At 44.6% G+C, this 230,686-nt stretch carries 202 protein-coding genes, 1 tRNA gene, 8 pseudogenes and 1 riboswitch (2 of these 212 cut by a window edge); of the genes and pseudogenes, 33 read left to right on the top strand and 178 right to left on the bottom strand.

What is annotated here, in order from left to right:
- The 5 genes from AC04Q4_RS17375 to glgB all read right to left on the bottom strand — a co-directional run.
- Positions 1–29, bottom strand: the 5' portion of a protein-coding gene (locus tag AC04Q4_RS17375) for a protein kinase family protein (RefSeq protein WP_173756012.1). It extends 955 nt beyond the left edge of the window; 29 of the gene's 984 nt are visible here — the first part of the coding sequence; its start codon is at positions 27–29; its stop codon lies beyond the left edge, outside the window.
- Positions 30–88: 59 nt separating this feature from the next.
- On the bottom strand, positions 89–1,429 hold the full coding sequence (locus AC04Q4_RS17370) for a CCA tRNA nucleotidyltransferase (protein WP_476389384.1): 1,341 nt from the start codon (positions 1,427–1,429) through the stop codon (positions 89–91).
- 4 nt (positions 1,430–1,433) lie between these two features.
- Positions 1,434–2,873 carry a proline--tRNA ligase gene (proS, locus tag AC04Q4_RS17365; RefSeq protein WP_119239096.1) on the bottom strand — a complete coding sequence of 480 codons (1,440 nt, stop codon included), beginning with the start codon at positions 2,871–2,873 and terminating at the stop codon, positions 1,434–1,436.
- 511 nt (positions 2,874–3,384) lie between these two features.
- Positions 3,385–3,457: transfer RNA gene (locus AC04Q4_RS17360), tRNA-Thr, on the bottom strand.
- Positions 3,458–3,540: 83 nt separating this feature from the next.
- Positions 3,541–5,940 (bottom strand): 1,4-alpha-glucan branching enzyme, encoded by a 2,400-nt coding sequence (gene glgB / locus AC04Q4_RS17355; protein ID WP_476389383.1) that lies wholly within the window; start codon positions 5,938–5,940, stop codon positions 3,541–3,543.
- Positions 5,941–6,161: 221 nt separating this feature from the next.
- Between glgB and AC04Q4_RS17350 the strand changes: the two genes are divergently transcribed.
- Positions 6,162–7,133 carry a PfkB family carbohydrate kinase gene (locus AC04Q4_RS17350; RefSeq protein ID WP_476389382.1) on the top strand — a complete coding sequence of 324 codons (972 nt, stop codon included), beginning with the start codon at positions 6,162–6,164 and terminating at the stop codon, positions 7,131–7,133.
- Positions 7,134–7,318: 185 nt separating this feature from the next.
- Here AC04Q4_RS17350 and AC04Q4_RS17345 read toward each other — a convergent pair whose 3' ends face one another.
- The 10 genes and pseudogenes from AC04Q4_RS17345 to tgt all read right to left on the bottom strand — a co-directional run bounded on the left by AC04Q4_RS17345 (position 7,319) and on the right by tgt (position 19,531).
- Entirely contained in the window at positions 7,319–8,482 is a 1,164-nt protein-coding gene (locus tag AC04Q4_RS17345; protein ID WP_173756011.1) for a phosphoglycerate dehydrogenase, read from the bottom strand.
- Positions 8,482–9,564 (bottom strand): 3-phosphoserine/phosphohydroxythreonine transaminase, encoded by a 1,083-nt coding sequence (serC, locus tag AC04Q4_RS17340; protein ID WP_015527147.1) that lies wholly within the window; start codon positions 9,562–9,564, stop codon positions 8,482–8,484. The genes AC04Q4_RS17345 and serC overlap by 1 nt, the downstream gene beginning before the upstream one ends.
- The gene (gene ilvB / locus AC04Q4_RS17335; protein WP_476389381.1) at positions 9,557–11,239 is read right to left on the bottom strand and encodes a biosynthetic-type acetolactate synthase large subunit; all 1,683 of its coding nucleotides are present in this window, start codon (positions 11,237–11,239) and stop codon (positions 9,557–9,559) included. The genes serC and ilvB overlap by 8 nt, the downstream gene beginning before the upstream one ends.
- Before the next feature lie 15 nt (positions 11,240–11,254).
- Positions 11,255–12,928 (bottom strand): dihydroxy-acid dehydratase, encoded by a 1,674-nt coding sequence (gene ilvD, locus AC04Q4_RS17330; protein WP_173756009.1) that lies wholly within the window; start codon positions 12,926–12,928, stop codon positions 11,255–11,257.
- Positions 12,929–12,995: 67 nt separating this feature from the next.
- Positions 12,996–14,082 (bottom strand): annotated as a pseudogene (gene leuB, locus AC04Q4_RS17325) (3-isopropylmalate dehydrogenase).
- A 218-nt stretch (positions 14,083–14,300) separates the two neighbouring features.
- Positions 14,301–15,101 (bottom strand): TPM domain-containing protein, encoded by an 801-nt coding sequence (locus tag AC04Q4_RS17320; RefSeq protein ID WP_178774194.1) that lies wholly within the window; start codon positions 15,099–15,101, stop codon positions 14,301–14,303.
- Between the two features lie 13 nt (positions 15,102–15,114).
- Entirely contained in the window at positions 15,115–16,200 is a 1,086-nt protein-coding gene (locus tag AC04Q4_RS17315; protein WP_178774193.1) for a TFIIB-type zinc ribbon-containing protein, read from the bottom strand.
- 15 nt (positions 16,201–16,215) lie between these two features.
- Positions 16,216–17,556: an SPFH domain-containing protein gene (locus AC04Q4_RS17310; RefSeq protein WP_476389380.1), complete on the bottom strand. Its 1,341-nt coding sequence runs from the start codon at positions 17,554–17,556 to the stop codon at positions 16,216–16,218.
- Between the two features lie 337 nt (positions 17,557–17,893).
- On the bottom strand, positions 17,894–18,208 hold the full coding sequence (gene yajC / locus AC04Q4_RS17305) for a preprotein translocase subunit YajC (RefSeq protein WP_119239089.1): 315 nt from the start codon (positions 18,206–18,208) through the stop codon (positions 17,894–17,896).
- A 171-nt stretch (positions 18,209–18,379) separates the two neighbouring features.
- Positions 18,380–19,531: a tRNA guanosine(34) transglycosylase Tgt gene (gene tgt, locus AC04Q4_RS17300; RefSeq protein ID WP_476389379.1), complete on the bottom strand. Its 1,152-nt coding sequence runs from the start codon at positions 19,529–19,531 to the stop codon at positions 18,380–18,382.
- A gap of 337 nt (positions 19,532–19,868) precedes the next feature.
- On the opposite strand from tgt, the gene AC04Q4_RS17295 reads away from it, so the two are divergent.
- Complete coding sequence (locus AC04Q4_RS17295; protein WP_476389378.1) at positions 19,869–24,110, top strand: acyl-CoA dehydratase activase-related protein; 4,242 nt, start codon at positions 19,869–19,871, stop codon at positions 24,108–24,110.
- A gap of 97 nt (positions 24,111–24,207) precedes the next feature.
- Here AC04Q4_RS17295 and AC04Q4_RS17290 read toward each other — a convergent pair whose 3' ends face one another.
- The 3 genes from AC04Q4_RS17290 to AC04Q4_RS17280 are packed head-to-tail and all read right to left on the bottom strand — an operon-like array spanning position 24,208 to position 25,343.
- Positions 24,208–24,831, bottom strand: a complete 624-nt coding sequence (locus AC04Q4_RS17290) for a manganese catalase family protein (protein WP_173756003.1) — start codon at positions 24,829–24,831, stop codon at positions 24,208–24,210.
- 3 nt (positions 24,832–24,834) lie between these two features.
- Positions 24,835–25,119, bottom strand: a complete 285-nt coding sequence (locus tag AC04Q4_RS17285) for a spore coat protein CotJB (protein WP_173756002.1) — start codon at positions 25,117–25,119, stop codon at positions 24,835–24,837.
- On the bottom strand, positions 25,119–25,343 hold the full coding sequence (locus tag AC04Q4_RS17280; protein ID WP_243097162.1) for a spore coat associated protein CotJA: 225 nt from the start codon (positions 25,341–25,343) through the stop codon (positions 25,119–25,121). Before AC04Q4_RS17280 ends, AC04Q4_RS17285 begins: the two co-directional genes overlap by 1 nt.
- 396 nt (positions 25,344–25,739) lie before the next feature.
- On the opposite strand from AC04Q4_RS17280, the gene trkA reads away from it, so the two are divergent.
- Positions 25,740–27,095, top strand: a complete 1,356-nt coding sequence (gene trkA / locus AC04Q4_RS17275) for a Trk system potassium transporter TrkA (RefSeq protein WP_173737494.1) — start codon at positions 25,740–25,742, stop codon at positions 27,093–27,095.
- A 15-nt stretch (positions 27,096–27,110) separates the two neighbouring features.
- Positions 27,111–28,551, top strand: a pseudogene (locus tag AC04Q4_RS17270) (TrkH family potassium uptake protein).
- Between the two features lie 238 nt (positions 28,552–28,789).
- Here the strand turns inward: AC04Q4_RS17270 and AC04Q4_RS17265 are convergent.
- Complete coding sequence (locus AC04Q4_RS17265; RefSeq protein ID WP_347708305.1) at positions 28,790–29,620, bottom strand: radical SAM protein; 831 nt, start codon at positions 29,618–29,620, stop codon at positions 28,790–28,792.
- A gap of 466 nt (positions 29,621–30,086) precedes the next feature.
- Here AC04Q4_RS17265 and AC04Q4_RS17260 point away from each other — a divergent pair, with 466 nt between their 5' ends.
- Together AC04Q4_RS17260 and AC04Q4_RS17255 are read left to right on the top strand one after the other, a co-directional pair.
- Positions 30,087–30,788: a response regulator gene (locus AC04Q4_RS17260; RefSeq protein ID WP_173737492.1), complete on the top strand. Its 702-nt coding sequence runs from the start codon at positions 30,087–30,089 to the stop codon at positions 30,786–30,788.
- A gap of 43 nt (positions 30,789–30,831) precedes the next feature.
- Positions 30,832–33,522: a histidine kinase dimerization/phospho-acceptor domain-containing protein gene (locus AC04Q4_RS17255; protein ID WP_476389377.1), complete on the top strand. Its 2,691-nt coding sequence runs from the start codon at positions 30,832–30,834 to the stop codon at positions 33,520–33,522.
- Between the two features lie 32 nt (positions 33,523–33,554).
- Here the strand turns inward: AC04Q4_RS17255 and AC04Q4_RS17250 are convergent, their stop codons facing one another.
- The 6 genes from AC04Q4_RS17250 to AC04Q4_RS17225 form a co-directional block, all read right to left on the bottom strand.
- A complete protein-coding gene (locus AC04Q4_RS17250; RefSeq protein WP_476389376.1) occupies positions 33,555–35,264 on the bottom strand; it encodes a recombinase family protein in 1,710 nt (569 codons plus the stop codon).
- A gap of 98 nt (positions 35,265–35,362) precedes the next feature.
- Entirely contained in the window at positions 35,363–35,542 is a 180-nt protein-coding gene (locus AC04Q4_RS17245) for a hypothetical protein (RefSeq protein WP_005927535.1), read from the bottom strand.
- Between the two features lie 453 nt (positions 35,543–35,995).
- Positions 35,996–36,238: a helix-turn-helix domain-containing protein gene (locus AC04Q4_RS17240; protein WP_476389375.1), complete on the bottom strand. Its 243-nt coding sequence runs from the start codon at positions 36,236–36,238 to the stop codon at positions 35,996–35,998.
- The gene (locus AC04Q4_RS17235) at positions 36,222–36,659 is read right to left on the bottom strand and encodes a sigma-70 family RNA polymerase sigma factor (protein ID WP_002604474.1); all 438 of its coding nucleotides are present in this window, start codon (positions 36,657–36,659) and stop codon (positions 36,222–36,224) included. Before AC04Q4_RS17235 ends, AC04Q4_RS17240 begins: the two co-directional genes overlap by 17 nt.
- Before the next feature lie 473 nt (positions 36,660–37,132).
- Positions 37,133–38,116 (bottom strand): 23S rRNA (adenine(2503)-C(2))-methyltransferase RlmN, encoded by a 984-nt coding sequence (gene rlmN / locus AC04Q4_RS17230; protein ID WP_002584956.1) that lies wholly within the window; start codon positions 38,114–38,116, stop codon positions 37,133–37,135.
- Positions 38,117–38,132: 16 nt separating this feature from the next.
- On the bottom strand, positions 38,133–38,318 hold the full coding sequence (locus AC04Q4_RS17225) for a cysteine-rich KTR domain-containing protein (protein WP_003431289.1): 186 nt from the start codon (positions 38,316–38,318) through the stop codon (positions 38,133–38,135).
- A 398-nt stretch (positions 38,319–38,716) separates the two neighbouring features.
- Here AC04Q4_RS17225 and AC04Q4_RS17220 point away from each other — a divergent pair, with 398 nt between their 5' ends.
- From AC04Q4_RS17220 to AC04Q4_RS17205, 4 genes are all read left to right on the top strand, one after another.
- Complete coding sequence (locus AC04Q4_RS17220) at positions 38,717–39,073, top strand: helix-turn-helix transcriptional regulator (RefSeq protein WP_002584957.1); 357 nt, start codon at positions 38,717–38,719, stop codon at positions 39,071–39,073.
- 199 nt (positions 39,074–39,272) lie between these two features.
- Positions 39,273–39,602: a plasmid mobilization protein gene (locus AC04Q4_RS17215; RefSeq protein WP_186582389.1), complete on the top strand. Its 330-nt coding sequence runs from the start codon at positions 39,273–39,275 to the stop codon at positions 39,600–39,602.
- Positions 39,563–40,891 (top strand): relaxase/mobilization nuclease domain-containing protein, encoded by a 1,329-nt coding sequence (locus AC04Q4_RS17210; protein WP_476389374.1) that lies wholly within the window; start codon positions 39,563–39,565, stop codon positions 40,889–40,891. Before AC04Q4_RS17215 ends, AC04Q4_RS17210 begins: the two co-directional genes overlap by 40 nt.
- A gap of 111 nt (positions 40,892–41,002) precedes the next feature.
- The gene (locus tag AC04Q4_RS17205; RefSeq protein ID WP_423730360.1) at positions 41,003–41,896 is read left to right on the top strand and encodes a BRO-N domain-containing protein; all 894 of its coding nucleotides are present in this window, start codon (positions 41,003–41,005) and stop codon (positions 41,894–41,896) included.
- A gap of 116 nt (positions 41,897–42,012) precedes the next feature.
- Here the strand turns inward: AC04Q4_RS17205 and AC04Q4_RS17200 are convergent, their stop codons facing one another.
- The 25 genes from AC04Q4_RS17200 to AC04Q4_RS17080 form a co-directional block, all read right to left on the bottom strand.
- On the bottom strand, positions 42,013–42,213 hold the full coding sequence (locus tag AC04Q4_RS17200) for a transposon-transfer assisting family protein (protein WP_349935838.1): 201 nt from the start codon (positions 42,211–42,213) through the stop codon (positions 42,013–42,015).
- A gap of 2 nt (positions 42,214–42,215) precedes the next feature.
- Entirely contained in the window at positions 42,216–43,142 is a 927-nt protein-coding gene (locus AC04Q4_RS17195) for a hypothetical protein (RefSeq protein WP_476389398.1), read from the bottom strand.
- 21 nt (positions 43,143–43,163) lie between these two features.
- Positions 43,164–46,370 carry a YodL domain-containing protein gene (locus AC04Q4_RS17190; RefSeq protein WP_476389373.1) on the bottom strand — a complete coding sequence of 1,069 codons (3,207 nt, stop codon included), beginning with the start codon at positions 46,368–46,370 and terminating at the stop codon, positions 43,164–43,166.
- A gap of 94 nt (positions 46,371–46,464) precedes the next feature.
- Entirely contained in the window at positions 46,465–48,588 is a 2,124-nt protein-coding gene (locus tag AC04Q4_RS17185; protein ID WP_476389372.1) for a DNA topoisomerase 3, read from the bottom strand.
- A complete protein-coding gene (locus AC04Q4_RS17180) occupies positions 48,585–49,307 on the bottom strand; it encodes a CD1107 family mobile element protein (protein WP_476389371.1) in 723 nt (240 codons plus the stop codon). Before AC04Q4_RS17180 ends, AC04Q4_RS17185 begins: the two co-directional genes overlap by 4 nt.
- Positions 49,297–49,548 carry a DUF4315 family protein gene (locus tag AC04Q4_RS17175; RefSeq protein ID WP_005922874.1) on the bottom strand — a complete coding sequence of 84 codons (252 nt, stop codon included), beginning with the start codon at positions 49,546–49,548 and terminating at the stop codon, positions 49,297–49,299. The genes AC04Q4_RS17180 and AC04Q4_RS17175 overlap by 11 nt, the downstream gene beginning before the upstream one ends.
- An 18-nt stretch (positions 49,549–49,566) precedes the next feature.
- Positions 49,567–51,543, bottom strand: a complete 1,977-nt coding sequence (locus tag AC04Q4_RS17170; RefSeq protein ID WP_476389370.1) for a CD1108 family mobile element protein — start codon at positions 51,541–51,543, stop codon at positions 49,567–49,569.
- A complete protein-coding gene (locus AC04Q4_RS17165; protein WP_476389369.1) occupies positions 51,540–52,436 on the bottom strand; it encodes a DNA (cytosine-5-)-methyltransferase in 897 nt (298 codons plus the stop codon). Before AC04Q4_RS17165 ends, AC04Q4_RS17170 begins: the two co-directional genes overlap by 4 nt.
- Entirely contained in the window at positions 52,433–54,835 is a 2,403-nt protein-coding gene (locus AC04Q4_RS17160) for a VirB4-like conjugal transfer ATPase, CD1110 family (RefSeq protein ID WP_476389368.1), read from the bottom strand. Before AC04Q4_RS17160 ends, AC04Q4_RS17165 begins: the two co-directional genes overlap by 4 nt.
- A complete protein-coding gene (locus AC04Q4_RS17155; RefSeq protein ID WP_008982752.1) occupies positions 54,762–55,187 on the bottom strand; it encodes a PrgI family protein in 426 nt (141 codons plus the stop codon). Before AC04Q4_RS17155 ends, AC04Q4_RS17160 begins: the two co-directional genes overlap by 74 nt.
- Before the next feature lie 15 nt (positions 55,188–55,202).
- Positions 55,203–56,066, bottom strand: coding sequence for a VirB6/TrbL-like conjugal transfer protein, CD1112 family (locus AC04Q4_RS17150; protein WP_005927770.1), 864 nt, complete (start codon positions 56,064–56,066; stop codon positions 55,203–55,205).
- An 86-nt stretch (positions 56,067–56,152) separates the two neighbouring features.
- Complete coding sequence (locus tag AC04Q4_RS17145; protein WP_005922889.1) at positions 56,153–56,368, bottom strand: Maff2 family mobile element protein; 216 nt, start codon at positions 56,366–56,368, stop codon at positions 56,153–56,155.
- Positions 56,369–56,430: 62 nt separating this feature from the next.
- Positions 56,431–58,239 (bottom strand): VirD4-like conjugal transfer protein, CD1115 family, encoded by a 1,809-nt coding sequence (locus AC04Q4_RS17140; protein ID WP_476389367.1) that lies wholly within the window; start codon positions 58,237–58,239, stop codon positions 56,431–56,433.
- The gene (locus tag AC04Q4_RS17135) at positions 58,236–58,706 is read right to left on the bottom strand and encodes a DUF3801 domain-containing protein (RefSeq protein ID WP_476389366.1); all 471 of its coding nucleotides are present in this window, start codon (positions 58,704–58,706) and stop codon (positions 58,236–58,238) included. The genes AC04Q4_RS17140 and AC04Q4_RS17135 overlap by 4 nt, the downstream gene beginning before the upstream one ends.
- Before the next feature lie 100 nt (positions 58,707–58,806).
- Positions 58,807–59,721, bottom strand: coding sequence for a DUF6017 domain-containing protein (locus tag AC04Q4_RS17130; protein WP_476389365.1), 915 nt, complete (start codon positions 59,719–59,721; stop codon positions 58,807–58,809).
- Between the two features lie 444 nt (positions 59,722–60,165).
- The gene (locus tag AC04Q4_RS17125; RefSeq protein ID WP_173755997.1) at positions 60,166–60,660 is read right to left on the bottom strand and encodes a deoxycytidylate deaminase; all 495 of its coding nucleotides are present in this window, start codon (positions 60,658–60,660) and stop codon (positions 60,166–60,168) included.
- Between the two features lie 18 nt (positions 60,661–60,678).
- Positions 60,679–61,107 carry a ribose 5-phosphate isomerase B gene (rpiB, locus tag AC04Q4_RS17120; protein ID WP_119239081.1) on the bottom strand — a complete coding sequence of 143 codons (429 nt, stop codon included), beginning with the start codon at positions 61,105–61,107 and terminating at the stop codon, positions 60,679–60,681.
- Positions 61,088–62,170 (bottom strand): L-threonylcarbamoyladenylate synthase, encoded by a 1,083-nt coding sequence (locus AC04Q4_RS17115; protein ID WP_476389364.1) that lies wholly within the window; start codon positions 62,168–62,170, stop codon positions 61,088–61,090. The genes rpiB and AC04Q4_RS17115 overlap by 20 nt, the downstream gene beginning before the upstream one ends.
- Before the next feature lie 11 nt (positions 62,171–62,181).
- Positions 62,182–62,763, bottom strand: coding sequence for an HD domain-containing protein (locus tag AC04Q4_RS17110; RefSeq protein ID WP_173755995.1), 582 nt, complete (start codon positions 62,761–62,763; stop codon positions 62,182–62,184).
- Between the two features lie 155 nt (positions 62,764–62,918).
- Entirely contained in the window at positions 62,919–65,171 is a 2,253-nt protein-coding gene (locus tag AC04Q4_RS17105) for a DUF2298 domain-containing protein (RefSeq protein ID WP_476389363.1), read from the bottom strand.
- A gap of 19 nt (positions 65,172–65,190) precedes the next feature.
- On the bottom strand, positions 65,191–65,901 hold the full coding sequence (locus AC04Q4_RS17100) for a glycosyltransferase family 2 protein (protein WP_173737486.1): 711 nt from the start codon (positions 65,899–65,901) through the stop codon (positions 65,191–65,193).
- The gene (locus AC04Q4_RS17095; protein ID WP_476389362.1) at positions 65,888–67,879 is read right to left on the bottom strand and encodes a hypothetical protein; all 1,992 of its coding nucleotides are present in this window, start codon (positions 67,877–67,879) and stop codon (positions 65,888–65,890) included. Before AC04Q4_RS17095 ends, AC04Q4_RS17100 begins: the two co-directional genes overlap by 14 nt.
- A gap of 69 nt (positions 67,880–67,948) precedes the next feature.
- Positions 67,949–68,665 (bottom strand): N-acetylmuramoyl-L-alanine amidase, encoded by a 717-nt coding sequence (locus AC04Q4_RS17090; RefSeq protein ID WP_330594747.1) that lies wholly within the window; start codon positions 68,663–68,665, stop codon positions 67,949–67,951.
- A gap of 103 nt (positions 68,666–68,768) precedes the next feature.
- The gene (locus tag AC04Q4_RS17085; RefSeq protein WP_173737483.1) at positions 68,769–70,418 is read right to left on the bottom strand and encodes a glycosyl hydrolase family 18 protein; all 1,650 of its coding nucleotides are present in this window, start codon (positions 70,416–70,418) and stop codon (positions 68,769–68,771) included.
- A 211-nt stretch (positions 70,419–70,629) separates the two neighbouring features.
- Positions 70,630–70,905, bottom strand: a complete 276-nt coding sequence (locus AC04Q4_RS17080) for a hypothetical protein (RefSeq protein WP_179976559.1) — start codon at positions 70,903–70,905, stop codon at positions 70,630–70,632.
- Positions 70,906–71,240: 335 nt separating this feature from the next.
- On the opposite strand from AC04Q4_RS17080, the gene AC04Q4_RS17075 reads away from it, so the two are divergent.
- Positions 71,241–72,005, top strand: a complete 765-nt coding sequence (locus tag AC04Q4_RS17075) for an adaptor protein MecA (RefSeq protein WP_173737481.1) — start codon at positions 71,241–71,243, stop codon at positions 72,003–72,005.
- 91 nt (positions 72,006–72,096) lie between these two features.
- Here the strand turns inward: AC04Q4_RS17075 and AC04Q4_RS17070 are convergent, their stop codons facing one another.
- Entirely contained in the window at positions 72,097–72,297 is a 201-nt protein-coding gene (locus AC04Q4_RS17070; RefSeq protein WP_015527179.1) for a DUF1858 domain-containing protein, read from the bottom strand.
- A 303-nt stretch (positions 72,298–72,600) separates the two neighbouring features.
- On the opposite strand from AC04Q4_RS17070, the gene AC04Q4_RS17065 reads away from it, so the two are divergent.
- The gene (locus AC04Q4_RS17065; RefSeq protein ID WP_015527180.1) at positions 72,601–72,771 is read left to right on the top strand and encodes a DUF362 domain-containing protein; all 171 of its coding nucleotides are present in this window, start codon (positions 72,601–72,603) and stop codon (positions 72,769–72,771) included.
- 44 nt (positions 72,772–72,815) lie between these two features.
- Here the strand turns inward: AC04Q4_RS17065 and AC04Q4_RS17060 are convergent, their stop codons facing one another.
- The 17 genes from AC04Q4_RS17060 to AC04Q4_RS16980 form a co-directional block, all read right to left on the bottom strand.
- Entirely contained in the window at positions 72,816–73,340 is a 525-nt protein-coding gene (locus AC04Q4_RS17060; protein WP_173737480.1) for a MerR family transcriptional regulator, read from the bottom strand.
- Between the two features lie 259 nt (positions 73,341–73,599).
- Complete coding sequence (gene dnaB, locus AC04Q4_RS17055; protein WP_173737479.1) at positions 73,600–74,928, bottom strand: replicative DNA helicase; 1,329 nt, start codon at positions 74,926–74,928, stop codon at positions 73,600–73,602.
- Positions 74,929–74,931: 3 nt separating this feature from the next.
- Positions 74,932–75,378, bottom strand: coding sequence for a 50S ribosomal protein L9 (gene rplI, locus AC04Q4_RS17050; RefSeq protein WP_173737478.1), 447 nt, complete (start codon positions 75,376–75,378; stop codon positions 74,932–74,934).
- Positions 75,375–77,429 (bottom strand): GGDEF domain-containing protein, encoded by a 2,055-nt coding sequence (locus AC04Q4_RS17045; protein ID WP_476389361.1) that lies wholly within the window; start codon positions 77,427–77,429, stop codon positions 75,375–75,377. The genes rplI and AC04Q4_RS17045 overlap by 4 nt, the downstream gene beginning before the upstream one ends.
- A 206-nt stretch (positions 77,430–77,635) precedes the next feature.
- On the bottom strand, positions 77,636–77,899 hold the full coding sequence (rpsR, locus tag AC04Q4_RS17040) for a 30S ribosomal protein S18 (protein ID WP_021651398.1): 264 nt from the start codon (positions 77,897–77,899) through the stop codon (positions 77,636–77,638).
- Positions 77,900–77,945: 46 nt separating this feature from the next.
- Positions 77,946–78,404, bottom strand: a complete 459-nt coding sequence (locus tag AC04Q4_RS17035; protein WP_119239069.1) for a single-stranded DNA-binding protein — start codon at positions 78,402–78,404, stop codon at positions 77,946–77,948.
- A gap of 73 nt (positions 78,405–78,477) precedes the next feature.
- The gene (gene rpsF, locus AC04Q4_RS17030) at positions 78,478–78,765 is read right to left on the bottom strand and encodes a 30S ribosomal protein S6 (RefSeq protein WP_021977097.1); all 288 of its coding nucleotides are present in this window, start codon (positions 78,763–78,765) and stop codon (positions 78,478–78,480) included.
- Positions 78,766–78,880: 115 nt separating this feature from the next.
- On the bottom strand, positions 78,881–79,075 hold the full coding sequence (locus AC04Q4_RS17025; protein ID WP_173737476.1) for a DUF951 domain-containing protein: 195 nt from the start codon (positions 79,073–79,075) through the stop codon (positions 78,881–78,883).
- 104 nt (positions 79,076–79,179) lie between these two features.
- Entirely contained in the window at positions 79,180–79,902 is a 723-nt protein-coding gene (locus tag AC04Q4_RS17020; RefSeq protein WP_173737532.1) for an NAD-dependent protein deacylase, read from the bottom strand.
- Between the two features lie 79 nt (positions 79,903–79,981).
- Complete coding sequence (gene srtB / locus AC04Q4_RS17015; RefSeq protein WP_476389360.1) at positions 79,982–80,890, bottom strand: class B sortase; 909 nt, start codon at positions 80,888–80,890, stop codon at positions 79,982–79,984.
- Positions 80,891–80,976: 86 nt separating this feature from the next.
- On the bottom strand, positions 80,977–81,849 hold the full coding sequence (locus tag AC04Q4_RS17010) for a phosphoribosylaminoimidazolesuccinocarboxamide synthase (protein ID WP_173737475.1): 873 nt from the start codon (positions 81,847–81,849) through the stop codon (positions 80,977–80,979).
- A 125-nt stretch (positions 81,850–81,974) separates the two neighbouring features.
- Positions 81,975–83,495 (bottom strand): ATP-binding protein, encoded by a 1,521-nt coding sequence (locus tag AC04Q4_RS17005; RefSeq protein ID WP_173737474.1) that lies wholly within the window; start codon positions 83,493–83,495, stop codon positions 81,975–81,977.
- Complete coding sequence (locus AC04Q4_RS17000) at positions 83,492–84,772, bottom strand: vWA domain-containing protein (protein WP_178775152.1); 1,281 nt, start codon at positions 84,770–84,772, stop codon at positions 83,492–83,494. Before AC04Q4_RS17000 ends, AC04Q4_RS17005 begins: the two co-directional genes overlap by 4 nt.
- 87 nt (positions 84,773–84,859) lie before the next feature.
- Positions 84,860–85,291, bottom strand: a complete 432-nt coding sequence (locus AC04Q4_RS16995; RefSeq protein ID WP_173737472.1) for a hypothetical protein — start codon at positions 85,289–85,291, stop codon at positions 84,860–84,862.
- A gap of 99 nt (positions 85,292–85,390) precedes the next feature.
- A complete protein-coding gene (locus AC04Q4_RS16990; protein ID WP_330604273.1) occupies positions 85,391–86,050 on the bottom strand; it encodes an SdpI family protein in 660 nt (219 codons plus the stop codon).
- On the bottom strand, positions 86,037–86,315 hold the full coding sequence (locus AC04Q4_RS16985) for an autorepressor SdpR family transcription factor (RefSeq protein ID WP_476389359.1): 279 nt from the start codon (positions 86,313–86,315) through the stop codon (positions 86,037–86,039). Before AC04Q4_RS16985 ends, AC04Q4_RS16990 begins: the two co-directional genes overlap by 14 nt.
- Positions 86,316–86,543: 228 nt before the next feature.
- Complete coding sequence (locus AC04Q4_RS16980; RefSeq protein WP_173737470.1) at positions 86,544–86,774, bottom strand: hypothetical protein; 231 nt, start codon at positions 86,772–86,774, stop codon at positions 86,544–86,546.
- A gap of 156 nt (positions 86,775–86,930) precedes the next feature.
- Here AC04Q4_RS16980 and AC04Q4_RS16975 point away from each other — a divergent pair, with 156 nt between their 5' ends.
- Positions 86,931–88,157: a diphosphate--fructose-6-phosphate 1-phosphotransferase gene (locus AC04Q4_RS16975; RefSeq protein WP_476389358.1), complete on the top strand. Its 1,227-nt coding sequence runs from the start codon at positions 86,931–86,933 to the stop codon at positions 88,155–88,157.
- 152 nt (positions 88,158–88,309) lie between these two features.
- Here the strand turns inward: AC04Q4_RS16975 and AC04Q4_RS16970 are convergent, their stop codons facing one another.
- The 10 genes from AC04Q4_RS16970 to AC04Q4_RS16925 all read right to left on the bottom strand — a co-directional run bounded on the left by AC04Q4_RS16970 (position 88,310) and on the right by AC04Q4_RS16925 (position 96,929).
- Positions 88,310–89,398, bottom strand: a complete 1,089-nt coding sequence (locus AC04Q4_RS16970) for a class II aldolase/adducin family protein (protein WP_173737468.1) — start codon at positions 89,396–89,398, stop codon at positions 88,310–88,312.
- A 125-nt stretch (positions 89,399–89,523) separates the two neighbouring features.
- Complete coding sequence (locus AC04Q4_RS16965) at positions 89,524–91,275, bottom strand: S8 family serine peptidase (protein ID WP_476389357.1); 1,752 nt, start codon at positions 91,273–91,275, stop codon at positions 89,524–89,526.
- 112 nt (positions 91,276–91,387) lie between these two features.
- The gene (locus AC04Q4_RS16960; protein ID WP_178809832.1) at positions 91,388–92,161 is read right to left on the bottom strand and encodes a prolipoprotein diacylglyceryl transferase; all 774 of its coding nucleotides are present in this window, start codon (positions 92,159–92,161) and stop codon (positions 91,388–91,390) included.
- Complete coding sequence (locus AC04Q4_RS16955) at positions 92,158–93,078, bottom strand: arginase family protein (protein ID WP_476389356.1); 921 nt, start codon at positions 93,076–93,078, stop codon at positions 92,158–92,160. Before AC04Q4_RS16955 ends, AC04Q4_RS16960 begins: the two co-directional genes overlap by 4 nt.
- A gap of 43 nt (positions 93,079–93,121) precedes the next feature.
- The gene (locus AC04Q4_RS16950) at positions 93,122–94,189 is read right to left on the bottom strand and encodes a DUF308 domain-containing protein (protein ID WP_476389355.1); all 1,068 of its coding nucleotides are present in this window, start codon (positions 94,187–94,189) and stop codon (positions 93,122–93,124) included.
- Positions 94,190–94,391: 202 nt separating this feature from the next.
- Positions 94,392–94,580, bottom strand: a complete 189-nt coding sequence (locus tag AC04Q4_RS16945; protein ID WP_119239056.1) for an alpha/beta-type small acid-soluble spore protein — start codon at positions 94,578–94,580, stop codon at positions 94,392–94,394.
- Between the two features lie 77 nt (positions 94,581–94,657).
- Complete coding sequence (locus tag AC04Q4_RS16940) at positions 94,658–94,846, bottom strand: PspC domain-containing protein (RefSeq protein ID WP_119239055.1); 189 nt, start codon at positions 94,844–94,846, stop codon at positions 94,658–94,660.
- Positions 94,847–94,933: 87 nt separating this feature from the next.
- Positions 94,934–95,836, bottom strand: a complete 903-nt coding sequence (locus tag AC04Q4_RS16935; RefSeq protein WP_476389354.1) for a DUF4097 family beta strand repeat-containing protein — start codon at positions 95,834–95,836, stop codon at positions 94,934–94,936.
- Positions 95,833–96,609 (bottom strand): HAAS signaling domain-containing protein, encoded by a 777-nt coding sequence (locus AC04Q4_RS16930; RefSeq protein ID WP_476389353.1) that lies wholly within the window; start codon positions 96,607–96,609, stop codon positions 95,833–95,835. Before AC04Q4_RS16930 ends, AC04Q4_RS16935 begins: the two co-directional genes overlap by 4 nt.
- A gap of 2 nt (positions 96,610–96,611) precedes the next feature.
- Positions 96,612–96,929, bottom strand: coding sequence for a PadR family transcriptional regulator (locus AC04Q4_RS16925; protein ID WP_119239052.1), 318 nt, complete (start codon positions 96,927–96,929; stop codon positions 96,612–96,614).
- 488 nt (positions 96,930–97,417) lie between these two features.
- On the opposite strand from AC04Q4_RS16925, the gene AC04Q4_RS16920 reads away from it, so the two are divergent.
- The gene (locus tag AC04Q4_RS16920; protein ID WP_173755983.1) at positions 97,418–98,854 is read left to right on the top strand and encodes an RsmF rRNA methyltransferase first C-terminal domain-containing protein; all 1,437 of its coding nucleotides are present in this window, start codon (positions 97,418–97,420) and stop codon (positions 98,852–98,854) included.
- Positions 98,855–98,998: 144 nt separating this feature from the next.
- On the opposite strand, the gene addA is transcribed toward AC04Q4_RS16920, so the two are convergent.
- Together addA and addB are read right to left on the bottom strand one after the other, a co-directional pair.
- Positions 98,999–102,715, bottom strand: a complete 3,717-nt coding sequence (gene addA, locus AC04Q4_RS16915; protein WP_173755982.1) for a helicase-exonuclease AddAB subunit AddA — start codon at positions 102,713–102,715, stop codon at positions 98,999–99,001.
- The gene (gene addB, locus AC04Q4_RS16910) at positions 102,716–106,045 is read right to left on the bottom strand and encodes a helicase-exonuclease AddAB subunit AddB (RefSeq protein WP_476389352.1); all 3,330 of its coding nucleotides are present in this window, start codon (positions 106,043–106,045) and stop codon (positions 102,716–102,718) included. It abuts the gene before it with no gap.
- Between the two features lie 220 nt (positions 106,046–106,265).
- Between addB and AC04Q4_RS16905 the strand changes: the two genes are divergently transcribed.
- Positions 106,266–106,703 carry an FMN-binding protein gene (locus tag AC04Q4_RS16905; protein WP_119239050.1) on the top strand — a complete coding sequence of 146 codons (438 nt, stop codon included), beginning with the start codon at positions 106,266–106,268 and terminating at the stop codon, positions 106,701–106,703.
- Positions 106,704–106,786: 83 nt separating this feature from the next.
- Here the strand turns inward: AC04Q4_RS16905 and AC04Q4_RS16900 are convergent, their stop codons facing one another.
- The 4 genes from AC04Q4_RS16900 to AC04Q4_RS16885 all read right to left on the bottom strand — a co-directional run bounded on the left by AC04Q4_RS16900 (position 106,787) and on the right by AC04Q4_RS16885 (position 111,701).
- The gene (locus tag AC04Q4_RS16900; protein WP_173737457.1) at positions 106,787–108,736 is read right to left on the bottom strand and encodes an NAD(+) synthase; all 1,950 of its coding nucleotides are present in this window, start codon (positions 108,734–108,736) and stop codon (positions 106,787–106,789) included.
- A 19-nt stretch (positions 108,737–108,755) separates the two neighbouring features.
- The gene (gene hslO, locus AC04Q4_RS16895) at positions 108,756–109,637 is read right to left on the bottom strand and encodes an Hsp33 family molecular chaperone HslO (RefSeq protein WP_476389351.1); all 882 of its coding nucleotides are present in this window, start codon (positions 109,635–109,637) and stop codon (positions 108,756–108,758) included.
- A gap of 14 nt (positions 109,638–109,651) precedes the next feature.
- Entirely contained in the window at positions 109,652–110,425 is a 774-nt protein-coding gene (locus AC04Q4_RS16890; RefSeq protein WP_173737455.1) for a class I SAM-dependent DNA methyltransferase, read from the bottom strand.
- Between the two features lie 154 nt (positions 110,426–110,579).
- On the bottom strand, positions 110,580–111,701 hold the full coding sequence (locus AC04Q4_RS16885) for a hypothetical protein (RefSeq protein WP_243251360.1): 1,122 nt from the start codon (positions 111,699–111,701) through the stop codon (positions 110,580–110,582).
- Positions 111,702–112,089: 388 nt separating this feature from the next.
- Between AC04Q4_RS16885 and AC04Q4_RS16880 the strand changes: the two genes are divergently transcribed.
- Both AC04Q4_RS16880 and AC04Q4_RS16875 read left to right on the top strand, forming a co-directional pair.
- A complete protein-coding gene (locus tag AC04Q4_RS16880) occupies positions 112,090–112,647 on the top strand; it encodes an ECF transporter S component (protein ID WP_173737453.1) in 558 nt (185 codons plus the stop codon).
- A gap of 36 nt (positions 112,648–112,683) precedes the next feature.
- A complete protein-coding gene (locus AC04Q4_RS16875; RefSeq protein WP_476389350.1) occupies positions 112,684–113,814 on the top strand; it encodes an aminotransferase class V-fold PLP-dependent enzyme in 1,131 nt (376 codons plus the stop codon).
- 89 nt (positions 113,815–113,903) lie between these two features.
- Here AC04Q4_RS16875 and AC04Q4_RS16870 read toward each other — a convergent pair whose 3' ends face one another.
- The 3 genes from AC04Q4_RS16870 to AC04Q4_RS16860 all read right to left on the bottom strand — a co-directional run bounded on the left by AC04Q4_RS16870 (position 113,904) and on the right by AC04Q4_RS16860 (position 117,017).
- Positions 113,904–114,725, bottom strand: a complete 822-nt coding sequence (locus AC04Q4_RS16870) for a carbohydrate ABC transporter permease (RefSeq protein ID WP_178641613.1) — start codon at positions 114,723–114,725, stop codon at positions 113,904–113,906.
- A complete protein-coding gene (locus AC04Q4_RS16865; protein WP_476389349.1) occupies positions 114,725–115,606 on the bottom strand; it encodes an ABC transporter permease subunit in 882 nt (293 codons plus the stop codon). The genes AC04Q4_RS16870 and AC04Q4_RS16865 overlap by 1 nt, the downstream gene beginning before the upstream one ends.
- An 85-nt stretch (positions 115,607–115,691) precedes the next feature.
- Positions 115,692–117,017 carry an ABC transporter substrate-binding protein gene (locus AC04Q4_RS16860; RefSeq protein WP_119239043.1) on the bottom strand — a complete coding sequence of 442 codons (1,326 nt, stop codon included), beginning with the start codon at positions 117,015–117,017 and terminating at the stop codon, positions 115,692–115,694.
- Between the two features lie 285 nt (positions 117,018–117,302).
- Here AC04Q4_RS16860 and AC04Q4_RS16855 point away from each other — a divergent pair, with 285 nt between their 5' ends.
- Both AC04Q4_RS16855 and AC04Q4_RS16850 read left to right on the top strand, forming a co-directional pair.
- The gene (locus tag AC04Q4_RS16855) at positions 117,303–119,105 is read left to right on the top strand and encodes a histidine kinase (protein WP_476389348.1); all 1,803 of its coding nucleotides are present in this window, start codon (positions 117,303–117,305) and stop codon (positions 119,103–119,105) included.
- A gap of 4 nt (positions 119,106–119,109) precedes the next feature.
- Positions 119,110–119,877 carry a response regulator gene (locus AC04Q4_RS16850; protein WP_476389347.1) on the top strand — a complete coding sequence of 256 codons (768 nt, stop codon included), beginning with the start codon at positions 119,110–119,112 and terminating at the stop codon, positions 119,875–119,877.
- Positions 119,878–119,975: 98 nt separating this feature from the next.
- Here AC04Q4_RS16850 and AC04Q4_RS16845 read toward each other — a convergent pair whose 3' ends face one another.
- The 15 genes and pseudogenes from AC04Q4_RS16845 to AC04Q4_RS16775 form a co-directional block, all read right to left on the bottom strand.
- Positions 119,976–122,078, bottom strand: coding sequence for a UvrD-helicase domain-containing protein (locus AC04Q4_RS16845; RefSeq protein WP_476389346.1), 2,103 nt, complete (start codon positions 122,076–122,078; stop codon positions 119,976–119,978).
- Positions 122,079–122,083: 5 nt separating this feature from the next.
- On the bottom strand, positions 122,084–122,404 hold the full coding sequence (locus AC04Q4_RS16840; RefSeq protein WP_173737447.1) for a putative heavy metal-binding protein: 321 nt from the start codon (positions 122,402–122,404) through the stop codon (positions 122,084–122,086).
- A gap of 156 nt (positions 122,405–122,560) precedes the next feature.
- Positions 122,561–124,930, bottom strand: coding sequence for a TIM-barrel domain-containing protein (locus tag AC04Q4_RS16835; RefSeq protein ID WP_476389345.1), 2,370 nt, complete (start codon positions 124,928–124,930; stop codon positions 122,561–122,563).
- A gap of 172 nt (positions 124,931–125,102) precedes the next feature.
- A complete protein-coding gene (locus AC04Q4_RS16830; protein ID WP_476389344.1) occupies positions 125,103–125,972 on the bottom strand; it encodes a helix-turn-helix domain-containing protein in 870 nt (289 codons plus the stop codon).
- Positions 125,973–126,076: 104 nt separating this feature from the next.
- Complete coding sequence (locus tag AC04Q4_RS16825) at positions 126,077–126,370, bottom strand: hypothetical protein (RefSeq protein ID WP_110103239.1); 294 nt, start codon at positions 126,368–126,370, stop codon at positions 126,077–126,079.
- A gap of 123 nt (positions 126,371–126,493) precedes the next feature.
- A complete protein-coding gene (locus tag AC04Q4_RS16820) occupies positions 126,494–127,645 on the bottom strand; it encodes an aminotransferase class V-fold PLP-dependent enzyme (RefSeq protein ID WP_476389343.1) in 1,152 nt (383 codons plus the stop codon).
- Between the two features lie 4 nt (positions 127,646–127,649).
- On the bottom strand, positions 127,650–129,017 hold the full coding sequence (locus tag AC04Q4_RS16815; protein WP_119239106.1) for a hypothetical protein: 1,368 nt from the start codon (positions 129,015–129,017) through the stop codon (positions 127,650–127,652).
- Positions 129,018–129,423: 406 nt separating this feature from the next.
- Positions 129,424–131,256 (bottom strand): ABC transporter transmembrane domain-containing protein, encoded by a 1,833-nt coding sequence (locus AC04Q4_RS16810; protein ID WP_476389342.1) that lies wholly within the window; start codon positions 131,254–131,256, stop codon positions 129,424–129,426.
- On the bottom strand, positions 131,253–133,415 hold the full coding sequence (locus tag AC04Q4_RS16805; RefSeq protein WP_476389341.1) for an ABC transporter transmembrane domain-containing protein: 2,163 nt from the start codon (positions 133,413–133,415) through the stop codon (positions 131,253–131,255). The genes AC04Q4_RS16810 and AC04Q4_RS16805 overlap by 4 nt, the downstream gene beginning before the upstream one ends.
- On the bottom strand, positions 133,408–133,926 hold the full coding sequence (locus tag AC04Q4_RS16800) for a MarR family transcriptional regulator (RefSeq protein WP_476389340.1): 519 nt from the start codon (positions 133,924–133,926) through the stop codon (positions 133,408–133,410). Before AC04Q4_RS16800 ends, AC04Q4_RS16805 begins: the two co-directional genes overlap by 8 nt.
- Positions 133,927–134,233: 307 nt before the next feature.
- The gene (locus AC04Q4_RS16795) at positions 134,234–134,407 is read right to left on the bottom strand and encodes a DUF4250 domain-containing protein (protein WP_119239034.1); all 174 of its coding nucleotides are present in this window, start codon (positions 134,405–134,407) and stop codon (positions 134,234–134,236) included.
- A gap of 241 nt (positions 134,408–134,648) precedes the next feature.
- Positions 134,649–137,231, bottom strand: coding sequence for an ATP-dependent chaperone ClpB (gene clpB / locus AC04Q4_RS16790; protein ID WP_476389339.1), 2,583 nt, complete (start codon positions 137,229–137,231; stop codon positions 134,649–134,651).
- 268 nt (positions 137,232–137,499) lie between these two features.
- A complete protein-coding gene (locus AC04Q4_RS16785; RefSeq protein WP_173757484.1) occupies positions 137,500–137,850 on the bottom strand; it encodes a hypothetical protein in 351 nt (116 codons plus the stop codon).
- Positions 137,847–137,969, bottom strand: a complete 123-nt coding sequence (locus tag AC04Q4_RS16780) for a hypothetical protein (RefSeq protein ID WP_274602631.1) — start codon at positions 137,967–137,969, stop codon at positions 137,847–137,849. The genes AC04Q4_RS16785 and AC04Q4_RS16780 overlap by 4 nt, the downstream gene beginning before the upstream one ends.
- 519 nt (positions 137,970–138,488) lie before the next feature.
- Positions 138,489–138,926: pseudogene (locus AC04Q4_RS16775) on the bottom strand (tyrosine-type recombinase/integrase); the annotation flags it as partial.
- Here AC04Q4_RS16775 and AC04Q4_RS16770 point away from each other — a divergent pair.
- Positions 138,858–139,340, top strand: a complete 483-nt coding sequence (locus tag AC04Q4_RS16770; protein WP_173737438.1) for an MATE family efflux transporter — start codon at positions 138,858–138,860, stop codon at positions 139,338–139,340. The pseudogene AC04Q4_RS16775 and the gene AC04Q4_RS16770 sit on opposite strands and share 69 nt — an antisense overlap.
- Positions 139,341–139,700: 360 nt before the next feature.
- On the opposite strand, the pseudogene AC04Q4_RS16765 reads toward AC04Q4_RS16770, so the two are convergent.
- The 15 genes and pseudogenes from AC04Q4_RS16765 to AC04Q4_RS16695 form a co-directional block, all read right to left on the bottom strand.
- Positions 139,701–140,543 (bottom strand): annotated as a pseudogene (locus AC04Q4_RS16765) (Abi family protein).
- Positions 140,544–141,234: 691 nt separating this feature from the next.
- Entirely contained in the window at positions 141,235–142,197 is a 963-nt protein-coding gene (locus AC04Q4_RS16760) for a helix-turn-helix domain-containing protein (RefSeq protein WP_173757483.1), read from the bottom strand.
- Between the two features lie 9 nt (positions 142,198–142,206).
- A complete protein-coding gene (locus tag AC04Q4_RS16755; protein WP_173757482.1) occupies positions 142,207–143,007 on the bottom strand; it encodes an SDR family NAD(P)-dependent oxidoreductase in 801 nt (266 codons plus the stop codon).
- A gap of 161 nt (positions 143,008–143,168) precedes the next feature.
- Positions 143,169–143,345: a YccF domain-containing protein gene (locus AC04Q4_RS16750; RefSeq protein WP_173737434.1), complete on the bottom strand. Its 177-nt coding sequence runs from the start codon at positions 143,343–143,345 to the stop codon at positions 143,169–143,171.
- A 26-nt stretch (positions 143,346–143,371) separates the two neighbouring features.
- On the bottom strand, positions 143,372–143,590 hold the full coding sequence (locus AC04Q4_RS16745) for an aspartate dehydrogenase (RefSeq protein WP_173737433.1): 219 nt from the start codon (positions 143,588–143,590) through the stop codon (positions 143,372–143,374).
- A gap of 45 nt (positions 143,591–143,635) precedes the next feature.
- Positions 143,636–144,106, bottom strand: coding sequence for an LURP-one-related/scramblase family protein (locus AC04Q4_RS16740; protein ID WP_195455391.1), 471 nt, complete (start codon positions 144,104–144,106; stop codon positions 143,636–143,638).
- Positions 144,107–144,542: 436 nt separating this feature from the next.
- Positions 144,543–145,463, bottom strand: coding sequence for an AraC family transcriptional regulator (locus AC04Q4_RS16735; protein WP_195455392.1), 921 nt, complete (start codon positions 145,461–145,463; stop codon positions 144,543–144,545).
- A 44-nt stretch (positions 145,464–145,507) separates the two neighbouring features.
- Positions 145,508–145,873, bottom strand: a pseudogene (locus AC04Q4_RS16730) (transposase); the annotation flags it as partial.
- Positions 145,874–146,398: 525 nt separating this feature from the next.
- Positions 146,399–147,162: pseudogene (locus AC04Q4_RS16725) on the bottom strand (IS5 family transposase).
- Positions 147,163–147,247: 85 nt separating this feature from the next.
- Positions 147,248–148,936: a glycogen/starch synthase gene (locus AC04Q4_RS16720; RefSeq protein WP_476389338.1), complete on the bottom strand. Its 1,689-nt coding sequence runs from the start codon at positions 148,934–148,936 to the stop codon at positions 147,248–147,250.
- Positions 148,937–149,201: 265 nt separating this feature from the next.
- Positions 149,202–149,858 (bottom strand): annotated as a pseudogene (locus AC04Q4_RS16715) (alpha-amylase family glycosyl hydrolase); the annotation flags it as partial.
- Positions 149,810–149,980, bottom strand: a complete 171-nt coding sequence (locus AC04Q4_RS16710) for a hypothetical protein (RefSeq protein WP_173737428.1) — start codon at positions 149,978–149,980, stop codon at positions 149,810–149,812. The pseudogene AC04Q4_RS16715 and the gene AC04Q4_RS16710, both read right to left, overlap by 49 nt.
- 61 nt (positions 149,981–150,041) lie before the next feature.
- On the bottom strand, positions 150,042–151,493 hold the full coding sequence (locus AC04Q4_RS16705) for a diguanylate cyclase domain-containing protein (RefSeq protein WP_476389337.1): 1,452 nt from the start codon (positions 151,491–151,493) through the stop codon (positions 150,042–150,044).
- A 25-nt stretch (positions 151,494–151,518) separates the two neighbouring features.
- A complete protein-coding gene (locus AC04Q4_RS16700; protein ID WP_476389336.1) occupies positions 151,519–151,803 on the bottom strand; it encodes a response regulator in 285 nt (94 codons plus the stop codon).
- A 167-nt stretch (positions 151,804–151,970) separates the two neighbouring features.
- Complete coding sequence (locus AC04Q4_RS16695) at positions 151,971–152,918, bottom strand: hypothetical protein (RefSeq protein ID WP_173757380.1); 948 nt, start codon at positions 152,916–152,918, stop codon at positions 151,971–151,973.
- Between the two features lie 279 nt (positions 152,919–153,197).
- Between AC04Q4_RS16695 and AC04Q4_RS16690 the strand changes: the two genes are divergently transcribed.
- Together AC04Q4_RS16690 and AC04Q4_RS16685 are read left to right on the top strand one after the other, a co-directional pair.
- The gene (locus AC04Q4_RS16690; protein ID WP_476389335.1) at positions 153,198–154,526 is read left to right on the top strand and encodes a GHKL domain-containing protein; all 1,329 of its coding nucleotides are present in this window, start codon (positions 153,198–153,200) and stop codon (positions 154,524–154,526) included.
- Positions 154,527–154,541: 15 nt separating this feature from the next.
- Complete coding sequence (locus AC04Q4_RS16685; protein WP_173757378.1) at positions 154,542–155,255, top strand: LytR/AlgR family response regulator transcription factor; 714 nt, start codon at positions 154,542–154,544, stop codon at positions 155,253–155,255.
- A 158-nt stretch (positions 155,256–155,413) separates the two neighbouring features.
- Here AC04Q4_RS16685 and AC04Q4_RS16680 read toward each other — a convergent pair whose 3' ends face one another.
- A complete protein-coding gene (locus AC04Q4_RS16680; protein WP_476389334.1) occupies positions 155,414–157,465 on the bottom strand; it encodes a hypothetical protein in 2,052 nt (683 codons plus the stop codon).
- A 26-nt stretch (positions 157,466–157,491) separates the two neighbouring features.
- Positions 157,492–157,866 (bottom strand): response regulator, encoded by a 375-nt coding sequence (locus tag AC04Q4_RS16675; protein WP_476389333.1) that lies wholly within the window; start codon positions 157,864–157,866, stop codon positions 157,492–157,494.
- Positions 157,867–158,159: 293 nt separating this feature from the next.
- On the opposite strand from AC04Q4_RS16675, the gene AC04Q4_RS16670 reads away from it, so the two are divergent.
- Both AC04Q4_RS16670 and AC04Q4_RS16665 read left to right on the top strand, forming a co-directional pair.
- Positions 158,160–158,876, top strand: coding sequence for a response regulator (locus AC04Q4_RS16670; RefSeq protein ID WP_476389332.1), 717 nt, complete (start codon positions 158,160–158,162; stop codon positions 158,874–158,876).
- 1 nt (position 158,877) lies between these two features.
- Complete coding sequence (locus tag AC04Q4_RS16665; protein ID WP_476389331.1) at positions 158,878–160,197, top strand: GHKL domain-containing protein; 1,320 nt, start codon at positions 158,878–158,880, stop codon at positions 160,195–160,197.
- A gap of 134 nt (positions 160,198–160,331) precedes the next feature.
- Here the strand turns inward: AC04Q4_RS16665 and AC04Q4_RS16660 are convergent, their stop codons facing one another.
- From AC04Q4_RS16660 to AC04Q4_RS16595, 14 genes are all read right to left on the bottom strand, one after another.
- Complete coding sequence (locus tag AC04Q4_RS16660; protein ID WP_476389330.1) at positions 160,332–162,071, bottom strand: ATP-binding cassette domain-containing protein; 1,740 nt, start codon at positions 162,069–162,071, stop codon at positions 160,332–160,334.
- Between the two features lies 1 nt (position 162,072).
- Entirely contained in the window at positions 162,073–163,827 is a 1,755-nt protein-coding gene (locus tag AC04Q4_RS16655) for an ABC transporter ATP-binding protein (protein WP_173757374.1), read from the bottom strand.
- 212 nt (positions 163,828–164,039) lie between these two features.
- Positions 164,040–164,306 (bottom strand): hypothetical protein, encoded by a 267-nt coding sequence (locus tag AC04Q4_RS16650; protein ID WP_476389329.1) that lies wholly within the window; start codon positions 164,304–164,306, stop codon positions 164,040–164,042.
- Entirely contained in the window at positions 164,300–165,094 is a 795-nt protein-coding gene (locus AC04Q4_RS16645; RefSeq protein WP_195455403.1) for an alpha/beta fold hydrolase, read from the bottom strand. Before AC04Q4_RS16645 ends, AC04Q4_RS16650 begins: the two co-directional genes overlap by 7 nt.
- Before the next feature lie 57 nt (positions 165,095–165,151).
- On the bottom strand, positions 165,152–165,457 hold the full coding sequence (locus AC04Q4_RS16640) for a methyltransferase domain-containing protein (RefSeq protein ID WP_476389328.1): 306 nt from the start codon (positions 165,455–165,457) through the stop codon (positions 165,152–165,154).
- Between the two features lie 332 nt (positions 165,458–165,789).
- Positions 165,790–166,431, bottom strand: a complete 642-nt coding sequence (locus AC04Q4_RS16635; protein WP_173739022.1) for a class I SAM-dependent methyltransferase — start codon at positions 166,429–166,431, stop codon at positions 165,790–165,792.
- A 224-nt stretch (positions 166,432–166,655) separates the two neighbouring features.
- A complete protein-coding gene (locus AC04Q4_RS16630; protein ID WP_173739023.1) occupies positions 166,656–167,189 on the bottom strand; it encodes a YgjV family protein in 534 nt (177 codons plus the stop codon).
- Positions 167,190–167,233: 44 nt separating this feature from the next.
- Positions 167,234–168,562: a sedoheptulokinase gene (locus AC04Q4_RS16625; protein ID WP_173739024.1), complete on the bottom strand. Its 1,329-nt coding sequence runs from the start codon at positions 168,560–168,562 to the stop codon at positions 167,234–167,236.
- Positions 168,563–168,669: 107 nt separating this feature from the next.
- A complete protein-coding gene (locus AC04Q4_RS16620; RefSeq protein WP_476389327.1) occupies positions 168,670–169,257 on the bottom strand; it encodes a cytidylate kinase family protein in 588 nt (195 codons plus the stop codon).
- 13 nt (positions 169,258–169,270) lie between these two features.
- Positions 169,271–170,638 (bottom strand): MATE family efflux transporter, encoded by a 1,368-nt coding sequence (locus AC04Q4_RS16615; RefSeq protein ID WP_476389326.1) that lies wholly within the window; start codon positions 170,636–170,638, stop codon positions 169,271–169,273.
- Positions 170,639–170,808: 170 nt separating this feature from the next.
- A complete protein-coding gene (locus tag AC04Q4_RS16610) occupies positions 170,809–171,528 on the bottom strand; it encodes a response regulator (protein ID WP_476389325.1) in 720 nt (239 codons plus the stop codon).
- Positions 171,521–173,104: an ATP-binding protein gene (locus tag AC04Q4_RS16605; RefSeq protein ID WP_476389324.1), complete on the bottom strand. Its 1,584-nt coding sequence runs from the start codon at positions 173,102–173,104 to the stop codon at positions 171,521–171,523. Before AC04Q4_RS16605 ends, AC04Q4_RS16610 begins: the two co-directional genes overlap by 8 nt.
- 85 nt (positions 173,105–173,189) lie before the next feature.
- Positions 173,190–173,837 carry a potassium channel family protein gene (locus tag AC04Q4_RS16600; RefSeq protein WP_118063961.1) on the bottom strand — a complete coding sequence of 216 codons (648 nt, stop codon included), beginning with the start codon at positions 173,835–173,837 and terminating at the stop codon, positions 173,190–173,192.
- 19 nt (positions 173,838–173,856) lie between these two features.
- Positions 173,857–175,194, bottom strand: a complete 1,338-nt coding sequence (locus AC04Q4_RS16595; protein ID WP_476389323.1) for a potassium transporter TrkG — start codon at positions 175,192–175,194, stop codon at positions 173,857–173,859.
- 306 nt (positions 175,195–175,500) lie between these two features.
- On the opposite strand from AC04Q4_RS16595, the gene bioB reads away from it, so the two are divergent.
- Together bioB and AC04Q4_RS16585 are read left to right on the top strand one after the other, a co-directional pair.
- The gene (bioB, locus tag AC04Q4_RS16590) at positions 175,501–176,472 is read left to right on the top strand and encodes a biotin synthase BioB (RefSeq protein WP_476389322.1); all 972 of its coding nucleotides are present in this window, start codon (positions 175,501–175,503) and stop codon (positions 176,470–176,472) included.
- Between the two features lie 101 nt (positions 176,473–176,573).
- Positions 176,574–177,119: an ECF transporter S component gene (locus tag AC04Q4_RS16585; RefSeq protein WP_476389321.1), complete on the top strand. Its 546-nt coding sequence runs from the start codon at positions 176,574–176,576 to the stop codon at positions 177,117–177,119.
- A gap of 81 nt (positions 177,120–177,200) precedes the next feature.
- Here the strand turns inward: AC04Q4_RS16585 and AC04Q4_RS16580 are convergent, their stop codons facing one another.
- The 14 genes from AC04Q4_RS16580 to AC04Q4_RS16515 form a co-directional block, all read right to left on the bottom strand.
- The gene (locus AC04Q4_RS16580) at positions 177,201–178,088 is read right to left on the bottom strand and encodes a putative ABC transporter permease (RefSeq protein ID WP_173753680.1); all 888 of its coding nucleotides are present in this window, start codon (positions 178,086–178,088) and stop codon (positions 177,201–177,203) included.
- 122 nt (positions 178,089–178,210) lie between these two features.
- Positions 178,211–179,563 (bottom strand): MATE family efflux transporter, encoded by a 1,353-nt coding sequence (locus tag AC04Q4_RS16575; RefSeq protein ID WP_173739031.1) that lies wholly within the window; start codon positions 179,561–179,563, stop codon positions 178,211–178,213.
- Entirely contained in the window at positions 179,553–180,005 is a 453-nt protein-coding gene (locus AC04Q4_RS16570) for a MarR family winged helix-turn-helix transcriptional regulator (RefSeq protein WP_118063950.1), read from the bottom strand. Before AC04Q4_RS16570 ends, AC04Q4_RS16575 begins: the two co-directional genes overlap by 11 nt.
- A gap of 113 nt (positions 180,006–180,118) precedes the next feature.
- A complete protein-coding gene (locus tag AC04Q4_RS16565; protein WP_476389320.1) occupies positions 180,119–181,492 on the bottom strand; it encodes an aminotransferase class III-fold pyridoxal phosphate-dependent enzyme in 1,374 nt (457 codons plus the stop codon).
- Positions 181,493–181,750: 258 nt separating this feature from the next.
- Positions 181,751–182,959 carry a helix-turn-helix domain-containing protein gene (locus AC04Q4_RS16560; RefSeq protein ID WP_476389319.1) on the bottom strand — a complete coding sequence of 403 codons (1,209 nt, stop codon included), beginning with the start codon at positions 182,957–182,959 and terminating at the stop codon, positions 181,751–181,753.
- 6 nt (positions 182,960–182,965) lie between these two features.
- Positions 182,966–183,274 (bottom strand): MGMT family protein, encoded by a 309-nt coding sequence (locus AC04Q4_RS16555; RefSeq protein WP_178774645.1) that lies wholly within the window; start codon positions 183,272–183,274, stop codon positions 182,966–182,968.
- A 107-nt stretch (positions 183,275–183,381) separates the two neighbouring features.
- Positions 183,382–183,915, bottom strand: coding sequence for a methylated-DNA--[protein]-cysteine S-methyltransferase (locus tag AC04Q4_RS16550; RefSeq protein WP_476389318.1), 534 nt, complete (start codon positions 183,913–183,915; stop codon positions 183,382–183,384).
- Positions 183,916–183,973: 58 nt separating this feature from the next.
- Positions 183,974–184,159: a hypothetical protein gene (locus tag AC04Q4_RS16545; RefSeq protein ID WP_173739037.1), complete on the bottom strand. Its 186-nt coding sequence runs from the start codon at positions 184,157–184,159 to the stop codon at positions 183,974–183,976.
- 189 nt (positions 184,160–184,348) lie between these two features.
- On the bottom strand, positions 184,349–184,528 hold the full coding sequence (locus tag AC04Q4_RS16540) for a hypothetical protein (RefSeq protein WP_118512798.1): 180 nt from the start codon (positions 184,526–184,528) through the stop codon (positions 184,349–184,351).
- Positions 184,506–184,784 (bottom strand): BrnT family toxin, encoded by a 279-nt coding sequence (locus AC04Q4_RS16535; protein ID WP_476389317.1) that lies wholly within the window; start codon positions 184,782–184,784, stop codon positions 184,506–184,508. The genes AC04Q4_RS16540 and AC04Q4_RS16535 overlap by 23 nt, the downstream gene beginning before the upstream one ends.
- Before the next feature lie 163 nt (positions 184,785–184,947).
- Positions 184,948–186,633, bottom strand: a complete 1,686-nt coding sequence (locus tag AC04Q4_RS16530) for a formate--tetrahydrofolate ligase (protein WP_092068491.1) — start codon at positions 186,631–186,633, stop codon at positions 184,948–184,950.
- Between the two features lie 73 nt (positions 186,634–186,706).
- A riboswitch (ZMP/ZTP riboswitch) is annotated at positions 186,707–186,788 on the bottom strand.
- 179 nt (positions 186,789–186,967) lie between these two features.
- The gene (locus tag AC04Q4_RS16525) at positions 186,968–187,822 is read right to left on the bottom strand and encodes a 4Fe-4S binding protein (protein ID WP_476389316.1); all 855 of its coding nucleotides are present in this window, start codon (positions 187,820–187,822) and stop codon (positions 186,968–186,970) included.
- A gap of 7 nt (positions 187,823–187,829) precedes the next feature.
- Positions 187,830–187,982 (bottom strand): CD1871A family CXXC motif-containing protein, encoded by a 153-nt coding sequence (locus AC04Q4_RS16520; protein WP_118512802.1) that lies wholly within the window; start codon positions 187,980–187,982, stop codon positions 187,830–187,832.
- 27 nt (positions 187,983–188,009) lie between these two features.
- Entirely contained in the window at positions 188,010–189,158 is a 1,149-nt protein-coding gene (locus AC04Q4_RS16515) for a redoxin domain-containing protein (protein ID WP_476389315.1), read from the bottom strand.
- Between the two features lie 205 nt (positions 189,159–189,363).
- Between AC04Q4_RS16515 and AC04Q4_RS16510 the strand changes: the two genes are divergently transcribed.
- Together AC04Q4_RS16510 and AC04Q4_RS16505 are read left to right on the top strand one after the other, a co-directional pair.
- Positions 189,364–190,041, top strand: a complete 678-nt coding sequence (locus AC04Q4_RS16510) for a response regulator (RefSeq protein WP_476389314.1) — start codon at positions 189,364–189,366, stop codon at positions 190,039–190,041.
- On the top strand, positions 190,038–191,204 hold the full coding sequence (locus AC04Q4_RS16505; protein ID WP_476389313.1) for an ATP-binding protein: 1,167 nt from the start codon (positions 190,038–190,040) through the stop codon (positions 191,202–191,204). The genes AC04Q4_RS16510 and AC04Q4_RS16505 overlap by 4 nt, the downstream gene beginning before the upstream one ends.
- A gap of 22 nt (positions 191,205–191,226) precedes the next feature.
- On the opposite strand, the gene AC04Q4_RS16500 is transcribed toward AC04Q4_RS16505, so the two are convergent.
- The 25 genes and pseudogenes from AC04Q4_RS16500 to AC04Q4_RS16380 all read right to left on the bottom strand — a co-directional run bounded on the left by AC04Q4_RS16500 (position 191,227) and on the right by AC04Q4_RS16380 (position 219,383).
- The gene (locus AC04Q4_RS16500) at positions 191,227–191,745 is read right to left on the bottom strand and encodes an AAA family ATPase (RefSeq protein ID WP_195455422.1); all 519 of its coding nucleotides are present in this window, start codon (positions 191,743–191,745) and stop codon (positions 191,227–191,229) included.
- Between the two features lie 328 nt (positions 191,746–192,073).
- Positions 192,074–192,529, bottom strand: coding sequence for a PD-(D/E)XK nuclease domain-containing protein (locus AC04Q4_RS16495; protein WP_243097121.1), 456 nt, complete (start codon positions 192,527–192,529; stop codon positions 192,074–192,076).
- A 205-nt stretch (positions 192,530–192,734) separates the two neighbouring features.
- Positions 192,735–193,898: an RNA-guided endonuclease TnpB family protein gene (locus AC04Q4_RS16490; RefSeq protein ID WP_476389312.1), complete on the bottom strand. Its 1,164-nt coding sequence runs from the start codon at positions 193,896–193,898 to the stop codon at positions 192,735–192,737.
- Positions 193,828–194,484: an IS607 family transposase gene (locus AC04Q4_RS16485; RefSeq protein ID WP_195456325.1), complete on the bottom strand. Its 657-nt coding sequence runs from the start codon at positions 194,482–194,484 to the stop codon at positions 193,828–193,830. The genes AC04Q4_RS16490 and AC04Q4_RS16485 overlap by 71 nt, the downstream gene beginning before the upstream one ends.
- 68 nt (positions 194,485–194,552) lie before the next feature.
- A complete protein-coding gene (locus tag AC04Q4_RS16480) occupies positions 194,553–195,683 on the bottom strand; it encodes an AAA family ATPase (protein ID WP_476389311.1) in 1,131 nt (376 codons plus the stop codon).
- Complete coding sequence (locus tag AC04Q4_RS16475) at positions 195,668–195,805, bottom strand: hypothetical protein (RefSeq protein WP_173738238.1); 138 nt, start codon at positions 195,803–195,805, stop codon at positions 195,668–195,670. The genes AC04Q4_RS16480 and AC04Q4_RS16475 overlap by 16 nt, the downstream gene beginning before the upstream one ends.
- A pseudogene (locus tag AC04Q4_RS16470) lies at positions 195,786–196,671 on the bottom strand (LysR family transcriptional regulator). The gene AC04Q4_RS16475 and the pseudogene AC04Q4_RS16470 overlap by 20 nt, the downstream one beginning before the upstream one ends.
- Before the next feature lie 179 nt (positions 196,672–196,850).
- Positions 196,851–197,690 carry a carbohydrate ABC transporter permease gene (locus AC04Q4_RS16465; protein ID WP_243097118.1) on the bottom strand — a complete coding sequence of 280 codons (840 nt, stop codon included), beginning with the start codon at positions 197,688–197,690 and terminating at the stop codon, positions 196,851–196,853.
- Positions 197,691–197,701: 11 nt separating this feature from the next.
- On the bottom strand, positions 197,702–198,589 hold the full coding sequence (locus tag AC04Q4_RS16460; protein WP_118512810.1) for a carbohydrate ABC transporter permease: 888 nt from the start codon (positions 198,587–198,589) through the stop codon (positions 197,702–197,704).
- Positions 198,590–198,667: 78 nt separating this feature from the next.
- A complete protein-coding gene (locus AC04Q4_RS16455; protein WP_195456321.1) occupies positions 198,668–199,969 on the bottom strand; it encodes an ABC transporter substrate-binding protein in 1,302 nt (433 codons plus the stop codon).
- Between the two features lie 123 nt (positions 199,970–200,092).
- Positions 200,093–201,634, bottom strand: a complete 1,542-nt coding sequence (locus AC04Q4_RS16450; protein WP_476389310.1) for a response regulator — start codon at positions 201,632–201,634, stop codon at positions 200,093–200,095.
- Entirely contained in the window at positions 201,609–203,330 is a 1,722-nt protein-coding gene (locus tag AC04Q4_RS16445; protein WP_173738240.1) for a cache domain-containing sensor histidine kinase, read from the bottom strand. The genes AC04Q4_RS16450 and AC04Q4_RS16445 overlap by 26 nt, the downstream gene beginning before the upstream one ends.
- A 30-nt stretch (positions 203,331–203,360) precedes the next feature.
- Positions 203,361–205,736: an alpha-L-rhamnosidase-related protein gene (locus AC04Q4_RS16440; protein ID WP_476389309.1), complete on the bottom strand. Its 2,376-nt coding sequence runs from the start codon at positions 205,734–205,736 to the stop codon at positions 203,361–203,363.
- Positions 205,737–205,942: 206 nt separating this feature from the next.
- Positions 205,943–207,091, bottom strand: a complete 1,149-nt coding sequence (locus AC04Q4_RS16435; RefSeq protein WP_476389308.1) for an iron-containing alcohol dehydrogenase — start codon at positions 207,089–207,091, stop codon at positions 205,943–205,945.
- A gap of 18 nt (positions 207,092–207,109) precedes the next feature.
- Positions 207,110–208,327, bottom strand: a complete 1,218-nt coding sequence (locus AC04Q4_RS16430) for an acetylornithine/succinylornithine family transaminase (RefSeq protein WP_476389307.1) — start codon at positions 208,325–208,327, stop codon at positions 207,110–207,112.
- Positions 208,324–209,004 (bottom strand): cytidylate kinase-like family protein, encoded by a 681-nt coding sequence (locus tag AC04Q4_RS16425; protein ID WP_173738244.1) that lies wholly within the window; start codon positions 209,002–209,004, stop codon positions 208,324–208,326. The genes AC04Q4_RS16430 and AC04Q4_RS16425 overlap by 4 nt, the downstream gene beginning before the upstream one ends.
- Before the next feature lie 13 nt (positions 209,005–209,017).
- Positions 209,018–209,761, bottom strand: coding sequence for an amino acid ABC transporter ATP-binding protein (locus AC04Q4_RS16420; RefSeq protein ID WP_276530704.1), 744 nt, complete (start codon positions 209,759–209,761; stop codon positions 209,018–209,020).
- 10 nt (positions 209,762–209,771) lie between these two features.
- On the bottom strand, positions 209,772–210,536 hold the full coding sequence (locus AC04Q4_RS16415) for an amino acid ABC transporter permease (RefSeq protein ID WP_243121578.1): 765 nt from the start codon (positions 210,534–210,536) through the stop codon (positions 209,772–209,774).
- Positions 210,537–210,554: 18 nt separating this feature from the next.
- Positions 210,555–211,427, bottom strand: coding sequence for a transporter substrate-binding domain-containing protein (locus AC04Q4_RS16410; protein ID WP_173738245.1), 873 nt, complete (start codon positions 211,425–211,427; stop codon positions 210,555–210,557).
- A gap of 241 nt (positions 211,428–211,668) precedes the next feature.
- Positions 211,669–212,865 carry a PucR family transcriptional regulator gene (locus AC04Q4_RS16405; protein WP_195456318.1) on the bottom strand — a complete coding sequence of 399 codons (1,197 nt, stop codon included), beginning with the start codon at positions 212,863–212,865 and terminating at the stop codon, positions 211,669–211,671.
- A 162-nt stretch (positions 212,866–213,027) separates the two neighbouring features.
- The gene (locus AC04Q4_RS16400; protein ID WP_476389306.1) at positions 213,028–214,290 is read right to left on the bottom strand and encodes an MFS transporter; all 1,263 of its coding nucleotides are present in this window, start codon (positions 214,288–214,290) and stop codon (positions 213,028–213,030) included.
- Between the two features lie 247 nt (positions 214,291–214,537).
- The gene (locus AC04Q4_RS16395; protein WP_476389305.1) at positions 214,538–216,529 is read right to left on the bottom strand and encodes an ATP-binding protein; all 1,992 of its coding nucleotides are present in this window, start codon (positions 216,527–216,529) and stop codon (positions 214,538–214,540) included.
- A gap of 30 nt (positions 216,530–216,559) precedes the next feature.
- Positions 216,560–217,675, bottom strand: coding sequence for a GGDEF domain-containing protein (locus tag AC04Q4_RS16390; RefSeq protein WP_476389304.1), 1,116 nt, complete (start codon positions 217,673–217,675; stop codon positions 216,560–216,562).
- A 172-nt stretch (positions 217,676–217,847) separates the two neighbouring features.
- Positions 217,848–218,315: a DUF2284 domain-containing protein gene (locus AC04Q4_RS16385; protein WP_173738250.1), complete on the bottom strand. Its 468-nt coding sequence runs from the start codon at positions 218,313–218,315 to the stop codon at positions 217,848–217,850.
- Positions 218,316–218,510: 195 nt separating this feature from the next.
- Positions 218,511–219,383: a LysR family transcriptional regulator gene (locus AC04Q4_RS16380; RefSeq protein WP_119238761.1), complete on the bottom strand. Its 873-nt coding sequence runs from the start codon at positions 219,381–219,383 to the stop codon at positions 218,511–218,513.
- A gap of 234 nt (positions 219,384–219,617) precedes the next feature.
- On the opposite strand from AC04Q4_RS16380, the gene AC04Q4_RS16375 reads away from it, so the two are divergent.
- Genes AC04Q4_RS16375 through sdaAA form a run of 3 tightly spaced genes read left to right on the top strand, consistent with a single transcriptional unit; the run spans position 219,618 to position 222,402 of the window.
- Entirely contained in the window at positions 219,618–220,838 is a 1,221-nt protein-coding gene (locus AC04Q4_RS16375) for a dicarboxylate/amino acid:cation symporter (RefSeq protein ID WP_173738251.1), read from the top strand.
- A gap of 5 nt (positions 220,839–220,843) precedes the next feature.
- On the top strand, positions 220,844–221,512 hold the full coding sequence (gene sdaAB / locus AC04Q4_RS16370) for an L-serine ammonia-lyase, iron-sulfur-dependent subunit beta (RefSeq protein WP_119238759.1): 669 nt from the start codon (positions 220,844–220,846) through the stop codon (positions 221,510–221,512).
- 20 nt (positions 221,513–221,532) lie between these two features.
- Positions 221,533–222,402, top strand: a complete 870-nt coding sequence (gene sdaAA, locus AC04Q4_RS16365) for an L-serine ammonia-lyase, iron-sulfur-dependent, subunit alpha (RefSeq protein WP_476389303.1) — start codon at positions 221,533–221,535, stop codon at positions 222,400–222,402.
- A 310-nt stretch (positions 222,403–222,712) separates the two neighbouring features.
- On the opposite strand, the gene AC04Q4_RS16360 is transcribed toward sdaAA, so the two are convergent.
- From AC04Q4_RS16360 to AC04Q4_RS16345, 4 genes are all read right to left on the bottom strand, one after another.
- Positions 222,713–222,877 (bottom strand): hypothetical protein, encoded by a 165-nt coding sequence (locus tag AC04Q4_RS16360; RefSeq protein ID WP_173738254.1) that lies wholly within the window; start codon positions 222,875–222,877, stop codon positions 222,713–222,715.
- 185 nt (positions 222,878–223,062) lie between these two features.
- The gene (locus AC04Q4_RS16355; protein WP_119238757.1) at positions 223,063–223,422 is read right to left on the bottom strand and encodes a P-II family nitrogen regulator; all 360 of its coding nucleotides are present in this window, start codon (positions 223,420–223,422) and stop codon (positions 223,063–223,065) included.
- 54 nt (positions 223,423–223,476) lie between these two features.
- Complete coding sequence (locus AC04Q4_RS16350; protein ID WP_173738255.1) at positions 223,477–224,715, bottom strand: ammonium transporter; 1,239 nt, start codon at positions 224,713–224,715, stop codon at positions 223,477–223,479.
- A 219-nt stretch (positions 224,716–224,934) separates the two neighbouring features.
- On the bottom strand, positions 224,935–225,660 hold the full coding sequence (locus tag AC04Q4_RS16345; RefSeq protein WP_476389302.1) for a TraX family protein: 726 nt from the start codon (positions 225,658–225,660) through the stop codon (positions 224,935–224,937).
- 239 nt (positions 225,661–225,899) lie between these two features.
- On the opposite strand from AC04Q4_RS16345, the gene nudC reads away from it, so the two are divergent.
- On the top strand, positions 225,900–226,736 hold the full coding sequence (gene nudC / locus AC04Q4_RS16340) for an NAD(+) diphosphatase (RefSeq protein ID WP_476389301.1): 837 nt from the start codon (positions 225,900–225,902) through the stop codon (positions 226,734–226,736).
- Between the two features lie 121 nt (positions 226,737–226,857).
- Here the strand turns inward: nudC and glgP are convergent, their stop codons facing one another.
- Together glgP and AC04Q4_RS16330 are read right to left on the bottom strand one after the other, a co-directional pair.
- Entirely contained in the window at positions 226,858–229,125 is a 2,268-nt protein-coding gene (gene glgP / locus AC04Q4_RS16335) for a glycogen/starch/alpha-glucan family phosphorylase (RefSeq protein WP_476389300.1), read from the bottom strand.
- A gap of 217 nt (positions 229,126–229,342) precedes the next feature.
- On the bottom strand, positions 229,343–230,260 hold the full coding sequence (locus AC04Q4_RS16330; RefSeq protein ID WP_178773262.1) for a helix-turn-helix domain-containing protein: 918 nt from the start codon (positions 230,258–230,260) through the stop codon (positions 229,343–229,345).
- 275 nt (positions 230,261–230,535) lie between these two features.
- Between AC04Q4_RS16330 and AC04Q4_RS16325 the strand changes: the two genes are divergently transcribed.
- A protein-coding gene (locus tag AC04Q4_RS16325) for an iron-containing alcohol dehydrogenase (protein WP_173738258.1) crosses the window boundary here: on the top strand, positions 230,536–230,686 show its start. 1,064 nt of this gene lie beyond the right edge of the window; 151 of the gene's 1,215 nt are visible here — the first part of the coding sequence; its start codon is at positions 230,536–230,538; its stop codon lies off the right edge, out of view.

Here is a 230,686-nt window from a genome sequence, read left to right as displayed (position 1 = left end):
TCCAGTACGCTCAGACCATAATCGTACAAACAATTTCCCCCCTGCCTTATTTTACGTTCTATCTTATGCAGGGGGGAAATTTGTTATTCTATTCGGTTTTTATGCTATCTTTTTCTGCTGCTTCAAGAAGTTTTTCTTTTGTATTAAGGGAAGGATCTTCCAATACACTGTCAAGAAGCTTTTCCAGAAGATCTCCCAGTTCCGGTCCTGCCGGGTGTCCGGCATTTATCAAATCTTTTCCGGTGACTGCCAGGGTCTTCAGAGATGTACACTCGCCTCTTTTAAGGATCTCCTGATAAGTTTCTGTCACGCCGTTCAGACGTGCCAGCTTTTCCTCTCTTTTATACATACTCTGGGATAAAAGATCTGCCCTCTGTACTTTCAGATACAGTGGAAAAAGCTCCTCTCCAATAAGGTTCACAGATCTTCTCACATCCTCAGCTGACGGAGTCGGGCGAAGATCATGGTACCGGATCAGGCGACAGATGTTTCGAATTGTTGCATTGTCAAATTTCAGTCGGCGCAGGATCTTTCCTGCCAGCTTCTCGCCTGCCGGTCCATGAGTCTTGAAGTGGTCTCTACCGTTCTCATCAGTCTTTTTCACAACAGGTTTCGCAATGTCATGAAGAAGCATGGTGATACGGAGAAGCCGGTCATTTTCAATCTCTGTAAGGCTTTTCAGAATGTGCTCACCCACTGTATAGCAATGATGCGGAGTATTCTGCTTTGTCTCCATACAGGCATCAAATTCCGGAAGAAATTCCCGGGTCAGGCCTGTCTCCCATGCTGTGCGAAGATAGTCCGGATGATCGGATACCAGCAGCTTCACAAGCTCTGTCTGGATACGTTCTGCACTGACATGCTCCAGATTTCCTGCCATTCGCGCCAGTGCCGCCTTCGTATTCTCCTCCACTGTAAAACCAAGCTGTGCAGAAAAACGTACTGCGCGGAGCATCCGAAGGGCATCTTCCGTAAAACGCTCCACCGGATTTCCCACACAGCGGATGATCTTCTGATCAATATCTTCCATTCCGCCAAACAGATCCACCAGTCCATGTTCCGGATGATAAGCCATTGCGTTGATGGTAAAATCTCTTCTCTTAAGATCTTCCTCAAGGCTTCTGGTAAATGTCACTGCATCCGGATGGCGGCCATCATGATATTCTCCGTCCACACGGTAGGTCGTCACCTCGAAGCCTTCTTTATCCATCATCACTGTTACGGTTCCATGCTGGATCCCTGTGTCCACGGTTCTGTGAAAAAGTTCCTTCACCTGCTCCGGAAGTGCGGAGGTTGTGATGTCCCAGTCTCCCGGCACTCTGTTCAGCATGGAATCCCGGACGCAGCCACCGACAACGTAGGCCTCATAGCCGGCAGCATTCAACGTACGCAGGATCTGTGCTGCCTTTTGTGGTATATTTATTGTCATAAATTTAATATGCACGTCCCCAGTAAACCATCTTCTTAGCCGGTTTTCCGCAGCATACGCAAACATCGCTTAACTGCTCCTGCTCAAATGGCATACATCTGGATGTTGCCTGGAAATCTTCTTTGATCTTGTCCTCGCATGCACGGTCGCCGCACCACATAGCTTTGATGAAGCCTGGCTTGCTGTTGATGATCTCGCCGAACTCTTCATAATTCTTTGCTACGTAAGTATGTGACTCTCTGTGTGCACGTGCGCGCTCCAGCATATCATGCTGAATGGTATCCAGAAGCTCTTTTACCTTATCTGCAAGCTCCTCGAAGGATACTGTATATTTCTCACGGGTATCTCTTCTGCAGAGAACTGCCTGCCCGTTCTCAATATCTTTCGGTCCGCACTCAACACGAATCGGTATACCACGCATCTCCTGCTCAGCGAATTTAAATCCCGGGCTCTTGTCTGTAGCGTCAACTTTTGCACGGATTCCTGCTGCTTTCAGTGCTGCAAGAAGCTCGTCCGCTTTCTCCATAACACCCTCTTTACGCTGCTGGATCGGGATGATCACAGTCTGTACCGGAGCGATTCTCGGAGGAAGAACAAGACCGCTGTTATCGCCGTGTACCATGATGATGGCACCAATCATACGTGTTGTCATTCCCCAGGATGTCTGGTGAACATATTTCAGTGTGTTGTCTTTATCTGTGTACTGGATTCCGAATGCTTTCGCAAAACCATCTCCGAAGTTATGGCTTGTACCGGACTGAAGAGCTTTTCCATCGTGCATCAGGGACTCAATAGTATAAGTAGCCTCAGCACCTGCAAATTTCTCTTTATCTGTCTTCTGGCCTTTGATAACCGGAATTGCGAGAACTTCCTCACAGAAATCTGCATAGATATTCAGCATCTGGATGGTACGCTGTTCAGCTTCCTCAGCTGTTGCATGTGCTGTATGTCCTTCCTGCCACAGAAACTCTCTGGAACGAAGGAACGGACGTGTTGTTTTCTCCCAGCGGACAACAGAGCACCACTGATTATATACCTTCGGAAGATCTCTGTGGGACTGGATTTCTTTCTGATAGAAATCGCAGAACAGAGTCTCAGAAGTCGGACGCACACAAAGTCTCTCCTGAAGCGGATCAAGACCGCCATGAGTAACCCATGCAACCTCCGGAGCAAAACCTTCTACATGATCCTTTTCTTTATCAAGAAGAGACTCCGGGATAAAGATCGGCATGTAAACATTCTCTACGCCGGTTTCTTTAAATCTGCGGTCAAGCTCATGCTGGATATTCTCCCAGATCGCATAACCTGCCGGTTTGATCGCCATACATCCTTTAACACTTGTATAGCCGCAAAGCTCAGCCTTCTTAACAACGTCTGTATACCACTGAGCAAAATCCTCATCCATAGACGTGATGGCCTGTACTAATTTCTTTTCTTTTGCCATGATAAATCTCCTTTTTCTTGTGATCTAAAACAAATCGCCGACTGCTGCCCAGCCGCCAATAATCCGGAATCCATCCGGCCACTCTTCCATCCCATAAACCGTACATCATATCACAGTCCCGTTTTACGGACAAAAAAATAAGCCCTCCGAATCCCTCACAAGGGACCGAATGACTTCGGCGGTACCACCCCAGTTAACAGCCGAAAAAGCTGCTCTCTCAATACCCGTTAACGCCGGAAACACACGCCACGCTTCAATCACGCAGAGCTCCGAGGCCGGTTCCACAGTTAACCTGACAGGACTCTCACACCACCATCTGACTCTCATCAGCTGGGAATCCCTCTCTGCGACATATCCCTGTGTACTATTCTCATCATCGCCGTATCTTCGTCCATTTTAGGCGAAAATCCCGACAATGTCAACCCCAAAGATCAAGGATTTACTTCTTCTTTTTATACGAAAAACCCGGTATCCCTGACTTTCTCAAAGATACCGGATCTCCTATCAGTTAAGCTGGAAATGAGACTCGAACTCACGACCCCTTCATTACGAGTGAAGTGCTCTACCGACTGAGCTATTCCAGCCTGTGATAAACACAACTGATATTATACCTGATTTTATAAAAAATGCAAGTGTTTTTCCAGAATCTTGCCAGATTATTTCGCCATCATTTCTTTCTGGAGGTTACTTTCTTTACTGCATCTTTTACTGCTGATGTTGTTTCTGCTGCTGTTTCCCTGACTCTTTTCACTGCACTGGTTACTGTTTTTTCTGCCGTTTTCTCCGCTGATCTCATATCTGCTTTCTGCTTCATATTTCTTTCCGGGGTTTTCGGAATTGATGCTTTTGATCTGGATTTCGGTATTTTTGCATTGGATCTCTTTGTTGTTCTGCTTTTTCCGGATGCAGTCTTTACAATTTTTTTATCTTCTTTTGTGTGTTTTGGTGCTTTTGATGTTTTTCTCTGCACTGTTTTCTTCTCAGGTGTACAGATGAATACAGCCACACCATATGCCGGAAGTTTCAGTTTCAGAGAATATTCACGGTTGTCACATTCTGTATCTGCACAAGACTTTGCCCTGGCATTTACCACACCCTTGCCGCCATATTTTCCGCTATCGCTGTTTAAGATTTCCTTATATTTTCCTTTAAAAGGAACTCCCACCTGATAGCTGTCGTAGGAAACCGGTGAGAAATTGCACACTGCAAGAAGGGTTTCCTCCGGCTTCTCTGTTTTTCTCAGAAATGCAACGATATTCTCATCAGAATCTGTAAACCGGATCCATTCAAAACCGTCAGAATTACCATCCATTGCATACAGTGCTGGATTTGTTCTGTAAAGCTCATTCAGATCATGAATGTACTCTTTCAGCTCCGGCTGGATATCAGAATCCGGTGCAGTCATCTTTATTCCCGGATGAAGGATAAGATAAGCATATGCTTCACGTAGCTGTGCGTTTTTCTCTTTCAGAGTTCCCGGAAGTTTTTCCAGAAATTCAGCGGTAGTACCTACGTCCCTTTTTCCCAGGGTAAGTACATAATGTTCACTGTAGGCATACATCATGGAAAGAGTCATCTGGTCATAATGCTCATGTCTCCTCACAGGCTCTGTTTCCATATATGTGAGAAGATCCCTTGTCCATCCACCGCTCCATTTATAATCAAAGCCAGGATGATCATTCTCCACACTGTCTGTAAGCTGCGGCCATAAACCATCCTCCTGAGCGATCATAAGAACCCCCGGATTCCGTTTCTTTACAATGGAATTCAGATGCTTGATAAATTCCAGTGCCTGAAGATTCTCACCGGAACCATAGATATTAGGAGTCCACTGGCCTGCCTCCCTTCCGAAATCCAGATACAGCATGGCATCCACATCATCCAGACGGAATCCGTCCACATGAAATTCATCCAGCCAGAAAAACGCATTGGACAGCAGAAAATTTCTCACCATCGGGCTTCCGTAATTATAAAGCATGGTTCCCCACATCGGATGCACAGCCATAGCCGGATCCTGCACTTCATAAAGCGGTGTTCCGTCAAACTTCTCAAGTCCTGCATCAAAACGCGGGAACTGTGCAGGTGCCCAGTCAAGTATCACACCGATCCCGGCCTGATGGAGTTCCTCCACAAGTACGCGGAAATCCTCTACTGTACCAAAACGTGTTGTCACAGAATAGTATGCAGAAGTAGAATAACCACCTGATTTCTGATCCAGATATTCCATGACCGGATGTAATTCCACATGTGTATAGCCGGTTTCTTTTACGAAATTTACAAAATCAATGTTATTTTTCCATGCAGTGATATCTGTCTCATAAACAGATACCGGAATTTCGCGGCTTTCATATTTTACACGTTCCTTCATCCACACATCATCCTGCCAGGAAAAATCTCCCAGCTCTGTCACAACGGAGATCACGGAAGGCGGTTCCTGCGTACCGTTTCCATAGGGATCTGATTTTCGCCGGATATTCCCTCCTTTGACTTTGATCTCATATTGATAAGCACTTCCTGCCTTCACTCCCGGAACAAACAGTTCAAAGATACCTGACATTGGCATGCGGTGCATTGGCAGACGCCGTCCATCCCATCTGTCAAAATCTCCCACTACACTGACACGTATCGCATTCGGTGCCCAGACAGCAAAATAGGTTCCCTGTACACCACCGCAGTTCCCAGGATGCGCACCCAGCTTCTGATAAGCTTTGTAATAAACACCTGCACAGAAGGCTTTCTCCTCTTCTTCTGTAATCTGGCAAGGACATTCATATGCATCATAAAAAGTTTCCTTCATGTTTCCTCTTGTTACACGGAAGCGATATTCCGGAATTCTTTTCAGCGGGATCATCACTGCATAATATCCCGCTTCATCTTCCAGTGTCATTGGATAGACTTTTTTTCCAACTAATACTTCCGCTGCTTCTGTTCCCGGAAAAAATCCCTGGATCAGCACACCGTCTTCCGTCACCCTGGGCTGCATCACATCCCTTGGCGCAGCTTCCTCACCATAAACAATTGCCTCGATTCGGGGCCAATCCATATATTCATACGCTTTATCAGCCATAATCGTCTCCTCCGTCATTTTTGTTGTTTTATAGACTCAGTTTATCACTTTTTTACAGAAAAATAAAGATTACCATCATTAATCTTCGCAAAAAAATATACAAGTAACCGGTAACAGAATAGAAAATAAATGAATTTGGTTCTTCCCAAAACCACTTTCAGCGATTATAATATGAACCAGAAATATGAAGCACATAATAAAATTATCAGGAGGAAACATAAATGGAAAACAGACTGTATGATGTAACAGCTCTCGGCGAGCTTCTGATCGACTTTACAGAAAACGGCGAAAGTTCCCAGGGAAATCCAACTTTCGAGGCCAATCCTGGTGGGGCTCCGTGCAATGTTCTTGCCATGCTGAACCGTCTTGGTAAAAAGACTGCCTTTATCGGAAAAGTAGGTAATGATATGTTTGGCAAACAGCTTAAAAGTGCTGTCGAAGAATGTGGAATCGATACCAGAAATCTTGTTATGGATGATGAAGTGCATACAACTCTTGCTTTTGTACATACTTATCCGGATGGAGATCGTGATTTCTCTTTTTACCGTAATCCGGGTGCTGATATGATGCTTACCAAGGATGATGTGGATGCTGATCTGATCCGCAATTCCAGAATTTTCCATTTCGGTACTCTTTCTTCTACTCATGAGGGAGTTCGTGAAGCTACCCGTTATGCCCTTGATGTGGCAAAAGAAGCCGGATGTATCATCACCTTCGACCCGAATCTTCGTCCTCCTCTCTGGAAGGATCTTGACGATGCACGGAGAGAGATCGAATATGGAATGGAAAGATGTGATGTTCTGAAGATTTCTGACAATGAAGTGGAATTTCTCTTTGACACCACTGATTATGATAAGGGTGCTGCCCTGATCGAAGGGAAATATCATATTCCGCTTGTTCTGATCACCATGGGTAAAGATGGAAGCAGAGCTTACTATCGCGGACGTAAAGTGGAAGCTGCTCCGTTCCTTCAGGAGCATACGATTGAAACTACTGGTGCTGGAGATACTTTCTGTGCAAGTACATTGAATTATGTGCTGGAGCACGGGCTTGAGGATCTCACAGATGAGAATCTCTGTGAGCTGCTTACTTTTGCAAATGCAGCAGCTTCTCTTATCACTACCAAGAAGGGGGCTCTTCGTGTAATGCCTGAGAAAGATGAAATTCTTAACTTCATCGCATTGCGCAAATAGAGTTATCAGTTCTTGGAAAGCTAATGAAACCGCAAAAGATCGAGAGAGAAAGACGTTCGAAATTACAAGTCATACTTCTCTCGGCTCCTTTGCGGTTTTCATTTTTTTCCAAAAAAATACTGCATCCCGTTCGCCACAAACGAAACACAGTATTTTTCAAAAAAACATTCTAAAATCTTGTTACTTTACTTAACAACACGCACCCTGTACATGCCCTCAATCTCCTTGAGTTCATCAAGTGCTTTCGCAGAAGCTGCACTCTCAAGATCAATAAGAGTATAAGCAAACTCCCCTTTACTCTTATTGGTCATATCCGCAATGTTCAGTCCCTCAGATCCAAGGATCTTGGTTACCTGGCTGATCATATTCGGTGTGTTGCTGTGTGCAAGAGAGATTCTTCCAACAGCTACACAGGTACCCATATCACAGTTCGGATAATTCACAGAATTCCTGATATTACCATTCTCAAGGTAATCACGGATCTCTTTCACAGCCATCTCCGCACAGTTCTCCTCAGACTCCTCAGTAGAAGCACCAAGATGCGGAGTTACCAGAATACCTTCGCGTCCTGCAACTGTCTCATTGGCAAAGTCAGTCACATATTTCTTAACCTTACCGCTCTCTACAGCCTCGATCAGCGCATCCTCATCAACAAGAAGATCTCTTGCAAAATTCAGCAGAACCACTCCGTCCTTCATCTTGTCGAAAGCTTCTTTATTGATCATCTTCTTTGTACTGTCAAGAAGCGGAACATGAATGGTGATATAATCACACTGGCTGTAAATCTCGTCCAGGCTCTTGCTGTGTTTAATGGTTCTGGAAAGGTTCCATGCTGCATCGATGGAAAGATACGGATCATAGCCATAAACTTCCATTCCAAGACCGCATGCTGCATTGGCAACCATGGCTCCGATTGCTCCAAGACCGATGATACCAAGCTTTTTGCCACTGATCTCGCAGCCTGCGAACTGTTTTTTCTGCTTCTCGGCAAGTTTTCCAATGTGCTCTTTATCTTTCTCCTGTGCAACCCACTCGATGCCGCCAACGATATCTCTGGATGCAAGAAGCATACCTGCAAGTACAAGCTCTTTTACGCCGTTTGCATTTGCTCCAGGTGTGTTAAATACAACAACACCTTGTTCTGCATACTCTTTAACCGGGATATTGTTGACACCTGCGCCTGCACGTGCAACTGCACAAACACTCTTCGGAAGCTCCATGTCGTGCATTTTTGCACTTCTTACAAGAATAGCATCACACTGATCTGCACTCTCTGTTTTTTTGTAATTGTCGCCGAAAAGTTTAAGTCCCTTCTCAGCAATAGGATTCAGGCAATGATACTGGAACATTATGCATTTTCCTCCTCGAATTTTTTCATGAATGCAACCAGCGCCTCTACGCCGGCCTTCGGCATAGCATTATAGATGCTGGCACGCATTCCGCCAACTGTACGGTGTCCTTTCAGGTTTACAAGGCCTGCTTCTGTTGCCTCTTTGACAAACTTCGCATCCATTTCCTTGTCTCCTGTTACAAACGGAACGTTCATAAGAGATCTGTCTTCCGGAACTACAGTTCCTTTGAACAGTTTGCTGGAATCCAGGTAATCATAAAGGATTTTTGCTTTCTCCTCATTGCGCTGTTTCATCACTTCCAGACCGCCCATCTTCTTCAGCCATTTAAATACTTTTCCGCATACATAGATGCAGTAAGCATTCGGTGTGTTGTAAAGAGATCCTGCGTCTGCATGTGTCTTATATGTAAGCATGGTCGGTGTGCCCGGAAGAACGTCCTCTGTGATCAGATCCTCACGGATGATAACGATAACCATACCTGCCGGTCCGATGTTCTTCTGAACACCACCGTAAATAATACCGTATTTGCTTACATCAACCGGCTCAGACAGGAAGCAGGAGGATACGTCTGCTACCAGAGTCTTGCCTTTTGTGTTTGGAAGTTTTTTGAATTTAGTACCATAAATGGTGTTGTTCTCACAGATGTATACGTAATCTGCATCCGGGCTGATCGGCAGATCACTGCAGTCCGGGATATAACTGAAGGTTTTATCCTCAGAAGATGCGATCTTGTTTGCTTTTCCGTATTTCTGAGCTTCCTGATAAGCTTTCTTTGCCCACTGACCTGTTACGATATAATCTGCAACCTTGTTTTTCATAAGATTCATCGGGATCATGGCAAACTGCTGGGATGCTCCTCCCTGGAGGAAAAGTACCTTGTAATTATCCGGGATGTTCATAAGCTCGCGGAGATCTTTCTCTGCTGTATCAATGATCTCCTGGAAAGCTGCACTTCTGTGACTCATTTCCATAACGGACATTCCAGTGCCGTTATAGTCCATCATCTCATCAGCTACTTCTTTGAGTACTTCCTCCGGAAGCACTGCCGGTCCGGCAGAAAAATTATACACTCTACTCATGTTTCTTCATATCCTCCTCGTCAAATACATCATCTAGATTCGCACCAGCCGGTACCATCGGGAACACACTCAGATCCTGATCGATCCAGCAATCCAGAACGACAGGTCCCTCTGCTGCCAGTGCCATCTTAAGTGCAGGTTCCACATCCTCCATTTTTGTCACACGAATGGCTTTTGCACCCAGTGCCTCCGATAATTTCACAAAATCAACGGCGTCATCCAGTACTGTGGAAGAGTATCTCTTTCCATAGAAAAGCGTCTGCCACTGACGCACCATTCCCAGTACATGATTGTTCATAACAATCTGGATCAGCTGTCTGCCACAGCGTGCAGCTGTTGCCAGCTCATTCATATTCATACGGAAGCATCCGTCACCTGCTATATTTACAACTATTTTTTCCGGTCTGCCCATCTTCGCGCCAATTGCAGCGCCAAGGCCGTAACCCATGGTTCCAAGTCCACCGGAAGTAAGAAGCGTTCTCGGCTCTTTATATTTATAATACTGTGCCGCCCACATCTGATGCTGTCCGACCTCTGTGGAGATGATGGCATCACCGTTTGTCAACTCATAAAGCTTCTCTATAATATATGGTCCAGTAAGCTGTGTGTGATCATAATTCAGCGGATATTTTGCTTTCAGGTTCTGGATATGAGCAACCCAATCCGGATGTTCTTTCTCCTGAATTTCCTCAAGAAGACGTTTCAGAACTTCTTTCACATCTCCGATCACGCTTGCATCCACTGTGATATTTTTGTTGATCTCAGCTGCATCCACATCAATCTGAAGGATCTTTGCATTATGTGCAAAAGTCTTCGTATTTCCTGTTACACGGTCACTGAATCGTGCTCCGAGAACGATCAGAAGGTCACATTCTGTTACACCAAGGTCGGAAGCTTTTGTTCCGTGCATTCCTACCATACCTGTGTAGAGAGGATCTTCTCCCGGGAAAGTTCCCTTGCCCATCAAAGTATCACAAACCGGAGCCTGGATTCTGTGAGCAAGTTCACGTACTTCCCTGTCTGCACCTGAGATCACACAGCCACCACCCACGAAAATAAACGGTTTCTCTGCTTCTCTGATCATTTCCAGTGCCTGGTCCATATCTTCTTTACGGATATTCCTGACCTCACGGTTGACTGTTGCAGGACGAACTGGCTCGTATTCATATTTCATTCCTGTGATATCCTTCGGAACATCCACAAGAACAGGACCAGGTCTTCCGCTTTTTGCAATATAGAATGCTCTTCTCAACGTGTCTGCAAGATCTTCAATATTTTTTACAATGAAGCTGTATTTTGTCACAGGCATTACGATCCCTGCGATATCAACCTCCTGGAAAGAATCTCTTCCCAGGAGTGGCCTTCCTACATTTGCAGTAATGGCTACCATGGGTACGGAGTCCATGTATGCAGTAGCAATTCCTGTTACCAGGTTGGTGGCTCCGGGACCGGATGTTGCCAGGCAGACACCTACCTTTCCGGTAGCTCTCGCATAGCCGTCAGCAGCATGAGATGCCCCCTGCTCATGGGAAGTCAGTACATGCGTGATCTCATCTTTGTATTCATATAAGGCATCGTAAACATTCAGTATCGCGCCGCCCGGATATCCAAATACGGTGTCAACGCCCTGTTCTTTCAGACATTCTACGATGATCTCTGCACCTGTAAGCTGCATGTCTTTCGTTCCTCCTTATTTTGCTTTCGGTACTTCCAGGATTGCACCGCGGTTTCCGGATGTTACCATGGAAGCATATCTTGCCAGATAACCTGTTGTTACCTTCGGCTCTCTTGGCTGCCATTTCTCTCTTCTTGCCTGCATCTCCTCGTCAGAAACCTTAATCTCCAGTTTCAGCTCCGGAATGTTGATGCTGATGATATCGCCTTCCTCAACCAGTGCGATCGGGCCGCCTACTGCTGCCTCAGGTGATACGTGTCCGATAGCGGCTCCTCTGGATGCGCCGCTGAAACGTCCGTCTGTGATCAGGGCTACGGAAGAACCAAGTCCCATTCCTACGATGGCAGATGTCGGGTTCAGCATCTCTCTCATTCCAGGACCGCCTTTTGGTCCCTCATAACGGATAACGACTACATCACCCTCTACGATCTTACCGCTCTTGATAGCCACAATTGCATCATCCTCGCTGTCGAATACTCGTGCAGGGCCTTCATGTACCAGCATCTCCGGTACAACTGCGGAACGTTTTACAACGCCGCCGTCCGGTGCAAGATTTCCCTTCAGTACTGCAAGTCCACCTGTCTTTGTATATGGATTGTCGATCGGGCGGATAACCTCCGGATTCAGGTTTACACAATTCTTAATGTTCTCTCCGACTGTCTTTCCTGTTACTGTCATACACTCTGTATGGAGAAGTCCGATCTTGTTCAGCTCGTTCATAACTGCATAGACACCTCCGGCCTCGTTAAGATCTTCCATGTAAGTCGGGCCTGCCGGTGCAAGATGGCAGAGATTCGGAGTCTTCTCACTGATCTCATTTGCAAAACTGATATCAAAATCCATTCCGATCTCGTGTGCAATAGCAGGAAGATGAAGCATGCTGTTTGTGGAACAGCCAAGTGCCATATCTACAGTGAGGGCATTCAAAACTGCCTCTTTTGTCATGATATCTCTTGGGCGGATGTTCCTTCTGTACATTTCCATTACCTGCATTCCTGCATGTTTTGCAAGACGGATACGCTCGGAATATACGGCCGGGATGGTACCGTTTCCTTTCAGGCCCATTCCAAGAACCTCTGTCAGGCAGTTCATGCTGTTTGCAGTGTACATACCGGAACATGATCCGCAGGTCGGACAGGTTTTGTTCTCGAATTCTGCCAGATCATCAGCTGTGATGGTTCCTGCTGCATAGGAGCCTACTGCCTCAAACATGCTGGAAAGACTTGTCTTATGTCCTTTTACATGGCCTGCAAGCATCGGGCCGCCGCTTACGAATACAGTCGGAACATTGATTCTTGCTGCTGCCATCAGAAGTCCAGGTACGTTTTTATCACAGTTTGGTACCATAACAAGGGCATCAAACTGATGAGCCAGTGCCATAGCCTCTGTGGAATCTGCGATCAGGTCACGTGTTACAAGTGAATATTTCATTCCAACATGTCCCATTGCAATTCCGTCACATACTGCGATAGCCGGGAATACTACCGGTGTACCGCCAGCCATTGCAACACCAAGTTTTACAGCGTTTACGATCTTGTCAAGGTTCATATGTCCCGGTACGATCTCGTTGTAAGAGCTTACGATTCCTACCAGCGGTTTATCCATTTCTTCGTTTGTCATTCCAAGGGCATTAAACAGGGAACGGTGAGGTGCCTGCTGTGTGCCTTTTCTTACGGTATCACTTCTCATTTATCAGGATTCTCCTTTTTTTATTCTTTACGATATGTTTCTGTATCGCTTATCTGTTCCGGTTTATTTATGCGATAGCATCTGCAATCAGGTCTCCCATCTCTTTTGTTCCGACAAGCTTGCATCCGTCTGACATGATATCGCCTGTTCTGAATCCGTCTGTCAGAACCTTCTGTACTGCTGCTTCTACTGCATCTGCTTCTTTGTCAAGATCCAGAGAATATCTCAGCATCATCAGCTGCAGAAAGGATAGTTGCGATCGGATTTGCCTTGTTCTGGCCTGCGATATCCGGTGCGGAACCGTGGCTTGGCTCATAAAGACCAAGTTTTGTCTCATTTAAGCTTGCGGAAGAAAGCATTCCGATAGATCCTGTCACCATGCTTGCCTCATCAGAGAGAATATCTCCAAACATGTTCTCTGTAAGGATAACATCGAACTGTTTCGGGTCACGTACCAGCTGCATTGCACAGTTATCTACAAGCATATGCTCCAGTGTTACATCCGGATAATCTTTTGCAACATCTTCCACAACGCTTCTCCAGAGTCTGGAGGAATCAAGAACGTTTGCCTTATCTACGCTTGTTACTTTATTTCTTCTCTTACGTGCGATCTCAAATGCCTTGATAGCAATACGGCGGATTTCATTCTCATTATAAGAAAGAGTATCCACTGCTGTGCGGACTCCGTTCTCTTCGGTAGTCTTTCTTGCTCCGAAATAAAGTCCTCCTGTAAGCTCTCTTACGATGATCATGTCAAAACCATCTCCGATGATCTCATCACGAAGCGGGCATGCATCGCGAAGCTCATTGTAAAGATATGCAGGACGAAGATTTGCAAAAAGGTTCAGTGCTTTACGGATAGCAAGAAGTCCTGTCTCCGGACGTCTGGACGGCTCCAGTTTATACCATGGGGATGTCTTGGCATCTCCTCCAATGGAACCCATCAGTACTGCATCAGAAGCTTTTGCCTGGGCAATGGCTTTCTCTGTAAGAGGTACTCCGTGAGCATCAATGGATGCACCTCCTAAAAGAACCTCTGTGTATGAAAATTTATGACTGTATTTCTCGCATACTTTGTCTAAAACTTTTCTGGCCTCGGCTACAATTTCCGGGCCGATTCCATCTCCTGGAATCAGGGCAATTTTGTACTCCATTTTTTATTCACTCCTCCGATTTCCCCTGTGCTGTAAAATTTTAACGCACTGGTGTGGATAATTGTTATTATCATAACGCACTTTTCGACGGATTTCAACCTATTAAATAGATAAAGTTTTGTCATCCCCTCAAAAAAGGGCCGCCATACCTTTTTTCGGTATGGCAGCCCTGGCTGTTTTTCTTCTGTTTGTCTTCGATTTATGCCTGTCAAAACTTCTCAGAACTTTCCGCTGGAACCCCCGAAGGTATCTCCTGATGAAGAAGTATGAGTGGTGGAACCGCCGCTGTGTTCCTCTTCTTTCGGCTTGGCAGTTCTTGACACTGTCCTGTAGAGATAAAAATCGTTGCTCTTTGTTACATCCATGCTGCCTTTCCGCACATAGGAAGCTGCCTGCTCCTGCTTCTGCACAGTTTTCAGCTTTCTTCTCATATTTCCGGTTACGAGAAGACCTGCCACAATGCCGACTCCTATTGCGATCAGAAGATTCGCACCTACATCAAACGGCTCTTTGGGCAGATTATCTACATCATACGGTTTTCCTGATTCTGCCTGCATGATAAAATCGTCGCACTGCAGGGCAAAAGTCTGAAATGCTTCACTGTAATCCCCGTCACTTAAATACGGCTTCACCTGATCCATAATGTAGGACTGGCCTGCATCCGTAAACGCATCAATGGCATATCCATGTGTGGCAATGGCCCAGTTTCGGTCTCCCATATCTACCAGAAACAGGATTCCATCTCTGTCCTCACCCTGACCATAACCATGGTCAGTAAAATAATCGTCCGCATATTCCTGGGCTGTTTTTCCCCCGAGGCTGTCTGTGGTGACGATTACAACATCTACTTCTCCCCGTTCACTGATATCATCCAGCGAAGCACTTAAAGTATCCTGCTCATCTGCACTTAAAAGCCCGGCCTGATCTGCCAGACGGTCTTCTGTCCCTGCACATACAGGAAAAGCGCATGCCAGACATAAAAGGATTGCTGTGAGAAATAGGGATATTCTTTTTTTCATAGCACTTACCTCCTTACAATGCCCAGATAAGATACAGGATGATGTATGCAATCACAGTTACGATTCCCGTAGTTCCTGCAAACCATCTGGCAAAAGCACTTTTGTCAGTAGGCAGATTGCCGACAAATTTACCTGTCTGTCCGTTCATGGCAAATATGTAGTTCTCACCCTTCCACCTGGTCTGAAGGACCCAGACAGGATACAGGGCATATTTCGTAGTTGCGTTCTTCAGCCGGATATTGGTATTCTCAGGAACCACACTTGAATAGCCTTTTACGGTACCCCTGAAAGCATCCTCTGTGCTGCGCCGGATACGCTCATTGGCACGTTCTATACACTCTTCTGCCGTTACATCGTACTTATCTGCAAAATATCCGGCCAGATAAGCTGTCTGAAAATCTACCGCCTCCCTGAAATCAAAAGGCTCTATGGATTCCATCAGATCATTCTCCATGCTTTTGGAACCATCCACAGGCACATGATCGAAACCGATCGAACCTTTTCTGTGTATGGAATAATAGCTGGTTTCTGTATAATCATAGTCCTTATCGCTCCAAAATCGGGTCTTTGTTCCCTTATAGCGGATATCTGCATTGGCATCTGTATCATAAAGCCAGAACGGAACATAAATTCCCTTTACCTCACTGATATGGTTCTCCGTCTTAAAAGCTTTTGGCAGAAGCCGTTTGCCTGTAAAATGCTGCTTCAGCTTCTCTTTGGCTGCCTTTTTATCTAACTTAAATGGGATCACATAGTCCGGCTTCAGTACTCCGGAAAGATTTCCCGTCATAACTACAGGACTTCCACAGAACGGGCAGGCAGTAGCTGCAGTGTTGACATCACCCACAATCTCACCGCCACATGATTTGCACACATAAGTACGTAAACCTTCGCTTTCCCCTTCCTGCCATTCATCACCGGCCTCATCCGACCAGCTCATATCCTCCGGCTCTTCCTCTTCCACAGACTGCGCATATTCTGACAATGTCTTAACATCAAATTCCGTGTCACAATATGGGCACTTCATCTTCTGCACGGAACTGTCAAATTCTATGGAACCGCCACAGCACGGGCACTTAAATTCCTGCATTTTCGCCATATTTGCACCTCCTGCTTACACAGCATCCTCCGTTCCAAAAGGATCTCCGCACTCCGGACAGAATTTCGGTGGATTCTCCGGGTCAGCCGGTTCCCATCCGCACTTGCTGCAACGATATCTCATCTTCTTCTCCGGTTTCCTGGCTCCGCAGTTCATACAGAATTTACCTTTGTTCACAGTACCACAGGAACAGGTCCAGCTCTCATCTGCAGGTCTTGGTGCGCCACATTCCGGACAGAACTTGCCTGTGGAAACTGCACCGCAGCTACATGTCCAGGAATCTCCGTCTGCTGCTGGCTGGATCTTTTGCTGAGGCTGTGTGTTCTGTGCTGCCGCCTGTGCCTGCTGCTTCTGTCCCATCTCAAAAAGCTGCTGCGCATTCAGTCCGCCTGCATTGGATGCCATTCCCATTCCCATAAAGCCGGTCATGGCACCTGCTGAATTAGACGCTGCTGCTTTCATGGCATCTGCCTGCGCACCGGTCAGTGTGGCTGCTGCCATGGAAGGATCACGCATCATTGCAGTGCGCTGTGCCTGTTTGATCATCTCTGCATCCTCATCCGGAAGTGTGACAGACCCAAGTGCAACGCTTACAACCTTCAGACCGCGAAGCTGCTCCCATTTGGCAGAAAGAACCTCATTCATTGCATTCTCAAGCTCTGTATTATGGGTTACGATCTGATTGGGACGGAGCTCCAGCTCGGAAAGCCGTCCAAAAGCCGGCTGCAGTGCGCTGACAAACTCTGTTTTCAGCTGACTGTCAAGTTCCTCTCTTGTGTACTCCTGCTCTACATTTCCACACACATTTGTATAAAAAAGAAGAGGATCTGCAATCCTGTAGGAATATACGCCATGACAACGCACAGACACATCAATATCCAGTCCGATCCTGGAATCCACAACACGGAACGGGATCGGTGTCGGAGTTCCAAATTTATTATCTACCAGCTCCTTGGTATTAAAATAATAAACCCTCTGATCCTTACCTGTATCTCCACCGTATGCAAAACGCTTGCCGATGGTCTGGAAGGTACTGCGGATACCTTCCCCAAGGCTTCCTGCAAAAATACTTGGTTCTGTGGATGCGTCGTAAGTATACTCTCCCGGATCTGCGCAGATATCCACAACCTTCCCCTGCTCTACGATCATCATGCACTGACCGTCTGCTACTGCGATCCCGCTTCCGCTGGTAATGATATTGTCACTGCCTCTCTTATTGGAAGATCTGGATGATGTACGCTTCGTTCCTTTTACTACCATCACTTCTTTATCCATTGCCTCACAGTAAAAAAATTCTTTCCACTGATCTGCCATTGTACTTCCTGCTGCACCTGCCGCTGCTCTTATAAGCCCCATAAAACCGACCCCTTTCTGAATTCTTGTTTCTGTTTACTATTTTAATATATTATAATAAATGATGCACTCTCATTTCTGATAGTAATATCATTATTGCACGATTTTCACGAAAAATCTACTCTTTTCCCATTCAATATTTCACATATCCTGTTATTTCGGCATATATCGTCAAAAATGAAATCGGCCCGCTGACTTCTCCGTTTCTGATTATTTCAAACAACAAGGCAACTCAGCAGAGAACTGCATCCGGGCTGCCAAATTTCCCGTCCTCAGTAGCCCAAAAAAGGCACCGCGCTTCAAGCGCAGTGCCTCTCTCCACTCTCATATTCCGGTTGCATTAAGCAGATGCCTGATCTGCCTTCTCAACCTCGGCGATTGCCTGTTTTCTCATTGGGATACGGCAGTTCTTGTTGTTACCGAACTCAACGATAACATCTTCCTCTGTCATATCAATAACAACTCCGTAAAAACCGCTGGTAGTAACAACACTGTCACCAACCTCCATGCTGTTTAACATTGTCTGAGTTCTCTTCTGCTCCTTCTTCTGCGGACGGATCATCATGAAATACATAATTGCAAAAAGAACTATGATCCAGACGATACCAAGACCTGCACTAAGTCCGCCAGCTGCTGCTGTAGATGATGCGATCATTCCAATTCCTCCTGATAAAATCAATTCTTATGCGGTTTCCCGCCGTTTCTGACCTATAGCGGTAAATTGCTATAAAAAGTGTCACTTCGTACTATCATACACAAAAATCCCTGATTCTTCAAGGTTTTTCTTGTAATTTCCAACAGTTATTTCTCTTACGGAATATCTTTATTACCGGTTGCCGTTGATCTTGCCTTCCTCAAATCCTTCCAGGCGCATTTTCTTATATGCTGCAAAATTGCCGGCATCCAGTGCGTCACGGATTTCTTCCATCATATGGTTGTAGAAATACAAGTTATGAAGCACGCAAAGTCTCATTCCCAGCATTTCCTTTGCCTTGAGAAGATGGCGGATATATGCCCTGCTGTAGTGACGGCAGGCCGGGCACTTGCATTCCTCGTCGATCGGCCTGGAATCCAGCTCATACTTGGCATTGAAAAGATTCATTTTTCCATGGTTGGTGTACACGTGACCATGGCGGCCGTTACGACTTGGATATACACAGTCAAAGAAATCAATACCACGTTCAACACCTTCCAGAATGTTAGCCGGAGTACCAACTCCCATAAGATAAGTCGGCTTGTTCTGCGGAAGGTTCGGTACCACCTCATCCAGAATCCGGTACATCTCCTCATGGCTCTCACCAACAGCAAGTCCGCCTACTGCGTATCCGTCCAGATCCAACTCTGCGATTGCCTGAGCATGCTCAATACGGATATCTTCATAAACAGCACCCTGGTTGATACCAAAAAGAAGCTGTTCCTTATTGATCGTATCAGGCAGGCTGTTCAGACGTGCCATCTCATCCTTGCATCGCTTCAGCCAACGTGTGGTACGTGCCACGGACTTCTGTACATAGTCCCTGTCTGCCACACTGCTCGGACACTCATCAAAAGCCATTGCAATAGTAGAGCCCAGATTGGACTGGATCTGCATACTTTCCTCAGGGCCCATAAATATCTTATGACCATCAATATGAGAGTTGAAATAAACTCCCTCTTCCTTGATCTTGCGGAGCTTCGCCAGGGAGAACACCTGGAATCCGCCGGAATCGGTAAGGATCGGTCTGTCCCAGTTCATAAACTTGTGAAGTCCTCCAAGCTGTTTCACGATTTTGTCTCCGGGGCGCACATGAAGATGATACGTGTTGGACAGCTGTACCTGCGTACCGATCTCATGAAGATCTACCGTGGAAACAGCTCCCTTAATTGCAGCAATTGTTCCTACATTCATGAAAACAGGAGTTTGAATCGTTCCATGAACAGTCTTGAATTCTCCTCTTTTCGCTCTTCCTTCTGTTGTAATCAGTTTATATTCTGCCATTTCATTTCCCTTCTGAAAATCAGTCTGGCGGATATTTCCGATCCGCACTGCTGTTTCTTCATTCTCGCACTCACAGTCCGCATTACAGGACTATGCACTGATACGAGTCTGCCCCGTCAATATTTTGCCAGAGCTTTTGGACAATATCATAACACATTTTTCTCTTTTCTGCTACTGATTGTTAAACTTTTACATTGCCATTTTTTAAACGATATCGTATAATATAGAGTATTCGCTTAAAAATCCTTTTTAATAAGAAGAAATAACTCCCGCCCGGCAAATATGTCAGAAGCGGGCAACCCCTTTATAGATACAGCAAGGAGGAAATCAATTTTTTATGAAGAAACACACACTTGGAATTGACATTGGTTCCACCACTGTCAAGATTGCCATCTTAGACGAAAATGATAACCTTGTTTTCTCTGATTATAAGAGACATTTTGCAAATATCCAGGAAACACTTGCAGATCTTCTTCAGAAGGCCGAAAACCAGCTTGGCGAGCTTACGCTCTGCCCGGTAATCACAGGTTCCGGTGGACTGACGCTTGCCAACCATCTGGAAATTCCTTTTGTCCAGGAGGTTATTGCTGTTTCCACTTCCCTTCAGAAGCTTGCCCCTAAAACCGATGTAGCCATCGAGCTGGGCGGCGAGGATGCCAAGATCATCTATTTTGAAAACGGAAACGTTGAGCAGCGTATGAACGGTATCTGCGCCGGAGGTACAGGTTCCTTCATCGACCAGATGGCTTCCCTTCTCCAGACAGATGCACCAGGACTTAATGAGTATGCCAAGCATTACAAGGCACTCTATCCGATTGCAGCCCGCTGCGGTGTTTTTGCCAAGACAGATATCCAGCCTCTTATCAATGACGGCGCTACCAAGGAAGACCTTTCCGCTTCTATTTTCCAGGCAGTTGTCAACCAGACCATTTCAGGTCTTGCCTGCGGTAAACCGATCCGCGGACATGTAGCATTCCTGGGCGGACCGCTCCACTTCCTCTCAGAGCTTAAGGCTGCTTTTATCCGTACTCTGAAGCTGGATGACGAACACATTATCGCACCGGATAACTCTCATCTGTTCGCAGCTATCGGTTCTGCACTGAATGCGAAACAGGATGTGAATGTATCCCTGATCGAGCTGAAAGAACGCATGCGTACTACCATAAAGCTTGACTTCGAAGTTGAGCGTATGAAGCCGCTTTTTGCAACAGAAGAAGATTACCAGGCTTTCCATGACCGCCAGAGTGCCTACAAGGTAAAAACAGGCGACCTTTCTACATATAAGGGGAAATGCTTCCTGGGAATCGATGCAGGTTCCACCACTACAAAGACAGCACTGGTAGGTGAAGACGGAACTCTTCTCTATTCTTTCTACAGCAACAATAACGGTAATCCGCTGAAAACCACTATCAGCTCCATCCAGGAAATCTACGAGCTGCTTCCTGATGATGCAGAGATTGCTTTTTCCTGCTCTACCGGATACGGAGAGGCACTGATCAAGGCCGCTCTTCTTCTTGATGAGGGCGAGGTTGAAACTGTTTCCCATTATTATGCAGCTGCTTTCTTTGACCCGGAAGTTGACTGTATCCTTGACATCGGCGGTCAGGATATGAAGTGCATCAAGATCCGCAACCAGACCGTTGACAGCGTACAGCTGAATGAGGCATGTTCCTCAGGCTGCGGTTCCTTTATCGAAACTTTCGCCAAATCCCTGAACTATACAGTACAGGACTTCGCAAAAGCTGCACTTTTTGCAAAGCATCCGATTGATCTTGGAACACGTTGTACTGTATTTATGAATTCCAAAGTTAAACAGGCTCAAAAAGAAGGCGCCGAGGTTTCAGATATCTCCGCTGGTCTTGCCTACTCCGTTATCAAGAATGCCCTTTACAAAGTTATCAAGGTTTCCGATGCTTCAGAGCTTGGAAAACACATCGTTGTACAGGGTGGTACCTTCTATAACGATGCGGTTCTTCGAAGCTTCGAGAAAATCGCCGACTGCCAGGCTATCCGCCCGGATATCGCAGGAATCATGGGAGCCTTCGGTGCAGCTCTGATCGCAAGAGAGCGTTATCAGGAAGGAGAAAAAACTTCCATGCTTTCCATCGATCAGATCAACAGTCTGCAGTATACCACTTCCATGGCTAACTGCCGTGGATGTACCAACAACTGCCGTCTGACCATCAACAAATTCTCCGGTGGACGTAAATATATCAGCGGAAACCGCTGCGAGCGCGGCCTTGGAAAAGAGAAAAACAAGGATCATATCCCGAACCTTTTTGACTATAAATATAAGAGGATTTTTTCCTACGAACCTCTTTCTACAGATAAGGCAACCCGCGGACAGGTCGGTATCCCACGTGTGCTGAATATGTTTGAGAACTATCCGTTCTGGTATACCTTCTTTACTGAATTGAAATATCAGGTAGTGCTCTCTCCGACTTCCACACGTAAGATTTATGAGCTGGGTATCGAGTCCATCCCAAGTGAATCCGAGTGCTATCCTGCAAAACTTGCTCACGGACATGTGACATGGCTGATCCGCAATGGTGTGAAATTTATCTTCTACCCATGTATTCCGTATGAGCGAAATGAGTTCCCGGATGCAGTCAACCACTACAATTGCCCGATCGTTACTTCCTATGCGGAAAATATCAAGAATAACGTGGACGAGCTTAACGATCCGTCCATCACTTTCCGCAATCCGTTCATGGCCTTTACCTCCGAGGAAATCCTGACCAACCGGCTTGTAGAAGAATTCCCTGACATTCCTGCCGCCGAGGTAAAAGCAGCTGCACATAAAGCATGGGATGAGCTGTCCGCAGTACACCGCGATGTGCAGAAAAAAGGCGAGGAAACTCTCCGGTACCTGAAAGAAACAGGACGCCGCGGAATCGTTCTTGCAGGCCGTCCGTATCATATCGATCCTGAGATCCACCATGGAATCCCGGATATGATCAACAGCTACGGAATCGCTGTATTTACCGAAGATTCTGTTGCTCACCTTGGCCATATAGAGCGTCCGATCCGTGTTAATGACCAGTGGATGTACCATTCCCGTCTCTACTCTGCTGCAAACTTTGTAAAAACAAGAGATGATCTGGATCTGATCCAGCTGAACTCTTTTGGCTGCGGACTTGATGCAGTTACTACAGATGAGGTTTATGAAATCCTGGACGGAAGTGACAAGATCTACACCTGTCTGAAAATTGATGAGGTCAACAACCTTGGTGCTGCAAGAATCCGTATCCGTTCCCTGATTGCTGCCATCCGTGCAAAACAGGCGCAGAATAAAAAGAGGAACATCAAGCCGGCTTCCATTGAGAAAGTATCCTTTACCAAGCAGATGCGTAAGGAATACACCATCCTCTGCCCACAGATGTCTCCTTTCCACTTCGGAATCTTTGAGGCTGCTTTTAACGCATCCGGCTACAACCTGGAAGTCCTCCCAAACGACAATAAGCACGCCGTTGATGTGGGTCTTAAATATGTAAACAATGATGCCTGCTACCCGTCCCTGATGGTGGTAGGACAGATCATGGATGCCCTTCTTTCCGGTAAATATGATCTGAACAAAACTGCAGTCATCATGTCTCAGACAGGCGGTGGCTGCCGCGCCTCCAACTATATCGCTTTCATCCGCCGTGCCCTGAAAAAAGCCGGCATGGAGCAGGTTCCGGTTATTTCCCTGAACTTAAGCGGCCTTGAGAGCAACCCTGGATTCAAACTGACACTGCCGCTGATCAAGCGTATTGTTTACGGTGCCGTATTCGGTGATATCCTGATGAAATGTGTATACCGCATGCGTCCATATGAGCTTGAGGAAGGTATCGTAAACCGCAAGCACAAGATCTGGGAGCAGCGCGTCATTGCCTTCGTAACAGGCAGCAGCGTAAGCCATGGTACCTTTAAGAAAATGTGCCGTGAAATGGTTCACGATTTTGATACCATCCCGATTTCCGATGAGAAAAAGCCTCGTGTTGGTATTGTAGGTGAGATCCTTGTTAAATTCCTTCCGGCAGCAAACAACCACCTTGCAGATCTTCTGGAAGCAGAGGGTGCAGAACCGGTTGTTCCGGATCTGATCGACTTTATCTGCTACTGCTTCTACAACCAAAACTTTAAGGTTGAGAAGCTTGGCTTCAAAAAATCCAAGGCTACCATTGCCAACTTAGGTCTTAAGGCTATTGACTGGCTGCGCAAAACTGCTAACGAAGCTCTTGAGCAGAGTCGTCACTTTACACCTGCAGCTGATATCCGTGACCTTGCAAAAATGGCTTCTCCGATCGTTTCTGCCGGAAACCAGACTGGTGAGGGCTGGTTCCTGACAGGTGAGATGATGGAGCTGATCCACGGCGGCGTTCCGAATATCGTCTGCATCCAGCCATTTGGCTGCCTGCCAAATCACATCGTAGGTAAAGGTGTCATCAAGGAAGTTCGTCGCGAGCATCCGGAAGCAAACATCGTTGCTATTGATTATGATCCGGGTGCAAGTGAGGTAAACCAGCTGAACCGAATCAAGCTGATGCTCTCCACTGCACAGAAGAATCTGCATAAGGATGATAAAAAGAAATCGTAATAATACGCAGCAGACATAAACTGTAAATTTTAAATATTTAAGCTGCACGGCTGTTTTCAGGAATAACAGAAACAGCTGTGCAGCTTTTCTTATTTCATCAATCTTCGCAGGACGCTTTACACGGATTATCAAAGCTAGGATTAAAAGCATAGAAATTTTTTGCATCCAGCTGTTCCTGAACAGAACGAAGTGCCTCACCAAAACGCTGGAAATGCACAACTTCTCTTGCCCGAAGGAAACGGATCGGGTCAGCAACCTCCGGAATATTTCTTACCACACGGAGGATATTATCATAAGTGGAGCGTGCTTTCTGCTCTGCTGCAAGGTCTTCAAACAGATCCGTGATCGGATCACCCTTGCTCTGGAATTCACAGGCATTAAACGGCACTCCTCCTGCCGCCTGTGGCCATACTCCCACTGTATGGTCAATATAATACGGTCCAAGTCCGCTGTTCTCGATCTCTTCCATGGAAAGATTCCTGGTCAGCTGATGGACAATGGTGGATACCATTTCCAGATGTGCCAGTTCTTCTGTCGCAACATCATTGAGAACTGCCGCAGTCATCCTGTTCGGAGCAGTAAAACGCTGGGAAAGATAACGCATGGAAGCTCCTATTTCGCCATCCGGCCCGCCGTATTGGCTCATGATAAACTGGGCCAGCTTTGCGTTCGGAGTTTTAATGTTTACAGGATACTGAAGTCTTTTTTCATAATTCCACATAACTTATCTGCATCCTCCTTCCTGTTCCCATGGAAACGGCTGTTCCATCCACTGCCAGGATCTGAGGCAGCTGTCGTTTGCTGTATCAACAGTCAGCGGCCCGTGGAGTTCTGCGTATTTTTTCAGAAGCTCATTTCTTCTGGCACTAAGTTCACTGAAATATTCCAGCGCCCGTTTTTCATGCGGATGAGTATCCAGGAAAAGAAGAAGGTCATTAATAGCAAAGCTTACCTGATTGATGGACTGCAAAAGTTCTTTTTTCGAAGCACAATTCTCATTTCCAGTCATTATCTGCGTCCTCCTCTCCTGCCACAAAATGGCTTGCAAAGTTCCGGAAAGATCGTTCCGACCTGAAGAGCCTTTTGAAGTTCAAAAGTAGGTGCAAACTCCTGGCATGGTACATAAGCCATGGCCGGAACCAGATGCTTCAGATGAGAATACATTTCCTGAGACGGCTTGATTCCCGGCATTTTGCAGCTGCAGCCTTCTTTCTGATCTTTCTGATTATTCATGCAGCTGCTGTTCTGTCTGCTGCAGTTTTGCATATCTGAAGATGAACGATCATTGCGGGGAAAAGACGTATTATTCATTCCACATGTATAATTATACGGTCTGCACCCCGAACGATTCATCTGAAATCGATCCATAAGCGAATTCCTTTCATTCATGATCACGGTATATTTTATGATATTTTTTCCAATATGTGAAAATCCCCTTCCTCTTCTTTTTCAAAAAACATTCTTTCCTTCATAAATCTCTATGTTTCTATCATTTTTTTCAATAAATAGAAGAAAATATTACTGTTTAAAAATCCTGGTTACAGTGCTATAATATCCTTGCCTATTTTTACACTGATAGGCATTTTTACTTATGATTGTAGCCCTAGCCGGCTATTGAAGGAGGAAATTATGCAGGTAATTATTGTAGGCTGCGGCAAAGTTGGCAGAAACCTTGCAGAGCAGCTTCAGGCAGAGGATATTGATATTACTCTGGTCGACATTGTCGCCGATAAGATCAATGATCTCTGTGAAAATATCGACGCTATGGGAATCGTCGGTAATGGTGCCAGCATCAATACTTTAATGGAGGCAGGCGTTGACACTGCGGATATCCTGATCGCAGTAACTGCATCTGACGAACTGAACCTTCTCTGCTGCCTGATCGCACAGAAGGCCAACCACTGTCAGACTATCGCCCGTGTCCGAAACCCAATTTATGGAAAAGAAATCGGCTTCATCAAAGAACGTCTTGGTGTTACCATGATCATTAACCCGGAGCTTGCCGCTGCACAGGAAATCTCACGACTTCTCCGTTTTCCATCAGCAATCAAGATCGACACCTTTGCACGTGGCCGTGTAGAGCTTCTTAAATTCAAGGTTCTTCCGGAATTTAAGCTTGACGGAATGAGTGTATCTCAGGTTTCCGACACTTTCCGCAGCGATATCCTTGTCTGCGCTATCGAGAGTCCTGACAATGTATCCATTCCCGGCGGTGATCACATCATCCACAACGGTGATATGGTTTCCATCCTGGCTTCCCCGCTGAATGCAGCAAGCTTTTTCCGCAAGATCGGCCTCAAGACCAATCAGGTCAAGAACTGCATCATCGTAGGTGGTGGAACCATTTCCTATTATCTTACCCTTGCACTTCTTGATATGAAAATCGATGTCAAGATCATCGAGCAGAACAAAGAACGCTGTGAGCATTTAAGCGAGCTGCTTCCTGAAGCAACCATTATCAACGGTGATGGAACAAACCGTTCTCTCCTTCTTGAAGAAGGACTTACAGAATCCGAATCCTTTGTCACCCTTACCAATCTGGATGAGGAGAATGTTTTCCTTGCCCTTTTTGCCAAAAGTATCTCCGATGCCAAGCTGATTGCCAAGGTCAACCGTCTGGAATTCGATGATGTCATTGATACGCTTGATATCGGAAGCATTATTTATCCCAAGAACATCACTGCTGATTATATCCTGCAGTATGTTCGTGCCACACAAAATAGTATCGGAAGCAATGTGGAAACTCTTTATCATATACTGGACGGCAACGCAGAAGCCCTGGAATTCGCCATTCGTGAAGAATCCCAGGTGACAGATATTCCTCTTGCAGACCTGAATCTCCGCAAAAATCTTCTGGTCGGCTGTCTTAACCGTAACGGTCGTATCCGCATCCCCCGTGGTCAGGATACCATTCAGGTCGGTGACACTGTTATCATTGTTACTACACACAAAGGCCTCCGTGACATCACAGATATTCTTGCGTAGAAAAGGTACCGAAAAATGAATTATTCGATTATTGTTTATATACTGGGATGGATCATGAACGTAGAAGCTGTATGTATGCTGCTTCCCGGAATCACAGCTCTGATCTACCGCGAAAAAGCCGGCATCGCTTTTCTGATCACAATACTGGCATGCCTGGCTGTCGGCGTTCCGCTGGTCAGCCGCAAACCCACAAAAAAAGCTTTTTATGCACGTGAGGGTCTTGTGACAACAGCACTCAGCTGGATCGTCCTCAGTATTGTAGGTGCTGTGCCCTTTGTGCTCAGCAAAGCTATACCCAACCCTATTGATGCTTTTTTTGAGATTGTTTCCGGATTTACCACGACCGGTTCCAGTATTCTCTCCGATCCTTCACAGATGCCTTACTGTATTAATATCTGGAGGTGTTTTTCCCACTGGATCGGTGGTATGGGAGTTCTTGTATTTATCCTGACACTGCTGCCGCTGGCAGGCGGTTATCACATGAACCTTATGAAAGCAGAGAGCCCTGGTCCTTCTGTAGGCAAATTGCTGCCGAAAGTTCAGGCAACTGCAAAAATTCTCTATAAGATTTACATTGCCCTGACTGTTGTTCTGATCATACTTCTGCTTCTTGGTGGCATGCCTCTTTATGACAGTCTCTGTGCAGCCTTTGGTACTGCCGGAACCGGCGGCTTTGGCATCAAGGCAGACAGTATGGGAAGCTACAGCTTATATATACAGATTGTGATCACAGTATTTATGATCCTGTTCGGTGTCAACTTCAATGTCTACTTTCTGCTCCTTACAAAAAAGTTTTCACAGGCACTGAAGTCCGAAGAGGTTCGCTGTTATTTTATTGTTATCATTGCTTCCGCACTGATGATCACCTTCAATGTGCGTCATCTGTTCAACAATGTATGGGAAGCACTTCAACAGAGCTTTTTCCAGGTGGGTTCCATTATCACAACTACCGGTTATGCTACCACGGATTATAACCAGTGGCCCGCGGTATCCAGGACGATTCTGGTGCTGCTCACATTCTGCGGAGCATGTGCAGGCAGTACAGGCGGAGGAATTCAAAATCTCCCGTCTTCTGCTCCTTGCAAAATCTGTTCGTAAAGAACTGCATCTTTATCTGCACCCCAATGCAGTAAAGAAGATTAAAATGGATGGAAAAGCAGTATCCCATGAGGTCATGCGTGCCACAAACATCTATATGATCGTGTATCTGATGCTTATGGCTGCATCCATTTTTATCATCAGTTTCGATGAATTTGACCTTGTGACAAACTTTACAGCAGTTGCCACTACTTTAAATAATGTAGGTCCTGGTCTTTCTCTGATTGGTCCTACGGGAAATTTCGGAATCTTTTCTCCGTTATCCAAGCTTGTGCTTTCTTTTGATATGCTTGCAGGACGACTGGAGCTGTTCCCCATTTTAATCCTTTTCCTTCGGGAGACATGGAAGAAATTCTGATGTTGAAAGGCCATGTAAAGCAGTGTTTAAATTCTCTGTTTTACATGGCTTTTATCTTTTAGCGTCATATTCTGCTTATTTTGCGTCACAAATCACATTTTTTCACATTTTTTTCAAATGGTATTCACATTTTTTTCACATTTATCCTGTATATTATTATCCATAGAAAGCGATGAGCTTTCTATAAATATTTTTCTTTTTCATACGCGCCGGTACGAAAGTACCGGCCTCCTTCCATTTATGGGATATTTTTTTCTACTCCCTCGTAATCGAAATCAGGAATAAAGCTTTCTGAGGCTGTTTCCCCTTCCTGTATGAATCCGTTTTTTATTCCCATATCTACTGCAGCATCCAGAACTTTTTCGTATTCTCTTTTTGTTACTTTTCTGTTTAATTCCTTACAGGAATCGAATGTACGGACTGGTGTGTACTGGTTCATGATGCTGATATAAATATTGTCACCATAAGTTTCGTGAAGATATTTCAGTACTTTTACGGAATTTCTTGTATGTCCCGGCAGAATCAGATGGCGGACTATGGTTCCCTTTCGGATATAGCCATCCTCACCGAATTCACATTTACCAGTCTGACGCACCATTTCTCCAATAGCTGCTTTCGCTGTTTCCGGGTAATCGGCCGCATGGGAGAACTTTTGTGCAAGCTCTGATTCCATATATTTCATGTCCGGAAGATATACATCCACATACCCTTCCAGAAATTTTAATGTCTCAAGCTTTTCATATCCGCTGGAATTATATACTACCGGCAGATCCATTCCTTTCTCTCCGGCCATGTCAAGAGCCTGCACGATCTGCGGTACGTAGTGGGCTCCTGTTACAAGATTGATATTGGCAGCACCTTTTTCCTGCAGCTCCAGAAATATCTCACTGAGGCGTTCCACTGTTATCGGAAGCCCTCTGCTTCCAATGGCAATATCATGATTCTGGCAGAAGCAGCACCGAAGCCCACATCCTGAGAAGAAAACCGCACCGGAACCTTTTTTTCCTGAAATGCAGGGTTCTTCCCACATATGAAGGGCTGCTCTTGCAAGATAGATTGTACTGTCCACACCACAGAAACCTGTTTTCCTGCTGTTTCTGTCTGCTTTACAGTTTCTTGGACAAAGGGTGCAGGAAGACAAGCTCGCTGCTGAAGTTTTTATGGACGTTGTTTTTATTTTATTTGTTAATTCTTTTGTTATTATTCTGTTATCCAAAGTCAATTTAATATCTCCTGTTTACTATATCAACACAATTTTTTTATAGTTTATCACACTGCTTCCGGTATTCTCAAGTGATCAAAATCCATTTCATTACTGTTCCCTACATGGCCAATAGCATACCTCACGATCATCTCCAAAATGCCCCGCAAAATATGGTCAGTGAACAGTATCCCCTTATTTACACTCCATCCCCATTATAGTACAATAACAGTATTCACGGAAATTATCGGAATTTCATGAAATCTTAAGATTTTTACCCCTTTCGTCTTAATTTGGCGCTGCTATTCTAACATCATCAGGGAGGTACAAAAAAGTGGCTAATATACTTGTTTGCGATGACGATAAAGCCATCGTGGAAGCAATCGAAATCTATCTCACACAGGAAGGCTATCATATTCTGAAAGCCTATGACGGGCAGGAAGCACTGGATATCCTGAATACCCAGGCCATTGATCTTCTTATTATCGACATCATGATGCCCCGGCTTGACGGCATCCGGGCAACTGTAAAAATCCGTGAGAGCAATCCGCTTCCGATCATCATCCTGTCTGCCAAATCCGAAGATACCGACAAAATCCTCGGACTAAACATCGGTGCAGACGACTATATCACAAAACCATTCAATCCTCTGGAGCTCATCGCCAGAGTGAAATCCCAGCTGCGGCGCTACACACAGCTTGGTGCTGCAGCACCGACTCCATCGGAGCACATCTACACAACAGGAGGTCTCACAGTAAACGACGACAAAAAAGAGATCCTGGTAGACGGCGAACCGGTACGCCTGACACCTATTGAATACAACATTCTCCTTCTCCTCATGAAAAACCAGGGACGCGTTTTTTCCACCACTCAGATCTATGAGAGCATCTGGAATGAAGACGCCCTGGCTGCAGACAACACCGTTGCCGTCCATGTCCGACACATTCGTGAAAAGATTGAGATCAATCCCAGGGAACCACGTTATCTGAAAGTTGTCTGGGGCTTAGGCTACAAAATTGAAAAACTTAGCCGGTAGGTTCACCGGCACATGAAGTCCTCATACTTCAGAAAGGGGTATTATGAACACACCTGAACATACAAAACGCAGCAGCTCTTTTTCGCGCGTTCTCGCTCTTATTCTTGGACTTTTCCTACCACTGGTCATAGTCTTTTCAGGTATACTGGCGATTCAGGCAGGAATCCACATGGGCTCCCTCAATGATCTGAAAACAAAGGATTATTTCCAGTCTTCAACGTTTTATGATGATTTTTATTCAAAAGCTTCTGATATTTTGTGTGGTATCTCTGCACAGGAAATTCTGAATGCAACAAACGAAAACACCTGTATCGACCTTGGCGAACTTTATAACGGGGATACGCTCACCTTTAAAAACACCTCCGGTCTTGCCTATTCTTTCAAAGAGCTCAGGGAATGGAGCTTACAGGATATTCATTACAGTGATGACTGGATCGTTCTGAGTCTTACCACACCGGAAAAAGAGACCAAATATATGTACTACTCAGATTTTGTAAAAGCCCTGAATACCGGCTCTCTGCAATTAAATGCCGCTTCCGGGGCTCTGAAAGCTGAGGAAATCTCCCAGGGCGAGTGGACAGACCGAATTCTTTCCTCCCTGAAATCAGAATACGCTGATTACGGCATTGCATCACAGGAGCCTCTGAAAAATATCACAGATAAAAACGGAAATATAGTCTACACAGATGTTGCAAATGCACTTACTCCGGTTTTTGAGATTCACTGTGCCCCTGAAGGCTATGACAGCCTCCTTGACTATATGAATTCAACCTCAGCAAAAACCCGGAATTTTAAAGGTACTCTCACAGATGCTTTGGAACAGCTGGATAATGTGCGGGAGCTTTTTTCCGACTGGACATCATCTTCCCAGACATTAGATTCGTACAGCAGCAATAAATCCAACATTCGTTATGCCTATACCAATAACACCACCAAAGAAATTTATACAAATACAGATGCAGCATATTCGTCCGACCTGACCGGAATTTCCGGTTTTTCCAACAAGAAACCATATGTTCAGCTCAATGTCAATGACACTGCTGCAAACGAAAAAGATGCACAGAACGGTCTTACAAATCTGAATATTTCCGATAATGCAAGTCATTCTGTTGCCGAATGGATAAGCCTTCTCAGAACCTCCACATATGATGATAATTGCAGTTTCCTGGCCTGGATCGACGATACCAGCCTTCCTGTAGATGATTCCATCCGGACTGCACAGCAAAATTTCCGGTATTGCCGGACAGCTTTTATCCCGGCAGCTGTAGTTTGTATATTTAGTGTCCTGCTCTTTCTCATAGATTTCATCTGGCTTACTGTCCATACCGGCAGAAAAGGTTCTGCTGACGGCAGTTCAGAAACACACCTGAACGCTTTTGACAAAATCTATACGGAAATAGCAGCAGGACTTGTATGTATTCCGGCTCTTGGTGTATTCATCACAGGAATGAATCTCCTGTACAGCACATATAACGAAATTGTCTCCGCCATCATTGCAGGCCTGATTGTTTTCCTGATCTCCTGCCTGTTCTGGATCGGTTACTTAAGTCTGGTACGGCGTATCAAGGCCCGCACTCTCTGGAAAAACAGTCTCTTACGAAAATGCCTGCATTTTCTTGGACTGGGCTTTCATAAAACCGGTGATCTGATCCTGTTTTTTTCCAGAAATACGATCAGCAGGATCCGCATGGTACTGGGGCTTGGAGTATTTCTTTTTCTTGAATTTTTCCTCAGTGTCATGATTCCTGCATCTGATGGATGGTTTCTGATATTTTTTCTGCTTTTCGCACTGGATCTGGGAGCTTTCTTCTGGATGTACAAAGTTGCACTTGGACGGGAACTTCTCCTTGACGGACTGAAACGGATCACGGGCGGCGAACTTTCCTACAAGATTCCGGAAGAAAATCTTCGCGGTGATCAGAAAGAAATGGCCCGATATATCAATCGTATCGGCAAAGGTCTCGATGCAGCCGTGGAAAAAAGCCTCAAAGATGAGCGTATGAAAACAGAGCTGATCACCAATGTTTCCCACGACCTGAAAACACCGCTGACTTCCATCATCAATTATGTGGATCTTCTGAAAAGAAAAAATTTCACTGATCCGGAAGTTCTCAATTATCTTGAAATTCTGGATTCCAAGGCACATCGCCTGAAAAGTCTGACTGAGGATGTTGTAGAAGCTTCCAAAGCAAGCACCGGCAACCTTTCCCTGGAAATGGCTGATCTGGATTTTATAGAAATGCTTTATCAGGTAATGGGCGAATTCGAAGAACGTTTTTCAGAACATCATCTGATGCTGATGACCCATTTCCCGGACTCTCCTGCCATAATTTATGCAGACGGACGGAGAATGTGGCGCATCCTTGAAAATCTTTTTGGTAATATTCTGAAATATGCCATGGAAAACACCCGTGTCTATGCGGAGGTACTTCTTCAAAACAATATGGTTATCTTCACGCTGAAAAATATTTCTGCACAGCCATTAAACATTCCTGCTGAAGAACTGACCGAACGTTTCATCCGCGGCGATGTTGCCAGAAATACCGAAGGAAGCGGACTCGGCCTTTCCATTGCCCAGAGCCTTACTGAGCTTCAGGGAGGAAAATTTGAGCTTTATCTGGACGGAGACCTTTTTAAAGTATGCCTGAAATTCCCCATGAAAAAGAAATCAGAGCCAACATCATCTGATATGCTTATCAAATCAGAACATGACGAATGTTCTTACAGCATTTAGCTGTCAAAGAACATTCGTTATTTTTTTATTTGCTAAATAGCGACATCACAGGGGGCGTAGTTCACAACTACGCCTTTTCTTGTATTCACCGACACATCGGGTGTCGGCAAAGGAAGTGCGCTTGGAATCTCGATGGTGCCCACGCAGTTGTAGTGAATGCGGAGCCGCTGCTCCCATACACCATTGACCTTTTCTGCATTGAACACTTCGATTTTTTCCACCAGTTCATTCAGCATCCGGGGTGTCAGCTTTTTTGCTCTGGTGTACTTGCGAACCAGACTGATGAACATATCCGTTGTCATAGTACGGCTGCTCTGCTTTTCGATTTCGGAGCGGAGCTGTTTGATTTTCTCGGTCAGCTCCTTTTGCTCGTCCTCATATCTCCGGGACATTCTGGAAAAGCGTTCGTCAGAGATTTTGCCGGAAACATTGTCCTCATAGATGCGCTCAAAGAGGCCGTCCAGTTCTTCATCACGGGCAAGGAGTGCTTTCAACTCTTTCTCTTTCAGCTTGCGGTCGGCTTCGTCCGCCTGCTGGGAGTGCCCGATAACAGCCTTCAAAAAGTCGTCCTCATAGAGGCTGGCAAACTTGGTCAGCCGCCGAATTTCGCCCAGCACCACTTCTTCCAGAAAGTCTACACGGATGTAATGGGTGGATTGGCAGGTACCACGGTTGCCCTTGTAGTTGGAGCAGTTGAAATACTTGATTTCCGGGTTGCCCTGATTGAAGTGGAAGTGCAGATTGCAGCCGCAGTCTGCGCAGACAAGTAAGCCGGAGAACATATTGTGTTCTCCGTTGCTGGTACGGCGTTTGCGCATCTTTCCACGCTTCTGCTGTACCTGTTCAAACACGGCACGTTCAATAATGGGTTCGTGAACATTTTGGAACACCACCCAATTTTCCGGGTCGTTATGAATCCGCTTCTTGTTCTTGTAGGACTTGGAGTAGGTTTTGAAGTTCAGAACATCACCACAATACTCCTGCTGGTACAGAAGATGGGTAATCGTGGAGCCATTCCACTTGGTAGCGGGCCGTATCTTGCTCCTTCCGGGACGGCCGATGCCTTTCTGAATCCAGTAGGCCTGCGGCGTCAGGATGCCTTCCTTTTCAAACTGGGTGGCAATCTGTTCCGTGCCAAAGCCCTCCAACGTCATATCAAAAATGCGCCGGACAACTTGTGCAGCTTCTTCATCAATGACCCAATGCTTGGGATTGTTCGGGTCCTTGATATACCCATAGGGCGGAAGTCCCATCGGTTCGCCGGAGTTGCCTTTGATTTTATTACTGATACGGCGTTTCTTGCTGATGTCGCGGGCATACCACTCATTGAACAGGTTTCGGATGGGTGCCAGTTCGTTTTCTCCCTCGGCCGTGTCGATGTTGTCCGAAACGGCAACAAGTCGGATGTCATGGTCCGGGAAAAATTCTTCTGTCAGCCGTCCGACCTCAATATAGTTTCGGCCCAGACGGGAAAGGTCTTTGACGAACACAGCGGCGGCTTTCCCTTGTTCAAGTTGCTGCATCATTTCAACGAAACCGGGACGGTTCATGGTCACGCCGGAAATGCCATCATCCAGAAAGTGAACCAGATTGGTATAGCCTTTTTCCTTTGCAACTTTGGTGAGCAGTTTCTTTTGGTTGACGATGCTGTAACTCTCGCCCTCCAAATTATCATCACGGGAAAGACGCTCATAGAGAAAAGCGGTTGCTTCACGGGATTTCTTGTTACTCGACTGTTTCATACTCGCTCCTTTCTTGGGACAGTCGAATAGCAAATTTACTTGTACACCTATATTATAACACAATCCGCTTTCTCTGTCCGCTGCCTCCCGAAAGGTCATTATAATTTTTCGCTTTCGGATTTCATCAGCCGGAGAAGAACTTCTCCTAAGGTCTGGGAGCTTTCTTCTTTGAACACCGGCTCAACGATAAAGGAGCGATTGCCAATACGATAAGTCGAATCCAGAGTAAGCATCTCTGGATTTTTTGTTTTTTCAGGGTTTGTCTTTTTCGCTTGCATCGTAAAAATCCCCTTTCTTAAAAATCAAAAAATAAGCCAACGGATGGCTGCTGGCAGCAGCCCACGGGAATCTCACCCCTGCATTCCTCATGCAGCCCTACTCATTGCCTGCGACGCTCTGAACGCTCGGACTTTGACGGCAAGGGAGTATCAGCCTGCCTGTATGTCATGGCCCGCAAGCAGCCGCACTTGCATTGCGGCGTGGTGGTGATCGCTCCACTTTTCAAAGAAAAGCATCGTGGCGCACCCGCCGTCCGGCTCGATACAGACAGCAACGTATCCGTTTGCCCTATGATGCACCGCCGTTATCTTGCGGGCTTTCTTTATCAAGGAACAATAAGGCTTTGTCAGCCTGTAAAAGCATACCGTTTCCGATATGCTTTTACGGAACGACAAACAGCCCATAACGGGAAGCGTGGAAAGGGGTACACGCTCCCCGCATGGGCTAAAAGATTATCCTACATGAAAAGCAAGGGCGCGGGTAATAAGGCGCACTTGCAGCCTGTTACGCATTTCCTCGTCCACATAGGAATAGGTATTGCCCGCGTCGTCTTTCAGCGTGCGGGTACAAAGTTTCGCTATGTAACCCTCGTAGTGCTTCAAGATCGCGCACATGGCGGTTGTGTCGCCGTTTGCCGCTGCGGAAATGACAGGGAACGGCAACAGATTTTCAGACTTCCTAACGGTATTCATCATCTGCTTTTCCCTCCAAATACTGTTTGATTTTCGCAAGCGCGGATTTCCTGTGCCGGAAAACCGTCGTGCGTACAACATTCAGCAGTTCGCCAATTTCCGCGTCGCTCATATCCAAGAAGTAGGACAAAAGGATAATGTCGCGTTTCCTTTCGGGCAAAGCGTTAAGGGCTTCGGCAAGCAGTTCATTTTTGACGAGTACATCAAAGCCGGACACTTGAAAACGGAAATAATCGCTTTCGTATTCGTCCGTTGTGAAAAGCTGCGCGAGTTCGCTTTCGCTCAAATCCGAAAAAGTAACTTCGCGTGCTGCGCGTTTCGCAAGAGTGCGGCGGTGGCTTTTCGCTTCGCCGACCAAAGTTTTCTTTGCTAATGCGTCGTACTGATGTTGTATTCTTTCCTTGTCGGAAGAAGATAGCTCCATAGAGTTCACCTCCTTCCCGCGTGGAGTAGAGGACGGGAGTTAAGGGCTTGTCCTCTCTGCCCCTTTCGCTCCGTACCCGTTCGGGAGATGGCTCTTGAGTGCGCTTTTCAGAAAAAAGTTGAAAAAAGCAAAATGCGCCCGTCCGCAAGACGCGGACGGGCGCAAAGGAAATGTAAGCAGTAGCTAAATGTATTGACAGTTCACATTCATAGCCGGAATATCCCGCTTGCGGAGCATAGCTTTTTTTGACCGCAAAGCATTAGGCGGGTTACAGTAAATAAAAATGGACACGGCGATACCTCCCCGATACCGCCGTATCCTTAAAAAAGGGCGACTTTAATACACTACCCGCAATCCATTCTATAATAGGGAACAGCGGCTTTTGCGCAATATTAAATAAAAAAGCCGATAACACATAGGTTTTTTGACCTAATGCGTTATCGGCTCTGCGTCTATGCGTCTGGCACTTTTAATCATTTTTTTTTGAATTTATTATATGTGTTAGCTAACTGTCCACAAGCCGCGTTAATCTCTCTGCCATGAGAAACTCTCATAGTAACTTCAAGTCCTGCTTGCTCTAATTGATGTTTGAATGCAACTATTTCCCGTTTCTGTGGTGCTTTAATTCTTGAATTGCTTGTTGGGTTGTATTGTAACACGTTAATCATAACTTTTTTGCCCCGAAACCATTTTGCAAGTTGTCTTACATCTGAGGGCCGGTCATTTATACCCGGTAAAAGCAAATACGCAAAGACAATTTTGCGATTATGCCTTTCAGAATAGGATAAGGCTTGCTTAACAACATCTTCAATAGCATATATGCGCATGTGAGGAATAATACGATTTCTTGCAGATTGTGTTGCTGCGTGTAAAGATATTGTCAACTGAATTTTAAGATGTTCCTCGCGCAATTTTTTTAATTGATCGACCGGACCAACTGTTGATATGGTAATGCCGTCGGTTGGAAAGTTGAGCCCATATCTATCTCGGAGAATATGGATTGCTTTTATCAAGTTGTCATAATTGAATAAAGGCTCTCCCATACCCATAAAAACGATACGGTTTACTTTTCGACGCAACAATATAATCTGTTGTACGATTTCTGACGATGTTAGATTACGAACAAAGCCATTTCGCCCGGACTCACAAAAAATACAACCAACAGGACAACCGACTTGTGTGCTCACGCAAACAGTTCCACCATCTCGCCGCTTGATAAAAACCGTTTCAATGTATTTGTTGTCTTTCAGTTCGTAAACATACTTTTCAGTATCACTGCTTTTGCAAATATTTTTTACCAACATTGATAGATTTTTTTTGCGTGGTAATTGCTTATATAATTCTTCATATAAGGCTTTTGCTTCATTCTCGCCAATAACTTCCGACATTTCTTTGTAAGTAAATCCGTATGGATCATTCCGTACTTCCGCAGGCGTATATTTAGGTAAACGTTTCATTTTTATATCCTTTCTTCTAAATAATAAAAGTTTGTTTTTCTGTATTTTTGATTACAATCTCTAATTTTTCTACATCAATGATATGCGTCAATTTGCATTTAGGGCAGAAAAGAGGAAAATCTTTTAATACAGTATTATGAAATACTTGAACTCTCGTCTTTCCGTTACAAATCGGACATTTTATCCAATATTTTTTAAGCATTATATTTCACTCGTCCTTTTTACACAAAAAAATGCAGGTCAATCATCAACATGAGCATTGACCTGCATTTATAATGCACAGAGCAGTACAACAAAACTAAGGCATAGCTTGCACTATGTCTATACTATATCTATACGTCGTTAGTTTTTTGTATAGCATCCGCAAAATAAGCATGACAAAAAAGCCCATGTTGAAAATGGGAAAATCCTTTTTTTCAATGCTTATCTAATACGCATGCTATGCAACATAAACGCCGCCTCCTTTTACATAAATTTTATTTTATCAGAAAATCAGTCTACTGTCAATACACAACAGGAAGTATTTAACCTAATGATATGAATTGTGTGGACATATCCAAAAAGAAAGGTGAACTGTAAAATGTAACAGGGTGAATGAAAATGGCAAAAAGACCCGTACCATTGTACGACTTTAAGGCTTTCGGGGCAGCTATAAAAGCCGCGAGAAATGAATACGGCGAGAGCCGCAAAAAGGTAAGCGACGAGTTATATATTTCCCCGCGCTACCTTGCGAATATCGAGAACAAGGGACAACAGCCGAGTTTACAGGTATTCTATGACCTTGTAACCCGGTATCATATTTCGGTAGATCAATTTTTCTTCCCGAACAGCAATGCGGAGAAATCCACCGGGCGGCGGCAGCTTGACGCGCTGCTGGACGGTATGAGCGATAAAGGCATACGGATTGTAACCGCAACAGCAAGGGAGATAACGGAAGTCGAAAAAGCAGAGGATTAACCTCACAATATGAGAAATCGGGAGATTGCAGCGCATGGCGGCTGCAATCTTTTTTTGCGTCCAAAATCAAAGGAACGCGCAACAAATACCGCCTTTCGGTGGGGGTATGGAGTAGATAGCAAGCATAGGGAGTGTAGCCACTCCCGGCAAAAATGCTTGCTGGGGAGTACCCCAGACCCCCAAGAAACGAGGTGAAACTATGACGAACCGAACCCGAAAAATTGTTCTGCGTGTTCCAGTGACGCCGGAGGAACGGGAACTTATCCGGCAGAGGATGGCTCTGCTGCACACACGGAATTTTTCTGCATACGCCCGGAAGATGCTGATAGACGGATATGTTGTCCACATCGACACCACCGACATCCGGGCGCAGACCGCCGAATTGCAGAAGATTGGTGTCAACGTCAATCAGATCGCACGGCGGCTGAACAGCATGGGGCCGCTGTACACACAAGATATTGCGGACATCAAGGGAGCATTGGCGCAGATATGGCAATTACAAAGATACATCCTATCAAGTCAACGCTGAAAAAGGCACTGGACTATATCGAGAATCCGGCCAAGACCGATGAAAAAATGCTGGTGTCCTCCTTTGCCTGCGCCTATGAAACCGCCGACATCGAATTTGAACTGCTGTTGTCACAGGCCATGCAGAAAGGCAACAATCTGGCCCACCACCTGATACAGTCTTTTGCGCCGGGAGAAACCACGCCGGAGCAGGCCCACCAGATTGGTCGGCAGCTTGCAGATGAAGTCCTGCAAGGCAAATACCCGTATGTACTGACCACGCACATTGACAAAGGGCACGTCCACAACCACATCATCTTTTGCGCTGTGGACATGGTGAATCAGCGCAAATATGTTTCTAACCGGCAGAGCTATGCCTACATCCGGCGCATCAGCGACCGGCTGTGTAAGGAACATGGCCTGTCCGTGGTAATGCCCGGCCAAGACAGGGGCAAGAGCTATGCCGAGTGGGACGCGCACCGCAAGGGCACGAGTTGGAAGGCAAAGCTGAAAGCCGCCATAGATGCAGCCATCCCGCAGGCCAAGGATTTTGACGATTTTCTGCTGCTCCTGCAGGAGCAGGGCTACGAGGTCAAGCGTGGCAAGTATGTTTCGTTCCGTGCACCCGGACAGGAACGGTTCACCCGCTGCAAAACGCTGGGCGAAGCCTACACCGAGGAAGCTATCACCGAGCGCATCAAAGGGCGGTTTGCGGAGCGGAAGCCCAAAGAAAACCATAAAATTTCGCTGCGGATTGATTTGGAGAGCAGCATCAAGGCCCAGCAGTCCGCAGGGTATGAGAAGTGGGCAAAACTCCACAATCTGAAACAGGCTGCCCGGACGCTGAACTTCCTGACGGAGCATGAAATTGATAGTTACCCGGATTTGGAAAGCCGGGTGGCCGAGATCACCGCCGCCAGCACCGAAGCTGCCGCCGCATTGAAAGCAGCAGAGCGCCGACTTGCTGAAATGGCCGTGCTGATAAAGGATGTCACCACCTGTAAGGAACTGCGCCCACTGGTGCAGGAATATCAGCAGGCTGCTGACAAAAAGCAGTTCCGGCGCAAGCACGAAGGCACCTTGATTCTCTATGAGGCCGCAGCCAAGGCCCTGAAAGAGCAGGGCTTCCCAAAACTGCCTGACCTCTACGCCCTGAAAGCCGAGTATAAGCTATTGGCCGAGCAGAAAGACCAACTGCAACAGCAGTACGCCGAAGTCAAACGCCAGATGCAGGAGTATGGCATCATCAAGCAGAATGTGGACGGCATCCTACGGACAACGCCGGGAAAGGAGCAGATGCAGGAACGGTAAATTTGCACAAAATATTGTTCGGATTTTTGAACCACAAACGCTTAGACCGGGTGGCGTTTCCATCCGAAATCATGTAAAATAGAACTAGACAACGAAAGCGAGGAACCCTCTATGGCAGAAGTGAACGATAACAGCTCTATCCAGCTTTTTGAAGATCAGAAAATCCGCACTGCATGGGATGCAGAAAAGGAAGAATGGTATTTTGCCATCGTTGATGTGATTGCTGTTCTGACTGACAGCGCAGACCCACAGAACTATTGGCGCGTTCTAAAAAAGCGCCTTAAAGACGAAGGAAATGAAACCATTACAAATTGTAATGGTTTGAAAATGACCGCTCCTGACGGCAAAAAGCGCAAAACGGATGTCGCTAACACTGAACAGCTCCTGCGCATCATCCAGTCAATCCCATCTCCGAAAGCTGAACCGTTCAAGGCATGGCTGGCAATGGTAGGCAAAGAACGCATTGAGGAAACAATCGACCCGGAGCAGGCCATTGACCGTGCGCTTGATACCTATTTGAAGAAAGGCTACTCCGAAGAATGGATTCACCAGCGGCTTTTGGCAATCCGTATCCGAAACGAACTGACAGACGAATGGAAGAAGCGCGGGGTGCAAAAAGGCAAGGAGTACGCCATCCTGACCGATGAAATTTCCCGCGCATGGTCTGGCATGACCACAGGGCAGTACAAGCGGCTGAAAGGCCTGACAAAAGAAAATCTCCGGGACAACATGACCGATTTGGAACTTGTTTTGACGATGCTGGCCGAAGCCTCCACCACGGATATTTCCAAGACTGCAAAGCCGCAGACCTTTGAAGAAAACAAGCAGGTTGCCAAACGCGGCGGCAAGGTGGCCGGCATTGCGCGGCAGGCACTTGAAGCGGAAACCGGCAAGCCCGTTATTACAGAAAAAAATGCGTTTGACTTCCAGCAGCTTGTGACCGACGTTGTAGAAGATGCCGCCGAACTGCCGGAAAATCCCACCGAGAAAAAAGATAAAGACTGATACATGAAAAATAGCCGGACACAGCAGCCACAAGGCTACCGTGTCCGGCTATTTCTGTGTTGCCAATGGCACATTACTTTCTCTAAAAATAATGTGTCATTGTCGAGCTGGCGGTATCACTCACCCGCAAAATCGAACCTCTGTCCATCGAAGTCGGCGTCCGTCATGCGCTCTAACTTTGCAATAGTTCCATTCGCCAACCGCCGCATTTCCGTGTCCATGTCCGGCAGTGCGGCCATCATCCGCGCCATCGTCCGGCGGCGGTCAGAAGTGTGGTACATACAGATCAAATTTTCTTCTTCCACGCTAAAATTCATAGTCAGACCTCCATTTCGTACTGTTTTCCGCGGGCCGATGCCTTTATCGGGCTGGCGGTCTGTTTCGTTTCGGAAAGCTGCTTGCGGACGGAAGCACGGGGCTTACGGATGCCCTTATTCCGATTCTCGTTTTTGTCAATCAGCGCGTAGATGCCAAAACGGTCTTTTACGCTGGACAGATGTAAAGATTTATACGGTAGCATGGCAAGCAACTGGTCCGTATCCAGACTGGATGCCAGTTTGGTGAAGTAGGGCGATACCTCCACCATAAAACGATTCTTGTCCGGGCTGTTGGGAGCAGCCAGCCGCTTCATATCTGCCGCGATACGCTGCGTCTCGGCCTCGATCAGCCCGGTGTGCAATGCCGCAAGGTGTTCTTTGAAATCACCGGGCTGTGCAGATTCCCGGCTGCGCTGCTCCTGACGGATGGCCGCTTGCAGAAGTTCCGGGTCACGGGGCTGCATTTCATACCGCACGAACTCCCCGAAATATTTGTCCGGGCGACTGTCGAAATGCTCTTTCGGGCCAATCTCCCGCATCCCGCTTTCGTAGATCAGACGGTTGGCACCCACGGGCAGGGCGGCTTCCCGGATGTGCTGGAAATGCTGCTGATAGTCCAATTCATACAGATTGCCTTGCACGGTTCCGTTGGCTATGCCGGTCAGCTCTACCGCATAGGCAAGAATCCTGTCATGGGTCTGTTCACCGCAAAATTTCCATGTATTGTAGGCTTGGGTATCTTCGAGCAGCACATCCCGTTCCCGGAAGCAGAATGTTCCAGAGGGCCGGGACAGCCACAACAACAGCTTATCTTCCGGCTGGTCGCTGCGGGCTGCTTCCCGCAGCATCTTGATGTCAAAGGCAAAATCGCTCTGATAGTATGCGGTGTTCTGGTGCATAATGGCTTCCAGCGCAGCGATCACATCCATATTTTCAAATTTTTGCACGGCTTATACCTCCAATTCCTTTGTCTTTTCCCGTGGCGGCGTTTGCCTGCTCTGCTCCTTTTTTGCGGCATCCAGCTGTGCCCTGATGGATGGCTTTTTCGGCTTGGCCGTGTGGGACTTCTTGGCTTTTGGTGCCTTTTCTTCGGCCTTGACTGCGGCGGCAAGGTCCGTCAGAGAGATTTGTTCTCCGGCTTTTGCTTTGGCCTCCAACTCGCCCAGAGAGGGCGCATTGTTCAGCACACCGTCAATCATATTTTCGTTTTGTTCCGTGGAAAGCTCTGCGGTGCGCAGCGGATTTTCTCGCAAGAACTCTGGCACCTGCTGGAAGCCCACACTATCGCAGTAGTGAGCGGTATTTTGTCCGTTCTGGTGCAGCACCACCACATCCGAAACGGACAGCGAGTGTCCCTTAAAGTCTGCCGGATGATCCACATTGAATGTGCGGTAGATGTCCTCCAACGTGGTGCCAGCAGTCAGCGGTGCGGCGTATACTTCCGTATAGTTGGCCTTATCCACGGTCAAACCGGCAGCCTGCAGGCGGTCGTAGGGCTCAAAACGGTAATCGCGGGTGGAATCTTCATTGCGCAGCTGGTAGATGGAAAAGCTGTCCTGCTGCGGTGCTTCAAAGCCTGCCGCTGCGTATTCCTCTACGGTCATTCCAGCAGCGGCCGCTTCCTGCTCGATCTCGGCCTGTACCTGTGCCTTATAGTCCTGCAAGGTCTGGTCAAAGTCGGCCAGCTTGGGCGGTTCCGGCAAGTTGTACTGGCCTTGGTTGAGCAGTGGGCGGCAGTCCTGCACATAGGTCACAACAGCGTTGTAATGGGCAGCCTGTTCCGGCGAAATGTTCTGTCCCTCTCGCAAAGCGGCGGTGGCTGCCTGCTCCATGGCCGAAAGATTGCAATGTTGTTTGAGGTACGGGATAAACTCGGTCAGCACCATTTCCCGCTCTGCCTTGTCTTGTTCCCACGCTTCCGGGCCTTTGTTATGCAGAACAAAATTTTTCCAGTTCTCGTCTTTGGCGTAGTATTCGTGGTAGCTCTGGATGTGCTGAATCAGGGAACCCTCTCCGTCACCAAAATCCTGCCGTCCCTCGTAGTTATCCGGCTGGCCGTTCATAGTAAAGTCAATACGGAAGGCTGTTTTGTCGTACCAGCCGCCCGTGTAGCCGTCCTTTTCCCGGTCCGTGTGCTGGGCGGTGTCCAGTTCTTCAAAAACACGATTCGCCACGGACAGCGGCATGGTTTCGCCGTCCTGCAGCTTGTCGCTTTCGCTCCACAGAATTGTGACCGTAGGCTCTGCGGATAAATCTGGCACAGCGGCCTTTTCTGCTACCGGGGCAGAAAGTTCATTGGCTTTTTCGGTTGCCTCTTGAAACGCTGCCAGTTTATCACCCAACAGGACTTCCGACACTGCGGCTGTCTGCCCCAGCAGGTTAAGCGCTTCCTGCCCGGCATCCGGCAGGGTCAAACCGGGTGCGTCCAACTGCCCGCCGTCCAGAGCTTTATTGTCCGGGCCGTACAGGGTGTAGTCATAGCCGGAATCACAGGTCTGGATGAACAGGGTACTGCCGTTATCCAATGCAAATGCGGCCTCCTGTGCAGCGGAAAGGTCTGCTTCCCGCTGCTGGCGAAGTTCTGCTAGATGTTCGTCCAGCGCGGAGATCAGCTCATGGGCCGCACTGCGAATAATTTCCAGAGAGGCTTTCAGTTCGGCCAGTTCCCGGCCCGAACTCCACCCAGCTACATAGCCAAAGGAATACTCGGACGTGTCCAGCCCGTAATGCTGGCAGACGGCATAGGCCACGCTTTCGGCCTGCACCTCGCGGGTGCGGCTGTCCGGGCGGTTGGCCTGTTCCGGGTCGTCTGGGTCGATGGTGTGCAGCTTTGCATGGGCAATTTCATGGATAGCCGTCTTGATGGTCTGTAACTGGCTCATGCCCTCTTGGATGGCAATGCGGTTGTCGAGCAGATGAAAGTACCCGTGCGCCCCGCCCTCGATGTCCTCAAACCCGATGGGCACCGGGGATGACTGCTCCAATGCCTTGAAAAAATCTTGGTAGTCCTGCACGCTGCCGGACAGTTCATTCACCGCGATAGAGGGCAGCGGTTCGCCCTCGGTCTGGCTGACATCGAACACAGACACCACCTTGAACGCCGGAATCTGCACCGTTTTTTCCTCAGTCAGCGGCTTGCCGTCCTTGTCCAGAATCGGCTTACCCTGTTCGTCCCGCTTTTCCATCTTCTGCTTGACCTTGTACGGCGCAGGGGCCAGAATTTTGATGCCTTTTTCGCCTTTCTTTACGGTGCGGTGGAATGTGTCTTTCCACTTGTTGAAGCCGGCCACCAGCTGCCCGCCCTGCATGGCGATCAGCAAGGTGTTGTTGAAGCTGTAATTGTGGAATTTCGCCATCGTGGTGAGGTAGGCTTTGTAGCGGTCGCTGTCGAACAACTGCTGAATGCCTGTTTCCAGCCGGTCCGTGATTTCTTTCATCCGTTCTACGCTGTCTTTGCCGTTTAGGATAATGGGAATAACTTTCTGCGGTTCCGTTTCAGGCTGAACAGGCGGCGGGATGTTGGCCGAATCTCGCAAAACTTCCGGCGCAGGAAAGGACAGCACCCGGTATTCCTCCGGCACGGGCTGGCCCTCGTGGACTTTCTGCCACTCGTCCCCGCTTTTGACAAGGTAGCCGTACTGGGTGAACGCACCCTGTTCCTGCTGGGCCACATACCGGCCGAACTGCGCCGTGTCGATGCCGCCTTTCCATTCTTCCGGCATATCCACCATGCCGGAGCGATTCAGGTAGTAATCTCCCAGCTGGGCAGGCCCGTGCACATCCGGCAGATGCACATAGTAGTCCACGTTTTCGGGAAAGTCGGTGATTCTCCCGATGCTGGAAAGCTCACTCTGCGGGGCTTGCAGGGCGGCGTTCAACTCTGCGCGTTCCCCGGTAGAGAGTGTTTCCAGTCGTGATGCCAGAAAGTTCAGTTCGTCCACATTGGATGCCAGCACCATGTTATAAGGAATTGCAAAGCGTTTTTCTTCCTCGGCAAAGTAGCCAGAAATGAAAAGGCCCTGCGGATTATCGGACGAAATGCCGATTTGCCGCAGGGCCGCTTGTACCTGTTCGGTTGTGGTGGGCAGGTCTAGCCAGACACCATCCCTGCCTTGCTGCTGCCGATTTTGTAGCTGGATGGAAAATAATTCGCTCATTTGGTCACACTCCTTTTTTGCTATCCTACGGATAGAGAGAGCCGGTTATGGCAAAATGAATGCTTCACCTTACCATAACCGGCCCTCGTTTTCTTTATCCCTTACGCTCTACCCGGTAATTGACGTATTTGCCTCCCGTATCTGCCAGAAGCACCGTTGCATCATAGATTTTGCCTGTCTTTTCGGAGTAGAGGCCCTTGACTTTTGCCTTGCCGTCTTTGAGCAGAGCAGCGGCGATCTTCGGTGTGAACGCCTTTTTGCGCTGCTCAAAGAAGCGGTCATTCTTCCACATCACGAACTGACAACTACGATTCCCGCAGTAGAAGTTTTTCTTGCCCTCATAGACGTTTTCATTGCACCGGGGGCACTTGCCGATGATGACCCGTTTCGACTGGAACAGGTTTTGCTTATCTGCACTGATGCAGGAATAGGTCTTGACCAGCTGGCGCACCTGCGTTTCAATTTCAGCCATGAACTCGTCTGGGTCTGCGCTGCCTTTGGCAATCTCGGTCAGGCGATTTTCCCATTCAGCAGTCAGAGCGGGAGAGGTCAAACTTTCCGGCAGAACCACCGCCAGATTGATGCCGTCCTTGGTGGGCACCAGTTGCTTGCCCTTGCGCTGCACAAAGCCCATTTGCACCAGTTTTTCCAGAATCGCGGCACGGGTGGCCGGAGTGCCCAGCCCCTTGCGCTCTGCATGGCCCAGGCCACCCTCTCTTGCTCCTGCGGAGCAATTCACCTTGTCCTCCGGCATATCTTCGGCCCCGGCCCGCTCCATTGCTGACAGGAGCGTATCTTCGGTGTAGGCTTTCGGCGGGGACGTGAAATGTTCCGAAATGTCAGCCACCGCAGAAAAACTTTGTCCCTCGGCCAGTTCCGGCAGGGTGTTCAGGGCTTCCGTTTCTTCATCACCGTCTGTTTTCAGGGTGGAGTGGAATCGCTGGTCGATCTCTTTCCATCCGGGGACAAGCACCGTTTTTCCCTTGGCGGTGAACTCGTTCCCTGCACAGGAGAACACGGCGGTCACTGTTTCGTACTCGTGGGGTGCGGCCACCGCACAGAGCAGTTTGGAGCAGACAAGGTTCATCAGCTTGCATTCACTTTCGGCAAGACCAGCGAAGCCCTGTTTTGCAAATTCAGCAGTGGGAATGATTGCGTGGTGGTCCGATACCTTTTTGCTGTTCAGCACTCGGCCTACTTCCGCAGTCAGCGCAAGTCCTTGGGCAAAGGGCAGCAGCCCCAGCAGATCAGACACAAGATGTTGTCCTGTCTGGCCCATGTCCTCGGTCAGATATTGGCTGTCCGTGCGGGGATAGGTCAGCAGTTTCTTTTCGTAAAGTTGCTGGGCGTAATCAAGGGTCTGCTTTGCCGTGAAACCGAACAGGCGGTTTGCCTCCCGCTGCAAGGTGGTCAGGTCATAGAGCTTGGGCGGCTGTTCTGCCTTTCTCTCACGCTTGATAGAAGTACAGATGGCAGATGTTCCGGCACAAGTAGATTTCAAAGTGTTGGCCTCGTCCATGCTGGCAATGCGCCCACTGTCTGCTTTCAGGCTGCCAGACTGGATGCCGACCGTGTAATACTTTTCTTTCTGGAAGCGCAGGATTTTTGCATCCCGGTCCACCAGCATTTTCAGTGTCGGGGTCTGCACCCGGCCCACGGTTAGGGTCTTATGGTACAACACCGAAAACAGCCGTGTTGCATTGATGCCCACCAGCCAATCCGCCTTTGCGCGGCAGAGGGCCGACTGGTATAGCGCATCGTAGTCCGAATCCGGGCGCAGGTTTGCAAAGCCCTCCCGGATAGCGGCATCCTCCATGCTGGAAATCCAGAGCCGCTTCACAGGTTTTGTGCAACCGGCCATTTGGTAGACGAAACGGAAAATCAGTTCTCCCTCCCGGCCTGCATCGGTCGCGGCGGTCACACTGTCCACATCCGGGCGGTTGAGCAGAGAGCGCACAATTTCAAACTGCTGTTTCTTTTCGTCCGGTACAATGAACTGCCACGGCTGGGGCAGGATGGGCAAATCCTCATACCGCCACTTACAGTATTTTTCATCGTACTGGCCCGCCTCGGCAAAGGACACCAGATGCCCGATGCACCAGCTGACCAGATACCCGCCACCTTGCCAGTAGCCGTTTTGCTTTTCATCGGCCCCGATCACGGCGGCAATGCTGCGGGCCACACTGGGTTTTTCGGCGATCACCAGCTGAAAGCTCATGTTTCGTCCTCCTGTTCGTCCTCTGAATGAATTTCGATTTCAGCCGGTTCCTCGTCTGCATCCTCGTCCTCGCCAAAATCGTATTCGTCCAGATCATCGTGCCCGGTGGTGTCGGCCTTGGGTTTGCGGAACTTGAAATAATAGAGAGCCGCGCCGCCGCCCGCCAGAGCCAGCACCAGTAGGATCATCAGACTGCCCATGTTGGACTTCGGCTTTTCCTGCGGCGTTTCGGTGTCAGTTTTCACCGCTTCCGGGGCCGTGCAGTTGCGCAGGCTCTTTTCACACAAGGGGCAGTTTTCGTTGACGTTTCCGGCCTCACATTTCACCGTGCAGGTGCAGACTTCGGCGGCCTGCGGTTCTTCATCCAGCAGAGCCAGCAAGTCGGCATCATCCACTTGGTTCAGGAAGTGGACAGAGGTTTCTTTGTCCTCGTTGGCGCGGTCAATGAGAATGTAAAAATAATTCCCGGCTTTAGTGGTCACAGTGATAAGCTGCTTGTCGCCGTAAAAATCATCCACCAGTGTTGCGTTGCCCTTGGGCGTGATGGGCACGCCCTCCGGCTCCATGCCGCCCGTGGTGGGTTCTTCTTCGATAATCTCCGGCAGAGGTTCCGGGGCAGGGTCAGTACCGCTTGCGAAAGCGGGCATGGAAAAGGAGCAGAGGCAGAGCAGGATAGCCAGCAGTCCGGCAGCGAAGCGGTTCCAGTTGTCAGGTTTCATCGGCGGCATCCTCCTGTTTGTGGTACGGGGTGACGGTGGGTGCCGCGTTCAGCGCACCGCTGCGCAGGAAGGCTGCAAACTCGTCCGGCGTCATGTTCATGCTGCGCACCAGCTGAATGATTTGAAGATTTTCCTGTTCGGTCTTTGCAGCTTCCAGTTCTTTCAACTGCTGCTGGTATTCGGAGATTTTTTCTTTGAGCCGTTCAATGTCGCGCTCAATGCGGGAAAGTCTTTTTGCCATACAAAATCCTTTCTGGCGTCACGGTAAACGCCCATAGCTGTAAAAATGTTCCTGCCAATATTTTGAGTTGAGATTTGTGTAAGAGATGGGGTCGCCGCAGTGCAGCATGATGGAATTGCCCACATAGATGCCGCAATGGCTCACGCCGGGGGTATCGTAGGTTCCCTTGAAAAACACAAGGTCGCCCGGTTTGACCTGCGCCGCTGAAACAGGGGTGCAGAGGTTGTAAAGGCCCTGTGCCGTCTGGCGTCCCACGTTCCAGCCGGAATGATTCAGCACCCACGAAATGTAGCCGCTGCAATCAAAGCTGGTGCTGGGTGAACTGCCGCCCCACACATACGGGTAGCCGATGTACTTTGTCGCTTCCTCCATCATGGCGGCGAACCTATCATCTTTGAGGGCTTCCGGGGGAATATCGTAATAGGTAGGCTGCTTGATGGTGGACGCATTGGGGTACTGGGCTTGCCCGAACAAATCCGGCCGATTGCCCAGCGTGCGCATATAGAGCGAATAGGCACTGAGCTGTTCTTCGGTCAGCACTTCCACGGGCAGATGGGACAAATCCTTGTTCTTCAGCTTGACGGTACAGATGTAGTATTCATACGGCTCTTGGTAGGTGATGAGCTGCGGCACGCCACCCGGCCCGATGATGAGCATGGTCTTGGTGCGGTAGCGTATCTGCATGGTTACGGTCTCGGTCAGGATGTATTGCTTTTCAAACAGCATTTCAAGTTCGCCCTGCACCTCGGCCAATGTAAAAACGCCATCATGCAGCGCGGACAGAATCGAGATCAGCACATAGGGGTCATGCTCGATTTCGTCCAGATAAAAGTGGTATTCGTCATAGTTGTGGGTGGCCTCGTAGGTGTCGAGATACCGTTGCATCTTTTGTTCCAGCTTGGCATAAGCCTTCTCTGCACCCAGCATATCCTTGTCCTTGGAAAAATAAGAAGATGCCGTCACGCCGGTCCCAGCGGTGCCCGCCATCACCGTGCAGGACTGCAAGCCCGTTATCAAGAGCAGAGCCAGCAGACCGAACACCGCCACGATCAGAATGGTTTTCCAGTTCTGGGCAGCAAATTCGGCCACCCGTTCGCCGCCTTCGGCTGCCAGCTTTGTTACCCGGAAACCGTTCTCTGCGGTGGCGGCTGCACCCTGCGCGGCGGCTTGTCCGGTCTGCCGCGCGGCCTTGGCGTACTGCTGCTTGATACGCTGTTTCTGCCACATCCGGGAAATGGGATTGCTGGCGGACTGCGCGATCTGCGGATTGTCCCGCAACAACTTCTGATAGAAATACTCGGCGTTGGCCGAACGCAGTTCCCGTTCTGCCTTTTCCACGGCCTTGTAGGGCTTCATCTTGTGGTGTCGGATGCCGCTGCGGATGGCCTTAGCGGTCTGCCGCTCCACCAGTTCTTCACCCTTGTGGCCGCCCTCTACACCCACATTTTCGTGTTCGACTTCGTGGATTTTTCCGTGGGCGAACAGCAACGCTTCCGAAATTGGACGGCTGGCCGGGTTTGGTTTCAGGTTGGGCGGGCCTTTGTCCTGCTGCTCAAAGCGCAGGGTGGATTTCGCCTTGCCGCTGGCGGCATCGTAGACTTTTTCTTTGACCGGGACACGCTTTTTCGGCAGAGCGGCGCGGGCCGCATCCAACTTGTCAGCTTTCTTCTCGGCTTTTTGGATGAACGGCTGCAACTCCGGGTCTGCGCGTTCTTCCTCGGTCAGTTCCAGACGTGCTGCCGAACCATGCAAGCCATCTTCACTTTCGGCAGTTTCCACAGCTTGCTTGGCTTTTTTCTTTGCCTTGTGCTTGTCCTTTACGTCCTCGGCGCGTTCCAGAATTTTTTCAGCTTTGCCCTCGGCATCCGTGGAATAATCCTGTTCTGCCTCCCGGCTGGAAACGTTCTCCACAGTTCCGTCAGCCTGATTTTCTACCACCAGACCGTCACGGGTCATGGTCTGGGTGACTTTGGCTTTTGCCTGCAATTCTTTCAAAGTTCTTCACCTCCCATCGGACAGCGACCCGTTTCAATGTCCGCAATGTATTTGAGAATCGGGAACACCTGCGGCGGCGAAACTGCATTGCCCAGTGTTTTCATCCGCTTGCTGCGGTTCGGCACATCTTCGGTCAGGCGCGGGATGTCGGCGGGTTCTTCGGCCCAAAGGGAATGTCCGTCCATTTGCGCGGGAAACCCATCAGCCACTCTACCCAGTCCGGGTTGAGATAGGGCTTTTCCAGCGTGGTGGGTGTCATACGGTAGATCACATGAGAGAGCCGCGCCGTCCATGCTTTGCCATCCTTGTTCATCTTGCGGTAGCTGCCATTTGCAGAAATTTGGATGTCCAGCCCCTTGCCCACATCCCCGGTGTCGCTGGCAAGGGGCGTGGGAAACAGCGGAGCCGATGATGAATACCCGTTTCCGTTCGTGCCATGCGCCAACGGCAGCAGCAGGTAATACGAAAACCCGAACATCGTAACCTGCCTGCTCCAAGTCAATGAGCGTTTTGTCGAGCCCCATACGGAGGAAGCCAGCAACATTTTCTCCAAGCACCCAACGGGGCTGCAATTCCCGGATGACCCGCAGCATTTCGGGCCACAGGTAGCGTTCATCGTGGAAGCCGCGCTGCCGCCCTGCGGTGGAGAACGGCTGGCACGGGAAGCCACCTGAAATGAGGGTGACGGTGCGAAGTCCTGTTTTTTCAAAGAAAGCCTCCTTTGTTACAGTGGTGATGTCCTGAAAACGGGGCACTTCCGGCCAGTGGCTTGCCAGTACAGCGGCGGGAAATGCCGCCCACTCGCATTGACAGACAGAGGTAAACCCCGCTGCTTCCGCGGCAAGGTCGATGCCGCCGATGCCGGAAAACAAGCTGAAATGTGTTAAGCTCATAGCTCCACCACCTCGCTGAGCCGGGTGGTCATGATCTTATAGAGCTGTGTGTTTTTCGGGATGGGGTTGGAAAACGGAAGCACCACGTTTTCAAAAATCAGCAGTCCTTCGCCCGGTTCCGAATTGTCGATGTACTTCTGCTGGTCTGCGGAGAGGTTCAGCCGTTCCGAAAGGATTTTGCGGTCGCCGGATGCCTGATTCAGCAGCGTGATGAAGTCGCTGTTTTCCAAAATATTCTCGATCTCCGGGGAAGAAAGAAGGTCCTTCACATTTTGGGTGGCACCTGTGGGCACGCCGCCCCATTTGCGGAAGCGCTTCCAAATCTCGGCACTGTACGCGGCGGTCTGTTCCTCTTTCAGCAAAAGGTGGAACTCGTCTGCAAAATACCATGTGGCCCGGCCTTGGCTGCGGTTCTGGGTGACGCGGCCCCATATCTGGTCTTGGATAATGAGCATCCCCAGTTTTTTTAACTGCTTGCCTAACTCTTTGATGTCAAAGGCCACAAGCCGGTTGTGGATGTCCACATTCGTTTTGTGATTAAACACATTCAGCGAGCCGGACACATACAGGTCTAATGCCTGCGCCACCCGGTCCGCTTCCGGCAAGTGCTGGTCGAGCAGGGCTTGGTGGAGGTCAGACAAAATCGGCATATTCTCCGGGCAGGGATTCGCCAGATAGGGGCGATAGATAGCTTTCACGGCACGGTCTATCACGGTGCGTTCAATCGCTTCCAGACCTGTTTTGCCGCCCATGACCAGCTCACAGAACGACAGCACAAAATCCGACTTCAAGGCCAGCGGGCTGTCATCTTCGGAATAATTCAGGTTGATGTCCAGAGGATTCACATAGTCCTTGCTGGTGGGCGAAAGTTTGATGACCTGCCCATGCAGCCGCTTGACCAGCGGATAATACTCGGCCTCTGGGTCTGAAATAAAAATATCGTCAGCAGTCGTTAAAAATACACTGACGATTTCAGACTTGCAGCTCATGGATTTGCCGCTGCCGGGCGTGCCCAGCTTTAAGCCGTTGGGACACCGGGCCTGCTTGCGGTCCAGCATGATCATGTTGTGGGATTTTGCGTTGATGCCGTAGTACATGGCGGCCCCACTCTGGAAAAGCTCCTGCGTGACAAAGGGCACGAACACCGCCACGTTGGAGGTGGTAAGGCTGCGCTGAATCTTTATCTGGTTGATACCCAGCGGAAGGCTGGACACAAGGCCCTGCTCCTGCTGGTAATCCAGCCGGACAAGGGAGCAGTTGTACTTCTGCGCCACACCCGCCGCTTGGAACACATCGTTGCCCAGCTTTTGCTTGGTGTCGGCCACGTTCAGCACTAAAAAAGTCAGCATGAACAATCGCTCATTTCTTGTTTGCAGTTTGTTCAGCAGCTTTTTGGCATCCTCGCCGTAGGTGGCAAGGTCGCTGGGCAGTATATCCATGTCGTACCCGGAACGGACAGCCTTTTTCTGCTCCTGAATCTTCATGGCGTCAAGGTCTGTGATTTTTCGCTTGATGGTTTTGATGGCCTCGGTCTGGTCAATGGCCTGCACATGGAGATTGACGAGAATCCCGCTTTCCGTTTTGAGGAAGTCGGCCAGCATTTCGTCCGAAAGTTCCGGCGCAAGGATTTGTAAAAAACTCACAGCTCCATACTTGCCGCCCAAACCAAAGGTTTTGGCCGTACCGAAACAGAGGGAGGACGGGGCCACAAAATCCTTGGTAGACAGGCCGGAGGGTGCCAGCCAGTCCCAGTCAAAACGGAACGGTTCGCCGTCCGGGTGGAAGATGCCGTGCAGAACTTCCAAACGCTCCTGCCCGTCCATAACGTGCGCCACGCAGCCCATAGCCTTGAAGTAGCCCAGCAGGTCAAGGCCAATGCGGGTCAGACGGGCCCGCGCTGTTTTCAGACTGTCGGCCTCGATGGTGAAGGTCAGGTATTTCGTTTTGACGATGCCGTTGTTGCCGCTGGCAAGCTGCTTTTGCAGGATGGCGGTGTACTCGGCGCGGATGTCGTCAAAATCATCCCCCTGCGGTGCGATCTCAAAACTTTTTGCGTACTGCACCGGGTCAACCTTGCGATTCAAAAACGAAAGCTGCACATGGATGGAAGCATCCACATAGTTGTAGAGGTCGCACAGGTGTTCAAAGATGGCGGTTCTTGTTTCCGGCTGGGCCAGCTGATAACTGATGTCCTCAAAGGCAATGCACTTAGAGAATGTGCGTCGGTCAATGCGGCACACACCGTCCGGGTAGATGGCCTCATACGGGATGGTGGCCTGTGCCGTGCGGGGCTTGCCGTCACCCTTGTACTTGCGGAGAACAGCATCAATTTCTTTTTTCTGGGCGCGGGTGAGCTTTTTGGGCTTTTCGGTTTCGCGGGGTATCGTTTTTCTGGACAATGGCCTTTACCTCCTGTTCCATTTGGTATTGCCGCACAAGGGCGGCGTAAGCATTGTTGGTCTGATAGGGCCTTTCCTTGGGACGGATAAAGCAGCACTGAATCATTTGCTGAATCACTACTTCAAGGGGCTGGCCGTGCCGCTCAAACAGAGCGAACAGCAGCCCCGGCAGCATGGCAAAAATCATCAGCAGGGCCGCTGCACTGTTGGAAAGATAGTTCCGGGCCAAAAAATAAAGCGGTCCGCCCGTTAAAAGCGCACCGCCGAAGCAGACCAACTGCCGCTTGGTCAGCCCGAATAAGACTTTGGATTTTACATGGGTCAAATCTTTGGGAACGGTCACATACGCCATTCAAACGCTCCTTTCTCAATGGGCACCGAACACGGATTTGCTGATGCTGCCGGTCTTGAACAGACAGAAGCAGAGCAGCACGGTGTAGCCCATGCAGCCCCAGATGGCCCCGGCAATGTCCGCTGCGCCTGAAATGTTGCGTATCAGCACCGCATAGATGCCCACGACAATCATAATCAGGAACGCTTGGAAACCCAGTGCCAGCAAAGACTTCAAGTAGTTCTGCCCGGTGCTGCGCCACTCGCTGCTGCCCATGGTCGCCAGCGGGATAGGGCCTAACGCCGTGACCACATAAATTTCAATCATGCGGCCGTAGGTCACAAGGAAGATGCAGATGGACAGGATGTTCATGGTCAGGCCCACCACAAGGGTCTGGAACCACAGGCTGAGCAGACTGCCGATGGTCATGCTTTCCAGCTGAAATTCCAGTCCGGGTATCAGGCGGTCAAAGTGGATGGACGTTTCGCCGATGATAACGCCGGAGCTTTGGTTGACAACGCTCTGGGTGGCATCGAACACACCCATAACGATATTCCATGTGTTGCTGACAATGAGGATGGCAAAAGCAGACTTGAAAATCCAGCGGAAGAACATGGAGGTGTCAAAGTCGTGCATATTGTTCTTTTCGGTAATCATCTGGATAAGCTCATGGCACATCACAAGGGCAAGGATAGCCGCTGCAATGGGCAGCACCACCGTTTCGGAAAGACTACGCAGCATATTGAAGATGCCGCTGTTCCACGCCTGCGGGGTGGAGCCGACATCCGAAGCGATTTCGCCCACCTTGGCGTTCACGTTATCGAACAGGCCGGAGAGGTTGCCCGTGATGCCATCTATCAAAATGCCTTTTATCCATTTCTCGATGATTTCACTAATCAAGCAAAGATACCTCCTTTCCCGCGCCCTCCCATGTGAGCGGGAGAGCGCGGTGGGGTCTCAAAGGTGGATGTACGGATAAGTTGAGGTTAGCCCAGCAGCCCGGACAGCAGCGGGACAAGGGTCACGCCGATCAGGGCAACGCCGCCGCCCGCGACCAGCTGCTTCACGCCCTGGCTCTTGCTGCCGGGGTTATCCTGTCCATAGCCCTCCAACAGGTTGATGCCACCCCAGACACACAGGGCACCGCCCAGACCGACCACAATCGTCTGCAAAGTATCAACTGCGCTGTTGAAAAATTCCATAAGGTCCTCACTTTCTGCCGCTTGTTCTGCGGCACTCAAAAATTTTTTCAAAAAATGCCGCCTCATTCGGCGGCTGCATCTTCATCCGACAGGTCGATTTCGTACAGGTCAAAACTTTCGTCCTGTGCGACTACCTGCTGCCGTTTCCGGCGCAGGGTGGATAAGAACCTGTCCACCTCAAAGGTATTCTTTTTGTCCGCGTCCGCAAGGTATTTGTAGTGCGGGTGCTTTGTAATGTCGAACTTCTCCGAGAAGAACGGCCTCACGCCCCGCAGCTGCAAAATGCACCTGCCGCCGTCCATGATTGCGATTTCGTCCTCTGACATCAACGCCTTTCCTAATTTTTGATAGTTCAGTCCGTGGGAGGTTTGAGAACCCCGGTTCTCGCTGGTGTTGAAACTGTCGATGGTCTCTTTCCCCAGCGCATCGGAGATCTCTTTGGCATTCTTACCCCGCCCACTCAAAAAGAGAACAGAATCGCAGTTGTCCGAAATGATTTCGGCCGCATCCTTGTAGATGGCTTTTAGCTGCGACTGGCTCTGCAAAATGATGGATGCCGAGATTTCCCGGCTGCGGATGGTGGCGATCAGCTTGTCGAAGTTGGGAATCTGCCCAATGTTGGCGAACTCGTCCAGAATCAGCCGTACATGGACAGGCAGTCGGCCACCGTATTTATCATCCGCACGGTCACACAGCAGGTTGATAAGCTGGCTTTGAAGCATGGCAAGAATGAAGTTGAAGGTGGTGTCCGTGTCGCTCATAATCAGGAACAATACCGTCTTTTCATCCCCGATGGTGTCCAGCTCCATTTCATCGTCCTCCATCAGTTCACGCACTTCCCGGATGTCAAACGGGGCTAAACGGGCACCGCAGCTTATCAGGATGGAGGAACGGGTCTTGCCCGCCGACAGCAGAAACTTTTTGTACTGCCGGACAGCGAAGTGGTCCGGGTCTTTCTGTTCCAGCCGTTCAAACATGAGGTCAACTGGGCTTTGAAACTCCGGGTCGTCCTCGCGGGCTTCACTGGCATTTATCATTTCCAGCAGGGTGGTGAAGTTCATTTCCTCTGCCGGGGCCTCGTACCAGATGTAGCCAATCAGAGCCGTGTAGAACAGCCGTTCCGACTTCACCCAAAAATCTTCTGCTGATTTTTCACCCTCGCCTTTGGTGTTAGCGATAAGGGTATTCACCAGCTTCAGCACGTCTTTTTCCGAGTGGATGTAGACAAAGGGGTTGTACTTCATGGACTTGGAAAAGTTTATCGTGTTCAGGATTTTCACCCGGTAGTCTGCCCGCTGGAACATTTGGCCCGTTTCCAGAACCAGTGTGCCTTTCGGGTCTGTGACCACGAATGAGGTGGGATAGTCGGAAGTGGGAAAGCATTGCATGAGGTTGGGCTTGACGTAAAACCGGGTCTTGCCGCTGCCGGAGCCGCCGATCACCAGCACATTCTTGTTCCGGGCTGTCTTGGGGTCTTTGGGCCGCCCGGTCATAGTCAGGCGTTCGGTCTGGGTCAGCAGGATGTTGTTTTCAAACTTGGGGTCGATGTACAGGGCAATGTCCTTGGCGGTACCCCACCGGGCAGAACCGTATTCCTCGCCCTTGCGGTACTTCTTGGCGTTCTTGCCCTTGCTGTACACGATGAGCCGGACAGCCACTGCCCCGGCAACGCCCACGCAGAGGTCAAACGGATGCAGGCTGGGTAGCGGGTTTGCAAAGGCGGCGGAGATGCCGCTCGTTAGGTGCAGCAGCTTTGCCGAAGCATCCACGCCCGCCGCCAGACGGTATGCCTGCCCGCATTTGGCGAACAGGTACACGAACAGCAGATATGGCAGATTCAGCACCAGCAGCCTTTTCAGTTCAGGCTTCATCGCTCTAACCCCCTTTGCTTGATTTTTTCTTTAGCGCGTTTCGGCTGCTGGGCGACTTTCTGCTTGGTTGCTGCCAGCACCTTGCGGATAGAAGGCCGCTGCTCCTTGGAGAGCGTTTTGGCTGTGAACTCCCGGAACGCCTGTTCCAGATTGTCCGTATCCTTGGCCTTGAAGATCACGATGTAGTGGGGCGGCTGGGTGGTCTTGTCCTTACGCAAGGTGAAGTCCACGCCGTACTTCTTGGCGCAGGGCTTGAACGCCCCGATGTTCGCTTCCGTGACTTCAATGTTGGTCAGGGCCGCGCCGTGGGCTTTCAGCTGTTTCAGGCTTTGCTTGCCGTGGTGCAGCTTTGGCCCCTTGGCCCGGTGCTGCAAATATTTTTTCAGGGCAGCTTGCAACGCTTGGGCGGTGAGCTTGCCCGTTTTCATGGACAGGGCAATGGTTTTCTGGGTGACTTCTTCCTGCAATATGAATCCCTCCTTGTTGCAGAAAATTCAGAGCGGCAGCTAGGGTGGAACCACCAGCCGCCGCAGGTAAAGTGTTCTCATGGATGGGTACTCCTTTCGGTCAGGTGTTGGGCGGGCGGCCCCAATCGGGCTGCGCCATATCGTGCGCCACAAGGGACGCATAGTAGCTGTTGATGGTGCTGGGGGCGTTGAACAGCATGGCCCGCAGGTATTGCTTGATGTTGCGGACTTTGGTGGTGTTGTCCCGCAGGCAGTCCATGACGAACTCGATGTGATGGCTGTCCAGCTTCAAGAATTTCGCCTTGACCAACTCTGCCGGGTAATCGTCCCCGGCCACCCGGATGGACTTGCGGGAAGTGCAGACCGTTTCCAGCAGGATGTCCACGATCTCGTCCAGCTGTTCCCGGTCTATCCGGGGATTCTGGGTGAGGGTGTCATACTCGATGTTCTCCAAAATCAGGTCCCGGTAGATTTGATAGGCCGTTTCCTTTCGGCTTCCTGTCCGTTCCGGCGGCGGTGCCGCTGCCTCGTCCTCGTCCAAAGGCAAGGGGTTTGGGGAATGGATAGGAATGGAATCGGTATTTAATCCCTCTTTCTTTTGTTTTTCTGTAATTAGTTTATCTTTATTTAATTGCATTGGATTTTCCAACGTAGGGTTTTCCTGCGTGGGATTCTCCAACGTTGGATTTTCCAATGTAGGTGAAACCCATGCAGGAACGGGCTGCGGCAGCTCGAAGATCACATAGTCTGCACCACGCAGCCGCCCTTTCTCGTCCCGTTCTCTGGAACGCTGGATGTAGCCCGCCTGTTCCAGTTCCCGGATGGCCTGCCGTATCGCGTCGATGCTTTCCCGGTTGATACGGGCCAGCCCTTGCAGGGTGTAGTCCCAATCTTCCGGCAGGGAGAGCATTTGGGAGAGTAAGCCTTTGGCTTTCAGGGACAAGGCCCGGTTCCGCAGGTGGTGGTTTGACATGACCGTGTAGCCGCTGTTCTTTTCTACCCGAAAAACTGCCATTTCACGGATGCCTCCTTTCGTTGCAAACAAAAAAAGCAGCGTCCATTTGCTCCCGGTGATGGGAGAAGTGAACGCTGCGCGTACTTGATAATTTTTAGGTTGTGTGGTATATAAAAGGCAACTGGATTTCAAACACAGCTACCCATCGGGGTGCGATACAAGCAAGTTGCTATCCGATGACCTCAAAAACAAATTGTACTACGATGGTTTTCAAAAAATGCTGTATCACTACTCGCACCAGCCTGAAAAACAGGACCTGAACATGTGACGGAAATTCCTGTACAGCACTCTGCGAATCCAGATAAAAATAATCTGAACTCAAATATCTGAAAATTGCAAAACAGCAGCTGGGGATCATATCCCAGCTGCTATCTTTATACTTCGCTGCTGATCCCTCGGGTCAGCAACCATGTCTCCTGCTTATATTCTTATCTCATGATGTTTTCAAACCTTGATCATGATCTCTCTGTCTGTACGGTTATACTTATAATATCGCACTCCTGCTGCATCCAACATCTTCTTGGAGGCGATCACAGACGGAGTATCTGCATATTTATCACAGTCATACACGATTGTCTTGATCCCTGCCTGAATAATCGCCTTGGCACATTCATTGCAGGGGAACAATGATACATAAAGCTTGGCACCTTCCAGGCTTCCGCCTCTGTAATTCAGGATAGCATTCAGCTCACTATGTGTCACATAGAGATATTTGGTATCCAACGGATCTCCCTCTCTTCCCCAGGGAAACTCATCATCTGAACATCCCTTGGGAAATCCATTGTACCCCATAGACAAAATTTTGTTATCCTCACTTACGATACAGGCACCAACCTGCGAATGCGGATCCTTGGAACGCATACCGGAAAGCATGGCAACTCCCATAAAATACTCATCCCAGGAAAGATACCCCTGCCGTTTCTGTCCCTTTTTCTCCATACGGCAATCCTCTTTTCTTTAATCCTCGATCATATTAATTCTTCTGATATGACGCTCATCATTGGAAAATGGCGTATCCAGGAAAGTATCTACAATCTTCAGTGCAAGTCCAGGACCTACCACGCGTCCCCCCATAGCCAGAATATTGGCATTATTATGAAGTCTTGTAGCCTCTGCTGTAAAGCAGTCTGTGCAAAGTGCTGCGCGGATTCCTTTGAATTTATTGGCTGTGATGGAAATTCCGATTCCTGTTCCACAGATCAGGATTCCATTCTCGCATTCTCCGCTCTGAACAGCCTGTGCAACTTTTTTTCCGTATACCGGATAATCTACGGATTCCGGTCCGTTGCATCCGAAATCCCTGTACTCAAGGCCTCTCTCTTCCAGATGTTTCTTAACCTCCTGCATCAGCTCATATCCGCCGTGATCACATCCCAGTGCTATCATTCTCTTTTTCCTCCTGTACATTAATAATTTTATGACCAGCCGCTTTCAGTAAGCGGTTCATGATCGCCTGTCCCATTCTTGGTGTAAAAAATGCCTCTGAGTAAATGGCACTTACATTACAGCTGTCAAAATCACGCAGTACCTCATAGAGATGGTGCGCAATGGTTTCCTCCTGTTCGCGGCTTCCGATGCTCTTGATAATACCGTGGGAATATCTGCCTTTCGTCTCATCCGTTGCAATGATCCCCACTTTCTGTCCCTTCTCCTCCGCTTCTTTCGCCCTCTTTTCTATCTCAGAGATTACCTGCTCTGTCGGACCTTCTACAATGGCAAGGTCTGCTTTTGGAGCATAATGACGGTACTTCATTCCCGGTGCCTTGGGATGAACCTTGCTGTCCGGCTTGATCAGCCCCTTATCCATCCGTACATCACCCAGTGTTTCCTGCAGCATTTCCAGGGAAATATAACCAGGTCTCAGAACAACCGGAATATCCTCTGTGAAATCCACGATCGTAGATTCCAGTCCGATATTTACCTGTCCGCCGTCAATGATCATATCAATGGCCTCTCCCAGATCTTCTGCAACATGCTGTGCAGTGGTAGGACTTGGTCTACCGGACGTATTGGCACTTGGTGCTGCCACATAGCCCCCTGCCGATCGGATCAGCTCCTGGGCGATCCGGTCGCTTGGGAAGCGTACAGCAACGCTGTCAAGCCCGCCTGTTGTCTCCTTCGGCACAATATCTGCCTTCGGAAGAATCATAGTCAGCGGACCCGGCCAGTATTTATCAGCCAATATCCTTGCCTTCTCAGGAACTTCCGTAACGATCCTGTCAAGATCACGGATATCTGCAATATGTACGATCAACGGATTATCAGAAGGTCTTCCCTTAGCTGCATAGATCTTCATAGAAGCCTTCGGATCAAGTGCATTGCCGCCAAGACCATATACCGTCTCTGTGGGAAATGCTACCAGGCCGCCATTTTTCAGGATTTCACCGCCTCTTCTGATCGCATCTTCATCTATATTTTCCGCTGTCATTACTGCTATTTCTGCTTTCATCTTACGCTCCATTACTGTCTGATGTAAATACCCTGCTCTTCAATAAAATCCTCCAGATCCTGCAGCGCATCCTGCGCCCATGTCTCCGACTTCTGAAAAGTCTCCGGGAAAAACATCTCTTTTACAATCTTTTTACCTGTTTCTGTCTTAAAAATCTTTTCTGCACTTTTCCTGATATGTTCCTTATCAAGATCATCCTCAAAATAATTTACAAGAAAATCAGCCTCAACCAGGACCTGATAGTCCAGACCGTCAATATCCTTGTATGTATGATGATGTCCAACAAGATACTCCACTCTGCTTATCACATTCTCACGGAAACCAAGTCTGGTCATCATCTCACGCGCAGCTGCCGGTCCTTCCAGTTCCTGAACCTTACCATCAGACCGGCCGTATTTCTCCATTCCGATCTTGATTCCAATATCATGGACAAGAGCTGCCGCCTCGAGTATATACATCTGTTCTTCATCCAGTCCCTCCGCCTGACCTATCAGTCTGGAAAAACTGTGCACTTTCACAAAATGCTGAATATGCCTGGGATCCCCCTGATAAAACCGGATCATTTCCATGTAGAGTCTGTCAATTCTGTTCATAATATATTCCTCCTCTCAGCAGCCATGTCGTAGCCTTTACTGTACAGCACATGCTGTATTTCTGTAATAGCTCTATTATAGCGTTGTTACGGAAAAATTGTCAATCCTGCTCCACTTTGTATAATTCATATAATATTGCCAGCACTCACAATACCTCAGTTTACTTTTACAATATAAGTTCCTGTCATATCATCTGCGTAAACAATGCTTCCAAGACTCTGAAGCAAACTGTCATTAAGTGCTGTACCGTATTTCTCCTGTTCCTGTCCGCCTACAAATATATAGGAAATGTCATATCTCCTGATCAGTTCTTTCACTGTTTTTTCATCTGCGGAAGTGTAAATCGTCTCTATATCCGCGCTCTTCTCATTCAGATCCGGCACATCATTTCTCCACAGCCACTCATGCACATACCAGCCCAGAACAGTCGGAAGTCCTGTTGATGCGGAAACTCTCTCATAACCAGTGTAACTGTCCCCATTAGCCTCCAGAACAACCGGGGCTCCTTCAATATTTTCTTTCAGCCAGCGGATAGCTGCTGCATCCTGCGGAAAATCACTCTCAAGGAAAGTCGTTGCATCCAGACCCTGGTACTGAGACGGATTCCACACTTCTCCGAACCAGGAATGAACTGCATTTCCGAAATATCCCACTGTCCAGATCAGTACCACAAGGCCTGCTCCTGAAAGGATCCTGAAGATTTTCTGCTTTGATACTGCTATCAGTCTGTAGATTCCATATCCCATTGTCATTCCAAATAGAATATACGCCTGATATGTAAGTTTGAACATGGTGTTTGCCCTGGCATTTCCATTTTCATAAATATCTCTTACATACACAAGCTCCGGAATCACGATCAATCCAATTGCACACAGCCCCATGATAATCGCAAACAGATCAGGAATGGAAACAGCCTCCATCAATCTGTACAGGCTCTTTTTCTTCATTCCTTTCAGCTTCTCCATAAGAATGGATATGATCAGCAGCACAGTAAGGATCACCGGAAGTCCCCAGAGGATCACAAGCTGATACCACAGAGAATGGTGCTGTGCAAGTGCCACACCCTGTACCATAGTGTCAAATTTCAGAGTAAACGGCAGTATCACAAGATAAGAAACTGCAATGATCTCCACTGCCTGCACAGCTGTCACTGCCAGGATGCGGACCGTTTTTCCTTCAAAACGGATGATATTTACAAACAACAACACACCGCCTGTCACCACAAAATAGATCACAAAATCCCAGTAGTTAGTCCACTGGAACATTCCCAGAAGTACAGCGGCCAGAATAATATGGGGCATCAGAAGCTGTCTGAGCCAGAAATCTCTCGGATCCTGTTTTTCCGGCTCCGGCCCTCTCTTTCGGATCATCTTCATCCAGGCGTAGAGAAGTCCCACCAGAAAGGTCACAAACATCACATTAACCACATGTGCATGAAGATCTCCAAGTACAAAGGAATAACACGGAAATTCATGGATTGTCTTATCACTGTCATTTACCGGGTTGTATCCAATATAACGGGTAGCATCCGGGAACCAGTAACTTTCTGTCTCTTCTGCTCCTTTCAGTTTCTGAATCAGAGGAATCACGCAACGATATACGATATAATGCACATTTCCTGCAATAGAAACCGCAGCACCTGCTGTTACACCTGCCACAGACGGAAGATATTTCTTTCTTCCTTCCATATGTCCGTACAGTCTGTCCTTCATCATCTGACGAACCAGAGAAAACGGAAACACAAAGGCAAATGCTGCCACAAAAGTACGCATCAGATTATAGGTAACTTCCACTCTGCTGCCTGTAAGTTTCGTAAGAAATACTGCAAAATACTGTCCACCGTAATAATAGTTGATCGTTCCTTCAGAATACCAGAGATCACGGGCAGGAAGTGTTGTGCTGCGCATCATGGCTTCCATAAATCCGTAATCCATAAACTTCTCCGTTCCATATGCCTGCGGACGAAATCCTGCCAGATATGTCCACATAAGAAAGATCCCGAAAAACAGCAGTTCTTCACGGATAATAAGTTTTGTTTTCCCCGTCGGATAACACTCGATATCTTTTTTTAACTGGATATGGAAAATTACCGCACAGAACACCGCGCATACAACAGAAACGCCGATGCACACAGCTGATGTAAAAGGAAGAATCTCTACAGCAACCAGAAACCATGTGAGAAATCCGGTCACAGCAATAGCCAGCACTTTTGAAAAAAGCCAGCCTTTATCTTCAAATCCTTCAAATAATCTTCCAGTCAAAGGCATGGCCACCATCCCCATAAATAATGCCAGAAGCCACCATGTCCAGAATGTCCACACATCTCCCTGCAGAAGATATGCAGAAAGCACAGCCAGAATTACCGCCGCTACACTCTCCGGAAGTATTTCCCTGATTTTTGTTTTCATCGGTTCATTCCTCCCTGTATCAGATCCTGTGGCGCAGACGGATAAAATCTCCAAATGCCTGTCTGCCTATGACTGCGATCCGCTTCATATTAATAGAATTCTTTCCTGCCTGACGAGGACGGAAAGTAATCGGAATATACTCTACATGCAGATGATGTTTCTCATAGATCACTGTCATCAGCACATTGGAGAGAAAGAATCCGTCAGGGATCCTTTTGAGAACTTTCTCCAGCTGTTTTCCACGCATCAGACGATATGGAGTATTAGCATCTTTTACCCATGTTCCAAAGATCAGAAACAGTACAAGACGCAGAACTTTCGTCACAAAAAGTCTGGATAGACCATCTTCTCGTTTTTTACGGTAGCCAATCAGAAGCCCGCATTTTTTTCGTTTTTCCCAGAACTGCCAGAACTCCTCGGGCAAAGTCTGTCCGTCTGAATCCGTCTGGAATATATAATCTGCACCTGCATCAACAGCGTAATGATAACCTTTCAGAATTGTTCCGCCGTGTCCCTCGTTTGGCTTGTCAATCCCTGTCAGTCGATCATATTTCTCCTGATACTTCTGAATTTTCTTGTAAGTTCCGTCTTTACTTCCATCATTAAGAATCACCAGCCGACTGTCTCCGCCGATCTTCTCCACTACCGGATACCACTGCTCGATCACAGAGCCGATATTTTTTTCTTCGTTGTATGCTGGCATAATAATATATAAACTATCTTGTTTCATAGATTCTGATTCTCCCATCCTCCGAGGTATAAACTAACGGATACGTCTCTCTGATAATGTCTTCACGACACTCCTGGCTTTCAAATGACATTCCATCTTCAAACAGAATATAGGTGATCTTCTCCTGCTCCACTGTCTCTCTTAAAATATCCTGATCATCTGTTGTATAAACAGTCACAGCCTGGTCTGCCCGGTAATAAGTATCATACCCTGCTGACCACGCATAATAAGGCCATCCGCAATAAAGCATCACACCAGACATAGTTACTTCATTCATGGTATACTCCGGCGTCAGGAGCAGATCATCTTTATGAAGATTCTCAGAAAGCCAGTCTGTGAGGTCACTGTTCATGTTTACAGTCATCCTGTGTCCGGAATCATTATCTCTCAGAATGATCACATAATCATAAATTCCTGTCAAAGTAAGACAGAGACAAAGAATCGCGCAGACACTTCTGCCTGCCCATTTCTTCCAGCCTGTTTTTCCCATAAGAAAACTCTCTCTCATAAACCAACCCCAGAAAATGGCTGTAAACGCATAGGAGATCATCACATACTTATGGTTTACATTGATGTCCGGTGTCAGTGATACCAGAAATGCAAATGCCAGCGGAAGCAGAAATCCAAACAGAATAGCCCTCTCTTTTCTTTTCAGGAATACAACTGTTACGGCCAGTCCCACAAAGAAAAATCCGCTGATTTCAGCCAGATATCCTATCACACCGATAAGACTTTTATTCCCGGCCAGAAATCCCCAGTAAAAAGAAGGACTCATCACACTTCCGGATACAAAGATCTTTGACTGAAGCTCTGAGAAAAATACTGCCAGTGCCGCACAGATGGCATAATCCAGCTTGCCATCTGAAAACACTGCCATTCCCGCCAGGATCAGAAGTCCTCCGATCAGGGCCGCACCATTCCAGAATGCAGTCAGCCCCAGAAATACTCCAAGTAAAACCGCAGCCTCAACATTCCTGCAAACCCACGCCTCTTTAGAAAAGATCCTTTTTCCAATCCACTCTATGCCTTTTTCACTGTGCCTGCATCCTGCTTCCAGCCATTCCATAAAAATCCACACAGCTGCCGCAACTATCAAAAGCCCGAATGCCAGATGTCTCTGATTCAGATACACGTTAAAATTCCAGAGTCCCCAGTTTTCATTGGTTGTATAGCCGATAAAAGAGGTATTCTCTCTCAACGTCTCCGCCAGATTTCCTGCACGGAAATGTTCCCACAGATACTGCCAGAACGCAGTACCGCTGCGGAAAAAGAAAAACACGATTGCCGCGGCTCCTGCCCAGAAGCTTCGGAACATCCGGTAACTGATCGCATAAAGGATCATAAGAAATCCCACCAGCGAGAAAATACTTACCAGATTATATCCAATATCAATTCTCATTCCCAGATATTCCAGATTTCCCACAAGAAACTGGAACATAAAATGATATTTCACGTCCTGCCCGCCATAATGCGGATACTGGGTAGGAAAATTATTCTCCCTGGAAAAAGATCTCATCATTGCTGTATGCGGTGCATAATCCCCAAATACAGAAAAACCGGAATACAAAATTCCATCTTTCATATGAAAAACATAAAACATCATCCATGTAACAAATACAGTTACCGTTGTAAACAGAATGATCTCTTTTCTGAGAATCCACTTTCTGGTGAGCATTCCCTCTGCCACCGAAAAAATAATCTTCTTTTTTTTCTTAAAAAGAACTGCCAGTACCAGTGTTGCCACAGTCATAACGATCAGATTTCCATAAAAAAGAGGATGTTCTGCCCCCGCACATACACTAAACATCCAGGAAATGATATAAACGGCCCATGTAAACATCAGAACTCCGGTTCCAAAAGCTGCGGGCAGTATTACCCATATCCGATTTCCATTTTCAGCTATCCTGTGCGGAAACAGACACCCCACTGCTTCCATTCCTGTTAATATACATAATATAAGATAAATGATTCCAAACATAGGATTCTCCTTAATTCACGTAAAGTATAGCAGAATAACCATCCTATGAAAAGGCTATTCACATTTTTTTCAATTTTTTTCGTTCTTCTCTGATGCCAGATATTCATCGATCCCGTCAGCTATGGCTAAAGCCACTTTCTGCTGGTAATCATCTTTCTGCAGAAGTCCGGCTTCATCCGGATTTGTAAGAAAGCCGCATTCTACAATATTGATCACACCCTCGCTTCTCTTCAACAGATAGTACGTCCTGTTCCCTTTTGCTGCTCGGGGACGCTGGATTTCCAGCTGCTGGTTCATTTTTTCCTGGATAACAAGCGCTAGTCTCTTCCCCTTCTCAGAATCTTCGTAAAAAAAGACCTGGGGACCTTTTACAGCCGGATCACTGTAACTGTTCTGATGGATGCTGACAGCAAGCAGCGGCTTGTATTCTTTTATCATAGCAATACGGTTCTGAAGATCCTGGGCTTTCATATTCTTTGTATTTTCCTCATAAAGTCCTTTATCTTCTTCTCTTGTCATAAGGATTGTGTATCCTCTTTTTTCCAGTACTTTTTTCAATTTGACAGATATCTCAAGATTGATGCCTTTTTCCTTCAGGCCATCCACACCTATCATTCCGGAATCTGCACCACCGTGACCGGCATCCACCAGGATCACTTTTTCCTCCTTGATATTTCCGGACACATTTACAAGTTTTCCTGCTGTCTCAGCCGCCTCTCTTGACAATATGTAAAAGCAAAGCAGCATAAGAACTGCCATTCCCGTTTCAATCAGATGTTTTTTCACGCAAAACACCCCCGGCATATTTAGTTAAATATATGCTGTCGGGAGTGTTTTTATCATTGCCCTGCTGCAATGTTTCATCTTTGGTTTAAGTAATTTATAACTGTCAGGAAAGATTCTCTGTGATGGTCTGCCATATCCCACTGTTTTCAAATCCCAGTTTCCACTCAGCCACACCTGCAAGTTTATATTTTGAGATCAGCTTAACTTTCTCTGCAATGGACTTGGAATCCTCCAGCCAGATCTGGTATGTAGCTCCATCCCCTTCATAGGTTCCGTAATTCTGGCTTGTTGTCTTATCCCAGTAAGTCTCTGCTCCATTGTCTGCAATCACCTTCTGTGCCTGATCCATTCCGATTGCTTCACTTGTCAGGGCCCCTCCATCTGTTGTCTTCCAGAGCCTGGTATAAAACGGAACTGCAAGTATCGTCCTCTCTGCCGGAACCTCTGTAAGTGTATCTTTCACACCCTGCTCTACCCACGGAAGCGATGCCACGGAACCTGCCTCAGATCCCACATAATGTTCATCATACCCCATAATGATCACATAATCGGTAACTTTTCCCTGCTCAGCTCTGTCATAATGACTGGTAAAATTCTCCGGAACCGGGTTATCCACAGAAAGTACCAGATTGTTCTCATGACACTGAATGGAAAGTTCCCGAAGGAACTGCAGGAAATGGATTCCAACATCCTCGCTTAATGACTCAAAATCTATATTGATTCCGTCAAGTCCCACCTTCAATGCACTTGTGATCAGCTGATTCTCCAGATTCTGTCTCGCGCCGGTGCTTGAAAGAACTGTCATCGTGCTGATATTCTCACTGAAATTATCTACAAGCCCCCACACCTTCAATCCTTTCGCATGAGCCTGCATCACATAATCCCCAGATGCAATATTGGTTATATTTCCGGAATTATCCGCAACAGAAAACCAGGTAGGTGAGATCACATTCACACCAGTCATGTTCTGTGCTGCATCTGCGAAATAACTGTTGGCCTCCGTGCTTGTTGTCTGATGCCATACCAGATTCACCGGTTCATCCATAGTCAGATAGGTATATGTCTCTGACTGGAAATCCCTCTCATAAGTGGTCGTATCTGCCGCACTTACTCTCTTCTTCTGTATGTAGCCAATATATCCATCCTCCGTAGCAACCTGATTCCAGTCCTCTCCTTCATTGATCAGACGCAGAACTGTATTCTTCGGTATTTCTGTCAGAATTTCAGATTTAATTCCTCCCCGATATCGTATCACTGTATCCTTTTTCGTTGTAACAGTCTGCACATTCTTAAATTTATTCTGTATCGCGATTCTGTCAGGATCTTTATATATATATGCATCGATATCTGTATACTTTTTGACATAATCAAGCTTAAGATAAACACTATCATCTTTCAGCCATACCATTCCGCCTGCACTGTCTGAAGCTGCTTCTTCAGTAAGACTGGACGGAGTCGCATACAGGATCTTCTTATCTTCACTATCCCAATAATATCTCTGATTAAGATATCCATCTACCACATCAATAGGAAGATACACATCATCACCGGAAATCAGTGCTTTCTGCTCAAGCTTCTCAGTTCCCAGTATCAGAGCTGCCTCTCCCTCTTCATTCTGTCCATAATAATCAGACAGATTCATCTGTTTCCTGGTCGGAATAAGTTTATTGATTCCATAAGCAGCTCCTCCTATAAGAGCTACCAGAACGATCAACAGACCTACCACCAGGACAGGCATGTGTTTTTTTGTCATTTCTTCTTCCTTTCGGTATTAAATACTATAACAGCTTCTTCATTATATCATACTTTATCTGTGTTTCGTTACAAAAATCGACATTTTATATTTTGTTTAGATTTCCATTGATGCAGGCTGCAGACATTTTCTCACTGTGTAATGTATGAGCTCAGGGGAAACTTATCAGATTTACTTATAATAACAAAAATATCCACAGCCTGACTTTCATTTACGTGTTTCGTATAAAATCAAAGCTTACACAGGCGATATGGCCTTCCTCATCTTCTGTATAATCCCGCATATACACCCCATCTTCCGCAATCTGACAGGCTTTTGCGATTTTCTTCGGAGTACTGGGTGCTCCGTTCAGATAAAGTTCTATTCCTTTATCCCGGTAGCTTTCCAGTTCCCTTCGGAGAGGCTTTACGGATTTCTTTTTTACCTGTGATATATTTGACGTATCCTGACCTCCTTTCCTGGTTAGATTTTCAGAAAACACCAACATAGGTTCTCAGAAAAGCTGCACTGGCCCTGTTTATATTACTTAAAAAGGGGGAATTTTACTGATCTGTGCCCGGCAGAAACACCGATGATCTCAGCACAGAATTCTTGTCTTTAGAAAAAGCTTGAATTTAAGTTATCTTTACTGTCGTCCTGTTTGTTTAGGTCTGGCAGCTTTCCTGTTTTTCATTATACATTTTTTCTGATGAGATGCAAGCCTTTTATCTTATTTAAAAAAATTTCTTTTTTCCGGTGATTCAACATCTTTACATCTTGTATGCAGCTGTTATATAATACATTATGTAAAAGATTAATTTATCAACCATAGGATGTGATTATATGAAAATAGAAAAAATCAACGACAATCAGATCCGCTGTACATTGACGAAAGAGGATCTGGACAGTCATCAGATTCGTATCAGCGAGCTTGCATACGGTACTGAGAAGGCCAAACGTCTCTTCCGTGATATGATGCAGCAGGCTCAGATACAGTTCGGTTTTGAGGCAGATAACATTCCGCTGATGATCGAAGCAATCCCCATAAATGCAGAGAGCATCATTCTCATCATCACCAAGGTAGAAGATCCGGAGGAACTGGACACCCGTTTTTCCAAATTTGCTCCATTTAAAGGCGGCAAGCCTTCAGATACCGTAGAAATCGATGGTGCAGATAATATCATTGATATTTTTCAGAAACTCTGCGAATCCAAGCTGAAGAATCTTCCACAGAAACCCGAAGAAAAGGAAACGTCCGCAGCTAATGCACAGCCTGCAGAAAATCAGGATAATTCCCATATTTCCGAGAATTCAGTAAGACTTATCCGTCTGTATACATTCCCCGGACTGGATGATGTGATCGCTGCTGCTCATGGTATGAACGGGTTCTTTGACGGTGATAACATTCTCTACCGTGAGGGAGAAGATGACGTTTATCAGCTGGTTCTTCATCAGTCCGACTGCACACCGGAAGAATTCAACAAGGTCTGCAATATTCTTTCTGAATATGGAGTTGGCCGTGCATTCACTCCAGCAGGTGAGGCCTATCTCCGGGAACACGGAACTCTGATCGCACAGAATGCCCTTCAGAAACTCCTTGCACTCTAATACATGTATAATAAAACCGCTGCCGGAACTGCGATCTTTCTGATCTGCATTTTCCAACAGCGGCTTTTTTGTTTCAGCAAAAAATTTCTGCTTACTCACCAAGAAAATCATTGATCTGTGCTACGAGAACGTCCGCATCCAGTCCATGAACCATAGCTGCCTCTTCCAGTGATTCCATCTGGGAAGACGGGCATCCAAGACAATGCATTCCTGCTCTCATAAGAATCGGTGCAATGTTCGGATCTACAGTGAGAAGTTCGCCGATCAGCATGCTCTTTGTAACCTTTGCCATGATTGTATTCTCCTTTGCTCATTTATCGAAATATTTTCATTTCGTGTCTGCTATTATAATACGAAATCTCCATATAATCAACGGGTTGCTGCGCATTCCGCAGTATGTCTCGGGTTTTCTGTAACCTTCGCTCACAAAAAACACCTCTCGGGATATTATCAGTAACAGTAACACAGACCGCTCTCTTTTTTAGGTCTTGTTTCTAAATTTATACTTGTATTCTTGGTACAGATATATTAGAATGGGAATAGAATCCCCGGTGGGGATACATACAACATATCATTGTAAAGGAGGATATCAATTATGGCATATGTAATTTCTGACGAGTGCGTTAGCTGTGGAACATGCGAGGGTGAGTGCCCGAACGAGGCTATTTCTCAGGGAGATGAGCATTATGTAATCGACGCAGATGCTTGCGTTGACTGCGGAACATGCGCTGAGGCCTGTCCAGTTGGTGCTATCTCTGCTGAGTAATGCACCATCAGCTATAAGCTGCTATAATAAAAGAGGCTGTCGGTTTACCGGCAGCCTTTTTTGTTTCTTTTGTTCTTTTTTCCTTCTGTGGCAGCTGCTGCCTCTCTTCTGGCCTGCTGCTGTCTCCGTATAGCCTCGTCCAGCGAACGACACCTGTATTCGCCTTCTTTTTTCCGCTGCATTTCTTCTTGGATCAGTCGTTCCAGGATTTCCTGAAATTCCACAATTTTATCATTATCTACAGATTCCTGCGACTTCATTTCTGCTTCAGGCAAAATATCTTCGATCTCCACTGCCTCTCCATCCTGTACACTGACAATCGCTTTATCGGAATCAGGTACATTTCGCGCCATCTGTGGAATAAGAGCCCGTATGGCCTTCAGCTGAAGCCCCCTGCTTTTCAATTCATTTATCTTAAGAAAAAGCTGGATATCATAGGGTGTATAATAGCGATGTCCCAGTTCATTTCGCCCGATATGAAGGTCAAGCTCCTCCTCCCAGTAGCGCATAACATAGGATTTCACGCCAGTCATCGTCACGGCCTGTCTTACTGTATATCTTTTTTCCATCGTGACAGCCCCCTTATGGTTGGATAGATGAATAAATGTGTAGCTGTATCGTATGTTCCAGATAATGGAAACATAGTTATAGTATATCGCATCGGAAGTAAAATTGGCAAGGAATTTCGGTTGACATAAATCGACCATATTAAAAAATAACACAAATACTGTCACACTACTGCTTCATCCTATAGACGAAGAACAAACGGGCTTCAGGATAAATACGAATGTTTATCCCAAAACCCGTTTATTTTCCGTCTGCACGGCTCTACTTTTTCATATTTACAAACTGTGTATATCTTGGAAGCCATACCAGCTCCACAGTTCCGATAGGGCCGTTTCTCTGCTTGGCTATGATAATCTCCGCAATATCCTTTTTCTCAGTATCCTTATGATAATAATCATCACGATATATGAACATTACCACATCAGCATCCTGCTCAATGGCTCCGGATTCTCGGAGGTCTGAAAGCATTGGTCTGTGGTCTGGTCTCTGCTCTACAGCTCGGCTGAGCTGTGAAAGAGCGATCACCGGCACATCGATTTCTCTTGCAAGCGCCTTGAGGGATCTTGATATATCAGAGATCTCCTGCTGACGGGAATCGGATTTACCGCTTCCGCTCATCAGCTGCAGGTAGTCGATCATAATGATTCCAAGATTATGTTCCAGTTTATACTTTCGGCATTTGGACCGGAGTTCCGCAATGGAAATTCCCGGTGTATCATCGATGATCAAATTAGAACCACCGATAATATCTGCTCCTTCTACCAGTTTCGTCCAGTCCTCATCCTTCAGATTTCCGGTACGCAGATTCTGGGAATCTACATGGGATTCCATGGCAAGAAGTCGGTTTACCAGCTGTTCTTTTGACATCTCCAGACTGAAGATGGCTACTGTTACATCTTTACGAAACGCCATGTACTGGGCAATATTCAGTACAAAAGCCGTTTTTCCCATAGAAGGACGCGCTGCTATCAGCACAAGATCGGAAGGATGCATACCCGATGTCTTATAATCCAGATCAACAAATCCGGTAGGAATTCCAGTAACAGAACCTTTCAGCTTAGAAGCCTTCTCAATATTGCTAACTGCATTTAAGACAACCTGCTGGATTGGAACATAATCGCTTCCATTGGTTCGCTGAAGAATGTTGAATAATTTTTTTTCTGATTCTTCAAGAATGGTCTCTGTGCTGTCCTTCTCCAGATAACAGGCATTGGCAACTTCCTCCGTGGTCCGTATCAGACGACGGAGAACAGCCTTCTCACTTACAATATTTGCATAATATTTCACATTGGCAGAAGTAGGAACTGCTGCAATAAGATCACGGACATATTCCATGCTGCTGATATCCGGTGGCAGCTCTTTCTCCTTCAGACGATTCTGCAGGGTGATCATATCTACCGGTTTTCCCTCATTGCAAAGTTCCACCATGGCATCAAAAATAATGCCATACTGTTTCTGATAAAAATCATCACTGGTCAGAATCTCGGAAGCTACCAGAATCGCATCACGATCCAGGATCATTGAACCGATCACTGACTGCTCTGCTTCAATACTATGAGGTAGAATCCTCTTGATCAATGCCTCTTCCATTTATTATGCCTCTTTTACCCAGACCTTAAGGCTTCCGGTTACTTTCGGATGAAGACGTACCGGAACATTGGTAACTCCAAGATTACGAATCGGGCTCTCCAGCTGAAGCTTCTTTTTGTCAATATCAAGGTTCAGCTGTTTCTTCGCCGCCTCAGAAATTTCCTTGGAGGACACGGAACCAAATGTTCTTCCACCCTCTCCTACTTTCAGAGTGAGGATGACTTCTTTTGTGGAAAGTTCCTCTGCAAAAGCCCTGGCTGCATCAAGATTCTCCTGTGCAACCTTCTCCTCATTCGCCTTACGGAGCTTAAGGTCATTGAGGTTCCTGGAAGTAGCCTCAACACCAAGTTTCTTAGGCAGGATCATATTTCTTGCATATCCATCACTTACATTTACAATCTGTCCCTTTTTTCCCAGGGATTTAACATCTTCCAGAAGAATTACTTTCATTTCTCCCGTTCTCCTTCCTGATATAATTGGTCTATGATTTCTTTCAGCATTCTCTCGGTCTCATCCATTGTGTCTTTTACCTGGGCACCGGCGATATTTAAATGTCCGCCTCCTCCCATTCGCTCCATCATGACCTGTACATTGACTTCATCGATGGCTCTGGCACTGATATAAACCTCGTTATTATAGCTGGTAAGAACAAAAGATGCTTTGACTCCTGCAATATTCAAAAGCTCATTGGCAGCCTGCGCGCCTACAACAGTAGGACTCTCCAGGCCTTCACTTGGGCATCTGGCAATGGCAAAATAATCTCTGTAGATCTCCGCTGTACGGACAGCCTCAGCTCTTGCCTTATAGGAGTCAATATTATCACGGAGCATCTTGCGTACACGTGTTACGTCTGCTCCGCATCTGCGCAGGAATGCAGCGGCCTCAAAGGTCCTCACACCTGCCCTTGTTGTAAAGTTATTAGTATCGATCATAATACCTGCATAAATACAGTCTGCCTCGATACTCCGAAGCTTCAGTCCGTCTGCAAAATACTGCAGGATCTCAGCGATCATCTCACAGCTTGAAGAAGCATACGGTTCCACATAGGAGAGCACTGCGTTCTGGATCACCTCACTGCCCCGGCGGTGATGATCCAGCACCACGATAGTCTTGGTCATATAAAGAAGATCCTGACACTCTGTATAGCTTGGCTTATTGGTATCAACTACGATCACTACCGTATTATTATCCACCAGTTCTTTTGCCTGATTGCTATCCACAAACATAGATGGTTCATAATCCGGATTCTCCATAAAGCCGCTCATCAGCGGACGGATGGATGTAGTCGGATCATTGATCACAATGTGTACCGGCTTACCAAGAGTCTTACCTGCCCGGTAAATACCGATTCCGGCTCCCAGTGCATCTACATCTGTGATCTTATGCCCCATAACGACCACACGATCTTTTGTGCTCATAAACTCTTTAAGGGCCTGAGCCTTAACACGTGCTTTAACGCGGGTAGACTTTTCCATCTGCTGAGCCTTGCCGCCAATATAGGTAATATTATTACCATTCTTGATCACGACCTGATCACCGCCGCGTCCCAGTGCCATCTCAATGGCAATCCGGGAATACTCATAATTCTGGATATAAGTTGATGCATTTAAACCCACACCAATACTTAAAGTCACAGCCATCTCATTACCGATATTAACAGTCTTGACTTCATCCAGAATATGGAATCTCTGCTCCTTCAGTGTCTCAAGAGAGCTCTGACGCATGATCAGAAGATATTTATCCTTCTCAAGTTTCTTTACAAGGCCATCGAAATTGGAAAAATATTTCGTGATCTTTCGATCGATCAGAGCAATCAGCAGAGATCTTCGCACATCTTCCACACTCTCAAGTGCTTCCTCATAATTATCCAGATAGGCCAGAGCCACAACCAGCTTGTTGTCCTCATTCTTCTGAATGTATTCCTTAAGCTCTGTCTCATCATAGAGATACATGGCGATCAGACTGACATTCTGAGACATGTTCTCAAGAATATCCGCATGGCTCACTACCTCGCCCATTGTGACTCTCTGCATGGAAACCCGGTAGATATGTTCTCCGAAATGAGTGCTCATCTCGGAAATTTCCTGTTCCTCTGCCACCGGAAGCTTATCCGGCGTGATATCCGGAAAAACTGTGCTGATATTTTTTTTATAAAACTGATCCCTTCCCGTGATCTCCGAAAAAATACGGTTGGACCAGATCATGCGGCCTTCCATATCCATAATGGCATATGGCAGTGCCAGTTCCTCCAGCATCCTCTTCTCCACCACATCATACTGATTGGCAAACGCGATCATATCATTGATGATCAGCGGTTTGTGATATCGAAAAAGCTTTACTGCAATAAAAATATAGATCACAGTACCTACAGACACCAGAATTCCGGCCTTCACACTTACAATAAACACCAGCAGATCCAGCAGCATCACCAGAGCTGAAAGATACAGTGGCCAGCGCATAAAGTGTTTCATAGGCCCTTTAAATTTGACATTGTTGTTCATCGCTTTTTCCTGTTCTCAACATAATTTAAACCATAAGTTATTTGTTATTATACCAGATTTCTTATTACAATTCCATAGTTATGATGAAATCTGTTGTATCTGACAAACCTTCAATCCTCTTATGATATTACAGAAAACAAAAGCAGGGCCGCTGCTGCCCAGATGACTGCTCACCTGTTTCACAACGACCCTGCGGATGATCTGAATTAGTCCTGAACGTATGGCATCAGGGACATATGACGTGCTCTCTTAACAGCAACTGTCAGTGCTCTCTGATGTTTCGCGCAGTTACCTGTAATTCTTCTCGGGAGAATTTTACCTCTCTCGGAAACATACTTTCTTAACTTTGCTACATCCTTGTAATCGATCTCGTTATTCTCTTTACCGCAGAATACACAAACTTTTTTTCTTCTGCGTCCGCCTCTTCTCTTCATCGGAGAATCTGGTCTCTCGCCTCTATTGTAAGCCATGATTGTTTCCTCCTATCTTATTCATACCATCTGTGTTTCAGATGTTCTAGTTGAACGGCAGCTCCTCGTCAATTCCGTCCGGAATGTTCATGAAGCCGTCGGCGCTTGCTGCGCTTGGACTTGGCATAGACGGTGCAGATGCTGCACTGGTCTGAGGATGGCTTGCTGCATAACTGTCACTGGATGACTTGCTCTCAGCAAATTCCTGTTCCTCGACAACAACCTCTGTCGTATAAACCTTCTGTCCCTCGCGGTTCGTATAGCTTCCTGTTTGGATACGTCCCGTAACTGCAATTTTCAGTCCCTGTCTGAAATACTTCTCCGCAAACTCTGCTGTACGTCCGAAAGAAACACAGCTGATAAAATCAGCACTTGCCTCTCCGTCACGGCGGAACCTGCGGTCAACTGCCAGCGTATATCTGGCGATTGCCAGGGCATTTTCTCCTGCGGAATATCTTACCTCAGGATCTCTTGTCAAGCGTCCCATTAATATTACTTTGTTCATCGTTCTACCTCTCTTATGATTTCACTTAACTGAACAGGTTCTTAATGGTGTTTTCGAAAATCCGCTGCAAAAATTATGCCTCTTTCTTGACAACCAGGTATCTTAATACATTGTCCATGATGCGGACATGTCTCTCGATCTCTGCCGGGCACTGAGAATCTGCTTCAAACTGAATAAAATAGTAGAAGCCTTCATGCATTTTCTGAATTTCGTAAGCTAATTTCTTCTTACCCCATTCTTCAACTTCTGTGATCACGCCGTTGTAACGTGTAATATAGCTTTTAGCTTTCTCAACTACAGCGTCACGTGCTTCGTCCTCAAGCTTAGCGCTCACAACTAATGCTAACTCGTACTTGTTCATGCTTGTCTTAACCTCCTTATGGTCTTTTGGCCCTTTGCCTGTCAAAGAGCAAGGATATGAAATATATCACGATTGTTGATTCTAGCATAACTTTCCCGGGATGTAAAGCATAAATTTAATTTTTTTCGAATTTTTTCAAGTTTCTTGTATTTTTCTCCACAAGCTTACGTGCCACCATGATCTGATGACCGCAGCCCGCACATTTCAGGCGGAAATCCGCACCTACCCGCAGGATTTCCCACTCCTTGCTGCCACAGGGATGTGCTTTCTTCAGTGTCACCACATCTCCCACTTCATAATTTAATCCCATAATATTACTCCTCGATGATAGATTTATACTTTCCGCACAGCCCACGGCTGCCCTGCCAGCTTTCGTCCTGGCAGATATCCCGGCTTCCTGTGCAATGTAAGATTCTACACATGTATCCGGCTGAATACCATTCCGATCGGCTCTTTAATAAGAAGATCCGCATACTTATCCCTTGGTGTCGGTGCCTTGTTGATCACAACCAGATGATCTCCTCTGAAATAGTCGATCAGTCCTGCTGCCGGATACACAGCCAGAGATGTACCGCCGATGATCAGCACCTGTGCCTCTGAGATAGCCCTCACGGATTCCTGGATTGTATAATCATCAAGACCTTCCTCATAGAGAACCACATCCGGCTTGATAATACCGCCACAGGTACATTTCGGAACGCCCTTCGCAGCTTTCATATACCTGAAGTCATATGATTTTCCGCATTTCATACAGTAATTCCGGTAAACACTTCCATGAAGTTCAAGAACATTTTTACTCCCTGCCATCTGATGCAGGTTGTCAATATTCTGGGTGATCACTGCCTTAAGCTTTCCGGCTGCTTCCATCTGTGCAAGCTTCAGATGCGCTGCATTTGGCTTTGCTGTATCACAGAGCATCTTATCCTGATAAAACTTAAAAAACTCCTCAGGCCTGCGCATAAAGAATGTATGGCTTAAAATCGTCTCCGGCGGATAATCATACTTCTGATTATAGAGTCCGTCCTGGCTTCGGAAATCCGGGATTCCACTCTCTGTGGAAACTCCTGCGCCTCCGAAAAATACAATATTGTCACTCTCGTCTATGATCCTCTGTAATTTTTCAATCTCATTTTCCATATCTTTTCTTCCTCCCATTGTTCCGCCAGGCCCTGCCGGCTTCTCCATCCACACCGGATTTTCCTGCACAGCATCAGCCTTACTGCGGATCCACTGCATTCACCTGTTTTCCCTGCACTACAAAACGGGTTGCCTGATTTCCTGTACAGGTAGACAAGGTAACGATCTTGTCTTTCTTGTCAGCATCTTCCTCAGCAGCATCTGTCTTGATCTCGGAATTTTTGAACATTTTTTTCTCATATTCCAGAAATTCCTTTCCTGGACCTTTAAACAACGTATAGGTATCGCTGTCCACTGAGGTTGTGTACGCTGAAATAATCTCATAACGGTAATCTTTCTCCGGTGTAAGGATCCAGAAATACTTGCTGGTATTATAAAGTGTTTCATCTTCTCTGTATTTCTTCAGCATTCCAAACATGGAACCGTTCTTCATATTGTGCCCGTACACAAGCGTATTACAGTCGCTGAAATCTCTTTTGTTCTCATAATCAATAAAGATCGTTCCTGCGAAATTGTAGTTTTTCTCATATGTCTGGTGGAGATAAGTGCTGTTATCTTTTCCCTGTACTACCGGATAGCTAATCTGCGGCAAAGCTTCCATATAGATCCAGCCAATCACATCGTCATTGATACTCTTCAGTGAAGAAAAATCAATACTTATCGGTGCTGTCGGCTGCTCATCCGGCTGTCCCAGCTCCTCCACCTCATCGGGATCGCGTTCTGTCACTGCCATTTCTGAAATACTGTTATACTCATCCGTTCCCTTCTTATATTCCGTATAAATATGATATAGATTAAACGCTGCATAACAGAATACGCAGATCGCCGCGATCAGTACCAGAGTCAGGATGTAATCTCCTGCTGTTTTTTTCTTTTTTGTATTGTCTTTCCTGCTCATAACCACGCTCCTTTGACCTGTCAGGATTTTCCGGTTTCTGTATTCATTATAAATATCCCTCTGTTTTCTTGCAACTGTTTTGTTTTTCACTATCTTTGCATCCAAAAGAAACAGCCCCGGAATAGGCGTCCGGAGCTGTCTGTCAGGTATGTTTATTTTTTAGAGCTATGCTCTTCTCAGGCCAGTTCTTTGCCTGTGAGCATCTTATATGCCTGGAGATATTTCTCAATGGTCTTGTCAACAATCTCCTGCGGCAGTGTCCAGTCATTATCCGGGTTGGCTTTCAGCCAGTCACGAGCAAACTGTTTGTCAAAAGATGGCTGGCCATGTCCTGGTTCATAGCCTTCTGCCGGCCAGAAGCGGGAGCTGTCCGGTGTCAGCATCTCATCACCGATCACCATGTTGCCGTCCTCATCAAGGCCAAACTCAAATTTCGTATCTGCAATGATGATACCCTTGCTAAGTGCATACTCTGCACATTTTTTATAAAGAGCGATGGTGTTGTCACGAAGCTTCTCTGCATACTCGCGGCCCTTTCCAGGGAAGTATTTCTCAAGATGATCAATGCTCTGTTCAAAAGAAATGTTCTCATCATGATCACCGATCTCAGCTTTGGTAGATGGTGTGTAGATCGGCTCAGGCAGCTTGTCGGATTCCCTGAGGCCTTCCGGAAGCTTGATGCCGCATACAGTACCATTCTCTTTATAGCTTGCCCAGCCACTTCCTGTGATGTATCCACGAACGATACACTCGATTGGCAGCATGTTCAGCTTACGGCACATCATGGATTTTCCCTCGAATTTCTCCTGCTGGAAAAACTCCGGCATATCCTTTGTATCTACAGAAATCATGTGGTTAGGAAGGATGTCCTCTGTCATGTCAAACCAGAATTTAGACATCTGGGTCAGTACTGCACCTTTCTTTGTGACTTCGTTATTTAAGATCACGTCAAAGCAGCTGATACGGTCTGTTGCAACCATGATCAGGCTGTCGCCGTTATCATAGATCTCACGTACTTTACCTTCTTTGATTGGTTTTAATTCCTGCATTTTTTTACACCTCATCATTCGGTTTTTTGGTTTATTGCTTTCAGCACAATTACCGTATCATTTTGGAAGCCCTTCTGTCAAGACGCCAGGCCCTTTTCAGTCATAAGTATTCGTTAATGGATCATTCATTTTTTTAATAGTGCCTCACATTCTTCCTGAAGCTTCTTCTCCTGTTTCCTGTAAAGAAGCTTCTCACTGCAGACAAAATAAGGATTGCAGCCATATTCCCTGATAAAAGCTGCCGCATGACTGTTTCTGGTCAGCCCTGTAACAAAAAGAATCATCTCCTGTCCATCCCCGAAGCAATCCGTCATAAACGAAAAAGCCCGTTCCAGTTCCTGGCTGATCCGTCCTGCACAGTCTTTACGCTTCTCTGCCATTTCTGCAAACAGCTCTTTGATCCGGTCAAAACCAGCCTCCACATCTGTCATATGTTCTTTTCGCAAAATAAGGCTGAATTTTTCCAGTGTACGGATCACAAACGCTTCCTGGCTTTCCTGTTCTTCTGAAAGAAGTTCCGCCTCCAGACGTACTGCAAGGCTTTTTTTCTTCACATCTATGAATTCATCTAATGCAGATATATCCCTACTGTCACTGAGAAATGTTTTCAGATGCAGAAGCTCCTGATACACCATCTCAGTCTCTCTGTCAGTTTTTTCATAGATAAGAAGATTTCCGTTCAGCCCGTCAAGAAGAAGTCCTGTTACAAGAAAACGCTCCTCAAAGGAAGCTTCCTGAGCCATTTTTTCCCGCTGTATCCTCTCATCCTCCTGCATTGTCCCGGAAAGCATCCGATCCAGTCCATAGTCCGTTCCGTACTTACGATACAGCTGATAACCGGCAAAAAAGCTCCTCGCGATCTCATCTCTGCAAAGATATTCACTGATCAGATTCTCCGTGATCTCAACGCCCAGTTCCTCATAAGCTTTCAAAATCTCCGAAAGATCCTCCCAGCCTCGTGCTGTCACAAAAAACTTCCCGTCTGCTGTATTCTCCACTGAATAAAAATGCTCTTTTTTCATGCTGAGATAAGAAAGAATCGCACCATGTATCCCTTTTTTCCAGGCATATTCCATCCACACATCAAGATCAGCCTCTATATCCATCCTGCGAACACGGTCCAGTGTCACAATATCAAATTCCCGGACTGATTTATTATATTCCGGCGGATTTCCGGCTGCTGCGATCAGCCATCCTTCCGGTACGCTGTGGCTTCCAAATGTCTTATTCTGAAGAAACTGCAGCATCGTAGGTGCAAGAGTCTCTGATACACAGTTGATCTCATCAATAAACAGAATTCCTTCTTTTTTTCCTGTGCGCTCCATACAGTCGTATACAGAAGCAATGATCTCACTCAAAGTATATTCCGTAATCCCTGTTTCTTTTCCGTTATAGCAGCGGGTCACGATTCTTGGAAGTCCTACTGCACTCTGCCTTGTATGGTGGGTGATAGTGTAAGCCACAAGACCCACATTACATTCCTCTGCCACCTGCTCCATAATTGCTGTTTTTCCGATTCCAGGAGGCCCCATAAGCAGAACAGGACGCTGTCTCAGTTTTGGAAATGTATAATGTCCGCGGGAATCTTTTTTGTTGTATGCAAGTAAGGTGTGTTTGATCTCTTCTTTTGCTTCTTTTATATTCATGGTCTGTGGCGCACTCCTTCCTGCTCTGCCACAAGGCGGATCGCCCATGGCGGAACAAGTTCCATTTTTTCTGTTTTATGCAAAAATACAAAAGCAGTCTCATAATCGGGCTTGCTGCCCGGATAGATTCCATCTCCGTCAGTGAAATAAATCAGTGCCTTGAGACGCCGGATTTCTTTTTTCTCCTGCTGCTCCTTCACATATCTAAACACAGGCCTAAAATCAGTTCCTCCACGCCCCTGGATCGTGATATCCCGGCTGTATTCCTTCCATTCATCCTCAGAGTGGATGACTTTTACGTCCTGGATGCAGCAGTCGCACTGAATGAGATACACTTTCATCTTATGGAAAAAATTCTCTTTTTCACTGAGGATAGAATAGGTTTCTCCAAGGAATCTCCGCACGGTTTCCCCGTCACAGGAACCAGATGTATCAATGGCGATCACCAGCTCCTCAAGCCGGTTCACTTCCTTATATTCCAGTGGTTCGATCAGGGGAAGGTTCCCGTAATGTTCCATTCCGTAATTGTAAAAAATATAATCAAAGCTCTCTGTGTCCAGTTCCACTTCCTCCCGCAGTACGGAAAACTGCCGGAGAAATTTTTTATAATCATATTTTCCTGACTTTACAGAGCCTGCCGCCTCCTGCCGGTTCCCTTGCCGGGTTCCTCTTCTTTTCCTGTGATCCTGCCTGTTTGCAGCCGTGTAAGAAAGCAGCCTGTTCCATTTCTCTCTGGTCTTTTTCCCCTGTTCTCCTGTACAATGGTCCCATAGAGTATGATCGTCAAAATGAAAGGCTTCTTCCATTTCTTCTAACCGGAATGAAAAAGCTTCTTCTTTCAGTTTCCTGCAGATCTTCTCTGCTGAATCTGCCTGTCCGCCCAGTCTCTGAAGAACCTTTCTCCTCACTTCATTCTCCGGAATTTTTAATGAATGGATCTTCTCCCTGGTGATAATCTGCTCTACTGCGATATCACAGGCCAGATTCCACATCCTTTTATCCTCCTGGTTTTCCCTGAAAATATGAAGATACAGACAGTGGAGCAGCATATGCAGGTATCCTCTTCGCACTGCTTCCGGATTTTTCACATAAAGCTCCAGAAGATATTCCGGCGAAAAAAGAAAGTCTTCTCCATTTGTACCGATAGTTCTCGTCTGGTCAGAAGCTTTCCCCGAAATGCAGGCAAAAGCCCCATCCAGATACGGAAAATGGTAGTACAGTTCGTTCCTGGTATTTTCCAGGATATGTATTCCTAATTCTTCCTGCTCCCGCTCCAAAGACGCCCCTTCCTTTCATTCCGATATCCGCATTTGCTAAGTAGTAACTCCACGCCGGATAACAGTTTCGCAGTTTACTTTTTTCTCTTACAATTCAAATTTCTTCTCTTTAAATCCGTATTTTTCTTTCTTCAAATGCAGCAATCCCATCAACGCTGCAGGTCGCCGCCATTCCTCCGCCAGCTGCAGAAACACTTCCAGTTCCCGTTCTCCGAACCATTCATTCTCATAAAGCTTCTCTATCTTTTCCCAGTCATCTTCCAGGATCAGGCGTTCCACAGCCGGACGTATCCGTTTCTTCAGATAGGCACCATATTCTTCACGTTCCTCATCTGTTACTTCTTCTGCCAAAAAATATCCCCGTAAAGCAACTGCCAGCCGCAGCGGCTCCTGTTTGGTGCTTCCGAACTTCCGGTAAAGATGAAATGCCTCTGTGACGGCATCCTCATTCTCTGCCCGCATCTCAAGAGCATTCGCAGCGACTTCCACATCTTTCTGAAAACGGCTGAGTTCTGTCATAGTAATCCCTCCTGTCCGATGTCTGTTTATACCATTCCGAAAAATATTTTTGTATGACATTATCATATCACGGACAGACTTGTTTGAAAATTATTTTTTTCAGATTCCCTTCTTATAAAGAATAAATGAATAGATCATCGGCATAAAAACTGCCATCAGGACAACCACCAGGACAACTTCTGTTTTCAGGAGCATCGAATTGATAAGAAAAAGTACGCCCGACACGATCAGTACCCATCCTGCCATGCGGTGGGTGCGGTTCCAGTTTTCCTCACTGTGTAAAGTCCAGGGAAGCTTTATTCCCACTGTATAATTCTGCTTTACCTTATGAGTATAATTTCCAAGTACGATAAACATAATGCCTACCATAATGTTCACGACCATCCCTATGTCAATATCCATTCCCAGAGCCAGTGCATAGATCGACATGCAGGTGATCACGGAAACCATCGGGACCAGCCACAGGATCATGTTGAAAATACGTCTGTTGATATTTTTTCTCTTGGGATCATTTGCTGTAGCAATCACACAAAGCAGATGCACCAGCAAAAGCAGAAACGGAATTCCAAAGACCGCCTCCGGCTTGCTGCTCCAGCCGTTTGCCAGGTTATGCTGGTCAAAATGCGTCGCGATCTTCTCAGGCAGCCGGTTCCACAGAACGATTCCGGCCAGAGACGGCGATATTGTGAGGATACTGCCTGCGATCAGAGACATTTTATACTCTTTCATAAATTCTCTTTTTTCTTCACCCTTCATCATTATTTCCTCCTTTCAGATCACTGAGCCACAGAAGCAGTTCCTCCACAACTGTAGTATTCAGTTCATAATACACAAAATTCTTCACCTTCGTCTCCCACACCAGATCAGCTTTCTTCAATATCTTTAAATGATAAGATATTGTCGCTCCTGTCATATCAAAATACCCGCCGATCTCCCCGGCCGACATTTTCCCCTTCTTCAAAAGCTGCAGGATCTCTCTCCGTACAGGGTCAGAAAGTGCCTTGAAGGTATCAGCAAACGCCATATGCTTTCCTCCTTCTTAATTGATATTTAGAAATATTTCTAAATAGAATATAGCATTCTTATATTTTATCGTCAATAGTTATTTAGATTTTTTTCTAAATAGTTGTATTTGTCATAACCCTGAATTTCCCCTGCCGAAAAAAATGAGGATACCGACCATCGCCCCTGCGACTTTACGATATCCTCATTCATGATTGAGCAACCATATTCTGTTTTCCCCTCTGTAAAACTACCTCATACAAAAATCAAGACTGGATGTAATCTCCGGCGCAAGCTCCGGCACATGTGCGCAGAAATCCATTTCTCTTCCAAGGCCAATAGATGCAACTCCAAGAATCGATTTTCCGTTTACTGTTCTGTATCCTCTTTTCAGATCCACTGCAAACGGAAAATGCTCCGTCACATCGAGAAAACGGTTCACTTCATCCATGGTCTCAAACTGTACTTTTCTTACTGTCATTGGTTTTTCACCCCTTTTCTCTATCTTTACTACTATTTTACTATGAAATCTCCGCTTGTATAGAGTAAATTTTTAAGAAAAAAGGTGTAAATTTTAGATGTTATCTTCTCCCATTTCTGTTACAATATAAAAAAACAACACCCAGGAGGTATCAAAATGTCAAAAAAGAACCTTATCGCAGGACAATCCGGCGGACCAACCGCAGCGATCAACAGCAGTCTTTACGGTGTGGTATCTGAAGCACTTAAACATACAGAAGAAATCGACCACGTTTACGGCATGGTCAACGGCATCGAGGGATTTTTAAACGGTACTGTCCTTGATTTCCAGGAAGCACTTCCAGGAGAAAAGCTTCAGGCACTTACCTGGACACCAGGTGCATACCTTGGTTCCTGCCGCTACAAACTTCCGGAATCTCTGGAGGATCCGGTTTATCCTGAACTCTTCCGTAAATTCGAGGAGATGAATATTGGCTGGTTCTTTTATATCGGAGGCAATGATTCCATGGATACTGTCAGCAAGCTTTCCCGCTATGCCCAAAAGATCGGCAGCGACATCCGTATCCTTGGTGAGCCTAAGACCATTGACAATGACCTTGTAAACACAGATCACACCCCAGGTTTTGGAAGTGCTGCCCGCTACGTAGCCTCCACAGTAAGAGAAATCACCCTGGATGCCTGTGTCTATGAGAAAAAATCTGTCACCATCATCGAAATTATGGGACGTCACGCTGGCTGGCTCACCGGTGCAGCAGCTCTGGCCCGGAAATATACAGGCGACAACCCTCTCCTTATTTACCTTCCGGAAACTGATTTCGATGTAGAAGAATTTCTCCGGAAAGTCAGTGCTTCTTTCGAAAAAAACTGCAATGTTGTTGTCTGTGTATCCGAGGGAATCCACGATAAAGACGGTACTTTCATCTGCGAATACGACAATGCGGCAGGTACTGATGCTTTCGGCCACAAAATGCTTGCAGGCTGCGGCAAATACCTGGAGAATCTTGTCCGCAGCCGTCTTGGCGTCAAAGCCCGCTCTGTAGAGCTTAATGTAAGCCAGCGCTGCTCCGCATCCATGCTCTCCGAAACCGACCAGCAGGAAGCAATCCTTGCCGGTGAATTCGGCGTGCAGGCAGCCCTGAACGGCGAAACAGGAAAGATGATTGCTTTCAAACGTCAGAGCGATGCGCCATACTCCATGAAATGTACCCTTGAAGATGTAAATGCCATCTGCAACGAAGAAAAAACAGTCCCTGTAGAATGGATCACAGCCGATGGCTCCGATGTCACAGAAGATTTCATCCGTTATGCCCGTCCGCTGCTCCGGGGAACTGTGGAAATACCGGTTGGTGAAGATGGACTGCCGGCGTTTGTGTACCGGAAATAATTTTTACAGTTTTCTCAATTATACATTAAAAATACATCGGGAATCTCTCAGTAATTCCCGATGTATTTTCTTAATTGCCATATATTTTAATTGTACTTCTCAGCTATATACAAATTCTATTGCTGTTTTCTCAGTGACCAGGTTCTTTCTTTTTATTTTTTACTGCGGTATGCTTCTGCTTCCCAGTGTGTGATAAAATATGTGATCTCATCTGTCATCTGCAGCGGGCCGCCAAAACTTTCCGCATATACAGCAAGCTTAATCGCATCTTTTACCAGAAGCTGAGCTTTCTCTGCCTTTCCCTTATCATCTTCCATGATAAATGCGCCAACACCCTGTACCAGGATCAGTCTTGGCTCTTTATCATTCTCTGCCATAAATGCATCCAGAGCATTTTTTGCCTCATCAATATTTTCCACAAATAACGGATACGGTCCGCAATATACGATATGATCCGGTGTGAATGGTTTCAGAAGCGGTGCTGCCGCTGTTTTATCTTTTACAAAATTGTCAGCTTCTGCTGCCGGTACAACTTCTACAGTATGTCCAAGCAGCCGGGAAAGCTTCTGTGCTGCCTGCTCTTTCTCAGATGTAACCGCATCACTTACATCCGCAGTTCTCTTTACCTGCTTTTCCAGCTTACTGATAACATCGTTAAATAACACACCGATTTCTTCTACTGTATTCGCAGCAACAAAAATTCCGTGATTCTGGAGCAGGAGAACCTGAACATCTTTTCCAGATTCTTCTTTATAAGCATTCATTTTTTCAAAACAGATCCGGGCAAGTGTATATCCAGGCTTGCAGATATCGATCCAGAGCACCTCTTTTCCAAGAAGCTCTTGGCAAAGTGCCTGCGCTCCCTTTCCGCATGTCAGTCCGTTAATAAGTGTCGGATGAACATGCAGTACATAAGTATATGCAAATAAATTGTGCAGCAGAGCTTCCACGCTGGGACGTTTTGTTTTATCATCATCTGTCACTGCTGCCATTACATCTGCGAGATACAAAGATTCACGCTCCACATCATTGTCCGGATATTCTGTCTTCATGATCTCATTCAGACGTGCTCTGTCCATCTTAACAAATTCTTCTGCCCTGATGGTTGCGAGCTGTGTACCGGAACCTTTTACATACAGTGTGGTATCATCTTTTACAGAAGTATTTCCTCCGCCCGCCAGCACATAAGCCGGATTACTTCCATAAGTATTTGACATTTTTACCAAAGTTGAAAGATCCATAAGTAAAATTCCTCCCTGTTGTATGATCATATAGTTTTTCTATATGTTTATAGTACACGATAAAAGGTAATTTATCTATATGAATATTTTTTCCAAAATTAGTACATTAGTATCCTTTTGTTATCTCATGTCAGCAGTTCAAACGTATGATACAGATCCACCCTTCCATACCCCCACTCCGGGTTTGGATACTGCATGTTTTCCTCTCTTCTTGCCCCTCTCTGCAGATAATATTTCACGCTGCTTCCTGTAAAAAACGGCTGGTTATTCCGTATGATGGCCCATTCAAACAGCAAAGCCGCAATACCGGCAGTCTGGGCGGCAGAGATGCTGGTTCCGGAGCGGATTCCGAAGCCACCTCGCACCAGAGGGACTTTCACGTTTACGCCCGGAGCAGCCAGGTGCGGCGTTACCATTCCGTTTGGTGTATATCCCCTCCCTGCTGCTATATAGATGCTCCCGTCCCTGTGCTGATATGCAGTAGCTGTAATGCTGTTTCTGGCATCGCCCGGTGCAGTTACTGTTGTATAAGGGGACGGTTCCAGGAAATAGGTATCCTGTAAGATCAGCCCCTCCACCGGAAGCCACATATGGAACTGTACGTTCTGTTTGTTTTTTCCCTGGGTAAAAATCTTCCAGATTCCGGAGGCCGGATGAAAAAAACGGATATACACCAGCGAATATCCGGTCTGACGCTCGATCAGAATATAATTTACATATACCTTTGTCTCCACAAAAACAAAAGACAGTTCCTGGGTTCTGGAACCGATGGAACTGCTTACTTCCAGTATCTCTCCGGTAGGTGACTGAATGGAAAGTTCGTAGATTTCCGGCGGCTCGCCCCAGAATTCCATGGTAAATCCCTGCTCACGCTCTGCAACCCGTAATTCTGTCACAATCTTTTCCCTTTCCTGCGAAAAAATCCCTGTGCTGTGGTTTCTGGTATTCCCTTCATTTCCTGCTGCCACAGACACTGAAACCTGAGAAAAGTTTGCCACATAATCCACATACTGGCTTAACGCATTAGTTCCCAGATGAGCACCCTGGCTGCTGCCGATACCTACGCAGATCGAAAGAGGCACTCCCAGTTCTTTTGCCAGGCGGATAGCAAATGCAATGGCCATCATTACATCATCTTCCTGAAAAACTTCCGCCTCCGGAGGATAAAGATAAAAGTTTCGCAGATATTGTTTGGCTGGTTTTACTTTTATAATGATAAGGGTTGCCTCTGGCGCTGCTCCTGTGAAATTTTCTCCCTGAACCATATTTCCGGCAGCAATGCCTGCCAGCGCCGTACCGTGGCCGTTGGTATCCCGGGACGGCACGATGGAAAACGGATTCTCGGAATCCAGTGCCAGATCAATATCCCTTTTTCGGAACAACCTGCCATATGGAACTTTTGCAGCTCCCATATCAGATTCTTCTTCCAGCGACTGATCCCATAAATAAGCGATCCTGGAACCGCCCGCATTTTGAAACACTTCATTCTGATAATCAATCCCCGAATCGATCACAGCCACAGCAGTTCCTTTTCCTCTCAGCTTAAGATAAGGATGGTCATGCAGTCTGGTGATTCCCGATGCACCGGCCGCCTCCATATCCATATATGTATAGCATTTCGGAATGGAATTGTAGGATGTCCCGGTTATTTCCAGTTCGCCTGTATTTTCCAGCGGTACATAAAGAATTCCGAAAATTTCATTGACCGCCTGAAAAGTCGTTCCCGGAAAAAGCTCCATGGTATTTTCCACATTTTGCATATATTTGACGATAAAATCCCCGAAGTGCTCACTCTGTGCCGGATTTTCCGGCTGCACTCCGGGGATCTCATTCTCCTCGGTTTTCATATCAAATTCGAAATCTTCTCTTCCAAACATGGTAGTCCTGCTTTCGCCTTTTTCATAGAGTATGCAAAAACAGGCTGTCCATATTCCTGACTTAAGTGTTTTTCTTTCAACACCCTCAAAACTACCCTCGTATATTGTCCAGCTACACTCCTGCTTCGTTTCCTGCTGTTCTTCTGCTCACCAGTATCATCATCACAACACCCGCAATCCCGGTAAAAATACTGATAAACTGGGAAGTTGATAAAACTCCAACACTTCCCCTGATAATATCGCCTCTGAAAAATTCAATGATAAAACGTCCCACACTGTAAAATATCAGATAACAGGCAGTCACCTGACCGTCTGATTTTTTGTTCCGGGCAATCATCACAAGCAGAAAAAAATGCAGAAAATCCAGCCCACTGGAATAAAGCTGTGCAGGGATCAGAGCCACATGATTCGGAGCATAAGCTGACTCCTGAAAAGTTACGGACAAAATCCCTTCCGTCTCCTTTCCATAGCAGCATCCGGCCAGAAAACAGCCGATACGTCCAAATCCCTGCGCCAGTGCTACAGACGGCAAAATCACATCTGCATACTTAAAAAAGGTCAGTTTTTTGATCCGGCAATACAACCATCCGGTAAAAATCCCTCCAATAATACCTCCAAATACCACAAATCCTGAACTCAATGTCTCCATCATAAATCCCGGATCTTCTGCAATTGATTTCCACTCGGTGATCCAGAACAGGATTTTTGCTGCAAAAAAACCTCCAAGCAAGCACCACAGGATCATTGGAAAAATCTGGTCACTGTCAAGGCTCTGTTTCCTGGCTCTGTACTCAGCTGTCAGACAACCTGCAACAATTCCGATAGCGATCATCAGACCATATCCATACACTGTAAATGGTCCGATGGTAAGAAGTTCATTTTTCATCTGTCTCCTCCTGAAGTCTCATTTTCAGCTGCATGCCGAAAAAATTCCCACAATCGTGCATTCGCATAATCATTTAATGCACTGTTTCCGGTCCCGGCAGCATCACACTCTCCGCAGATATCCACACCCAGAATTCCCGGAAATAAACACAAATCTGTCACCGTCAAATCACTGCACGCAGCTCCATCTTTCTGCGTATCCTCACGCACAGCATCCAGTTGCTCAATATCTGCATTTTCCGATCCCGTACTCAATATATCCCCTGCTTTACATCTGGAAACAGCACACTCCAGACACCGTACCATAGTCTCCAACCGCATATCCCCCTGACTCCAGTTGGTGTCCGCATCTTCCGGACAGAGCACATCCTTATCAATGGAAATATAAAGAGGTTTTTTCCCAGTCTGTTCTTTTACAAAATCCAGAATTTCCATAAGTTCCATCCCACGAAGTTTTTCCCTGCTTAAAAACTCCACTTTTTTCTGGATTTCCGGTTCCACTCTGGAAAAAGCTTCCTCATCCGGCCCTATCAAAATTACTTTCTGAAGCAGCGGAAGTTCCATGACGGAATCATAGATCCATCCACCGCAGGAAAGCAGACCGCCAAAAGCAGGTGGCTGCATATCCGTGTGATTGTCAAAAACCAGCAGATCAAATGGCTCCGAGATCTTTTCCAGCCAGATCCTTGTCATATAATGATAATTGCCGGAATCAATAAAATGGATCTCTCCGTAAGAATAGGGTGCAATACGGCTGCGTATCTCATTCATCGCCTCCTCATCACAGTAACAGTTGGTTCCGGGAATGTCCCGGGCCTCCACCCAGGATGCTTCTTTTCCCTTCCAGAACTGCTGCTCCTCATATATTCCGGAAAAATCCATAATCAATGTCTTTAAATATTTATCTGTTTTTTTCATGTGCACATCTTACCACGGAATATAAGATCATGCAAGCGAAGGATCAATCCTTCCACTCCTCCAGTTCTTCCTCATCTGAATTATTCAGAAACTCTTTCAGGCTGCCTGTTTCTGCCTGATCCTTACCGACATCCCAGAGTTTCATCTCTGCACTCTGCGGTTCATTTTCCCATCGGGTGTTCTGAAATTTACCTGATGTTTCTGATGAACCAATTCCATCTGTTACTGCATCTTTCGAAGTCAGGGGCTCATCATCATATATATTTTCAGGCTCATCTTCACTTTGTTCCTGAGAATCTGCTTTCTCAGCTGACACAACTGCTGCATTTTCTGCCACTTCGTCGCTCACATCATCTGCAGCATTCTTCTTTTTCCTTCCCAAAAACTTACGTCCGGATTTCTTTGTTTTCTCCGATCCGGCCGGTGTTTCCGCCCATTCAGCTATAGTCTCCTCATGAGTCTCCGCAGCATCCTGCGGTTCATTCTCCTTCCGGGAAAAAGTTTCTCCCGGTGCTGTACTGTCACCACTCTCCCCCTCAGGATCACCATTCTCCGCTGTGGCCTTCTTCGCAATTTTCCGAAAACCCAACTTCATAACAATAAACAATATAATATCCACAACTCCGTCACAGACCAGCACCCATCCGGAAAAGATCAGTAAAGTCATGATCTTCGGAAATCTTCCGAACAGGATCACGATTCCAAGTGCAATAAAGATCAGGCTTCCGATCAGCAGCGCACTCCAGGATTTCTGTCCGCCTTTTTTCAGAAGAAATGCTCCCTTGAATTTCCATAGACTGTCCACAAGTACAAAAGCTCCCAGCATCCATGGAAGCAGTTTGATCACGATCGATGGTGTCATAAAAAGGAATACACCGAGTACAAAAACAACCACGCCACTTAAAAGATCCATGATCGTGGCAGAAACCTTTCCCCGTATGTAAATATAGATATGATAAATACCAACCCCGATAAGGATCAGTCCGAATACAACCTTGCAGATCACATCTACAGTCTGCGTTGGGATCAGTATCAGGCAAAGTCCCAGCAGCACATAGAATACTGAGGAGATGATCTCGCCTTTCAGAATATTGTTGATTTTTTCTCCCATTTTTAAACCTCCTCGTCCGTTATTCAAACAGTATAGCTCTTTTCCATCGGTCAGTCCACCCTAAAAGTCTGAAAATATCATTTTTCTGATAAAGTTTTCCTTCACCTGCTGTACAGAAAACATTGCGAAACAATTTTCCATGATATAAAAAGCAGCCCGGAGATTTCTACTCTGAAACAGCATTTCTCCGGGCTTGACTTTATTACTTATGTTTTTTCTTTTTGGTCATCAAACCGCCAATACGTCCGGTTTCTTTTGCCGAAAGGCTTTTCCATCCATCCTTCAGCACCTTATCCAGTACGCCCATCTCATCGGCGATCTCATACTTCAGTTTCTCCGCCTTGGAAAGTGTTCCTTCCAGAAAAGCTTTCACTTCTTTCTCCTTGTTCATATCCACACTCCTCATCTTTTTTATGGAGTATGGACAGATTTCAGAAAAATTATGCAGTCATTAAAAAATCCTCATTATTATCTGCCATCCGGAATAATGATCGCAGCAATAATATAGGCCAGGATTCCTGCTCCGCCCATAAAAGTGATGATCACCCACACCAGACGCACCAGTGTCGGATCGATATCAAAATACTCTGCAATTCCGCCACAGACACCACATAACATACGGTTCACTGATGATTTGTAAAGTCTCTTATTGCTCATAATAAAATCCTCCTTTATAAAACTCATTTCCAATAGATCATTCACATTATGCTCTGCTGTCTATTCATGAACACAATTGTTTCCCGATCATTCATCTTCAAAATCAACGTTCACGTCACCCATTCCACACTCCAGTTTCACACTCTTTCCTGCACCTGGGTTGGAGATCGTCCTGCTGCCGGAAGTCAGTGCTGTTTCCTGCTCACCATCTACTTCCAGGTTTCCAAGTCCACATTTCAGCTCATAATTATAATCTGTATCTTTGCCAGTCAGCGAGATATCCATGTTTCCCATGCCGCAGTTACCATTTAACTTCTCCGTGGTAAGTTCCTCAATTTCCGCATTTCCCACACCAACGGAAATATCTGTCTGTTTCACCTCAAGACTTCCGTCATTGGAAAAAGTACCTGCCCCGATATCAACACTCAGCTGCTCTGTCTTAAAATCTCCATTGATCTCAACAGTTCCTGCACCTATTTTTAAAGTCACACTCTGAAATTCTTTTTTCGCCGGCAAAGAAATCTCAATGGAACTGCTTTTCAGCCTTCTGCTGCTCTCAATTTTCAGGCAGCCGTTATCATTACTGATCTGGACATGTTTCTGATCGCTTCCAGGCGCATCTACCTGTATCGTATCTTTACTCCAGGTTTTCACCACGATTTCCTCATACTTCAGATTACAGGAAAGATCTGTCACAGCAGAAGCTTCGTATGTTTTAACACAACCGGAACTGTCAAGATCATCCGATACCACGCCCTTCTCATTTACCGCATTTTCGGCCGCTGTAAGCATCGCTTCGTCATTGTCCCATGTATTATCATCTGTCACCGAATGCACCTGAAAAATCCCCAGGACCCGCTTCAGTCCGTTATCCAGGACACCGACATCTCCCATTGTCGCTCCCATGGCAGCACCGCCGGCCGTAAGTCCCAGTCCAAGCACACCAAAAACCACAGCCATAATAAGGATTACTTTCAGAAAACGCTTCATGCCTTTCCCTCCTTCCTTCCATTTATGATATTGCTGCAAAATCCTGTAAATTTCCTCAGGATAGCCGGAAGCATCTTACCTCCAAACCATACAGTCAGTGCCAGAAACAGAAGTCCCAGTGCCATCATCAGGCAGCCCACACCAATGGTAAGGATTCCTGCCGGCGGCATGGATACTGTAAGCGGAATTCCAATGATGACACACATAACAGCCGCGATCACAAGTACCACTGATCCTGCGCCTACAAAAAATGTCAGAAGAAACGGAAGCAATGCCAGTGTCACGATCACACCAACTGCCCCGCCAAACACCCCTTTGATAAGAGGTGCCACAAAAGCAAGAACGATCAGTGCCAGGATGATCCCCGGCTTGTTCTGTTTCTTCTCCGCATGATAACCACGTTCCGCGCGGTTCTCCCTTCTGCCTCTGTTATAGCCGGAATTATTATTTCCAGAATCGCTGTTCCCAGAAATTTTTCCCTGAACAGTGATCTCTGTGTATTTATCAGGCATATCGCCTTCTTCGGAAACTCTGGTATCCTGATATCCATTCTCAGTATATTCTCCGTAATCGCTGCCATTCTCCTGAAGATCAGCCTTGATGATCGCGGCAACTTTCCCCGGATTTCCCAGTTCGCGTATCACCTCTCCTTCATTCTCCGGCCCTGCATCATCAAAATATCCTTCATAATATTCCAGTGCTTCCTGTCTCTCTGCCTCTGAAATATCGGAAAGCAGCCTCTCAAGCTGTTCCATAAACTGCTTCCTGTCCATAATCAAACTCCCTCCTCAAACATCCTGGTAATCTTGGACGAATAAATTTCCCATTCGGTTCTGTAAAGATTCAACTGCGCTGCTCCCTTGTCTGTCAGCTTATAATACTTCCGGTTCCTGCCTGCATATTCCATATTGTAGGCTTCCAGACATTCATCCTTCTGAAGTCTCCGAAGAACCGGATACAGCGTGGATTCTGAAACCTCCAGAACACTCCGCACATCCTGGGTGATCTTATACCCGTAAGTACCGTCCTTCTCTCTGGAAATAACGGCCAGGACAATTGCATCCAGAAGTGCTGCTCCTGTATTAAATACCATTTGCTCACCTCTCTATAACCACTAAAACGGACATTCACATTCCGCTCTATTACATGCCGATAAACGCGATCACCTTACAATTCTGCATTCACATAATGAGTCATGTAATATTGTTTTATGAATAATACTATATATCGTATAATATAGTTTTGTCAATAGTATTTAGAAAAATCCCATCATCCTTTATAATATTTGTTACTGATCACTCAGTTCTCAGCAACACGCTTCGCGATGCACAGAATTTATGCTTGCCGCATAAATTCGCGCGACATGTCTCGGGTTTTCTGTGACCTTCGTTCACAAAAAACACCTCGCGGGATATTACCAGTGAACAGTAACTAATATTTTCAGTTGCCTGATCACTTTTACACTCAAAAACTGTTCGCACATTTGATCAGATCAGTTAAGTCTACTTTCGGACTACCCAAAACTATGATTCGCATAAGACTTACTTACATAAGCCTGATATTGATATTATGGAGGAAAATATGACAGATTCAGATAAAATAAAGACATTACCGCTCCCATTTCTGGAGCGTATGAAAGAAATGCTTGGAGATGACTACAACACTTTTCTGCAAAGCTATGAGAATCCTCGTACTTACGGTCTCCGGATAAATACAGCCAAACTTTCCTGCCAGGATTTTGAAAAACTTTCCCCCTTTGAGATCCGACCGATCCCGTGGATCTCCAACGGATATTTCTACGATGAGGAAAGCCGACCGGCACGCTGCGCCTACTATCAGGCCGGACTTTATTATCTCCAGGAACCAAGTGCCATGACCCCTGCATCCAGACTTCCCGTTGAACCGGGAGATTTCGTCCTGGATCTCTGTGCAGCTCCCGGAGGAAAAGCCACTGCACTTGGTGCAGCTTTAAATGATACGGGCTTTCTGCTTGCCAATGATATCAGCACTTCCAGAGCAAGAGCCCTTCTTAGAAATCTGGAGCTCTTTGGCATCAAAAACATGCTTGTTACTGATGAAAAACCTGCCAGGCTTGCACAGCGTTTTCCAGCCTTCTTCAATAAAATTCTTCTGGACGCCCCATGCTCCGGTGAAGGCATGTTCCGAAAAGAAGAAGCCCTTGCCCGTGACTGGACTCCTGAGAAATCTGCTGAACTTTCCGATATACAGAAAGACCTGATCCTGAAAGCTGCTGATATGCTCCGCCCAGGCGGAATGATGCTGTACTCCACCTGTACCTTCTCTCCGTGTGAGGATGAGGAAGTGGTCGCTCATCTTCTTCAGGAAAGACCAGATATGGAGCTAATGGAAATGCCCGGATATGAAGGATTCTCCGAAGGACGGCCGGAACTTATCAGCACACCGATTTCCCCTGAAGCTTTCGACCCGTCCTCCCTTCGAAAATGCGTCCGCATCTTTCCACACAAGATGGACGGTGAAGGTCATTTCCTTGCCCTTTTCCACAAAAAAGGCGACTCCCTTCCTCCAGTTTTCCGCCCTGCCGGAAAAGGTCCTGACAAAAACACCCGGAAATGGCTGGAGGAATTTTTTGCAGAAATCGATCTTCATACTCTTGGAGGACAGGAATTTGACTGGAACCGCGTGGAAATCCGCAAGGACAAGGTTTACTATCAGCTTCCATTCCCACTGGATCTCCGGGGTATCTCTTTTCTCAGAAACGGCCTCTATCTGGGCGATCTGAAAAAGAACCGTTTTGAGCCATCACAGCCCCTGGCACTGGCACTTCACAAAGAAGATATTGAGGCTACGATCTCCCTGTCTGTTTCTGATGAGCGCATCACCCGCTATCTCAAAGGTGAGACCCTTAACATCGAACCAGAAGAAGCAGCCCACAAAAAAGGCTGGCATCTTCTCTGCGCAGACGGCTATCCGATCGGTTTCGGCAAACTTGTAAACGGAATCCTGAAAAACAAATATCCTGCGGGCTGGAGAGTATAAGTGCTCCGCCGCAGGATATCTGCTCATATCAATATAGAATTTCATTTTCAGGTCAGAAGCTGAACATTTCCGTAAAGTCTCTGACCTTTTTTCCTGTAGCTGGATACTCTCAATTCGCAATCACTGTTCATCACTGCATAATTCTCAGCATAAGATTTCTTTTCCCAAAGCAAATGAATAAATATATCTTTCCTTCACCTTCCGTCCGGTCATCCTCTCAAGTGCCTCAGCATAGTCTTCCAGCTGCACATGATACCGTTCGATCAGCTTCTGTTCTTCACCGCGGCGCACAAAGTCCGTTTTATAGTCCACCAGAACAATCTCCTCATCTTCAATGAAATATGCGTCAATAATTCCCTGTACCAGAACACTTTCCCCACACTGCCATTCCGGTTCCAGCTCTGAGGCTTTCCTTGCAATCACAAAAGGCTGTTCCCTGAAAAGCTGCCGGTTCAAAGCAGCCGCTTTCGTCCGCTGTCCCAAAGCCGTCTCCAGAAAATGCCAGATATCACGTATCCGTACAGATTCCGCTTCTTTCTCTTCCATCTTTTTCAGATCAAACCATTCTTTCAGCTGTTCCCGGATCATGTCCTGGTTCTCTGTCCTTCGATAATCCAGACATTCCATTACACGGTGATAAGCAGTTCCACGCAGCGCACCTGTATAAGCTTCCTCTTTTTTCTCCTCGATAAACCTTGGAACAAGCGGCGTGATTTCCTCTTCCTGCTCATAATCCACTGTCTCTTCCAGATCCTGTTCGCTGTGGTAGCTTCTCTTTTTCAGTTCAGACACACTGATCTTCACAGGCAGATCTTTCAGATAGTCATACTCATACTGAAAAGAAAAACGTCTCTCAATCTCCTCCCGAATCTCACTGTCATAGACAATTCCCGGATTCCAGTTCTCAAGAGCAGCTTTTTTCATCTCTTTTTCTGCCTGCTCCACAACCTCATCCTCTACAAGATCTGCTGCTGTGATCTTCTCCACAACAAACTCCGATTCATCTCCATAAAGAGGATTCATTCGGTTCATAAACAGTCCGTACTCCTGAAACAGACCGGACATGCAGCGGTGTCTTGCAAGTGCAGGAAGCACATAATTCCAGTAAGTTTTTCCGCGCATACGCATGCCAAGAGAAAGCAGTTCTTCTTTATTATCCCTTAAAACGGACAGTGATGTAATCTCATTTTCAAGATCACCGATGGTTCCACAGAGGATCAGCTTCTCCTTTGCTCTTGTCAATGCCACATAAAGCACCCGGAGTTCCTCCCCAAGGCTCTCCTTCAGAAGCTCCCTGCGGATGATTTGCTTGCAAAGTGAGGACGCAATGATCCTCTTATCCGGCAGAATGGCATCTGCACCAATTCCCAGATCCGGATGGATCAGAATACTTGCATTCATATCACGGAAATTAAATCTCTTGCCCATTCCTGCTGCAAACACTACCGGAAATTCCAGTCCTTTACTCTTATGGATTGTCATGATCTGCACTGCACTTTCCCCTGCGCCGGAAAGATTCACCTCACCATAATCCACCTGATACTGCTGCAGCTTCTCAATATATCTGACAAAATTGAAAAGTCCACGGTAGCTTGTCTTCTCATACTCCATTGCCTTTTCCACCAGCATGTTCAGGTTCGCGCTTCTCTGTACACCATCCGGCATAGCTTTTGCATAATTGCCATATCCGGTACGCTCAAGAGCTTCCAGAATCAGCTGATGCACCGGCGTATAAGCGGACATATCACGAAGCGCATTCATATTTTCCATAAAACGGGACAGTTTTTCTCCCAGGATTTTTTTCTTTTCTCCAACAATCTTATGCTCCCGGTAATCCTCCACAAAAGACTTTACACATTCATAGATCATTCCCTCCGGACAGGCAATGCGGATCTCCGCCAGCTCTTCCGTAGTGCATCCTGCCATCGGTGAACGAAGCACACCGGTAAACGGGATATCCTGCAGCGGATTATCCAGGATACGAAGATAATTCAGAAGCGTCACCACCTCAGTAGTGGAAAAATATCCTGTCCTGGATGCCGTGTAAGAAGGAATCCCCCTTGAAGACAGCACCTCCCCAAAAGTTTCAGCCCAGCCTGTGGCCGAACGAAGCAGTATCACAATATCTCCATACCGCAAAGGCCGGTACTCCCCTGTTTCCTTATCCAGCACCTTCTCTGTTCCCACCATGGAACGTATTTTCCCTGCAATTGCCAGAGCTTCCAGCTCCCGTTCATTCTCCGGCCCTTCCTCATCTTCCAGTACCGGACTGTCCTTCTCCACAAGAAGCACCTCTGTCTTCACAAAGTCAGGATTCTGTCCTTCCGGAAAAGAAGCCCCCGGATAAAGAGCTGCCGCTTCATCGTAATCGATTCCTCCCAGATCCGATCCCATGATCTGCCGGAAAATAAAGTTTACACCGGAAAGTACTTCCGTACGGCTTCGGAAATTTTTATGAAGGTCGATCCTCTGCTCCCGGCTGTCTGCAAGAGAATAATTTTTATATTTCTCCATAAAAAGCTCCGGCCGTGCCAGGCGGAAGCGGTAAATACTCTGCTTCACATCTCCTACCATAAAGATATTTTTTCTCTCATTGACCCAGCCGGAAACATTCTGCATCAGGATTTCCTGGACAAGGTTGCTGTCCTGATATTCATCCAGCAATACCTCATCATATTTCTCCGACAATTCCCTTGCAGCCTGGCTTGGCGTATAGGTATCTCCTTCTTTTTTCAAAAGGATCTCAAGGGCAAAATGCTCCATATCAGAAAAATCCAAGACATTTTTTTCCCGCTTCTTCTCACTGAACCGCCCTGCAAAATCCTTCGTCAGCTGAACCAGCATCTCAAGAGGCTCTGCTGAGGCAAGTGTCAGTTCTGTCAGTTCGTCAAATGTACACTGAAAATACCTGTCGCCCAGATCCTTCAAAATATCCTTTTCGTCCTCCCTGATATCCTTCACAAGACTTTTCAGCTGATCTGAAACTCCTTCCATCTTCTTCGTGGAAAGCCTGGCAAACTTAAGATTCTGAAGATACTGTGCCATTTCATCATAGTCCTGTTTAACGGACAGTTCCCGGAGCTGCCGGATCAGGATAAGATCATTTTTCAGTGCATCCAGATACAGTTCCGGACCTTCTGTTTCCCCGCAGATCTCCATGGCACTCTCCGTAAGCTCCTCTGCTTCTTTCAATGCGCTGTCCACGATCTCCCACAGATAATGAAACCATGGTGTCCCTGCAATTCCCTTCTCCGGATCCAGATGATAATTCTCCACGCAGCCATCCAGCCATTCTTCAGGCCATGGATTACTCATGGAAGCATTGTAAAGATCCAGTACGTGCTCCTTCAACCCTTCGTCGGATTTCCCGGAAGCATAACATTCCACAAAAGCTGTGAATTTCTCATCACTCTCTGCATAATAATCCTCAAAAAGTTCCTTCAGAACATCCTCCTGAAGAAGCTTCAGCTCTCCTTCATCTGCAGTCCGATATCCCGGATCCAGGCCGATGAGATGAAAATAATTGCGGATCACATAAGAACAGAACCCATCAATAGTAGTGATCTGCGCCGTGTGGATCAGCATCATCTGCCTTTGCAGATGTTCATTATCCGGATCTTCTGCCAGTGCCGTGTCCAGAGCCCTCTCAATACGCTCCCTCATCTCTCCTGCAGCAGCCCTTGTAAAAGTCATGATCAGAAGCCTGTCAATATCTACCGGCTTTAAAGGATCCAAGATCTTACTTAAGATTCTCTGCACCAGAACTGCTGTCTTACCGGAACCGGCTGCTGCACTGACCAGAATGTTTCTGTCGCGAAGCGTGATGACTTTCTGCTGTTCTTCTGTCCATTTCATTGCCATTTATTCATCCTCCTTCACGATCTTTTTCCACAGATCATTCTCTGAGAAAGACGGCAGTCTGTGGAACTCATATCCGGGTATCTTTCTGTCAAATCCGCATACTGTACTGTACGGACAGTAGGTGCAGGCATTCTTTTTTCCAAGCTCATAAGGTTCCACTGCCGCATTTCCATCCAGGATCGATTCCCGGATATCACAGATTTTCTGACGAACATATGCACCCAGCGCATCAAACTGCTTCCTGGATGCAACAGAAGAACGCCTGCTGAAGTTTCCGTCCTTATTAACGGACACCGGAATTGATGACAGTGTATTATCAATACGCAAACTTACATCATCATCTGCCTGCACCAGACCATTCATCTTCAGCTTTTTCAGCATCTGATCACTGACACTTTCCACATCTGCATGGATCTTTTCCTGGATCATAGGATCTTTCACATTGTAGTAAAAGACACCGGCCGGAACGATCTCCTTATCCGGATATTTCTTCTGTTCCACCTGCAAGGCTCCGTCCAGATAGATCATCAGCTGCAGCTGAAGGCCATGATACAAAGCCAGGAGATCAAAGGATGTGTTTCCCGTCTTATAGTCGATCACCTTCACATATACACGGTTCTTTTCCGCATCTTCCATGATATCCACACGGTCGATCCTTCCTCCGCCGAAGATCACTTCAAATCCCTCCGGCCGGAAATCCCCGTGTTTCAGCTGTTCCTGCAAAGCCCACACAGTTCGCCGCAGTATTCGCCTTGTCCGCTCAATCATATATTCATTTCTTGCACTGCTTTTGAGAACTGTATTCCCATAATCTGCAGACACCTGATCCAGGCAGCTGTCAATCAGCTGATTACGTTCTTCTTCTGTAAGCTCTGCCCAGTCCAGTCCCTCTTTTCGTACTTCAACTGCAAACCGTTCCAGAGCCATGTGCATGACATTTCCCATATCCATAGCCCTGAATTCATACTCAGCACGCTCTGTCACCTTCAGTCCATACTGAAGAAAATGCGCAAAAGCACAGGCAGCATATCGTTCCAGCCGTGTGGCACTGTACGGTGAGATCTCCCCGTACAGAATCCCTGCTACAGCTTTTCCGATCTGGTCAGAAGGTTTCTGTGTAAATGCGGCTTTTACAAGCTTCTCCACTACTGTCCGATATTGAGGACTCTCAATGTACCAGCTGTAAAGTTCCTGGAACACAGGATTCTCTCTGTAATCCTCACCTGCAAGTCCTCTTAACAAATAATCCAGACTGATACCCGGAAGCTCCAGAAGCTCCATCGGCTCCTGTTCTTCGGAACACTGCTCCACTTCCATCTCAGGAAACATATCCCGGATATTGTTGATCAGAAAAGCCGGTCCCAGTGCTTTTCCCTGACTGTCAGACTGACAAAAAGACAGGCAGAGAAGTTCCCTTGGCTTGGTCATATTCAGATACAGATAAAAGCGCTGCATGTTCATCAGTTCTTTCGGCCCCGGTGCCAGCTGGATCCCCTGATTCTGAAAAAATTCCCTGTCAAGCTCTGTAAGTATTCCTCCACCTGCTGTATTCTTTGGAATATTTCCTTCATTTACCCCTACAAAAAACAAAGCCCGTATATCCTTCAGTCGTGTTCGCTCCATATCACCAACAAGAACCTGATCCATACTTGGCGGGATCAGAGCTACTTTTGCCTGGGTAAGACCTGTTTCCAGCAGCTGTCGGAAATCCTGCCTGCTTACCACCTCTTCCCCAATAATCTCCACCATACTGTCCAGAAGCTCCATGACAATACCGTAGATCTGAGCATATTCCTTCTCCATGGCCTTATCTCCCTGGTCACGGAATTTCTTCTCCCTGGCTTTCAGCTTCTGCTGTACCTTACTTTTTACGGCAAACTCATAAAGGATCGTACAGTACTCCCTCACAGTCTTTCTGCCACCTTTGAAATTTAAGGCAAGCTCTCTTGTCTCCTCTGCAAACCGCTCCCGGATCTCATTCAGTTCCTGGATACTCTCTGCAGGCATTCCCCTGTAAATTCGCACCCATTTTTCATCCCATCTCTTAAATCCCCGGATACCAAGTGCCAGCACATAATTCTCCAGAAGATCAGCCTCTTCTCTTGTGACACAGGACATACCACATCTGAGATACCGGAACACACTCTCATAGGAAAAATCCTGGACAGCCATCTCAAGAGCCGCACGAAAATATTCCACAAAAGGATTCATCAGTACTGTATGTTTCTCATCTATGAAATACGGAATTCCCGCCTCTCTGAACACCTGTCCGGCAAGGCTTCCGTACTCCTCCAGGTTTCCGGTGATCACTGCGATCTCACCATAGCGGCAACCCTTTTCCCGGACAAGCCTTGCGATCCTCCTTGCAGTCTCCTTCATCTCCGCAAGTGGACTCACTGCGGAAAATATGCAGATCTCATCCTGCTTCTGCTTATATACATTCTTTCTGTAACGGAAGATATTTTTTTCCAGAAATTTGAGGGCTGGAGCCTGGGCAAAACGCGATCTTTTTACGTTATTCAGCAGAACCGGATCCTCAATATCCCTGGTAAGCTCTGAGAGCCCGTGGATCATCTGCCGGCTCATATAAAAAAGCTGGTACGGCTTCCCCCTCAGGGCAAGATTCTCTGCTGCGTCCATGGTGACTGTCACCATCACTTTCTCACAGACAGAGAGCAGTTCTCCCACTACCCGCATCTGAATCGGCGTAAAACCGGTATAGCCATCCAGAAGCAGCACACTGTTCTTCATTCTCTCAGAAAAAGGCAGGGCCTTCTCAAGGGCATCCATCACCTCTTCCCCTGTCATATAATGATTCTTCAGATATCCGGTAAAAGCCTGATAAAGAACAGATACATCCTTAAGCTTCATCTGCAGCAATGTCCGGTCAGCAGAATCCTCTATCATCTCCTCAATGTCACTGTCCTTAATATCGTACTGCATAAACTCGGACAGAATGGATTTCACCTCATCCAGATATCCTGCCTTGCGCATCTGTCCGCCAAGATAAGAGAGATCTTTGCCATGCTGCTGGACCATTTTCTGAAGCACCATGCTCTTGCCAGTCTCCTCCAGAAGTGCACGGCTGTCGCCTCCAACCTCCTCCAGGACACGGTAAGCCAGACGCTCAAAACTTAATATATCAATATTCAGGATTCCTTTCCCCGGACTCATCTCCACCAGCGTCTTCTGAGTCTGCATGGTAAACTGCTCCGGTACGATCACATAATAAAGCCTGTCCGGATGCAGTCCGGCCTGTTCTATGATATTCTGATATGCGTAACAGGATTTCCCGCTTCCTGAACTTCCTATAATAAACTGTAATGACATGTATCTCCTCCTGTTAAAGATTCCATTGTTGTCCCGACACTCTCTGATACGTACTACTATACCACAAACCCGGTTCCTATAGAACGGGTCTTCTCCATCCTTCTGACACTTTTCCGCTGCCATAAATATTACTGCCCACTCCATGACCGGCAGCACTCTTCACGCATAAATCTCTTCTCCCTCTAATAAACTATATAAAAAGCTTCGGGAGGCGTGCGCCATGAGTTCCAAAACCAGGATCATTGTCCTACATATGAAAGAAATCATTTACACAGCCGTTTTTCTGGCACTGGCTGTAATTCTGGCAGTTATCATCTTTTTTATGTTCGGTCCGGGAAAAACAGCCGACAATACTGCCGCCGAAAAATCCCGCTACAAGCCAGGTGTATACACTTCTTCCATTTCCCTGAACAACAACACCTTTGATGTGGAAGTCACCGTAAATGCCGACAGGATCAAATCCATCCGGCTGGTAAACTTAAGCGAATCCACCAAAGCCTCCTATCCTCTGATGGAGCCGGTTCTTGATTCCCTTGCAAGCCAGATCTACTCTACCCAGTCTCTGGATGATATTCAATATGCAGGGGACAGGAAATATACCTCGCAGGTGCTTCTGGCAGCCATCACAGATGCCGTAAAAAAAGCGGAGAACCCTTAAGCTCTCCGCCTTTTTTGCATCTAATGCTGCACCTGTTCCCTGTACACGGCCAGCATCTTTCGTATCCTTTCAAAGCTCTATTCTCAGATTTCTATCTTCTCCAGCACATCCTGCCAGATCCTTGCACTTGCATCACTTGGCATCCTTAAATCTCCTCTCGGGGAAAGTGCCACACTTCCTACCTTCGGGCCGTCCGGCAGACAGGAACGCTTGAACTGCTGGGCGAAAAATCTCCGGTAGAAAGTTTTCAGCCATTTCAGGATTGTCTCTTTATCATAGATTCCCTCAAATGTGAGGCATGCAAGCCTGTAGATCTTATCCGGTGTAAATCCTGCACGAAGCATATAATACAGATAAAAATCATGCAATTCATAGGGTCCCACCAGATCTTCTGTTTTCTGCGCGATCTTACCGTCCTTAGGTGGCAGAAGCTCCGGGCTTACCGGTGTATCCAGAATATCCATAAGAACCTCCTGAAGCTCCGCATCACCACATGTATCTGCATAATAGCGCACCAGATGGCGCACCAGGGTCTTCGGTACAGATGCATTCACACCATACATGGACATATGATCGCCATTATAGGTTGCCCATCCAAGAGCCAGCTCTGAAAGATCGCCGGTTCCAACAAGAACGCCGCCTTCTTTGTTTGCAGTATCCATCAGAATCTGGGTACGCTCACGTGCCTGGCTGTTCTCATAAGTAACATCATGAATTTCCGGATCATGTCCGATATCACGGAAATGAATATTTACCGCTTCTTTAATATTCACCTCTGTAAGCTTTGCACCAAGACAACTGCTCAGTTTGCAGGCATTCTGATATGTTCTGTCTGTGGTTCCGAAACATGGCATGGTAACGCAGTGGATCTGCTCTCTTTGCATTCCCATTCGGTCAAAAGCCCGTGCCATAACAAGCAGTGCCAGTGTGGAATCCAGGCCTCCGGAAAGTCCTACAACCGCACTTTTGCTGTGGATATGCTCCATACGTTTTTTAAGACCCATGGCCTGGATATTCAGGATCTCCTCGCAGCGTTCATCACGTTCTTCCTTCACAGACGGGACGAATGGATACTGTGGATATTTTCTGGTAAGAACAGTCTCCTCTTCTTTCACGGAAAAATTAATTCTTGTATGGCTGCATGTGGAAACTGCCGGATAAGTAGACATTCTTCTTCTCTCATCAGCCAGTCTCTGAACATCGATCTCGCTGTAAATAATACCGTTCTCAAAGCGTTTGCTCTCAGCAAGGACATTTCCGTTCTCAGCGATCATATTCTGGCCGCCAAAAACAAGATCCTGTGTGGACTCGCCCTCACCGGCACTTGCATAGATATATCCGCAGATCAGTCTTGCAGACTGTCCGCTTACAAGAGTTCTTCTGTAGGAATCCTTTCCAACCATCTCATCACTTGCAGACAGATTGACAATAATATGCGCTCCGTTTACTGCATGGCGGATACTAGGCGGTGCCGGAACCCAGAGATCTTCGCAGAGCTCTGCTGCTACTGTAAATTCCGGATCTTCCTCACACTCAAAGATCATGTCTGTTCCAAACGGAATCTCATCCCAGAACTCATCCTCATCGTTTTTGTCATTTTTGAGGAAATCCACAAACTCCACGTCCTCTTCCTCTGCACCTGCAAACTGTCTCTGCTCATAAAACTCATTATAGTTGGGGATATGCGTTTTCGGAACAAATCCAACGATACGGCCATGATTCAGAGCTGCAGCCACATTATAGAGCTTTCCTCTGTGACGAAGGGGCATTCCCACAAAGATCAGTGCATCTGTCTCCTTTGTCTCTTCAGCGATATGAAGAAGCTCCTCCCACGCACTGTCCAGAAGACATCTCTGGAGAAAAAGATCATGGCAGGTGTATCCCGTAATACTGAATTCAGGAAATACCATCAGCTTTACATGCTCTTTTTCCATTTCGCGGATGGCCCGCAGGATCTCCTCTCCGTTTGCCTTGCAGTCTGCAACTGTGACCCTTGGTGTTGCTGCTGCTACCTTGATAAAACCATGCTTCATTTTTTCTTCCTCCTGCTGCTTATCGCTTGCATTCCCTTATGATTCTCTTCATATCTTCCACTGTGAAATTGTAATTCTTGTTGCAGAAATGGCAGTTCATCTCAATATCTTTGCCTTCCTGGATCATCTCATTAAGCTCTTTTCTGCCAATGCTGATGAGAGCTTTTTCTACTCTTTCTCTGCAGCAATTGCAATGGAACTGTGTTGGCATGGTGTCATTGATCTCTACGTCAAAGCCCTCCAGAACTTTCTCAAGAAGGCTCTCCGGTGTATGTCCCTGCTCCAGAAGATCTGTAACGGAATCAATCTTTGATACGTTCTCCTCCAGCTTCGAGATCACTTCTTCCTCCGCAAAAGGCATCAGCTGTACAATAAACCCACCTGCCTGACGAACTGTGTTATCCTTGTTCATCAGCACTCCAAGACCTACTGCTGACGGAACCTGCTCGCTGGTTGCAAAATAATAGGTAAGGTCTTCTGCGATCTCGCTTGTCTGAAGGGCAACCTGTCCAACATACGGCTCCTTTAAGCCCATATCCTTGATCACATCCATGAAACCAACACCTACTGCACCTGCAACATCCAGCTTGCCTTTGCTGTTGGCCGGAATACATACGTCCGGATTTCCCACATAACCTTTTACATTTCCTTTGGAATCTGCTGTAACTGTGATTCCCTGGAGCGGGCCGCCTGCATGGATACGGAGTGTCAGGAGATCCTTTTCCCCTTTCATCATGGCTCCCATCATAGCTCCTCCTGTGAGAAGACGTCCCAGCGCAGCTGTTGCCACAGGGCTTGTATTATGATCCTGTCTCGCTATCTCCACCACATCAGTTGTCACAGCCGCAAATGCACGGATCTGGCTGTTGGCAGCTGTCGCTCTTACAATATAATCACTCATAAAAAAATCCTCCTTTATTTCTCATCCAGGGAAATTCCCTTTCCATGTTCTCTGGCAATAAATGTCAGTCTTCCGCTGTCCGGCTTCGGCGCATCCTTGGTATAAGCATCGTAAACAGCCAACGGGATCAGTCCTGCTTTCTTCATAAGTTCCTGGATTTTCTCCGGTTCATAGGCTTTCTGATAATGAACCTCCTCATCCTTCTCATAAAGCCCGTCTTCTCTTGGAAGAAACAGGGTAAGATCATAAACATTGATCCCGGTTTCCTCGTCGAATTCATTTTCCCAGATAAAGCTTCCTTCTTCCCGGTTCTCTGCTATGGTAGTATTTCCCAGCATCTCCCGGTATTTATACGGTGTATTCATATCAAAGATAAAAATGCCGTCCGGATCCAGATAATTGTTCACAAGTTTGAATACAGTAAGCAGATCATCTTCTTCTGTGATGTAATTCATGCAGTCACAGACGCTGACAACAGCACGTACTGTTCCGTAAAGTTCGAACTCTCTCATATCCTGTTCCAGATAAAGGATCTCATATCCGGACTCTGCTCTCTTTTCCATGGCTTCGCCCAGCATTTCCTCAGAGTTGTCCACACCGATCATATCATAACCGGACTCTGCCAGAAGCTCCGTCATCACTCCGGTTCCACATCCAAGTTCCAGCACAATACCATCTTCGATCCCATATTCCCTGAGTCTTCCGATCAGATATTCTGCCCATTTTTCATATTCAACATTGTCCATGAATATATCATAAACTCTGGCAAAATCACTGTATGCCTCCATAAAAACCTCCTTCAATTAAAGCCTGCGAACTATCTCTCCGCAGCGTTCACATTATAACATGTCTTTCTTTATAAGTATATGCCTCCAATGCAAAAAATCCGGAACCACAACCGTGATCCCGGATCTCTCAGATTTTCTTATCTGTACTTCTGGCTTACTGTACAGGCATATAATATACATCTGCACTTTCACCATGCCAGTAGAAGCTTGTTCCATCCTCTTCGTATACATCGCAGTCATACTCGGAAGAAAATGTAAATCTGTTTCCTTCGTTGTCCATCCATTTACCGTTACCATCCGGAACGATAACTCGCGGTTTACCGTCGGAATTTCTGTAAATAGTTCTTGTCTCATCTGTATTGCTGAGCTGCTCATCTGTAAATCCACCATTTACGATCGCACCTGAAGAGCTTCCATCGGAAGATGTACTTCCATCTGTAGATGTTCCGTCAGATGTTGTTCCATCGGAAGATGTACTTCCGTCAGAAGATGTGCTTCCGTCGGATGCTGTACTTCCATCTGCGGATGTTCCGTCAGATGTTGTTCCCGCTGCGCTGCTGTCTCCGGAAGCTGTGCTGTCCTTGGATGCAGAATTAGATTTACCTGCACTCTTGGCTGCGGAACCTGTTGCCGCACTCTTCAGAGTGGAATCTCCAAGGATTGCAAAGCTGTCAACTGACTCCTGAACCTTCTTCAGTGCATCCTCTGTCTTAACAGAAGCTACAATGCTGTAATATTCACTGTCATTTACAAAATATTTATTGATGGCATATACGTAACCGTCACTCTTAGTTGTATCCTTATACTTAACTGTATAGGAATAGATATTGATGCCTCCATCTTTCTGCTCTGTCTTATAATCCTGGATCTCAAAATCTGTTCCGTTTACCATGTTCTCTGCCTGAGTCATGGAAACTGCCATATCCTGGGAATTTGGAATTACTGCGGATTCCAGATCTGCGCCTGAGCCGTGAAGAATCAGTATCTTGCCCTGATCCGGAGACTCGAAGCTTAACATATCTGTCTCATCGGACTTGTTTGCCCATGTTGCATCCGGAAGCTTGATCGCTACGGATTTATCCTTGGATGTATAGGTTGTATTCTGTGCATCTGCTGCGACAGTCGGTGTAACCTTCGCTTTCTTCGCCGGTGCCGGAGTAGGAGTAGACTCCACAACCACGCTGTCCTTCTTATCTCCTCCGAAACCACATGCAGTCATGACACCAGAGAGAGCAACAGTCATAGCTAAAAGTGCGATAAATTTCTTATTCTTCATAGTATCCTCCTCATAATCATCATCAGTCATAAAGTGTGTCCGGAGCATTCTCTCCTGAACACACTCTTTGGTACATTTTACGATTATATTACAGCTTTGTCAATTGATTTCTCCCTATACTTTATTAACTTCCTGTAAACAAAAAAGTAATTTTAAAACCGGTTCGCACAATTCTTTTCTTATATTAATCTTTCCGCATTTCCATTTTGTATTCCACATTTTACATATCCATCTTCTGTTATTTGCTTTTAAATCTGTCCCTCTTTTTTTTCAAAAAATTGTGTCTTTATTCATGCACACTTCTGTTGTAAAGTATACCCAACCAAAATCATATGAAAAGAGGACATCTTTTATTCCGGAGATGTTTTCGGGAAAGGAAGTATTACCTATGGAAAAAGCAGTACAGACAGAAGCAAGAGAGGTTCAGGATCTTTCATCCGTACAGTTTCTCACCATCACAGCAGCGTTTGTTGCACTGACCTACATCTTCACAGCATTTATCAATGTGAAGCTCCCGATCGCAGCCAACGGTGGTCTGATCCACCTTGGAAACGTTCCGTTGTTTATCGGAGCTATTTTGTTTGGAAAGAAAACCGGAGCTATTGCCGGTGGTATTGGAATGGGACTCTTTGATCTTCTCTCCGGCTGGACTTTATGGGCACCGTTCACACTTGTTATCGTGGGAATCATGGGATTCACAGTTGGTAAACTCACAGAAGACCACAGGCATCAGAACATGAAATGGTACGTGATCGCCATCGCAGCAGCCTGCGTAATCAAGGTTGTCGGCTACTACATCGCAGAGGTTATCATCTACGGAAACCCGGTCGCTCCTGTCTCATCCATTCCTGGAAACCTGGTACAGATCGGTGTTGCTGCAGTGATCGTACTCATCGTCATCACACCATTAAATCTTGCTGCAAGAAAAACAGGATTAAAGAGATAATAAAAAACACAACAATATAATTACGAGGTAAGGATTATGTATAAGATCATGACACCAGGACCTACACAGGTCGCTGAAAACGTCCGTCTGGCAAGGAGTCTTGAGTGCACGAACCCGGATCTGGACGAAGAATTCGTTGAATTTTACAAAGAAACCTGCGAGAAGATCAGTTCTCTGCTCCATACCTCCAATGAAACCCTCATCTTAAGTGGTGAGGGTATTCTTGGTCTGGAAGCAGCTATCGCATCCATGACTGAGCCCGGAGATAAGGTTCTTGTTCTCGATAACGGAATTTACGGAAAAGGGTTCGCTGATTTTGTTACCATGTATGGCGGACGGCCGGAACTCTATTCCAGAGATTATCAGGAAACTTTTGATGTAAAAGAGCTGGAAGAATTCCTGAAAAACAGCCACGACTACAAATATGCAACCGTTGTTCACGGCGATACCCCAAGTGGTATGCTCAATGATATCTCCGCTATCTGCCCGCTCATGAAAAAATACGGCATCCTTACTGTCGTAGACTCTGTTTCCGCCTCTTTTGGCGAACCTATGAACATTGATGACTGGAAAGTTGATATCATGTGCGGCGGATCCCAGAAAGTAGTATCCGCGCCTCCAGGACTGACCTTCGTTGTAGTAAGCGAAGATGCAAAGAAATCCATGGCAGACCGTAAGACACCAATTGCTTCTTTCTATGCCAACCTTACAGCTTTTGCACATTATTACGAAGAAAAATGGTTTCCATATACCATGCCGATCAGCGATATCTACGGACTCCGCGCTGCCATTGACAACATCGCAGCAGACCCTGCCATCCTCTCCCGCCACGCAAAGATCGCCAGTGCCTCCAGAAAGGCCATCACAGGCGCAGGCCTGAACCTTTACCTGCACAGCGGATATTCCAGTACAGTTACTGTTTTTGAAGTACCGGAGGGCACAACAGCCGAAGCGATCCTTGAGGGAGTAAAAAAAGACTACAACATTATGCTGGCAGGCTCCTTCGATGTCCTGGCTGGCAAAGTGATCCGCATCGGACATATGGGAAACAACGCTGCATTCTATAATGTAAGAGAAGTTTTTGCAGCCCTGGACGGAACTTTACGCAGGCTTGGCGTTCCGCTTAAGGCTTCCATGGAGGATATCTTCTGCAAAAACATGCAGTAATTTCTGAGAGCTCTATAGTAAAAGCACTGTAAGATGAATTCAACTTTTCATCTCGCAGTGCTTTTTTATAATTCCTATAATATTTTTCTTTATTCTTTTACCGCACCGGATGTCATACCACCTACAATGTATTTCTGGCCGATCATGTAAACAATGATAACAGGGATACAGGTAAGTACGATATCAGCAAAAATGTAGTTCCAGTAACTCTTGTTCTTTCCGAAAAACTGATATACAGCCATTGTCATCGGGAACAGTTTACTCTTACTTGACAGATACAGAGGTGTAAGGAAATCACTCCATACTCCCATAAACTGAAGAATAAAACATGTCACCATAGTTGGCTTCAAAAGAGGCATGATAACCTTGAAAAACAGACTTAACGGACCTGCTCCATCAATAACGGCAGCCTCATCCAGCTCAACAGGAACTGAAATCACGAAATTTCGAATCGTAAATATACAAAATGGAATCATCGCGCTGGTGAACACCATAATAATACCGGCTCTTGTATCATTCAGGTGAAGTGTACTGAGTACACGTACCAGAGTTACATAGTTGACCGGGAAAAACAGTCCGCAGAGCACAAAATAGTACAGAAATACATTTAACTTTGTTCTCTTACGGCACATAACAAATGCAGCCATTGCACAAAGTACAACGCCAAGTGTTGTAGCGATCAGCGCATAAGAAAAGCTGTTCAGAAATCCCTGGATCAGACTTCCTTTTTCAATAACCTCAGAGTAGTTGGAAAATACCCACTCTGTAGGGAGTGCCAGACTCATTCTGGCTGCCTCTGCTTTTGTCTTAAAAGAGTTGATCAATACCATATAAAATGGAAGCACGACACATAAACAAAGCAGGATACATACAACATGTTTTAATATATTCTGAATTCTTTTTTTTGCCATTACTGCTGTACCTCCTGTTTACTTAATGTCTTAACAATAAATACACCTATGATTGCTGTAATTACAAGAAGAATAGTATTCAATGCTGAAGACATTCCATACTGTCCTCTGGAATAAAGCTGGAATGCATAAGTTGTAAGAACCTCTGTTGCATGTCCAGGGCCGCCGTTTGTAAGTACATAAACAATATCGAATACTTTCAGACCATATGTAACACCAAATACAAGGTTGATCATGATAGCACCACTCAGCATCGGAAGTGTCACATAACGAAGTCTCTGCCAGAAGTTTGCACCATCGATCTGTGCAGCCTCATAGTAAGATTTCGGAATCGTATTCAGACCTGCAAGGAAGATAGTCATAACATAACCAATACCTCGCCATGCATCTACGCCATAGATAGATTTCCATACAATAGCCAGATCAGACAGCCATTTCTGTTTGAAAATTCCAAGATGGAAAGCATCAAGAAGTGTGTTTAAAAGCCCGTTGTTATAATTCAGGATGGATTTAAATACAAGACCAATGATTACAAAAGGCAGAATAGACGGCAGGTAGAGCAATGTTCTGTAAAGCCCTTTGCCTTTAAGTCCCTCCTGAAGCATAATCGCGATCAGAAGAGCCGGAATCAGCTTAACGATGTTGGAAATGATAGTAAACTTCAATGTATTGCCAATACCGCTCAGATAAGACTTATCTGATGTAAAAATCTCAGCAAAATTCTGCAGTCCCACAAAATGAGTACCATTAAGAACACTTCTGGAGTTCCAGTCTGTAAAGGAGTAACCAACACCCATTACACTGGGAAGCAGGAAAAAAATGATATATAATGCCAACGGCAGTATCAGAAACCACTGTGGATAGATTCTCTTCTTATTCACAGAAAGCACCTCCTGTTTTTAAGTTAAAACAGAGCCGGCAAATACCGGCTCTGCCTTCAAGTCAACTAGTTTTAAGTTCTATTATTTATTTCCAGTTCTCGTCGCCTACAGTTTTTGCTGCCTCAGCACGGTTGGTATCCATGTTCTTGAGAACATCGTTTGCTTCCATCTCGCCCTGGCAGAATGCAACCATATCCTGACCAAACTGTGTCCAGTAATCATTTGTATATTTTGTACCTGTCTGAAGTGTTACAACAGCCTTCTTGTCATCCGGAACTGTCTTAAGGAACTCCTGCTCCTCCGGCAGCCAGTGCTGCTCAAGCTTGTCATCGTTTACATCAAGGTTTGTGTATGCCGGAGAGTTGTCAAGGATTTCCTGAAGGCTCTCTGTTGTTGTAACGAAGTTGAAGAACTCTTTTACAAGATCCTCATGCTCTGTTCCCTTATAACCGAACATTGTCGGGCCTGAGTTGCTGCTTGGATACCAGGTATTGTCGCCAAGTGGCTCAAGAAACATTCCAAACTCATCAGATGTGCCTGTATCTTCCTGGATCTGTTTAATGAAACTGGAATTTGCAAGTGCCATTGCACAGTTTCTGTCACCAAATTCGTTGGACATGTTTGTACTGTCTGTTCCGATCCAGTCTTCTCCGAAGTATCCTGCATCAGAGAGTTCTTTGAACTCATTCAGAACTTCAAGCATCTTCTCGTTATCTGCAAATGTTGCTTTGTTTTCATTTAATGCGTCATAAAGACCAGGTGTTGCTTCTTCATAAACGCCGCCAATCTGGAAAAATGCCAGCTGATGCTGCCATCCATCTGCACCAGGCATGAACCAAGGTGTGATTCCTGCATCCTGGATCTTACCACAGAGTTCTTTCAGCTCATCATATGTTGTCGGTACTTCCCAGCCGTTCTCTTCGAACAGTGTCTTGTTGTAAACCATTACATACTCCGGAGATGCGTTCCAGATCTGAAGTCCGTACAGTTTGTCATTGTATACGCAGGACTCTTTTCTTGTCTCCGGCATAACATTCTCCCAGGAAGCTCCTGTAAAGTCGATGCAGTATTTCTCAGGATCAACGATGGTAGATTCAATTGCAAACGGGTTGGACTGGATCCAGAAGATATCTGCACAGGAATCTGTAGCAAGTTTGGACTGAAGAAGATCTGAATACTGATCAGCCGGAATTGTCTGAAGGTCTACGGTAACATCGTAGGTATCCTCAAAACGTTTAATTGTCTCATCGTAACGATTGTCCATCCATCCTGCTGAAACCAGGATGCTGAGCTCCTCGCCTGCGAAATCGCTCTTCTCATCCGCTGCAGATACGTTCACTGCAAGTCCTGTCGTCATGGAAGCGATCATTGCTGCTGCACAGGCTACTGCCAGAAATCTCTTTCTTTTCATTAATGTTTCCTCCTTTTTTTGAACTGATTTTTCGTTCTCTCTTGATGATATTAGTTTATCATCTGGTCATTTTAAAAGCCATGGATATTCCTGCCCTGTATTTGTACTTTTTTCACAATTTATTATACTTTTTTCATATTTTCCGTAACTATACACAAGTTTCTATTGACATTTTCAAGCACTATTTCAGAATTACATTTTTACGGTTTGTACTTTTTTTACAAATGTGCTATACTTTTAGCCAATGTTTTGCACGACCATTTCACACACAGGGGGCTTACCAATATGAAAACACGCAGTCTGCAGTCCAAACTTTTTATTGCCTATCTTGGCATGGCCTGCCTGATTCTTTTTTCTTTTGCCATATTCTTTTATGTTTTTGCATCCGGGCAGCTGAAGAAAAGCCAGATCAGTGCCATGAGCACCTTAAATTCCACATTTCAATCCCAGGTAGACTCTGCAATCCAGAATCTTGACACTGTATCTGTAAACATCAATTACAGCAACATGTCGAAATCCGTTCTCGACCAGAAATTTGACCTTAATATTTCCGATGAAATGCTTTCTGCCATGTCCGATCTTTTTATCTCCTTAAGCGGCACCGAATTGAAAGCTGATCAGGTAAATCTTTATGATTTCTCCGGATATGTGCTCCAGGCCGGTCTTTCCACCATGGTCAAAAAAAGCGACGACTCTCATAATAAATGGATTCAGAAAGCCCGTGAAGCCAACGGAAAAAAAGTCCTGACAGCTCCTTACAGCACTTACGTCTATTCCAAATCTGCCCGCTATCCCCAGTGGTTCATTTCCCTGTACCGCTCCTTCACCAACCAGTACGGCCGTGGTGTCGGCGTGATCGAAACCGCCAAACAGTGTAAATCCATCTTTAAGAGCATCATTTCCTATGAGAAAAAAAATCACGGAAACGCTGCCAGTGTCTATGTTTTCAATGAGTCCGGCGATCTTATCTATCCTTATGATGTCACAGCCGGCGATGCCAATGATATTTCAAAATATTACAAACTTACTGATTCTGACAAGGATACCCTTACCATACAGAGTCCCATCACAGATCAGAAAGAATACGTTTCCAGACTGAATTCCGCATATACAGGCTACACTTACCTGACTATCCAGCCGGAATCTGTGATTCTTGCCCCTGTATACAAAATGCTGAAGATTCTTCTGGCTGTTGTTGCTGCTTTTCTTTTTGCAGCAGTAATCGTTTCCTACAGGCTTTCCCGTTCTGTAGTAAAACCGGTGAAACACCTGAAGCACATTATCCAGCGTATGGAACTGGACACTCTCGGCCAGGAAAAAGTCACTTCCTATCCGGTTTCCGTCAATGAACTGGAAGAACTGTATCAGGCATTCCAGCTGATGAGCGATAACCTGAAAGATTCCATGACTCAGCTTAACGAAGCCAAGGATCAGGAAATGAAAGCACGCAGCATGGCTTTGCAGAGTCAGATTAATCCTCATTTTTATTACAACTCTCTTTCCAGCATTATGGTGCTTGCAGAAAACGGAGATACGGATACCGTGGAAAAAATGTGCCGCAATCTTTCCAGGATCATGCGTTATATTACCAACACCTCTGAAACAACTGTAACGCTCCGCGAAGAACTTGATTATGTCCGGAAATATCTCTACTGCATGAAAGTCCGCTACCAGTCCAGTCTGAATTATTCCATTGATGTGGATGAATCCCTTCTGGATCAGCCGGTTCCGAAACTGATCATCCAGCCTATTGTGGAAAACGCTATCAAATATGGTTCTGACTGCGAACCGCCATGGACTATCACCATCAGCAGTACAATAAGCAAAAACAGCTGGCAGATCGATGTCACAGACACCGGACCGGGATTTACTGAGGAAGCCAAGAAAAAAATAAATTCAGATATCATAAATGCCATTCGAAATCCCGGCATGCCTGCTTTAAAGATCAACGGTCTTGGCACTGTCAATGTATTTCTCCGCTGGAAACTCTTCTGCAAAAATGATATAATTTTCAGGTATGGAAATACGGCGGACGGCCACGGAATTGTTTCTATTGGACGGTATTTTCAGACAGATGCGGAGGAATAATACTATGAACTATACTGTTATTGTAGCAGAAGATGAAGAACTTCTTCTGAATAATCTGGTACATAAGATTGAAAAAGCAGATCCTGATTTTCAGGTAATCGGCACAGCCCAGACAGGTGCACAGGCTCTCTCGCTGGTGGAACAGATGAGCCCGGATGTGGTATTTACGGATATCAAAATGCCCGTCATGGACGGTATCACCCTGCTCACCAGGATTCGGGATCAGTTTCCCTTTACGAAATTAGTGATCACCAGCGGATTTTCTGATTTTGAATATGCAAAAAAAGCCATCACGCTGAAGGTTTCTGATTACCTTCTGAAGCCTGTAGATCCGGACGAACTCAGGAATGTACTCCTTAAGATCAAACAGGAACTTCAGATCAAGCGTGATGACTACGAAACCGTATTCGCCCCAGGTGCTTCTTGCATGTCACCGGGACAGATTGCAGAGCTTCTCAAGAACTTCATGGTACAGAATTATGCAGAGGATATCAACCTGAACCTGATTGCAGGAACCATGAACTACAGTCCCAGCTACCTGACCAAGATCTTCTGTCAGGTCTATGACTGCACCCCTACCAAATATCTGATCAATCTCCGGATGAGCCATGCACAGAAGCTGCTGATCCATGAGCCTTCCCTTTCTGTAAAACAGATCGGTGAAATGTGCGGCTATCACGATCAGGGATATTTCAGCAGGATCTTTAAGAAACATACAGGAAAAAGCCCTCTGGAATATAAAGATGAGGGAGAGATCCAGCAGATCAGTTAATAAATTTTTCAGGTATATATAAACAAAAAAGTCATTTCATGACGTCCGGTTATGCTCTGTTCCCAAAGCATCCGGCTTCTGAAATGACTTTTTATTTTTTATTTCACAACTTCATACATATACAATTCATGAAGAGCTCTCGTCGCCGCAATATATCTCACCCGCTCCACAATCGGACTTCGGTCTTCCCCAGGAAATACAGAAAATACCTGATCAAACTCCAGACCCTTTGCCATGTAGAATGTTGTGACAGTCAGGCCTTTTTTGAAGTTTGTGCTGTCTCTGTGAAGAAGAGACAGACGCTCCTTGGTATCAAAACCTTCTGCTTCCAGCCTCTCTTTCAGAATGTAGTAAGCTTCTCTGGCTTCATCGGCAGTTCTTACAATCACAGCTGCTGTTTCATATGAAATAATATCTTCAACACCCTCATCTGCATTCCCAGCTAAGACTGCCTGCTTCTCAAGCCGCAGTTCTCTCACTACGCTCTCCAGTGCCTCCTCAAGCCCCGGAAATTCTTTTTCCACAACAGGTTTTCCATGACGTTCAAAAAGCTCCACTTCCGTAATTCCCGCCAGTTTATTGGCATAAGACGCAATCTCAACAGTATTACGGTAGCTCTTATTCATCACGATCCTGCGTATATCTTTTCCAAAGATCCTAGGCAGAAATGTCAGCACATCCTGCTGCTCGCCGTCCATAGTCTGTTCTCTGTCCCCAAGAATAGTCATCCTGCATTTAAAGAGTCTCTGAATGATCAGATACTGGATCATGGAATAATCCTGCATCTCATCCACGATCAGATGGCGCACACCGGAATCCTCCTGCTGAGTTTCCAGCCGATATTTCAGATACAGAACCGGATACACATCCTCATAGCGCAGCTTTCTTTTTTCATACCGAACCTGTGGAAGAGAAGGAAAACCTTCCTGTCTCAGGAAACGGTTGTACAGCACATAGAGATCTCTTGTCTCATACATCCTGTAGAAACGGCTCTTCACAGCCTCCCTCTCCTCATCCGGAAGATCGAATCCCTTAAGAGTCTCCACCTCATCAATGAAATATTCTGCCACTGCATCCATTCTGGAAAGCAGCGGGATATCCATGAATTTAAAGTAAAAAAGCTCTATGATCTCCTGCTCTTTTTTGACCACGCCTCTGTGTTCCACATCACGGAAGTTCATAAGGCTGTCCTCAAGCTCCACCAGATATCCTTCCATACGATTCAGAAAATCCCGTGACAGTTTCTCTTTCAGAAGCTTTTCATCGCATAATCCTGCAATCTGACGCTCGATCAGATCATATCTGTCTTCACAGTCAGAAACAACATTTTTCAGTCTCTTGTATGCAAAAAGGTCAAAGCTCATCTCCCGGATATTCTCCTCGCCAAGCTCCGGCAGGATATGGGAAATATAGTCCGAGAACACCCCATTCGGTGAAAGCACCAGCACAGAAGAGGATTTCAGATTTTTCCTGTCATGATACAGGAGATAAGCGATCCTGTGCAGGGCAATGGAAGTCTTTCCGCTTCCTGCTGCTCCCTGGATCACCATGATACGATCCGAAGTGTTTCGGATGATCGCATTCTGCTCCTTCTGGATCGTGCGGATAATATTCTTCAGCTGTACATCACCGTTACTTCCAAGTTCTGCCTTCAGGATCTCATCGTCGATCTTCACATCACTCTCAAACTCATAGATCATTTTTCCACCGCGGATCTTGTACTGCCACTTGGCAGCAATATCCCCGTGGATCTCGCCAAGCGGAGCCTGGTAGGAAGCCGGTCCCTTGTCAAAATCATAGAACAGTCCGGACACAGGTGCTCTCCAGTCATAGATCAGCGGAAGTCCGCCGTTCTCCTCAGCCAGGTTCGCAATTCCGATATAAAATATCTCCGGCTCATCTTCTCCTTCATAGCAGAAATCCACCCTTCCGAAAAACGGTGAATCCATCATCTTCCTGAATCTCCGACGCAGTTCGATTTTCTCATTGCTGGCATTGATCTCATGGAGAAGTGCCTGCTGGTTATCAAAATTCTCATATCCGTACTGGTCCATCTCTGTATAATTTTCCCAGTAGTATTCGTGCATACCTTCGATTTCTTTCTGCCCGGCCTCTATGGATTCATCCAGCTGTGCGATCCTGTGCTTCAATGTCTCTGTCACATGCGAAAGGTATTCACGTCCGTTTTTTACCGCTGCCATAAGCCTTAATCCACCACTACAGCAGTTCCGCTTGCTGTTACCATCAGCATTCCATTATCTGCACCAAGCACCTCGTAGTCAATATCCACACCGATCACTGCATTAGCTCCCATTGCACCTGCACGCTGCTCCAGCTCTGCCAGGGCTTCTTCTCTGGCTTTCTGAAGTTCTTCCTCATAACCGGCGCTTCTGCCGCCAAAGAAATTCCGAAGACCTGCGCCAAGATCTTTCATGAAATTTACTCCTGTGATCACTTCTCCGAATGCGATTCCTTTATATTCACGGATTGCTCTTCCCTCTACAGATGGCGTTGTTGTTATGATCATGGTAAAATCCTCCCGTTTCTGTCGTTTTTTCTCAGGCATAAAAATGCCTTATTACAGAATTATACCCGAAAGCCGTCACGATGTATAGAGTAAAAAAAGGCTGCCCAAAGAGATGCCAGGCACCTTTTCAGACAGTCTTTCCTTATTATCGCTTATTTATTTTACAACTTCAGTCACATAGGAAACTTCTTCCATTCCCGGATAACTTCCCTGACGCCCGCCAACAGTCAGAGTTCCTGTTTTATCATCCCAGATAAGCTCTGTTGTTGCATAAGCACCGTTTTCAAAATTGTAGTTATTTCCCTCATCCTCATAAATAGTGAACTTGCAGTCTTCACCTGGATATACCACAAGTTTCACCGGCTCCTCCGGTTTCTGGGATGCATATACAAGTCCCTCTGCAACAGGAAGGATACTTCCTGCTTTTACAAAAATCGGCATCTGGTCGATCGGAGCATCTACGGTTACGTACTGGCCGCCTTCATACTCCTTGTTTGTCCAGTAATCGTACCATTTCGTACCTGCCGGGAGATAGCATTTCCATATTTTCTCTCTATGGAGCTCAGTACTCTCCGATCCATAATACATCGGCTCTGTAACAGCACAGATCAAAAGGGACGGTCCGAACATAAACTCATTCTCAACCTTGCGTGCATCTTTATCCTCCGGGAAGTCAAAGAGAAGGCTTCTCATAATCGTATAATCATTAAAATGTACAGCACCTGCCAGGGAATAAATATACGGCATCAGATGATAACGGAGCTTGATAAACTTCTCAATGGCATCATAGAACATGGTTCCTTTTTCACCGAAGTTCCAGATTTCTCTTGGTGTATCAGTTCCATGGGAACGGAACATCGGAAGGAAGGTTCCCATCTCCAGCCATCTTGTATACAGCTCACAGTATCCTTTATCCTTCACACCTTCATTATATTTGCCCTGCCAGAACCATTTAGGCTCCGGATCTGTGTTGCAGCCGCATCCACGGTTCTGCCACTTATCAGCAACTGTAAAGAAAGCGCCGATATCCAGTGTCCAGTATGGATATCCGCTGAGTCCCATATTCAGCCCTTCCACGATCTGTGTCTTAAGATTATCCCAAGATGCACAGGTGTCGCCTGACCACAGCATTGCAGAATATTTCTGGCCGGAAGCATAGCCGGAACGTGTCAGGTTAAGAACTCGTTTCTCTTCTGTAGTTTTTCTCTGATTCTCATAAATTCCCTTTGCATGCATCAGTGCAAAAGCATTGGCAACCGCAGGATCCAGATATTTCTTGTGCTCACCGCCGACAAGCTCATATCTTTCCCATGGCTCCCTCTTTACTGCACCACCCCAGTCAGGACCGGAAAACGGTTCTGTGGAATCGCACCACCAGGAATCAAAGCCCTGGTCAAAAAGTCCTTCCTGTGCCTGTTTCCAGTACATTTCTCTCGCTTCTTCATTAAACGCATCATAAGTCGCATAATCATAAAGAAGATGACCAGTCTTAAAAAACTCTGTATGGTTCTTGCCGCCTGCATTCATATTCGGCCATACGGAAACCATGGTATGGGCATTCAGTTTGTGGATTTCCTCCGCACATTCTTTCATATCTCCGTAACGCTTCTGATCCAGGATCTTCTCGCCCCAGTTTCCAGGATCCCAGGTATTCCAGTCCTGTACCACACAGTCAAGCGGAACCCCGATCTCACGGTAATGACGAACAATCTCAAGAAGCTCTTTTGCTGTGTAATACTGCTCTTTGGACTGTACATAACCATAAGCCCATTTCGGCAGCATCTGCGCCTTGCCTGTAAGATAACGGTAATCATGGATGATCTCATCCATAGTATGACCGCCCATAAAATAATAATCGATCTGATCTACAGTATCCAGAAACAGATAGGAATCTTTCAGATCATCATTAAAAGTCATAAGCGAACAGCAGTCAACAAGAATTCCATATCCTTCTGTGGAAACCAAAACAGGCATCGGGATACGCATGTTATGCTGATATAAGTACTGGCAGTGACCTCTGTAGTTGTAAATACCTTCCTCTGCCTGGCCAAGCCCATGGATTTCCTCATCCTCTTTCCATGTGAAGAACAGTTTTCCACGATATGCTGTTCTTACTTTCTCAGCTTTCAGATTCTGGATAAAATTTCTCTCACCGTCAACTGTCTTTACACGGTTGATGATCGGCTCCTCATCGCCTGTATTATAGTGGATCACATCTGTTTCAGTCAGTTCCGGTTTTTTCTGGGAAAGCCACTTGCTTCCGTCTGCATGCTTCCAGATGATATCACCGGATGCAGTGTTGATCTCTGCACAGACTTTCGCAGTTTTCACAACGATACTTCCTGCATTTTCCTCTGCTGAAAAATCAACCTCAGGATATTCTTTTTTCTCAATGATCAGGGAGTCCTGTGCCTCTTTGATCTCTTTTCCGGAAACGATCACGCGGATGATCTCCTCTGTCACCGGAACCACCCGGTATGTCAGCTTTCCTGCTTCAAACTGTACATATCTATCTGTTTTAACCATAATTTCCCTTCTCCTTATCTGTCCGGTAAATCAGACATTAATATTCCATTTCTGATATCGGAGCCTTTCTAATAAAAAAGCTCCGATATCAGGACAAAATTTCTTACTTTTATCCTAACATCGAAGCCTGATCTCCGTCTATGACTTATCTGCTCATGAATTTTAACTATTTTTACTGTTTCTTCTGCTTCTCATCTTTCGGCGGTTTCCCCACATGTTTTTTGTAAAGTCTGTAAAAATTGGAAATATTGTTAAATCCGCATTCCATGGCGATTTCCGTAACGTTTTTATCTGTTTCCCGAAGAAGCTCACGCGCATGGTTAATCCTCATCCTTGTGACATAATCGCTGAAACTGATATTTGTCACCTTACGGAAATAAGAAGAAAAATAGTTGGAACTCATATATACGGAAGAAGCAACTTCTTCCAGAGTGATCTTCTCACAGTAATGATCATCTATGTAATTAAAAGCCTGCTCAAGACGCTTCATTGCATTTTTCTTCTCACGGAGCATTTCCCCGGACTTGCTCTCATCCTGATAAGCCCGTATCAGCATAGTAAGAATACGAAGTACATTCGCCTTGATCATCAGCGGATAGCCTTCTTTTTTCTGTTGCCATTCGTGATAGATTTCCCAGATACTGGAACGGATTTCTCCGCTTACCTCTTCTTCTCTGCCGATACGGTTCTTAAAATTACTTCCTCTCTCAACAAACGGCTTCAGATATTCCGTATCAAAAACACTCAGCTTTTCGGCTACAAATTCCGGTGAAAAGATCATCACAAGAAGCTTCATGTCTCCACCGATCAGCTTCCATCCATGAGGCTCCACATTATTGAAGATGATAATATCATCTTCTTCCATTGTATATTCCTGCCCGTTTACAAAATAATTTCCCTTTCCCTCCAACACACAGGTGATCTCGAAATAGCTGTGCCAGTGATAACTTCCCGGCCGGCTGTTCTCCGGTGTCAGTTCCACCTCTGAGATCTGAAAAGGAAATTCTTTGTCAAGGGGTATGTTGTCTCTCTCTAATCGCAAATTCTGCCTCCTGTAAACGCAGACACTGTCAACGCATCAGCTGTTTCCGGCAGGACCGGCAGTCTTTCCAGTGTCTTCTTACGCTCACAATATTATAGCAGATATTATTTTTCCATGCAATCTGTGATAGTTCGTTCTAACTCTTCCAGCTGGTCTTCGTGCTTCCCATGGACGGCAATGCGGAAATAATCATTACCCTGAATTCCTTTTATCATATAGTAATCGCTGTCAATCTTAAAAAACGGCTGTTTCAGCATATCAAGATATGTGAATCCCCCCAATGGTCTCAGCTTCAGGATGAATTCCCGCTCTACCGGTTCATCCAGAAGATAATCCCAGGCAAACCAGCCGGATTCTGCACATTTTTCCCTGGAAGGCTGTTTTCCTATTATTTTCATAATCGTGTATTCCCCTTTCCTTTACAGGCAGATTTCCCGTGGATCTGCTGTCTGCCCTATATGACTGATACCTGTGATCGTTCTTCATATACATCCGTATAAATTTGCTCTGTGACTTGCCTGCTAAATATTCCGTGCCACAGATGCCGCTATTTCCTTCGCAGCTCCTAAAAATTCCTTTATATCCTTCTCCTCCGTAAACCACGAAACACTTACTCTCACAGTTCCGCCCTCTTCTGTTCCCATTGCCTTATGGATCAGTGGCGAACAGTGAAGCCCTGAACGGACAATGATACCATATCCGCTTTCCAGAATATACGCGGCATCCGAAGCTTTCAGTCCCTGAAAATTCAGGCTCATCACAGGTCCTCTGCATACGTCATGGTTTCCGTAGAGCCTTACACCCTCTATCTGTTCCAGCCCACTATAAAGCATTTCCATCAGACGAGCTTCTTTTTCCATAATGGCGGAAAGCCCCGTCTGTTCAATAAATTCCACACCCGCCAGAAGTCCTGTGATTCCCGGCATGTTCTGAGTTCCTACCTCATACTCATAATCTTTGTTCTCGTAGGTAAGCTGTGCGCTGTTTCTTCCGGTTCCCCCATATTTCAGAGGCTTCAGCTCAATTCCGCTCCTGACATAAAATCCGCCGGTTCCCTGAATTCCCATCAGGCTTTTGTGCCCTGTAAAAATAAGCGCATCTGCTTCCCATTTATCTGCATCAACAGGGATACAGCCAGCACTCTGCGACACATCCACGATCAGGAGCAGCCCATGTCTCTTTGCAAATTCCCGGATCATCTCCATATCCTGCACACAGCCTGTCACGTTGGAACAGTGGTTCACGATCAGCACACGGCTGTCCGGTCGTACTGCTGTTTCCAGGGCTTCTTCCGTCACTGTCCCGTTTATCGTACACTTTACTACCAGCACCGGATGTTCTCTCAGCTGTTCCAGATTATATACCGGACGTAGCACACTGTTATGCTCTGTCTGCGTTACCAGGATGCTACTGCCTTTTTCACCGTAGTCCAGCCCCCCAAGGACTGTATTCATGCTTTCTGTTGCCCCTGATGTAAAAAATATTCTCTCTGTTTCCCTGATTCCAAGGAGCTGTCCCAGTTTTTCCCGGCAAAGTACTTCCACATCTTTTTTCATGATCGAGCTGCCGCCCCGGAACTGCGAAGCAGGCGTGCCGCTAAGACACGCCTGCACAGTTTCCGAAACAGCAGGGGGCTTCGGCCAGGAAGTTGCCCCGTTGTTCAGATATATCATCCAATCATCCTTCCAGAATATTGAAGTTCATAATTTTTGCAATCTTCTTAATCATCTTTGTGTAATCACCGAAGATCAGCACCTGATGATGTCCGAATCCTGCAAGATTGTGCATGAATTCTCTTGCATCGTCCATCTGGATGTAGTAGAACGGACTGCAGTATGTATCTGCATATTCAGAACGGATAACCTTGCCTTTCTTGATGCACATGGTATCGCCTGCCGGATTGAAACGTCCAAGTGTGATATAATCATCATCGTTCTCTGTGAAGTCAACCTGCAGTTTTCCACCGAATCCCTGGCCTGTGAATGCCCAGAGTTTGTATGCCAGCGGTTTTGTTCCATAACCGTTCATCTGAAGAGCCGGTACTGCATGGTGGATGCGGAGAAGCTCGTCTGTCTCGTGGTTCGGGTTACCCATGAATGCCGGACGTTTTCCGGCATACTGCATGATCAGCATGGCCATCAGTGCATTAAGATCTTCCTCACATCCGCTTGGAATTCCCTCGTCTTTCATGATGGAATGGCACATACATGGTGTGAATTTACGGTTCTGCGGGATTTCTGTTGTACAGAGCTCATGACATGCGGTTGAGAAAGCGTTGCAGTCATAAATATCCATCATCTTTTTGGCAGCCAGATAATATTTCACGTCATTGATAAACCAGTCTGTGTTTACCTGTGTGTCGGTAGATCCTGCAATGATCTTATCTGCAATCGGTTTTGCTTCCTCATCTGTGATCTCATCCATATATTTGAAGATAGATGTAAATGGAAGCTTCACCACTTCAACTCCGTAACGCTGACGCAGGATCTCCGGATCACGGATCAGACTCTGGATTCCGAATGTAGGCTGAGATCCTGCTGTCAGTACAAGCGCCCTTGTATTGCGAACTGCTTTTCTTACCCAGAGAATATGCATGATCTCATTCACATCCTGAAGATCCATACATACATATGCCTCTACTCCGATGGAACGGCAGTATGCTGCAAAATCAATTCCTTCGTTTCCGTTCTGCCAGATAACGACCGGCTTTCCGAAACGCTCAAGCTTAGGAATTCTCCAGCCCATGCAGAGGAAGCAATCGATCTCATCAACATCCTCTCCGATTTTTGCAAAAAGGTCTTTATCTACAACAAAAGACTCATTATAGCGGACATCCACAGGCTCCGTGAATTCTACCTCATCAATAACCCCTTTTAATCCCTTAACTGAATTTTTGAATGCCTCATCAGCTGCTTTTGTCTCAGCTTCAACAGTCATATCCTCTTTATGTCCGGCACGACATGGTCCCTCCCAGAAATGTGTATGTGTCAGACATCCAACCAACGGTTTTACTACAAGTTTCATATCCATTGCTTTCTGTTTCATAATAAAAATACCTCTCTTCTCTTTAACATTCCGCATTTTCCGCATTATATAGTTTGTAGTTTTTCCGCACACTCGATATATCCTATTATACTGTATGAATCATGGAATTCCTCTTTATTCTTCCGAACAGACTGTACTTTCTTACGATTTTTGTGCTATTTTCATATAATTTATATTATTATTCCTATCATTTTTATATGAATCATACAATATTTATTCACCACATTAACCTGAAAAAAATCCGCAAAAAAAGCACCGGAAACGTGGCCGATCCGTTTTTCGGATGGAAGTACATTTCCGATGCTGTAATCCTGCCCAATACTTAAGTTATCTTATGCCTGAGCCTCTTTCAGCAAAGCAGACATTCGGAATCCGCTTCGCTACTTCCTCATGAACAAAAACAGGATTATGCCTGTTTTTGTTCAAACTGACTGTTATACAGATCCGCATAAAATCCCTTACGTGTCAGGAGCTCTTCATGATTTCCCTGCTCAATGATATCTCCATCCTTCATTACCAGGATCAGATCTGCATCCTTAATAGTAGACAATCTGTGGGCGATAACAAAACTTGTTCTGCCCTTCATCAGGTTATCCATAGCTTTCTGGATCTGCATCTCTGTTCTGGTATCAACGGAAGATGTAGCCTCATCAAGGATCAGGATCTTGTTATCTGCCAGGATGGCCCTCGCGATAGTAAGAAGCTGCTTCTGGCCCTGGGAAACATTGCTGGTCTCCTCGTCAAGTACCATCTGATAACCGCCAGGCTGCTGCATGATGAAATTATGGATATGAGCCGCTTTTGCTGCTGCGATCACCTCTTCATCCGTTGCGTCCAGTCTTCCGTAGCGGATATTTTCCATGATGGTTCCGGAAAACAGCCAGGTGTCCTGCAGCACCATTCCGAACATCTCACGGAGATTGCTGCGATTGAAGTTCCGGATATCATGTCCGTCAACCTTGATGCTTCCGCCGTTTACATCATAAAAACGCATCAGCAGCTTTACGATCGTCGTTTTTCCTGCACCTGTAGGTCCTACAATGGCAATCTTCTGACCGTCATGCACATCTGCGGAAAAATCATTTACAATGATCTTATCCGGGTTATAACCGAATTTCACATGCTCAAACTGCACATTTCCTTCCAGTCCCTCAATGGAATCCGGATTCTCCGGCTGAAGCTCTTCCTCCGGCTCCTCAAGAAATTCAAATACCCTCTCAGAAGCTGCCGCAGAGGACTGCAGAAGGTTTGTAACCTGGGCGATCTGCTGGATCGGCTGTGTAAAGTTACGGATATACTGGAAGAAGGACTGGATATCTCCAACCTCGATAGTTCCCTTGATGGCAAAAATTCCTCCGAGAAGTGCCACCATCACATATCCTAAGTTGCCTACAAACTGCATGATCGGCATCATCATCCCGGAAAAGAACTGAGATTTCCATGCTGACTCGTAGAGTTTCTGATTGTCGTGCTCAAATTCTTTCAGCACGTCCTGTTCTTTATTGAATACTCTTACTACATCATGGCCGCCGAAATTCTCTTCCACCTGACCATTTACTTTTCCCAGATACTCCTGCTGTGCCTGGAAATATTTCTGGGAGTGTTTCATTACTTTATTAATGATAAGCATGGAAACCGGCAGGATCAGTACTGCTGCCAGTGTCATCCACACATTGATGGAAAGCATCATAATAAATACACCGATCAGTGTTGTTACGGATGTGATCAGCTGTGTCATGCTCTGGTTGATGCTCATCTGCAGGGTATCCACATCATTTGTCACCCTGGAAAGGATCTCACCGTTTGTTCTGCTCTCAAAATAATTCATTGGCAGACGGTTGATCTTCTTTGAAATATCCTTTCGGAGATTGTATGTGACATCATTGGAAATCCCCGTCATGACAAAGCCCTGTATCAGGGAAAAGCACGCACTTGCCACATACAGTCCCAAAGTCCACAGAAGGATCATTCCGATCTTACTGAAATCAATACCGCCTGTGCCGTTTACCTTGGCGACCAGACCATTGAACAGCTCTGTGGTAGCTTTTCCAAGGATCTTCGGGCCTGCAATATTAAAAGCTGTACCTGCCACTGCAAAGATAAACATCAGGATAAAACGGATTTTATATCTGCCCATATAGCCAAAGAGCTTTTTCATGGAGCCTTTGAAGTCCTTGGCCTTCTCTGTTGGCTGCATTCCGTGTCCGCCCATAGGGCCTCTTCTTCTCTGCTGACTCATGCCAATTCCTCCTCTGATAACTGACTCATGGCAATCTGGCGATATACCTCGCAGGACTTCATCAGCTCCTTATGGCTTCCGATTCCTGCCATATGTCCATCGTCCAGTACAAGGATCTTATCTGCATTGAGGATCGTACTGATACGCTGTGCCACGATAATGGTTGTTGCTTCTTTTGTATATTCTTTCAGAGCTTTTCGAAGTGTGCTGTCTGTTTTGAAATCCAGTGCGGAAAAGCTATCGTCAAAGATAAAGATCTCCGGATCCTTTGCGATAGCTCTGGCAATGGAAAGCCTCTGCTTCTGTCCACCGGAAACATTGCTTCCTCCCTGTGCGATCGGAGTCTTATATCTCTCCGGCTTGGTGTCGATAAACTCCGTAGCCTGTGCAACCTCTGCTGCTTTTTTCACTGCGTCTTCCGGAATCTCTGTCTTTCCGTAACGGATATTGGAATCAATGGTTCCTGAGAAAAGTACACCCTTCTGCGGAACATATCCGATCCTGTCACGGACATCCTTCTGTGTCATTTTCCTGACATCCACGCCATCCACTTTCACAGCTCCTTCTGTTGCATCATAGAAACGCGGGATCAGATTGATCAGTGTACTCTTACCGCTTCCTGTACTTCCGATGATCGCTACTGTCTCACCTTTTTCTGCCTTAAAGGAAATGTCTGTGATAACATTCTCTCCTGCCTCCGGATATGCGAAGCTTACATGGTCGAATTCCACGGTTCCCTTTACATTCTCAGACGGCTGTACCGGATTCTCCGGATCGTGAACACTTACTTCTGTCTCCAGCACCTCATTGATACGACGTGCAGATACATTTGCTCGCGGCAGCATGATAGACATTGCCGTGATCATCAAAAATGACATGATGATCTGCATTGCATACTGGATAAACGCCATAACATCACCAACCTGCATGCTTCCGCTGTCTACCGCATAAGAACCGCTGTAAATGGTCAGTACAGAAACTGCGTTCATGATCAGCATCATCACCGGCAGCATAAATGTCATACAACGGTTTACAAAGAGGTTTGTCTTCATCAGAGTGATATTTGCATCCTCAAAACGCTCCTCCTCATGCTTCTCACGGCTGAATGCACGGATGACCGGAATACCGGTAAGGATTTCTCTTGTTACCAGGTTCAGCTTATCTACCATGGTCTGCAAAGCTGAAAATTTCGGCATTGCGATCTTAAACAGCAGTCCCATAAATGCCATGATCAGGACAATGGCAACCCCAAGGATCCATGTCATGGAGGAATCTCTCTGAAGCACCCGGATCACACCACCGATTCCAAGAATCGGCGCGTAAAGCACAATACGGAACATCATAGCCATTACCTGCTGGATCTGCTGGATATCGTTCGTGCATCGTGTGATCAGGGATGCTGTTGAAAACTTATGGTACTCTCTGCTGGAAAAACCTATGACTTTGTTATAAACCAGCCCACGGAGATCATGTCCCATAGATGCAGCAACTCTGGATGAAAAAAATACCACACATACTGCAGCCACCATAGTGACCAGTGCCATCAGCACCATGCGGATCCCTGTTGATTTCATGTAATCCATCTGTATGGCATCCACATCTTCACCCATGGCTTCATATTCTGCACGAACGTAGGAAACACCTGCCTGTATGATGATGGATTCCTGCATCTTGTCGATCTTTTCTCCGGCCTGGTCCTTCATAGCAGCCAAAGCCTCTGCCGGCATCTGAGAAAGAGCCGCCAGTGGATCAGTCCCTTCCGGTATTCCCATTTTTGCAAGAGCTGCCTTTGATTCCTCACTGTCGGACATCAGAGTAGAAACGATCACCATCGGTTTACCGAAGATATCATTGAGCTCTTCTCTGTCTTCTTTGGAGATTTTATCCTTTAATACCAGATCATCTCCCTTTTCCTCATAAAATCCATCCACAGTTTTCGCATCATCCTCTTCCATAAACAGCTTCAGACTGTCCATGGATGTCTTTCTAATCTTCTCAGGAACACTGTCTTCGATACCGTTCTGCTGAATTCCCACATTGATGATATTGGATGTATAATTCGGCAGAGACAGATCACAGTATGCCTGAAGAAAAAGAAGCGCAATGATGATCACGATGTAACCTGCAGATCGTTTCAAATATTTCATCAGTTTAATCACGTTTCTGTTCCTTCCTTTCTGTTATTTCATCCGGCTGAAGCTTTTCTATGACTTCCTCCGGCTGTATCTTTTCAATATTTACCAGGATCTGCTCCAGAAATCTCCGAAGCAGACATTGTTCCGCCTCACTGAAGCCTTCCATCATTACAGCCTCATTTTTATGGATCCGTTCCAGTGCTTTTGCCTTGATTTCCTTTCCCTTTTCTGTCATGTAGATCCTGGTCACACGCTGGTCCTTTTCATCCGGTTTCTTATAAAGAAAGCCTGCTTTCTCCAGTCTCTGTATCGATACATTTACCGTAGGCGGCTTGATATGCAAGATCTTTGCCAGCTCCCTCTGACTTAAGCCATCTTTCTTGGACACCAGTCCCAGAACCGGGATCTGTCCCGGATAAATGCCAAGTTCCTGCATCTGCCCAAAACATTTCGTCATAAAATGACGGTCCACCTTCATAAACAGAGATAAAAAACTGCTCTGCTTCTCTTTCTCATCGTCCTCCTCACAAAACACGCTGTCACTCCCTTCCTCCGTCAGAACTTCTGCTTTTTATTTCTTATCTTCCAGGCAGAAGTATCTTTCATCTTTAATTAGTCGGCTAACTATATATAATATACATCTGCACAAAAAATGCAACTGTTTTTTGTGTATTTTACACTTTTTTAAGATTTACAGTTTCTTTTATCTCCAATTAAAATCTGTTAATTAATTTGCCAAGCTAATTTATTTTCTGCTGTTTTCCAATTTTTTGCATAAATAAAAATACCCGCTCCGGAATTTTTCTATCCGAAACGGGTACTTCTTTCTGTTCCTGATTTTCTTATACAAACTGATTCACAGCCGGATCATAAGCATAATCAATCATGTCAAGCTTATCCTCCAGGTCTTTCCTGTTAAGTCCTCTGTCCTCACAGAAAGCATCCAGGGATCTGTAAAAATCCCGCAGCTGTGTATTTACGTAACTTAAAAGCATTACCGGGTCCTTTGGTATCATAATCTGTTTCCATCCTTTTGTCTGATATTTATAAGCTGCTTCCGGACAGCCTGATGACTGTCACTTGCAAAACATTAAATTTACTATCTTACCATTATCCTTTTTTGTCAAGTGTCCAATTAAAGTTTTTTCCATATTTGAAAGAACTGCCAAATTCTGATTTTCATTCTAAAACGAATTTCTATCAGAAACGACAGTTCTTTTCACAGTCAATCTATCTGTAATTTTATGGAGTTATTTTTTATTTCGTGCTGACGGTAAACTCTCCGTCCTTCACATCCAGCACAATGGTATCTCCGGCATGTACATCACCGGAAAGGATTTTCTTGGCTGTCAGTGTCTCAACATAATTCTGGAGATAACGCTTCAGAGGACGTGCGCCGTAAACCGGATCATAGCCGTTATCCACTACCATCTGTTTGGCAGCATCTGTAAGCTCCAGGGAAAGCTCCTGGTCAGCCAGACGGTCACTGAGTTCTCTTACCATCAGATCAACAATCTTGCCAATGTTATTCTTAGTCAGTGGCTTGAACATGATAATCTCATCCAGACGGTTCAGAAACTCCGGACGGAAGTGTCCACGGAGATCTCCCATAACCTGCTCCTGTGCCTCCGGCTTGATATCTCCCTTCTCGTCGATACCATCAAGAAGATACGGAGAACCAATGTTGGAGGTCATGATCAGGATCGTATTCTTGAAATCAACGGTACGTCCCTGAGAATCTGTGATACGTCCATCATCCAGTACCTGCAGAAGTACATTGAATACATCTGGATGAGCCTTCTCGATCTCATCGAAAAGAACAACACTGTACGGTTTTCTTCGGACGGCCTCTGTCAGCTGTCCTCCTTCCTCATATCCGACATATCCTGGAGGCGCTCCGATCAGACGGGACACGGAATATTTCTCCATGTATTCACTCATATCAATACGCACCATATTCTGCTCATCATCAAACAATGTGGCAGCCAGAGTCTTGGCAAGCTCTGTTTTACCAACACCGGTTGGTCCAAGGAACAGGAATGAACCGATCGGTTTTGTGGGATCTTTGATTCCTGCTTTGGAACGAAGGATCGCATCTGTTACAAGGCGAACACCCTCATCCTGTCCTACTACTCGTTTATGAAGTTCATCCTCAAGACCGAGAAGTTTCGTTCTCTCACCCTCAGTCAGTTTCGTTACCGGAATACCGGTCCATCTGGAAATGATACGGGCAATTTCATCATCTGTGACAGCCTCATGTACCAGGCTTCTGTCACTTTCTTTGACCTGCTTCTCCTCAACCTCCAGCTGCTGCTGAAGCTTCGGCAGTTCGCCGTACTGCAGCTCTGCTGCTTTCTCCAGATCGTAGTTCTGTTTCGCCTTCTGAATCTGTTTATTGATATCCTCGATCTGCTCACGTAATTTCTGAAGCTTCTCTACGGAATGTTTTTCATTGTCCCACTGTGCTTTCTGGGTGTTAAAAGCATCTCTCATTTCTGCCAGTTCCTTCTGCAGTTCTGCCAGACGCTCTTTACTTAAGTTATCTGTCTCTTTTTTCAGGGCAGATTCCTCGATCTCCAGCTGCATGATTTTACGTCTCTGCTCATCCAGCTCTGTCGGCATGGAATCCAGTTCCGTCTTGATCAGCGCACAGGCCTCATCTACAAGGTCAATGGCCTTATCCGGAAGGAAACGGTCTGTAATATAACGATGTGAAAGTGTGGCAGCTGCAACCAGGGCACTGTCTGTGATCTTTACACCGTGGAATACCTCATATCTCTCCTTCAGTCCACGAAGGATGGAAATGGTATCTTCTACAGTCGGCTCATCTACCATAACCGGCTGAAAACGACGGGCAAGTGCCGCATCTTTTTCAATGTACTGGCGGTACTCATCCAGAGTTGTTGCACCGATACAGTGCAGCTCACCTCTGGCGAGCATAGGCTTCAGCATGTTTCCTGCATCCATGGCACCGTCTGTCTTGCCGGCACCAACGATCAGATGAAGCTCATCGATAAACAGGATGATCTCACCCTCACTCTTCTTCACTTCCTCAAGAACTGCTTTCAGACGTTCCTCAAACTCACCACGATACTTGGCGCCTGCAACCAGAGCACCCATATCCAGAGCAAAAATCTTCTTATTCTTAAGACCTTCCGGTACATCTCCGGCTACAATACGCTGTGCCAGTCCCTCAATGGCTGCTGTTTTACCAACGCCAGGCTCACCGATGAGAACCGGATTGTTTTTGGTCTTACGGGAGAGGATACGGATAATATTCCGGATCTCCGCATCACGGCCGATCACCGGATCAAGCTTCTGATTCTTCGCCTTCTCCACAAGATCCTCACCATATTTATTCAGAGTATCATAGGTTGCCTCCGGGTTGTCACTGACAACTCTCTGGTTTCCTCTGACTGTAGACAGTGCCTGAAGAAAACGCTCTCTGGTGATTCCAAACTCATTGAATATTTTCTTCATGCTCGGGCTTGGATTCTTCAGCATGGAAAGAAAGAGATGCTCAACCGATACATACTCATCTCCCATAGCTTTCGCTTCATCCTCTGCACTGACCAGTGCCTTGTTCAGATACTGGCCAAAGTGAAGCTGTCCACCGGAAACCTTAACTTTGGCATCCAATGCTTTCTTTACTGTGTCAATAAAATATTCCTTCTGGATCTCCATCTTCTCGATCAGCTTGAGGATCAGGCTGTCCTCCTGTGTCAGCAAGGCATACAGAAGGTGTTCCTCCTCGATCTCCTGATTGCCATATTCATAAGCAATCTTCTCAAGATCCTGGACAGCCTGTACGGATTTCTGTGTAAATTTACTGATATTCATAGGCTTTCCTCCTATTCTATGAAAAGCATTTCCAATATTCGCATACTGGAAATGCCGTGCTTTTTTCTTGTTCTAGGAGAACTATAACACCTTTTGTTAGCACTGTCAATAGGTGAGTGCTAATTATTTTGTGAACTCTCTGTGAAATTTTCTGCAAGCCCAGTAAAATCAATGGTTTGCGGCATTTATGAGTTTTGTTATTTCTGATTTATTTTCTGCTTTTTAATGGTTTGACACCAATTTGACACCAATTTTTATTTTTTTGGTGTCAGCCATTCATTACCAATCCGTCCAGTCTGGCAATCTCTTTTTCTATCCTGTCCATTCCTGCCAAGTGATTATATACTTCCATCGTTATCACAGCCTCACCACTACAAAGAATAATTGCAACAACCATATAAATATTAGCTGTACCTATACTGGTTCCGGAGTTTGTCTGCACTATACTCTTTAATGTAACTCCTCCAATATGTATCGCATCCACCCCTGCTGCAAGAAATGCAATTCCTACAACACTTCCTATAATTCCTATCACGCAAAAAACAAAAACAATACTGCAAAGTATTTTTCCAAGTTTTGAAAGTTTCTGTATTTTGTCCAAAGAACTCATATAATTCACCGCCTTTCATCCTTTTCTAGGCTTCTTTTATCAAGGATTACGACATATCCCGCATTAACAGCTTTTACATCACCGAAGTTCTTGGTTAGATGACTTATTTTTATGATATCTGATCCCATTTTGTTCTCCTTTTTTCTCAACCTGCTCTACAATTTTTAACAACAGAAGCAACAACATTGATATAGATTTTATGTATCTGATTTTGTTTTATCGTATATTTATCTATATGTCTATATGAGCATTACCAAAATGCATAATATATGAACCAAGATGCAAGAAAACGCAAAAAAGGGCGCAGGATATTCATAAATGCATAGTTGTCGCCCGGTGAACCATCCCGGATCTGATAAATTCCAAATGTCCGTCTTGTTCCTAATAACAGATTTGCTTCTTTCAATGACTGAATCTGTGGATACTTCTGCATTTCCCATTCCAGGTTACGTAGTTACAATAATTCTGTTATTTTTACTCTTGTGTTACCCAAACCCATTTCCAGTCTGGGTCTGTAATAACTCATATTCTGAAATGACAGCGCTGCCATATTTTTCCCTTTTTAGGGAGTTAAAAATAAGGACTAAATTAGTGCAACCCCTTGTATTTACTGGAGTTTTCTAACTTGTCCCTATTATAACTCGACCATGAGGTGTGATATTTGGCATCTGCACTCGATAAATGTCATTGTATCTGCCGACCATATGATTAAATCGGTGCTGCCAGTGCATTGCCACAAGGGGCATTCCATTGTCATCGTAAAACAGGAATCCACTGTAGCCATCAATGGATTTTTCCACTTTGAGAGCATTTCTGTCCTCGCTGATTGCCTGAAACATCTGTGCCACATCCTCTGTGATTGGCAATACTCTTGTTCCTGCATCCGTCTTCGTAGTTTCTATGATATATCGCATATCTGACGTTCTCTGCAACTGGTGGGCAATATTCACAGTTCTGTTCTCAAGATCAATATCCTTCAGCGTCAGTCCACAAAATTCTGATATTCGCATTCCCGTATGAAAGAGTATGTACACCACTTCATAATATTTACAGCACACCGCATTGTCATACACAAACGTCAGGAACAGAAGAAACGCCTTGAAAATGCTGTTTATGTCGGCGGTTTGTTTGATGTTCTGATTGGTGTATTTTTTACTGCTGCATTCATTATGTTCAGACGCGCATTGGTATCATTTTTCCTAGAAGAAGACCAACTGATTGTTCAGGCTGCATCCTTCCTTTGGGTAATTGGCTTATCCGCTCCTATGCTTGGGATTACAAATATTGTAACATCTTATTTTCAAGTTTTGGGAAAGGCATTCAATTCCATGATCATCACTATGCTACGAAATGTTATACTCTTTATTCCAGGAGTAATAGTAATGAATCTATTTTGGAAGTTACCCGGTGTAATTGCTACTCAGCCAGTGGTTGAGACGATTGTCGCAGCAATGAGTATCATTCTGTATGTTATCAATAAACGAAAAGTAATTGAATAATATGCATAAACTAAGCTGCGGGCATCCAATTAGTCCTGCGGCTTTTGCTTTACGATTTGAGGTCATAGATTAAAATTCGGTATATCACATCATCGGCAAAAACGCCATTCTTTTTGCTCACCGCACTATTTTTTAGCCGATATAACAATTATATCATCTAATAAATTTTACTTTCATTTTCTCACATGATCATGAGACTTTTTTCGTTCAAATTGTGCAATCATATGTAAAAGGAGGATGTTCCTTATCAAAATAAAAATGGCGAAGTGCTTATCGTAACACTCCGCCGAAAGCCTAACCGATTTGAGCAAAAAGTGCTTGATTAGGTCTGCTTTATTATTTTATGCAATTCCACTGCATTTATACACTTAAATGTTCTTTCCAATCCGCAGGAAGATTCATTGCTGCGAGACTGACCACACCATTATTATTTTGAATCAGCTTATCGAAAGCATTTACAAATACTGTCCACTCCTCATCAGATGAACGCAGGTACTTCATCGCCAGTAAGATTTGATACAAGCCATTATGCGCTGGTGGTGGCGTAATTTTATCTACATCCAGAATCTCCGGTGTCGTATGAATTGTACGATTATAAATTCTGGAATTATGAGCACACATATTACGCAATACTGAAGCACCCTGTATCCATGAAGCAAGCATTTTCTGTGATGGTTTTACCAAATTTCCTTTTTTCGATTTATACTGATAATTTGACGCCAAGATAGAATATGATCTTCCGGTACCTGTTTTCAAATTCTTAATTATCTTCGACAATGTACCGAACTAAAGGACTTCAACGGCCGCCCATACAGGTACTTCTCCATCATGATTGTCAAAATTATGTTTGATAAACACATCATTAGAGCGAGCAATTTCTGACGCTACAGTAGCCATATTCTGCCAATACCGTTTTTTCTCTTTAAAAATCGATGAATCTTGCAAAACAAGTGGTTCTCCGTGTATAAGCAATGCTTCCACCAATCGCACTCTCAAAGCAACCTCAATCTTAGAAATCATTGAAAAAACCAAAGCAGATAATTCCTGATCAAATTGATACAATTTTATAACATCTTCAAACTTTGTTCCCAGAACATACTTCTTTGCAGCATTATCATATAATTGAAACGAGTAGCCTCTCAAACGATAAAATCCAATTGACTTTAATGCCTTCTCTACATCTTCTTGAGATGTAATCTTCATTCCTGCATCTATATAAGATTGCACCTGCTGTTCTATTGTTAATATTTGTTTTGGATATTGATACATAAAACACCCCATAAATAAGAAAGTCCCACCGGGTTGCACATGAAAAATCAGAGGCGTGGTGGGTTCTGTTAATGTTATTATACAGCTTTCAATGTCACTGTCAAGATTGTTTTTGTAAAAAAATCAGCAATTTATTTATAAAATTCTTTTGAGCATTTATGCGCGTTTATGCTCAGATCTCAGATCTACAATTCATCTCACTACCTGCAGAGGTAGGAGAATTCTTGTTATATATTATGTTAAACACTATAATAGTGAATTCTCACAACTCCAAAAGTCTCGCCTGAAACTGACAGATGTGCTTAATTGAATTATACATTTCAATTTTCAAATTTTTAACAGGCAGGACATTAGCCCTGTATTTCTGATTACTTTCATTTTTTATTATCATAAATCTTTCCAAAGAAAAACTCCCCTGATAAACTGGGGAGCCTCCAGAAGCTATACCTTACGGTCCTACGGCTTCGTTTAAACATTTATAAAGTACCCACTGTATCTTGATTGCTCAAGTGTGGAACTTAATCATAGCATCTCTGTTCCTCTTTATTATATGCAACTACCTTCTCTTTTTAAATTTATAGAATGGTTTTGATGCTGTGTTCTGAACAAAACAATACTTCTTATACTAACTGACGCTTATTCCCGTCCAACTACTAAATGCTCTCAGGAATGAGTTCAGTTCCTGGTATCCAAGCAGAAATGAGATATCATCCGTGCTCATATCTGTATTTTTTATATAATGTTTCGCAAGCAACTCCCTTACACCGTTCAACTGCTTTTGAAAAGAAGTATCCTCTTCAGTCAGTTTCCTTTGAAGCGTCCGTTTGCTGATTCCCAGCTTTTCAGCCACACCGTCAGCTGTTCCACCACCACCTGGAAGAAGTTCCGTTAATGCACTTCTAACCTTCGCTGCAAAGGTATCATCCTTTTCCATTTCATACAGTCTTTTCTGAAGCTCCGGTTCAAAGAAATTCCACATTCCTTCATTAAAGCTTATGAAAGGCTTCTCCATATCTTCAGTTGTGAAAATCAGGACATTTTCGTTACTTTTCTTAACCGCACAGTCTGTGAAATTTTTAAATTCCTTATCAGTGACCGGCTGCTGCATCAGAACCTCTACAGGAGAAATGCGGCTCTTTGTTGCTTTTCTAATAATATTTATAATGAACACCATCTCTGTTTCCACAAGGAACTGCGGCATGGTCAGTTCTTCTTTGCCTGCCTCAATCACAAGCTTCACTTTTCCATCTGTTTCGTATAATTCATACCGCATAGGAGCAATGATCCGCTTATAAGCACTAAGTCTCTCCATGCATACGTTGCCATTCTTGCTACAGTATGCCGCAAAGATCGGCGGTGAAAAGCTCTCAATATTATCAGCAGAAGCAAGCAATATTGGCAGCTTCGGATCCGTAACCTGTCTTCCTACTGCACTTATAAAGGCATAGTAATCGACTTCATCCAGTACCGGCTTATTCCAGCTGAAAAGTTCCTCAGTCACACCGGCTTCTTTTAATGCTTCACCAACTTTTACACCAATCATTTCAAGATATTTTCCATATTGTCCATCTAAAATATATTTGTCCATTTGCTTTCCTTATTTTCTCTTTGCATTTCCTACACGCTGCTGATCGTATACAAAACTCAACATGGTCTTCTTCGGGAATAAAGGAGCCAGTTTCATCATAGGAGTCTGCCATCCCGGAAGCCCCGAGATCACATTAAGTTTTCCTTTCAACACATCATAACCAGCCTTAGCTACCCTGGCAGGATCTACGGCATTTGAAAACAGCTTTGTATCAGAAAGTCCACCTGCACTGATAAAACCAGTCTGCATTGCACCAGGCATCAAGGCCGTTACTGTAACACCAGTTTCCTGGAGTTCACGCCACAGAGCATTTGACCAGCTTGTAACATATGCCTTAATCGCATAATATACTGCCTGCAAAGGTCCTGGCATTGTTGCAGCTGTTGATGATACATTCAGTACCCTGCCATTTCCCCTTTTTATGAAATCTGGAAGAAACAGTTTACAAAGCCTTGTGGGTGTTTCAATGTTTACAGCGATCATGGACATATCCTGTTCCATCGTCCTCTCTCTTGCAAAATCACCCTGACCGCCAAAACCTGCATTGTTAATCAGGTAATCCACCTGCCACCTTTTTTCCTTGCAAGTATCATAAATCAACTGAGCTGCATCAGGTGAAGATAGATCTGCCGCAATTGTGTGTACTCCCACATCATACAGTTTGCGTATGCTATCTGCCTGTTCATCAAGTTTTTTCTGATTTCTTCCCACCAGAATCAGATTTCCACCATCGCCTGCATGAATATTTACAAAACATGTGCCAAGACCGCCATAAGAACCTGTAATAAGTGCCGTTTTTTTATTTTCCATAGTATTGTCTCCTTTTTCTGTTGCTTATTTTTGATGATACAATTATATGAAAAAGTAACTCTCTATTGAACAACATTAAATGTCATTATCATATCAATTCACGCCAAATTTATCATCATAAAATACCACCATACAGCAAGGAGGATAAGACCTTACACATTCTACCCTATCACACTCGCACCAAATGGCATGAAAGAGAGTCTTGCCATTTTGAAGAACTGCTTTCCAAATGGAATTCCAACAATTGTAATACACCATATGCAACCTGCAAAAATCCATGCCAGTCCGCCCAATAATCCTCCAAATATAAACCAAAGGATATTACCTATAGTTCTCATGACAACATCTCCTCCTTATCCAATGTCTAATATTCTTTTGCAATTTCCTCTGTTATCTCATATATCTCTTTAAATTTTTCTAAGTCCTCTGGATATCTGATCAGTATGATTTCTTCGATTTTTCCGGTCCGTATGTCTTTGAATCCTGCTACTTCTTCTCCAGTACATATGCTTACACGAATAACTGGTTTCATATGTTCTCGGTCATATGTTTTTTTCACGATTTTCTTTTTGAATAATCCCATGCTACCTCCCCATCTCCGAATATCTTCGACAACAAGATCAACTTTTTAATTTCTGGAACATTTTTCTGCATCAATCGCAAGTACAAACATCAGAGCATCCAACGCATTTCCTGGATTCTGTACATCAACGACATATGTATCAGTCATATGAAACAGTTCTTTATTGACCCGTGCAATTAAATATCTGCTTTGATCAAGAATGCTATAGTCCCATTCCATAATGGTTCCATCAATATGCCATCCATTGTAATCAATATTATAACGCGGCGTCAGGAATGAGAATTCTTTGCTCAGGCATCCTGTATAACTGCCGTTTTTATAAATCTCAAATTTAGGAAGAAAGGTAAGAACTTTCTGAACAACCATTCCTGCTTCATTTCCATAGGCATCATAAATTACAAGTTTATGTTCCCAGGACAACTGACCTTTTACTACATAAACAGTGTTGCCTGCTTCATCATAGATATCATAACTGTCAAACCATGAAAACAACCTTTGTTTAAACAATAGCTTCATAACTTTTCACCACTCTCTCCAACAGATATAATTGGTTCTTTATAAGTACCATAATACCATGTCAGAACACTTTAAAAAATATGTAAATCGAAGAATTAACCCATCTTATTGCACAGATTATGATAAAACATATATTTCTAGCTATAAATCTCTACTTGTTCCCAAAAAGATATAAAAAAAACCATCTACTGCTTGTTTACGGTAGATGATCTTTTCATTGCAATCTTCAATTAATATCATACTGAGCTGCTTGTCATCCCCAAAAACTTGAAGCTCTCAATTTCAAGTGGGGAGAAATAAGAGACACGGCCGTTGCTACCGAGCAGGCTGGAAGTTCATCTTTTGTCTTCATACTCTCTCGGATCAAAATGATAATGTGGGAATGGGGACGATGCTTATGGTTTTTTTACTGTTCCTAGTGGCACCCTATTATATTTTACCACCCCTTAAACACTGATACTTGGTAAGTTGTTACATTTTCCGGATTCTCCAATGCTTTTCTCCGCCATGCATTTGGTGAAATTCCCGTTATTTTCTTAAAATTACGCATAAATGTAGATAACACTGGGTATCCTACAGAATTAGACACTTTTTCTATGGAACATTTTTCTTTTGCGAGCATTTCACAGGCTTTCTTAATCCGAACCAGATTTAGATATTCTGATGGTGTAATATTAGTAGACTCTATAAAGATCCTCCGCATATGTGTCTCACTCAGATTACATACCCTTGCAAAATCCTTTCCCCCGATGTCCTCCATATAATGTAATTCTATATAACTTATAATTTTACGTGTATAATCTAAAGTTTCCCTAGAATTATTCTGAAACTTTATGTTTTCATTATCTAAACGATCAAAAAACAGCACAAGATTAAACGCAAGCGCTGAAACAGTATATCTATAATTTGCTTGTCTCAGCTGTATTTCTTCTGTTATCATCTGCATAAGCGTCACAGTCTTCGTGCTTCCAGCATTCTCCAAAACACTTATTTTCTGCGATAGATTCTGTTCAACATAAATATATTTTTCTGGAGCATTTACAAAACCTCTTTTTAAAATTTCTTCCACATCCACAAATAAATATTCCCATTTTTGTTTTTTTCCACGTTCCTCCGGTGTAGGACATGTCCGATGTGGTGTGTTTTTAGGAATAAATGTTATCGTACCGGCATGATATGGCAGTTCTTTTTCTGCGACATATATGGTTCCATTTCCATAATGGCAATATCCTATCTCCAAACAATTATGAAAGTGCATATTATCTGTCCCATAAATAGTTTCCCATTTTTTACCACTTAATGCCATAACGGGAAGATCCTGAGAAATTTCATAATAACGGTATTCTGCCTTTCGCATTTTTCCTCACATCCTTGTATTCAAATTATCTCGTATCTGTATTTTTTATCCAGTATTTCAGAAGTCAACTTTTTCCCTTTAAACTCATAAAAAGCGTCCCGTTTTGGTTTCTGCCCATGGGTCAGCCATATAAAAGCGAGATCTCTTTCACATACTTCTACAATACGGTCAACAGAACGTACTCCGCGCATGTTTGCGTAAGTAACTACAGCGTACATCATAATTGGGTTATACCCGGTTCTTCCCTTATCTGAACAATTGGCCAGCAGGCCAGAAAAATCTAAATCCTCCATCACTTTTTTCAGGGTATAGACTGGATCGTCGTCGGGTAAACTCAATTCGAAAAAACTAAAGTTAATTTTCTGTTGCCCAAACTCAAAAAAGTCATTATAATAATTAGTTGTTAGCATAGTTACATTATAACATGTAACGGAGAGAAAGATGGTTGTCGTTAGCCATCTTTTTTTCTTTTTTCAGATAAAATTTCAGGGAGGGTATGACTTGTTGTAAGTCATACCCTCCCTGCTTTGGAACTATCTATTTCCCGGACAGCCCCTGCTTTTATAAATCTATGTTATCCATTTTTGTATTATCACTCTTGCGGTAGATTTTCATACATAAAAGGACATGGAAAAACGGTTCCAAAAGAGTATAAGCTGCCTTAAGGAAAGCCCTGTCGTCTGGTATAAAAACAGCGGGGGGTATGCTGTATGGCAGTAGGTATTTTCTTAAATTGAATTTGAATCCATTTTTTTGAGACAGGGTTGGTAAGGACATATTTATCAGGAAAAACCGCTGCCTTTTTTATAATTTCAGAAAAAATCATTTTAAAGCTTCTGTTTCCAACCCGATTCTTTGGCTCTAAAATCCGATATATTCTTCCCTGTCCAAACTGTAAATGCTCTAGATCGTGTTTGAAAAACATTGTAAGTTGTTCATTTTAACCAAATTAATATTGAAGCGATACATATAAATCCCAAGAAAGTTGAAGCCAGCTTATCATAGCGGGTGGCAATTCGACGATATGCTTTCAATTTGAGAAAATAATTTTCTACCAAATGTCTCTCTTTGTAAAGCCACCAATCGCAATGGCGTTCAAATTTAGCACCTTTTCTAGAAGGAATCGTTGGTTCTCCTGTATGGGCATAGATATAATCAATTAGCTTGTTACAGTCGTATCCACGATCTGCCAATACATTACTTCCATTGGTATTGACATGATCCAGCAAAGGGATTGCGTAATTGATATCGTTACGTTGCCCTTCACTGATCATAAAATAAACCGGATAACCGTATGCATCTACAACTGCATGGATTTTTGTGCTGGCTCCACCACGGCTGTGTCCTATTTCGTTTGGTGGCCCCCTTTTTTTGCTCCAGCACTATGCTGATGCGCTTTGACAATAGAAGCGTCAATTGACAGTTCTGTTAATTCGGCTTCTAAGCTCAAAACACGAAAAATATTATCAAGGGTGCCGTCTTCAATCCATTTACGGAAACGGAAATAAACAGTTTGCCAGGAACCATAACGTTCTGGAAGGTCTCGCCATGGAGCTCCGCTACGAGCAATCCAAACAATTCCATTCAGAATTGTCCGGTTGAACTTTTGGGGGCGTCCCTGTTTTCCGGAATTTTCAGGCGGCAGTAATGGAGCTATACGGTTCCATTCTTCATCGGTTAATTCGTATCGTCTCAACATAATTAACACCCCTTTTTCTTTATTCTAACATGAAAATGGGTATTAGGATATATGTTTTGTGCAACTTTTATTTTTCAAACACGCTCTAATCTCTTGGTGTTAATCCTACATACATATCTTTGTACTGTTTTGCACTCTTTTCCCAGGAAACATCTTTATTCATATCGCGGATTACCATATCATCCCAGGATTTCCTGTTCTCGAAATAAAGAGTCTTTGCTCTGTTGATCGCGTCGTAAAGCAGCCCGCTTTCATATCTGTCAAATGTAAAACCGTTTCCTGTATTCTCAAACATATTATAAGGCTGAACCGTATCTTTAAGTCCTCCAGTCTCTCTTACAATCGGAACTGCACCATATCTCATGGCTATAAGCTGTGTAAGTCCACATGGTTCAAATCTTGATGGAACCAGAAGTGCATCACATCCTGCATAAATATTGTGAGCCACATTTTCATTGTAAGCAATATATGCACAGAAATTGCCCTTATATTTGTTTTCATAATAACGAAATGTATTCTCATACTGAGAATCACCAGTACCAAGAACAACCACCTGCGTATGTTCATCCATAATTCCCTGGATTACGTCATTTACAAGATCAAGACCTTTCTGGTTGGTGAGACGTGAAATAAGTCCGATTACCATCTTATGCTCATCTACATCCAGTCCCAGAGATTCCTGAAGAGCTTTTTTATTAATCTTTTTATTCTTTATTGCTGACTTCTCATCATAATCAGCAGCTAACAGCTTATCAGTTGCTGGATTCCAGATATCCGTATCAATACCATTCACAATTCCCAGAATCTTATTGTTGTGATATCTTAAATGCTCTGCAAGTCCCTCTCCATATTCCTCTGTCTGAATCTCCCAGGCATAGGTGTTACTTACGGTTGTAACTTTGTTACTGTAAGCGATACCACCCTTTAACATATTGGCATCCAGCCAGTTCTGAATCATGCAGTCCTTATTAAATACATAATCCGGAAGTCCTGACCAGTATTGAATCATTTTTCTGTCATAAATACCCTGGAACTTCAGATTATGTATTGTGAGTACTGAAATTGCACGTCCCACATCTGTATCCTGGAAACAGGTTCTCAGATAAAGTGGTACTAAAGCTGCCTGCCAGTCATGACAATGTACTACATCAGGAGTCCAATTCAGATAATTAAGGGCAGCAAGGGCAGCTTTTGCAAAATAACAGAATTTCGGAATGTCATCTATAAGATTCGTATATGGATTTCCCCAGGAAAAGAACTCATCATTATCTATAAAATCATAGACAACACCGTCCTCCTGATATTCCATAATTCCCACATAATACTGCTTTCCATCAGAGCAGAGATTCATATCAAAGGAACCCCTGTATTCCATCTTTTCCTGAAATTTCTGAGGAATACATTTATATCTTGGAAGAATGACCTTAACATCAATGTTTAATTTTGCCAGACTCTTTGGCAGGGCAGACATTACATCTCCCAATCCACCGGTCTTAACAAATGGATAACATTCTGATCCAATGAAAGCTACACTTCTTCGCAGTCCCAGATCAGGCTGTTTCGTTGGAATGTTCTGTTCATCCTGTTCAACAGATGGCTCCTGAATAATTGCGGTTTGCTTAACAGAAACATTCTCTACTGTTGGAGCAACAGTCTTAACAGCTTTTTGAGGGCTGTTTTTTGCACTGTTTTTTACGCTGTTTCTTGCATTGCTCTTTGTATTACTCTTCGCATTGCCTTTGGTACTGCTTTTTTGGACTGTTTTTTTCCTCATATCATTGATCTCCCTTTTGCATTTCACAAAGTCCGAAATTTATTACGCCTTAACTAAAATGTCCTCCGGTAAGTTCCTGATAAACATTCATTTTACAGATATTTATCATTTCCTGTTAATTTCAATTATAACACAAAATGCGCAAAGTAACTATTATTATGTGAAATGCTTCCATCACTTAATTCTTACCTGAGTGATACAAGCAAGTCCCCATCCACTGCTTATTACTCTTCGTAATCTCCGCAGGGGACTTACTTGATTCGGTTTAAATTCTGCGAATCAGCGTTCCATTTGCGCCAAGTATATCTCCATCAAACTCCCGGGCAAAAAGCACTTCCCCGCTTCCTTTTACCTTCTCATTCGATGCGTTTAGCAAAACTTCCATTGCAATCTCCGTTCCATAGTAAATACAGGGACTTCCCGGAAGAGTGAAGAGCATTGCAAGCTGCTGATAGAACTTATCCAGATTATGAAAACGGTTCATAAGACGTTCCGTATCGTGTGAATCCAGCAGGTTAAAAAGCACATCATTATTCTGCTGCATATACATGGTATAGCAACGGTTTACCATGTATTCGAATTCCTCTTTTTTCATCGTTTTATCAAGGAAAAAATCATGGATTCCGCTGAGCAGCGGATAATTCATAACTGAATCATATTCATCTCCCTGCAGCCACTGGCTTGCATCATGCCAGATTTCCCCCAGCAGATAAAGATCCGGTTTTACCGCTTTTAAATGTTCCCGTATCCGCTTTAAAAACCGATGAGACACTTCATTTCCCACGTCAAAACGGATTCCATCTATATCAAATTTCCGGATCCAGTCCTCACAGACCTTGCAGAAATATTCGATCACTTCTTCATTATTCGTATTCAGTTTCGGCATCGCATCTGTAAATGCAAAGGAGTAAAAACATCGATCTGAGTCCACATAAGCAGAAAACCAAGCAGGATTAGTATAACAATATACAGAATACATTTCTTTTTATCTGCCTCAATTCTTCGATAGGTTCTGGTGTAATCAATTACTTTCTTTTCTTTCATAGACTCCTCCTTTTATTCCGCTTCGCTACGCAGCTCATAACCGGGAATCTTCCAGAATTTTTTACATCCCCTCCCCATAAATTACAGCACTGCAGCCTTTCTGCTTTTTGCTCTGATACATTGCCCTGTCAGCCTTTCTGTATAGCAGATCAAAAGAAACCGCTTCATATCCATCATAAAAACACGTACCAAGACTTATTTCTATACTCTTTCCATGCATCTCTATGATATCAATCTGTCGGATATTTTCAAAAAGTCGTTCGAAAAATTTCTCAGCTACTGTTCGCTCCAACATTTTCGGCATATATGTTGCGAACTCATCACCTCCAAGCCGCAAAACCACATCACTGTCACGACATGTTTTCCGTAACTTCTCCGCAACGGCTATAATCACCTTATCTCCTACAGAATGCCCATAAGTATCATTGATGGATTTAAATTTGTCACAGTCGATCAGGCAAAGCAATCCTCCTTTTTTTCCCTTTAAAAGTTCAGTAATCATTTTTTCTCCACTTCCACGATTACATAATCCGGTCATAAGATCTGTCCGCGCCAGATAAATCAGCCTGTTCTCACGCTTTTTTTCTTCTTCTATACACTCAATACAGAAAAGCACATGCCGAAGTCTTCCATTTTCATCGTAGTCTACAGGAATAAATCTGCTTCGACACCAGCCTGATATTTTATCTATAAATTCATGTGTTATGCTGTTTTCTCCAAGAAGCCGTTCTTCCAGCGTACTGATATCTACAAACTCCAGTGATTCCTGAAGTTGTGATTTTATACACATTTTCTCAGCAATATTCTTGATATGTCCGCAAAAATTATCCCTGATTTCATATTCTCCCATTTTAAAATCTTTTCCCAGATATTCCGCAATCTGATCTGTCATTTTTATAATATGATATCTTTTTGTCTGCACATCAACCAAATGCATAGATATGTAGATCTTCGAGAGGGATGAATAACTGCTGAGCTTTGCCTCTTTATTTGACTTTATAAATGAATTACGCAATTTCAGAAATGAGATAAGAAGCGTTCCTATCATATCCAGAAAAGTAGTAAGCCCCCTGTAATCACTTTTGGGAGGATTATCCACACCGAAAAAAACGCTTATCTCATCTTTATAACGTAAAGGGCACACCACCACATTTCTCACATTTTGCTCTTTTAACATATCATACGATACGCGATGTTCTTCTTTTATATCTTCTATATCAGTGATAATGATACTTTCGCCCTTGGAAAACGTATCGTACCACCACTTTATTACGTCCATATCGACATTCTGCAATCTGTCTATCTCAGGAGTTACTCCCTGTGCACACCATTCATACGTATTGTCTGTGCCATGTCTTTCTTTACAATCCTCAAAAATATATATTCTGTCAGAACCGATATGTATGCCGAAAAAGCGGATAAATTCATTAATCTGCTCGTCTGGTGTGTGGTAATTGAGTGCAGATCTAAGTGCTTCATTTATGACCAGTTCATACTTTATGATTGTCTTCATGTTGTTTTCCTCCTGAATGTCTTTCTCATCTTACTTTTTTACATTCAAACCAGATTGAAAGTCCTTCTTTTATTTTCTGCTCTTCCACAGGTTTCATAAAAAGATATTCTATCCGCAGCCTGAACGCATGAAGCGAAAAATCAAGGTCACTGCACCAGATGATTCCACATTTCGGATACAGAGAACGAAGGTGTTCTGCTGCATTCAGGCCGGACACACCCGGTAATGCGAGAAACACCACTGTCGGTACTGTTTTCAATGTCTGTGCAAAAAATTGTTCCTGATCAGTCAATATGGCAATACAATACACGACATCCCTCCTCTTCCATTTGCTATACTCCCATTTGTTATCCTCATTATAAAAAAGTCAGAATTTTTTCAATAATTCTGTCACGAAACGACAGAAAATGACACGAATTGTAAATCCATGGTATTGTTTTGTGATATATTGTTACCGGATAAATACTCTCAAACTCCTCATACTTCATCCTCTGCCTCTTCATAATCCTCATAAGACTCAATCTCTGCATAAAGATGTGTGTCTCCTTTCACATCTTCCTCTGGCTCATGCAATTCTTTACATTCCTTATCTGTATACAAAACGTAATAAGAACTATCATCATGAAGCATGATCCATACGTGATTATCTGCAGGAACAGTGATTGCATAATCCTTTTCCTGCTCTGTACCAGGAGCTGCAGTAACTGTCACATTACGTACATCACCTTCTGCTTTTTCTGCTTCTTCGTACTTTTCACAGAGATCTGCTACATCCTCAGGTCTGTCCACGCCGTAGGAGAATTCCATCTTCGAAGCTTCTTCTGAAGTGCCGTCCTTATGATTCAGAATCTGAGTATGTTTCAGTGGTCTGTAATCATCCGAAGCAACCACATATTCCATAGAAATCCAGTCTCCCTCTGTGTAGGATTCTCCATCTCCCTGAGAATTCAATGCGCTCTGCGTAAGTTCTTCAGGTACCTTTGTCTGTATAATGACCGTATCACCATCTTCCTTCAGATCCGTCACTTCTTCCTCTATGGTTTCATCTGTGTAAAAGCTTATAAGATCATCTGCATTTCCATCTGCTTCATCAATATACAGACAGGAGAGATACTCATCTCCTTCTTTTCCGTATTTTAATTCGCCATCTTTATAGAGCATCTGGGTAGTACCATACATATCTACATACATCACTTCAGAATCTTCATAGTCATATACCTTTGTATTCTGCAGTGTATATTCACAGGTAGCTTCATAGCTTTTATGATTGCTTACAAGACTGTCTGTTTCTCCTGCTTTCATCATCTGTTCCAGTGCATTGTCTTTTGTCAGTTCAGGTAACGTATCCGATGCCTGGACACTCACACATCCTGCTCCCAGAGTTCCCATAATCAGTGCTGTCACAATAATCATTCTTTTCTTCATTTTTTAGTCTCCTTTTCTTATATTTTTCCTTTACGATGCCAGTAAAAGCGAACTTTCGGGCATATATACCGTATCAAAAGCTCTCCTCATTTTGACAGTTTTCTGCATCTATATTATTTATGTTATTTGAATTTGACTTCCCTGTCTATATTTTTGCGTGAATAGTCAAAATATGGCGTAAAAAGGCCTTCATATGATTTGATTTTGCCCTCTACCAATGGTATACTTATTTTTAATAAGTAACCTGGCCATTATCTATCTTTATGACAGGAGGGTTTTATGATAGCATTGCGTTATTTCTGCGGATTTTCTCTTCAGATTTTTCCTTATGCATTTTTCTGTTTGTATCCATTCCGGGATCGTTTCCGCCTAAGCACAAAAAAGACAATGCTCATGGCACTGTCCATTTTTATTGTAATGGTCATTCCGTTTTCTCTTATCGCACAGTTCAACATTGGCGGTGATTACAAAGAGCTAATCTGGAATGTTATTTTTTATATTGCCCTGCTACTGTTCGGAGTGTTGTATTGTTTTATCATCCAGGCAAAAATAGCAGAAAAACTATTTGTATTTTTTGTTGTAATGAGCTACGGATTCTTTGTTACAAGCACCGTTACCTTTTTGCACCGTACTTTCCGGTTTCCATCCGATTATTTTATGTATCCGCCCTTTGCACTGGCTCTCACACTTATCATAAATCTAGTTCTTGCAAAACCATTTCTCATGCTGATGGAGCGAATCCGTACTATGATCAATGCTGATCTGGAATCACGGATCTGGAAGATTCTCTGCTCCCTCCCTGCTTTGTTTATTCTGATTGCCAGCATTGCACAGTTCTCAAGCATAATAAATCTTTCCAATAATATAGTTGTCCATGTTATGTTTGTACTGTTTGCAGTATTTGCTTTCATAGTATATGCCGTATTCTTCAGTGTCATGGAATACATCCGCAGTAAACAAGAAGAACAGAGGATTTCCGAGCGCATACTGGAAAACTACCGGAATCAGGCAGAAAACAATGAACATATTCTGGAAATACACCATGAGATCCGGCATCATATGAATGCCCTGTCCTCCTATCTTAAACAGGAGGACTATGCAGGTGCCAGACAGTATATACAGAAATTTACTGAAGAAGCCGAACAGCTTCCTTTTGTCACCTACACAGCCAATGCTCTGGTCAATTCCATCCTTTCAGAATTTGCAGAACGTGCCAGCCGTTATAAAGCCATAGTGAAGTACAGTATTATCATTGGCAGAAGACTCAACATGGAAGACATTGATTTGTGCCGGATGTTGACAAATATATTGGAAAATGCAGTAGAAGGGTGTCAGAAGGTTTCTGAAGGACAGCGGATCATCCGGCTGAATCTCCATTCAAAGGGAAATTTTCTGTTTATTAAATGTGAAAACTCCTGCAATGAGGATAACTTGAGAATCACGAATGGAAAATATAAATCCAGTAAAAAGAACAGTGACAGACACGGTTACGGTCTTAAGATCATCAATGGAATCGCCGAAAAATACAATGGTATACTGAGCGTACAGGTACGTAGTGGTTTTTTTGCTGTAACAACAACGCTTTGTCTTGACGAAAATAACGAATAATAGGAGGCTTTCACTATGTACCATATTGTCATCTGTGATGATGAACCGATTTTTTTAACACAGATATCAGAAATGATCATCGATATTTTAGCATCCATGGGAGAATCCTGTGAGATTCGAAAATATACTTCTATTTCAGAATTAAAAAATACATTGCAGAATACTCCCAAAAGCTGTGACATTCTGATTCTTGATATTATGCTGGGTGAAAACAATGGGATCAGCTTTGCAGAATGTCTCCGTGACACTGAAAACCAAATTCCCGTTATCTTCATTTCCAGCAGTGAGAAATTTGTATTCGATGCATATTCTGCTGAACCTGTAGGTTATATCCTCAAGCCGGTCAGCCGTCAAAAACTTGCAGAAGCACTAACCCGTGCGATCCGACATCTGATCCCGAAATCCATTATAATCGACACTCCGTCCAGAACTGTATCCTTTCATATCAGGGATATTACCTATATTGAAATAATCAATAAAGAACTGCAGATTCACCTTCAGGACGGTACTGTCACGAAGATATATAAATCCCTTTCTGCAGTCCGTGAAACTCTGCCGAAAGATATCTTCGTGCAATGTCACAGATGCTACATTGTTTCTCTGTATGCTGTCCGTTCAATCAGACGCTTTGAAATCACACTGAATAATCATGAAATAATCCCGGTCAGCAAATACAGCTACCGGAATGTCCAGGAACAATTACAGCAATACGCTGCAAAATGGTTTTAATTTCTCCAAACAGCTCAAAAATCATTTCATCTCTCGCAATTATCTTTTATCAGTCAATCAGCTATAAATGCAAACAGCAGAAAACGGCGGTCTTATCGACCGCCGTCCAGACTGTAGACAACCACCGTTTTAACCGGTGGTTGTTTACCAGTTTTCCTTCAGATTCCCAGAACAGCAGATATCTTAATTTCTTTTTCCGTTTCACTGAGATCAAAATCGCCGCCGTCTTCCACAGTCATGTGTACCTCATACAGTACATCTTCTGTCAGCGTATCCGGTGTTTCACCATCTTCTGTCTGGATATGCCATTTCTCTGTCGGAACTTCCTTCAAGGTACCATCTGTACCATATGCATACAGCTTCAAAGAACCTGTTTCCCCTGAGATTCCTTTCATACGTATTGCAACGGTCGTATTCGGATGTACATTCTCAATTGTGATCGTGTTCAGCCATCCTTCCACATCTCCCTGGCCACCGTCTGCTGCAAATTTCTCCTGGCTTAACACATTGCGCATTGTCTGATCCAGATCCACCTTGCGGTAAGGCATTTCCGGCAGATATACAAACCTGTCCTGAAGTCTCAGAAGTTCCAGATAACCGGTCGGACAATAGAGCGCATTTCCGCTGTTTCCCGCATACATACCGATAGCCATGTTGTTGTATCCCGGTTTGTCAGAAATATCCATGGTAAATACAGTCTCGCCTGTCTCAAAATCAAGCATGATATATTGCCACATACCAGTTTCCATATCCTGAACATATCCGTAAATATATCCTGTTGCAGTGGACAGCTTCATCATGGAAGTGTCAGACAGATCACTTCTGCACCAGATACTCTTCATCTCATATCCGTCCTCCGTCTTAACTGTATCCACACGTTCTATACCTGGCGCGATCATTTTATTGCCCTGTCTCAGCCAGCCCACATCATAAATATTCTCATAGCTTTGTATTGAGGAATCATTATCTGCTTCTCCAAGCTTCGCACTTCCTGCACCAAACCAGTTACATACGATCGTGCTTACTGTTCCCTCTCCATCATCATATACAATTGCAGAATTTTCCACAGACACCTGTGTACCTTCCGGAAGCTCATCTATAACAGGCGCACTCGCAACCTGTTCTCCTGTTTTCATATCCACTGCAATAAGATTTACCGGATCCTGATTATCTGTAAACATAACCAGATCTTTGGTCAGAGACGGGGAACATCCACCTCCCCATGCAAGACCGCCGCCTGTCGTCTCATCGCCTTCTTTGCTTTCCTTGGCACCCACACTTTTATAGGAAGTTTCCCAGACTTTTTTCACACCATTATCCGCCTGGAGCAGATAACACTTCAGATTTGTCAGAATGACCGCACCCTCCTTAGATGCCGCAATACCATTCTCTGCACCCTCTCCCGGTTCCAGTTCATATACAAACACTGCATCTGACAGATCCACATCTTCTCCATTCAGGATTTTATCGATAGCTGCACGTGAAACATAGCCAAAGGTTCCCTGCTGTTTTCTGTCGGGATAAATGCGGAAGCCTCCTGTTGCAAACCAGAGATTTCCCTCATAATCAAAAACTACAGATAACAGATTCTGATCCAGTGTTTTTCCAAGCGCTGCCTCTGCTGCCGCTTTAATGTCGATATCCAGAACCTTCTCAAATTCCGGAAGTACATTTCCCTCCTCATCTGTAGCCTTAAGCATAAGTACCCGATTATCGTTTGTCGGACACACAATGCGATTGCTCTCATCTACAAAAGAATATGAACTCTGTATCAGATAGCTTCCATTGTCATGCTGTTTTGGTGAAAAATAGCCCAAGGTCTGTGCCTCATCTGCATTAATATCACGGATCGCCAGGCCACCCAGAAGCGGAACCACAGAATGTCCATAGGAATCAAAAAAGACTGCCGGCGAAGCATTGGGATTAACTTTTTCATAAGAAACATTGATCTCAGAATAAATATCAACGGGCAATACCTCATCTGTTGAATCTGTATTATAGCAGTCATGATGAATGTTAGAATCACTGGCTGCCATATACGGATTCACATCCATAGCCTTCGGTGTAAGTGCCTTGACCGGAAGTTCTGATGCCTGACCAGCACTTTCTTCTGTCTGTGTTTCCTCTGCATATACCGTATTTGCTGCCGGTTCAGATGCTATAGCTGTTATAAAAGCGATCATTGCAAGAATTAAAGCTCTTTTCTTCATAATTGTTTTCCTCCTGAGTGTTTTTGTCATATTACATTTTTACGTTCAAACCAGATGGAGAGACCTTCTTTTATTTTCTGCTCTTCCACAGGTTTCATAAAAAAATATTCTATCCGAAGCCTGAACGCATGAAGCGAAAAATCAAGATCACTGCACCAGCTGATTCCACATTTCGGATACAGGGAACGGAGATGTTCTGCTGCATTCAGGCCAGACACATCCGGTAATGCGAGAAACACCACTGTCGGTACTGTTTTCAATATCCGTGCAAAAAATTGTTCCTGATTCTGATAGATTTCAATCAATGGAAAAACTTTCTTTTCTGTACAGTAATTCCTGATATATTCCGCACAGTTCTGTCCTTCCTGTTCCTGATCAGTCAATATGGCAATACAATACACGACATCCCTCCTCTTCCATTTGATGTACTCCCATTTGTTATTCTCATTATAAAAAAATCAGATATTTTTTCAATAATTCTGTCACGAAACGGCAAAAAATGACACGAATTGTAAATCTATGGTATTGTTTTGTGATATACTGTTACCAGAGCATATTTGAAATAACTATACCACCTGCTTGTCTGCAAATTCGATTGCACAGATGAAAAAGTGTTACTGAAAACAGAATGAACAGCAACAAAAAGTCTCCGCAGGCGGAATTTTATAAACATATAAACAAAGGAAGATTTACTATGAGAATTGCAATTGTTGATGATATTTCAGAAGAACGGACACTGCTTCACAACAGACTGGAATCTCAGTTTTCCAGGCGCAATGTCCATACAGATATATTTGAATATGAAAATGGAGAAGCTTTCCTCACTGCTGCGAAGGAATGTCCTTTCACTGTAGTGTTTCTGGATATTTATATGAATGGATCTAACGGAATTGATACAGCAAAAGAACTTCGCAGATCAGATACTGACTGTCTGCTGATCTTTACAACAACTTCCACTGACCATGCTTTAGAGGGATTTGAGGTCCGGGCTCTGCACTATCTTGTAAAGCCCTACAGTGAAAATGATATTTCCTCACTGGCAGATGAAATCCTTTCCCGTATCCCGGATTCGGGGAAATACATAGATGTAAAGGTAAACGGCAGTAATATTCAGATTCCCTTCCGGAAAATAATCTACGCAGAGCATTTTTCCCATATGATCCACATTCACACTGCCGGTGAAAGGGAACTGGTCACCCGTCAGTCCTTTGATTCCTTCATAACCTCCCTGAAAATGGACTCACGTTTCTATCAGTGTAACCGTGGCGTTGTGATCAATCTGGAGCATGCCGTTGATTTTGACGGAACAGGCTTTCGCCTTGATAACGGAAGCAATGTCCCGGTAAGCAGGAAGCTTCTCAAAAACGCCAGACAGACATTTATGGAATTTCTGTTCCAAAGGAGGTCCTGAAATGACTGACATACTTCGCCCTATACTTGAACTTTCCGTAATCATTCCCGGCATACTGCTGGCATATCTGCCTGTAAAAAGCTATCTGAGAGAGACACCGCTTAAGCTGACAGCATGGCTTCTTCCTCTTCTTCTGGGAGTCTGTATTTTGGGAGGAGTGGTTTGCTGTATCCTGCAAGTTCCCACCAGATGGATTCTGTTTCCTATACTGCCTGTCATTATGTTCATTTATCATAAAACGCTGAAAACCTCTGCCTGGAAATCAGTCAGTATTTTTCTGGCAGTTTTCGCAGTTTTTGCATGTGTCAACAGCCTGTCCCGGGCATTCAATGCACTTATAACTGCTGACCTGCATATTACAGAAAATGAACTGTGGTTTCACACCGGTGCCGGGATTTTCTATAACATGATCTGTCTGCTTTTTGTTCTGGCAGCCTGGTATCCTGCCCGCCACTGTGTACAAACAATGGTCACAAACGAGAACTTTGCCCAGACCTGGTACGTATTTTGGATTCTTCCGGTAATCTTTGTCGGAGTGAATCTTTTTATGATCCCTAAATACCGCAGTACTTTATATACCGGACGAGTCCTGCAGTGTTATATTGTTTTAAGTCTTGTACTGCTCATAATCCTGCTCCTGTTTTATGTCATGTTTCTCATGATGGCGGTCAGCCTGAACAGAAATGCCAGACTTCAGCAGGAGAACCATTTTCTTTCTCTTCAGCAGGAAAGATACGAGAATCTCTGCATGGCCATTGAAGAAGCAAGACAGGCCCGTCATGATATCCGCCATCATTTTGTCCAACTGTCCTCTCTGGCAGAGCAGGGTGACATGGAAAAGATCAAAAAATATCTGTCCGCTGCAACCGGAAAAATCTCTGACTATAACCTCCATTTCTGTGAAAATCAGGCTGTTGACAGTGTTTTCGGATATTATTCCACCCTTGCCAAAAGAGAAAGCATTCCTTTTCATGCACTGGTTTCCCTGCCTGCTGATCTTTCCATAGATGAGATTAATCTGTGCCTTGTGTTTTCCAACCTGCTGGAAAATGCCATCCAGGCAAGTGTAAAAACAGAGCCCGCCCGCAGAAAGATTAATGTGGAGGTTTATCCTCACCATAATCATCTGCTTCTGATTCATGTGGAGAATACCTTCGATGGCAAAATACAGCAAAAAAACAATATTTTCCAATCCTCCAAGCGCTCCGGAAACGGCATAGGAATCGAATCCGTCCGCCACATTACCGACAAAAACGGCGGTGCCTGTGACTTTACCTATAAAGATGGTATTTTCTCTGCCAAAATAATGCTCCGGATATAATCAGTTACTGATTATACCCGGAGCATCCACGACTGCCGCGCTTTATAAGATTATTCCCTCATTCATGTTCTTTTATTAAATTAAGCCTCTTTCAGATAAATCAATTCTAATATTCACCAACTGTGGATTATTTCTCAGTGCGCCAGTTTCCAGCTTACCGCCTGCTGCCTTGCATCCACAAATCTCTTATAAATACCTTCCTGCTTCATTAGCTGCTCATGTGTTCCCTGCTGAACAATTCTTCCTTTGTCAACAACCACAATCTGGTCTGCATGTCTGACTGTTTTTAATCTGTGGGCAATCATAATAATCGTTTTTTCCTTTGTAAGTGCATCTACCGCATTCATCAGATCCTTTTCATTCTCCGGATCAACATTGGCCGTTGCCTCATCTAATATAACGATCGGTGCATCCTTCATGATTGCTCTGGCAATCGAAATACGCTGTTTCTCACCACCGGAAAGTGTGGCTCCGCCTTCTCCGATCACTGTGTCATATCCATCCGGAAGTTTGCTGATAAAATCATGACAGCACGCTTTCTTTGCCGCTTCCACCACTTCCTCATGGCTTGCATCCTGACGTCCGAATTTAATATTATTCTCAATGGTATCTGCAAATAAATACACCGACTGAAATACAAATGAAAAATTACTCATCAGACTGTTCATGCTGTAGTCTTTTACATTCACACCTCCAAGCGTCACTTCTCCGGAATCCACATCCCAGAACCTGGCAATCAGATTGCAAAGCGTTGATTTTCCTCCACCAGATGGTCCAACGATTGCTGTCGTCGTTTTCTGTGGGATAGAGAGCGATACATCATCAATAATCTTCCGTTTGTCATAGGAAAACGAAACGTTAGAAAGTCTGATATCGTAATTTTCCGGCTGGATCTCTTTACCATCGATATCCATGGTGTCCAACTCCAGTATTGCATTTGCCTTATCTACACATACGCTTACCACATGTAAAAGGGATGAATAATTTCCTGCACATTCCAGGCTGGAATAAAGCATAAATGCCGAGATTGTCATACCGATCGCATAGACTGCACTCATGGTTCCATTGATATAAAAATATGCACTGCATGCCACGATCACAGCACCTGTGATTTTTGTTATCACACTTTGCAGGAAATGATAAGGAACAAACAGCATCTCCATCTTTGTATTGATCTTTTCGCATGCTTCATTTGCATCATTTAATCTTTTCGCCTGTTTCCCAAGCAGATTGTATGATTTTACTTCTGATATTCCCTGCAGATACTCCATGATCTGGTTTACAAGCTCTGTATCACATACCACTTTTTGCTCTGAATCATTTTTCCCTGCATTCTGCATTACAGAATTGACACCAAAGAAAACAAGTACTCCTGCTGCAGCCATCAGTCCGATTCTCCAGTCAAAAAGAAACAGCATAAGAATGATCATTGATGTTTCCAGGATTCCCTGCATGGTCAGCATGACCACTCTCGCAGCCACATCGCCAAGTATTTCCATTGTATTGGTAGTAACAGAAGAAATTTCTCCGATACTGTTAGCATTAAAATATCCCATCGGCAGATAGCGCAGATGCTCTGCAATCTTGATCCTCATAAAAGCACTTGCGTTATATCCGCCTTCTGTCTGAAGCACAGTTGAATATCTCTTACAGATTACATCGACTACGATTGCAAGGACCATAATCGCAATGGAACCGCCAATATATTCCCCTATCGGTTTTCCACTCAGCAGACCGATCAATATGTACATAATGGCCGGAATCTTCATTGCTGAAGCAAGAGCCTCTATGAGTCCGATCACCATGGACAGTTTAAATTTATTTCCATTTTCTTTGCCTGAAAAACGAAAGAATTTTGCCAGAATCCCAAACATATCATTCGCCCTCCTTCACAGTATCTTTTACAGAAATATGGGCATTCCACATTTCCTTATAAAGCGGGCATGACACCAGAAGTTCCTCATGTGTGCCATGTGCTGTTGCATTTCCATCATTTACAACAAAGATCTGGTCACTGTCCTTAACGGTAGAAAGCCTGTGCGCTATCACGATCAGGGTCTTCCCTGCTACCAGTTTTGCAATAGAATTCTGCAGGATTGCCTCGTTTTCCGGATCTGTGTAAGCAGTGGCCTCATCAAGGATCACGATCGGAGCATCCTTTAACATCGCTCTTGCAATTGAGATACGCTGTCTCTCGCCTCCTGACAGATGTCCTCCTGCACCTCCGACAACCGTATCAAATCCATTCTCAAGCTGCATGATAAATTCATAACATCCGCTTTTCTTTGTCACCTCAACGATCTGTTCATCTGTAGCCTTCGGGTTACCCTGTCTGATATTTTCACGGACCGTTTCATTAAACAGATAATTGTCCTGTGCAACATATGCAATTTTCCGGTTAAAATCTGAAAATGCCATTTCTTTTACATCAACTCCGCCGATTTTGATACTTCCGGAATCCACATCCCAAAGAGACGCGATCAGCTTTGCAATGGTCGACTTACCACTTCCAGAAGGTCCCACAATTGCATTTACCGTTCCTGCTTGTAATTCCATATTTACTCCATGCAGGATCTCTTTATCGTGATAACCAAATCTGACATTTTCAAGTGTAACAGAATTATCTTTTGGAACACGTTCACTTTTCTCTGGACGTTCAAGCTCCGGCTGTTCCAAAATTCCGGCCACTTCGTCAACGATCACTCCGATCTTACCCAGATCATCTGTATAGGATCCCACTGTGATCAACGGTCCAACGATTCCAAGTGATAAAATAATACATATGACAAAATCAGAAACCACAAGTGTTCCATTCGCTACATAATGTGCTCCAAACGGCAATACCGTAAGAAGCGTATAAGGTGTGACCACCATCATCAGTCCATGAAAGATCGAGCATCGTTTCATCCAGGAAATAAAGGAATCCGCATAAGCAAAAGCCGCCTTTGTAAATTTAGCATAAGAGCTTTCCGTCTTTCCAAATGCCTTGATCACTTCGATTCCGTCAATATACTCCACTGCCGCATCATTCAGATCTTTTGTTGTCTGAACCGTTCTCTCGAAACTTGGCTTATAATCAATCATCATGCCAAAATAAGAAAGAAATCCCACTACAACCGGCACCAATGACCAGAGTGCCAGTCTCCAGTCTGTCAGGAAGAAATAAATCAGGATAATAACAGGTGCCAGCAGATTTGAGGTAAATTCAGGGACAATATGTGCCAGTGTTGTCTCGATACTGTCGATTCTTTCCACCATGATATTCTTAAATGTACCAGAGGGGGTATCCTTCACATAACCAAGCGGCACCCGCGCCAGCTTATCGCAGCAGGCTTTTCTTATATTTGCAAGTACCGCAAACGTTGCTTTATGTGACAATGCTGTCGATAGTGAATGCAACAGTTCTGCAATGATAAACGACAGTGCGATCAGAACCGCTTTCACCAGATATGTTTCAAACTCCTTTTCACCATTTAAAAACAGCTTTACCACATCTGCAATGATAAAATACGGAAAAATCTTAAAGATCACATTTCCTGTTGCAAGTAGCACACTCCACACATAGGCAATTCTTTTTTGTCCTGCCCACGTCAGGATCCAGCTAACTGCCGACTTCTTCTTTTCTTTCACATCTGTTCACTCCTTACTTTCGTTTTATTGTTTTGTTTTATGTTAGTTTGTGTTAACTATTGTATGATAAAATAGGTGGCTTACTGGCAGCAACCACCTGATATTATTATCCTGTCTTAACTTTATTCAGAAATCCAGAACCTGCAACACGCATAACCTATTCAGAAATGCCAGTTTCATGAAGATTCCAGAGCCAACCGGGAGCATTATCTTTAACATACCCTTCGGAAAAACGAAATGGGTTTCTCTATACGTTCCAGCGGATAATTATGATGTCCATAATCCTTTTTTCCAGGTGACATTGTCATCACATTCACACCGAGTTTATGTAACCATTTCACGGATGTACGCGCCAGATAATCCTCTGGATCATCCCCAATCATGGCAATCATTGCACAATCTGAGTCTTTTTTACATTTCCAGTATGCACCATAAAATCCATCTGTTCCCACATCAAAATGTCTTTTTTTAATCAACATAAGCTCTTTCCTTCCCCCAACCAGATTGATTTCCTTACTTCTTCCACCCACTCTGCACTATGGCAGCAAAACAGTTCTTCATGCTGCATGTTGTGCCTCCGAATATCCGGATTTTTGAAATAAGTATAATATCTCTTTTCGTATTTTTCACCCATCTTTGTTGCGTAAAACACGTGGATTGTTGTTCCCGGCACATCAATTCCATGCTGGACTTTCGTAACCAGATCAGAATAGAACTGATTATAAATACTCTGTTTCGTAATCCATGGACTTCCTCCCTTGTCAATACCGAACATATTTAAAAATCCATCAATCAGTTTCTTTTTTGATCCATCTGCTTTATTTATTTTCTTTTGCATAAATTTAGGTAATTTACCCGTGGATACCATTTTATACATAATCGGCACAATGATAGATGACTGGATCTTTGCCATAAACGAACCGGCTTCATCCATATCACTACTCCCAATGATTCCATGATCTATATGAATTCTTTTTCGCTGAATCAGAAGGGATACAAAACTTCCTCCAAGAGAACACCCATACGCTGCTTTAATTTTTCCACCATACTTTTTCCTAATTTCCTGCTCAATTTTTTCACATTCATCTTCCATTGAACAAAATTCTGTTTTCTCATTTGGATCAAATCCATCATAAGAAACTGTTACCGTATAAAAATAAGAATGTAACCCTGCCAGTACATGGTCAAAGCTGCTATACAGGCAACAGGTACCGGGAAATAAAAATATTACTGGTTTACGATTATCTCCACTTTCATAAAATTTCATAGCTGGCCTCCTTTAGGCTTTTCGGTAGTATCAAAAGCTTAACTCATAAAATCTGCATTACTTTACACAGTGAAAATATGCCATCGAACCGTCAACGTGGATATCGTTTTCTTTATATAGTTTCTGAAGAATATCTTTTAGTTCTTCTTCCGTCTGGAACGGCGGGGAAAACCACCCTTTCTTTGCAAGAATGTTTTTTACCAGCCAGTCTGTCCGTTTCGATTTTCCCTTGATATAAAAGCAGGCAATGAGATTGCCGCCCGGTTTCAAAACACGCCATATTTCATGAAATGCTTTTTGCTTATCAGGAAATGCATGAAAACCATTCATGCTGACAACGGTATCAACAGATTCATTCTCCATTTGTTTTCCGTAAATACAGCAGTTCCAACCGGAACATCAAGAAGATTTCCTGAAAAGTCATCAGGAATATATGCTAAAACTTTTCGTGCTATATCATTATCATCAGTACCACTCCAAAATAACTTAATATACAGTTTACTGAAAATATTCCCTTAAGTAAGAACATCGTCATATATATTTTTTGATGTTTCATAAGCATTTTGTATTTTGTCTGCCATATTACCCTCCAAATTTAATTTATTTCCTGTTGTTTTGAATACCATAATTGCCCTGCATAAATCCTTGCCAGACAAAGTCACTTGATGTCAAATCTATCGTCAATGTAATATCCTTCAGGCTTTTCTCACAACACAATGCATCCTCATACCTTTACGGATTTCAAATTTTTCCACTTTTAGCCCTGCTTTTCTGCAGCATTTCATAACCACATCTCTTGTTGGAACCCGGACATCTCCGTGTCCGCATATATTTGCCAGAGGCATTTCCAATGTATTCATCAGCCATACCAATACTTTATTGTCACTTGTCACATCCCGCAGGATCAATCTTCCATTTGAACGAAGACATCTTTTCACACTGTCAAAAAATGCCTGCGGATTCGGATAATGATGGAAACTCATAGAACAAATAATTGCATCAAATGAATCGTTTTCAAAAGGAAAGTTCTCACAGTCTCCCACAACAAATGTTGCATTTGAAATATTTTTCTTTTTTGCCTGTTCAATCATGGCCGGAGTCAGATCCAGACCTGTATAATGTCGGTCTGGATATTTTTCTGCTAATAAAGAAATCATCGGAGCCGGTCCGCAGCCGGCATCCAATAAATTTCTAAATGGCTCCTTCTCTAATTCTTCCAGAATATCCGGATAATCCTTCTTGCACATTTCGTAAATACCAGCATGGTTACTTTCATATCTTCCTGCTGCTTTTGTAAACTCGTTAATTGACAGTTTTTTGTATTCTTCGTTTCTCATGTTGTTTTCCTCCAATCACCCTGCACCATAAATCAATATTTTCATAGAAATCAGTGTGCTTTTACATTGTCTGATAAATTTCCATCACATATGTTAGTTTTATATAACTGTGTCTTTCAAAAAAACCGTCCGAATACAAAACTGTAATTTCGCACGGTTTCTTTTCTTAGCATTCAGTATATCACTTTTACTTGGTTTATCAACCAGATTTTATCTCAATTTTATTATGCTTCAGTCTCCGGAGAATCCATATTTTTCCATCCATATCGGAGAATAGATATCAGCATAGAAGCCTCACTGACTATCTCGTCTAATATTCCTGCCCAGGAACCAACAGCAATATCATATATGATCCACAGTGGCGAATTGATCAGCATTCCGACTATACGGATTTTCCGTGCATTGTATGTATATCCACCTATCGTTGCCGCAATGTTTGCAATAACCGGAAGCAGTGCCCACCATCCAGACCAGGTGAATATCAGCGTTGTTACTTGTAATATACAAAGTACACAGCACATCCTTCTTCCCTTTAAAAAATCATTTTTACTTCCCAGACAGAATGAGCGCACTGTATTTAATATATAGCTTATCCCTCCGGTTACAGCTCCTAACAATAACAGATGTACTGTATAACACAAATAGGAGACAAACTGAACCCTGAACAGTGATTTATTGTTTCTGCACTGATAAGATAAGAAAAATAAAACAGTTCCAAAAAGTCCTATTCCCTGTATTAATAAAAAACGTATTGACATTATTACCTCTTGCAAATCTGATTTCTGCTTTTATTTCCACTTTATTACATATTCTCTTTGGCTATATTTACTAACTTTCCTGCAGTAAGTGCAGCTCCATATGCAGCCTCTTCTTCATATTCAGGGACCTCCATCGGCATTTTGAACATTTCTTCTGCCAGTCTTCTCATCAGCGGATTCCGGCGAATTCCGTTTCCGGAGCCAGCCAGGTGGGTAGCCTTTTTTCCGGTGAGCTGACACATCTGCTCATACTGCTCATGCAGTTCATTGAGGATTCCACGGATCACACCAACCGTCAGTGCACCAGGATGAAAATTCTCTACACCGATTCCTGTGATCATGCCTCTATGAGACGGATCACTTCTTGTCCCGGAAAAAGCCGTGTCTACTTTCCATGCGGCTTCTTTTCCATATTTTTCAATAAATTTTTCTGCCTGTTCCTGCATCTGGGAATACAGTCTTTCTTCAGTTTCTGCTGCTTCTCTGTAAAACTGTTCCAGCATCGCATACGCACGACCACCACACAGAGAAGCTCCCACAAGGATATAGCTGCTTTCGGTACAGGGACGAAGCTCCACACTGCCGCTGCATTCTATGAACATCTCTGTTACAAAGGAAACCTGGCTGCCGGTTCCTACATTCAGGAGCACGGTATCTTTAAGATTTCGGACAGAACCAAACAGACTCGCCTGATTATCACCAATCGATCCCATTACAGGTACACCATCTCTGGTTTCTCCGACAAAAAAATGTCCCGTTCTTACTTCCGGCAGATAAGAAGTATCTACACCTGCCTGCTCCAGGGCTTCATACAGAAACTCCTGTTTTCGCAGATCAAAGCAGCCCCAGCTTGCTGCCATGTCAGGTCCGATAACGGGGACAGTATTTTCACACAGACGCATGGCAATATAATCACTGATCGTCGTCATCCTTACAGCATCCTTCGGAATCTGATCTTTTTTCTGAAGATAAAAATGTGTCACTACACCATATCCGGATGCCACCGCACCCACTCCCTGCAAAAGCTCTGCACAGGTTTTTCCGTTTTCCAGCGGAATCTCTCCGCTTCCATCCTGCCAGGTATAGAGAGGACTCACTGCCTTGCCGCAAACATCCACATACAACATTCCATGCATCTGCCCTGTAAATCCAATTCCGTCCGGTGAGCCATTCTCCTTCTGCAGCTTTGCAAGGAGCTCTCGGACTATCTCATAGATCCGTTCCGGATCCTGCAGCTTCTGTTCTGGCTTACTGCTCTGCAGAAAGGAATTATGCTCCACTGTTTCCCTTGCAAGCAGCTTTCCTGTTTCTGTATCTGCCATCACGATACTGACTGTTGTTGTGCCTATATCAATCCCCATGATCTTCATCATCTGTTTCCGCCTTTTTCTGTAATTTTTATCAGAGCAAATATTATCCTATGAGATGATTATATTATTGTTTGAGGATTAATGCTATCTTTTTTCCTGTCTGCAGATTTTTATTTCACACACTCTATAATTATCGCTTCACATCTGTCATATCCAATCTGCGAGCTGTTCAGGCACAACGTATAATTACTGGCTTTTCCCCATTTCTGATCCGTATAAAAGTTATAATTTGTCATACGTCTTTTATCTGTGTCTGCCATCATTTTGACAGCTTCCTGTTCAGTGACACGATATAACTGACTAATACGCTGTATTTTTTCTGGCATATCTCCGTGGATAAATACATTCAGTATATCATCCCTGTCTTTCAGAATATAATCTGCATTTCTTCCAATGATCACACAAGGCTCCTTCCTGACCAAATCTAAAATAACCTTTCTCTGTGCCTGATACACCATATCCTCAACTGATCTCCCTGTAATGTCACGTCCGGCAAATGCATATGCAAATAGACCTTTTTTCGGAGATAATTCTGCATTTTCCTGAATATATTCCGGAGACAGGCCGGACTTTTCTGCAATCTGACTGATGATATTTTTATCATAGTAAGCAATTCCAAGCTTCTTTGCGATTTCTTCCCCAATAAAACGTCCACCACTTCCAAACTCTCTGCTGATCGTAATGATTCTTTTTGCCATTTCCAGTTCCTCCTTAACGCAAAGCTTCCACTTTATTTTTTCTGATCTTCTTTAAAAATACATATCCCACCAGACACGCAATCACTTCCGTGATTGGAAATGCCCACCAGATCAGTGAAACTCCAATCTGACCATTTCTGACAAACAGCGAAAAAATTCCAACCAACGGCTGGATAATAATAAGCTGTCTCAAAAGCGAAATAACCAGCGATTCCACGCCACCATCCAATGCCTGATAAATGCCCTGATAAGCAATATTGATTCCTGCAAACAGAAAGCTGACTGAGATTATCCTCATTGCTCCGATAAAATATTCTCTTGACTGTCCTGCATTAAACAGCGTTGCAAATGCCCCAGGGAAAATCTCTGTGATGGCAATTCCCAGAATCATTAATGCGATTGTGTAAATAAGCCCATATTTAATTCCATCCTGAATTCTCTTTTTGCTTCTCATTCCATAAGCAAATGCAATGATTGGAGTGATCGCGTCTCGCAGACCAAAAGCAAGAAACAGTACAAACTGCTGAACTTTATAAAATAATCCATAGGCTGTCTGTGCTGCCGGATTGAACTTCAGGATCAGATTCATCACATAAACCATAATGGACATCAAAGCCTGTGCAATGATCGCCGGAAGTCCGATGGCATAGATTTCTTTGATAACGCCGGCATCCGGCTTCATGTATTTCGCTCCATGCTCAAATTCCTTATTCAGCTTCACATGGAAAATGAACAATAAAACTGCAGATGCTACCTGACCAATCACCGTTGCGTAGGCCGCACCTTTTACTCCCATTTCGGGACAAGGTCCAATGCCATAGATCATGATCGGATCAAGGATGATATTCACAACCGCCCCGACCACCTGACCAATTGTAGAATAAAGAGAACGGCCTGTTGCCTGGAGTAACTTTTCAAATAGAGAAAAGAAAATAATACCAAAAGATATCACGCAGCATATTCTCAAATAGCTGACTCCCATCTCAAGTACCTCTGCATTTGCTGTCTGCGATGAAATATATGCTTTCACCCCAAAGATACCAAATAATAAGCAGACCACATAAATGATCACTCCCAGAAACAGACTGTTTCCTGCTACCTTTGCAGCTTTTTTGCTGTTTCCCTGTCCCAGTGTCCTTGCAAGAAGTGCATTGGTCCCTACACCGGTACCAATCCCCACTGCCACCATAAGCATCTGCACCGGAAATACCAGTGTCAGAGCATTCAGTGCCGCTTCACTGCCCACTCTCATATTTCCTACAAACGCACTGTCTACAATGTTATAGACCGCCTGCAATGCCATGGATAAGATCATTGGGATTCCCATCTGAATCATCAGCTTATTCACCGGCATATCCTTCATTCTGTTGCTTTCCGCCATTTTGTTTTAACTCCTCTCTTTTCTGCACAAAAAAAGTGCGCACCCTGTCATATAAGCTGGACTTACGCTGACAGGCTACACACTTTTTCATGGCGATATTCATTTTTGCAAAATGAAAACAAGTAGCCGGTAAACTGGATTTACACCCACCTGCTACTCGTTTGATGTAATTATATTTCCTGCTCAGGTTTCTCGATTCTGAGCATGCGATATCCGATTCCAATGTGTGTCTGGATATATTGTACACCATTTTTTTCAGGCTCCAGTTTTTTCCGCAGTGTTGCCATAAAGACCCTAAGAGAAGCAACATCGTTTTCCGAGCAGCGTCCCCATATCTGCTGAGTAATATATGTATGTGTCAATACTTTTCCAATATTACGGGATAAAAGGCAGAGCAGCTTATACTCAATGGGCGTCAGATGCAGTTCTCTATCCTTCAGGAATGTGCAGCCAGCCGTGTAATCTATCTTTAATTCTCCATTTTCAAAAACAGATGTTTCCGGCTGTTTTCCTGCCTGCGTTATGGCAAGCCGCCTTTGACTGACACGGATACGCGCAAGTAATTCTTCTACTGAAAATGGTTTTGTGATATAATCATCTGCACCCGCATCCAGTGCCTCTATTTTGTCCATATCTTCACTTCTGGCACTGATCACAATGATAGGCATATTCGACCAGGTACGGATTTTCTTTATTACCTCTACTCCCTCCATATCAGGAAGACCCAGATCCAGAAGAACGATATCCGGATTGTGTGATGAAGCCTCCAAAATGGCTGAAGCCCCATTTTCTGCAGCCAGATATTTATAGTCATGTGTTTTTAATGTGGTAACGATCAGGTTCCGTATGGGTCTGTCATCCTCAACCACCAGAATTAATGTCTTATTCATTTAATGTCACCTCGCTTAATGGTAAAGTAAAAGTAAAATTACATCCATGCGGAGCATGATCCGAAAGAACCAGGGTTCCATCGTGAGCTTCTATGATAGAGCGGCAAAGTGCCAGGCCAAGCCCCAGACTTCGTTGGCTGTCTGCAACGGTCGTTTTCCCTGTATAAAACATCTCAAAAATATGCTGCTTCATTTCATCCGGAATTCCGGGGCCGTTATCTTCCACGCTTATCTGCGCTTTCCCGGCTTTTTTAACCCCCCGAATGCTGATGACAGAGCCTGACGGCGTATATTTTATCGCATTATCGATCAAATTTACCAACACCTGTATAATAAGATGCACGTCCATACGTGTAAGAACAAGTTCTTCACAGTCCGCCACGATCTTATACTCATCATGCTTCCGGCTGATATGTCGGAGTGACTCTGCTATTACCTCATCCAAAAGCTGATCCGTAAATTTAAACTTCAATCTTCCATCATTGATCCTGGTGATTGAAAGCAGATTTTCCACAACTCCGATCAGCCACTCTGAATCATCATGAATGTCCGTGTATATCTGATACCTTGTAGCTTCATCCAGACGGTCACTGTTACTGAGAAGCATATCTGCATTTCCTGAAATGGAACAAAGCGGCGTACGCAGATCATGGGAGATCGCCCGAAGAAGATCGCCACGCAGCTGCTCATTTTTTGCTAAAACCGCATTTCTCTCTTTTTCTATGGCATTTTGTACATTCTCCATTGCAAGTGCACATTCATTTATTACAGACAGCAGGATGCTGTATTCAAAGGAGTCCAGTGTTTCTTTTTGCAGAGGGATCCCAATTACGCCATAAACATTATTTCCGCTTCGGATTGCCAGATATAAGCATTTTGCCTGCGAAAAATGCTGCGTGGATGCGCCGGCACGCTGTCTGTTTTCATAAGTCCATCTGGCCGCCTGTTGTTCTTCCTGTGTCAGAAAATCCTCTGTGCTTTCTTTTTCCCCGGAAAAAAGCTTTCCTTCTGATAAAGTTCCATTTTCCACAACATATGCCGTGATGCTGCGGTTTAACAGACGTATCAGCTGTGTACAGGTAACTCCGAGGATTTCTGTCTCACTTTTTGCCTTTTGCAGCAAACGATCCGTATCAAACAGAACCTGTGCACGAAAGGCAAGCTGTGAAGACAGCTTTGCATGCATTTTCAGCTTTGCCGCAAGGGTTCCTGTAAGTACGGACAAAATAAGCATTATGAAAAATGTCACCGGATATCCCACCGCATATGTCTCAAAAGACATCCTTGGCTCCGTCAGGAAAAAGCAAAATAAGAATACACTTAAAAAGGATCCGGCTACACTGCAAAGATAACCATCTGTCACAATCGAAGTTATCAATACGCCCAGAATGTATATCGTTACAATATTTGTATCCGTAAGATCCAGTTTCTGAAACAGCAGGCCAATCAAAGTGCATACTGCAAATATAAAAACCGTCAGCAAGTAATCTTTTGCGGACGGTTTTTCCACATACCATGCAAATGGCCGTTTCGGATAGGTTCTGTTTTTTACTGTATCCTCCATTTTCAAGCTCATTCTGTCATTCTCCTTCTGCTACTGTTTTCTGGAATTATATCACGCAGCTGTTCTGTGGTCAAAATTTTTTCTTCATGGCAATGAGCTATATGCGGAAGCACTTCTGAAGAGCTCTGTACTCTCCTAATACCAGTAATTTATCATTCTCTGCAAAATACGTTTCCGGAGAAATTGCAATACTGAATTCCTCTTCATTTTTTACTGCCAGGATATTAATATTGTAGCGTTTTCTGATGTCAAGTCCGCCCACTGTTTTTCCAACCCATTCTTCCGGCACTTCCACTTCAAAAATTGCATGGGAAGCGTCCACCTCCATATAATCCAGGATATGATCATCTGTATAACGGATGGATGCCCATTTTGCCACCTGCTTTTCCGGATAAACTACCTTATCGGCACCATTGCGTAAAAGAAATTTTTCCTGAACATCACGTTCAGCTCTGGATATCACCAATTTTGCGCCCAGTTCTTTTAGAAGGGATGTTGTTTCAAGAGAATTTTGAAAGCTGTCTCCAATGGTCACAAAACAAATGTCGTAGTTTCCAATTCCAAGGGACTGTAAAAATTCAGCATTGGTACTGTCACCAATCTGAGCATTCGTCACAAACGACAGTACTTTGTCCACTCTTTCTTCCTTCCAGTCAACTGCCATAACTTCATGTCCCAGCTGATTGAGCTGCATGGCAATATGTATTCCAAACCTTCCAAGTCCAATAATCAATACATTTTTCATAATATTATTTTTCTCCTTCTTATCCAACTGTGATTTTTTCCAGAGGAAGCTTTGCATTTCCCTTATTTCTTCCGGAAAATACCGCATAGATCAGGGTCAGACCACCTACACGTCCCAAGTACATCAGTATGATCAACACGACTTGTGAAAAAATATGAAGTTCCGGTGTAATTCCCAGAGTCAGACCTACCGTACCAACAGCTGAAGCAGCTTCGTACAGACAATCTAAAAGTGGAAGGCCTTCGTACACACTGATCGCTATTCCGCCGCCAAAGAACAAGGCAAAATATAACATGGCGATTGTCGCTGCATTTTTTATCACATGATATTCAAGTCTTCGCCCAAAAGCTCCTGCATTTTCCTGACTTCGAAATGTCGCAATTGCATTTAAAATAAGTACTGAAAAAGTTGTTGTTTTCATTCCACCTGCTGTAGATCCCGGTGAACCACCAATTAGCATTAACAATATCATAACTGCTTTTGATGCCTCACTCATCTCTGAAATGTTTATAGTATTAAATCCGGCAGTTCTTGTCGTTACCGATTGAAACGCTGCTGCTAACAGGCGTTTTCCCATGGGTAAATTTGTCAGGTCACAGATATAGAAAAAGACTGCCGGAAATAAGATCAGACATGCGGTAGTCATGAGAATGATCTTGCTTTGCATGCGGTAGCGTTTAAAGTTCAGTTTATTTGTATAAATATCATCCCATGTGAGAAAACCGATTCCTCCTGTAATGATCAACAGCATAATTACCAGATTTATAAGTATATTTCCGGAATACCCTGTCAGCGATGGAAAGATACTAGAAGCTGTCCCCAGAATGTCAAAGCCGGCATTACAAAAAGCAGAGATTGAATGAAAAATTGACATCCAGATTCCCTTTTTACCAAAATCCACCAGAAAAACCGGCAGAAGCAGCAACGCCCCCGCTGCTTCGATCAAAAATGTTCCCTTTAAAATAAACCTTGTCAGTCTGACGATCCCTCCAACTTTAGGTGCTGAAATAGCATTCTGCATGGTGCTTCTTTGCATGAGGGATATTTTCTTTCCGGAAAGAAGGGAAACAGACGCAGCCACAGTCACTACTCCAAGCCCACCTGTTTGTATGAGTGCAAGAATGATCGTCTGGCCAGCCAGGGACCAGTAGCTTCCAGTGTCCTTTACCACAAGGCCTGTAACACATACCGCCGAAGTGGCTGTAAAAAGTGCCTCATGAAATGGTGTGATCACTTTCTCCGCAGAAGAAAATGGAAGCATCAGCAGAACGGTTCCCAAAAGGATCACTCCTGCAAACCCCATGATAATCAGCTGAAAAGATGTCATATGTTTTTTCTTATATGATTTTTCCGGCATAAATGATCAGAACTCCTTATCAATACTTTTAACAGTGCTATCTTCGTAACGCATTTTATTATATATAATTGCTTTCAAAGATAGTATAAAAGTCTCTGCTTCCGTATTAAGATTTTATAAAGATATGATATTCTCTTGAGAATTATTTTAACCGAATCAAGAAAATTCCCTGCTTCGATAAGGCTAAGTAATACCTTAATACTACAGTTTTTAATTGTAAACTCATTCCGTATTTATAGTTGACAATTAATATTTCTATGTGATAAAGTGATATCCGTACAAAAAACTCAAAAGGAAGGTATTGACATGAACACTGCATCATGCGAAAAAGAAGCTCCATCGCTTTCCAGAGATGAAGCCATTGCAATTTTAGATACTCCGGACGAAGAACTTGGGGCACTGATCGACCGTGCCAGCAGTTTACGTTACAAATATAAGGGAAACCGGGTAAGCATCCACATCCTTACCAATGCCCGCAGTGGTAACTGTTCCCAGGATTGTGCCTACTGTGCCCAGTCATGTCGTTCCACTGCCGATATTGATAAATACAAATGGGTAGATGAAGACAAATTATATCAGGACAATGATTTCGTAAATGATTATCATTTATCCAGACATTGTATCGGACTGAGTGGTATGAAATTTACAGATAAAGAGATCGAGGAGCTGGCCCGCAGGATCCGCAAAATGAAAGAACACGGAACTCATCTCTGCTGCTCCATAGGCTTTCTCACAGAGCACCAGGCAAAAATGCTCAAAGAAGCCGGTCTTGACCGGATCAACCATAACCTGAACAGCAGCCGTTCCTTTTATCATAATATCTGCAGTACACATACCTTTGACCAGCGTGTCCGGAATATCCATATGCTTCAGGGACTTGGTTTCGAGATCTGCAGCGGCGGTATCATTGGCATGGGTGAAAGTAAGGAAGACGTTGTTGACATGCTTCTGGAATTACGTGAGATCCAGCCGGAAGCACTGCCGATCAACTTTCTTCTTCCGATCAAGGGAACTCCTCTCGGAAATGCAGATATTTCCCAGCTGACAACAGAATACTGTATGAAGGTCCTCTGCCTGGCAAGACTTCTTGTACCTAAAGCAGATATCCGATGTGCTGCCGGAAGAGAAGTTTATTTTAAAGGCGAAGAAAAAAAACTGCTCAGTGTTGTAGACTCTATTTTTGCTTCCGGTTATCTTACAGAAGGTGGTCAGGGAATCGAAGACACTCTCAAAACCATTACGGATGCAGGATTCACCTATGAGATTGAATCTGCGTAAGCATCCTTATGGATATATGACCTGTCATACACACTTACAGCATTTCATTGCTTACCCAAACCAGTAAATATATTACCTTTTTCAAAGGAGGCTCTTTCAATATGAACCAGACAAATACTGTCTCTGCACCACGTACAAAAACCTACGAGATCACCATGACCGCTCTTATGGCAGCTGTCACCTGTATTCTTGCGCCGCTGTCCATTCCGATCGGTCCGATTCCGATCTCATTTACCAATCTTGCCATCTATCTGTCCCTTTATCTTCTCGGATGGAAAAAAGGAACCATCAGCTATCTGATCTATCTGCTGCTTGGCCTTGTAGGTCTTCCGGTATTTTCCGGATTTACCGGCGGCCCTGCAAAGCTAGCCGGTCCTACAGGCGGATACATCATCGGCTTTATCGTTATGGCTGTTATTGCCGGACTGGTAATTGACAACTGCCATAAGCCTCTGATCCAGCTCGTTGGTATGATCGCAGGAACAATTGTATGCTATCTTTTCGGAACTGTATGGTTCTGCATCGTTGCAGATTCCACTTTTAAAGCAGCTCTTGGAATCTGTGTAATTCCGTTTATCCCGGCAGATCTCATAAAAATGATTATCGCCATGATCATCGGACCAATGATAAAAAAAAGAATCCGATAAGCTGAAACTCTGATACTCCAAAAAGAGGCAGCAGGAAATGTTGGAAATTTCCTGCCGCCTCTTTATCGCATTTTATTTTTCTTATCTGAGTTTTTTCTTCAGCTCCTGAATCAGTTCAAAATAATCTCTGTGCTTCATCTCCGGGAAAGCCTTAATGATTCTTCCCTGGCCGAATACGGTATGGTTTGTGATAGAATTTGACAGCTCATCAAACTGTGCCTGAAGCTCCGCTTTCTTCATCCGAAGCATTTCGGCAGATTTTTCTCTCTGAGCCACAGTCGCATCTCTGAGCTCTGCCTTGGCAAGAGCAACCTGAACCTTTCCCTCTCCCACCTTCTGTGCTGTATCAATGGTAGTTGTTGCCAGAGTATCACTGAGCTTATCGCTCACGATCCGCAGATCTGCACGTACCTTATCCAGTCGGGTAAGCTTCTTATTCAGTCCGCGGATCACCGCTACTGTTACAATAAGATCTGCCAGATACACCGCATACAGAATTGCCATAACAACCCATTCCAGTGTGGAAGGTGTATGAGAAGCCTGACGCTCCACATACTTCTGAAAAACCTTTACAACCATCACAATGGCAAGTCCCCATATCAGGGAAAACTCAAGACAGATATAGCCGTGAAAATTCAGTGGCTTATTGGAATAATCCCACCATCTTGCATGGAAGCATACATCCAGAAGCCATCCGGCAACCAGCTCTACCGCAGTTGCAAGAACGATCCCAAACAGAAAGATCATTCCCTCACTCATCTGATGTCCGCCGCTCTGAAGCGTATTGAGCAATGCAAACACGGAAAGTACACCAAATCCGTACACCGGGCATACCGGACCGTTGAGAAATCCCCGGTTTATAACCTTTCCTAAAGTTACTGCATGGAAGATAACTTCAACGACCCATCCTCCAAAAGAATAAAACAAAAAATACAGACATATCTGAAAATACGTCATCCCACAAATCATCCTGTACTCCTCCTTTACAGCTGTCAAGATCCCGGCTGCTATTCCAGGGTTAGTACTATCGCCTTTGCCGGGGTGATTCTGATTATATCATATTCCCCCGACATTTACATCATTTTATCCTGTTATTCTTCCGGAGCACTTCTTTTTTCTGCACGGGTAAAATACAGAAAGAATCCGATGTTCAGAATAATTCCCACTGTGGTAGATACCGGTGCTGCAAGACCGATCTTTGTCAGGCTGGCATCCGGCTGGATACTCATAAAGTACGCCATTGGAAGTCGTACCAGAAGCGTCTGGATCAGGCCCTGGACCATAACCCATATGGTCTGGTTGTTTCCGTTGAAATAGCCTATCATACTGAACAGAACAGCCGTTACCAGTGTCTCCGGAGCAAAACCCTTCAGATAATCAAAGCCCTTTTGGATAACACCTGCATCCGTTGAGAAGAATCCTGCCAGTACATCCCCCTTCAGAAGGATCAGGATAAATACCAGGCATCCCACAAACAGGCCGACTCCAATTCCCGTAAGCATGGATTTTCTCGCACGTTTCGGCTTTCCTGCTCCTACGTTCTGTGAAACAAAGGAAGCCATGGACTGCATCAGAGAGCTTGGAACCAGCATGGCAAAGTTTACGATCTTACATGCAACTCCGTAACCGGAGGATGCTTCCAGCCCCAGGCGGTTGACAAATGCACACAAGGCCAGAAATGAAATCTGTGTCAGGAATTCCTGAAGTGCCAGCGGCAGTCCGATCTTAAGAAAACGTCTGCACTGAGGATTCAGCCGGAAATCTTTTTTTGTAATGGTAAACGGAAGCTTCTTCTTTATCAGCAGAACTACTGCAAATACAACACTTAAGGCCTGAGCAGAAACCGTAGCAATAGCTGCACCTGCTGCATCCATATGTAAGCCGGCTACCAGTACCAGGTCTCCGATCACATTTACAATACATGCCACCAGCACAAACAGCAGCGGAGATTTACTGTCACCAAGGCCACGGAAAATAGCAGACAGCAGGTTATATGCAACAATAAAGAAAATTCCGCTTCCACAGATCCGTACATAAGATGCAGTCAGCGCTACCGCTTCTTCCGGTGCCTGCATCAGCACGGAGATCGGATGTGCAAAGCCTACCATAACAATAAACAACACGATCGATATCATGGTAAAGACGATCGCAGCCCCACCGATAACGGATCCGATCTGCTCCGGTCTTTTTTCTCCAAGATAACGTGCGATCAGAACTGTGATACCCATAGCAAACTGAATCACTACAAAGGTAACCAGATTCAGTACCTGACTTCCGGTGGAAACCGCTGACAGTCCGGATGTGGAACCGAATCTTCCAACTACAAGAAGATCGACCGCACCATAGGCAGCCTGCAGGATCAGCGCACCGAGTACCGGCATCATAAATGCAACCAGCTTCTTCAGAATATTTCCCTGGGTAAAATCTGCCTTATCACTTGTCATAATGTTCCCTCCTGTCACACATAATCTGATAAAATTTCCCGATGGTCCGGATCATACTGTCTGCTTCTTCTTCGGAAATCTCTGAAAGATAGGGTGCCAGACTGCTGAAATAATCCTGGTCATACTTTCTGGAAAGATTCTCTCCTTTTTCTGTTATAGAGATGTAAGTAACGCGCCCGTCATCCGGAGACATGAGCTTCTGAAGATATCCCTTTGCCTCCATTTCTTTCACTGTTCTGGTGACACCCGGACGCGGAAGGTTCATGGCATCACTGATATCAGAGAGCCGGATATCCTTTTTTTCCCGCTGCAGAGAATGGATCACATCCAGATACTGTATGTAGGATGGCATCACCCCCTGGGGCAGTGGCGGAAGCATATCCCGGATCCGCTTTGCCTGATAAAATGCATCAAACATCCGCTTGATCTTTTCATTTGTCATAAAAAAACTCCTTATATAATTATCTTTGTTAATTACTATTGATAATTATATAAGGAATTTATGGTTTGTCAAGCATGTTTTACTTTTCTGTCATAAAGTAACTTTCTATTACTCTATGCTTCCAATGCCTCTTTCAGAGAAGCTTCAAAGATCTCAAGTCCTTTCTCCATCTGCTCATCCGTCATGGTAAGTGGTGCAAGGAAACGTACCACATTGCCTGCTGTTCCGCAGTTCTCAAGAAGGAGACCTTTCTGGATCGCATTTTGGATCAGCTTGGCAGTAAGTTCTGTTGCTGGCTCTTTTGTTTCTTTGTCTTTTACAAGCTCGATACCGATCATTGCGCCAAGGCCTCGTACATCACCGATCACCGGATATTTCTCATGAAGCTCTTTGTAGCGTTTCATGACGGTCTCACCGATATGTCTTGCCTTTCCTGCATAATCATCACGTTTCATGATATCCATAACAGCCAGTGCTGCTGCACAGGATACCGGGTTTCCACAGAAGGTTCCTCCGATAGTTCCTGCAGGTGCCGCATCCATGATCTCGGCTCTTGCTGTGATCGCGGAGATCGGAAGTCCTGCGCCAAGGGATTTCGCAGTTGTGATAATATCCGGTGCTGCGCCTGCTTCTGCCCAGTACTCAGATGCATAATATTTACCTGTTCTGCAGTTACCACACTGAACCTCATCTGCGATCATCAGGATTCCGTTGTCATCGCAGATCTTGCGGACTGCTTTAACCCACTCGATCGGTGCCGGGATAAATCCACCTTCGCCCTGAAACGGCTCAACGATCATGCAGGCGATCTCACTTGCAGGTGCGCCCTCGTCAAAGATTCTCTGAAGCTCATCAATGTAATACTGAATTGCCTCTTCCTCTGTATATCCTTTTGGTGCACGGTATACATATGGATATGGTGCACGAAAGATTCCTGCCGGGAAAGGTCCCATGCCTACTGCATAGGCTTTTTTTGCTGTCAGTGCCATGGTCAGGTTTGTTCTTCCGTGGAAAGCGCCTGTGAAGCAGATCACACCGCTTCTTTTTGTGAATGCTTTTGCGATCTTGATCGCGTTCTCATCGCACTCTGCACCGGAGTTTGCGAAGTATGTTTTTTTCTTGTCACCTTTACATGGCATAATCTCGTTCAGTCTCTCTGCCAGTGTTACATAGCCATCGTGTACATATACATTGAAAATGGTATGAAAATATTTTTCCGTCTGTTTTTTTACTGCTTCAATGACTTCCGGATGGGAATATCCGATATTCAGGACTCCCACACCGCCAACCCAGTCGAGGAATTTATTTCCGTCCATATCTTCAAACATAGCTCCAGATCCCTGCTTGATACAGATCGGATATGTTTTTCCGCAAAGTGCTTTCGGGATTGCCCCATCTCTTCTTTCAAGAAGTTCTTTTGATTTCGGTCCTGGAACCTGTGCGGTTACGATCTCCGGTAATGCGGTTGCTAATTCTGTTGTTGTCATAATACTTCTCCTCCTTTATCTGGTCACGGTTTTTCTGCCTGCCGGACTCCTCTCGGAGTTCTCTTCGGAATCAAAAAAACAGACGCCGGATGTATTATCATCCGACGCCTTTGTCGTTTATCTGCTATGTTGTCTTGTTTTTTGATTTAGGTAGATTATAGCATTTTCCGGTATGAAATCAATAGGCCTTGTGTTGCATGTTTTTTGTGCACAGTGCACAATTTAAAATTCCAACTTCTCTTCTGCTGCCTCTGCCTGTTATTCCCGATTTCTATATCGGCTGATCATAAATGCCATCTTCATTTCCAGACAGGTATCCAGATTTTCAAGATCACAGCTTAGGATCTCCCTGATTTTTTTCAGCCGGTAATTAAGGGTATTACGGTGAAGAAACATCGCCTCTGCCGTCTTTTTGGCATTGCAACTGCAATTCAGATAATTCTCCAGAGTTTCGTGTAAGTTTCCATCATTCAATTCATCTGCCTGCAACAACTTTCCAATCTTTTCATCCACATAAGCATCCAAGATTCTGGAATCATCCACGTGCGAGATCAGTGTATAAATCCCCTGATCCCTGTAAAAAAATATCTGCCCTTTCAAGCCGGAAACTTCTGCCGCCCGAAGTGCCGCAGAAGCTTCATTTCTGCTATTTTTCACTTCATCCAGATATGCCCTGCTGTTTCCTACACCGATCATAAGATTGATCCTATATTCCCGCTGTGCCCGGTCCACGATCCTGACAAAAATCTCTTTTATATGGCTTTCCTCTGCATCTTTGTCCGGGATCAGCGCAAGGATGGAACCTGCCTGTGGAAGAATCAGAATATCCTGCTTTATGTATCTGGAAAATTCCGCACGGATCATACTCTTTACATTCCGCCCAGCTGCCAGAGAATCATCGTTTTCCCATCCGCTTTCTCCATTTTCCGAAGCAAAGGCAAACTCCGCCACAAAAAAACTTCCTTCCAGATCAATGTTCAGATATCTGGCCTGTGCCATCACACGCTCCCTGCTTAAATGTTCTGCATCCAGAATAGAGGAAAACAGCTGCTCTGCGGCGTTTCTGTCGTTCTCTTCCAGCACGAGTTTCCGGCAGATGATCTGTGAGAGGTCGATCAGCGGATACTTTTCCGACAGTTCAAACAATGGAAGATTTTTTTCCTCACAATACTCTATCAATTCTTCGGAAATTTGTCCTTCATTGATGCCCAATGCTGTGATTCTGTATTCATACATCTGATGGATCAATGCCATCAGTTTCTTGCTGTCATCTGTGACACTTGGATTTGTCAGAACTACAAATTCGTCTCCGTGGATGTAATTTTCGATCTTATATTCGCTTTTTACACATTGCAGACAGTCCGCAAAATAAATCCACCGGACAGACTTCTGCAAACCGTTTTCTCCTGCTTTCAGCTTCAGAACCTCTGTAAGTTCCGGGATCTGCATCATATCTTTACAATTCATAAACCTCTAGTCCTCCCACTGGTAATGTTTCATATCCACACATCCATTGGTTTTAAATTCTATGCCTTCGTCTTCCAGCAGGATTTTCTGCTCTCTCCAGCCTGGTGCAGTACGCCCTGCATGGTTCACAACTCTGTGGCAGGGATACTTCCCATAAAATTCTGCCATACCTAAGACTTTTCCTACAAGACGTGAATTTTTATCCCGGCCAATCAGACGTGCGATCTGTCCGTAGGAGGCCACTTTTCCTTCCGGTATTTCTTCTACTACGGACAGTATCTCGTAAATCAGATCCTCATCCAGTATTTTTCCCATGATCTTTCCTCCGCAATCCTGCTGGCAATTTTCATAGCATGCTTTCATAAATAAAATATCTGTCTTTTCTTGGATGTCTGCACCAGACCGTCCTCTCAGCCGTAGTTTTACAGTGCAGTTCCTTTCTTTGGAACAAATAAACGGCTCATATCTGTATGTTCCAGCTTAAGAAGTGAAATTTTTTTATCAATTCCTCCGGCGTATCCTGTCAGACTTCCATTTGTTCCTACGACCCGATGGCAGGGAATGATAATGGAAATTTCATTATGACCAACCGCACCGCCTACTGCCTGGGCCGACATATGAGAAGTATTTTTCATCACTGCCATTCTGCGCGCAATTTCTCCATATGTGATCGTCTGTCCGTAAGGGATCTGTAATAAAATCTTCCACACTTCCTGTCTGAATACTGAACCAGTGGGATGAAGTGGCGGAGTAAATTTCGGTTCTTCACCGGAGAAATATACATCCAGCCATTTTTTTGCTTCTGTGAGAATTTTCGTTTTCTGTGGAACATAATCTTCCTGAAGTGTATTTGCAAAATATTTCTGTCCTTCAAACCATAGGCCGGTAAGTCCAATTTCATCTGCGGCAAGCAAAATATCTCCGATTAGTGATTTATATTTGCATGTGTATACCATATTTTCCCCCACTTTCATTTATCTCTACAATTTTTTCTAATTAAATTTCTGTATCATCTTAAAAAAACACTTTTCGCTTATACATATAGAATTTTCTTACCTGACCTGCTTTTTCCAATATCAGCTCCTGCAGTTTTTCATCCAATTCCCGTTTTTTATCTTCGGATAACTGTACCCAGTCATCGGTAAGTCTGGCCATTTCCCGGATTACATCTTCATAGCCGTTAAGCCCCGCTACTGACATTCCACGGAAGCATAGAATGATTTCAGATCAATAGCTATATAGATATGTTCTTCTTTTTTATCCATGGACACACCTCCGGAAATTTTTTCTTTTCTTATTATATCAGAAAATGTGTTCGATTATAGATTTTTTTCTCTTTTTATGCAAAAAAACTCCTCCGGTTTTACTGCCGGAGGAGTTTTTTCCATTTTATGCGTTTTTCTTTCGATTTCGCTGTATCACACTGCTTTTAAAAGCTTTATACATTGCTGGTGACAATTCTGGTGCATCTTCATCTGGTACAATTGGTGATTTTTTTGCATTCATAACTTCCTGTATTTGCTCTTTTGTCGGCTTCTGCCCTTTATTAATAGTAAATGTTTTGATCATAATAGAGCCTCCTCTCTGATTCCGTTGCCAACCTAGCTGAGATCAATCGAATGTTTTCTTTTCTTTCGGTAAACACCACAAATAAAACTTCACCAACACATCCTATAGCAATATATCTGTCTTCTTCTGTACTGTGCTCAAAATCATACATTTCTATGTAATTCTTATCTTGAAATACATATGCTGCAGTTTCGAATGATATCTTATGTTTTTTCTGATTGATCAGATTCTTTTCCTGATCCCACTCAAATTTCAATTAATCACTCTCCTGCTTTTTTCTAAGTATATCATACATGGAATTTTCAGACTAGTAAAATAAATATAAACAATATTATAATAGTATAAGAAAAAGCGGCAGAACCTCTATTTTTGCAGGCTCTACCGCTTTCTATCTGAATTCCCCTCAAAAAATCTTTATATTAGAACAGTCCTGTGATCTTACCGCTCTCGTCTACGTCGATCTTAGTTGCTGCCGGTACTTTCGGGAGTCCTGGCATGGTCATGATCTCACCTGTCAGTGCAACAATAAAGCCTGCACCTGCGGAAATCTTAAGATTTCTTACTGTTACCTCGAAATCTGTCGGAGCACCAAGCTTTGTCTGGTCATCTGTTAAGCTGTACTGGGTCTTAGCTACACAGATCGGGCAGTTGCCAAATCCAAGTGCCTCCAGCTGTTTCGCCTGCTTCTGGGCATTTGCTGTAAGAACCACTTTCTTTCCACCGTAAACCTTCTGTACAATCTGGTTCAGCTTATCCTCGATGGAGCCTTCCAGTTCATAAGCATATGTGAAGTCATTCGGCTCTTCAACAAGACGGATTACTTCCTCAGCGAGCTTGATTCCGCCTTCGCCACCTTTTGCCCATACCTCGGAAAGTGCTACGTTTACGCCAAGCTCCTTGCATTTTGCTTCCACAAAATCAAGCTCTGCCTTGGTATCGGTCGGGAATGCGTTAATAGCTACCACACATGGAAGCTTGTATACATTTTTGATATTGCTTACATGCTTCAGAAGGTTCGGGATACCTTTTTCAAGAGCCTCAAGGTTTTCATTGTTCAGGTCAGCCTTTGCAACGCCACCGTTGTATTTCAGGGCACGTACGGTTGCTACGATAACAACTGCACTTGGTGTAAGCCCTGCCATACGGCACTTGATATCCAGGAATTTCTCTGCTCCAAGGTCTGCACCGAAGCCAGCCTCTGTGATCGCATAATCAGCAAGCTTCATAGCCATCTTTGTAGCAGTTACGGAGTTACATCCGTGAGCGATGTTTGCGAATGGTCCGCCGTGAACGATCGCCGGAACATGCTCCAGTGTCTGAACAAGGTTTGGTTTCAGAGCGTCCTTCAAAAGTGCTGTCATAGCACCCTCTGCGTGAAGGTCTCCTGCTGTTACTGGTTTCTGCTCAGCAACCTTGCCATAAGTGTATCCGATGATGATTCTGGAAAGTCTCTCTTTCAGATCTTTGATATCACTTGCCAGACAGAGAACTGCCATGATCTCAGATGCTACAGTGATGTCATATCCGTCTTCACGCGGCATACCGTTTGTTCTTCCGCCAAGTCCGTCTACTACATTACGAAGCTGACGGTCGTTCATATCCACGCAACGTCTCCATGTGATCTTTCTCGGGTCGATATTCAGCTCATTACCCTGGAAGATATGGTTGTCGATCATTGCTGCAAGAAGGTTGTTTGCCGCACCGATTGCATGAAAATCACCGGTAAAATGAAGGTTGATATCCTCCATCGGAACTACCTGTGCATAGCCGCCGCCTGCCGCACCACCTTTGACACCGAATACCGGTCCAAGGGATGGCTCACGAAGAGCTACCATAACATTTTTTCCAAGTCTCTGCATTCCATCTGCAAGACCTACCGTTGTAGTTGTTTTTCCTTCCCCGGCCGGTGTCGGGTTGATAGCTGTCACAAGAATCAGTTTGCCGTCTTTTTTGTCTGTTTCTTTCAGGAGATTATAGTCGATCTTTGCTTTGTATTTACCATACTGCTCCAGATATTTGTCATCAATACCTGCTTTCTCTGCAATCTTGGTAATTGGCTCCATTGTGCACTCCTGTGCAATCTCGATGTCACTTTTAAATCCCATAATGTTCTCCTTTCTCCGCTGCAACCGTCTGCATCTTTTATCCCATAAAAAAGAGCAGTATCTGAATTTTTTCAAATACTGCCCAGACGGTCGACTCATCGAATCTCCGGCTCCCTCGTGGTTATCCCACAACTCCGTCAGTCACCGAAGACTTTATTAATTTGATGATTGAATATTAACATATTTATTAGTACTTGTCAAGAAATTATCAAATTATTTTTTTCACTTTTAAAGTGAACTGAGTCTAATTTTCTGAATCATTTCAGTTTTCCGTACTATTCATCAGATACTGAATGTTATAAGGAAAATTCTATTTTTCGTCAATTAACGTAAATCAGGTCTGATTTTTGCCTGCAAACCCACACCGGATCGCCTGTGTCGGACATATCTTTTTACATCTTCCACATCGGATGCATTCTGTACTGTTTGGATTTTCCGTCGGATCGACCTCCATCTGGCAGATATTTCTGCATTTTCCGCAGTGAACACATTTTTCTTTATCTACTCTGTAACGAAAAACGGAAACTTTATTAAATACCGAATAAAAAGCTCCCAACGGGCAGATATACTTACAGAATGGCCGGTATATCATAATTGATAAGATAATGGTGATCACCAGGATTGTATTTTTCCACATGTACAGCCAGCCTACTGCACTTCGCATGGATTTGTTCAGCAGCACCAGAGGGATACCTCCCTCCAGCGTTCCTGCCGGGCAGATCAGCTTGCAGAAATACGGTGCTCCTTGCCCCATGATATCTACTACAAACATAGGAAGTATGATCACAAATACAAGAAAGATCACATATTTCAGTTTTCGCAGAAGCTTATCTCCCCGAAATGTCCGAATCTTCTTTGGAAAAGGAATCTTGTTCAACAGATCCTGGATCAGTCCAAAGGGGCAGAGAAATCCACACACCAGTCTTCCAAGCAACGCTCCCACAAAGATCAGAAATCCAGCTACATAATATGCCATTTTGAAGTTCCAGCTTCCGATCACAGCCTGAAGAGACCCAATGGGGCAGGCCCCTCTTGCCCCGGGGCAGGAATAGCAGTTCAGCCCCGGAACACATACATTTTTCAGTTTTCCGGTGTAGATCTTGCCAGTTATAAACCCTGATATGTGACTATTTGTAAGGGCCGCCCACAATGCCTGGATCCCATGCCGCGGCCATTCATTTATTTTCATCTTCTTATTATCCAATGCCTATACACTCCATACAGATGTTGATCGCTTTTGTAAAAACTACAGATACCTCGCCCCTGCAGATTCCCAGTATCATCAGTAAAATCCCCAAAAACGCCAGAGCTGGTCCGATCCACCTGGATTCTGTTATTTTTCGAATCATTTTTCCACTCTCCGTAATGATCATGTTTTACTTAGAAACGTTTTTAAGCTCTTTTTCCACAATTTCCTTCCATTCGTCCAGTGTATGGCTTCCTGTATAGGTATCGCCTACAATGTTTCCATCTTTGTCAACAAAAAATGTTTCAGGAAATGCGGAAATCCCCTGCAGACGACCGTTCATCATAGTGGTATCCGGTGTCAGGAACGGATATTCTGCTTTTGTTTTTTCCTGAAGAATGCCTGCTTTCTTTACAGCCTCCTCGTCCTGATTTCCCTTTTCATCTGTAGTATCAAGCACTACGCCTGCTACTCCGACGCCTTTATCTTTCATTTCTTTATAGAGCTCCTGAAGTTCCGGAATCTCTTTTACACATGGTGAGCACCAGGTTGTAAAAACATTTACCAACGTCAGGTCATAGTCACTGAATACTTTTTCTGTATATGTTTTTCCATCTATTCCTGTTGTTTCAAATTTTCCTACAGATTTTACATCCTCCGGGTTGCTGCTGGTATCCTGTGGCTGGTCAAACACGGAAATATTCTGATATGGTGCCATTTCCGTAATATCGGTTTTGATCTTTTCCAGTTCCTTTGTCAGCTTTTCATCTGCATCTTTGTTTGTGCTCAGATAATATTTGTATTTCCCGTCACTGCTGCTTCCAAGCTCTTTATGCTCTGTACAGCCGGTGATCTCATCCAGCTTTTTCTGTGAAGCTTCGTCATAAACGCCAATTGTACCGATTCTGTCCAGACCTGCCACCCAGTCGTCATATCCTGTTCCCATCTTCTGTATTTCGGCATTTTTCTGTTCCTCTGTCATTTTGCTCCAGCTTACATAGGCATATGTCACTGCATTGGTCTGATTCTCAAAATCTTCCGTGGTAAGCATTGCAATGCTCTGGTCCTTGATCTGCTTTAACAGCTCCTTCGAAAGTGAAAGCTTCAGTCCCAGAAACGGATATTCATAAGAATCCTGTGCCTTGCAGGTTACGTCGGAAGGCTTAAATGTACCTGCTACCAGATCTGATGAAACTGCCTCTCCATCCATCATCATTGCCGCTCCGGGATCTGCTGTTTCCGTACTTTCCGCCGCTGTTACCGGCACACTTCCTAATGCAGATATTCCTAATACCGCTGCTGCCATAAGTGCTGTTATTTTCTGTGTTCTGAATTTCATTGTTTATATTCTCCCTTCTGATATCACCGGCCCATATCCGGAACCGACGTATATTTTATATGTAAATCTTGCTCTCTGTAGCCTTACTATATCATCCCCTGTATAAAATCTCTGTTAAGAAACAAAAAAATTTACAGGAATTTTATGCTATACATGATATTATAGATAACAAAGCAAAATCAACTGTTTTTTAGGAGGATTTACTATGCATATATTGATAATTGAAGATGAAAAGCAGCTCTGCCAGTCTATTGCGGAGGGACTTCGCATGGATGGCTATGAAGCGGACACATGTTTTGACGGGGATGAAGGACTGGAATTATGTCTGGTGGAAAATTATGATCTCATCCTTCTTGATCTGAATCTTCCAGGCGTTGATGGTCTGGAAATCCTGCGCCAGTTTCGGGAATCCGATACTTCCACTCCCGTTTTGATCCTCTCTGCCAGAGGACAGATCCAGGACAAGGTTGAAGGGCTTGATCTCGGTGCCAATGACTATCTCACAAAGCCTTTTCATTTTGAAGAGCTGGAGGCACGGATCCGAAGTCTGACACGAAGAAAATTCATCCAGCAGGATGTGTGTCTGCAATGCGGACGTATCAGCTTTGATACCCGTACAAGAAAGACCAGTATCGATGGACTCCCCCTTTCTCTGACCCGAAAGGAAAGTTCTCTTCTGGAATATTTCCTTCTTCATCAGAACCGTATCATAAGTCCGGAAGAAATGATCGAGCATATCTGGGACGGAAGCGTCAACAGTCTCAGCAATTCCATTCGTGTCCACATTTCTTCTCTTCGAAAAAAGCTGCGCACTGCTCTCGGCTTTGATCCGATACAGAATAAGATCGGCCAGGGTTACATTTTAACGGAGGATATGCAATGAAAAAAATAACTAGAAAGCTTTCTCTTCAATGGCGTCTGACACTGATCACCGCGCTGCTTATGACAGTCACCTGCATTCTGATGTATTTTTTTATCAGCCAGTCTGCAGTTGCCGGAATGGAGGATCTGGGAGATTACATGATACGGATCGATAACACAGATTCTGCTCCCATCACCTTTAATATGAATCCCTCCGTCTTATTTCCGGAGCTTTCCGATCAGCTGCAGTTAACCAAAAAACTGTTTCTCACCAAAGGCCTCATGGTAACAGGGATCATCATCCTTCTCAGCAGTATCTGCACTTATTTTATCAGCCGTCAGGCATTACTTCCCCTGCGCAGACTCAGCCAGGAGGTGAACAAAATAGAGGTCCAGAACCTTTCAGAGGCTCTTGAAGTTCCTGCTACCAATGACGAGATTTCCCGCCTGACAATTTCATTTAACAAAATGCTCGCACGCCTGGATGAGGCCTTTACTGCCCAGAAGCAGTTTTCTGCCAATGCAGCCCATGAGCTGAGGACTCCTCTTGCCGTTATCCAGACAAATCTGGAGGTTTTTGCCCGCAGGGAAGCACCTGCTTTACAAGATTATCAGGAGATTTTTTCCATGCTCCAGGAACAGACCGGGCGACTTTCCCATCTGGCTGAAATCCTCCTGGATATGACCGGCGTACAGACTGTTGAACGTTCCGAAAGGATCTCTCTGGCAGCACTGACTGATGAGGTTTTCTGCGACCTGGCTTCTGTAGCGGAACAGAAGGATGTTGAACTGATCCAGAAGGAGGGAGACTGCATTATTACCGGAAGTTACCTGCTGCTGTATCGTGCTGTGTACAATCTTGTGGAAAATGCGATCAAATACAATCACTCCGGTGGAAAAGTAACCGTAAATATCCATCTTTCCGAAGAAATAACAGATACATCCACGTCTGTCAATTATGTCTTTCTTGAAGTCTCCGATACCGGAATCGGCATTCCTCCCGAATATCAGGAAAAAATCTTCACCCCGTTTTTCCGTGTGGACAAATCAAGAAGCCGCGCTATGGGAGGTGCCGGCCTGGGGCTTGCACTTGTCAGTGAAATTGTCAGACAGCATAACGGACAGGTAAAAGTACTAGAAAGCAGCAAAAAAGGCAGCATAATTGCAATTATGTTGCCAGTCTGAACATGTTTGTATTACATTTACTTTATATGCTCATGAACGCAATCGCTTTGCGATCTGCGTTCAAATCCGAGTATATTTTTTCAACAATACTGTCTGTATCCATTTCGCAGGTAATAGCCTGTTCCCTGAGAGCTGAAGAAAAATCTTTTTCTCTCCACCATCTGCGCATATCTTTTTCACCAAATTCTCTGTTTCTTGTATTATGCCGTCTCACGGTTTCTTCAAACGACAGATCAAAATAATATGCGTATACATTTGAACCATATAATTCATTTGCCAGTTCAAACAACGAACGATACCATTCATCATACATGATCCCTTCCAGGATAGAAAATTCACTGTGTTCCCTTCCGTATCGTAAAAGTTCTGCCATAAGCGGCAAAGCCTTTGTATCTATGCCATCATCAACCCACAGCATATTTCTTCTGACCTCATCCTGTGATATCAGCATTGTATTACGTCCTAGCTTTTTCTGTAATGTCTTCGCTACGGTTGTTTTTCCACTTCCTGAGTTTCCTCTGAGAATGATTAATTTTCCCATGTGCTGCTTTTCCCTTTCAATACAAAATACAGAATTTTTATGACCGTCCAGTCTATTTTACAGCTTTTTATTCCAACTGACAATATTCCCAGTGCTATGATCATTTTATTTAACCTCTATGCTCTCCATAGGCATTCTTCTTTCTCTGTATTTTGCTCTGTTTCTGTAATCTCAGTTACTGTCTATACAATAGCATCGTATATTTTATCCGTACATGTTCATTGTATAAATCTTTATGTTTATAATATAATTTTGCACTGTAAAAAATCCCCTGAACACGGATAGGATTCCGTATTCAGGGGACTCTTTTTCTGCACTTGCATCTATTTTATTGTTTATGATACCTCTCGATCACACAGGTATGTTGCTTTATTTTTTTATCATAATTGATTCCTGCAAGCAGGAGATTTCCATGATAGTCTTTCAGTGCATCTACATATTGCTTTTCTTTAATCTGTGATATGGCTCCATGGGCATCTTTGTCCCATTTCAGTTCAATGACTGCTGCCGGTTTGTCAGCGTATAACTTTCTTGGGATAAAACAGATATCTGCAAAGCCTTTTCCGGTTGGCAGTTCCCGGATAACTGTATAGTACTCTCTGGCAAAATAAAATGCCAGATTAATGGTGCAGCTCAAAGAATTTTCATCGTTGTACTGAAGAACCGAAATTTCTCTGTGTGCCTGATCAATTCCTTTTGCAACTGCTTCCCCATCCAGATTCCACAATGCTTCCAGGAGTTTTCTGGAAGACTCTACCGACTGTATGACTTCTTTCCAGTCCATGGTGCTGATGGCATTTATATACTGCCACTCAAAATGTGATTAAACATACTCACATCGAGATAATGCGGATTCTCACGAATACCGCTTACTGTTTCTTTGTGTATGCTTTTGAGTAACCGGAGTTATCTCTACTCACAGATCCTAAGTACACTCCACAGTCGTTAATTCCCGAAATAGCCTTCGGTACATACTTACGTTTGCGGAATCATGCAACTTCGTAAGTCTCTGCATCTCTCAGATTCAGTGCTGCATTGAGATCTCTGTCCTCAATATATCCACATGTGCATCTGTAGATCCTGTCTGAAAGTTTCAGATCTTTTTTAATACAGCTGCAGCAGTGGCAGATCCTGGAAGATGGATACCATCGGTCAACTACCCTCAGTTCGATTCCATATTCAGCACATTTTGTTTTCAATTTTGTCCGGAATTCATAGAATTTCTGGGACGCAACTGCTTTTGAGAGATGCCGGTTCTTCATCATCCCGGATATGTTCAGATCCTCAATCGTTATATGAGACGGCTTGGTTTTCACTATCTCAGATATTACCTTGTTGATATGATCTGTACGGATATTTTCTATCCGATGATGAAGTTTCTGTACTTTAAGCTTTTGTTTGCATATATTTGCTCTTTGAGTGGACTCTCCTTTCTTTAAGTTCTCATATTTACGGGAAAGCTTTCGCTGTGCCCGTCTTAATTGTTTCTCAAGTTTTCTGATCCGTACTGTTTTATTGATATTTCTGTATACAGTTTCATTTGACACAACTGCAAAGTCTTTCAGCCCCAGATCAATTCCGATCCCATCAGTGAAATTTCCAGCTGCTTCCGGAGCAGGTATATCGACAAGTGCAGACACATAATATCTGCCTGCTTTCACGGAAACTGCCCCGCTTCGGATCACATATCCATCCTTAGAGGTCGGAATGTAACCTTTTTCTTTCAGCCTTACCCAGCCAAGTGTTGGGATCTTGATCCTGTGACGTTCACAGAGACAGTCTTTGGGATTATTCTTTACAAAATACATTTTTACATCAGATCTTCCTTTTTTCTTATATCTCGGGAAACTACTCTGATGATGAAAAAATCTTGAAAAAGCGGTACAGGCATTTTCGATTGCATTCTTTACCGATTTGGAACTGACTTCTCTGATCCAGAAATATTCCGGATGCCTTGGAAGGTATTCATTGTTCAGCCATACACTGAACGACTTGCCGCTCATAAATCTTTCACCGGCATCATAACGTTCTTTATTATGAAACAGGTAGAAATTATAAATATATCTGCATGTGCCGATTGTCTTATGTATTTTGATCTTCTGCTCTTCTGTAGGATCGATCTCTGTCTTGAAGCTCTTCAGCAATCTCCTCATCCTTTTCTATCTGTTTTTTATACTTACGAAGTCCATATAATCTACAGGAAAACACATGAAGGATGGAAATAATATCCTGTACAAGTTCTTCCTGTGGTGACAGTTCTTCATTGTTCACCACCAGTATCGTTGTGTGGAATTTCATGCAGAATCTTTCAAACCAGTCGTATCCAAAACGGATAAATCTGTCTTTATGCGTGATCACTATGGTTTTGACCTTCTGCTCCATGACTTCGTCCAGTAATCCATTCCATTTCTTGCGGTTATAATCAAGTCCGCTTCCATAGTCTTCAATGCACTGGTCTACGATCATTCCTCTGGCATTACAGAACTGACGCAGAAATGCTGTCTGATCTTGAAGATCATCCCTTTGGTTTTTGGTAGATACTCTTGCATAAATAACAACTTTTCGTTTATCATGTTCTATATTTATACCTTTAAATTGAAGATACTGGTCATATGTGTAATAACGCCTGTCTGTTGGAGTTCGGTTTGCTTTTAAGATTCCCTCTCTGTCCCATCTCTGAAGCGTTTTTACAGAAACACCTAATAATCCAGCAAAATCTTTTGGTTTATAATTTGTGATATTTGATGTGTTCACAATATACCTCCATAAGTATATTTAAACACATTTAATACCTTTTCACAATATATTTAGTTGCTTATATCATACTCCTGCGACACCTCTTTATTTGGAATCGCCACAGTTTTGTCCGGCCAGTGATAGTTTAAGTAGCCCAAATGTACCAGAAGTGTCAGTACATCATCCTTTCCCTGAAATGTTGTCATATCGTTGGAAAAAGTACCTGTATTGATCTGCACCTTATCGCCTGCCAGCATTCTTATCACTGCATCTTTCAGGCCATCATAATTCATACGGATATAAATTTTCAGTGCTTCATAGGTTTCTGTCTGATTCCAGTAATTATCAAAAATTCCACTTAACATGGCATCCACCACAGATTTCGGGCTGTACATGGAATATGTCTTCTTTCTTCCCTCTTCTATAGCAACCAGCTCATAGCCATCATACCATGCCTGTGCCTCCTGAAAATTCCGTTTATACCGGCTGCAAAGTTCCTTTACTTCCTCTTCTGTAAATCCAAAAAACTCTGCCATTTCTCTTGGATTGATCATGGAATATTCCATAAACATATTTAATGCAGAATGGGAACCATATTTTTTTACCGGAAGGATTCCGGTCATATAAGCTAATGCCACATATTCCTGATCTTTCAGCCATACACGCAGAAAATCCAGATATTTTTTCTGTGCTTCCATATTCTGTTTAAATTCACGGAATATACAATCCCATTCATCGATCAGAATGACAAAAGGATGTCTGGTATATGCAAAAACATCCTGCATGGCAAAGACCAGATAATCACTGTCGATATAATCCGGATACTGCATCTTCAACTCTCTGAGAATACGCTTCTGAAGAAGCTTCAGCATCTCATCCATATCCGGTGCAGCGCTTAAAAATTCCTGCATATTGATCCGGATCACATCATATTGATTCAGATGTTCCCGGAAGCTTTTGTCTGTATGGATTCTGAGAGCAGAAAACAGTTCTGCACTATCTTCCCCTCTGCCATAATATGCAGCCAGCATATTGGCAGCCATGGATTTTCCAAATCGTCTCGGTCTGCTCACGCAGACAAAACGCTGCTCTGTTCCCAGTACTTCATTTGTTTTTGCGATCAGCCCGCTTTTATCCACATAGATTTTTGACCGCAGACAGACTTTAAACATTCCACCGCCCGGATTCAGATAACTTCCCATTCAGCTTCTCTCCCTCTTAAAAAAATGGCTTCACAGTATCCTTTTCTTTCTGAAACTATGATACCATGAAACCATTTTTCTGTAAATCCAACGGATTCCCTCTCAGTTCTTCCATCCATCAAACGCCTTGATCTCTTCAATAAATTTATTCACCACAGGGGAATTGGGGATGTTTCTTCTCCAGGCTACCACCGTATTGGAAGTGATCTCCGGATACAGTCTTTTCTGGATAAGAAGATCCTCCCGCCAGTACCGTCCTGCCCCTTCCAGGGAAACCGGATAACCGGCACCCTTGGATGCCAGGATCCCCGCATTGGTTCCCAGATTACTGGTGTATGCCACATGAAGCCTGTGGAAATCCTTTCCGAACCAGTTGCAAGGAGACTCCTGGCCCCTGTACGCTCCGGCAGGATCAGCGGCTTGTCAATAAGATCCTCTTTTTCTATGAAATCCTTTTTCACAAGAGGATCATCCGGCCGCAGTCCTACTACCCAGTGATCACTGTCTGTGATCCGGATATATTCCAGTCCTTCCGTATTTACCGGTTCCATAAACAGTCCAACATCCACAAGACCTTTGTTCATCATTTCATAGGTGATATCCGCAGTTGCTGTATGGATGGCGATCTGAACCAGCGGATATTTTTCCCTGTACTGCCTGCAGAATTCTGCCAGTACCTCCACTGCCGTAAACTCTCCGCAGCCTACTGTGACCGTACCTTCCATAAGCTCATCTTCACCTTTCAGCTCTTCTCTTTACGTTCTTCCAGATCAAGAAGCTCCTGGGCCCGCCTCTTAAAAAAGATTCCCTGATCTGTTAATGTGATATTTCTTCCGGACCGCACCAGAAGCTTCACTCCCAGTTCCTCCTCCAGAGCTGCCAGCTGTCTGGAAAGGGTAGGCTGTGTGATATGCAGCTGCTCTGCTGCTTTTGTAAAACTCTGCTCCCTGGCAACAGCCAGAAAATATCTCAGTATTCGAAAGTCCATTCTGTATCCCATCCTTTATTTTTTCATAAAACAAATCTTCTCAAACGCATCTTTCCCTATTATACACTACACCTCTCCCAGATAACAGACCCCACTGCTGCCCTATTTTCTTTTTATACCAAAACAGGAGCAAAAAGCTTTTCATAGCTTTTTACTCCTGTACGTTCTAAAAGTATGATTTATCCTTTGATCGCACCCGCAGTGAGACCTCGGATCATAAATTTGCTCAGGAACATATACAGTACCAATGTCGGAACCACTGCAATAGCCATTGCCGCAAACAAAGGCCCCCAGTCAACCTGTCCGTAAGAACCGTTGAACATGATCAGCGCTGTGGGAATGGTCTGCATTTCTGTTTTCGAGATCATGGTCTGGGAAAAGATCAGGTCATTCCAGGAAGACATAAACTGTAAGGTAAGAACTGTCATAATGGAATTTGTCATAAGCGGAAATACGATTTTTCCTACAACCTGATAAATACTGCATCCGTCAATAACCGCCGCTTCTATCATTTCATTTGGCACAGATTCAAAGAATCCTGTCAGAAGTGTAACCGAAAGCGGCAGGGAATATGCCGTGTAGATCAGGATCAGACCAATTCTGCTGTTAGTAAATCCAATCTTATTATAGATCGTAAATAAAGGGATCAGCGCTACCTGTATCGGAACCATCATTCCAATAAGGATGTAACCATTGATGTTTGATCTGTGTTTCCATTTCATTTTTGCCAGAGCAAAGGATAACGGCACTGCCGTGATCACAATCAGCAGCATGGAACCTGCTGTACAGATGATACTGTTTACAAAGGATGTTCCCATATTTCCGGTATTCCATGCTTTTATATAATTTTCAAAATTAAAGGACTTGGGCAGCGAAAATGCGGAATTCATCGTAAACTCTGTCTGGGTTTTAAAAGTACACAAGATCAGCCACAAAACCGGATAGATCGCAGCAATGAGCAAAACAGCGATCAGTATCATGCTGATACTCCTTGATACAATATGTCTGCTATCTTTCATCACTTTCCTCCTCACTCTCCGTCTTTTGTCTTAAAAATGCGACCCACCACAAAGGTAAAGATCGCACATTCGATCAGAATGATCACTGCCAGAACACTTCCATAGCCAAACTGTGCATAATTAAATGCCGTATTGTACATATACATAGATGGCATCATGGTTGTCGTTCCCGGACCACCGCCTGTTAAAGCAACCGGAGAATCGTAAACCTTAAAGCATGCCGTGATACAGATAACAATCGCCATTCTGAAAACCGGCTTCAGCTGCGGAATCTGAATCTTTGTAATAATCTGCCATGTTGTTGCTCCGTCAATTCGCGCCGCTTCCACAGAATCCTCCGGAAGCTCGATGATTCCCGAATAGAAAACCAGAATGTACATACCTACCGCTTTCCAGATATCCATGATGATCAATGCAAGCATGGCTGTCTTCGGATCACCGATCCAGCCTTTTACCAGACTGTCCAATCCCACTGCTGAAAAAAAGCTGTTCAGCAGACCATACTGTGGCGTAATCGCATAGATTTTAATAAACATCTGTGCCACTGCAACACCTGGAAGTACAACCGGAACAAATAAAAGAGTTCTCACCAGATTCTGATGCTTCTTTACTCCGAAATTGATCAGCATTGCGATCAGAAATCCAAGAATGATCTGTGCTCCACCGACAACTACCACATAGAGAAGATTATTTTTCACTGTGACCCACAGAGTCTTGTCTGCAAAGATCCTGGCATAGTTTTTCATTCCGGCAAATTTAAAATCCAGTCCCGGCTGGCCGCTGAAAAATGTATACACAAATGACCAGATCAACGGAATGAATACCAGACAGGTAAACAAGATCACTGCCGGTAATATAAATAACGCGATCGCTTTTTTATTTCCCAGTACTTTATTCATTCTTTCCTCCCTTTTTCCTGAAAAAAGGCCAAAAAAAGAAAGCTGGCTGTTTTCGCCAGCCTTCTTTTTTTATAATTGTTACTGTACCATGGCCCATGCATCATCAATTGATGTTCCGTAATCTTCCGGACTCATCTGGCCAAGAGCTACCATCTGTGCGCCCTGATATTCTACATCCTGCACACTGGTAGGCATTGCATATTCCGGCCATACGGAAGCTGCACCTTCAGACTCTGTTGCATCGGAGAGAAGCTTTGTAAAGTAACCCATATCAAAATCTTCTGTTGTTGCATATGGTGTGATCCAGTTATGAAGTTCCATTCCTTTGTTTCCAAAGTTTTTCATTATGTATCCAAGCCATGCACCCATAGCATCATCATAGGAATCATTTTTTACACACATGTACATTCCGTAGGAAGTTGTATAGGTGTTTGCAGTTCCTTTTCCATCTTTAACAGTAGGAAAGGCAAAAAATCCCACATTTTCTCCAAGAGTATTCTGGTCACTGCTAAGGCTTTCTGTAAACCAGGAGCCATTATAGCACATTGCTGCCATACCGGAAGTAAACAGAGAATTCTGTGTATCGGAATCAACGGTTGTCATACCTTCGCCCATATATCCTTTTTCGCCCATTTCAGCGATCCATTTGTAAGCTTCAAGGAATGCATCATCCTTCCAGGAAACCTCTCCGGCATTTGCTTTTACAAGTAGATCATTTCCACCTGCCTGCGTTGCATAGGCTCCGATTAGTCTTGTAAGCGGCCACTGTTCTTTTCCAGCCACTGCCATTGGCTGGATTCCTGCGTCACTGAGTTTTGCGCATACATCCATAAATTCGTCCATGGTTTTCGGCACATCTAGTCCGTTATCTTTAAAGATCTGTTTGTTATACCAGATACCTTCAATGTTTTTGTTCGTAGGCATTACGTACATAGCATCCAGCTTGGTCAGGTTCAGGATTGCCTGTCTGTCTTCATCAGAAATAGACGTAACCCCCTGCTCAGCGATCACATCATCAATATTTTTCAGGATTCCCTGATCTACATATTTTTCGATGTACTCCTGTGTTCCTGTAACAAAGAGATCCGGCAGATCATTGCTTGCAGCCAGTACGGAAAGCTTCTGGTTCATATCTGACTGTGCTACTACCTCAATCTCCAGATTGATCGGTGTTTCCGGATTCGTGGCATTATATTCCTCTGTCAGCTGTTTAACTACTGCCGTGGTATCCTTATCTTCATTCCATGCGGTAAGAAAATGCACGGTTTTTTCTTTTCCGGCGTCTTTTTTTGCTGCGGATACCGGTACGGTTCCTCCTGCCATAAGTGAAACTGCTGCCGCTGCAGCGATCAGACTTCCTGTAACTTTTTTCAGCTTCATAGTTCATCCTCCTGATTTTTCCTTTTTATCACTCCGCTATTTCTTAAGCTGATTATATTGTACCGAAAAAACTCTTTCCCTAAAATCCGGAGGATTTTATGATTCCTGGGGGATTTTTTATGCTTATAGGGATTTTTTATAATTATCCAGCGTCATTCCCGTACTCTTTTTAAACTGTGTACTGAAATACTTATAATCATGATATCCTACCATTTCACAGACTTCTTTTGCTTTATATCCCTTCTGCAGGAATTCCATGGCCTTTTCCATTCGGATCTTTGTCAGATATTTGATGTATGTGATTCCTTCTTCTTTTTTAAACAGCATACTGAGATAGGTCTTACTCATATGAACATTTTCTGCCGCTTCATCCAGGGAGATTCCCTGGGCATAATGATGCTCCACGTAATTCTTAACCTCTCTCACAGCCCAGCAGGAATCATCCTCTCTGGATTTTTCTGCTTTGGAAAAAATAAGCTCTGTCTGTTCCAGTGTCCATTCCGCAATCTTACTTTCTGATATCTGCTGCTGTAGTTCCTGATAATCAATATCCAGATACTGTTCTTTTTCTGTTCCTGCTTCATTAAACATTCTCTGAAGCAGATATAATAATTCCCGACATTTCCGAACAAAAAGTTCCGGAATCAGATCCATGCTCTTCAAATATCCGATATAGGTTTGTATCTGCCTTCTACATTCCTCATACTGCCCCATGCGGAAATTAAATTCCAGGGATTCTTGGTCCTGATTCAGCTCTCCCGGAAGAGGTTCTGAATATTCCACTTCATCAATACAGACCGCTTCTTCCATCTCCAGATATCTGGCATATTGCAAGGCACTGCCTGCCTCCTCGAAAGCTTTACTGATTTCATAGATTTCTCTATGCGTGCGGCTGAATCCCACCGTAAACATATCCTCCCTGTCCTCTATCTCTTTTTTCTTTTTTTTCAGCTTTTCCCGGAAAGGAAATTCCATGGCACCAAAATTAAAATATACGATCATCAGACATTCTTTTTCATAAAAAGAATATACCTCTACCGGATTCCCTTCTATCATTTCAAAGGTCATCTTATGAATGATCTCTCTGTAATCATCAATTTCCTGTCGCTGTGTCTCACATACCTTAGCAACACAAACGGAATGGATATTCCGGAATTTTCCGTCTTTCTCCATGATCATCTGCAGGATCTCTTCTTCTTTTTGCGGATTCTCATACAGATCCCGCAAAAATTTTTCCACGTAGACCCTGTCCGCCTTTTCCAGATTTCTGGTCATTTCCTGATAGTTTTTCTGGTAGTTATAAAGATCCCCTGCTTTTTTCAAAACCTCCCGCAGTTTCGGAACGGTAACCGGTTTTTCCAGGTAATCGATCACTCCCAGACCAATGGCTTCCTTAACGTATTTAAATTCGTTAAATCCGCTGAAGACAATATAGATACTTTCCGGAACTTCTTTTTTCGCTTTTTTTATCATCTCAAGTCCGCTCATTCCCGGCATTCGGATATCTGTCATAACAATGTCCGGTTTTGTTTCCAGGATCATCTGCAGTCCATCAATTCCATTTTCTGCAGTTCCCACCAGTTCAAAACCAGGCTCTTTTTTCGTCAGAGCCGCAATCCCCCTGAGCACGATCTTTTCATCATCGATCAACGCGATCTTTAACATTCTTTACCTCCTCCACAGGCAAAATAAGTTTCACAGTCGTTCCTTCACCAGGACAGCTTTCAAATTGAATATCCGCCTTTTCTCCATAGTGAAGCCGTATTCTCTGATATACATTGGACACTGCGTATCCCTGCATTACATCAACTCCGTCCGGAAGGCCCACGCCGTCATCCTCCACGGTAAATATCAGATGATCTTCCTGTGTTTTTCCTGTTATGGTGATACAGCCTTTTCCTATCTTCGGCTCCAGACCGTGATATATTGCGTTTTCTACAAAAGGCTGCAGGATCTGTTTGATAATATGCATATCCATGATTTCCTCATCAACCAGGATCTTTACCAGAAATTTGTTCTCAAATCTGACATTCTGAATATGCAGGTAATCTTCTATAAATCGGATCTCATCTCCCACGGAAATAAATTCCACACCCTCACTTAAGCTGATCTTGAAGATTTCGGACAAGGCCTGGGTCAGATCTGCCACCTGCTCTGCTCCTTCTTCCAGTGCCATCCAATACAGCGTATCCAATGTATTATACAGAAAATGGGGATTTATCTGTGACTGCAAAAGCTGAAGCTGAGAATCCTTTCTTAACAGCTCCTCTTTCGATATCTGTTCTTTTAGTTTCAGTTCCTTCATAACCATATTCTGAAATTCCGTACCGATCACTCCTACCTCATCATTCCCGTAAGAATGGTAAAAAGATCTTTTTCCCCTTCCCACTCTGGCAATATCCTCTTTTAGCTTCAGCAATGGCTTTGTGATCATTCTTGCTTCTGTCACGCAAAGAATTACCGTAAAGATAACAGCAGCTACCGCAACGATGAGAATGATCGTCCGCATCTGTCCTGCCTCCCGGAAAACGGAGTTCCTGGGAACTGCATGGATCAGAGTCCAGTCATCCTGAGCGGATTCCAGCGTTGTGATCAGATATTTGTTTTCCGAATTTTTCAGGATCTCTTCCAGTTTTTCCTGAAACAGCTTCTCCTGATATCCATTCTGATAAACGATCCGTTCCTGATTCTTCAGAACATAGATATCACCATCTGTGGGAAACTGGCCGATCACATTCCGCATGGTGTTTTTGTTGATCTGAAGTATCAGAAGTCCGATCTTGTCAGATGTATTCAGTTTATTCAGTATTTTTACACAGGAAATAATATTCTCCGAATTTCCCAAAACATCATAACCGTACATGATCTCTTTTCCCGCTGCTTCTTCTGCCTGATGATACCAGTCTGCGGAAGAGATTTTTTCATAATCTGCATCCAGCTCTGCCTCTGAACTTGTTTTTCCCGGCTCCTGATAATAAAATTTTCCATCATTGTCAAAAATATAAATTCCGACCAGATCCTGCAGATTATAAATATACGTACTTCCTATCGCTTCCAGGCCATACCAGCGAGAGGGCTCCATGATCCTTCCAACACCGGAATCTTTTGTCTGCAGGATTTTCTGAACTTTTTCATCTCCAAGGATCATACGTGATACGCCAGCATAAGAAGTTACCTTATCATTCAATACTTCATCGGTTGCATCCAGGATCTTTATATAGGACTGCTCATTCTTTTTTTCCAGGAGTCTTCCTGTAAAAATATATATACTGCATCCCATAAACGCTATAATGATAAGAAAAACTGCTACAAAGCTTACTGTCATCCTTCCCCGGATCGTTCGAAAATGAAATTTATTCATAACAGCTCCTTCCCTTGCCCACATGTTTTTTTATATTTCTGCCATATGTCCATTTAACAGGACTTTCCACCCGGAAAGCTCAAAAGGTCTTACAAACTCTGCTTTCCATTCCTGTGGCAGCTGCAGGATGATCCTCAGCTCATGTTCCTCATAATCTGCCTGCCATTTGCAGAATATCATTCCGTCGCTGCACAGAGAAGTTCCCTCTGCCCATCTCAGACCGCAGGGATGAGGCGCAAAAAGAATCTTCTTTTCCAGTTCAGACGGCTGGTCTAATCCCAATATGTTTTTTTTCAGTAATGCTCCGGCCATTCCGTTAAATCCGTGGCATCCTGATATTGCATTGATATTTTCAAAAAATGTTCCTGAGCCGACTTTAAGTTCCTCCAGATATACCTGCTTCAGCTCCCGGATCAGTTCTTCTGTTTCTCCCAGTTCCGACAGTACGGCAAATCGTATCATTAATCCAATAAAAAGATTGGAACCTGCAATATTGGGATTTGCCGGAAATTCCGGACAGGGGCCCATAGTCTTTATAAACTGCCGGAGATAGATCCTGTCGTTTCTGTGAAAACCACTGTAGATCTCCAGACTGCGTCCACCTTCCGAAGGACAATCGTTTCGCTTCAGTTTCCCGTCTTCCACGATTGCTCCGTCTCCGCCTCCGCCAAAGATACCTGCCGTATCATCCAGCCTTTCTATGATCGCCCGCATATCCTGCGCAGCTTTTTTCCATGAAGGCTGCCCGTAGATCTCTCCCAGTCTTTCCAGAACTTTTACTGCCAGGCAATTATTTGCAATACTGATGGGTTTCAGGGCAAAATCCCGGTTTGCCAGAGACCAGTCCACAAATTCTCCCTTTTCTGTTTCTATAAGACCTGTTTTTCCCCTGAGAGATAATATTCCATTAACGAATTCTTCTATTCTGCACCGGAACTTTTCCAGAAATGCCCGGTCTCCGGAACGTTGATAGTAGTCACAAAGTTCTATGGCAAGCCAGTAAGACCAGTTTATGATTCCGGGATCTGTTTTATCTTTTTTACTTCCGGGATAAACTTCCGGAAAAAATCCCTTCCACATATTTTCTGTCAGCAGAAAATTCTCCAGGAAATCTTTTTCCGTTCCGAGGCTTCCAAACAGCTGCCATGCAGCCTCTGCTGAAAACGTAGAATCACAAAGCCAGCCGCCTCGTTCTCTCTGAGGACAGTCCATAAAAATATCCAGTGTACTGAGCCGCAAAGTACGTTTTGCGCCTTCATAGATCCGGTTCAGATCACCGTCATTTGTAAAGAAACTGCAGATGCCCGGATCCGGATAACTGTCATCCAGAACAGATGGCCATCCAAGCCGGATCTCTCCTTCTGTATGGAAAAGAAAACGGAGATATCTTACCAGCTTCGGTTCAAAGGTGATCAGATGATAACTGCCCGGTTTCAGATTATATCTTGTCACATAGGTATTGGCCTTCAGTTCGCCTTCGTAACTTAAATGATCCGTATTGATCAGATCCAGGATCGTCTCTTTTTCAACTTTGACATCAAATTCCACAAATCCCAGTTCCGAAACCGGATGTTCAAACACCGCGCTGACTATGCCTGTCTCCGGCTTTATCTGAAGATCCTGTTTCAGCCTGAAGCTTCCGCTGAAAGCTCTTTCCTCAAGTCCCCGCAATTTTTGCAGAAACTGATTTTCTTCCGGCAGCTGTTCATACCATTCCCGGTTAAAGGTTCTTGCTAATTGAAGCACAAAGCCTTCTCCTGCATTTTTTGTATCTATCATATCATAGATTCCCATAAAATGACTGATCCTGATTGAATTCAGCGTAGCATAGGGCGCTCTTCTTTCCAGAAAAGTGATCTTTTCCGAAACCTCCTGTGGTGTCTGCCAGTTCCCTTTTCCCCGGATCCAGGCATAGCTGTCCGGCTTCAGATCATACCACTCAAGGATTCCTCTGGAATGGCTCATGGTTTCCACATTTGATCTTCTGTAAGCAAGCTCCTGATATAAAAATTCTCCGTTTTTTCCTGTGGCTGCAAGAACATTCCCATTCTCATCTTCTATCTCTGCAATAAAAATTCCTTTTTCCAGTGTATTATCATTGCAGTATTTACCCATTTTATCAAACGCCGCTATTTCCACAGCAACAGAACTTTTTTCCGCTCCTCCCTCTGTCTGACTGCCCTCGATATTAAGTACATCCACTCTGCAATAATGATCTGCACATCGTGCCGGCCCACAGGCATATAATTTCCCATTCACAAATAAACGATAGCTACTTCTTGCCGCAATGGCGATCCTGATCTTTCTGTGCTCTTTGATTTCCGCATAAAATCCCAGAAACTGATTATATCTGTTCTTCAGATCCGTTCCCCACACAGGCTTTGCCTGCTTAAATATATATTCCATAAAGTTTCTCCTCCCATCAGCCTAAACTTTTCCTGATACCATCATACCAGAAGATCCTGGTCCGGATAATACGGATATTTTTCTTTTTTCCGGGGAGATTTTTATGTTTTGCTTCTTTTGGGCACACAAAAAACAGAGACCAGAATTTTGGAAACTTCTGGTCTCTGTTTTTATATTTCAGCTATCTTTGCCTTTCCGGAGCTCCTTTATAACGCTTCTTCATAAATCCCCAGAATATCCTCGCTGCCTGTTTTCCGGGGATTTACTGCAATGTTTCCGCTTTTCATGGCATCCTCTATCATCTGGGAAAAATGCTCTCTGGTTACTCCCACGTCCGATAATTTTGCGGGAATTCCCAGCTGTTTATTCAGCTCCCGTACCGCCTGCTCCAGCATTCCTTTGGAAAATTCCTCTGCGCTTTTCTTTTCCGTGGAAATATTGTTGTAGATCTTCCGGTATTTTTCAAAGGCTGCTTCTTCATTATATTTCACAACGTAAGGGAACAGGATCCCGTTTGCCACGCCGTGAGGCACATTATAAAAGGCACTGACCGGATGGCTCATGGCATGGATGTTTCCAAGCCTTGCCCAGGAAAAAGCCATCCCTGCAAAAAGAGAGCCTGCCAGCATGTCGGAAGCTGCTTCCCTATTACTGCGGTCTGCCACGTAGGTCCGGATGCTCCGCCCAATGAGTTCCATTGCCTTTTCGCTCATGGCCTCGGAAAAAGGAGAGGCATCCAGAGAAACGTATGCTTCCTCTGCATGGATCAGCGCATCCACCCCACAGGCAGCTGCCACAGATGCCGGAGCAGATGTAAGAAGTGTCGGATCCAGCAGCGCGTATGCCGGGATCAGCTCATAAGAAAATACGGTCAGCTTATAATTTCTCTTATGATCCGTGATGACGGAAAAGGCAGTCACCTCAGATCCGGTTCCTGCTGTTGTAGGAATGGCGATCAGCGGGATGATCGCCCCCGGCACCTTGTCTGCCCCTTCATATTCCGTGATGCTGCCGCCGTATTTTGCCACAACACCGACAGCTTTTGCCACATCCATAGGGGAACCCCCACCAAGAGCGACAATAAAATCCGCTCCGCTTGCCCGGAACGCTTCTGCTGCACGTTCCACAGTCTCCACGGATGGATTTCCTTCTGTATCACAGAAGGTGCTGACTGCAATGCCGGCCTGTGTAAGGATCTCTTCACACTGCCCCACCACACCAAGTCTGTTCAGTGTGGGACCGGAAATGATAAAACCATGTTTTCCTCCAAGCTTCCCGGCTACCCCGGGAAGCTCCTTTAATACACCCTCACCAAAAAGAATATTCTGCGGTACAGAAAATGTAAATCTTTTCATGCTGTCCATCTCCTCCGCTTATTCTGAAAGTGCTTTTACTGTCTCTTCAATGATGGCAGCCGCCTGATCACAGTCCTCCTCTGTAATGATCAGCGGCGGTACCATACGGATGGTATGTACTCCGATTGCAGTGATCAGAAGATGGCTGTCCAGACAGCCATGCTTTACATCCACACCGTAAATAGCATCATCAAATTCCACGCCTACCAGAAGTCCCTGACCACGAACCTCTTTTACATGAGGGATCTTTGCAAGTTTTTCCATAAAATAAGTACCCATCTTTGCCGCATTGCCAGCCAGATCTCTGTCGAGAAGTTCCCCAACCTCTGCAAGTGCCGCAGCACAGGAAACCGGATGTCCGCCGAAGGTTGTTCCGTGGGAACCAGGTGTGAATGCTTTTGCTACTTCCTCTGTAGCGCAGATCGCGCCGATCGGCATACCTCCTCCAAGGGCCTTTGCCATGGACACAATATCCGGTTTGATCCCGTAATGCATATAGCTCATCACCTTACCGGTTCTGCACCAGCCTGTCTGAACCTCATCAATAAGAAGGAGCATATCGTTCTCATCACAAAATTCCCGAAGTCCCTTCATAAATTCCATCGTTGCCGGATGGACACCACCCTCGCCCTGTACAGGCTCTATCATAATGGCAATGGTATTTTCCGTGCAGGCATCCTTGAAAGCCTCAAGATCATTGTACGGTGCATAGGAAAATCCGTAGGTCATAGGACCGAAGCCAACCTGGCATCCGTTTCCCGGCTGTCCGGTAGCAGACATGGCACCAAAGGTTCTTCCATGGAATCCCATTTTTGCAGTTACGATATGATAACGGTTCGGACCATATTTTTCGATTCCGTATTTTCTTGCCATTTTGATCATAGCCTCATTTGCCTCTGTACCGGAGTTCTGAAAAAATATCTTATCCATTCCGATGGTTGTGCAGACCTTTTCAGCAAGAAGAGCCTGGGGAATGGTGTACGGATAGTTGAAGGTATGCATCAGTGTCTGTGCCTGGTCCACAACCGCTTTTACTACCTTCTCATTGCAGCTTCCTGCGGAGTTTACTGCGATACCTGCATAAAAATCCAGATATTTTTCGCCCTTCTCATTGTAGATATACTGGTCTTTTGCACTTTCTGCCAGAAAATCCATTCTCTCATAGGTCTCGATCATGTATTTATTTACTTTTTCCTTGATATCCTCAAATGTCAGTCCTGTTTCTTCCAGCTTCATTTCTTTTCCTCCCCTTTTGTGATCTGTTCTGATAAGATCTGTTCCCGTGTGATCAGACCCTTCATCACCAGATATTCTTCGATCATCTTTACACATCCTGCAATTCCGACTTTTTCACTGTTCAGCGTCATATCGTAATTGACGGGATTGGTCCAGTAATTTCCTTTTGTATAATATTTATAATAGTCCGCCCTGTACTTATCTGTGTTCTCAATGGTGGCTGCTGCCACATCTGCGGATACCTTCATCCTCTGCATGGTCCGCTCCAGACAAAAGGCACGCGGCGCTTCGATATAGATACTTACCACATTTTTTCTGCCCTTTAAGACATAATCCGCGCATTTACCGACGATCACGCAGGATTCCTGATCTGCCAGATTTCTGATGATCTGTGACTGATACTCAAACAACCGGTCATCGGAAACAAATTTCTCGTTTCTCGCAATGTACTGCCTGGATCTGGGCAGCCCTTTAAGAAATCCTGTAAATCCTCCGTTACTGCGGATACGCTCATTGATATCCAGGAAAAGCTTTTCATCCAGTCCGCTCATCTGGCTTGCCAGTGTCAGGATACGATTTTCATAACAGTGGATTCCAAGGTCTTTTGCCAGCATGGAGGCGATTTCCTTTCCGCCGGTTCCAAAACCTCTGGCAAAGGTTACAATAAAATTTTCCATTTTATACTCCTTCCTATCCTGCCAGATAACGGCTCAAAAATTCTCTGGTACGGGCATTTTTAGGATTTTTAAACAGCTCCGCCGGAGGTGCATCCTCCACAATGTAACCCTGATCCATAAAAATCGTCCTGGTGGAAACATCTCTGGCAAATGCCATCTCATGAGTCACAATGATCATAGTAAGGCCTGTGGTCGCCAGCTCCTTCATAACATTTAAAACCTCTCCTACCATCTCCGGGTCCAGTGCTGATGTAGGTTCATCAAAAAGCAGGACCTCAGGATTCATGCAAAGCGATCTTGCAATGGCAACCCTCTGCTTCTGTCCACCAGAAAGCTGTGTTGGATTTGCATTGATAAACGGTGCCATACCTACCTGCTTCAGATGTGTGATCGCCCGATCAAAGGCTTCTTCCTTTGAAAGATGAAGGACTTTTCTTGTACAGAGCATACAGTTCTGGAGAACAGTCATGTTGTTAAAGAGATTAAAGGACTGAAATACCATGCCGACCTTTGACCTATAATCATTGATCTCCTTCTGTACTGCTCCGATCTCTTTTCCATGATAGCGTATCTTTCCGCTGGTCTGGGTTTCCAGCTTGTTGATACAGCGAAGCAGAGTGGATTTTCCGGAACCGGAGGAACCAACAATACAGATGATCTCGCCCGGCTCCACGTTGAAGTCAATTTTTCGCAGTACTTCATGCTGTCCAAATGCTTTACTTAATTCCTCAACGGATATGATTGCATCACCCATTATTTTTCCCTCCTTACGGATTTTCCATATATTCCACTGCCAGTGCGTAGTTCTCTGTTTTCTTCATCTTCTTTTCAAGGAATGTAAACAGACGGTTGAATACAAAGCAGAGTACAAAATAGATCACTGCAATAACAAGATAGGATTCAAAATATTTATAATAATTTCCGCCTACAGTCTTTGCTGCCATAAACAGCTCCTGAACTGCTATAACATTCAGAACGGAAGTCATTTTCAGATTTGTAAGAAATGTATTTGCCATCTCAGGGATGATATTTTTGAAAGCCTGCGGAAGTACCACGTAGATCATGGTCTTCATAGGTGACATTCCCATGGCCCAGGCGCCTTCCCTCTGCCCCATATCAATGGAACCGATGCCGGCTCTGACAGTTTCTGCCATGTAGGCTCCGGTGTTCAGTACCGTTACCATAACACCTGCAAACAATGGTGTAATATTCACATTTGCCTGACGGATACCATAATACAGGACCATCGCCTGAACGATCATAGGTGTGTCTCTGAAAACCTCCACATAGATCCTGCAGATTGCCTTTAAAATTTTAAAAATTCCTTTTTTCAGAATGCTGTCGCCTTCATTGATACGGATATCCTGGATGATACCGATGATATAGCCCAGCAGGAAACCAAGAATGGTTCCTGCTACAGCTATATAGAGAGTCAGCCAGGTTCCTTCCAGAAACATACCGGAATATTTTTTTGCCAGAAAGATCATCCATTCCAGGGAATTGGACGGATCTGTAATTGAAAAACCTAACATATCTCCACCCCGCTTTGATTAGTTTGCTGCCGGCTGCTGTGTCAGGACGGTATCCATAAGCTCATCCATTTTTTCCTTGTCATCCCAGCCAATATCATCCATGGCACCCTGCAGCTTATCTCTCAGCTCTGTATCATCTTTTCTTGTTGCGATGCAGACATTGACCATTTCATCATCATTTTTAAAGGTATCCTTCTCATCCAGGTTGATGATCTTCAGATCCTTGTTTGTCAGTGCTGCTGATTCTGCTGTAGGAACATCTACAACGCAGACATCTGCAACTCCGTTAGAGATTGCCATAAAGCACTCTGATGTTGTCTCATAGTTTCCGGACTGCTCTGCACCGTCGATCTGATCCAGAAGCGGTACCCATCCGGTTCCAAGCTGTGTGGTAACCTTGCAGCCTGTTCCTGCAAGATCGGAAAGACCTTTGACATCGTCATATTTGCCTCCTGCCTTTACCACGATACAGTTATCTCTGTAATAATATGGTTCTGTAAATGCATATGATTTTTCTCTTTCTGCCGTTTTTCCCATGCCTGCGATGATACAGTCATAATCGCCGGCATCCATGGAGATTCCGATGGAGGACCATTCAACCTTGTGGATCTCCAGCTTCATTCCAAGCTGATCTGCAAGCTTCTGAGCTACTGCCACATCGTAGCCATATGCGTAATAATCACTGCCGTAAATAGGTTCTGCCTTGCTTCCGTCCGGGGTTGTATCTGTATCCTGGGTCCAGTTGAACGGTGCATATGCACATTCCATGCCAACCCTTAACACATCCTTATCTGATTTGTCTGCTGCCCATGTGGAAGCTGCTGTAGATGCTAACATTGCTACGGAAATAATACCTGTGATCACCATTTTACCTAAAAGATTTTTTTTCATATTCGTTTCCTCCTCTTCTACATAGCTGGCACAAAACATATTTAACTGGTCGACCTGAACGTTTTCGCCTGTAAACAAAAAGGGCGCTGAAAGAAATTTTTCATTTCCTTCAACGCCTTTGTTGTTTGATAGACTTCATTATACTCAGGAGAAGCTTTTCGTCAACTTTTATTTTGCACAAAGTAACTGTGCATTTTGCACAGTGCTGTTGTTTTGTACCGTATTTGCAGAAAACAGATTTTCAGGAAAACATCAGCCGTTTGATCAGGATACAGTTCACCACATCCAGATATTCCATGTAGTCATCCAGCTCAAAATCCACCAGCTCCTGGATTTTATTCAGCCGGTACTGCAAGGAATTTCTGTGGATAAAAAGCTCCTGCGCTGTTTTTCCCACGCTGAAGCCATTCATGTAATAGGCAAGCAGGGTATCCAGAAGAAATGCCCCGTTGGCATGATCGTATTCCTCCAGCTTACCCAGCCGTTCATTACAGTAATTCAGGATCTCATCGTGATTGTCATTGTTAAACAGATACTGATAAATCCCCATTGCTGTGGCACTTAAGACTTTTTTATGTTTGGGGTTGGGAAGCATGTCTTTTTTTGGGATCAGACGCTTTGCCTCCTGATAGCTGGTGCCGAAATCTGCAGGATTGGTGTAGATGCCGCCCAGGATACAGGTGCTTCGGATGGTTCCGTGAAACTGCGGACTGGCATCGATCTTCTGCAGAACCTTTTCCAGCTCATGTTCAATGCTTTTGTCTTTTTTTGCCTCAAAAAGAAGGACAAATTTGTTGAGAAACCGGAGGAACATGGGATTTCCCTCCATTGCCATGACTTCCTGGTTCAGATAATTGGCATAATACTCGTAGATATGCTCATCCTGCTCCAGATTGATGCCGTATTTCCGGTCAGCCACAATGATCCCTACTCTGCAGGGTGTTGTAAAGTTGATCCCGAACTGCTGGGAGATTTTTTCGATATAGCGGTCATTAACATCATAGCCAAACAGAAGATTATAAAGATAATCTCCCATCCGCCTGTTCTGCATTTCATATTCCAGGATGATCTTCCCCACACTCTGGGCAATATCCACAAAAGAAGCTCCCTCCCACCGGATGTAAAACAACGGAAGCTTCAGTTCATTGGCTTTGTCGATCATCTCCTTCGGGACGGGTTCTTTATCATCGGTGATAGAAATCCCAAAGCCGGAAATCCCAAGCCCATATAGTTCTTCCATAGTTTTCCCGGCTTCTTCCAGGTCAAACCGGACATAGTCTACCACACACAGGGCAAAATTTCCCTGGTTCATATGCTCCTCAAAAGGCCGGGTCTGCACCATATAGGTCCATGTGACAGGTCTTGCGAGACCTTTTTCCCCGGCGATCAGCTCCACTCCGTCCAGCTGCAGCTCCAGTATATCCTGACAGGTGATCATATGCATCAACTCCTTATTTTTGCAGTATTTCACACACTCTCTTCCATAAACAGGCAATAACAATATCTGATTTTCTCATCCTTCAGTTATCCTATCAGAAATATCTGATTCCGGCAACTCACAATGCTGAAGCTTTCAGCCCCATCCAACTGTGCAAAATATTCAGTTTTCCAGAGACGGCTCACATTTTTCTTTCTCAGATATGTCCGTCTGTTTTCTCTCTTTCACAAGGTTCCATCCAAGCAGAGTCAGGCATACAAATGCGATCACTGCAAAAACAGCTCCGATCCCAAATACCACGTTCATCTCATAGTCATTGCTGCTCACCAGACCTGAGATCGCCGGTGCGCCAAAGGTTGCAAATACGATGCCGAACATGACGAATCCGTAATTTTCCCCGGTGTGCTTCATTCCGAAAATAGAGCTTGTCAGAGACGGAAAGCTTCCCATGATGCCGCCGTAGCAGCCGTACATCAGGACAATGGCAACCGTTACTGCCAGGGATCCGGATACAGCAAGAACTCCCATAGCAATCACTGCCACGATCAGCACGCCTTTGATGCAGACAATCCTGCCTGCTTTATCTGCAAGTGTCGGAAGCACCAGTCTTGCTCCCGCATTGACAATAGATCCAAGCATAACTGCACTGACTGCCACTGCAGACGGGATCCCAAGGTCGATCTGGTAGGTCTGGGATACCGGTGAAACCATAAAATAAGAAATCAGTCCAAAGAACATGGTCGCAAGGAGAAGATAAAAATTCTTTGTGCGCATCATCTCTCCGGATGTATACTGCTTCACCTCCGGTGTCCCGGACTTTGCCGCAGAGCCACCTGCGTTCACCAGTCGCTTATCGGGTGCCTGAAAAAAGATGCCGCACAGGATCCAGGACACTGTGATGGCTGCCCCGACGATCAGAAGGGTTTTCTGCACGCCCTCTGCCTCCAGCAGCTTTCGACTCAGCGGCGCCAGGAAAAATCCGCAAAGTCCGTTGGCAGTTACCACAACACCGGAAGCAAATCCGGTACGGTCCGGGAACCATCTCTGCACTGTTGCCAGGATCACCGTGTAGATCATTCCCTGTCCAAATCCCTGCATCACGCCATAGGACAGATACATAGGAAGCGGTGTGGGAACGATCAGAAATGCGGATGCCAGGATTCCTGCCGCAAAGATCCCGCCTCCGATCCATACAATCGTCTTTTCCTTAAAGCGGTTCTGCATCCTTCCGCCTACGATATTTCCGAATACAAAGGTGCTCAGTGCCAGATAAAAGCACATGGATGCCTGTCCCTGACTCCAGCCTGCCTGCTCCATCACATAGGGCTGGTAAATAGACCATACATGAGGATAGCCTGTAAAAAAGATTGCAAAAGCCCCGAAAATCATAGTAAGCAAACGCTGTCTCTTCAACTTTCCAGTCATAATAACCTCCTTCGAACAGCAAAATTGCGTGCGCTTTGTTATATGCGCGTGCTTATTGCGTGTTCATCTTGTTTTGTGTATAATATCACACGCATTTTAATTATGCAATGTTATTTTTCTTTTTTCCGTTTTTTCGCATTTTTATCTAATTCGCAGTATATTTCTTTGTATATTATTTACAATTTTCGCCTTTAGAGTGCAAAAAAGCACGCGTGTATATACGCGTGCTTTTTATTCAAAAGTTTTTTCAGTTCAGAAGTTCTGCCATAGTTTCCAGAAGCCGGGATATCTCAATCGGTTTCGCAACGTGACCGTTCATTCCTGCCGCAAATGCAGCTTTACGGTCTTCCTCAAAAGCATTGGCTGTCATGGCCACAATGGGAATCTCTGCCCTCCTGTCTTCAAGTCTGCGGATTACCTTCGTTGCCTCATATCCATCCATATGTGGCATCTGGATATCCATAAGGATCATATCATAATGATCTGCCTGATTTCTCTTCAGCATATCTATGACAATATCTCCATCACCGGCAAGCTCTGCCTCTATGCCGTAATCTTTCAGAATGGTCAGAATGATCTCTGCATTCAGTGCATTGTCTTCTGCCACCAGGATTCTTTTTCCTTTCAGCTCTTCTGCACAGGTAACTTCTGTATTTTGCATTTTTTCTTCCTGTTCCTTAATTTGGGCTACAGGATGTGAAAGAACAACTGTAAATCTTGTTCCTTTGCCTTCTTCGCTTTCAACAGAAATCCTTCCATCCATCATTTCCACAAGAGATTTTACAATGGAAAGACCAAGTCCGGTTCCGATGACACCGGATTCCGAAGATGTTTTTTCTCTGGAAAAGGGTTCAAAAATATGTTCCAGATATTCCTGTTTCATACCGATGCCTGAATCTCCAATCACTGTTCGAAATGTTGCACAGCCCTCTTTTTCCGGCTCGATCTCTGTAATGGTCATCACAACTTTTCCATATTCCGGAGTATACTTCACTGCATTCCCCAATATGTTTACAAATATCTCTTTCAGTTTCAGGGGGTCACCGATTACATTCTCATGAGTGATCCTCAGATTTTTTTCGAATTTCAGATGTTTTTTCTCCAGGGTGCCTTCTGTGATAATCTTAATATCTTCATAAAGGCTTCTGATATTGCAGTCAGATTCCTGCAGCGATTCCTTTCCGCTCTCGATTCTCGCTGTCTCCAGAACATTGTTGATGATCTCAAGAAGATAGTTACTGGACTCTTTCAGCTTATAGAGATAATTCTCCGCCAGTTCTCTGTTATCCCAGTGACGTTTCATCAGCTCTGAAAAACCAATAATGGCATTCATAGGTGTTCTGAGATCATGAGACATATTAAAAAGAAAAGCCGTTTTTGCACGGTTTCCCTCTTCTGCCTGTTTCAGTGCATCTTTCAGCATGACCATTCTGGATACATCCAGAAATGTGGTGACAATAGCCCGTTCACCGTCCGGTGTTGTAAAGATCTGGGTTTTTGCCATTGAATGACATTCCTTCTCTGTATCTTTATTGATAATGCATTCATATTCCACATTATCATCTACATTCCGAAGTGCTTTCAGCTTGTCAATAGTGCCGGGATCCGGATAATATACTCCCCTTATGATCGGCCCCAGTTTGGACTGTACTTCTGCAATATCTGTATATCCATAAATCCTCAGTGCCTCTGCATTCATATGTATCAGCCTATGTCCCGGAAAGGTATATGCCATCAGCCCACAGTTCTGCACGTCCAGAAGATCTTTATAGTAATCTCTCTGAAGAAGATGTTCCTTACGCAGCGTATAATTCTGTTCTGCCAGCCGTTTCTCTGCCATCTTTTCTTTTTCCATCCGGACAGTCCGGGAAATATCCTGATGGAATCCTATAATACAGACTCTGTCTTTTTCCGCAAAATCTCTTTTTCCGCTGCAGCGGACATACATTTCGCCACTTATCGGATGAATATAACGGTAAACGATCTCTGTACGCTCCTCTGAAAGTTTATCAGAATATTCCAGGAACATTTCCATATCATCCTGATGAATATGTGCTCTGTGGAACAGAAAACGCTCCTCCGGAGTCATATCTGCTGAAATCCCCATCAGTTCATCTGTAACAGAATCCGCATAAAAACGTGGAGTTACCCCCTCTTTCTCTTCAAATTCGATCTTCCAGAATCCCAGTCTGGACTCTCTCAGAAGCTCCTCCATGTCACATCCGTCTAATAAACTCATTCTCTCCCATACCTTTCTCCCCGCCTGTTATCAGTAAAAACTGCAGCCGTTCCGTCCATGCTCTTTCACATAATAGAGAGCCTTGTCCGCATCTTTGAAAATACATTCTCCCGGATTCTCTCTGTCTGCAAATGCTGCTCCCACACTCAGGGAAACCGGTGGAAGATCGTCCTCCGGGTTCAGAAGAAGGGCAAAAGAGCTCTTGCCTTCATCATATATCCTGAGGATCTTGTCAAAATATCTTCTGTTCAGAAGTTCTGTCAGAGCATCATTCTCAGCTTCATGCCGGATCAGTTTCTGCGTCTCCTGAATATCCCTGTACATGGTGTTATAGGTTTCTGCCAGATTCTGTAATTCCGCTGCACCGATCACAGGAAAAATTTCACCGTTCTTAATACTCTGGTTGTAGCTGAGAAGAGGCTTTACTATCAGTTTTCGTATTATTACGCTGATGATCACGATCAAGGCAACCAGAACTGCCATACAGCCTTCCAGTTTCTTCACGATTTCTTTGGAAATACGAATAGATTTTCCCTGAACATTTCTGGTAGTGTCTGCAAGAAGTGATTTACATTCCTGACATTTGTTGGTAATCCGTTCTTTGGCAGCCTGATAACTGTTGTTACTTACAAGCAGCTGGGCTGTACGCATCTTACCGGTAGCAGAAAGATCGCTTTCCGGATATGACAGTTTGATATCCTGGATTTCCTGCGGCCATGCCTCCCTGGAAAGTCCGGTATTTTCCACTACCAGGCGCATAGCCTTATATTCAGTGGTCATTAATTCTTCAGAGTTCTTATACGCAGCCTGGAGCAAATAATACATTTCTGTTTCGCCAAATTCTTTTTTTACGGACTCCAGGGAAGCTTCTCTTTTTTTACCGGTTTCCTTCTCTTTAAAATAATTATCCATGTACTGCTTCTCACCTGTCATGGTATACAGCCGTACCTGCTCCGTCAGATAATCAGACCCCTCCTGCATCTGTTTGGTCGCATCCTCGCAGGTAATATACTGTTCTGTCGCTGTCTTGATGGTATTGAATTCCCCCCAGCTCCACACAGCAATTCCCAGAAATACAAATGTGAGAAAAAAAGCAATCACCGTGCTCCAGGTGCTTACTTTTTCAATCCGGATCTTTTTCTTCATTTTTCCGATCCACCCCCGGACTTTTATCGTTACTGTTTATTTCACAGCCAGCATTTTTATGCGTTATGCACGTACATATAACATAAATTTTACTCTAATTTGTTTATTATGTCCAGTTCTTTAGTGAAAAAAGTGAACAGTAACCACCGTAGTACTTTACTCAGAAAATCTGTTATTCATGGAAAAGGATCTGGGAAAAATATCGGATCTTTCCGTCATCTGTCCAACATAGCATGTTTACCGCATCTGCCATTTTCTGGGCATTTACGCAATAGGCAGACATACAGGAATTATGTTTGTACGGACCTGCACTCATGATAAGAATGTCTGTTTTTCCTGCTTCTTTCATTTTTTCTGAAAGCTTTTCGGTAAGTTTGTTGTGAAAAAGCTTCGCCTTCTTATAATCCATAAGGCTGTCCTGGGTGGTCTGAAGCACCAGTGTTTTTTCATATTTAAGGGCACGTGCCTTCATCTCTTCCACAGTTCCGCTCTCCGGCGGACATGCAGGGTTCTTGTCATAATTACCGCAGGCATTCTCCTCACAGAAAACACGGTACTCCGGCATAAAAACCAGATTATCTGTATCCATTACTGCTGCATCGGAAAAGCCCAGTACCTTCGCTTCTTCTGTAAAATCCATGTTGATCACTCCTCTGATTTTTTATACCATCTATAGTGCCACATTTTTATCTGCTTTACAAGATACAGCACTGGAATTTCTGTGACCTTCGCTCACCAAAAACACCTCGCGGAATATTGCCAGTGAACAATAACTTACTGTTCACTCCCCATGTCATATACCTCACCCGTAAAACCGTACAGAAAATGCGGCAGATCACTCTGCCGCAAGTCTGATAAATTCTTCCATCTCTCTTGTCTTAAACTTATTCTTATGGTAAAAGATCTGCCGGTACATGGATATCTCCACATCTTCCACATGAAGAAGAGCGATACGTCCTTTCCTGATATCCCGCTCCACAGCCAGATAGGGAAGGAAGGAAAGTCCGTGATTTTTTTCCAGCATACGGATGATAAAGGCAGTGTCGCTGATCTCCAACACCGGTGACAGGGCCTGCTTCTTAAGTGCCAGCTGCTGATCCAGGGCCTGCCGGTAATTGGCATTCCTCTCTGTGAGAAAAAAAGGCTCCTCCAGGATATCGTTAAGTTTCAGAGTTTTTCCTGCAAAGTCCGAATCTGCAGATGCCACGAACACCACGGGTTCTGCCTTCTCCATTACTTTGATCCAGTTCTGATCCCATCTCGGAGTATCCAGTATGTAAATAAGATCCAGTCCATTATGCTCCATCATCCTGATCAGCTGCTCTGGCGTATCAATCGTTACCTGGAGACTAACTTTCGGATGAAGTCTTCGATATTTGGTAAGAACAGAGGGAAGCTTGGCTGTACACAGTGACTCGATGGTTCCGATATGCAGCGGGTTCTTCAATTCCGTATCGTCGTTCATTGATTTTCGCGCTCTGTTTATGTCATATAAGATCCGGTTGGCATGATCCAGGAATTCTTTTCCTGAAGAAGTAAGCACAACACGCTTGCCGGTTCTGTCAAAAAGACGGGTTTCCAGTTCATTTTCAAGAAGACGGATCTGGACAGTGATGGCTGACTGAGAGTATCCGAGGACTTCTGCTGCCCTGGAAAAGCTCTGAAGCTGTGCTACATGTACGAATGTCTCTAGCTGACGGATTTCCATGATTTTTCACCTTTTTTCTATGAAATTATTTCAACATGATAATGAAATCTATGAATTTGCCTTATTATTATATCAATGTTACAATATAATCACGAAGACGTCAATCGTATTTTTGTGCAACTTTACTAATTCTCGCTGTCCGTGTGACAGCGACACACAATGTTACTATTCACTGGCAATATCCTGCATTAAATAGTAACTGCATACTTTCATACTCAGGAGGAAAGAATCCAAATGGAAAAGAAAAAAATTAAGATCGGGCTTGTGCCGAAGCTGATCATTGCCATTATCGTAGGTATCCTGTTCGGCCAGTTTCTTCCGGAAGGCTTCTGTCGCTTTGTTGTAACCCTTTCCGGATTTTTCAGCACATTTTTGAAATTCGTGATCCCTCTGATGATCCTTGCCTATGTAACTATGGGTATTGCAGATCTTTCACAGGGTGCTGGTAAGCTCCTTCTGATCACAGTGGCTCTGGCCTATGGTTCCACTCTGATCGCAGGATCTGCTTCTTACCTGGTATCATCCAATCTGTTCCCTCACTTTATGAGTGAAGGTGCACTGGATCAGATCGCAGCTACTGCCGACTCATCCCTGACACCGTTTTTCTCTATTACACTGGAGCCTGTCATGGATACTCTTTCTGCTGTTGCCCTTGCCTTTGTTATGGGGCTCTGTCTCTCTTCCATGCGTGGAAAAGAAATGGGAAACAGCCTTTATAACGGAATGAGCGACTTTTCCAAGATCATTGACAAAGTTCTTCATACGATCATCATTCCGCTGCTTCCGCTTTATATCTGCGGAACATTTACAGATATGACGATCTCCGGAAAAACCTTCGCGATCTTAAGCATCCTCTGGAAGGTATTCCTTGTTGTTATCATCATGCACCTGATCTGCATTACCATCCAGTTCCTGGTCGCAGGTACAGTAAGCAAGAAAAATCCTTTCACTCTGATCAAAAATCAGATTCCGGGATACACCACTGCTCTGGGAACACAGTCTTCCGCAGCTACCATCCCGGTCAACCTGGAATGTGCAAAGAATGACGGCGTGTGCGAGCAGATCCGCAACTTCGTAGTACCGCTCTGTGCAAACATTCATATGGCTGGTTCCATGATCACCATCACAGCCTGCGCAACTGCTGTTTGTCTTATGAACCAGCTGCCGATCAGTCTTGGTACTGTTGTTCCATTTATCATGACTCTTGGTGTTGCCATGGTTGCTTCCCCGGGTGCTCCTGGCGGTTCCATCATGACTGCTCTTCCATTCCTTTACATGGTATTCGGAGCTGAAGCCGGTGATCCGGACGGTGCAATCTGTGCGATCATGGTTGCCCTTTATATCACACAGGATTCCTTTGGAACAGCCTGCAATGTATCCGGTGACAATGCTATCGGCGTGATCGTTGACACTATTTATAAGAAATTTATTGCAAAAACACCACAGGAGATTTAAGTAAAATGTCTTTTATCAGTGTATTTGACGTTATGGGTCCGAACATGATCGGCCCTTCCAGTTCTCATACCGCAGGAGCTGCCCGGATCGCTTTCCTTGCTCAGAAAATGATCATGCCGCCCCTGAAAAAAGTGGAGTTCACCCTCTACGGATCTTTTGCCAGAACGTACAAGGGACACGGCACTGACCGTGCCCTTCTTGGAGGGATCATGGGCTTTTCTACTGATGATATGCGCATCCGGAATTCTTTTGACATTGCAAGAGACAGAGGTATCGACTTTTCCTTTACTCCTAATGAATCAGAAACGGATGTACATCCTAACACTGTGGATATCCATATGGTCAATGACCAGGGACAGGAAATGACTGTCCGCGGTGAATCGCTGGGTGGCGGCAAGGTTCGCATTGTTGAGATCAACCACGTAAAAGTGGATTTCACAGGCGAATACAGCGCGATCATCGTGATCCATCAGGATACCCCCGGTGTTGTGGCCTACATCACCAGATGCTTAAGTGAACGTAACATTAACATTGCTTTTATGCGTCTTTTCCGAGAGTCCAAGGGAACTACAGCGTATACGATCGTAGAATCCGATGGTCATCTCCCTGAAGATATCGTAGAAAGCATTCACCGGAACGCCAACATCCATGATGTCATGGTTGTTCAGATGTAGGAAAAAGGAGGATGTGTTTTATGGATTTCAAAAATGCAAAGGAACTCCTTGCTCTCTGCCGGGAAAAAAATCTTCCGATTTCCGAAGTAATGCGCCAGCGTGAGATCCTGCTTGGTGAAACCACTGCTGAAATCGTGAACCAGCGCATGGACCGTGTTCTGGAGATCATGAAGGACGCTGCTTTTTCCCCCATCAAAGATCCGGTGATATCTATGGGGGGACTGATCGGCGGTGAAGCCCGAAGGCTCTGCGAATTTCATGACCAGGGAAAAAGTCTGTGCGGAAATGTCCTTGGAAAAGGTATCACCTACGCTATGGCAACTCTGGAGACCAATGCTTCCATGGGACTTATCGTTGCCTCTCCTACTGCCGGCAGTGCCGGGATCGTTCCAGGACTGATGCTTGCTCTTCAGGAGGTCTACGGCTTTTCCGATGAAAAAATCCGCCAGGCTCTTTTTAATGCAGGTGCCATCGGCTATCTTGCCATGCGTAATGCCACTGTTGCCGGTGCTGTCGGCGGATGCCAGGCTGAGGTTGGAATTGCTTCTGCCATGGCTGCTTCCGCTGCTGTAGAGCTTCTTGACGGTACACCCTTACAATGCACTTACGCTGCTTCCACAGTCCTTATGAACATGCTCGGACTTGTATGTGATCCCGTAGGCGGCCTGGTAGAATATCCGTGCCAGAACCGTAACGCAGCCGGTGTTTCCAATGCTCTCATCGCAGCGGAAATGTCACTGGCCGGTATCACTCAGTTTATCCCTCTGGATGAGATGATCGATACCATGTACGCCGTGGGAAAAAAGCTTCCTGCAGAGCTTCGTGAGACTGCTCTTGGCGGCTGTGCAGCCACACCGTCTGCCTGTGAGAAATGTCATCTTTGCAGCTGAAATACAACTATGGCAGAAAAAAAGCAGGTGGATATCTTATGCCCCATTTGTTGCACAGCTCTATATTGAATAATAGCTTCATAGTTTGCTCGGTCAGATAATAAAACGGAGAATTCCTTAAATTTTTCTTTCGGGAATTCTCCGTTTTCTTTTTTATAACAGGCATTCTGATCTCACATTCGCTGGTTGTTCAGATTTTTTCAATTTTATTTCGTAATTCCAGCATTCTGTGGTCCAGATTCGCAATTTCTTCTGCATATTTTTTTAATTCTACTTCAATTTCCGCATTGTCTTTTTTTTATAATACAACTCATATTCTAACACAGACCAGTAATCCATCGCAATAGTCCGAATCTTTGATGCAGCTGTCAATGGCTGCTGTTTTTTCTGCCGCCAGTTCAGGATGTTCCGGTTCTGCTGAACTGAATTCCTGAGCCTGCTCTTTTCTGATCTTCTTTGATTTCTTTTTTGACATAGTTTTTCCGTATGTTTTAATTTTACTTTCTAACTGATCTATTGTGTACCTTTCTATCTTATATGTAACTGCAGAAGTTTACATCAAATCAAAGTAAGACTATTGTTAATTATCTGCAAAAAATCCTTCTGAAAATCTGAATATCTCAGTTTTTCCAGAAGGATCTTTTTTACATCTTTATTATTTTACAGGAACTCCGACTGCAGTGCATCATATCCGGTCTCACCGGTTCGGATTCGGACAGCATTTCGGATCTCGTAGCTGAATATCTTACCATCGCCCGGATCACCGGTGAATGCTGCTTTCTGAATGGCATCAATAACTTTAATCTCCCAGTCTTCTGATGATACTACGATCTCAAACTTGATCTTCGGTTTCAGAAATACATCGATTTTAGAACCACGGACATATTCTGTATAGCCGCGCTGTGTTCCGCAGCCCATGATCTGGGTTACTGTAAATCCGTTTACCTGGATGTCATTTAACGCTGCTTTGACATCTTCCATTTTTTCTTCTCTTACGATTGCTTCTATTTTAATCAACATACTATAATCTCCTCTTTAACACCATCATTCACATTAACAGGAAATGGACTCTTATCAGTCAAATCCATTGAATGACGGATATGCATTCTCTCCATGCTGGGATGCGTCCAGACCAACCAGTTCTTCCTTCGGATCTACACGAAGCGGTGTAAAAATACGCACGATTCCAATACAGATCAGTGTTCCCACAATGGCAACAGCAATGGTGATCACAATACTTAAAACCTGTGCCAGAAACAGACGGTAATCTCCAAATACAAGGCCGTCCCATTTTGCAGCGGAATTGATCGAAGATTTTCCGAAAAGTCCGGTTGCGATTCCACCCCAGATACCACCTATACCATGACAGCCAAAAGCATCCAGCGCATCGTCGATCTTCAGCTTCTGTTTCAGAAGGATCACTGTAAAATAACAGATCGGGCTTACCAGAATTCCAATGATAAAGGATGCCCATACCGGCACGAATCCAGCTCCCGGTGTAATGGCTACCAGTCCGATAACAAGACCTGTGGATGCACCAACCAGTGTCGGTTTTCCCTCACGGATCACCTCAATCAGCATCCAGGTCAGCAATGCGCAGGCAGAAGAAATGCTACTGGTCATAAAGGCATGTGCTGCAAGTCCGTCTGCCTTCAGTGCACTTCCTGCGTTAAATCCGAACCAGCCAAACCACAGCATGGCTGCACCCAGGAAAACAAATGGAATATTATGGGTGCGGTAGGTTGCTTTTGCGTAGCCACGTCTCTGTTTAAGATAAATGGCCAGTACAAGTGCACTGACGCCGGAGCTGATATGTACTACATTTCCTCCTGCAAAATCCACTGAACCGATAGCTGCCAGAAATCCGCCGTCTCCCCAGACCATATGTGCCATAGGATAATACACGATCACAGACCAGATTGCAACAAAAAGAAACAGTGCTTTAAAACGCATTCTTCCAACAACAGCGCCTGTGATCAGTGCCGGTGTGATCATGGCAAACATCATCTGGAACGCTGCAAATACCAGATGCGGAATGGTATCTGCATAAGGTCCCGGCTCCCAGCCGACACCGTTCATGGCAAACCACCGGAAGTCACCGATAATCCCACCGTGGTTTCCACCAAAGGCAAGTGAATAACCAAACAATGTCCACATCACAACAGACAGACCCATGATCGCAGCACAGGCCATCATAGTATTAACAACATTTTTTCTCCGGACAAGTCCTCCATAGAAAAATGCCAGCCCCGGTGTCATAAAGAACACAAAGGCCGTACAGATCAGCATAAAACCAGTATCTCCTGCATTCATAATCATTCCTCCTCGATTCCCTCATTTATTTCTGCAACGCAAAAAGCGCCTGGAAACTTAATTTCCAGACGCCTTTGTCATGGGAGTTATCATAGCAGATAATTTTTTTGATTTCAAGAGTTTTTCTTTAATTTTCTTATTTTCTTACAGACTTACTATGTTTTACTGATATACTTTTTTATTTTCAGCAATCTGTCTGATACATTTTTTCAGCATCTTTTACAAGATCCACATTTTGATCAAACTTAAGATCAGCAGATGTGCCGGATAGAAAATATAGAAAAACCACTTGGAAAACTTCGGTGCTTTTTCAGATTTTTTTCCATTATAGAAGCAGATAATGATAATTCCTGATACTATGATTCCAATTGCTGAAAGCAATGCATGAAGCAATGCCTGTGCAGCCGGCAAAGTTTCGGCATAAGACGCGTAATTAAACGCAGCAAAAAGCACTGCTCCGATTCCATAAGCCTGAACCATTTTCTTTCTGTTTCCCCATGCTGCATGGAACCAGATTGTAAAAACAGGTGCCAGAATCGCCCAGTCCGAATAAACGGACAGGACCAGCAGAATGAGTGTAAGCGGAATCCTCCACTTACTTACCATCATCTTATCCTGGATCACCAGGATCATGAAGCAGATAAACAGTGTAAATATCATATTCAGCTGCGAAAAATCAAATGCCATCATATAGGGAACCTGGGAGATTCCTGCAAAGATCAGAAGTCTCTCGCCATATTTTCTCCGGGAATGTGTATAGTAAAAACCTTCCACAAGGAAATAGCACATGGTAATGGCTGTGAAGTAGCCGATATCAACCAGTACTTCCCAGAGTATCGTGTTTTCCGGTAACAATACATTGGCGATATGGTTCAAAAGCATAGTAAAAATTGCCAGATATTTAATGGCATCCCGGGTCAGTCCCGGCTTTTCTGTTGTTGTCATGATCTTCTCCTTCTGTACAGAAAACTTCTCAGACCTTTAACATCTTCTGCACAATATAATACATTTATCTTACACTGATTTTCTGACTCATACAACTTTTTTGTTATTACTGGTCACCAAAAGGACAGTTGCCTTTTTCTTAAGGTAAGCTTATACTGTAGAAAGCGTGCTGTATTTTATATGGCAAAACTTCTCAGCAAACGTTGTAAAACAATAAATTCGGAAAGGAATTATCGATCATGATCCAGGATATCACACCACATACCTATCACAACGAATACAAGCCTGTGGCCCCGGATAAAGGAAGCCACATCCTCGCCTATGAAGAAGGAAAGATCCTTATGAAAAAAGATGGCGAGACTATGACTCTTCCAAGCTTTGGAGAGCTGGAAGGAAAAGTTGAAAACCTATATGAGAATTATATCTATCTCTTCTCCGTTGACGAAGAGCATTTTTATCTGATCCCGGATCTTGACACCAGTCTCCTTCCTGGTTATCAGTTTGAAATCACAAGAGTTCTCCGCACAGCAGAGCCACAGTATCTGGCTTTCGCAGGAATCACCGGATATCAGCTCTTTCAGTGGTACAGCAAGCGTCGTTTCTGCGGCTGCTGCGGCCAGCCAATGGTACACGATAAGACAGAGCGCAAAATGATCTGTCCTTCCTGCGGAAACGGAGAATATCCGGTACTTTCCCCTGCTGTGATCGTAGGCGTTACCAACGGCGACAAGCTGATCCTCTCCAAATATGAGGGCCGAAATCACACCCGCTACGCCATGATCGCAGGTTTTGCCGAGATTGGCGAGACCATCGAAGAGACCGTTCACCGTGAAGTTATGGAAGAGATCGGCATAAAGGTCAAAAATCTCCGCTACTACAAGAGCCAGCCATGGTCCTTCTCCGGCACTCTCCTGTTCGGCTTCTACTGTGACCTAGACGGCGATGACACCCTCACTGTAGACCACAATGAACTCTCCATGGCCTCCTGGTTCAATCGGGAAGACATCCCGGATGAGGGCGATAATATCAGCCTTACCAAGGAAATGATGATGGCATTTAAGCATGGGAGGGCCTGAAATGACTTCATAAAAACTTTTCCATTGAAATATTTCCTATTTCCGGACACAAAAAAGCACCGACGTTCTGCTGTAAATTCAACTGAACGTCGGTGTTTCTTTTATTCTGACTGCTGTGATATTATTTCTCCGCTGTCAGATGCCAGATATCTCTGTTGTACTCCTCGATAGTTCTGTCTGAAGAAAAGTATCCTGCTTTTGCGATGTTTACAAGCATCTTCTCTGCCCATGCGGTTCTGTCCTCATAATCGCACAGTGCCTGATCTTTCACCTTTGCATAATCCTCGAAGTCAAGAAGAGTCATGAACCAGTCTTTGCTTACGATCTCGTGATGCAGTCTTCTTAAATGCTCCTCACTTCCGATAGCAAGAAGTTCATTTCCAATGATGAAATCTACTGCGTGGCGGATACGCTCGTCTTTGTCGTAGAAATCTTTTGCACAGTAATCTGCTTTCTCATAGTGATTGATAACCTGCTCACTGGACTCACCGAAGATATAGATATTATCCTTACCTACCAGCTGGCTGATCTCCACATTTGCACCATCCATAGTACCAAGTGTCACAGCACCGTTAAGCATAAATTTCATGTTTCCGGTTCCGCTGGCTTCTTTTGATGCAAGAGAAATCTGCTCGGAGATATCGCAGGCCGGAATCAGCTTCTCTGCTGCACTTACATTGTAGTTTTCCACCATAACAACCTTCATATATGGAGAAACTTCCGGATCATTGTTGATAAGTTCCTGTAAGCAGAGGATCAGGTGGATAATGTCCTTTGCGATAACGTATGCAGGAGCTGCTTTTGCACCAAAGATAAAGGTTACCGGACGCTCCGGTTTCTCACCTGCTTTGATCTTCAGGTAACGATCAATGATATACAGGGCATTCAGCTGCTGACGTTTGTACTCATGAAGACGTTTGATCTGGATATCATAAACACTGTGAGTATTGATTTCCTCTCCTGTGTTGGCTTTGATAAACTCTGCACATCTCTTCTTTGCATCCTGTTTGATCTTCAGGATATTTGCAAGAACATCCTGGTTTCCTTTGAAGTCAAGCATCTTGTCAAGCTCAAAAGAATCTTTGCGGAAGCCGTCACCGAGCATGGATGTGATGTACTCTGTCAGCGGATGGTTGCAGTGAAGAAGCCATCTGCGGAAGGTGATTCCATTTGTCTTATTATTAAATTTATCCGGATAGATCTCATAGAACTGATGAAGCTCTGTTTCCTTCAGTATATCTGTATGAAGGGATGCAACACCGTTGATGGAAAATCCGTAATGAATGTCCATATGTGCCATGTGAACCAGGTCGTTCTTATCAATGATTGCAAGATTCTCCTGCGGATATTTTGCTTTGATACGCTCGTCCAGTTTGCGGATGATCGGCATCAGATGCGGAACAACCTCCTCAAGATAGGAGATCGGCCATTTCTCAAGTGCCTCTGCAAGGATGGTATGGTTGGTATAAGCGCACACATGAGATACAATCTCACAAGCCTCCTCAAATTCGATTCCGCGCTCTGTAAGAAGACGGATCAGCTCCGGAATTACCATACTCGGATGTGTATCATTGATCTGAATCACTGCGTAATCAGCAAGGTCATGAAGATTGCAGCCTTTTGCTGTTGCCTCATCCAGGATCAGCTGTGCTGCATTGCTTACCATGAAATACTGCTGATAAATACGAAGCTTTCTTCCTGCGTCATCACTGTCATCCGGATACAGGAACAGTGTCAGGTTGTGGAGCAGATCCTTCTTATCAAAGGAGATTCCCTCGCCTACAATGCTCTCATCTGCAATATCAATATCAAAAAGACGAAGCTTGATCGCTTTGTTCTCATATCCTGCTACATCAATATCATACAGTGTGGATTTCAGCATAAATCCCTTAAACGGTACATAGTAGGAAATTCCTGCATCTGTAAGCCAGCTCTCCGGCTCGATCCACGGGTTCGGTGTCTCAAACTGAAGATGATCTTTAAACTCCTGTTTAAAAAGTCCAAGGTGATAATTAAGGCCGATTCCTTCACCCGGAAGACCTAAGGTTGCGATGGAATCCAGGAAGCAGGCTGCCAGTCGGCCAAGTCCACCGTTTCCAAGAGATGGCTCCGGCTCGATCTCCTCGATCATGGAAAGCTCTTTACCGTTCTCTTTAAGATATTTTGCAACTTCATCATAAACACCCAGATTGATCAGGTTGTTGGAGAGCAGTTTACCGATGAGAAACTCTGCGGAAATATAATAAATTTTCTTTTTTCCGTCCTGATAACCGCGACCCTTCAGCTGCTCTTTTGTCCAGGAGAGAAGTCCGTGATAGATTTCCTCGTTTGTACAATCTTTTACATTTTTGTTATATTTGTCTTCAAATACTTTGCTTAATGTTTCCATTTTTTGATCTCCTTTCATGGATCTTGATGGGATGAAATATGTTTTTACAAGGTTGTTTGCTTTGTTTTTGATGATATTAGGATATCACGCATTTCCTTTCAAAAATATAACAATCCTGTCATGATATGCAAGATATTTGTCAGACTGTTTTTCCCTTTTTACTGCAGCTCTGCATAGAAATGTAACCGGGACATGTGCGACTGCTGCGTGAGCTTTCTCATATCTGTCTCATACTCTTCCTGTACTTATGCGGCGAAACTTTATTGGACTGCTGAAATTTCTTGATAAAATAGCTTGTACTATTAAATCCCACCTGCATGGCTATCTCCGTCACAGGTGCATCGGAATGTGTCAGAAGGTACTTCGCCTTCTCCATACGGAAGTCATTGATGTATTCCACCAGAGTTTTTCCCGTATACTGGCGGAAAAGCTTCATAAAATAATACTCACTGTAATTGGAAAGTCCGGAAAGCTCTGAAACGGTAAGATTCTCCTGATAGTGAAGGCTGATATGATCCAGAACTTCCTTTACTGCTGCAAGACTTTTATTCTGCTCTGTACTTACCGGGATAATATAATGCTTTGTCAGCATCTCATAAAAGAAATCAAAGAACAGCATTTTCAGCTTCACATAAAAATATGGCTCTTTCTCCGTATGACAGTCATGGATCTCCAGAAAAATTTCCCGAAGCTTCTCATATCCGGAATCTCCTTCTTCTATATGATGGCAGAATTCCGCCTTGTTTTCTATTAATGGTGATACCACACATTCCTGGCAGATATCTCCCGGCTGACCTGCAAGGAAGCCCAGGCTGAAAACCACACTCTTATAATAAAGAGGCTTCTTAAGATCAGTTCGCATACTGTGGAGAACTCCACAGTTCACGATCAGGATGTCCCCTTTTTTCAGACGGATACTTTCCCTGTTCAGTCTGGCAAAACCGCTGCCTTTTTCAATATACATGATCTCCATCTCACTGTGCCAGTGGTCATACAGTGCATGAAAGATCTCGCAGTTTCCCGTATAGGTTTCCACCGGCAGTTCAAAGGAACCGTGAGGACTTAATTCTTTTAGGTTATCATCCACTTCAGATACGTGAAGAGGATTTTTTTCGGATGTGTCTGTTTCTGGCATGATTTCCTCCGTGATCAATATCTGTCCAGCGGATATTCTCATTCCACTGTACTGGCATAATAATCCGTTTATTTCTCTTAGTGTAAAGGATATTTGCAGCCATGACAATATTATATTTTTCCGTTTTCTTTTTTATGACGTTACTGTTACTCCGTTCTCAGCAACACGCCTCGCAATGCACTTCCACAAACAGCAATCTTGACTTTTCCCCTTCCAACTGCTATATATAATATTTAGTATAAAATAATTTGACTTTAAAAGGAATGAAAACTGCTATGAATCCATTGAAAAAAGCTTACTGCCGGATTTTTCAGAACATCTTTAAATTCGCCCTTCCACTGCTTCCTTACCGCAATCCGAAGATCATCGGAAGTGTCAAAGGAATCCCGGAAGTTCTGGAAAAAAGAGATTATAATAATGTACTTA

It is taken from the genome of Blautia sp. HA8986 (assembly GCF_056504635.1).
This window is presented reverse-complemented; position numbering and strand designations above follow the sequence as displayed.

Coding starts and splice junctions, on each gene's coding strand:
- AC04Q4_RS16840 (WP_173737447.1), bottom strand. CDS start 122,404: ATGATCATAACAACAACGCCATCTGTAGAGGGAAGAGCAATCCGTGAA.
- AC04Q4_RS17205 (WP_423730360.1), top strand. CDS start 41,003: ATGGCAGAAGTGAACGATAACAGCTCTATCCAGCTTTTTGAAGATCAG.
- AC04Q4_RS16635 (WP_173739022.1), bottom strand. CDS start 166,431: ATGAGAAACGAAGAATACAAAAAACTGTCAATTAACGAGTTTACAAAA.
- AC04Q4_RS17140 (WP_476389367.1), bottom strand. CDS start 58,239: ATGAAGCCTGAACTGAAAAGGCTGCTGGTGCTGAATCTGCCATATCTG.
- addB (WP_476389352.1), bottom strand. CDS start 106,045: ATGTCATTACAGTTTATTATAGGAAGTTCAGGAAGCGGGAAATCCTGT.
- AC04Q4_RS16545 (WP_173739037.1), bottom strand. CDS start 184,159: ATGTCAGTAGCGGGGCTTAACGGCTATGAAGATGTAATCCGGGAAATG.
- AC04Q4_RS16735 (WP_195455392.1), bottom strand. CDS start 145,463: ATGCGAAAGGCAGAATACCGTTATTATGAAATTTCTCAGGATCTTCCC.
- AC04Q4_RS16710 (WP_173737428.1), bottom strand. CDS start 149,980: ATGAAAGAAAAGAAAGTAATTGATTACACCAGAACCTATCGAAGAATT.
- rpsR (WP_021651398.1), bottom strand. CDS start 77,899: ATGGCTTACAATAGAGGCGAGAGACCAGATTCTCCGATGAAGAGAAGA.
- AC04Q4_RS16460 (WP_118512810.1), bottom strand. CDS start 198,589: ATGAATAAAGTACTGGGAAATAAAAAAGCGATCGCGTTATTTATATTA.
- AC04Q4_RS16440 (WP_476389309.1), bottom strand. CDS start 205,736: ATGGAATATATATTTAAGCAGGCAAAGCCTGTGTGGGGAACGGATCTG.
- AC04Q4_RS16515 (WP_476389315.1), bottom strand. CDS start 189,158: ATGAAATTCAGAACACAGAAAATAACAGCACTTATGGCAGCAGCGGTA.
- ilvB (WP_476389381.1), bottom strand. CDS start 11,239: ATGCAGCTTACAGGTGCAGAGATCATCGTAGAATGTCTGAAAGAACAG.
- AC04Q4_RS16965 (WP_476389357.1), bottom strand. CDS start 91,275: ATGTTTGGAAGAGAAGATTTCGAATTTGATATGAAAACCGAGGAGAAT.
- AC04Q4_RS16605 (WP_476389324.1), bottom strand. CDS start 173,104: ATGAGCTTGAAAATGGAGGATACAGTAAAAAACAGAACCTATCCGAAA.
- AC04Q4_RS16640 (WP_476389328.1), bottom strand. CDS start 165,457: ATGGAGAATGAATCTGTTGATACCGTTGTCAGCATGAATGGTTTTCAT.
- rpsF (WP_021977097.1), bottom strand. CDS start 78,765: ATGAACAAGTACGAGTTAGCATTAGTTGTGAGCGCTAAGCTTGAGGAC.
- AC04Q4_RS17190 (WP_476389373.1), bottom strand. CDS start 46,370: ATGAGCGAATTATTTTCCATCCAGCTACAAAATCGGCAGCAGCAAGGC.
- AC04Q4_RS16925 (WP_119239052.1), bottom strand. CDS start 96,929: ATGGTATTTAATACAGGAGCAGCACTTCTGGATGCAATTGTCCTGGCC.
- AC04Q4_RS16550 (WP_476389318.1), bottom strand. CDS start 183,915: ATGGTATACACATGCAAATATAAATCACTAATCGGAGATATTTTGCTT.
- AC04Q4_RS16875 (WP_476389350.1), top strand. CDS start 112,684: ATGTATAAGATCATGACACCAGGACCTACACAGGTCGCTGAAAACGTC.
- AC04Q4_RS17235 (WP_002604474.1), bottom strand. CDS start 36,659: ATGGAGCTATCTTCTTCCGACAAGGAAAGAATACAACATCAGTACGAC.
- AC04Q4_RS17320 (WP_178774194.1), bottom strand. CDS start 15,101: ATGAAAAAAAGAATATCCCTATTTCTCACAGCAATCCTTTTATGTCTG.
- glgP (WP_476389300.1), bottom strand. CDS start 229,125: ATGGAAACATTAAGCAAAGTATTTGAAGACAAATATAACAAAAATGTA.
- AC04Q4_RS16555 (WP_178774645.1), bottom strand. CDS start 183,274: ATGGGAAAAATACTGGATGAGGATCTGATTTACGAGATACTGTCCGTA.
- AC04Q4_RS16970 (WP_173737468.1), bottom strand. CDS start 89,398: ATGGATCTTTCAACTTTGGTAAAAATGTCAAATACTTATGGAAGTAAT.
- AC04Q4_RS17035 (WP_119239069.1), bottom strand. CDS start 78,404: ATGAACAAAGTAATATTAATGGGACGCTTGACAAGAGATCCTGAGGTA.
- AC04Q4_RS16565 (WP_476389320.1), bottom strand. CDS start 181,492: ATGACAACAACAGAATTAGCAACCGCATTACCGGAGATCGTAACCGCA.
- sdaAA (WP_476389303.1), top strand. CDS start 221,533: ATGGATTTCAAAAATGCAAAGGAACTCCTTGCTCTCTGCCGGGAAAAA.
- AC04Q4_RS17110 (WP_173755995.1), bottom strand. CDS start 62,763: ATGAACAGAATTGACAGACTCTACATGGAAATGATCCGGTTTTATCAG.
- AC04Q4_RS17085 (WP_173737483.1), bottom strand. CDS start 70,418: ATGACAAAAAAACACATGCCTGTCCTGGTGGTAGGTCTGTTGATCGTT.
- AC04Q4_RS16500 (WP_195455422.1), bottom strand. CDS start 191,745: ATGGGAAAATTAATCATTCTCAGAGGAAACTCAGGAAGTGGAAAAACA.
- AC04Q4_RS16330 (WP_178773262.1), bottom strand. CDS start 230,260: ATGCCAGAAACAGACACATCCGAAAAAAATCCTCTTCACGTATCTGAA.
- AC04Q4_RS16580 (WP_173753680.1), bottom strand. CDS start 178,088: ATGATTTGTGGGATGACGTATTTTCAGATATGTCTGTATTTTTTGTTT.
- AC04Q4_RS16540 (WP_118512798.1), bottom strand. CDS start 184,528: ATGATCAAAACATTTACTATTAATAAAGGGCAGAAGCCGACAAAAGAG.
- AC04Q4_RS16900 (WP_173737457.1), bottom strand. CDS start 108,736: ATGAAGCATGGTTTTATCAAGGTAGCAGCAGCAACACCAAGGGTCACA.
- AC04Q4_RS17215 (WP_186582389.1), top strand. CDS start 39,273: ATGACGAACCGAACCCGAAAAATTGTTCTGCGTGTTCCAGTGACGCCG.
- AC04Q4_RS17130 (WP_476389365.1), bottom strand. CDS start 59,721: ATGGCAGTTTTTCGGGTAGAAAAGAACAGCGGCTACACGGTCATGTCA.
- AC04Q4_RS16845 (WP_476389346.1), bottom strand. CDS start 122,078: ATGGCAGCGGTAAAAAACGGACGTGAATACCTTTCGCATGTGACAGAG.
- AC04Q4_RS16835 (WP_476389345.1), bottom strand. CDS start 124,930: ATGGTTAAAACAGATAGATATGTACAGTTTGAAGCAGGAAAGCTGACA.
- AC04Q4_RS16890 (WP_173737455.1), bottom strand. CDS start 110,425: ATGGAGGCATACAGTGATTTTGCCAGAGTTTATGATATATTCATGGAC.
- AC04Q4_RS16920 (WP_173755983.1), top strand. CDS start 97,418: ATGACAGATTCAGATAAAATAAAGACATTACCGCTCCCATTTCTGGAG.
- AC04Q4_RS16350 (WP_173738255.1), bottom strand. CDS start 224,715: ATGAATGCAGGAGATACTGGTTTTATGCTGATCTGTACGGCCTTTGTG.
- AC04Q4_RS17125 (WP_173755997.1), bottom strand. CDS start 60,660: ATGGAGAAAAAGGGACAGAAACGGCAGGGGTATCTTTCCTGGGATGAG.
- AC04Q4_RS16780 (WP_274602631.1), bottom strand. CDS start 137,969: ATGGGATCAGATATCATAAAAATAAGTCATCTAACCAAGAACTTCGGT.
- AC04Q4_RS17250 (WP_476389376.1), bottom strand. CDS start 35,264: ATGAAACAGTCGAGTAACAAGAAATCCCGTGAAGCAACCGCTTTTCTC.
- glgB (WP_476389383.1), bottom strand. CDS start 5,940: ATGGCTGATAAAGCGTATGAATATATGGATTGGCCCCGAATCGAGGCA.
- AC04Q4_RS16560 (WP_476389319.1), bottom strand. CDS start 182,959: ATGAATTGTAAAGATATGATGCAGATCCCGGAACTTACAGAGGTTCTG.
- AC04Q4_RS17370 (WP_476389384.1), bottom strand. CDS start 1,429: ATGACAATAAATATACCACAAAAGGCAGCACAGATCCTGCGTACGTTG.
- AC04Q4_RS17245 (WP_005927535.1), bottom strand. CDS start 35,542: ATGCAAGCGAAAAAGACAAACCCTGAAAAAACAAAAAATCCAGAGATG.
- AC04Q4_RS16695 (WP_173757380.1), bottom strand. CDS start 152,918: ATGAAGAAAAGAATGATTATTGTGACAGCACTGATTATGGGAACTCTG.
- AC04Q4_RS17080 (WP_179976559.1), bottom strand. CDS start 70,905: ATGTTGGTGTTTTCTGAAAATCTAACCAGGAAAGGAGGTCAGGATACG.
- rlmN (WP_002584956.1), bottom strand. CDS start 38,116: ATGAAACGTTTACCTAAATATACGCCTGCGGAAGTACGGAATGATCCA.
- AC04Q4_RS16385 (WP_173738250.1), bottom strand. CDS start 218,315: ATGGATTTTACAGAAGAAGCGAAGGTACTGGGCTTTTCCGATGCAGCA.
- AC04Q4_RS17210 (WP_476389374.1), top strand. CDS start 39,563: ATGGCAATTACAAAGATACATCCTATCAAGTCAACGCTGAAAAAGGCA.
- AC04Q4_RS17175 (WP_005922874.1), bottom strand. CDS start 49,548: ATGGCAAAAAGACTTTCCCGCATTGAGCGCGACATTGAACGGCTCAAA.
- AC04Q4_RS16390 (WP_476389304.1), bottom strand. CDS start 217,675: ATGAAGAAAAAGATCCGGATTGAAAAAGTAAGCACCTGGAGCACGGTG.
- AC04Q4_RS16690 (WP_476389335.1), top strand. CDS start 153,198: ATGATAGCATTGCGTTATTTCTGCGGATTTTCTCTTCAGATTTTTCCT.
- AC04Q4_RS17200 (WP_349935838.1), bottom strand. CDS start 42,213: ATGAATTTTAGCGTGGAAGAAGAAAATTTGATCTGTATGTACCACACT.
- AC04Q4_RS16620 (WP_476389327.1), bottom strand. CDS start 169,257: ATGGCAAAAAGAATCATTACGATCAGCAGAGAGTTTGGAAGTGGTGGA.
- rpiB (WP_119239081.1), bottom strand. CDS start 61,107: ATGATAGCACTGGGATGTGATCACGGCGGATATGAGCTGATGCAGGAG.
- AC04Q4_RS16995 (WP_173737472.1), bottom strand. CDS start 85,291: ATGACAGAACTCAGCCGTTTTCAGAAAGATGTGGAAGTCGCTGCGAAT.
- AC04Q4_RS17045 (WP_476389361.1), bottom strand. CDS start 77,429: ATGAACAACAATGTCAAATTTAAAGGGCCTATGAAACACTTTATGCGC.
- AC04Q4_RS16505 (WP_476389313.1), top strand. CDS start 190,038: ATGAAAAAAATAACTAGAAAGCTTTCTCTTCAATGGCGTCTGACACTG.
- AC04Q4_RS16570 (WP_118063950.1), bottom strand. CDS start 180,005: ATGACAAATGAAAAGATCAAGCGGATGTTTGATGCATTTTATCAGGCA.
- AC04Q4_RS17005 (WP_173737474.1), bottom strand. CDS start 83,495: ATGAATATAAAAGAAGCAAAAGAAGAGATCAAACACACCTTACTTGCA.
- AC04Q4_RS17295 (WP_476389378.1), top strand. CDS start 19,869: ATGAAGAAACACACACTTGGAATTGACATTGGTTCCACCACTGTCAAG.
- AC04Q4_RS17185 (WP_476389372.1), bottom strand. CDS start 48,588: ATGAGCTTTCAGCTGGTGATCGCCGAAAAACCCAGTGTGGCCCGCAGC.
- AC04Q4_RS16595 (WP_476389323.1), bottom strand. CDS start 175,194: ATGCCGGAAAAATCATATAAGAAAAAACATATGACATCTTTTCAGCTG.
- nudC (WP_476389301.1), top strand. CDS start 225,900: ATGATCCAGGATATCACACCACATACCTATCACAACGAATACAAGCCT.
- AC04Q4_RS17315 (WP_178774193.1), bottom strand. CDS start 16,200: ATGGCGAAAATGCAGGAATTTAAGTGCCCGTGCTGTGGCGGTTCCATA.
- AC04Q4_RS16405 (WP_195456318.1), bottom strand. CDS start 212,865: ATGATCACCTGTCAGGATATACTGGAGCTGCAGCTGGACGGAGTGGAG.
- dnaB (WP_173737479.1), bottom strand. CDS start 74,928: ATGGAAGAGGCATTGATCAAGAGGATTCTACCTCATAGTATTGAAGCA.
- AC04Q4_RS16465 (WP_243097118.1), bottom strand. CDS start 197,690: ATGAAAGATAGCAGACATATTGTATCAAGGAGTATCAGCATGATACTG.
- AC04Q4_RS16610 (WP_476389325.1), bottom strand. CDS start 171,528: ATGAATAAGACATTAATTCTGGTGGTTGAGGATGACAGACCCATACGG.
- AC04Q4_RS16860 (WP_119239043.1), bottom strand. CDS start 117,017: ATGAAAAGAAAGAGATTTCTGGCAGTAGCCTGTGCAGCAGCAATGATC.
- AC04Q4_RS17345 (WP_173756011.1), bottom strand. CDS start 8,482: ATGTTCCAGTATCATTGCCTGAATCCTATTGCTGAGAAGGGACTTAAA.
- AC04Q4_RS16935 (WP_476389354.1), bottom strand. CDS start 95,836: ATGAAGCGTTTTCTGAAAGTAATCCTTATTATGGCTGTGGTTTTTGGT.
- AC04Q4_RS16430 (WP_476389307.1), bottom strand. CDS start 208,327: ATGAAGCTGGAAGAAACAGGACTGACATTTGAGGATATCAAGGAAAAA.
- AC04Q4_RS16575 (WP_173739031.1), bottom strand. CDS start 179,563: ATGACAAGTGATAAGGCAGATTTTACCCAGGGAAATATTCTGAAGAAG.
- AC04Q4_RS16980 (WP_173737470.1), bottom strand. CDS start 86,774: ATGACAGTAAGAAAAGTACAGTTTGAGACCATGGATGAAGTGAACCGT.
- AC04Q4_RS16680 (WP_476389334.1), bottom strand. CDS start 157,465: ATGAAGAAAAGAGCTTTAATTCTTGCAATGATCGCTTTTATAACAGCT.
- ilvD (WP_173756009.1), bottom strand. CDS start 12,928: ATGAGAAGTGATACCGTAAGAAAAGGCACACAGCAGGCACCTCACCGT.
- AC04Q4_RS17070 (WP_015527179.1), bottom strand. CDS start 72,297: ATGGCAAAGGTTACAAAGAGCATGCTGATCGGCGAACTTCTCACTGTA.
- AC04Q4_RS17100 (WP_173737486.1), bottom strand. CDS start 65,901: ATGAAACAAGATAGTTTATATATTATTATGCCAGCATACAACGAAGAA.
- AC04Q4_RS16760 (WP_173757483.1), bottom strand. CDS start 142,197: ATGGACAAATATATTTTAGATGGACAATATGGAAAATATCTTGAAATG.
- AC04Q4_RS16445 (WP_173738240.1), bottom strand. CDS start 203,330: ATGAATAAATTTCATTTTCGAACGATCCGGGGAAGGATGACAGTAAGC.
- AC04Q4_RS17350 (WP_476389382.1), top strand. CDS start 6,162: ATGGAAAACAGACTGTATGATGTAACAGCTCTCGGCGAGCTTCTGATC.
- AC04Q4_RS16495 (WP_243097121.1), bottom strand. CDS start 192,529: ATGGACTGGAAAGAAGTCATACAGTCGGTAGAGTCTTCCAGAAAACTC.
- trkA (WP_173737494.1), top strand. CDS start 25,740: ATGCAGGTAATTATTGTAGGCTGCGGCAAAGTTGGCAGAAACCTTGCA.
- AC04Q4_RS17025 (WP_173737476.1), bottom strand. CDS start 79,075: ATGGGATTAAATTATGAAGTGGGAGATGTGGTGACACTGAAGAAAGCA.
- AC04Q4_RS16880 (WP_173737453.1), top strand. CDS start 112,090: ATGGAAAAAGCAGTACAGACAGAAGCAAGAGAGGTTCAGGATCTTTCA.
- AC04Q4_RS16520 (WP_118512802.1), bottom strand. CDS start 187,982: ATGATTCGAAAAATAACAGAATCCAGGTGGATCGGACCAGCTCTGGCG.
- AC04Q4_RS16745 (WP_173737433.1), bottom strand. CDS start 143,590: ATGGGATTATTCAAAAAGAAAATCGTGAAAAAAACATATGACCGAGAA.
- AC04Q4_RS16975 (WP_476389358.1), top strand. CDS start 86,931: ATGTCAAAAAAGAACCTTATCGCAGGACAATCCGGCGGACCAACCGCA.
- AC04Q4_RS17065 (WP_015527180.1), top strand. CDS start 72,601: ATGGCATATGTAATTTCTGACGAGTGCGTTAGCTGTGGAACATGCGAG.
- AC04Q4_RS16720 (WP_476389338.1), bottom strand. CDS start 148,936: ATGAGGAAAAAAACAGTCCAAAAAAGCAGTACCAAAGGCAATGCGAAG.
- AC04Q4_RS17240 (WP_476389375.1), bottom strand. CDS start 36,238: ATGATGAATACCGTTAGGAAGTCTGAAAATCTGTTGCCGTTCCCTGTC.
- clpB (WP_476389339.1), bottom strand. CDS start 137,231: ATGAATATCAGTAAATTTACACAGAAATCCGTACAGGCTGTCCAGGAT.
- AC04Q4_RS16600 (WP_118063961.1), bottom strand. CDS start 173,837: ATGAAAAATGTATTGATTATTGGACTTGGAAGGTTTGGAATACATATT.
- AC04Q4_RS16625 (WP_173739024.1), bottom strand. CDS start 168,562: ATGATGAAGATCATGGGGATTGATATAGGCACAACAACAGTCAGTATC.
- AC04Q4_RS17285 (WP_173756002.1), bottom strand. CDS start 25,119: ATGACTGGAAATGAGAATTGTGCTTCGAAAAAAGAACTTTTGCAGTCC.
- AC04Q4_RS16990 (WP_330604273.1), bottom strand. CDS start 86,050: ATGATGAAGGGTGAAGAAAAAAGAGAATTTATGAAAGAGTATAAAATG.
- AC04Q4_RS16820 (WP_476389343.1), bottom strand. CDS start 127,645: ATGATATATCTGAACAACGGGGCAACTTCCTGGCCGAAGCCCCCTGCT.
- AC04Q4_RS16740 (WP_195455391.1), bottom strand. CDS start 144,106: ATGAAGCTATTGTTTAAACAAAGGTTGTTTTCATGGTTTGACAGTTAT.
- AC04Q4_RS16380 (WP_119238761.1), bottom strand. CDS start 219,383: ATGGAAATCCGTCAGCTAGAGACATTCGTACATGTAGCACAGCTTCAG.
- addA (WP_173755982.1), bottom strand. CDS start 102,715: ATGGCAATGAAATGGACAGAAGAACAGCAGAAAGTCATCACGCTTCGC.
- AC04Q4_RS16855 (WP_476389348.1), top strand. CDS start 117,303: ATGAAAACACGCAGTCTGCAGTCCAAACTTTTTATTGCCTATCTTGGC.
- AC04Q4_RS16930 (WP_476389353.1), bottom strand. CDS start 96,609: ATGGACAGGAAGCAGTTTATGGAACAGCTTGAGAGGCTGCTTTCCGAT.
- AC04Q4_RS17195 (WP_476389398.1), bottom strand. CDS start 43,142: ATGGATGTGATCGCTGCGCTGGAAGCCATTATGCACCAGAACACCGCA.
- AC04Q4_RS16750 (WP_173737434.1), bottom strand. CDS start 143,345: ATGAGAACTATAGGTAATATCCTTTGGTTTATATTTGGAGGATTATTG.
- bioB (WP_476389322.1), top strand. CDS start 175,501: ATGAACACTGCATCATGCGAAAAAGAAGCTCCATCGCTTTCCAGAGAT.
- AC04Q4_RS17165 (WP_476389369.1), bottom strand. CDS start 52,436: ATGAGCTTAACACATTTCAGCTTGTTTTCCGGCATCGGCGGCATCGAC.
- AC04Q4_RS17290 (WP_173756003.1), bottom strand. CDS start 24,831: ATGTGGAATTATGAAAAAAGACTTCAGTATCCTGTAAACATTAAAACT.
- AC04Q4_RS17255 (WP_476389377.1), top strand. CDS start 30,832: ATGAACACACCTGAACATACAAAACGCAGCAGCTCTTTTTCGCGCGTT.
- AC04Q4_RS16585 (WP_476389321.1), top strand. CDS start 176,574: ATGAACCAGACAAATACTGTCTCTGCACCACGTACAAAAACCTACGAG.
- AC04Q4_RS17020 (WP_173737532.1), bottom strand. CDS start 79,902: ATGGAAAATGAGATTGAAAAATTACAGAGGATCATAGACGAGAGTGAC.
- AC04Q4_RS17145 (WP_005922889.1), bottom strand. CDS start 56,368: ATGGAATTTTTCAACAGCGCAGTTGATACTTTGCAGACGATTGTGGTC.
- AC04Q4_RS16755 (WP_173757482.1), bottom strand. CDS start 143,007: ATGGAAAATAAAAAAACGGCACTTATTACAGGTTCTTATGGCGGTCTT.
- AC04Q4_RS16345 (WP_476389302.1), bottom strand. CDS start 225,660: ATGACAACAACAGAAAAGCCGGGACTGACCCGGGATGCCATTAAATAT.
- AC04Q4_RS17060 (WP_173737480.1), bottom strand. CDS start 73,340: ATGGAAAAAAGATATACAGTAAGACAGGCCGTGACGATGACTGGCGTG.
- hslO (WP_476389351.1), bottom strand. CDS start 109,637: ATGAGTGATTATATTGTAAGAGCGACAGCTGCCAACAGCCAGATCCGT.
- AC04Q4_RS16955 (WP_476389356.1), bottom strand. CDS start 93,078: ATGAAAAAAACAGATAAATATTTAAAGACATTGATTATGGATTTTTCC.
- AC04Q4_RS17225 (WP_003431289.1), bottom strand. CDS start 38,318: ATGCTTAAAAAATATTGGATAAAATGTCCGATTTGTAACGGAAAGACG.
- AC04Q4_RS16615 (WP_476389326.1), bottom strand. CDS start 170,638: ATGGCGGAAAGCAACAGAATGAAGGATATGCCGGTGAATAAGCTGATG.
- AC04Q4_RS16645 (WP_195455403.1), bottom strand. CDS start 165,094: ATGAAATTTTATGAAAGTGGAGATAATCGTAAACCAGTAATATTTTTA.
- AC04Q4_RS17115 (WP_476389364.1), bottom strand. CDS start 62,170: ATGAAAGCAGAAATAGCAGTAATGACAGCGGAAAATATAGATGAAGAT.
- AC04Q4_RS16450 (WP_476389310.1), bottom strand. CDS start 201,634: ATGTTAAAGATCGCGTTGATCGATGATGAAAAGATCGTGCTCAGGGGG.
- AC04Q4_RS16665 (WP_476389331.1), top strand. CDS start 158,878: ATGACTGACATACTTCGCCCTATACTTGAACTTTCCGTAATCATTCCC.
- AC04Q4_RS16940 (WP_119239055.1), bottom strand. CDS start 94,846: ATGAGCAATAAGAGACTTTACAAATCATCAGTGAACCGTATGTTATGT.
- AC04Q4_RS16945 (WP_119239056.1), bottom strand. CDS start 94,580: ATGAACAAGGAGAAAGAAGTGAAAGCTTTTCTGGAAGGAACACTTTCC.
- AC04Q4_RS16360 (WP_173738254.1), bottom strand. CDS start 222,877: ATGTCAAAAAAGAAATCAAAGAAGATCAGAAAAGAGCAGGCTCAGGAA.
- AC04Q4_RS16905 (WP_119239050.1), top strand. CDS start 106,266: ATGAGTTCCAAAACCAGGATCATTGTCCTACATATGAAAGAAATCATT.
- AC04Q4_RS16375 (WP_173738251.1), top strand. CDS start 219,618: ATGGAAAAGAAAAAAATTAAGATCGGGCTTGTGCCGAAGCTGATCATT.
- AC04Q4_RS17310 (WP_476389380.1), bottom strand. CDS start 17,556: ATGGGGCTTATAAGAGCAGCGGCAGGTGCAGCAGGAAGTACAATGGCA.
- AC04Q4_RS16985 (WP_476389359.1), bottom strand. CDS start 86,315: ATGGCGTTTGCTGATACCTTCAAGGCACTTTCTGACCCTGTACGGAGA.
- AC04Q4_RS16435 (WP_476389308.1), bottom strand. CDS start 207,091: ATGAAAAGATTTACATTTTCTGTACCGCAGAATATTCTTTTTGGTGAG.
- AC04Q4_RS16825 (WP_110103239.1), bottom strand. CDS start 126,370: ATGAAAATAATAGGAAAACAGCCTTCCAGGGAAAAATGTGCAGAATCC.
- AC04Q4_RS16650 (WP_476389329.1), bottom strand. CDS start 164,306: ATGTTGATTAAAAAAAGACATTTTGATGTGGGAACAGATGGATTTTAT.
- AC04Q4_RS16400 (WP_476389306.1), bottom strand. CDS start 214,290: ATGACTGGAAAGTTGAAGAGACAGCGTTTGCTTACTATGATTTTCGGG.
- AC04Q4_RS16660 (WP_476389330.1), bottom strand. CDS start 162,071: ATGTTTGGGATTCTGGCAAAATTCTTTCGTTTTTCAGGCAAAGAAAAT.
- AC04Q4_RS16530 (WP_092068491.1), bottom strand. CDS start 186,633: ATGGGATTTAAAAGTGACATCGAGATTGCACAGGAGTGCACAATGGAG.
- AC04Q4_RS16770 (WP_173737438.1), top strand. CDS start 138,858: ATGAAAGAGTATGTACACCACTTCATAATATTTACAGCACACCGCATT.
- AC04Q4_RS17280 (WP_243097162.1), bottom strand. CDS start 25,343: ATGAATAATCAGAAAGATCAGAAAGAAGGCTGCAGCTGCAAAATGCCG.
- AC04Q4_RS17220 (WP_002584957.1), top strand. CDS start 38,717: ATGGCAAAAAGACCCGTACCATTGTACGACTTTAAGGCTTTCGGGGCA.
- AC04Q4_RS17010 (WP_173737475.1), bottom strand. CDS start 81,849: ATGCAGGAATTAAAACCAATCAAAGAAGGTAAAGTACGTGAGATCTAT.
- serC (WP_015527147.1), bottom strand. CDS start 9,564: ATGAGTAGAGTGTATAATTTTTCTGCCGGACCGGCAGTGCTTCCGGAG.
- AC04Q4_RS16850 (WP_476389347.1), top strand. CDS start 119,110: ATGAACTATACTGTTATTGTAGCAGAAGATGAAGAACTTCTTCTGAAT.
- AC04Q4_RS16525 (WP_476389316.1), bottom strand. CDS start 187,822: ATGAAAATAAATGAATGGCCGCGGCATGGGATCCAGGCATTGTGGGCG.
- AC04Q4_RS16455 (WP_195456321.1), bottom strand. CDS start 199,969: ATGAAGCTGAAAAAAGTTACAGGAAGTCTGATCGCTGCAGCGGCAGCA.
- AC04Q4_RS16705 (WP_476389337.1), bottom strand. CDS start 151,493: ATGAAGACAATCATAAAGTATGAACTGGTCATAAATGAAGCACTTAGA.
- AC04Q4_RS16670 (WP_476389332.1), top strand. CDS start 158,160: ATGAGAATTGCAATTGTTGATGATATTTCAGAAGAACGGACACTGCTT.
- AC04Q4_RS16885 (WP_243251360.1), bottom strand. CDS start 111,701: ATGAAGAATAAGAAATTTATCGCACTTTTAGCTATGACTGTTGCTCTC.
- AC04Q4_RS16490 (WP_476389312.1), bottom strand. CDS start 193,898: ATGAGGAGATTGCTGAAGAGCTTCAAGACAGAGATCGATCCTACAGAA.
- AC04Q4_RS16960 (WP_178809832.1), bottom strand. CDS start 92,161: ATGAAAAATGAACTTCTTACCATCGGACCATTTACAGTGTATGGATAT.
- AC04Q4_RS16355 (WP_119238757.1), bottom strand. CDS start 223,422: ATGTTGATTAAAATAGAAGCAATCGTAAGAGAAGAAAAAATGGAAGAT.
- AC04Q4_RS16510 (WP_476389314.1), top strand. CDS start 189,364: ATGCATATATTGATAATTGAAGATGAAAAGCAGCTCTGCCAGTCTATT.
- AC04Q4_RS16395 (WP_476389305.1), bottom strand. CDS start 216,529: ATGAGTTTATTAGACGGATGTGACATGGAGGAGCTTCTGAGAGAGTCC.
- AC04Q4_RS16425 (WP_173738244.1), bottom strand. CDS start 209,004: ATGGAAAATTTTATTGTAACCTTTGCCAGAGGTTTTGGAACCGGCGGA.
- AC04Q4_RS16815 (WP_119239106.1), bottom strand. CDS start 129,017: ATGAAACAGAAAGCAATGGATATGAAACTTGTAGTAAAACCGTTGGTT.
- AC04Q4_RS17180 (WP_476389371.1), bottom strand. CDS start 49,307: ATGAAACCTGACAACTGGAACCGCTTCGCTGCCGGACTGCTGGCTATC.
- AC04Q4_RS16480 (WP_476389311.1), bottom strand. CDS start 195,683: ATGGGAAGTTATCTGAATCCGGGCGGTGGAATGTTTAAAGTCTGTCTG.
- AC04Q4_RS16415 (WP_243121578.1), bottom strand. CDS start 210,536: ATGTTAGGTTTTTCAATTACAGATCCGTCCAATTCCCTGGAATGGATG.
- AC04Q4_RS16685 (WP_173757378.1), top strand. CDS start 154,542: ATGTACCATATTGTCATCTGTGATGATGAACCGATTTTTTTAACACAG.
- AC04Q4_RS16795 (WP_119239034.1), bottom strand. CDS start 134,407: ATGATACCAAAGGACCCGGTAATGCTTTTAAGTTACGTAAATACACAG.
- AC04Q4_RS17155 (WP_008982752.1), bottom strand. CDS start 55,187: ATGGCGTATGTGACCGTTCCCAAAGATTTGACCCATGTAAAATCCAAA.
- AC04Q4_RS16870 (WP_178641613.1), bottom strand. CDS start 114,725: ATGGCAAAAAAAAGAATTCAGAATATATTAAAACATGTTGTATGTATC.
- AC04Q4_RS16810 (WP_476389342.1), bottom strand. CDS start 131,256: ATGAGTCAGCAGAGAAGAAGAGGCCCTATGGGCGGACACGGAATGCAG.
- tgt (WP_476389379.1), bottom strand. CDS start 19,531: ATGGCAGAATATAAACTGATTACAACAGAAGGAAGAGCGAAAAGAGGA.
- proS (WP_119239096.1), bottom strand. CDS start 2,873: ATGGCAAAAGAAAAGAAATTAGTACAGGCCATCACGTCTATGGATGAG.
- AC04Q4_RS17095 (WP_476389362.1), bottom strand. CDS start 67,879: ATGTTTGGAATCATTTATCTTATATTATGTATATTAACAGGAATGGAA.
- AC04Q4_RS16410 (WP_173738245.1), bottom strand. CDS start 211,427: ATGAAAAAAAATCTTTTAGGTAAAATGGTGATCACAGGTATTATTTCC.
- AC04Q4_RS16950 (WP_476389355.1), bottom strand. CDS start 94,189: ATGGGAGAAAAAATCAACAATATTCTGAAAGGCGAGATCATCTCCTCA.
- sdaAB (WP_119238759.1), top strand. CDS start 220,844: ATGTCTTTTATCAGTGTATTTGACGTTATGGGTCCGAACATGATCGGC.
- AC04Q4_RS17105 (WP_476389363.1), bottom strand. CDS start 65,171: ATGAAAACAAAAATCAGGGAAATACTTCCGGAGAGTGTAGCGGCGGTA.
- rplI (WP_173737478.1), bottom strand. CDS start 75,378: ATGAAAGTAATTCTTCTGGAAGATGTTAAATCCCTGGGAAAAAAGGGA.
- AC04Q4_RS16630 (WP_173739023.1), bottom strand. CDS start 167,189: ATGTCAATACGTTTTTTATTAATACAGGGAATAGGACTTTTTGGAACT.
- yajC (WP_119239089.1), bottom strand. CDS start 18,208: ATGATCGCATCATCTACAGCAGCAGCTGGCGGACTTAGTGCAGGTCTT.
- AC04Q4_RS17075 (WP_173737481.1), top strand. CDS start 71,241: ATGAAAATAGAAAAAATCAACGACAATCAGATCCGCTGTACATTGACG.